The sequence below is a fragment of the Macrococcus sp. 19Msa1099 genome (assembly GCA_019357535.2).
In the GTDB taxonomy this organism is placed as follows: domain Bacteria; phylum Bacillota; class Bacilli; order Staphylococcales; family Staphylococcaceae; genus Macrococcoides; species Macrococcoides psychrotolerans.
The window spans coordinates 288,358-519,043 of sequence record CP079955.1 but is presented as its reverse complement, the minus strand read 5'-3'; the positions used below and the strand labels follow the sequence as shown (position 1 = coordinate 519,043).

219 protein-coding genes, 8 tRNA genes, 3 rRNA genes, 3 pseudogenes and 2 riboswitches (2 of these 235 running past the window's edge) are annotated in these 230,686 nt (G+C 37.3%); of the genes and pseudogenes, 61 read left to right on the top strand and 172 right to left on the bottom strand.

Features of this window, described 5'->3' with window-relative positions; genetic code table 11:
• The 14 genes from uvrA to fakB1 all read right to left on the bottom strand — a co-directional run.
• Positions 1 to 1,180, bottom strand: partial view of an excinuclease ABC subunit UvrA gene (gene uvrA, locus KYI10_02710; protein ID QYA33367.1) — the 5' portion only. It extends 1,640 nt beyond the left edge of the window; 1,180 of the gene's 2,820 nt are visible here — the first part of the coding sequence; its start codon is at positions 1,178 to 1,180; the stop codon falls past the left edge of the window.
• Between the two features lie 4 nt (positions 1,181 to 1,184).
• A complete protein-coding gene (gene uvrB, locus KYI10_02705) occupies positions 1,185 to 3,158 on the bottom strand; it encodes an excinuclease ABC subunit UvrB (GenBank protein QYA33366.1) in 1,974 nt (657 codons plus the stop codon).
• Between the two features lie 183 nt (positions 3,159 to 3,341).
• On the bottom strand, positions 3,342 to 3,575 hold the full coding sequence (locus tag KYI10_02700; protein QYA33365.1) for a DUF2198 family protein: 234 nt from the start codon (positions 3,573 to 3,575) through the stop codon (positions 3,342 to 3,344).
• Positions 3,575 to 4,219 (bottom strand): YfbR-like 5'-deoxynucleotidase, encoded by a 645-nt coding sequence (locus KYI10_02695; protein ID QYA33364.1) that lies wholly within the window; start codon positions 4,217 to 4,219, stop codon positions 3,575 to 3,577. Before KYI10_02695 ends, KYI10_02700 begins: the two co-directional genes overlap by 1 nt.
• Before the next feature lie 10 nt (positions 4,220 to 4,229).
• Positions 4,230 to 4,769: a TlpA disulfide reductase family protein gene (locus tag KYI10_02690; GenBank protein QYA33363.1), complete on the bottom strand. Its 540-nt coding sequence runs from the start codon at positions 4,767 to 4,769 to the stop codon at positions 4,230 to 4,232.
• Positions 4,770 to 4,851: 82 nt separating this feature from the next.
• Entirely contained in the window at positions 4,852 to 5,292 is a 441-nt protein-coding gene (locus KYI10_02685; protein ID QYA33362.1) for a CHAP domain-containing protein, read from the bottom strand.
• Positions 5,293 to 5,485: 193 nt separating this feature from the next.
• Positions 5,486 to 6,505, bottom strand: coding sequence for a LysM peptidoglycan-binding domain-containing protein (locus KYI10_02680; GenBank protein QYA33361.1), 1,020 nt, complete (start codon positions 6,503 to 6,505; stop codon positions 5,486 to 5,488).
• Positions 6,506 to 6,707: 202 nt separating this feature from the next.
• On the bottom strand, positions 6,708 to 7,019 hold the full coding sequence (gene cccB / locus KYI10_02675; GenBank protein QYA33360.1) for a cytochrome c551: 312 nt from the start codon (positions 7,017 to 7,019) through the stop codon (positions 6,708 to 6,710).
• A gap of 75 nt (positions 7,020 to 7,094) precedes the next feature.
• A protein-coding gene (gene prfB / locus KYI10_02670; GenBank protein ID QYA33882.2) for a peptide chain release factor 2 occupies positions 7,095 to 8,196 on the bottom strand; the annotation gives its coding sequence in 2 pieces (ribosomal slippage) (positions 7,095 to 8,123 and positions 8,125 to 8,196; 1,101 coding nt in all).
• A gap of 6 nt (positions 8,197 to 8,202) precedes the next feature.
• Positions 8,203 to 10,731: a preprotein translocase subunit SecA gene (secA, locus tag KYI10_02665; GenBank protein ID QYA33359.1), complete on the bottom strand. Its 2,529-nt coding sequence runs from the start codon at positions 10,729 to 10,731 to the stop codon at positions 8,203 to 8,205.
• A gap of 292 nt (positions 10,732 to 11,023) precedes the next feature.
• Positions 11,024 to 11,584: a ribosome-associated translation inhibitor RaiA gene (gene raiA, locus KYI10_02660; GenBank protein QYA33358.1), complete on the bottom strand. Its 561-nt coding sequence runs from the start codon at positions 11,582 to 11,584 to the stop codon at positions 11,024 to 11,026.
• A 64-nt stretch (positions 11,585 to 11,648) separates the two neighbouring features.
• Positions 11,649 to 12,329, bottom strand: a complete 681-nt coding sequence (locus tag KYI10_02655) for a ComF family protein (GenBank protein QYA33357.1) — start codon at positions 12,327 to 12,329, stop codon at positions 11,649 to 11,651.
• Positions 12,304 to 13,521, bottom strand: a complete 1,218-nt coding sequence (locus KYI10_02650; GenBank protein QYA33356.1) for a DEAD/DEAH box helicase — start codon at positions 13,519 to 13,521, stop codon at positions 12,304 to 12,306. The genes KYI10_02655 and KYI10_02650 overlap by 26 nt, the downstream gene beginning before the upstream one ends.
• 65 nt (positions 13,522 to 13,586) lie before the next feature.
• Positions 13,587 to 14,438, bottom strand: a complete 852-nt coding sequence (gene fakB1, locus KYI10_02645) for a fatty acid kinase binding subunit FakB1 (GenBank protein QYA33355.1) — start codon at positions 14,436 to 14,438, stop codon at positions 13,587 to 13,589.
• 133 nt (positions 14,439 to 14,571) lie between these two features.
• On the opposite strand from fakB1, the gene KYI10_02640 reads away from it, so the two are divergent.
• Positions 14,572 to 15,210 carry a YigZ family protein gene (locus KYI10_02640; protein QYA33354.1) on the top strand — a complete coding sequence of 213 codons (639 nt, stop codon included), beginning with the start codon at positions 14,572 to 14,574 and terminating at the stop codon, positions 15,208 to 15,210.
• 13 nt (positions 15,211 to 15,223) lie between these two features.
• Here KYI10_02640 and KYI10_02635 read toward each other — a convergent pair whose 3' ends face one another.
• Positions 15,224 to 16,270, bottom strand: a complete 1,047-nt coding sequence (locus tag KYI10_02635) for an MraY family glycosyltransferase (protein QYA33353.1) — start codon at positions 16,268 to 16,270, stop codon at positions 15,224 to 15,226.
• 190 nt (positions 16,271 to 16,460) lie between these two features.
• On the opposite strand from KYI10_02635, the gene KYI10_02630 reads away from it, so the two are divergent.
• The 5 genes from KYI10_02630 to pepT all read left to right on the top strand — a co-directional run bounded on the left by KYI10_02630 (position 16,461) and on the right by pepT (position 20,981).
• Positions 16,461 to 17,318: a YitT family protein gene (locus KYI10_02630; GenBank protein QYA33352.1), complete on the top strand. Its 858-nt coding sequence runs from the start codon at positions 16,461 to 16,463 to the stop codon at positions 17,316 to 17,318.
• Between the two features lie 14 nt (positions 17,319 to 17,332).
• The gene (locus KYI10_02625; GenBank protein QYA33351.1) at positions 17,333 to 18,397 is read left to right on the top strand and encodes a GGDEF domain-containing protein; all 1,065 of its coding nucleotides are present in this window, start codon (positions 17,333 to 17,335) and stop codon (positions 18,395 to 18,397) included.
• A gap of 13 nt (positions 18,398 to 18,410) precedes the next feature.
• Entirely contained in the window at positions 18,411 to 19,181 is a 771-nt protein-coding gene (locus KYI10_02620) for a threonine/serine exporter family protein (GenBank protein ID QYA33350.1), read from the top strand.
• The gene (locus KYI10_02615) at positions 19,178 to 19,642 is read left to right on the top strand and encodes a threonine/serine exporter family protein (GenBank protein QYA33349.1); all 465 of its coding nucleotides are present in this window, start codon (positions 19,178 to 19,180) and stop codon (positions 19,640 to 19,642) included. The genes KYI10_02620 and KYI10_02615 overlap by 4 nt, the downstream gene beginning before the upstream one ends.
• A 115-nt stretch (positions 19,643 to 19,757) precedes the next feature.
• The gene (gene pepT, locus KYI10_02610) at positions 19,758 to 20,981 is read left to right on the top strand and encodes a peptidase T (protein QYA33348.1); all 1,224 of its coding nucleotides are present in this window, start codon (positions 19,758 to 19,760) and stop codon (positions 20,979 to 20,981) included.
• Between the two features lie 77 nt (positions 20,982 to 21,058).
• Here the strand turns inward: pepT and KYI10_02605 are convergent, their stop codons facing one another.
• Positions 21,059 to 22,129, bottom strand: a complete 1,071-nt coding sequence (locus KYI10_02605) for a glycerate kinase (GenBank protein QYA33347.1) — start codon at positions 22,127 to 22,129, stop codon at positions 21,059 to 21,061.
• Positions 22,130 to 22,201: 72 nt separating this feature from the next.
• A complete protein-coding gene (ytxJ, locus tag KYI10_02600) occupies positions 22,202 to 22,522 on the bottom strand; it encodes a bacillithiol system redox-active protein YtxJ (protein QYA33346.1) in 321 nt (106 codons plus the stop codon).
• A gap of 144 nt (positions 22,523 to 22,666) precedes the next feature.
• Between ytxJ and KYI10_02595 the strand changes: the two genes are divergently transcribed.
• Entirely contained in the window at positions 22,667 to 22,882 is a 216-nt protein-coding gene (locus KYI10_02595) for a hypothetical protein (protein ID QYA33345.1), read from the top strand.
• 19 nt (positions 22,883 to 22,901) lie between these two features.
• Here the strand turns inward: KYI10_02595 and KYI10_02590 are convergent, their stop codons facing one another.
• The gene (locus tag KYI10_02590) at positions 22,902 to 23,801 is read right to left on the bottom strand and encodes an EMYY motif lipoprotein (GenBank protein ID QYA33344.1); all 900 of its coding nucleotides are present in this window, start codon (positions 23,799 to 23,801) and stop codon (positions 22,902 to 22,904) included.
• Positions 23,802 to 23,891: 90 nt separating this feature from the next.
• Here KYI10_02590 and KYI10_02585 point away from each other — a divergent pair, with 90 nt between their 5' ends.
• Positions 23,892 to 24,389: a GrpB family protein gene (locus KYI10_02585; GenBank protein ID QYA33343.1), complete on the top strand. Its 498-nt coding sequence runs from the start codon at positions 23,892 to 23,894 to the stop codon at positions 24,387 to 24,389.
• Positions 24,390 to 24,443: 54 nt separating this feature from the next.
• A complete protein-coding gene (gene murB, locus KYI10_02580) occupies positions 24,444 to 25,358 on the top strand; it encodes a UDP-N-acetylmuramate dehydrogenase (GenBank protein QYA33342.1) in 915 nt (304 codons plus the stop codon).
• Positions 25,359 to 25,434: 76 nt separating this feature from the next.
• On the opposite strand, the gene KYI10_02575 is transcribed toward murB, so the two are convergent.
• The 4 genes from KYI10_02575 to nrdI form a co-directional block, all read right to left on the bottom strand.
• A complete protein-coding gene (locus tag KYI10_02575) occupies positions 25,435 to 26,184 on the bottom strand; it encodes a FixH family protein (GenBank protein ID QYA33341.2) in 750 nt (249 codons plus the stop codon).
• Between the two features lie 127 nt (positions 26,185 to 26,311).
• Positions 26,312 to 27,280 carry a class 1b ribonucleoside-diphosphate reductase subunit beta gene (gene nrdF, locus KYI10_02570; GenBank protein ID QYA33881.1) on the bottom strand — a complete coding sequence of 323 codons (969 nt, stop codon included), beginning with the start codon at positions 27,278 to 27,280 and terminating at the stop codon, positions 26,312 to 26,314.
• 61 nt (positions 27,281 to 27,341) lie between these two features.
• A complete protein-coding gene (nrdE, locus tag KYI10_02565; protein QYA33340.1) occupies positions 27,342 to 29,447 on the bottom strand; it encodes a class 1b ribonucleoside-diphosphate reductase subunit alpha in 2,106 nt (701 codons plus the stop codon).
• Entirely contained in the window at positions 29,410 to 29,799 is a 390-nt protein-coding gene (nrdI, locus tag KYI10_02560) for a class Ib ribonucleoside-diphosphate reductase assembly flavoprotein NrdI (protein QYA33339.1), read from the bottom strand. Before nrdI ends, nrdE begins: the two co-directional genes overlap by 38 nt.
• A 358-nt stretch (positions 29,800 to 30,157) precedes the next feature.
• Here nrdI and KYI10_02555 point away from each other — a divergent pair, with 358 nt between their 5' ends.
• The 5 genes from KYI10_02555 to KYI10_02535 all read left to right on the top strand — a co-directional run bounded on the left by KYI10_02555 (position 30,158) and on the right by KYI10_02535 (position 35,985).
• A complete protein-coding gene (locus KYI10_02555) occupies positions 30,158 to 31,012 on the top strand; it encodes a DMT family transporter (protein ID QYA33338.1) in 855 nt (284 codons plus the stop codon).
• Positions 31,013 to 31,022: 10 nt separating this feature from the next.
• On the top strand, positions 31,023 to 31,523 hold the full coding sequence (queF, locus tag KYI10_02550) for a preQ(1) synthase (protein QYA33880.1): 501 nt from the start codon (positions 31,023 to 31,025) through the stop codon (positions 31,521 to 31,523).
• 158 nt (positions 31,524 to 31,681) lie between these two features.
• Positions 31,682 to 33,196 (top strand): peptide MFS transporter, encoded by a 1,515-nt coding sequence (locus tag KYI10_02545; protein QYA33337.1) that lies wholly within the window; start codon positions 31,682 to 31,684, stop codon positions 33,194 to 33,196.
• A gap of 283 nt (positions 33,197 to 33,479) precedes the next feature.
• Positions 33,480 to 34,991 (top strand): peptide MFS transporter, encoded by a 1,512-nt coding sequence (locus KYI10_02540; GenBank protein ID QYA33336.1) that lies wholly within the window; start codon positions 33,480 to 33,482, stop codon positions 34,989 to 34,991.
• An 85-nt stretch (positions 34,992 to 35,076) separates the two neighbouring features.
• Positions 35,077 to 35,985, top strand: coding sequence for a diacylglycerol kinase family protein (locus tag KYI10_02535; protein ID QYA33335.1), 909 nt, complete (start codon positions 35,077 to 35,079; stop codon positions 35,983 to 35,985).
• A gap of 88 nt (positions 35,986 to 36,073) precedes the next feature.
• On the opposite strand, the gene KYI10_02530 is transcribed toward KYI10_02535, so the two are convergent.
• The 7 genes and pseudogenes from KYI10_02530 to KYI10_02505 form a co-directional block, all read right to left on the bottom strand.
• Positions 36,074 to 36,607, bottom strand: coding sequence for a 5'(3')-deoxyribonucleotidase (locus tag KYI10_02530; protein ID QYA33334.1), 534 nt, complete (start codon positions 36,605 to 36,607; stop codon positions 36,074 to 36,076).
• 65 nt (positions 36,608 to 36,672) lie between these two features.
• Positions 36,673 to 37,725: a histidinol-phosphate transaminase gene (gene hisC / locus KYI10_02525; protein QYA33333.1), complete on the bottom strand. Its 1,053-nt coding sequence runs from the start codon at positions 37,723 to 37,725 to the stop codon at positions 36,673 to 36,675.
• 84 nt (positions 37,726 to 37,809) lie between these two features.
• Entirely contained in the window at positions 37,810 to 39,324 is a 1,515-nt protein-coding gene (locus KYI10_02520; GenBank protein QYA33332.1) for an ABC transporter permease/substrate-binding protein, read from the bottom strand.
• Positions 39,324 to 39,497, bottom strand: a complete 174-nt coding sequence (locus KYI10_12615; protein XBW67573.1) for a CBS domain-containing protein — start codon at positions 39,495 to 39,497, stop codon at positions 39,324 to 39,326. The genes KYI10_02520 and KYI10_12615 overlap by 1 nt, the downstream gene beginning before the upstream one ends.
• Before the next feature lie 36 nt (positions 39,498 to 39,533).
• Positions 39,534 to 40,244, bottom strand: a pseudogene (locus KYI10_02515) (ABC transporter ATP-binding protein).
• 64 nt (positions 40,245 to 40,308) lie between these two features.
• A complete protein-coding gene (gene recQ / locus KYI10_02510; GenBank protein QYA33330.1) occupies positions 40,309 to 42,075 on the bottom strand; it encodes a DNA helicase RecQ in 1,767 nt (588 codons plus the stop codon).
• A gap of 3 nt (positions 42,076 to 42,078) precedes the next feature.
• On the bottom strand, positions 42,079 to 43,953 hold the full coding sequence (locus KYI10_02505; protein QYA33329.1) for an ABC-F family ATP-binding cassette domain-containing protein: 1,875 nt from the start codon (positions 43,951 to 43,953) through the stop codon (positions 42,079 to 42,081).
• A 128-nt stretch (positions 43,954 to 44,081) separates the two neighbouring features.
• On the opposite strand from KYI10_02505, the gene KYI10_02500 reads away from it, so the two are divergent.
• A complete protein-coding gene (locus KYI10_02500; protein ID QYA33328.1) occupies positions 44,082 to 44,897 on the top strand; it encodes a ZIP family metal transporter in 816 nt (271 codons plus the stop codon).
• Between the two features lie 376 nt (positions 44,898 to 45,273).
• On the opposite strand, the gene ltaS is transcribed toward KYI10_02500, so the two are convergent.
• The 4 genes from ltaS to KYI10_02480 all read right to left on the bottom strand — a co-directional run bounded on the left by ltaS (position 45,274) and on the right by KYI10_02480 (position 50,972).
• Positions 45,274 to 47,211: a polyglycerol-phosphate lipoteichoic acid synthase LtaS gene (gene ltaS / locus KYI10_02495; GenBank protein ID QYA33327.1), complete on the bottom strand. Its 1,938-nt coding sequence runs from the start codon at positions 47,209 to 47,211 to the stop codon at positions 45,274 to 45,276.
• Positions 47,212 to 47,412: 201 nt separating this feature from the next.
• On the bottom strand, positions 47,413 to 48,357 hold the full coding sequence (locus KYI10_02490) for a hypothetical protein (protein QYA33326.1): 945 nt from the start codon (positions 48,355 to 48,357) through the stop codon (positions 47,413 to 47,415).
• 370 nt (positions 48,358 to 48,727) lie between these two features.
• Positions 48,728 to 50,407, bottom strand: a complete 1,680-nt coding sequence (gene pabB, locus KYI10_02485) for an aminodeoxychorismate synthase component I (GenBank protein QYA33325.1) — start codon at positions 50,405 to 50,407, stop codon at positions 48,728 to 48,730.
• On the bottom strand, positions 50,391 to 50,972 hold the full coding sequence (locus tag KYI10_02480; GenBank protein QYA33324.1) for an aminodeoxychorismate/anthranilate synthase component II: 582 nt from the start codon (positions 50,970 to 50,972) through the stop codon (positions 50,391 to 50,393). The genes pabB and KYI10_02480 overlap by 17 nt, the downstream gene beginning before the upstream one ends.
• Before the next feature lie 171 nt (positions 50,973 to 51,143).
• Between KYI10_02480 and queC the strand changes: the two genes are divergently transcribed.
• From queC to KYI10_02455, 5 genes are all read left to right on the top strand, one after another.
• Positions 51,144 to 51,809 carry a 7-cyano-7-deazaguanine synthase QueC gene (gene queC / locus KYI10_02475; protein ID QYA33323.1) on the top strand — a complete coding sequence of 222 codons (666 nt, stop codon included), beginning with the start codon at positions 51,144 to 51,146 and terminating at the stop codon, positions 51,807 to 51,809.
• Positions 51,809 to 52,222 (top strand): 6-carboxytetrahydropterin synthase QueD, encoded by a 414-nt coding sequence (queD, locus tag KYI10_02470; protein ID QYA33322.1) that lies wholly within the window; start codon positions 51,809 to 51,811, stop codon positions 52,220 to 52,222. The genes queC and queD overlap by 1 nt, the downstream gene beginning before the upstream one ends.
• Positions 52,219 to 52,932: a 7-carboxy-7-deazaguanine synthase QueE gene (queE, locus tag KYI10_02465; GenBank protein ID QYA33879.1), complete on the top strand. Its 714-nt coding sequence runs from the start codon at positions 52,219 to 52,221 to the stop codon at positions 52,930 to 52,932. The genes queD and queE overlap by 4 nt, the downstream gene beginning before the upstream one ends.
• Before the next feature lie 68 nt (positions 52,933 to 53,000).
• Positions 53,001 to 53,603 (top strand): hypothetical protein, encoded by a 603-nt coding sequence (locus KYI10_02460; protein ID QYA33321.1) that lies wholly within the window; start codon positions 53,001 to 53,003, stop codon positions 53,601 to 53,603.
• Between the two features lie 152 nt (positions 53,604 to 53,755).
• Positions 53,756 to 54,013 (top strand): GlsB/YeaQ/YmgE family stress response membrane protein, encoded by a 258-nt coding sequence (locus tag KYI10_02455; GenBank protein QYA33320.1) that lies wholly within the window; start codon positions 53,756 to 53,758, stop codon positions 54,011 to 54,013.
• 43 nt (positions 54,014 to 54,056) lie between these two features.
• Here KYI10_02455 and KYI10_02450 read toward each other — a convergent pair whose 3' ends face one another.
• Entirely contained in the window at positions 54,057 to 54,782 is a 726-nt protein-coding gene (locus KYI10_02450) for a YwiC-like family protein (GenBank protein QYA33319.1), read from the bottom strand.
• A 129-nt stretch (positions 54,783 to 54,911) separates the two neighbouring features.
• Complete coding sequence (locus tag KYI10_02445; GenBank protein QYA33318.2) at positions 54,912 to 55,748, bottom strand: aldo/keto reductase; 837 nt, start codon at positions 55,746 to 55,748, stop codon at positions 54,912 to 54,914.
• A 122-nt stretch (positions 55,749 to 55,870) separates the two neighbouring features.
• On the opposite strand from KYI10_02445, the gene KYI10_02440 reads away from it, so the two are divergent.
• Positions 55,871 to 56,656, top strand: coding sequence for a TIGR00266 family protein (locus KYI10_02440; GenBank protein ID QYA33317.1), 786 nt, complete (start codon positions 55,871 to 55,873; stop codon positions 56,654 to 56,656).
• Positions 56,657 to 56,721: 65 nt separating this feature from the next.
• Here KYI10_02440 and KYI10_02435 read toward each other — a convergent pair whose 3' ends face one another.
• From KYI10_02435 to KYI10_02400, 8 genes are all read right to left on the bottom strand, one after another.
• Complete coding sequence (locus KYI10_02435) at positions 56,722 to 57,432, bottom strand: pseudouridine synthase (protein QYA33316.1); 711 nt, start codon at positions 57,430 to 57,432, stop codon at positions 56,722 to 56,724.
• Between the two features lie 52 nt (positions 57,433 to 57,484).
• Positions 57,485 to 57,784: a DUF3817 domain-containing protein gene (locus KYI10_02430; GenBank protein ID QYA33315.1), complete on the bottom strand. Its 300-nt coding sequence runs from the start codon at positions 57,782 to 57,784 to the stop codon at positions 57,485 to 57,487.
• A 1-nt stretch (position 57,785) separates the two neighbouring features.
• Positions 57,786 to 59,123 carry a hemolysin family protein gene (locus tag KYI10_02425; protein QYA33314.1) on the bottom strand — a complete coding sequence of 446 codons (1,338 nt, stop codon included), beginning with the start codon at positions 59,121 to 59,123 and terminating at the stop codon, positions 57,786 to 57,788.
• 227 nt (positions 59,124 to 59,350) lie between these two features.
• Positions 59,351 to 60,133, bottom strand: a complete 783-nt coding sequence (locus KYI10_02420; protein ID QYA33313.1) for an alpha/beta hydrolase — start codon at positions 60,131 to 60,133, stop codon at positions 59,351 to 59,353.
• 173 nt (positions 60,134 to 60,306) lie between these two features.
• Positions 60,307 to 62,196 (bottom strand): fructose-specific PTS transporter subunit EIIC, encoded by a 1,890-nt coding sequence (locus KYI10_02415; GenBank protein ID QYA33312.1) that lies wholly within the window; start codon positions 62,194 to 62,196, stop codon positions 60,307 to 60,309.
• An 18-nt stretch (positions 62,197 to 62,214) separates the two neighbouring features.
• Positions 62,215 to 63,126 (bottom strand): 1-phosphofructokinase, encoded by a 912-nt coding sequence (pfkB, locus tag KYI10_02410; GenBank protein QYA33311.1) that lies wholly within the window; start codon positions 63,124 to 63,126, stop codon positions 62,215 to 62,217.
• Positions 63,127 to 63,136: 10 nt separating this feature from the next.
• Entirely contained in the window at positions 63,137 to 63,874 is a 738-nt protein-coding gene (locus KYI10_02405) for a DeoR/GlpR family DNA-binding transcription regulator (protein ID QYA33310.1), read from the bottom strand.
• Positions 63,875 to 63,999: 125 nt separating this feature from the next.
• Positions 64,000 to 64,899: a GTP-binding protein gene (locus tag KYI10_02400; GenBank protein ID QYA33309.2), complete on the bottom strand. Its 900-nt coding sequence runs from the start codon at positions 64,897 to 64,899 to the stop codon at positions 64,000 to 64,002.
• A gap of 247 nt (positions 64,900 to 65,146) precedes the next feature.
• On the opposite strand from KYI10_02400, the gene KYI10_02395 reads away from it, so the two are divergent.
• Positions 65,147 to 65,581, top strand: a complete 435-nt coding sequence (locus KYI10_02395; protein QYA33308.1) for a MarR family transcriptional regulator — start codon at positions 65,147 to 65,149, stop codon at positions 65,579 to 65,581.
• Between the two features lie 50 nt (positions 65,582 to 65,631).
• Here the strand turns inward: KYI10_02395 and KYI10_02390 are convergent, their stop codons facing one another.
• The 3 genes from KYI10_02390 to KYI10_02380 form a co-directional block, all read right to left on the bottom strand.
• Positions 65,632 to 66,468 (bottom strand): DegV family protein, encoded by an 837-nt coding sequence (locus tag KYI10_02390; GenBank protein ID QYA33307.1) that lies wholly within the window; start codon positions 66,466 to 66,468, stop codon positions 65,632 to 65,634.
• A 115-nt stretch (positions 66,469 to 66,583) separates the two neighbouring features.
• A complete protein-coding gene (locus tag KYI10_02385) occupies positions 66,584 to 68,200 on the bottom strand; it encodes an ATP-binding cassette domain-containing protein (GenBank protein QYA33306.1) in 1,617 nt (538 codons plus the stop codon).
• Entirely contained in the window at positions 68,181 to 69,779 is a 1,599-nt protein-coding gene (locus tag KYI10_02380; protein QYA33305.1) for an ABC transporter transmembrane domain-containing protein, read from the bottom strand. Before KYI10_02380 ends, KYI10_02385 begins: the two co-directional genes overlap by 20 nt.
• A gap of 159 nt (positions 69,780 to 69,938) precedes the next feature.
• On the opposite strand from KYI10_02380, the gene KYI10_02375 reads away from it, so the two are divergent.
• From KYI10_02375 to KYI10_02360, 4 genes are all read left to right on the top strand, one after another.
• Positions 69,939 to 70,784, top strand: coding sequence for an undecaprenyl-diphosphate phosphatase (locus tag KYI10_02375; GenBank protein QYA33304.1), 846 nt, complete (start codon positions 69,939 to 69,941; stop codon positions 70,782 to 70,784).
• Positions 70,785 to 70,907: 123 nt separating this feature from the next.
• Positions 70,908 to 71,324, top strand: coding sequence for a MarR family transcriptional regulator (locus KYI10_02370; GenBank protein ID QYA33303.1), 417 nt, complete (start codon positions 70,908 to 70,910; stop codon positions 71,322 to 71,324).
• Positions 71,325 to 71,453: 129 nt separating this feature from the next.
• Positions 71,454 to 72,269 (top strand): hypothetical protein, encoded by an 816-nt coding sequence (locus tag KYI10_02365; protein ID QYA33302.1) that lies wholly within the window; start codon positions 71,454 to 71,456, stop codon positions 72,267 to 72,269.
• On the top strand, positions 72,223 to 72,717 hold the full coding sequence (locus KYI10_02360) for a DUF188 domain-containing protein (GenBank protein QYA33301.2): 495 nt from the start codon (positions 72,223 to 72,225) through the stop codon (positions 72,715 to 72,717). Before KYI10_02365 ends, KYI10_02360 begins: the two co-directional genes overlap by 47 nt.
• On the opposite strand, the gene KYI10_02355 is transcribed toward KYI10_02360, so the two are convergent.
• The 7 genes from KYI10_02355 to KYI10_02325 are packed head-to-tail and all read right to left on the bottom strand — an operon-like array spanning position 72,714 to position 78,656.
• Positions 72,714 to 73,190: a GNAT family N-acetyltransferase gene (locus KYI10_02355; protein ID QYA33300.1), complete on the bottom strand. Its 477-nt coding sequence runs from the start codon at positions 73,188 to 73,190 to the stop codon at positions 72,714 to 72,716. The genes KYI10_02360 and KYI10_02355 overlap by 4 nt on opposite strands.
• Before the next feature lie 47 nt (positions 73,191 to 73,237).
• Positions 73,238 to 73,705, bottom strand: coding sequence for a DUF523 domain-containing protein (locus KYI10_02350; protein QYA33299.1), 468 nt, complete (start codon positions 73,703 to 73,705; stop codon positions 73,238 to 73,240).
• Positions 73,689 to 74,216: a GNAT family N-acetyltransferase gene (locus tag KYI10_02345; protein ID QYA33298.1), complete on the bottom strand. Its 528-nt coding sequence runs from the start codon at positions 74,214 to 74,216 to the stop codon at positions 73,689 to 73,691. Before KYI10_02345 ends, KYI10_02350 begins: the two co-directional genes overlap by 17 nt.
• 10 nt (positions 74,217 to 74,226) lie before the next feature.
• Positions 74,227 to 75,912, bottom strand: coding sequence for an immune inhibitor A domain-containing protein (locus KYI10_02340; protein QYA33297.1), 1,686 nt, complete (start codon positions 75,910 to 75,912; stop codon positions 74,227 to 74,229).
• Positions 75,913 to 75,926: 14 nt separating this feature from the next.
• Positions 75,927 to 77,387 carry a DNA-binding protein gene (locus KYI10_02335; protein ID QYA33296.1) on the bottom strand — a complete coding sequence of 487 codons (1,461 nt, stop codon included), beginning with the start codon at positions 77,385 to 77,387 and terminating at the stop codon, positions 75,927 to 75,929.
• A 41-nt stretch (positions 77,388 to 77,428) separates the two neighbouring features.
• Positions 77,429 to 77,725 carry a hypothetical protein gene (locus tag KYI10_02330; protein QYA33295.1) on the bottom strand — a complete coding sequence of 99 codons (297 nt, stop codon included), beginning with the start codon at positions 77,723 to 77,725 and terminating at the stop codon, positions 77,429 to 77,431.
• A 55-nt stretch (positions 77,726 to 77,780) separates the two neighbouring features.
• Positions 77,781 to 78,656: a hypothetical protein gene (locus tag KYI10_02325; GenBank protein ID QYA33294.1), complete on the bottom strand. Its 876-nt coding sequence runs from the start codon at positions 78,654 to 78,656 to the stop codon at positions 77,781 to 77,783.
• A 109-nt stretch (positions 78,657 to 78,765) separates the two neighbouring features.
• Here KYI10_02325 and KYI10_02320 point away from each other — a divergent pair, with 109 nt between their 5' ends.
• Positions 78,766 to 79,275 carry a cupin domain-containing protein gene (locus KYI10_02320; GenBank protein ID QYA33293.1) on the top strand — a complete coding sequence of 170 codons (510 nt, stop codon included), beginning with the start codon at positions 78,766 to 78,768 and terminating at the stop codon, positions 79,273 to 79,275.
• 100 nt (positions 79,276 to 79,375) lie between these two features.
• On the opposite strand, the gene KYI10_02315 is transcribed toward KYI10_02320, so the two are convergent.
• On the bottom strand, positions 79,376 to 79,816 hold the full coding sequence (locus KYI10_02315; GenBank protein QYA33292.1) for a GNAT family N-acetyltransferase: 441 nt from the start codon (positions 79,814 to 79,816) through the stop codon (positions 79,376 to 79,378).
• Positions 79,817 to 80,064: 248 nt separating this feature from the next.
• Between KYI10_02315 and pflB the strand changes: the two genes are divergently transcribed.
• Positions 80,065 to 82,314 (top strand): formate C-acetyltransferase, encoded by a 2,250-nt coding sequence (gene pflB / locus KYI10_02310; protein QYA33291.1) that lies wholly within the window; start codon positions 80,065 to 80,067, stop codon positions 82,312 to 82,314.
• Positions 82,315 to 82,354: 40 nt separating this feature from the next.
• A complete protein-coding gene (gene pflA / locus KYI10_02305; protein QYA33290.1) occupies positions 82,355 to 83,110 on the top strand; it encodes a pyruvate formate-lyase-activating protein in 756 nt (251 codons plus the stop codon).
• Between the two features lie 86 nt (positions 83,111 to 83,196).
• Here pflA and KYI10_02300 read toward each other — a convergent pair whose 3' ends face one another.
• The 7 genes from KYI10_02300 to KYI10_02270 all read right to left on the bottom strand — a co-directional run bounded on the left by KYI10_02300 (position 83,197) and on the right by KYI10_02270 (position 90,114).
• Complete coding sequence (locus KYI10_02300) at positions 83,197 to 85,233, bottom strand: sodium:proton antiporter (protein QYA33289.1); 2,037 nt, start codon at positions 85,231 to 85,233, stop codon at positions 83,197 to 83,199.
• A gap of 117 nt (positions 85,234 to 85,350) precedes the next feature.
• Positions 85,351 to 85,824 (bottom strand): DinB family protein, encoded by a 474-nt coding sequence (locus KYI10_02295; GenBank protein ID QYA33288.1) that lies wholly within the window; start codon positions 85,822 to 85,824, stop codon positions 85,351 to 85,353.
• 156 nt (positions 85,825 to 85,980) lie between these two features.
• Positions 85,981 to 86,463: a DUF456 domain-containing protein gene (locus KYI10_02290; protein QYA33287.1), complete on the bottom strand. Its 483-nt coding sequence runs from the start codon at positions 86,461 to 86,463 to the stop codon at positions 85,981 to 85,983.
• Positions 86,460 to 87,680 (bottom strand): sugar efflux transporter, encoded by a 1,221-nt coding sequence (locus tag KYI10_02285; protein ID QYA33878.1) that lies wholly within the window; start codon positions 87,678 to 87,680, stop codon positions 86,460 to 86,462. The genes KYI10_02290 and KYI10_02285 overlap by 4 nt, the downstream gene beginning before the upstream one ends.
• A gap of 148 nt (positions 87,681 to 87,828) precedes the next feature.
• Positions 87,829 to 88,485: a GTP pyrophosphokinase family protein gene (locus KYI10_02280; GenBank protein ID QYA33286.1), complete on the bottom strand. Its 657-nt coding sequence runs from the start codon at positions 88,483 to 88,485 to the stop codon at positions 87,829 to 87,831.
• A gap of 18 nt (positions 88,486 to 88,503) precedes the next feature.
• Positions 88,504 to 89,364, bottom strand: coding sequence for a LysR family transcriptional regulator (locus tag KYI10_02275; protein ID QYA33285.1), 861 nt, complete (start codon positions 89,362 to 89,364; stop codon positions 88,504 to 88,506).
• Between the two features lie 15 nt (positions 89,365 to 89,379).
• Positions 89,380 to 90,114: a TatD family hydrolase gene (locus tag KYI10_02270; GenBank protein ID QYA33284.1), complete on the bottom strand. Its 735-nt coding sequence runs from the start codon at positions 90,112 to 90,114 to the stop codon at positions 89,380 to 89,382.
• 101 nt (positions 90,115 to 90,215) lie between these two features.
• Here KYI10_02270 and KYI10_02265 point away from each other — a divergent pair, with 101 nt between their 5' ends.
• A complete protein-coding gene (locus tag KYI10_02265) occupies positions 90,216 to 91,085 on the top strand; it encodes an SDR family oxidoreductase (GenBank protein QYA33283.1) in 870 nt (289 codons plus the stop codon).
• Positions 91,086 to 91,119: 34 nt separating this feature from the next.
• Here the strand turns inward: KYI10_02265 and KYI10_02260 are convergent, their stop codons facing one another.
• The 3 genes from KYI10_02260 to KYI10_02250 form a co-directional block, all read right to left on the bottom strand.
• Complete coding sequence (locus KYI10_02260) at positions 91,120 to 91,659, bottom strand: DUF402 domain-containing protein (GenBank protein ID QYA33282.1); 540 nt, start codon at positions 91,657 to 91,659, stop codon at positions 91,120 to 91,122.
• A gap of 79 nt (positions 91,660 to 91,738) precedes the next feature.
• Positions 91,739 to 93,517, bottom strand: a complete 1,779-nt coding sequence (locus KYI10_02255; protein QYA33281.1) for a DHA2 family efflux MFS transporter permease subunit — start codon at positions 93,515 to 93,517, stop codon at positions 91,739 to 91,741.
• A 12-nt stretch (positions 93,518 to 93,529) separates the two neighbouring features.
• The gene (locus KYI10_02250; protein ID QYA33280.1) at positions 93,530 to 94,180 is read right to left on the bottom strand and encodes an HlyD family efflux transporter periplasmic adaptor subunit; all 651 of its coding nucleotides are present in this window, start codon (positions 94,178 to 94,180) and stop codon (positions 93,530 to 93,532) included.
• A 140-nt stretch (positions 94,181 to 94,320) separates the two neighbouring features.
• Here KYI10_02250 and KYI10_02245 point away from each other — a divergent pair, with 140 nt between their 5' ends.
• Positions 94,321 to 94,863 carry a TetR/AcrR family transcriptional regulator gene (locus KYI10_02245; protein ID QYA33279.1) on the top strand — a complete coding sequence of 181 codons (543 nt, stop codon included), beginning with the start codon at positions 94,321 to 94,323 and terminating at the stop codon, positions 94,861 to 94,863.
• Positions 94,864 to 95,065: 202 nt separating this feature from the next.
• Here the strand turns inward: KYI10_02245 and KYI10_02240 are convergent, their stop codons facing one another.
• From KYI10_02240 to KYI10_02135, 22 genes are all read right to left on the bottom strand, one after another.
• Positions 95,066 to 95,908 carry a MetQ/NlpA family ABC transporter substrate-binding protein gene (locus tag KYI10_02240; protein QYA33278.1) on the bottom strand — a complete coding sequence of 281 codons (843 nt, stop codon included), beginning with the start codon at positions 95,906 to 95,908 and terminating at the stop codon, positions 95,066 to 95,068.
• 14 nt (positions 95,909 to 95,922) lie between these two features.
• Positions 95,923 to 96,588, bottom strand: coding sequence for a methionine ABC transporter permease (locus KYI10_02235; protein QYA33277.1), 666 nt, complete (start codon positions 96,586 to 96,588; stop codon positions 95,923 to 95,925).
• On the bottom strand, positions 96,578 to 97,594 hold the full coding sequence (locus KYI10_02230; protein ID QYA33877.1) for an ATP-binding cassette domain-containing protein: 1,017 nt from the start codon (positions 97,592 to 97,594) through the stop codon (positions 96,578 to 96,580). The genes KYI10_02235 and KYI10_02230 overlap by 11 nt, the downstream gene beginning before the upstream one ends.
• A 73-nt stretch (positions 97,595 to 97,667) precedes the next feature.
• Positions 97,668 to 97,773, bottom strand: a riboswitch (SAM riboswitch).
• Positions 97,774 to 97,853: 80 nt separating this feature from the next.
• Positions 97,854 to 99,383 (bottom strand): phospholipase D family protein, encoded by a 1,530-nt coding sequence (locus tag KYI10_02225; GenBank protein QYA33276.1) that lies wholly within the window; start codon positions 99,381 to 99,383, stop codon positions 97,854 to 97,856.
• A 48-nt stretch (positions 99,384 to 99,431) separates the two neighbouring features.
• Positions 99,432 to 101,339 (bottom strand): hypothetical protein, encoded by a 1,908-nt coding sequence (locus KYI10_02220; GenBank protein QYA33275.1) that lies wholly within the window; start codon positions 101,337 to 101,339, stop codon positions 99,432 to 99,434.
• Positions 101,311 to 102,216 carry an ABC transporter ATP-binding protein gene (locus KYI10_02215; protein QYA33274.1) on the bottom strand — a complete coding sequence of 302 codons (906 nt, stop codon included), beginning with the start codon at positions 102,214 to 102,216 and terminating at the stop codon, positions 101,311 to 101,313. The genes KYI10_02220 and KYI10_02215 overlap by 29 nt, the downstream gene beginning before the upstream one ends.
• Positions 102,197 to 102,583 (bottom strand): GntR family transcriptional regulator, encoded by a 387-nt coding sequence (locus KYI10_02210; protein QYA33273.1) that lies wholly within the window; start codon positions 102,581 to 102,583, stop codon positions 102,197 to 102,199. The genes KYI10_02215 and KYI10_02210 overlap by 20 nt, the downstream gene beginning before the upstream one ends.
• Positions 102,584 to 102,699: 116 nt before the next feature.
• Positions 102,700 to 103,479, bottom strand: a complete 780-nt coding sequence (locus KYI10_02205) for an SDR family oxidoreductase (GenBank protein QYA33272.1) — start codon at positions 103,477 to 103,479, stop codon at positions 102,700 to 102,702.
• A 76-nt stretch (positions 103,480 to 103,555) separates the two neighbouring features.
• Positions 103,556 to 103,963: a VOC family protein gene (locus KYI10_02200; protein ID QYA33271.1), complete on the bottom strand. Its 408-nt coding sequence runs from the start codon at positions 103,961 to 103,963 to the stop codon at positions 103,556 to 103,558.
• Complete coding sequence (locus tag KYI10_02195; protein ID QYA33270.1) at positions 103,963 to 104,448, bottom strand: cupin domain-containing protein; 486 nt, start codon at positions 104,446 to 104,448, stop codon at positions 103,963 to 103,965. Before KYI10_02195 ends, KYI10_02200 begins: the two co-directional genes overlap by 1 nt.
• A gap of 44 nt (positions 104,449 to 104,492) precedes the next feature.
• On the bottom strand, positions 104,493 to 105,206 hold the full coding sequence (locus KYI10_02190; protein QYA33269.1) for a YebC/PmpR family DNA-binding transcriptional regulator: 714 nt from the start codon (positions 105,204 to 105,206) through the stop codon (positions 104,493 to 104,495).
• A gap of 85 nt (positions 105,207 to 105,291) precedes the next feature.
• A complete protein-coding gene (locus tag KYI10_02185) occupies positions 105,292 to 105,927 on the bottom strand; it encodes a Bax inhibitor-1 family protein (protein QYA33268.2) in 636 nt (211 codons plus the stop codon).
• Between the two features lie 70 nt (positions 105,928 to 105,997).
• Positions 105,998 to 107,365 (bottom strand): gluconate:H+ symporter, encoded by a 1,368-nt coding sequence (locus KYI10_02180; GenBank protein ID QYA33267.1) that lies wholly within the window; start codon positions 107,363 to 107,365, stop codon positions 105,998 to 106,000.
• Positions 107,365 to 108,909 (bottom strand): gluconokinase, encoded by a 1,545-nt coding sequence (gene gntK / locus KYI10_02175; GenBank protein QYA33266.1) that lies wholly within the window; start codon positions 108,907 to 108,909, stop codon positions 107,365 to 107,367. The genes KYI10_02180 and gntK overlap by 1 nt, the downstream gene beginning before the upstream one ends.
• On the bottom strand, positions 108,909 to 109,598 hold the full coding sequence (locus KYI10_02170) for a GntR family transcriptional regulator (protein ID QYA33265.1): 690 nt from the start codon (positions 109,596 to 109,598) through the stop codon (positions 108,909 to 108,911). Before KYI10_02170 ends, gntK begins: the two co-directional genes overlap by 1 nt.
• 125 nt (positions 109,599 to 109,723) lie before the next feature.
• Positions 109,724 to 110,254: an alpha/beta fold hydrolase gene (locus KYI10_02165; GenBank protein QYA33264.1), complete on the bottom strand. Its 531-nt coding sequence runs from the start codon at positions 110,252 to 110,254 to the stop codon at positions 109,724 to 109,726.
• A 64-nt stretch (positions 110,255 to 110,318) separates the two neighbouring features.
• On the bottom strand, positions 110,319 to 111,329 hold the full coding sequence (locus KYI10_02160) for an inorganic phosphate transporter (protein QYA33263.1): 1,011 nt from the start codon (positions 111,327 to 111,329) through the stop codon (positions 110,319 to 110,321).
• Between the two features lie 11 nt (positions 111,330 to 111,340).
• The gene (locus KYI10_02155; GenBank protein ID QYA33262.1) at positions 111,341 to 111,958 is read right to left on the bottom strand and encodes a DUF47 domain-containing protein; all 618 of its coding nucleotides are present in this window, start codon (positions 111,956 to 111,958) and stop codon (positions 111,341 to 111,343) included.
• Between the two features lie 217 nt (positions 111,959 to 112,175).
• Complete coding sequence (locus tag KYI10_02150) at positions 112,176 to 113,090, bottom strand: NAD-dependent epimerase/dehydratase family protein (protein QYA33261.1); 915 nt, start codon at positions 113,088 to 113,090, stop codon at positions 112,176 to 112,178.
• Positions 113,091 to 113,105: 15 nt separating this feature from the next.
• Complete coding sequence (locus KYI10_02145) at positions 113,106 to 114,116, bottom strand: alpha/beta hydrolase (protein ID QYA33260.1); 1,011 nt, start codon at positions 114,114 to 114,116, stop codon at positions 113,106 to 113,108.
• Positions 114,117 to 114,192: 76 nt separating this feature from the next.
• Positions 114,193 to 115,293, bottom strand: coding sequence for a hypothetical protein (locus KYI10_02140; GenBank protein ID QYA33259.1), 1,101 nt, complete (start codon positions 115,291 to 115,293; stop codon positions 114,193 to 114,195).
• Positions 115,294 to 115,384: 91 nt separating this feature from the next.
• The gene (locus KYI10_02135) at positions 115,385 to 116,821 is read right to left on the bottom strand and encodes a DHA2 family efflux MFS transporter permease subunit (GenBank protein ID QYA33258.1); all 1,437 of its coding nucleotides are present in this window, start codon (positions 116,819 to 116,821) and stop codon (positions 115,385 to 115,387) included.
• A gap of 164 nt (positions 116,822 to 116,985) precedes the next feature.
• Here KYI10_02135 and KYI10_02130 point away from each other — a divergent pair, with 164 nt between their 5' ends.
• Positions 116,986 to 117,357 carry a hypothetical protein gene (locus KYI10_02130; protein ID QYA33257.1) on the top strand — a complete coding sequence of 124 codons (372 nt, stop codon included), beginning with the start codon at positions 116,986 to 116,988 and terminating at the stop codon, positions 117,355 to 117,357.
• A 24-nt stretch (positions 117,358 to 117,381) separates the two neighbouring features.
• Here the strand turns inward: KYI10_02130 and KYI10_02125 are convergent, their stop codons facing one another.
• From KYI10_02125 to KYI10_02100, 6 genes are all read right to left on the bottom strand, one after another.
• Positions 117,382 to 117,879 carry a hypothetical protein gene (locus tag KYI10_02125; GenBank protein ID QYA33876.1) on the bottom strand — a complete coding sequence of 166 codons (498 nt, stop codon included), beginning with the start codon at positions 117,877 to 117,879 and terminating at the stop codon, positions 117,382 to 117,384.
• 75 nt (positions 117,880 to 117,954) lie between these two features.
• On the bottom strand, positions 117,955 to 119,091 hold the full coding sequence (locus KYI10_02120) for a DUF418 domain-containing protein (protein QYA33256.1): 1,137 nt from the start codon (positions 119,089 to 119,091) through the stop codon (positions 117,955 to 117,957).
• The gene (locus KYI10_02115; GenBank protein ID QYA33255.1) at positions 119,088 to 119,420 is read right to left on the bottom strand and encodes a zinc ribbon domain-containing protein YjdM; all 333 of its coding nucleotides are present in this window, start codon (positions 119,418 to 119,420) and stop codon (positions 119,088 to 119,090) included. Before KYI10_02115 ends, KYI10_02120 begins: the two co-directional genes overlap by 4 nt.
• A 19-nt stretch (positions 119,421 to 119,439) precedes the next feature.
• Positions 119,440 to 119,949: a methylated-DNA--[protein]-cysteine S-methyltransferase gene (locus tag KYI10_02110; protein QYA33254.2), complete on the bottom strand. Its 510-nt coding sequence runs from the start codon at positions 119,947 to 119,949 to the stop codon at positions 119,440 to 119,442.
• Between the two features lie 5 nt (positions 119,950 to 119,954).
• A complete protein-coding gene (locus tag KYI10_02105) occupies positions 119,955 to 120,413 on the bottom strand; it encodes a GNAT family N-acetyltransferase (protein ID QYA33253.1) in 459 nt (152 codons plus the stop codon).
• A gap of 113 nt (positions 120,414 to 120,526) precedes the next feature.
• Positions 120,527 to 121,189, bottom strand: coding sequence for a C40 family peptidase (locus tag KYI10_02100; GenBank protein ID QYA33252.1), 663 nt, complete (start codon positions 121,187 to 121,189; stop codon positions 120,527 to 120,529).
• A 417-nt stretch (positions 121,190 to 121,606) separates the two neighbouring features.
• Between KYI10_02100 and KYI10_02095 the strand changes: the two genes are divergently transcribed.
• On the top strand, positions 121,607 to 123,085 hold the full coding sequence (locus tag KYI10_02095) for an aldehyde dehydrogenase family protein (GenBank protein ID QYA33251.1): 1,479 nt from the start codon (positions 121,607 to 121,609) through the stop codon (positions 123,083 to 123,085).
• Positions 123,086 to 123,654: 569 nt separating this feature from the next.
• Here the strand turns inward: KYI10_02095 and KYI10_02090 are convergent.
• From KYI10_02090 to KYI10_02075, 4 genes are all read right to left on the bottom strand, one after another.
• The gene (locus KYI10_02090; protein ID QYA33250.1) at positions 123,655 to 124,569 is read right to left on the bottom strand and encodes a nuclease-related domain-containing protein; all 915 of its coding nucleotides are present in this window, start codon (positions 124,567 to 124,569) and stop codon (positions 123,655 to 123,657) included.
• A gap of 155 nt (positions 124,570 to 124,724) precedes the next feature.
• Positions 124,725 to 125,666 (bottom strand): bile acid:sodium symporter, encoded by a 942-nt coding sequence (locus KYI10_02085; protein QYA33249.1) that lies wholly within the window; start codon positions 125,664 to 125,666, stop codon positions 124,725 to 124,727.
• Positions 125,667 to 125,835: 169 nt separating this feature from the next.
• Positions 125,836 to 127,341 (bottom strand): malate dehydrogenase (quinone), encoded by a 1,506-nt coding sequence (gene mqo / locus KYI10_02080; protein QYA33248.2) that lies wholly within the window; start codon positions 127,339 to 127,341, stop codon positions 125,836 to 125,838.
• A 114-nt stretch (positions 127,342 to 127,455) separates the two neighbouring features.
• A complete protein-coding gene (locus tag KYI10_02075) occupies positions 127,456 to 128,136 on the bottom strand; it encodes a methyltransferase domain-containing protein (GenBank protein QYA33247.1) in 681 nt (226 codons plus the stop codon).
• A gap of 79 nt (positions 128,137 to 128,215) precedes the next feature.
• Here KYI10_02075 and pcp point away from each other — a divergent pair, with 79 nt between their 5' ends.
• From pcp to KYI10_02060, 3 genes are all read left to right on the top strand, one after another.
• On the top strand, positions 128,216 to 128,860 hold the full coding sequence (pcp, locus tag KYI10_02070; protein ID QYA33246.1) for a pyroglutamyl-peptidase I: 645 nt from the start codon (positions 128,216 to 128,218) through the stop codon (positions 128,858 to 128,860).
• 186 nt (positions 128,861 to 129,046) lie between these two features.
• On the top strand, positions 129,047 to 129,964 hold the full coding sequence (locus KYI10_02065; GenBank protein QYA33245.1) for a hypothetical protein: 918 nt from the start codon (positions 129,047 to 129,049) through the stop codon (positions 129,962 to 129,964).
• A gap of 18 nt (positions 129,965 to 129,982) precedes the next feature.
• Positions 129,983 to 131,506, top strand: coding sequence for a zinc-ribbon domain-containing protein (locus KYI10_02060; protein ID QYA33875.1), 1,524 nt, complete (start codon positions 129,983 to 129,985; stop codon positions 131,504 to 131,506).
• 66 nt (positions 131,507 to 131,572) lie between these two features.
• Here KYI10_02060 and KYI10_02055 read toward each other — a convergent pair whose 3' ends face one another.
• Positions 131,573 to 132,886 (bottom strand): MBL fold metallo-hydrolase, encoded by a 1,314-nt coding sequence (locus KYI10_02055; GenBank protein ID QYA33244.1) that lies wholly within the window; start codon positions 132,884 to 132,886, stop codon positions 131,573 to 131,575.
• 10 nt (positions 132,887 to 132,896) lie between these two features.
• Entirely contained in the window at positions 132,897 to 135,335 is a 2,439-nt protein-coding gene (locus KYI10_02050) for a CoA-disulfide reductase (protein ID QYA33243.1), read from the bottom strand.
• Positions 135,336 to 135,485: 150 nt separating this feature from the next.
• Between KYI10_02050 and KYI10_02045 the strand changes: the two genes are divergently transcribed.
• The 3 genes from KYI10_02045 to KYI10_02035 are packed head-to-tail and all read left to right on the top strand — an operon-like array spanning position 135,486 to position 136,788.
• Positions 135,486 to 135,746 (top strand): metal-sensitive transcriptional regulator, encoded by a 261-nt coding sequence (locus tag KYI10_02045; GenBank protein ID QYA33874.1) that lies wholly within the window; start codon positions 135,486 to 135,488, stop codon positions 135,744 to 135,746.
• A gap of 5 nt (positions 135,747 to 135,751) precedes the next feature.
• A complete protein-coding gene (locus KYI10_02040) occupies positions 135,752 to 136,042 on the top strand; it encodes a rhodanese-like domain-containing protein (GenBank protein QYA33242.1) in 291 nt (96 codons plus the stop codon).
• Positions 136,027 to 136,788, top strand: coding sequence for a sulfite exporter TauE/SafE family protein (locus KYI10_02035; GenBank protein QYA33241.1), 762 nt, complete (start codon positions 136,027 to 136,029; stop codon positions 136,786 to 136,788). The genes KYI10_02040 and KYI10_02035 overlap by 16 nt, the downstream gene beginning before the upstream one ends.
• A 39-nt stretch (positions 136,789 to 136,827) precedes the next feature.
• Here the strand turns inward: KYI10_02035 and dhaM are convergent, their stop codons facing one another.
• The 5 genes from dhaM to KYI10_02010 form a co-directional block, all read right to left on the bottom strand.
• Positions 136,828 to 137,190, bottom strand: a complete 363-nt coding sequence (gene dhaM, locus KYI10_02030; protein ID QYA33873.2) for a dihydroxyacetone kinase phosphoryl donor subunit DhaM — start codon at positions 137,188 to 137,190, stop codon at positions 136,828 to 136,830.
• Positions 137,190 to 137,768, bottom strand: coding sequence for a dihydroxyacetone kinase subunit DhaL (gene dhaL / locus KYI10_02025; GenBank protein QYA33240.1), 579 nt, complete (start codon positions 137,766 to 137,768; stop codon positions 137,190 to 137,192). The genes dhaM and dhaL overlap by 1 nt, the downstream gene beginning before the upstream one ends.
• Before the next feature lie 10 nt (positions 137,769 to 137,778).
• Complete coding sequence (gene dhaK / locus KYI10_02020; protein QYA33239.1) at positions 137,779 to 138,744, bottom strand: dihydroxyacetone kinase subunit DhaK; 966 nt, start codon at positions 138,742 to 138,744, stop codon at positions 137,779 to 137,781.
• Positions 138,745 to 138,772: 28 nt separating this feature from the next.
• Entirely contained in the window at positions 138,773 to 139,246 is a 474-nt protein-coding gene (locus KYI10_02015; GenBank protein QYA33238.1) for a DUF805 domain-containing protein, read from the bottom strand.
• A gap of 300 nt (positions 139,247 to 139,546) precedes the next feature.
• A complete protein-coding gene (locus tag KYI10_02010) occupies positions 139,547 to 141,070 on the bottom strand; it encodes an AbgT family transporter (protein QYA33237.1) in 1,524 nt (507 codons plus the stop codon).
• A 191-nt stretch (positions 141,071 to 141,261) separates the two neighbouring features.
• Between KYI10_02010 and KYI10_02005 the strand changes: the two genes are divergently transcribed.
• Entirely contained in the window at positions 141,262 to 141,672 is a 411-nt protein-coding gene (locus tag KYI10_02005) for a DUF2188 domain-containing protein (GenBank protein ID QYA33872.1), read from the top strand.
• Between the two features lie 34 nt (positions 141,673 to 141,706).
• Here the strand turns inward: KYI10_02005 and KYI10_02000 are convergent, their stop codons facing one another.
• The 3 genes from KYI10_02000 to KYI10_01990 form a co-directional block, all read right to left on the bottom strand.
• Entirely contained in the window at positions 141,707 to 141,931 is a 225-nt protein-coding gene (locus KYI10_02000; protein ID QYA33236.1) for a sulfurtransferase TusA family protein, read from the bottom strand.
• 10 nt (positions 141,932 to 141,941) lie between these two features.
• The gene (locus KYI10_01995; protein QYA33235.1) at positions 141,942 to 143,018 is read right to left on the bottom strand and encodes a YeeE/YedE family protein; all 1,077 of its coding nucleotides are present in this window, start codon (positions 143,016 to 143,018) and stop codon (positions 141,942 to 141,944) included.
• Positions 143,019 to 143,116: 98 nt separating this feature from the next.
• Positions 143,117 to 144,289: a M20 family metallopeptidase gene (locus KYI10_01990; GenBank protein QYA33234.1), complete on the bottom strand. Its 1,173-nt coding sequence runs from the start codon at positions 144,287 to 144,289 to the stop codon at positions 143,117 to 143,119.
• 147 nt (positions 144,290 to 144,436) lie between these two features.
• On the opposite strand from KYI10_01990, the gene KYI10_01985 reads away from it, so the two are divergent.
• On the top strand, positions 144,437 to 146,506 hold the full coding sequence (locus tag KYI10_01985; GenBank protein ID QYA33233.1) for a RecQ family ATP-dependent DNA helicase: 2,070 nt from the start codon (positions 144,437 to 144,439) through the stop codon (positions 146,504 to 146,506).
• An 8-nt stretch (positions 146,507 to 146,514) separates the two neighbouring features.
• On the opposite strand, the gene bioB is transcribed toward KYI10_01985, so the two are convergent.
• The 4 genes from bioB to KYI10_01965 form a co-directional block, all read right to left on the bottom strand.
• Positions 146,515 to 147,507 (bottom strand): biotin synthase BioB, encoded by a 993-nt coding sequence (gene bioB / locus KYI10_01980; protein ID QYA33232.1) that lies wholly within the window; start codon positions 147,505 to 147,507, stop codon positions 146,515 to 146,517.
• Positions 147,508 to 147,615: 108 nt separating this feature from the next.
• On the bottom strand, positions 147,616 to 148,653 hold the full coding sequence (locus tag KYI10_01975) for an ABC transporter ATP-binding protein (GenBank protein ID QYA33231.1): 1,038 nt from the start codon (positions 148,651 to 148,653) through the stop codon (positions 147,616 to 147,618).
• A 63-nt stretch (positions 148,654 to 148,716) separates the two neighbouring features.
• Positions 148,717 to 150,075, bottom strand: a complete 1,359-nt coding sequence (gene glpT, locus KYI10_01970; GenBank protein QYA33230.1) for a glycerol-3-phosphate transporter — start codon at positions 150,073 to 150,075, stop codon at positions 148,717 to 148,719.
• Between the two features lie 158 nt (positions 150,076 to 150,233).
• Positions 150,234 to 151,079 (bottom strand): CAP domain-containing protein, encoded by an 846-nt coding sequence (locus KYI10_01965; GenBank protein ID QYA33229.1) that lies wholly within the window; start codon positions 151,077 to 151,079, stop codon positions 150,234 to 150,236.
• A 209-nt stretch (positions 151,080 to 151,288) separates the two neighbouring features.
• Between KYI10_01965 and KYI10_01960 the strand changes: the two genes are divergently transcribed.
• Positions 151,289 to 152,476 carry an amidohydrolase gene (locus KYI10_01960; protein QYA33228.1) on the top strand — a complete coding sequence of 396 codons (1,188 nt, stop codon included), beginning with the start codon at positions 151,289 to 151,291 and terminating at the stop codon, positions 152,474 to 152,476.
• Positions 152,477 to 152,743: 267 nt separating this feature from the next.
• Here the strand turns inward: KYI10_01960 and KYI10_01955 are convergent, their stop codons facing one another.
• Positions 152,744 to 154,066: an Nramp family divalent metal transporter gene (locus tag KYI10_01955; GenBank protein ID QYA33227.1), complete on the bottom strand. Its 1,323-nt coding sequence runs from the start codon at positions 154,064 to 154,066 to the stop codon at positions 152,744 to 152,746.
• A gap of 581 nt (positions 154,067 to 154,647) precedes the next feature.
• Here KYI10_01955 and KYI10_01950 point away from each other — a divergent pair.
• Positions 154,648 to 155,187 (top strand): hypothetical protein, encoded by a 540-nt coding sequence (locus KYI10_01950; protein ID QYA33226.2) that lies wholly within the window; start codon positions 154,648 to 154,650, stop codon positions 155,185 to 155,187.
• A 678-nt stretch (positions 155,188 to 155,865) separates the two neighbouring features.
• Here the strand turns inward: KYI10_01950 and KYI10_01945 are convergent.
• A pseudogene (locus KYI10_01945) lies at positions 155,866 to 156,117 on the bottom strand (PfkB family carbohydrate kinase).
• A gap of 174 nt (positions 156,118 to 156,291) precedes the next feature.
• Between KYI10_01945 and lqo the strand changes: the two are divergent.
• Both lqo and KYI10_12610 read left to right on the top strand, forming a co-directional pair.
• Positions 156,292 to 157,791, top strand: a complete 1,500-nt coding sequence (lqo, locus tag KYI10_01940; protein QYA33225.1) for an L-lactate dehydrogenase (quinone) — start codon at positions 156,292 to 156,294, stop codon at positions 157,789 to 157,791.
• A 22-nt stretch (positions 157,792 to 157,813) separates the two neighbouring features.
• The gene (locus tag KYI10_12610) at positions 157,814 to 157,915 is read left to right on the top strand and encodes an SE2200 family small protein (GenBank protein ID XBW67569.1); all 102 of its coding nucleotides are present in this window, start codon (positions 157,814 to 157,816) and stop codon (positions 157,913 to 157,915) included.
• A 179-nt stretch (positions 157,916 to 158,094) separates the two neighbouring features.
• Here the strand turns inward: KYI10_12610 and KYI10_01935 are convergent, their stop codons facing one another.
• From KYI10_01935 to KYI10_01915, 5 genes are all read right to left on the bottom strand, one after another.
• Positions 158,095 to 158,274, bottom strand: coding sequence for a DUF1963 domain-containing protein (locus tag KYI10_01935; GenBank protein QYA33224.1), 180 nt, complete (start codon positions 158,272 to 158,274; stop codon positions 158,095 to 158,097).
• Between the two features lie 431 nt (positions 158,275 to 158,705).
• Positions 158,706 to 159,518 carry a class C sortase gene (locus tag KYI10_01930; GenBank protein ID QYA33223.1) on the bottom strand — a complete coding sequence of 271 codons (813 nt, stop codon included), beginning with the start codon at positions 159,516 to 159,518 and terminating at the stop codon, positions 158,706 to 158,708.
• The gene (locus KYI10_01925; protein ID QYA33222.2) at positions 159,515 to 160,429 is read right to left on the bottom strand and encodes a class C sortase; all 915 of its coding nucleotides are present in this window, start codon (positions 160,427 to 160,429) and stop codon (positions 159,515 to 159,517) included. The genes KYI10_01930 and KYI10_01925 overlap by 4 nt, the downstream gene beginning before the upstream one ends.
• A 14-nt stretch (positions 160,430 to 160,443) precedes the next feature.
• Entirely contained in the window at positions 160,444 to 161,922 is a 1,479-nt protein-coding gene (locus KYI10_01920; GenBank protein QYA33221.1) for a SpaH/EbpB family LPXTG-anchored major pilin, read from the bottom strand.
• 57 nt (positions 161,923 to 161,979) lie between these two features.
• The gene (locus KYI10_01915) at positions 161,980 to 165,333 is read right to left on the bottom strand and encodes a SpaA isopeptide-forming pilin-related protein (protein QYA33220.1); all 3,354 of its coding nucleotides are present in this window, start codon (positions 165,331 to 165,333) and stop codon (positions 161,980 to 161,982) included.
• A gap of 461 nt (positions 165,334 to 165,794) precedes the next feature.
• On the opposite strand from KYI10_01915, the gene KYI10_01910 reads away from it, so the two are divergent.
• The 4 genes from KYI10_01910 to KYI10_01895 all read left to right on the top strand — a co-directional run bounded on the left by KYI10_01910 (position 165,795) and on the right by KYI10_01895 (position 166,849).
• A complete protein-coding gene (locus tag KYI10_01910) occupies positions 165,795 to 166,016 on the top strand; it encodes a hypothetical protein (GenBank protein ID QYA33219.1) in 222 nt (73 codons plus the stop codon).
• 89 nt (positions 166,017 to 166,105) lie between these two features.
• Entirely contained in the window at positions 166,106 to 166,345 is a 240-nt protein-coding gene (locus KYI10_01905; protein QYA33218.1) for a hypothetical protein, read from the top strand.
• Complete coding sequence (locus tag KYI10_01900; GenBank protein QYA33217.1) at positions 166,346 to 166,525, top strand: hypothetical protein; 180 nt, start codon at positions 166,346 to 166,348, stop codon at positions 166,523 to 166,525.
• Positions 166,526 to 166,666: 141 nt separating this feature from the next.
• Entirely contained in the window at positions 166,667 to 166,849 is a 183-nt protein-coding gene (locus KYI10_01895) for a hypothetical protein (protein ID QYA33216.1), read from the top strand.
• Positions 166,850 to 167,352: 503 nt separating this feature from the next.
• Here KYI10_01895 and KYI10_01890 read toward each other — a convergent pair.
• From KYI10_01890 to manA, 15 genes are all read right to left on the bottom strand, one after another.
• On the bottom strand, positions 167,353 to 168,261 hold the full coding sequence (locus KYI10_01890; protein QYA33215.1) for a substrate-binding domain-containing protein: 909 nt from the start codon (positions 168,259 to 168,261) through the stop codon (positions 167,353 to 167,355).
• A gap of 18 nt (positions 168,262 to 168,279) precedes the next feature.
• Complete coding sequence (gene rbsC, locus KYI10_01885) at positions 168,280 to 169,221, bottom strand: ribose ABC transporter permease (protein ID QYA33214.1); 942 nt, start codon at positions 169,219 to 169,221, stop codon at positions 168,280 to 168,282.
• A complete protein-coding gene (locus tag KYI10_01880; protein ID QYA33213.1) occupies positions 169,214 to 170,698 on the bottom strand; it encodes a sugar ABC transporter ATP-binding protein in 1,485 nt (494 codons plus the stop codon). The genes rbsC and KYI10_01880 overlap by 8 nt, the downstream gene beginning before the upstream one ends.
• Positions 170,699 to 170,712: 14 nt before the next feature.
• Positions 170,713 to 171,108: a D-ribose pyranase gene (gene rbsD / locus KYI10_01875; protein QYA33212.1), complete on the bottom strand. Its 396-nt coding sequence runs from the start codon at positions 171,106 to 171,108 to the stop codon at positions 170,713 to 170,715.
• Complete coding sequence (gene rbsK, locus KYI10_01870; protein ID QYA33211.1) at positions 171,101 to 171,970, bottom strand: ribokinase; 870 nt, start codon at positions 171,968 to 171,970, stop codon at positions 171,101 to 171,103. The genes rbsD and rbsK overlap by 8 nt, the downstream gene beginning before the upstream one ends.
• Position 171,971: 1 nt before the next feature.
• On the bottom strand, positions 171,972 to 172,940 hold the full coding sequence (locus tag KYI10_01865) for a LacI family DNA-binding transcriptional regulator (protein QYA33210.1): 969 nt from the start codon (positions 172,938 to 172,940) through the stop codon (positions 171,972 to 171,974).
• Positions 172,941 to 173,413: 473 nt separating this feature from the next.
• Positions 173,414 to 174,100: an Ltp family lipoprotein gene (locus tag KYI10_01860; protein QYA33871.2), complete on the bottom strand. Its 687-nt coding sequence runs from the start codon at positions 174,098 to 174,100 to the stop codon at positions 173,414 to 173,416.
• Between the two features lie 764 nt (positions 174,101 to 174,864).
• Entirely contained in the window at positions 174,865 to 175,176 is a 312-nt protein-coding gene (locus tag KYI10_01855) for a nucleotide pyrophosphohydrolase (GenBank protein QYA33209.1), read from the bottom strand.
• Entirely contained in the window at positions 175,142 to 176,830 is a 1,689-nt protein-coding gene (locus tag KYI10_01850; protein ID QYA33208.1) for a DUF2075 domain-containing protein, read from the bottom strand. Before KYI10_01850 ends, KYI10_01855 begins: the two co-directional genes overlap by 35 nt.
• Before the next feature lie 149 nt (positions 176,831 to 176,979).
• Positions 176,980 to 178,821: a DUF262 domain-containing HNH endonuclease family protein gene (locus tag KYI10_01845; protein ID QYA33207.1), complete on the bottom strand. Its 1,842-nt coding sequence runs from the start codon at positions 178,819 to 178,821 to the stop codon at positions 176,980 to 176,982.
• 82 nt (positions 178,822 to 178,903) lie between these two features.
• Complete coding sequence (locus KYI10_01840) at positions 178,904 to 179,803, bottom strand: PfkB family carbohydrate kinase (protein QYA33206.2); 900 nt, start codon at positions 179,801 to 179,803, stop codon at positions 178,904 to 178,906.
• Between the two features lie 118 nt (positions 179,804 to 179,921).
• Positions 179,922 to 180,500, bottom strand: coding sequence for a hypothetical protein (locus KYI10_01835; GenBank protein QYA33205.1), 579 nt, complete (start codon positions 180,498 to 180,500; stop codon positions 179,922 to 179,924).
• Positions 180,501 to 180,607: 107 nt separating this feature from the next.
• A complete protein-coding gene (gene mmuM, locus KYI10_01830) occupies positions 180,608 to 181,495 on the bottom strand; it encodes a homocysteine S-methyltransferase (protein ID QYA33204.1) in 888 nt (295 codons plus the stop codon).
• Positions 181,479 to 182,819 (bottom strand): amino acid permease, encoded by a 1,341-nt coding sequence (locus KYI10_01825; protein QYA33203.1) that lies wholly within the window; start codon positions 182,817 to 182,819, stop codon positions 181,479 to 181,481. Before KYI10_01825 ends, mmuM begins: the two co-directional genes overlap by 17 nt.
• Positions 182,820 to 182,872: 53 nt before the next feature.
• A riboswitch (SAM riboswitch) is annotated at positions 182,873 to 182,971 on the bottom strand.
• A gap of 67 nt (positions 182,972 to 183,038) precedes the next feature.
• Positions 183,039 to 183,977 carry a mannose-6-phosphate isomerase, class I gene (gene manA, locus KYI10_01820; GenBank protein QYA33202.1) on the bottom strand — a complete coding sequence of 313 codons (939 nt, stop codon included), beginning with the start codon at positions 183,975 to 183,977 and terminating at the stop codon, positions 183,039 to 183,041.
• 181 nt (positions 183,978 to 184,158) lie between these two features.
• Here manA and uhpT point away from each other — a divergent pair, with 181 nt between their 5' ends.
• Positions 184,159 to 185,547 (top strand): hexose-6-phosphate:phosphate antiporter, encoded by a 1,389-nt coding sequence (gene uhpT / locus KYI10_01815; protein ID QYA33201.1) that lies wholly within the window; start codon positions 184,159 to 184,161, stop codon positions 185,545 to 185,547.
• A gap of 30 nt (positions 185,548 to 185,577) precedes the next feature.
• On the opposite strand, the gene KYI10_01810 is transcribed toward uhpT, so the two are convergent.
• Genes KYI10_01810 through KYI10_01800 form a run of 3 tightly spaced genes read right to left on the bottom strand, consistent with a single transcriptional unit; the run spans position 185,578 to position 188,648 of the window.
• Positions 185,578 to 186,306, bottom strand: a complete 729-nt coding sequence (locus tag KYI10_01810; protein ID QYA33200.1) for a response regulator — start codon at positions 186,304 to 186,306, stop codon at positions 185,578 to 185,580.
• Complete coding sequence (locus KYI10_01805) at positions 186,299 to 187,792, bottom strand: histidine kinase (GenBank protein QYA33199.1); 1,494 nt, start codon at positions 187,790 to 187,792, stop codon at positions 186,299 to 186,301. The genes KYI10_01810 and KYI10_01805 overlap by 8 nt, the downstream gene beginning before the upstream one ends.
• A gap of 1 nt (position 187,793) precedes the next feature.
• Positions 187,794 to 188,648, bottom strand: coding sequence for an extracellular solute-binding protein (locus KYI10_01800; protein QYA33198.1), 855 nt, complete (start codon positions 188,646 to 188,648; stop codon positions 187,794 to 187,796).
• Between the two features lie 119 nt (positions 188,649 to 188,767).
• On the opposite strand from KYI10_01800, the pseudogene KYI10_01795 reads away from it, so the two are divergent.
• A pseudogene (locus KYI10_01795) lies at positions 188,768 to 189,031 on the top strand (SDR family oxidoreductase).
• A gap of 207 nt (positions 189,032 to 189,238) precedes the next feature.
• Here KYI10_01795 and KYI10_01790 read toward each other — a convergent pair.
• Complete coding sequence (locus tag KYI10_01790) at positions 189,239 to 189,526, bottom strand: DUF3784 domain-containing protein (GenBank protein QYA33197.1); 288 nt, start codon at positions 189,524 to 189,526, stop codon at positions 189,239 to 189,241.
• A 12-nt stretch (positions 189,527 to 189,538) separates the two neighbouring features.
• Positions 189,539 to 189,919 (bottom strand): hypothetical protein, encoded by a 381-nt coding sequence (locus tag KYI10_01785; GenBank protein QYA33196.1) that lies wholly within the window; start codon positions 189,917 to 189,919, stop codon positions 189,539 to 189,541.
• Positions 189,920 to 189,992: 73 nt separating this feature from the next.
• On the opposite strand from KYI10_01785, the gene KYI10_01780 reads away from it, so the two are divergent.
• Positions 189,993 to 192,080: a Z1 domain-containing protein gene (locus tag KYI10_01780; protein ID QYA33195.1), complete on the top strand. Its 2,088-nt coding sequence runs from the start codon at positions 189,993 to 189,995 to the stop codon at positions 192,078 to 192,080.
• On the opposite strand, the gene KYI10_01775 is transcribed toward KYI10_01780, so the two are convergent.
• Complete coding sequence (locus tag KYI10_01775) at positions 192,075 to 192,707, bottom strand: deoxyribonuclease I (GenBank protein ID QYA33194.1); 633 nt, start codon at positions 192,705 to 192,707, stop codon at positions 192,075 to 192,077. The genes KYI10_01780 and KYI10_01775 overlap by 6 nt on opposite strands.
• A 72-nt stretch (positions 192,708 to 192,779) precedes the next feature.
• On the bottom strand, positions 192,780 to 193,517 hold the full coding sequence (locus tag KYI10_01770; protein QYA33193.1) for an alpha/beta fold hydrolase: 738 nt from the start codon (positions 193,515 to 193,517) through the stop codon (positions 192,780 to 192,782).
• Between the two features lie 182 nt (positions 193,518 to 193,699).
• Here KYI10_01770 and KYI10_01765 point away from each other — a divergent pair, with 182 nt between their 5' ends.
• On the top strand, positions 193,700 to 195,130 hold the full coding sequence (locus KYI10_01765; GenBank protein ID QYA33192.1) for a zinc-ribbon domain-containing protein: 1,431 nt from the start codon (positions 193,700 to 193,702) through the stop codon (positions 195,128 to 195,130).
• Positions 195,131 to 195,291: 161 nt separating this feature from the next.
• On the opposite strand, the gene glmS is transcribed toward KYI10_01765, so the two are convergent.
• The 4 genes from glmS to cdaA all read right to left on the bottom strand — a co-directional run bounded on the left by glmS (position 195,292) and on the right by cdaA (position 200,717).
• The gene (gene glmS, locus KYI10_01760) at positions 195,292 to 197,094 is read right to left on the bottom strand and encodes a glutamine--fructose-6-phosphate transaminase (isomerizing) (GenBank protein ID QYA33191.1); all 1,803 of its coding nucleotides are present in this window, start codon (positions 197,092 to 197,094) and stop codon (positions 195,292 to 195,294) included.
• A gap of 519 nt (positions 197,095 to 197,613) precedes the next feature.
• Entirely contained in the window at positions 197,614 to 198,960 is a 1,347-nt protein-coding gene (gene glmM / locus KYI10_01755; GenBank protein QYA33190.1) for a phosphoglucosamine mutase, read from the bottom strand.
• 12 nt (positions 198,961 to 198,972) lie between these two features.
• Positions 198,973 to 199,908: a CdaR family protein gene (locus KYI10_01750; GenBank protein ID QYA33189.1), complete on the bottom strand. Its 936-nt coding sequence runs from the start codon at positions 199,906 to 199,908 to the stop codon at positions 198,973 to 198,975.
• Positions 199,908 to 200,717 (bottom strand): diadenylate cyclase CdaA, encoded by an 810-nt coding sequence (cdaA, locus tag KYI10_01745; protein ID QYA33188.1) that lies wholly within the window; start codon positions 200,715 to 200,717, stop codon positions 199,908 to 199,910. The genes KYI10_01750 and cdaA overlap by 1 nt, the downstream gene beginning before the upstream one ends.
• A gap of 339 nt (positions 200,718 to 201,056) precedes the next feature.
• On the opposite strand from cdaA, the gene KYI10_01740 reads away from it, so the two are divergent.
• Positions 201,057 to 201,503, top strand: a complete 447-nt coding sequence (locus KYI10_01740; protein QYA33187.1) for a winged helix-turn-helix domain-containing protein — start codon at positions 201,057 to 201,059, stop codon at positions 201,501 to 201,503.
• 7 nt (positions 201,504 to 201,510) lie between these two features.
• Here KYI10_01740 and KYI10_01735 read toward each other — a convergent pair whose 3' ends face one another.
• From KYI10_01735 to KYI10_01645, 19 genes are all read right to left on the bottom strand, one after another.
• Entirely contained in the window at positions 201,511 to 202,467 is a 957-nt protein-coding gene (locus KYI10_01735; GenBank protein QYA33186.1) for a cation diffusion facilitator family transporter, read from the bottom strand.
• Between the two features lie 15 nt (positions 202,468 to 202,482).
• Entirely contained in the window at positions 202,483 to 202,938 is a 456-nt protein-coding gene (locus KYI10_01730) for a DUF2231 domain-containing protein (GenBank protein QYA33185.1), read from the bottom strand.
• A gap of 69 nt (positions 202,939 to 203,007) precedes the next feature.
• On the bottom strand, positions 203,008 to 204,198 hold the full coding sequence (locus tag KYI10_01725; protein ID QYA33184.1) for a HAMP domain-containing sensor histidine kinase: 1,191 nt from the start codon (positions 204,196 to 204,198) through the stop codon (positions 203,008 to 203,010).
• Entirely contained in the window at positions 204,191 to 204,865 is a 675-nt protein-coding gene (locus KYI10_01720) for a response regulator transcription factor (protein ID QYA33183.1), read from the bottom strand. The genes KYI10_01725 and KYI10_01720 overlap by 8 nt, the downstream gene beginning before the upstream one ends.
• A 91-nt stretch (positions 204,866 to 204,956) precedes the next feature.
• Positions 204,957 to 205,862: an arginase gene (gene rocF, locus KYI10_01715; protein QYA33182.1), complete on the bottom strand. Its 906-nt coding sequence runs from the start codon at positions 205,860 to 205,862 to the stop codon at positions 204,957 to 204,959.
• A gap of 263 nt (positions 205,863 to 206,125) precedes the next feature.
• A tRNA-Lys gene (locus KYI10_01710) sits at positions 206,126 to 206,198 on the bottom strand.
• 6 nt (positions 206,199 to 206,204) lie between these two features.
• Positions 206,205 to 206,279: transfer RNA gene (locus KYI10_01705), tRNA-Gln, on the bottom strand.
• 5 nt (positions 206,280 to 206,284) lie between these two features.
• A tRNA-Tyr gene (locus tag KYI10_01700) sits at positions 206,285 to 206,368 on the bottom strand.
• Positions 206,369 to 206,396: 28 nt separating this feature from the next.
• Positions 206,397 to 206,472 (bottom strand) — tRNA-Val (locus KYI10_01695).
• 3 nt (positions 206,473 to 206,475) lie between these two features.
• Positions 206,476 to 206,550, bottom strand: a tRNA-Glu gene (locus KYI10_01690).
• Between the two features lie 4 nt (positions 206,551 to 206,554).
• Positions 206,555 to 206,629 (bottom strand) — tRNA-Asn (locus KYI10_01685).
• Between the two features lie 12 nt (positions 206,630 to 206,641).
• A 5S ribosomal RNA gene (rrf, locus tag KYI10_01680) occupies positions 206,642 to 206,756 on the bottom strand.
• A 98-nt stretch (positions 206,757 to 206,854) separates the two neighbouring features.
• Positions 206,855 to 209,779, bottom strand: a 23S ribosomal RNA gene (locus KYI10_01675).
• A 137-nt stretch (positions 209,780 to 209,916) separates the two neighbouring features.
• A tRNA-Ala gene (locus KYI10_01670) sits at positions 209,917 to 209,992 on the bottom strand.
• A gap of 32 nt (positions 209,993 to 210,024) precedes the next feature.
• Positions 210,025 to 210,101 (bottom strand) — tRNA-Ile (locus KYI10_01665).
• Positions 210,102 to 210,190: 89 nt separating this feature from the next.
• Positions 210,191 to 211,744 (bottom strand): 16S ribosomal RNA (locus KYI10_01660).
• The 16S, 23S and 5S rRNA genes sit together here with 8 tRNA genes alongside, the layout of an rRNA operon.
• 471 nt (positions 211,745 to 212,215) lie before the next feature.
• Positions 212,216 to 213,514 carry an MFS transporter gene (locus KYI10_01655; protein QYA33181.1) on the bottom strand — a complete coding sequence of 433 codons (1,299 nt, stop codon included), beginning with the start codon at positions 213,512 to 213,514 and terminating at the stop codon, positions 212,216 to 212,218.
• Between the two features lie 56 nt (positions 213,515 to 213,570).
• A complete protein-coding gene (locus KYI10_01650; protein ID QYA33180.1) occupies positions 213,571 to 214,287 on the bottom strand; it encodes a KinB-signaling pathway activation protein in 717 nt (238 codons plus the stop codon).
• A gap of 17 nt (positions 214,288 to 214,304) precedes the next feature.
• Entirely contained in the window at positions 214,305 to 215,357 is a 1,053-nt protein-coding gene (locus tag KYI10_01645) for a P-loop NTPase (protein QYA33179.1), read from the bottom strand.
• Positions 215,358 to 215,511: 154 nt separating this feature from the next.
• Between KYI10_01645 and KYI10_01640 the strand changes: the two genes are divergently transcribed.
• Positions 215,512 to 216,963, top strand: coding sequence for an alpha-amylase (locus KYI10_01640; GenBank protein QYA33178.1), 1,452 nt, complete (start codon positions 215,512 to 215,514; stop codon positions 216,961 to 216,963).
• Between the two features lie 50 nt (positions 216,964 to 217,013).
• Here the strand turns inward: KYI10_01640 and KYI10_01635 are convergent, their stop codons facing one another.
• The 7 genes from KYI10_01635 to KYI10_01605 form a co-directional block, all read right to left on the bottom strand.
• Positions 217,014 to 217,454, bottom strand: a complete 441-nt coding sequence (locus KYI10_01635; GenBank protein ID QYA33870.1) for a SepA family multidrug efflux transporter — start codon at positions 217,452 to 217,454, stop codon at positions 217,014 to 217,016.
• A gap of 113 nt (positions 217,455 to 217,567) precedes the next feature.
• Positions 217,568 to 218,506 (bottom strand): neutral zinc metallopeptidase, encoded by a 939-nt coding sequence (locus tag KYI10_01630; GenBank protein QYA33177.1) that lies wholly within the window; start codon positions 218,504 to 218,506, stop codon positions 217,568 to 217,570.
• A gap of 121 nt (positions 218,507 to 218,627) precedes the next feature.
• On the bottom strand, positions 218,628 to 219,635 hold the full coding sequence (locus KYI10_01625; protein QYA33176.1) for an HlyD family efflux transporter periplasmic adaptor subunit: 1,008 nt from the start codon (positions 219,633 to 219,635) through the stop codon (positions 218,628 to 218,630).
• Positions 219,636 to 219,713: 78 nt separating this feature from the next.
• The gene (locus tag KYI10_01620; GenBank protein ID QYA33175.1) at positions 219,714 to 219,956 is read right to left on the bottom strand and encodes a hypothetical protein; all 243 of its coding nucleotides are present in this window, start codon (positions 219,954 to 219,956) and stop codon (positions 219,714 to 219,716) included.
• A 12-nt stretch (positions 219,957 to 219,968) separates the two neighbouring features.
• Positions 219,969 to 221,147, bottom strand: a complete 1,179-nt coding sequence (locus KYI10_01615) for a UTP--glucose-1-phosphate uridylyltransferase (GenBank protein QYA33174.1) — start codon at positions 221,145 to 221,147, stop codon at positions 219,969 to 219,971.
• Positions 221,148 to 221,159: 12 nt separating this feature from the next.
• Positions 221,160 to 221,666 carry a metal-dependent hydrolase gene (locus tag KYI10_01610; protein ID QYA33173.1) on the bottom strand — a complete coding sequence of 169 codons (507 nt, stop codon included), beginning with the start codon at positions 221,664 to 221,666 and terminating at the stop codon, positions 221,160 to 221,162.
• A gap of 160 nt (positions 221,667 to 221,826) precedes the next feature.
• The gene (locus tag KYI10_01605) at positions 221,827 to 222,477 is read right to left on the bottom strand and encodes a hypothetical protein (protein ID QYA33172.1); all 651 of its coding nucleotides are present in this window, start codon (positions 222,475 to 222,477) and stop codon (positions 221,827 to 221,829) included.
• Positions 222,478 to 222,602: 125 nt separating this feature from the next.
• Between KYI10_01605 and rarD the strand changes: the two genes are divergently transcribed.
• Positions 222,603 to 223,502: an EamA family transporter RarD gene (gene rarD, locus KYI10_01600; protein QYA33171.1), complete on the top strand. Its 900-nt coding sequence runs from the start codon at positions 222,603 to 222,605 to the stop codon at positions 223,500 to 223,502.
• 65 nt (positions 223,503 to 223,567) lie between these two features.
• Here rarD and KYI10_01595 read toward each other — a convergent pair whose 3' ends face one another.
• Positions 223,568 to 224,707, bottom strand: coding sequence for an MFS transporter (locus tag KYI10_01595; GenBank protein QYA33869.2), 1,140 nt, complete (start codon positions 224,705 to 224,707; stop codon positions 223,568 to 223,570).
• Positions 224,708 to 224,914: 207 nt separating this feature from the next.
• Between KYI10_01595 and KYI10_01590 the strand changes: the two genes are divergently transcribed.
• The 3 genes from KYI10_01590 to KYI10_01580 all read left to right on the top strand — a co-directional run bounded on the left by KYI10_01590 (position 224,915) and on the right by KYI10_01580 (position 226,303).
• Positions 224,915 to 225,178 (top strand): hypothetical protein, encoded by a 264-nt coding sequence (locus KYI10_01590; protein ID QYA33170.1) that lies wholly within the window; start codon positions 224,915 to 224,917, stop codon positions 225,176 to 225,178.
• A gap of 86 nt (positions 225,179 to 225,264) precedes the next feature.
• On the top strand, positions 225,265 to 225,981 hold the full coding sequence (locus KYI10_01585; GenBank protein ID QYA33169.1) for an SDR family NAD(P)-dependent oxidoreductase: 717 nt from the start codon (positions 225,265 to 225,267) through the stop codon (positions 225,979 to 225,981).
• Positions 225,982 to 225,991: 10 nt separating this feature from the next.
• Positions 225,992 to 226,303, top strand: a complete 312-nt coding sequence (locus tag KYI10_01580) for a heme oxygenase (protein ID QYA33168.1) — start codon at positions 225,992 to 225,994, stop codon at positions 226,301 to 226,303.
• Positions 226,304 to 226,519: 216 nt separating this feature from the next.
• Here KYI10_01580 and KYI10_01575 read toward each other — a convergent pair whose 3' ends face one another.
• Both KYI10_01575 and KYI10_01570 read right to left on the bottom strand, forming a co-directional pair.
• Positions 226,520 to 227,869 (bottom strand): YjiH family protein, encoded by a 1,350-nt coding sequence (locus KYI10_01575; GenBank protein QYA33868.1) that lies wholly within the window; start codon positions 227,867 to 227,869, stop codon positions 226,520 to 226,522.
• Positions 227,870 to 228,114: 245 nt separating this feature from the next.
• The gene (locus KYI10_01570) at positions 228,115 to 228,615 is read right to left on the bottom strand and encodes a hypothetical protein (GenBank protein ID QYA33167.1); all 501 of its coding nucleotides are present in this window, start codon (positions 228,613 to 228,615) and stop codon (positions 228,115 to 228,117) included.
• A gap of 175 nt (positions 228,616 to 228,790) precedes the next feature.
• Here KYI10_01570 and KYI10_01565 point away from each other — a divergent pair, with 175 nt between their 5' ends.
• Together KYI10_01565 and KYI10_01555 are read left to right on the top strand one after the other, a co-directional pair.
• Positions 228,791 to 229,918: an MFS transporter gene (locus tag KYI10_01565; protein ID QYA33166.1), complete on the top strand. Its 1,128-nt coding sequence runs from the start codon at positions 228,791 to 228,793 to the stop codon at positions 229,916 to 229,918.
• A 355-nt stretch (positions 229,919 to 230,273) separates the two neighbouring features.
• Positions 230,274 to 230,686, top strand: partial view of a DUF402 domain-containing protein gene (locus KYI10_01555; protein QYA33164.1) — the 5' portion only. It continues 91 nt past the right edge of the window; only the first 413 of its 504 coding nucleotides appear in the window; its start codon is at positions 230,274 to 230,276; its stop codon lies off the right edge, out of view.

Sequence of the window (230,686 nt, the reverse complement as noted above, 5' to 3'; positions counted from 1 at the left end):
CACGTGTATATTCTGAAGGACTTTCCTTGTATCTACGTTCAATATTATTCACAATACCTTCAAACTTCATTACACGTTTACGTGTTACACCATTATCCTGTCTGAATGTAAAGGAAATATCATCTGAATGTCCATACAGGATGATGTCCTGATCTTTCTTAGATAAATCTCTAAAAGGTGCTTTCATAGAAATCCCAAAATGTTTACATGCCTGCTTGAGTAATGTCGGATAATAGTTCGAACTGATGGGCTCCCATGGCACTAATGCACCATTTGTTAATGATTTGCTATCATCAGGAATGACAAGATTTAAATCGACTGTTAATTTTGTACCTAGTCCATCACAATCGGGACATGCACCAAACGGGCTATTAAACGAGAACATTCGAGGTTCTAGCTTATCTATTGAAAATCCACAAATTGGACAGGCATGATGCTCTGAAAACTTCAACTCATCTCCGTCGATCAAATCGATGACAACGTTACCTTCTGCAAGTTTCAATGCATTTTCGAGAGAATCTGCCAGGCGGGTCTCAATGCCTGGTTTCACAACAAGTCGGTCTACGATAACATGGATATCATGATTTGTATTTTTATTGAGATCGATTGTTTCAGAAGCATCATAAACTTCACCATCTACCATGATACGTGCATATCCTTTTTTTGAGATCTCTTCTATGAGTTTCTTGTGCGTTCCCTTTCGGCCCTGCACTATTGGAGCCATAACTTGTATCTTTGTTCTTTCCTCTAATGCCATAACTTGATCCACCATCTGCTGTACCGTCTGTGACTCGATAGGGATACCATGATTCGGACAATAAGGTGTGCCGATTCTAGCATATAGCAGTCTTAAATAATCATAAATTTCTGTAACAGTTGCAACTGTACTTCTCGGGTTCTTACTTGTTGTCTTCTGGTCAATCGAAATTGCAGGGGATAAACCTTCTATCGTATCCACATCCGGTTTATCCATCTGTCCTAAGAATTGTCTGGCATATGCACTCAATGATTCCACATATCTACGCTGACCTTCAGCATAGATAGTATCGAATGCGAGACTAGATTTACCTGAACCTGATAATCCTGTCATAACAATGAGTTTATCTCTCGGAATTTCAATATCAACATTCTTTAAATTATGCGCTCTTGCGCCTTTGACGATAATAGATTTATTCTTCATCCGCTCACCCTTCTGCTTTTAACTCAAACAGTGCATCTCTGAGTTCTGTAGCACGTTCAAAATCTAAAGCTTTTGCCGCTTCTTTCATTTCATGTTCAAGCTGCTCTATTGTACGTGCTCTTTCCTTCTTCGTTAATTTCTTCTTCTGTACGGGTTTTTGTTCTTCATCTGTTTCTAATGTGGCACTGATGACATCACGAATCTTCTTATTGATGGTTGTCGGAGTTATTCCATGTTCTTCATTATATGCTTCTTGTAACGAACGACGACGTGATGTTTCATCAATCGCAAACTGCATAGACTCTGTTATCTTATCTGCATACATAATGACGCGCCCCTGTTCATTTCGGGCAGCACGTCCAATCGTCTGAATCAATGAACGCTGACTGCGCAAAAATCCTTCTTTGTCCGCATCTAATATCGCGACGAGCGACACTTCGGGAATATCCAGACCTTCTCTAAGCAGGTTGATGCCGACCAATACATCAAATACACCTAGTCTTAGATCACGGATAATCTCTATACGCTCTAACGTCTTAATCTCTGAATGCAGGTAATTAACTTTTATTCCAGCTTCTTTTAAGTAAATTGTTAAGTCTTCACTCATTTTCTTAGTAAGTGTCGTAATAAGTACACGCTCATTCTTTTCGATACGCACACGAATCTCTTCCATCAAATCATCTATCTGATGTTGTGATGGTCGCACTTCTATAATAGGATCCAGCAATCCTGTCGGTCGGATAATTTGTTCCACCATCTCGTCTGTATGCTCAATCTCATAAGGACCAGGTGTAGCAGAAACATAGAGAAACTGATGTCCTTTTTGTTCGAACTCTTCAAACTTCAGCGGACGATTATCCAGCGCGCTCGGCAATCTGAAACCATGCTCTACGAGAACATTCTTTCTCGCCTGATCCCCATTATACATACCACGAACTTGTGGCACCGTAACATGAGACTCATCCATCATGATCAGCCAGTCGTCACCGAAATAATCCAGCAACGTATATGGCGTCGACCCTCTAGGTCTTAAAGTCAGATGTAAAGAATAGTTTTCAATTCCTGAGCAAAAGCCCATTTCTCGCATCATTTCAAGATCGTAATTCGTACGTTGTTCAAGTCTCTGTGCCTCAAGCAGCTTCCCTTCGTCACGAAACTTCTTCAGTTGTTCCTCTAGTTCCTTCTCTATTCTTTCAATCGCAAGCTTCATCTTCTCTTCACGTGTGACGAAGTGACTTGCCGGGAATATCGCAAAGTGCTCTCGTTCTTTCAGCACTTCACCTGTTAAATAATTGATTTCACGTATGCGTTCTATCTCATCACCGAAGAACTCGATACGTATACACTGCTCATCACGAGATGCAGGAAAGATTTCCACAACATCTCCTCGAACACGAAATGTACCACGACGAAAATCTATATCATTACGCGTATACTGCACATCTACAAGCTTGCGTAATAATTGGTTGCGTTCCATCTCCATACCTACACGTACGCTGACAACAAGATCCCGATACTCTTCTGGGTTCCCTAAACCATATATACAGCTGACGGAAGAAATAATAATCACATCATCACGCTCAAATAAGGCACTTGTCGCTGAGTGACGTAACTTATCAATTTCATCGTTAATCGATGCGTCTTTCTCTATAAATGTATCTGTAGAAGGCACATAAGCTTCGGGCTGATAATAATCATAGTAACTTACAAAATATTCAACTCTGTTCTCTGGGAAAAACTCTTTAAACTCACTATAGAGCTGACCTGCTAATGTTTTATTATGCGCCATGATCAGCGTAGGTTTACCGATACGTTCAATGACATTACTCATCGTAAACGTCTTCCCTGTACCAGTAGCACCCAATAACGTCTGATAGCGTTTACCTTCTTTGATTCCTTGTACGATTTTCTCTATCGCATCAGGCTGATCTCCTGCTGGCTGATAGTCTGAATGTATCTTAAAGTCATGATGTTCCATACGTCCCCTCCTCATCGATTTACATTTTACCAAAATATACGCTTAAGGTACAAACATTTGTTCGTAAATCTTCATTCGTTTAATGTGCATCATATGACAAAACCCGATAAACGTATAGACACTATTAAATGTCTTGCATTTACCGGATTCTATTTTGAAAAGTCGTCTTTAGTATTCAACTTCCTATGTTTGATTATCTTTATCCAGGTTGTACATCTCTACGAACAAATAGCCGACTATCAGGCTCAGCGTATCTAAAAACACAATCATCTGTGAATGAAAGAATCCTTTGTAAACAGATACGCCGATAACAATAACCGACAACAGTAATCCTGTATATTTATTACGTACAATCATACTGAAACAAATCACCAGAAATGCAGGTAATGTACATGCTAATATATACCATATCGTCATTATATATTGTCCTTTTGCTGCAAGATTGCCATCGTTATTTCACGCAGTTCAGATCTTGGAATAAATTTCTCCTGAAGCATATCCGGAAGAATATTATCCAGAAAATCCTGCACACAATAAAGGTGCTTGAATTTTATAATCGTTCTTAAACTTTTGTCATAAATTTCAAAGTATAATGGTTCTGGGTTCCGCTTTTGAATCTCTCCAAAAGATTCATATAACAAATCAATCTTATCTGCTACAGACAGAATCTGACCTTCAAGCGTATCGTCTTTACCTTCTTTTAAGCGTTCTCGATATATTTCTCTATAAGCTTCCGGAAACTCACTATCAATAAACTTACCGATCATTTCTTCTTCAACTTCACTGAATAAGCGTTTCAATTCTTTCGACGCATATTTAACAGGCGTCTTTATATCTCCGGTGAAGATTTCAGGGTAATCATGGTTTAATGCTTTCTCATATACATTTTTCCAGTTAATCTCTGCGCCATGATACTCCTCGACAGTTGCTAAGTATTGTGCAATCTTAGTGACCTTAAATGAATGTGCGGCAACATTATGTTCCTGGTATTTAAATTTTCCGGGACATCGTATTAACTTTTCTAGATCCGACAAACTTTTGAAATATTGATGGACACCCATTGAATCCCTCCTATTGAATCTGCATGATAATTTCTTCTATTTTCTGTTGATTAAGTTCGCCTACATATGTCTTCAACACTTTACCTTGTTTATCGACGAATACCGTCGTAGGAATATTGTAGATTTTATATCGTTTCATCGACGCTTCATCTAACGTGTACATCGGATATGTCGGTTTATAGTTATCGATAAACGCGTCTCTTTTTTCTATTTTATCCTGCACGTTGAATCCAATAAGACCGACATGATTAGGTTTCTCTTTTCCATACGTCACAAGCTCAGGCATCTCTTTCTTACACGGCTCGCACCACGATGCCCAAACATTGATTATCGTAATATCATGTTTTAAAAGTGATGCAATTTCTTTTTTCTGACCATTCATATCTGTAACAGCTATATCACCAATCTGCTTATTATTAAGCGGGTGATTATGTGTCACAATATTACCGGGCTCCTCATTGCCTTTATTAAATTGTATTACAGTATAAATTGAATAAGTTGCTAGTGCAACAAATATAGCAGCTAACAGAATTGTTATCAATCTTCTCATAGGACACCTCATGACATATTATAACAAAAAAACCTTACAACACGAACGGTGTGTAAGATTTAATCATTTTAATATTATTTTATTAGTAAATATATTCAAACTGAGAGCGCTGTGCTTTTGAAATTGTTCTATAAGTCTTCACGCCGCTACGTGGATAGTTCATTTCAGAGACGAGTATACTTCCATTGCGATTGATACGTTCTACAACTGCTGCATGACCATGATAACCTTTTTGAGAAATCATGACTGCACCATATACAGGTGTACGTCTCACTTTATATCCCATTCTTCGTGCATTCGATGGCCAGTATTTTGCACTGTTCCAATTGTTACTTACAGGACGTTTAAGTTGTGCACGTCTATTAAACGCATAATATACACAGCTTCCTTTATAATAATAATTGTATCCAGCTTTCTTTACAGGATTATTGTAAGCATGTGCCTGTTGACTATTTGGATAAATTGCTTCAGTTGTAGTCCCCAGCATGATTATTGCAATTATTGAAAGTATAACTTTTTTCATGTAATATCCTCCGGTTGTTTTATTAGCTAAATAGATATTACCATATAGAAAAATCGAAAAATTCAATGTAACTTACATGTAATATATGGTTAATACAACTAACATATAATAATTTGATTATTACATAATGATTGCAGCTCCAAGTTAATTGTTAAAATTAAAAAAATCATGGGACAAGTTGTCCCATGACTTATTAGAATCTGTAATATCCTGCTACTGAACCATTTACGTAACTTACTGGACGTTGCCCAATACCTTCAGATGGATTTAAAGCATCGATCATTTGACCGTTACCAATGTATACCCCAACGTGGCTTCCACCATTGAAATATACTAAATCTCCTGCTTGAGGTGTTGAAACACGTGTTCCTGCAGCCATTTGTGCATATGTTGTACGTGGAATTGATTTCCCTTGAGCAGCGAGTACTTGTTGAGCAAATGCTGAACAATCTACTGCACTAGCAGAATTCGCACCGTAAACATAAGATTTTCCTGCCGCTATACCATTTGCGACTTGCGCTACATTACCATTTACAGGTGCTTTATAGCTCTTTGCTGGTGCTTGGTATGACTGTTGCGCTGGTGCTGCCGTTTGCTGTGCTGGTGCTTGGTATGACTGTTGTGCTGGTGCTGCCGTTTGCTGTGCTGGTGCTTGGTATGACTGTTGTGCTGGTGCTGCCGTTTGCTGTGCTGGCGCTTGGTATGACTGTTGTGCTGGCGCTGCCGTTTGTTGCGCTGGTGCTTGGTATGATTGTTGTACTGGTGCTTCGTATGTTTGTTGCGCTGGTGCTTCAGCTTGTTGTGCTACTGGTGCGTTCGCTTGTGTAACAGGTTGAACTGTTTCTGATTGAACTTTAGCAATAGGTGCTGTCAAGTTTAACTTTGTACCTACTTCAATCGTATCTGAAGTTAAGTTGTTCCATGACATAATATCATTCACTGTTAAATCAAATTGAGATGCGATTGTGTGTAATGTATCGCCTTTTTTAACTGTATAAGTATCAGTATTCTCTACCTTTAATGTTTGTCCCACTAAGATAAGATCGCTATTTAAATTATTTAATGTTTTAAGTGCATCTACGCTTGTACCATTCTCTTGTGCAATCGCCCATAATGTGTCACCTGCTTGAACATGATGTTCACTTGCGTATGCTTGTGAAGCTACTCCTGTAACTGCCGTGATTCCCGCAATCGTAACTAATGCTTTTTTCATTATATGTGTTGCCTCCTGAGTTTTAGTGTTCTTAGTAAATTTCTACAAGACATAATATACCATATCCTTACACAATATCTACCAATGTAATATTTTTGTAATGTAATCGTTATGCTTCTATCATAGAACGTAATTTTCAGAAATATCATTTCATAACGAAAAAAGTAGATGAAATATTAATCATTTCACCTACTTTATATTATTATTTCTGTTTTGCTAAATATGCTGCAACTTTTTTTGCATCTTCGCCATCGACTACTTTTGCTGGCATATTCCCTTTACCTTTAATGATGATATCATGAATTTGCTGCTCAGAGTATTTGCTGCCTACCTCTTGTAGATTCGGCCCGCTTGCACCTTCAAGGTTACGTCCATGACACCCTACACAGGAATTATTTGCATAAATTTCTTGTCCCGGATCAGATGAAGTAGTCTTCTTCTCCGCTTCATCTGATCCGCATGCTGCAAGACCTAATAACGATAAAGTAATGATACCTGCATATAATTTTTTCATTGGTCAGCCCCCTAATTTATGATTACTTTAATTATAGCTTATAATTCATAAAAAAGGAAAATTTATAAAATAATCTTACAACTGACTCTTTAAGTATGCATCGATAAATAAATCTATATCGCCATCCATTACCGCATTTGTATTTCCGGTTTCAGCGTTTGTTCTATGGTCTTTTACCATAGCATACGGGTGGAATACGTATGAACGGATCTGGCTTCCCCAGCCAATCTCTTTTTGTTCACCACGGATGGCTGCAAGCTCTGCTTCTTGTTCTTCTATTTTCTTTTGATAAAGTTTCGCTTTAAGCATCTTCATTGCTTGCTCTCTATTCTTTATTTGAGAACGTTCATTCTGACAGGTTACTACAATACCTGTCGGCTGATGCGTAATACGCACGGCTGAATCCGTTGTATTAACGTGCTGCCCTCCAGCGCCACTTGCACGATACGTATCGATCTTAATGTCTTCTGTATTAATTTCAATCTCAATATTGTCATTGTCAAACTCTGGTGTAACATCACATGAAACGAATGAAGTATGACGGCGTCCGGATGAGTCAAAGGGAGAAATCCTTACGAGACGATGAACACCTTTTTCAGCCTTTAAATAGCCGTAAGCATTATGTCCTTTAATCAGTAAGGTCACACTTTTAATCCCCGCTTCATCCCCCGGTAAGTAATCTACAGTTTCAACTTTGAAACCCTTTTTATCCGCAAATCGTTGATACATCCTTAACAGCATTTCTCCCCAGTCCTGTGATTCTGTACCACCAGCACCTGGATGCAATTCTAATATTGCATTATTCGCATCAAATTCTCCACTCAATAACATCTTAAGTTCAAAGTCATTCGCAATTTGCTGGAGTGTATTGAGCTGCTCGATGAGTTCCTGATGTGTATCCTCATCTGTTTCTTCTTTATACATCTCAAACAGCACTTCACTGTTTTCCAGTCCTTCTTCGAGTGTACTAAACTCCTGAACAACTGATTTAAGTGCATTATTCTTATTGATGATATCTTGAGCCTTATCTCCATCATTCCAGAAATCCGGGTCAGACATCATTTCTTCGTATTCCTTAATATTCGTCTCTTTTTCTTCTAAGTCAAAGAGACCCCCTGAAACTATCAATCTTTTCAGTCAAAGTTTCAAGTGTATTTTTTATTTCAAATTGTTCCAAATCAATTTACCCTCTTCCGTGACAATTTTTATATTTCTTTCCACTACCACAAGGACAAGGTTCATTACGACCGATATCTGGTTCTGATTTAACTTTTGGCTGTTGCTTCACTTTTTCTTTGCCATCATTTGCAACCATCGCTTCACCTTTACCGACTTGTTCTCGTTCTACTTGTTCTCCTCTATCAACGATTGATTTCAGAATGTATTTCGAAACATCATCTTCAATAGATTCAAGCATTGTATCAAACAAAGTTAATCCTTCGTTCTGATATTCACGAAGTGGGTTAATCTGACCATAACTACGCAGGTGAATTCCTGTACGTAACTGATCCATCGTATCGATATGATCTGTCCATTTCATATCAATCGTACGTAACATGATCATGCGTTCAAACTCATGGAACTGCTCCTGCAATTCTACTTTTTGATGTTCATATTGCGCCATAACTTTACTCATTACAATGTCATAGATTTCTTCGTTATCTCGTCGACTAATCTCGTCAACTGATAGTGCGCCTTCTGTCAGATACATATCTTCTGCATAATTTTTAAAAGCTTCATAATCATGTGTACTCTCATCACCGGTAAAGTGGTAGTCCACTGCACGACGCACAGATTGTTCAATCATTGCTTTCACTTGATCTGAACAATCATCTTTCTCAAGGATTTCATTACGTTCCGCATAGATGATCTCACGTTGCTTACGCAATACATCATCATATTCTAACGTACGTTTACGGCTATCATAGTTATTTCCTTCAACACGTTTTTGAGCAGATTCTACAGCGCGCGACACCATCTTAGATTCAATCGGCTGATCATCATTCATGCCGAGCTTTGTCATCATCGTAGACATACGTTCCGAACCAAAACGAACCATCAGTTCATCTTGTAACGACAAATAGAATCTAGAATAACCCGGGTCTCCTTGACGTCCTGCACGACCACGTAACTGATCGTCAATACGGCGAGACTCATGGCGTTCGGTACCGATAACTGCTAAGCCACCGCGTTCTTTAACGCCCTCTCCGAGCTTGATATCCGTACCACGACCTGCCATATTCGTTGCGATGGTCACAGCACCTTTTTGACCTGCATTTTGTACAATTTCAGCTTCTCGTTCATGGTTTTTCGCATTCAATACGTTATGGCGTATCCCTTTTTTCTTTAGCAACTCTGAAATATATTCACTTGTTTCAACTGCCACAGTACCTAATAAGACAGGTTGTCCTTCTTTATGACGACGAATCACTTCATCCACAACAGCATGGAACTTCCCTTTTTCTGAAGCGTAGATCAAATCAGCACCATCAATACGTTGTACGGGTTTGTTAGTAGGGATCTGAGTAACGGCCATATTATAGATATTTAATAATTCTTCTTCTTCGGTTTTTGCAGTCCCGGTCATCCCCGATAGTTTATTATACATACGGAAGAAGTTCTGGAATGTAACAGAAGCCATCGTCTTAGATTCATTTTGAATTTCAACTGCTTCTTTCGCTTCAATCGCCTGGTGTAACCCTTCAGAGAATCGACGACCCGGCATTGTACGGCCTGTAAACTGATCAACGATGACAATCTCGCCATCCTCTACAACATAGTCGATATCCTTTAACATAGCGCGTTGTGCCTTTAAAGCAATGTTAATATGATGCATTAAGTTAACATTCTTTACATCATATAAATTATCAACCTTAAACATACGTTCTGCTTTATCGATACCATTTTCAGTTAACTGAATACCTTTTGTCTTCTCATCATAGTTGTAATCAACTTCATCTTTAAGCATCTTAACAAAGACATTGGCCTGAATGTACATGCTCGTCGATTTCTCCGCTTGACCCGAAATAATTAAAGGCGTACGCGCTTCGTCAATTAAGATTGAGTCAACCTCATCAATAATCGCGAAGTTCAGTGGACGCATAACACGTTCTTCCTTATATGTCACCATGTTATCACGCAAATAATCAAACCCAAGTTCATTATTCGTACTATATGTAATATCACAAGCATAGGCTGCACGTTTTTCTTCCGTAGTTAAACTATTTAAATTAACACCTACCGTTAGTCCTAAAAAATTATATAGGTGAGACATTTCTTCTGCTTGTACACTTGCTAGATACTCATTGACTGTAACAACATGTACACCACGACCTGTAAGCGCATTTAAATAAACCGGCATCGTCGCCGTTAACGTCTTACCTTCACCGGTTCTCATCTCTGCAATGTCACCGCGATGAATTGCCACTCCCCCCATAATTTGTACCGGGAAAGGGAACATTCCTAAAACACGACGTGATGCTTCACGCACTACTGCGTATGCTTCAGGTAAAATCTTATTTAAATAAGCTTCTTGTTGTTTATATTCTTCTATATTTTGTAATTCTACTTGATATTCTTTCGTTTTATTCTGCAATGCTTCATCTGATAAAGATTTCATCTCTTCTTCGAAAGCCTGCACTTGATCAGCAACTTTTCTCAAGGATTTTACTTCCTTCTTGTTGCCGTCAAACATCTTCTTAATAAATCCCATCGTGTTCTCTCCTTTAGTTACAAAGTACATTTGTATACAACATATAACTATAGCATGTATTTAATTGTAATTGAAATATAAAGGTTATGACAAAAGCGTTATGAGCTATAGCAAAATACAGGATATGCAAAGAAAATGGTTTGTGTTTTCTGCATGGCCTGGATTCTGTCGTAAGCTCAGCTTTTGGAATACCGTCAACAAGGTTATGACAAAAGCGTTATGAGCTATAGCAAAATACAGGACATGCAAAGAAAGAAGCCGGAACTGAAGTTCCGACTTCTTTCTTCACTCACTATCGCTCAACTGATGTCTCAATTAATCCATACTTACCATCTTTACGTTTGTAAACAATATTTGTTTCGTTTGTTTCACCATCATTGAAGATAAAGAAATCATGACCTAACATATTCATCTGCAACACGGCTTCTTCTGCATCCATCGGTTTAAGATCAAATTGCTTAGAACGAATGATTTCGATTTCATCCCCTTTTTCCTCTTCAGGTTCAGTACCAGGCAATACAGGGAAAATATCATTTTCCACACCTTTTTCACGGAATTTACGATTTACTTTCGTTTTATGTTTACGCATTTGACGTTCTAATTTCTCAACGATTAAGTCGACTGCAGCATACAAATCATTATGACGTTCTTCTGCACGCAATGTCACATTTTTAAGAGGAATCGTAACTTCTACTTTAGATTTACCGTCTTGATAAGTTTTAATCTTCACATGTGCATTCGCTTCCGGCACGTTCGTGAAGTATCTTTCAAGTTTGCTAAGCTTCTCCTCGATATAATTTCTGATTGCATCCGTTACAGTGATGTTGTCACCATGAATTTCAAATCTAAACATAAAGCATCGCTCCTTTTGAAACTATTCTTATGATGTTTCTTCCTAACTCTATTTTACCAAATATTCAGGCTCTTGCAAACGCTAACACCTCTACTCGACAATCTTTATTGGATAATAATACACTTGCTGCCTGATGCACAGTTAAACCTGTCGTATAAATATCATCTATTAGTAATATACGTGCTCCTGGTTTTAGCGGTTGTTTCATATAGAAAGGGTTGGTTTGCTGCAGGCGTTCTTTCTTCGTCATTCTGGACTGCTTATCGCGATAATGCGTTCCTAACACATCATGATGGAGTATTTGTGCTGCGTCTAATATTGCAGCAACTTGATTGAATCCTCTATCGTGCAGTCGCGTTTTTGATATCGGCATCGCGATGATATGGTCATACTTTTTAAAGAAGTGCGCTGAGTAATGGAGTAATAATATTTCCGCAAATGCCTTGCTAAGGATATAGTCACCCAGTCCTTTATACTGTAAGATCATAGATTTTACAAAGGGCGTGTAATCAGCAATAGTATAAATTTTTTCTATTTTTACATTTAATTTTGCAAGAAATAGGCAGTCTCTGCATTCCATTTCATCCTCAGCAAGTTTTTTATGACAGTGTTCACAACGTCTCGTATCCATCTTCGTAAATGATGCGGTACACTGTTCACATAAAAACTTCGGCTTATGGAATAATGTATTAATTGTAAGGGTGAGTGGTATCAGCTCTTCACACTGCAGACATCGATTGACCATGCTTTTTATTCATCCTTTTAATTGTTTGTATCGCTCTCGTCATATGGCCGCTTAGGCCTTCGTGAAAGAAGACGACTTCTCCATTCATACTTGCCCCTTTTCTATCGACCCTGCCTGCAATCTGTACGAGGCTGTCCCACGTGAACCGTTCACTATTGATGACCCAGACCGATAAGTTCTCTTGCGTAAATCCACGCTCCAATATGGTCGTTGTAAATATGAAGCGATATTCTCCACATCGAATGGCTTCTACCTTATCATGGCGTTCATCATCATTTGAGTAAACAATCGTCCCATCCGCTTGTAGAGATTCAGGAAGTGCAGCATAATATTTTTCCATTTGCTTAATATCATTAAAGAAGATGAGCGTCGTATTAACAATATCTTTAAGTTTCTGTTCTAACGATCTGCTATTAATTTTGTAATAGTGAAGTTTCGGTAGCGGCAAGGGACGATTATGATATCGTGACGGTAAATAAATATGAGGGAGCTTCATTAAATGTGCTGGTGGTGTGGCTGACAGATAGATGATTGTTCCTTTTTCATGCATAGCTCGTTTAAGTACTTCTGACAGGCGTGGATCGTAGCTCATCGGGAAGGCATCAATTTCATCCACGATAATTAATTCAAAATGCTCATTGAACTGAATAAGCTGCTGCACAGTTGTAACGACGAGGCGACCTGCTGTTAGCCCCTGATGACCTCCGTACAGCACATCAATCTGTATTCTTGGCATATATTCCTGCATGCGTAGTGCTAATTCTTTTACAACGTCAGTTCTCGGTGCTGCAATCGCAACGTTACATCCTTCCTTTCTAGCTTCAACAACTGCCTGCAACATCATTTCTGTCTTACCTGCACCTGTCACAGCATAGAGCAGACTATCTTGATTCTTATGAAACTGTCCTACAATATAATCACTCGCACGCTTTTGCTGGGCTGTAAGTTCGAACGGGAGATGTAGTGTTACAACTTCCGCCTTCTTCTGACATGGTTCAAGTGCTATAAAGTTTTCCGTTGTCGCATAATGAGAGAGACAGGTGCGACAATATACAATCTCCTTCTCTATTCCTTCGTGATAATAGCTATGAAACAAATATTGTTTATCGTTCAGACAATAGTTACAGTGATATTTATTTCCTTTTTTTATTACAGAAGGAATATCAGCATTATCAGTTATATATTGCAGCATATTTACCTCCATAAAAATAAGCACACTTAAATAAGTGTGCTGAAATAATAATAATATGAAAGACTTTACTGAAAAAATTCAAACTTATGGTGTACATAGCCAATACCAAGTGCTTTTTCTCCAACATGCGTACCGATAACCGGACCGAAATAACTTTTAATGACATCTGCATCCGGAAACTGAGATTTCAAATGTTGCATGATCACTTCTGCTTCTTCCTCTGCGTTGGCATGTATGACTACAAGTGTAGCTGGTGCAACTACTTCTTGTTTAATTTTATTCTGGACGAACTGCACTGCTTTTTTCTTCGTGCGAACTTTATCATAAGGAACTATGATCTTATCTTCAAAATATAATATCGGTTTTACTTGCAGCATACTTCCTATAATTGCCTGTGCACCATTAAGCCGACCACCTTTTTGAAGATTCTTCAAGTCATCAACCAGAAGATAAGCATTTGAATGTGCTCTTAACAGCTTTAATTCTTCGATAATTTGTTGTGGTGATAATATATCCTTAAGCTCAGCTGCACGAAGTGTATACATACCTGCTACCATACACGCAATTTCACTGTCAAAGGCATGCATATTGATGCCTTCTACCATCTCTCCTGCAGTAATTGCATTCTGATATGTTCCACTGATCCCGCTTGATAAATGTATCGCAATACAATCCGTATAACCATCAGATTTCAGCTGTTCTAGTAATGTAATATATTCGCCTGTTGTTGGCTGACTTGTCGTAGGAAGCTGTCTCTCAGAACGCATACGCTCGTAGAACTGCGTTGCAGCATATTCAGCTTCAACAAAGACTTGATCTTTGAATATTACATTCAGTGAAATTACGCGTATATCATAACGATCGATCATTTCCTGTGAAAGATAGCTCGTTGAATCAGTAATTATTGCCGTTTTCATTTATACCCTCCATTCCAATACATCCCATTTTATATTCTATACAGTTTATAAATAAAAATAAAGGATAAAGATATATGATAGAATTTTAAAATTTTTGTTAAAATAATGATTATAATATAAAGAGGTGACCTACTTGAAAAACTTTATCACAATTAAGCAGAATATTGAACAAGAAACAGTGATTAATAAATCACGATTTATTACATATCTATTTAAAGTCGAAAACGAAGATGAGGCAAAGGCAAAGATTGACGAGATAAAAGCATTGCATAAAGATGCTACTCACAATTGCTCAGCTTATACAGTCGGTGACAGCCACCAGATTCAAAAAGCAAATGATGATGGCGAACCTAGTGGTACTGCAGGCGTACCGATGTTAGAATCTTTGAAGAAAAATGACATCCATAACGTTGTGGCCATTGTCACACGTTACTTCGGTGGCATCAAGCTTGGCAGTGGTGGTTTAATCCGCGCTTATCAAGGTAGGGTGTCTGAAGCGATTCAGCTAGCTGGTAAAGTAATCTATAAAAACGGGCTGATGATTCAGGTAACATTACCATATGAGCTCTCGGGAAAGTTTGAACACGCCATCGACGACAAATTTATCATCATAAATCAAACATATACAGATAAAGTGATATATGACGTACAACTTGTTTCTGAAGATAAAGATGAATTCATTAACTTTGTTACAGAACTCACACAAGGCCTCCCAGTTATCCAAGTGAAATCTGAACTGATGCTCCCATTCGACATCAGAAATAACATCTAGAGTGCTCTAGATGTTATTTCTTTATAATGCTGCGCATGAAGTTGAGTAATGGCTGATGGGTATCATCTATTAATCCAGTAAATTCAACGATTAATTCAATCGTGATAATCAACAGCAGCACGATTAATATCGCACCCCACACTGAGGATAGATATAAGATGACTGAGGCAACGCTAAACAATGCTGCAATTGAATAGATGAGCATCACTGTCTGAGGATGCGTATAACCAAGCTGCAGTAATTTGTGATGCAGATGTGACTTATCTGCCTGCATAATCGGCTTGCCTTGTCTATATCTACGAATCATTGCAAACGACATATCGATAAACGGCACTGCAAGGATAATGACAGGGAAGAACAGAGAAATTAACGTGATATTCTTAAACCCAAGAAGACTAAGGACACCGATAATAAATCCTAGCATTAACGCACCGTTATCTCCAAGAAAGATACGTGCCGGATAAAAGTTATATTTCAAGAAGCCGAGTAATGCTCCGATGAGTACACTACAGAGCATCATGATAAATATATTCTGCTGAATGATGGCGATAAACCCTATCGTCGCTAAGGCAATACCGGAAACTCCTGCTGCAAGACCATCTAGACCATCAACAAGATTGATTGCATTTGTTACAGCTACAATCCATAGTATTGTCATTGGAATACTAAATATTCCAAATTCAATGACGATACCGAATGGTAAAGTAATCAAGTCTAACGTAATTCCGTGATAGACGACGATTGTTGCAACCCCGATTTGTGCAATGAGCTTGATTATAGCCGGAAGATCAATAAAATCATCAATAAGGCCCGTTATTTGTATGAGTATCGCACCGATAATAATTGGATATATTTCTTTTTCAACTGGCTGTCCAATCCATAAACCGAACAAAAATGCACATAGGATTATCACCCCACCCAGCATCGATACTGGTTTAGTATGTACTTTACGGTAATTGGGTTTATCGACAGCACCAATGAAGTATGAAAATCTGATAATTATAGGTGTAAGTACGAAAGAGAATAATGCTGTTATAATGATTAGTTTTAATGTGAGCATGTGTACACCTCTTGAATTCATTCTTCTTAATAATATCACAATTAGTGATGTTATCAATTAATTTCTATAATAAGTAATAATTGACTATGCATTTTATTTATTTCATAATAAGACGGTTAAGGTCTAATTATGAAATTATTTACGCAAAGCATCTTGCTTTGCTTATTTTTTAATGGATGGAGAGGATAATATGCAATTGAACAGAACAATAATGGATATTCTCTATACTTTAATCGGGTCGATTATTGTAGGCATAAGCTACAATCTATTTTTGTTACCTGGCAAGATTGCTGCAGGTGGGATTTCAGGTTTAAGTACAATCCTTAATCACCTATTCCATCTAGACCCGTCGATTGTGCAGTTTGTCTTCAACTTACCTATTTTTATAATTGGTTGGTTTGCATTAGGCCGTTCGTTTAGCCTGAAGACTTTAATTGCAACGTTCCTCGTGCCACTTACAATTTTTTTAACACAAGATATTGTACAATACGGCACTAAAGATGCATTATTAGCTTCACTCTATGGTGGTATCGTGCTCGGTATCGGGCTTGGACTTGTCTATAGAGGAAACGGTTCTACAGGTGGGACAGCGACCCTTGCTCAGATCGTCAGAAAGTATAGCGGTCTATCAAGTGGATATGCACAACTCGTTGTCGATGCGTTTGTCGTAATTTTCAGTGCTTTCGTATTTAATTTCGAACTTGCATTATATGCATTAATTTCTATATTTGTTACAAGTAAAGTAATAGATATCGTTCAACTTAGAACTGGTGACAACAAACTTGTTTTTATCATTACTTCAAAGGAAGCACAAGTGATAGATATTATTCACAATAAAATTGAACGTGGTGTAACCTCTGTCAATGCCTTTGGTGGCTTTGACCGCAATGGTAAAACCATATTGTTTTCTGTCATGGAACAAACAGAAGCAATTTATTTTAAAAATCTGATAACAGAAGAAGAACCAGATTCTTTCGTAATCTTTATTAACACTTCTGAAATAATAGGACGAGGGTTCAGCGCTGCAAAAATATACCGTTCAAAATAGGAAGGGGAATTTATATGATTGAAGCAATTATCTATAATATCGCTGTAACTGTCAGTGGTATTTACTTATTCCATAGAATTCAGTTTTTTGAAGATAGGGAAATTATCTTCAAGAAACCTTATATCGCACTACTCATGACCACTATCGCTATACTGTTATTGACGTATCCGATTGGCTATAAAGAAATTTCGTTCAACCTTGCCTTTGTTCCTCTACTTTTTCTCGGTAGATTTACAAACTTTTTTTATACATTTTTAAGTGCATGCATTATTGTTGTAGTAGATATATATCTATTAGGAACGTCATTTCCTTCTTCACTCTATTTGCTGATCATCGCTACTGTAGTGAGCATGATTGGACCGTTCATCAAATTACAGGACATACAAGCTATTCAAGTGCTGAATTTAATCAGTATCTTAATCATCGCAGTATATACCTGGATTAAACAGATGTTTATCATTAATGAGATGATACTTTTGATTATTTCCAGTTTCATACTATCTTTAAGTTCGAGCGTGATGTTTGTGGATATATGGCGTGTACAGAAAATGCTGAGTCGCTTCAACAAAGAACATGTCGTGGATTATTTAACCGGCTTAGGAAATGTGCGTGCATTTGACAGATATTTAAACGTCATCAGCCGCCAGTCCTCTGAGCAAAAACAGTCACTTTCACTATTACTTATCGATATCGATGACTTTAAAGAGGTCAATGATAAGTTTGGTCATGATGCTGGAGATGCAGTATTAAAACAAATGTCGCAAGTTCTAAACAACTATGTTCCTGATCAATCTAAAATCTTCAGAAATGGCGGCGAAGAATTCTCAGTTATCTTTAATGACAAGTCATTAAATGATACAGTAAAGATTGCAGAAAGCATAAAAAACGGCGTAATAAACTCTACGTTCCACCTGCAAAATAGAGAAACGATTCATCTTACAGTAACAATTGGAGTCGGATATATTCCAAGATCTGAAATTAAGACACATCGTAAAATCTTTAAAGAAGCAGATGAAATGTTGCATGCTGCGAAAAAACAAGGAGCAAATACGATTATGTTCAACCCTATCATTAAGTAAAAAGGAGAAAAAGATGCTTTCAAATCAACTTTACGATGAACAAAAAGTAAAAGATGTTGCAATGCTTGCAGGTAGAATCCTTCTCGAGTCAGGAGCAGAAACCTATCGGGTGGAAGATACGATGACGCGAATCGCAGAATTTTACGGACTTCATAACACGCATAGTTTTGTAACACCTACTGCGATCATCTTCTCTCTTAACGAAAAGAGTTCGACACGCTTATATCGTGTATCAGACCGTACTACCGACCTCGAAAAGATTTCAGAAGTCAATGAAATCTCACGAGCGATTACATCAGGAAAAGTTTCTTTAGAATCCGCAAAGATGGCACTGTCTATATTAGATAAAGAAAACCTTCAATACAAATTCTGGCTTAAAGTTTTGTCTTCAGGTATTGTATCCTTACTGTTTCTATTTATGTTTGACGGTAGCCCGTCAGATGCAATACCTGCATTTATTAGCGGACTCGCTGGATATTATATTTGTGAGCGTATAGGAGCATATTTTAAGATTCGTTTTTTCGCTGAGTTTGCAGGTTCAGTCGTGATTGCTTTAATTGCCATCGCATGTGTGCAGTACTTTTTCAGTGAATCGCTCGATAAAATCATCATATCGGGTGTTATGCCCCTTGTACCAGGGGTCCCAATCACAAATGCAATTCGTGATATGATGGCAGGTCAGCTCATTGCCGGTATTACTAAAGGTGTAGAAGCGGCGCTTACCGCTTTCGCAATTGGTGCAGGTGTCGGCGTGATCTTCATCATCTTTGGAGGTACAATATGATTATTTTTCAAACTTTCATCAGTTTTTTCGCGACTTTATTCTTTTCGATTATCTTTAATGCGCCAAGAAAATTACTTATTGCTTGCGGATTTGTTGGTGCCATTGGCTGGATTGTCTATTACATTGCGAATTCAAATGGATTATCTGATGCTGTGAGTATATTCCTTGGAAGCTTCGCTCTTAGTCTATGTGCACATATTCTTGCACGAATTTATAAACGTCCTGTTATCATCTTTAATGTATCAGGTATCATACCACTCGTTCCCGGTGGTGTCGCTTACGATGCAACAAAGAACCTGATTATCTCTGATTTTAGTGAAGCAATTATTAAAGGTAGTCAGGCGACATTATCTTCTGGCGCAATTGCATTTGGTCTATTGATTGCGGAAATGCTATTTTTAACGTCTATGAAAATGTATAAACATTTTAAACATAAGAATAAAAAAACTAGGAACGTTTGATGTTAAATAAACGTTCCTAGTTTTTTAAAATTTTTCTTTCGGATTTCGTAGTTTATTCATGACACATATTCATTTTAAGTATAGAATAATATTAATGAAGACAGGAGGAATACAGATGAAAGAAAAACTAATTGATAGACTTACTTCTTATGTTGTTATCGATACACAGTCCGATGCTTCTATTACAACAACACCATCAACGGATAAACAGTGGAATCTTCTTAATCAGCTTAAACAGGAGATTGAGCAATTAGGTCTTGAAACGGATATCGATGAATTTGGTTACTTATTTGCAACATTGCCATCCAATACTGATAAAGAAGTTCCTGTTATCGGTCTGTTAGCGCATGTAGATACAGCTACAGATTTCACTGGAACAAATGTTAATCCTCAGATTATTCAATCTTATAATGGTGATGCTATCACTTTAAAGAGTGGGCTTAAGATTGAAACTGAAAAGTTTCCGGAACTCTCGCTTTACAAAGGGCACACATTAATTACGACAGATGGTACTACATTGCTTGGGGCGGATAACAAAGCAGGTATCGCTGAAATTATGACAGCAATAGAATACTTGATTGCCCACCCTGAAATCAAACACGGCAAGATTCGTTTCGGCTTTACTCCAGATGAAGAAATCGGACGCGGGCCGCATAAATTTGACGTAGAACGTTTTGGTTGTGATTTTGCATATACGATCGACGGAGGCCGTCGTGGAGAACTACAATATGAAAGTTTTAATGCAGCAGGCGTCAATATTACGTTTAACGGGGTAAATGTGCATCCGGGAAGCGCTAAAGATAAAATGGTGAATGCGCTCAACCTTGCAGTACGCTTCCAGTCTTCTTTACCGGCAAACGAAGTACCGGAACATACAGAAGGTTATGAAGGCTTCTTCCATTTGATGGAGTTGAATGGAAATGTTGAACGTGCACAACTTTCATATATTATAAGAGATCATTCTCGTGAGCAGTTTGAAGCACGTAAAGTAACGATGCGTGACATCATAACGTCTATACAGAAAGAATATGGTGAACAAGCTGCGCATATCGAGATTAATGATCAGTATTATAATATGGGCGAGAAAATTACACCACATCCACAGCTTATAGATATCCCACTTGAAGTAATGAAATCATTAAACATAGAACCAATTGTTGAACCGATTCGTGGGGGTACTGATGGCAGTCAGTTATCATATATGGGTTTACCTACACCAAACTTATTTACAGGTGGAGAAAATTATCATGGCCCATATGAATACGTCTCTGTTGATGATATGGAACGTGCTGTTATGAATATCGTTGGTATATTACAGAAGTTTGAAGAGAAAGCTTAATCTTCAACATCCTCATCACTATAACAAGACCCGGACAACGCAGGCATAATTTATGTCTACACTGTTCGGGTCTTATATTACTTACTTAATTTCATGATACTTTGAATAGCTTGCTGCAACTGTAATCCGATCTGTATATCTTCTGTAAGCTCAGTAACTTCTGGATAGACATTTAGTGGTACGACGCTATCCTTTATATGATGCGCAAGAAATTGTTTACCTGCAGAAAGATAAATATATTGCTTACTTTCATCGATGCGGTTGTTGATTTCACTGACAATCAATGAGCCTGATGTCTCTTCGTTACTTCCTCCACCATAAATAATCACATCTGCTTCTTCTAATAAAGATTCAATATGCGTTCGTTCAAAGATGAGTTGTGCGGAAGTTCTGATATCTGCTTTAAAGTATTGTTCAAAGATTGTTCTAAGCGCTCCACCATCCCCTCCATATGGAGAGTATGTATAATCTAAGCCGTGCTTTTTAAATTGCTGTAGCATATACCATATACTATTATCTACTCGTTGCTTAACGTCAAAAGCATAGTCCTGCGCACTGACTTGACTTTTTTTTCCGTAATTATGATATTTATGGTCAGAAATAATTTTGAAGTTCACATGTTTTAATCTTGAATCCATATCATCAAAATGCATGTAACGTACAAATTTAAGCAGCCCTTGATGCATCACACTATCAATCAACTGATGATCTCGATCATAGAACTTAGCACCTAATGCCTGTAGCATCCCTGCACCTGCATCGAATACTGCAACATTTCCTAACGAGATAATAAACGATGTCATTCCCATATCCAAACCATTCATCAGCATCTGACCAAGTCCGTAACTTGACGTTTCTTCAGGCACTTCACTATTTAAGAACTGTCCTGCATCAATTAGCATTGTATCGTGAGCAACACGTGCGACTTGAATATCTGTTTCAACCAAATTGCCATTATATACTTGCTGTGAGAGTTTCGCACCTTTTTCCCATGTGAGCAGAGCATCAATCATATTTTTATCGCTCTCAAATAATGGTACCATCACTACATTTGCATCTTCTGTCTCTATCCCGTCATATACATACTGATTCGCATGTTGAGAATACAACGTATTAAAGAAAGTATCCATCGCTATTAATATCTTCATCGTTTCCTCCAAAATAAATAACTAATAGAAATTCTATTAGTTATCGATTGTTTTGATAAAGCATCGTACATTCTATTCTTCTGCTTTAGAAAGATTTGCTATTGTAATATTTCTATGACTGTCATGCCATTTCACAGTTTTATCTGAGAAATAAAAAGCTTGAGGAGATTCATGCTTTACTTTAGTTAAATCAGCAATATAGTCTGAAAGTTCTCTAGCCTGCTGAACAATTAAGTAATAACCATTAATATCTCTTTCATACATAAAGTTCTCGAACTGGTCATATGCACTTGCAGAGATTGGACAAGTGTCAGAGTGTTTCAGGAAATATACATTCGTATGTTCTTCTAATAACTTCTCGAACTGCTCGATTGTATTAATTTTAATCATCATCTTATTTTTCCACCTATCTGTGCCTTCAAAGATAAAATATATCACGCTTCTACGTATTTAGCAATCGCATTAATATTTATTATACCCCTATCTTAATATAATACACATGATATAATGAAATAAATATCTTTATTGGAGGTTATAATGAATCAAAAATATCCATTAAAACGCTGGACTTTCGTAGATACCATTAATTTATGTCTGTTTATTTACGTAGTATTGTTTGTCATTGATTTCAAAAATCATAGCGGACTTTCATTCATCATTATTGCTGCATTTATCATCTGGGTGCTTACAGTAATTTCTAAAAACATCATCATATCAAAGAAACAGAAGGAACAACAATATTTAAAAAAATAAATGATACCTTATAATGGTATCATTTATTTTTTTCTTCTAGCTTTCCTAATGCTTCATAATATTCATCATCGATTGACTGGATATATTTTGTATTTTTCAGAATATCTTGAATCGGCATATTTTGTAACTTTGTTTCAATATTCATCGCAAGCTTACGTTCTCTATAATAGTTCATCAGGCTATAATAAATTTCAATTGTTGCTTTACGCATACCCAATACATTTTTTGAAGAGATCTGAGTCTGATTAAGTTTGTCAATATTCGATTTTAGAAATGGGAGTAGTTTACTTTCAATATACTGCTGCTTTTGTTTAACCGTTGCATCAGTTGATAAATATTCAACTTTGTTTTTAAGCTGCTCACTATTGTCATTAATAACATCCGCTAATAGTTCGTATTCCTTTGCGTCTTTCCCATTGGCTGAAACTTGATTTGCATATTGTTCACTTAAAGCCTTATTTTTTTCAAATACTTCCGTATACTGAAGTATCTTTTCATTAGATTGAATCGATTGATTAAACAACTTCATATAGTGTTCCAGATCCAGAATAAACTGTTTTTTCTTGATTAAATTTCTTTTATAAATGTTATGAACTTCCTTTACTTCAGAGGTTTCAGGGTTAATGGCTTTTACTTTTTGTTCATAAACTTTCAACTGGGGCCTTATCTTGTTATGTATCGATTCTTCAATTAACTTCAACTTCTTTTTCTTTTCTTCTGTTACTTCCGATCCGAGCAATTGATCAGCTTTATCTAAACCTAGTTTATCCAATTCATGTACAAGCTTCTTTTCTTCTGATTGTACATCATGCATTTCCGCTTTATAATTTTTAATATCAGATGTCACTTTATCCCCACACGCTGCAAGAATAATTGATATACTCATTATTAAATATATAAATATATTAATTTTATTCATATCGGCTCTCCTTAGATATCAATATTATACCTAAAAATGATTAGAATGAAAACATGATTTATTTTTTCAAACTTGAAAGGAAGATTTAAAATGAAAGTAAAACCTAATAATTTTATCAACTATTCCCCTGATCGCTATGTATCAGAGTACAAAATAATACAGCAAAGTTTATTAAACCTGCTCGATTCACCAGTGATTAAAACATATCATATCGGCTCTACTGCAATTGAAGGAGCAAATACTTCAGGAATTATCGACATTCTTGTAATTGTGAAGCGCCTTCATGAAATAACAACATTGGATGAAAAACGTTTAAACTTATCAGGATTTTATAGATTACATCATCCATATAAGAAAAAATGTGTCTTTTCTCAGTTTGATAGTCTTAAAACACTTAATGAACAAGTACGACTTCATATTGTTGAGAAAGATAGTAAAAAACAAGTTCAATATTTGGAAGGGCAACGCTATTTACTGAATCATATTACGGAATATAATCATTTTAAACAGAAGATTGATGCGCATCTCAACTTGAAACAATATGAAGATGAAAAATCGTCATGGTTTCATCAATGTCTTTCTGTCTAATTATGCTATCCTTTGCTATAATGAGGAATGAATTCAATGAAAGGGCGAACATTTATGCAATTACATACTATAGTCGATCAGCTGAAGAAATCTATTCAGTCAGAACATATAAAAATCAATGAACCATTAAAGAAATATACTTATACGAAAACTGGTGGCAATGCTGATATATATGTCATACCGACAAACTATGCAGAGGTACAGGCCGCATTAAATGTAGCTAAACAAAATGATACCCCAGTTACATTTTTAGGGAATGGTTCAAATATTATCATTCGAGATGGTGGCATTAGAGGCATCGTTATCAGTCTACTTAACCTTACCAAAATAAAAGTTAATGGGCAGTGTATAACTGCCAGCAGTGGTGCAGCGATTATCGATGTTAGCAGAACTGCAAGAGACCATCATTTAACCGGTCTTGAATTTGCGTGTGGTATTCCAGGCTCTGTTGGCGGTGCTGTATTTATGAATGCTGGAGCTTATGGCGGTGAAATTAAGGATGTGATTGATCATGCTTTAGTCATTAACCATGAGGGTGAAATCATCTCACTTGATAATCAGGCATTAGAACTTGACTACCGTACTAGTATTATCCAAAAAGAACATTTTGTCGTACTTGAAGCTAGTTTTAAGCTTGCTCCTGGGGATATTAAGTCTATCCAGTCACAAATGGACATACTCACTGAACGTCGAGAATCAAAGCAGCCACTAGAATACCCATCTTGCGGGAGTGTGTTTAGACGTCCGCCGGGTCACTTTGCTGGTAAACTTATTCAAGAGGCACAGTTACAAGGTCACATCATCGGCGGCGTGCAAGTGTCTGAAAAACATGCTGGCTTTATCGTAAATGTGAACGAAGGAACTGCGACTGATTACGAAAATATGATTGCCCATATTCAGGAAACTGTCTATAAAAATTCAGGCATCGCGCTAGAAACAGAAGTAAGAATTATCGGAGAACCATTATAATAAAAAGAGTTAATATTAGCCAAAAAGAGCTTGAGATATACAGTATGATATCTCAAGCTCTTTATTATTGACGCGCTTATTTCACTTCAAATTCTGTATCATTATGAACATGAAAGTCGGGTTGCTTTTCTGCATGTGCTGTAACGGTATATTTTCCACTCTCAGCAAATGTATGTTTTGTTTCATATTCTCCGAGTTTACTTTCCTGCAAGTCCACCCACTCAGTCTTTCCAGAAGGTGTCTTCACTTCAAATCTTGCAACAGATGCCTCTGTTAACGGCTTGCCTTCTGCATCCATTACATGCATCATTAATGTTGTTTCTTTATCTTTCTCTGCTTTAATATCCATTATATGTATCATACCGGCATGATGGTGATCTTGATGACTATGCTGTTGTGCAGCATCTCCAATCGTTATTTCTTTATTCGGCATTGTATGCTGGTTAAATGCTGTAACATGGCTAATAATGTTATATGTGCCATCTTCTTTAAAGTTATATGTAAACGTGTAAACACCATCTTTTGCTTCTTTAACTTTTTCTTTAACAGAATTTTTTGTATCGCCATCTTTAATCACTTCAAACATTACTTCATCAGCATCATTCACTTTTTCTTTTCCATGTTTCACGAGTGCTTTAATTTCTACTGTTTTCCCCTTTTCTACATGCTCAGGTACAGTTAGATCTACCGTTAACGGTTGTACTTTTTTATCAGATGTTGTTGCATGATTTTCATGCCCTTCATGCCCTTCTTTCTTTTCTTCTTTGCCACATGCTGCTAAAGCAACTGTGCATAGACCTATCATCAATAATCTTTTTGCGTTCATAATGTTCCTCCTCAATATTTATACGCTTACAATTATGTCTGTTTTATATATTTCTAGCAATGTCCAATTTGTGACAAATACTGTACTTAAAAAGAGCTTGCGACATTTGTCACAAGCTCGTCAAATATTAAGATTCAAATTGGAAGTCTTCGTCTGTTAATGCTTCTACGTTTAATGCGATAACGTAACCGTCACCTTTAACACTGAAGAAGTCGTGGTTTTTCGTAGAAGTGTTTAAGGCATTCTCAATGATTGGATTGAAGCCTTTCTCTTCAAAATAAGGTTCGAATCCTAAGTTTGCTAATGCTTTGTTACCGTTATACTGTACATAATTTAAGACATCCTCTGTGAGCCCGACACGGTCATACAGCATCTTAGTATAACGCTCTTCATTTGCATAGAGTTCCTTTAATAAATCATACATCTCTTTATCTGCACGCAATTTCTCATCATCTGTTAATTCATTGCGTAAACTTTGTGCATCTAATCCTGTAAATACACCATGAATAGATTCGTCTAGCAGAATCTTACGAATAATCTCTCCACTCGTCGTCATGCGACCTTGACCAGCTAAGTATAGTGGATAATAAAATCCACTATAGAATAAAAACGTCTCTAAGAATACGCTGGCAACACGTGCCATATACTGATCATAGATTGTCGCTTCTTTGCCCCAAAGTTTATGGTATCTAGAAACGATCTTTTCTGATTTAAACTTTAGATGCGGTTCATTCACAACCCAGTTATCAAGCAATTCATTCGTTTCAGCAGATGGTAAGAGCGTAGTGAAAATATGAGAATAACTTTTTGCATGTATCTGCTCCATCATCCCCATAAATGAATAAACTGCTTTTTTACGTAAATCTTTCGTATGCAGACCGATGAGTGGCATACCATCGTCCGCTTGATGAGTATCTAATCCTGTGAGACCAGCAAGTGCATGGTTGAATGTATACTTTTCATCTTCAGTCAACTCTTTCCAGCTTGCAATATCTTTTGAAACTTTAAATTCTGATTCTACCCACATCTGTGAGATATTCTGTCTCCAGAACATATTTGTCATGTCTTCTTGTGTATTCCAGTTAACGGCTATCATATTTTCAGTCCTTTTGATTGTTATACATATTTTAAAGGCTGATAACTCAGCCTTTAATGATTTAGATTGCGCAGCTTGTACATTCTTCAACACTTAACAATTTATTTCTTGTGTAATACAGTGATTTTAAACCTTTATGATGTGCATATACGTATAGTCTTGCAAGTTCTCTCGTAGAAATATCACTGTTCACAAATAATATTGTACTGATACCTTGGTCTATATGTTCCTGAATCGTTGCAATTAGATCAATCAACTTCATTTGATCCGTATTAAATGCTGATTTGTAGAACCACATTGTTTCAGGTGATAAAAATGGCATAGGATAGAATGTTTCAGCATTACCATAAGTTCTACGTTCAATCTGATCAACGATCGGCATAACAGAACTTGTTGCATTTTGCACATAAGAGATACTTTGTGTCGGTGCAATAGCAAGACGATATGCATGGAATAGTCCATTTTCCATCACTTTTTCTTTAAGATCTGCCCAATCTTCTGGCGTTGGGATTGCTATCCCTTCAAAAAGTTCAACAACTTTGTCTGTTGTAGGTCTATAGTCTTTCGCAATATATTTGTCGAAATAAATACCAGATGCATAATCTGACTTTTCGAAGTCTGCGAATGTCTCATTTCGTTCAAGGGCAATTTCCATAGAGCGCTCTAATGAATAATAGTTTAACATCATAAAGAACGTCGCTGCGAATTCTTTCGCTTCCTCTGATTCATATCCAATTTTATTCTTTGCTAAGTAGCCATGTAGGTTCATGACACCAAGCCCAACCGAATGCAGTTCGCGATTTGCTTTTGCCACACCAGGAGCATTTTTAATATCCGCTTCATCACTCACAGTTGTAAGTGCATCCATACCAGTATGTACTGAATCTTTAAATTTCTTAGATTCCATTACATTCACAATATTCAATGATCCTAAGTTACATGAAATATCTCGTTTGATTTCATCTTCAGTGCCATAATCATTAATAATGGATGTTTCTTGTAATTGGAAGATTTCTGTACATAAATTGCTCATCTTAATCTGACCGATATTCGAATTTGCATGCACTTTGTTCGCATTGTCTTTAAACATTAAGTATGGATAACCCGATTGAAGTTGCGTTTGAGCAATCAAGTTTAACATTTCACGTGCATCTTTAGATTTCTTCATAATATTTGGATTTTCCACAAGTTCGTCATACATTTCATCAATGTTTAGATCGTCTAGCGTTAAACCATATTCACGTTCCACTGTATGTGGTGCAAACATAAAGAAATCTTTGCCCTCTTTCGCCAAATCAAAGAATTTACTTGGTACGATAAGTCCAGTAGAAATCGTCGATAAACGTAAGTCTTCATCAGCATTTACCTTCTTCGTATCCAAGAACTCGAGCACGTCATAATGGAAGATGTTTAAGTATACAGCACCTGCACCTGGACGTTGTCCTAGTTGGTCTGCATAACTAAATCCGCCTTCGAGCGCTTTAGCTACAGGTAATACACCTTTAGCCACACCTTTAATGCCTTTAATTGCTTCTCCTCGTGCACGTAACTTTGACAAGTTGATTGCAACACCGCCACCAATTTTAGATAATTGTTTCGCAGTTGAGTCGATATAGTTGATAGAATTTAAACTATCATCTACTTCTAATAAGAAACAAGATACAAGCTCACCGCGTCTTGCACGGCCTGCATTTAAAAATGTAGGTGTCGCCGGTTGATAACGTTGCTCAATCATCGCAGAGATTAATTGTTTCGCCTTATTTACATCACCTTTAGCTAAATATAGGCTTACAATAATAACATGCTCTTTATAATCTTCTAGATATTGCTGTTTATCATTTGTTTTCAATGCATAATCTTTAAAGAATTTACTTGCCGACATATAACTCGCAAAGTTAAATTCAATGTCTTGTGCATACTTAATAATATCGTTCAAATCTGTTTCGTTATATTCATTAAATAAATCATAATAAAAATCTTGTTCAACGAGATACTTAAGACGCGCAATCGGTGTATCAAATGTTATCGTTTTATCTTTTATTTCTTCTAAGTAAACTTTAAGCGCTTCTTGATCTTTATCAATATCAAAGAAGCCATCTTCTCGACGTTTTGTGACCTGGTTATTAAGTTCAATATGATTGTACTGTTTCTCTTGTGCGATATTCACTGATTTCTTCCACCTTTATATTAAATTCTTTCACATCTTTATCATTACCGTGTAGTTCAAACTTCATTAATAATGGCACATGATATGTACTACTTATTAAGTCTCCTGCACGTGCAAAGTTCTGACCCCAGTTTCTGTTACCGCTGGCTGCTACAGCTATTAAATTTGCACTATGACGGTCCAGAAACTGTCTAACTGGATTCGGTATCTCGCCAAACCCTATCGTTCCTGTTACAATGATATACGGTTCATTTATACCTTCCGCTTGATCCAGAGTTAATGTATTTGCATACTTTGTTTTCTGTATAAAACGTTTCACATTTCCAGTGAGCGAATAATAGACGATGAGCATAATATCACTCCTCTCATTTAAAAGCAGTTGTGAACAATAATATTAAAACTATCTTTAAAACTACTCAAAAATTTATGTATTATGTGCTTGACTTTTAGCAATTCGCAAGTATTGTGTTCGCATCAATACCGAACACAAGATATAGTGGTATATTTTCCAACAACCACAAGATATACGAATAATTATAGCATTTATAAAGGGGTTTTCAACGTTTAAACCTTGTAAAAATTTATATTTTTAGGGTTGACTTTTGAAGAAAACGAGCAAACCTTTGCTATTACTCACTTTGATAAACGTAAGAAATTTTGTATTTAAATTATTGAAAATATATTCATATTACTGAAAAAGGAGGACACATATGAATAATAAAATAAAAGGAATATTATGGTTGGTTGCTGCTTCGGTTGGTTTCAGTTTAATGGGTGCCTTCGTAAAGCTCTCTGGAGATTTGCCTGTCATACAGAAATCATTGTTTCGTAATATTATCGGAATAATCCTTCCTCTGTATTTCATATACAAGTATAAAGCGCCTCTTTTTGGTCATAGAGAGAACCAGCTAACGCTTATTTTAAGAAGTGTCTTTGGAATGATTGGTGTGCTTCTTAACTATTATGCAATTGACCGCATGGTGTTAAGTGATGCAGATATGCTGAATAAACTCAGTCCATTCTTCACTATTTTATTTTGTGCATGGTTTTTAAAGGAATATATTAGAAAGTATCAATTCATCAGCATGATAATTGCATTTATTGGTGCTCTATTTATCATTAAGCCGAATTTCAGTTCAGATATGTATATTGCCATAATAGGTGTCCTTGGCGCAATGTTTGCAGGACTTGCCTATACAACATTACGTGTACTCGGTTCAAAAGAGAAGTTCTATACGACTGTGTTTTACTTTTCGTTCGTATCAACAATTGTACTTATTCCACTCACATTGCTGACATATCAACCCATGACAAATGCGCAGATCATCTATCTGATTCTATCCGGCCTATTCGCTACGCTCGGACAATTCGGATTAACAATCGCTTATAGCTATGCACCAGCGAAAGATATTTCAATATTCTTTTATACGACTGTGTTATTCAGTGCAATTATAGGATTTATTCTATTTAATGAGACCCCGGACTTACTAAGTTATCTCGGATATATTATAATATTCTTTGCGAGCTACTATATGTTTGTAAAAGCAAAAGTGAAACAACATTAATCAGGAGGCTATTATGTCAGGAAGACAAAAAGAAGAATTACAGGATATTACGTTACTTGGTAATCAGAACAATAAATATTTATATGAATATGACCCGACAATATTAGAGTCATTTGATAACAAACATCAAGGTCGTGACTATTTTGTTAAGTTTAATTGTCCGGAGTTCACAAGTTTATGTCCGATTACAGGACAACCCGACTTCGCTGCAATTTATATCAGCTATATTCCAAATATCAAGATGGTTGAATCAAAGTCATTAAAACTATACTTATTCAGCTTCAGAAACCATGGAGATTTTCATGAAGACTGTATGAATATTATTATGAATGATTTAATTGAACTTATGGACCCACACTACATTGAAGTATGGGGTAAGTTCACACCGCGTGGTGGTATTTCAATTGATCCATATACGAACTACGGGCGCCCAGGAACTAAATATGAAGAAATGGCATCTTATCGTCTGATGAATCATGATTTATATCCTGAAACGATTACAAATAGATAGCACGGTATAACGAAGCTGAGAGATTTCAAAATCTCCGCTTCGTTATTTTTATTATTTACATTCTTTTTAAAATTATTCAAAATTCGAATTGTCTAAATATTCTTTTAGGTGTACAATATTATCTTATTATAGTATTTAAATTTGAAGGGGGAAAATGAATGTCTCAACATACAAGGGAAGAAATTGTAAATAGTATGCCGAGAACTGGATTCTTTGGACATCCTAAAGGTCTGTTTACACTTATGATAACTGAGTTCTGGGAACGTTTCAGTTACTATGGAATGAAAGCAATATTAGTTTATTACTTATATTATTCTGTTAAAGATGGCGGTTTTGGATTACCTGATGCACTTGCATTACAAATCGTATCAATATATGGTGCGATGATCTATATGAGCGGTGTGGTAGGTGCATGGCTTGCTGACCGATTTATCGGAACGCGAAAAGCCATATTATATGGCGCGATTCTCATCATGATCGGTCATATATTACTATCTCTACCGAATAACTTCACCTTGTTACTTGTCGCACTATTATTTATCATTTTAGGTACAGGATTGCTTAAACCGAATATTTCTTCAAATGTCGGAGAAATTTATGAGAAGAACGATCCGAAGGTAGATTCAGCATTCACACTATTTGTAATGTCTATTAACTTAGGTGCATTTATTTCACCATTAATTGTCGGATGGTTACAGAAAAATGCCGGATTCCATTACGGATTTGCTGTTGCAGCTGTCGGAATGTTCTTTGGATTAATTATTTATGTATTACGTGCTAAACCCACTTTAGGGCTATCTGGATTGGACATCCCAAACCCAGTAACACCTGAAGATAAAAAGAAAACACTCACATATGTAACAGTGATTGTTATTGCATTTGTAATTTATTTCTTATTCGCCCAACTTACTGGCAACTTAAACTTACAAACATTTATGTCACTTGTAACAGCACTGGGTATTGGTCTGCCAGTTGTTTACTTTATTATGATGTTCGTATCCAAAAAGACGACATCTGAAGAGAAATCACGTGTAGCAGCATATATTCCATTATTCTTAGCATCTGTTGTATTCTGGTCAATTCAGGAGCAAGGTTCAACAATCCTTGCTGCGTTTGCCGATAAGAATACACAGTTAGATTTAGCTAAAGTGACAAATGGTGCCATTAACTTTGTAATTCCACCAGCTTGGTTCCAGTCACTAAACCCATTATTTATAGTAACACTTGCACCACTATTTGCATGGTTATGGGTAAAACTCGGACGATTTAATCCACCAACAGTAGTTAAGTTCAGTATCGCACTATTTTTAGCAGGTTTCAGCTATGTCGTGATGGTTTATCCATTAACGCATAACGGTGATGCTTTAATGAATCCTGCCTGGTTAGTATTAAGCTACTTGCTAGTAACAATGGCTGAGCTTTGCTTATCACCTACTGGTTTATCAGTAACAACAAAACTTGCACCGAGTGTATTCGCATCTCAAATGATGAGTATATGGTTCTTAGCAAACACAGTCGCGCAGTTATTTAACGGTCAAGTACTCGTTAAATATTATGATACTGTTAATAACGCAACTTACTTCGGTAACATCGGAATGGTTACAATCGGATTAGGGATTGTATTACTTATTGTAAGTCCTTTTATGAAACGCTTCATGAAAGGGATTCACTAATAACTTTATAAATTTTAACACCCTTAAAGTATATAGGATGCTTTGAGGGTGTTTTTGAGTTGCTTAATATCGTGAAATTATTATATTAGTAATACATATTATAATTAATAGATTATATTAAAATAAAAACATAACACTTTAACTCTTTAAACGAAACTAGCATATCAACTTTTTGAAAATTTCGTCTTTTTAAAAAGTTATTGAATGATATTAATTTAATGGTAAAATTGTATTCTGAAATAACATTAATTTTCAGAATATTTTTATTACGGAAGGTGAAATTATGGAAACAACGAAATACTCCCGTGAAGAAATGGTACAAAGTGTACCACAGACTGGGTTTTTCGGACATCCTAGAGGATTAGGGATTCTATTCTTTGTAGAGTTCTGGGAACGCTTCAGTTATTATGGGATGCGCGCAATCTTAATTTATTACATGTATGATACGGTTGCTAACGGTGGGCTGGGTATGGATAAGACAACTGCCGCAAGTATTGGATCGATGTATGGATCATTGATCTTTATGACAGGAATTTTAGGTGGCTGGGTTGCCGATAGATTGATTGGTTCCCGAAAAGCCCTGCTCTACGGGGCAACATTAATTATGCTCGGACATATTGCAATGAGCTTACCGTTTGGAGTTCCTACATTTCTAGCATCTATGTTTTTAATTATTGTGGGATCCGGATTAATGAAACCCAATATTTCTAATGTCGTCGGCGGACTGTATCATAAAAATGATAGTCGTATGGATGGTGGTTTTGTAATTTTTTATATGTCTGTTAATATGGGTGCCTTTCTTTCCCCTTTAATTGTTGGTGCACTCCAAAAACAATATAACTATCATATCGGATTTCTAGCAGCAGCCCTTGGCATGGCGCTTGCATTAGTCGTATATATCATCTTCAATCGTAAATCACTCGGTTTAGTCGGAAATGAGCCTACAAACCTATTACAAGGCGAAGAAAAGAAACGTTACTCAAGAAACATTGTTATCGCAGCAATTGCACTTATTAGTATTATTGTAGTTACTTTAATGATGGGAATCCTTACATTTAATACATTTTCATTCGTCGTAACGATTCTCGGCATTGTACTCCCTATCGTCTACTGGTTCACTATGTATCGAAGTGAGGATGTGACATCAACTGAACGTTCAAGATTACTTGCATATATTCCATTGTTCTTAGCGAGTGTAATGTTCTGGGTCATTCAGGAACAAGGCGCAAATACCCTGGCATTATTTGCAGCTGAAAGAACTCAGCTGGACTTGAAACCTTTATTTGGTATTGATTATACGTTGCCAGCTGCATACTTCCAATCATTAAATCCATTATTTATCGTAATATTAGCACCTGTCATTTCGACATTATGGATTAAATTAGGTAAGCGTAATCCAACGACACCATTTAAATTTACTTTAGGGATTTTGTTTGCAGGATTGAGTTTCTTAGTGATGATTCTTCCATTAACACAAAATGAGACACACCTCATCAATCCGTTATGGCTAGTTTTATCTTTCTTACTATGTGTTATCGGAGAATTATGTTTATCCCCGACAGGTTCTTCAGTATCTGTTAAATTGGCACCTGTCGCATTTAATTCACAAATGCTAAGCTTATGGTTCTTATCGAATGCTACAGCTCAAGGATTAAATGCACAGTTTGTAAAACTTATAGAACCACTTGGTTATACGAAATACTTTATTTTTATTGGTACGATTGCCATGATACTATTTGTTATCATATTGTTAATGAATAGATGGATTTCAAAGAAAATGGATGGTATTCACTAGACACAGCGCCTATGCGCTGTGTTTTTAATTTAGGCAAATGAGGTATATAATATAACGTAACAAATAACAATAAGAAGGTGTCAATATGCATAAATTTGATAACGGCATATTATTTTATCACGATAAAGCAGGACAAGGTGATGTACACGAAATCATCGGAGAGGTTACAAAGCATCTATCACAGATAATTACCCATCTAACAATCTACAGAAGCTTAGAGCAAGGTGAGATCTATGAACTACTTACACAGTCCTCACAGCCATATGATATATTTCTTATTCTTGGTGGTGATGGTACTGTACATGAACTGATTAACGGGATGATTGATGGCGGCTACCATAAACCAATCGGAATCCTCCCAGGTGGCACATTTAATGACTTCACAAAAACGTTAAATCTAAACCCGGAACCTGTACGTGCTGCTACTCAGTTAATCGAGTCAGAAGTTAAATATTATGATGTGCTAAAGACTAATGAACGCTATGCACTTAACTTTGCAGGAATGGGTCTCATGGTTGATAACTCTGAAGGGGTCAATCCACAAGTAAAGAGTAAAATCGGCAAGTTCAGCTACTTCTTCTCTATGATCAAAAATGTCTCTAATCCTACCTTCTTTGAGTATGAAATTGAAGTTGATGGCAACAAATCATATGGTACATCTTCTATGATTATTATCGCAAACGGTCAGTTTATCGGCGGAAATCGCATACCACTATCTGAACTTTCACCAAGTGACGGCATTCTCAATGTATTCATCTTTAAAGATAGCGGCCTTAAATCATTTACAGACATGATCGGTGAGAAATCAGAAGTCAACTGGAATGAAATCAGTCAGAATATTGAACACATCGCCGGAGAACATGTTCATCTGAAAACAAAAGATGAACTGTCAGTAGATGTAGACGGAGAAATTGATCTTGTGACACCGCTTGACGTTACGATTGTTCCAAATAAAGTTAAGATCTTAACCGCGCCAGTGAATACATTATTTTAATAGATATAGATACTATCATTATTACGACAACACCCAGACCATATCTATATGGTCTGGGTGTTGTCGTTACGTATATAAAGCTTAGTATCTATTTATCCAGGAAATAACGTTCAACATCATTCCATGAATTTACTCTATCAAATTCAGAAATACTTCGGTTATGTACCGCATCAAAGATAATACCTTTACCTTTAAATGCGCGCAGCTGTCTCGGATTATCATCTATCAGATAATCTGTTCCAACAATGCTTTTATTACCGCAGAAGATAAAATGCTGTGGATCTAAAAATGGAAAATGCTCTCTCAGCCATTCATATTTTGCATCGAATGATGTCGGCACATCCATCGCAGCTGTAGCAATATAGACATCATAATGATGGTTGAGTCGCTCTACGACACGTACTGCATCAGGAAATACTTCTAAATCTCTAAAGAAACCTCGATCTAGTAACAGCTTGTCTAATTTATCCACGTGTTCTGGGTATTCTGTGCGAAGTTTCCTTTCGTACAAATCTTCTTTTGTTAAGGACATACCTGCACTTTCATTAAACTGAAAGATAACTTTCTTCAATGTATCTGCAAGTACTTCATCCATATCAATTGCAATTGACTGTCTCATCATAATCATCCTTTATCCTGTATTACTATTATTATAAGCAATCTAGATTGCTAATTGTAGTAATTTGATTAACTGAAGAATGAATGGAGTACTTTATGAACTTTTTCATTATCGTCACGCGTACCAATTGATATTCTTACCCCATTAGGCATCGGCCTAGCAATTACTCCACCCTTAATCAATGCTTCGAATAACGCTTCAGCCTGATTCGTCTTCACAAATATAAAGTTTGTTACGCTATCTATAAGGTGTTCTTTGTAATCCGCTTCAAAGAATTTATTACGTTCTTTATCATTATGAGCAACATAATCCTTTAAATATTGCTGGTCTTTTAATGCAGCAATTGCTCCGACTAGCGAAAGTGCTGTCACGTTAAACGGCAGCTTTACTTTATTGAACACATCAATATATGCTTTAGATGTTATGGCATATCCTACACGTAGTCCTGCTAATCCATAGGCTTTAGAGAATGTTCTGAGCACAATCAGATTTGGGAAGCGTTTAAGTAACGCTACGCCATCTGGATAATCCTCACGCAGAACAAATTCAAAGTATGCTTCATCCAGTACGACCATTACATCTTCATGTACACTTTCTAAAAATCCAGTTAATTCTGTTTCAGTAACATAAGTACCTGTCGGATTATTCGGGTTACAGATCCAGATGATACTTGTCTCATCATTCATCTTATCTTTAAAACTTTCCAGATCAAACTCCCCTTCCTTCAACGGTACACTGACCACTTCATTATCTTCAATCAGTGCATGTGTCGTATACTGAATAAAAGTACCTTCACTCGTCAGGATGTGGCCTTTGGGATTCAGACGTGCACGCGAAATCATCATGATAATTTCATCTAATCCAGCTCCTATGAGAATTTGGTCACTATCTACCTGATAGAAATGAGCGAGTGATGCTTTTAAGTGTACCGCTTCTGGATCAGGATAATAGTTGAGTGCATCTTGTGAGCGAATGGCTTTGTATACTTCCGGGGACGGGCCCATTGGATTTTCATTCGATGCCAGTCTGCTGAAGTCTCCCTCAACATTAAACTTGCGCTTTAATGCTTCCTCTGATAATCCCGCCTTGTAGACGCCTAGACTTTCTAGTTGTGGTTTCATATTAGACCCTCCAATTCATTTTATATTATGATAGAGAAAATAAAAAAAGATAGCAAATTTTTGCTATCTTTTTAACAAATTAATTTATTTTATAATCTTTTCTTTTTTTAAATATGCCTTTGCGACACTTTCTGGCGTCTTATTGTTATATGCAACCTCATAGTTCATCTTCTGCATTTCTTCATCCGTAATCTTACCTGCAAGTTCATTTAATGCATCGACAACCTGTGGATGTTCCTCAATTGTACTTTGTTTTAATAAAGGCGCACCCTGATATGGTGGGAATAGGTGTTTATCATCTTTCAGCACGACCATATCATATTTCTTAAGTTCTGCATCCGTTGAATAAGCGTCCATCAGATCTATCTTATTCTGATCAATTGCCTGATAACGAATCTTCGGTTCCATCGTCTTCACGTTATTAAACTTGATATTATATTTCTTCTGGATTCCTTTGTAACCATCATTTCTATCATTAAATTCTAAAGTAAACCCTACTCTGATATCATCTTTCATCTTTTCAAGATCAGATATCGTTTTTAAGTTATGTTCTTCAGCATAACTTTTCTTTACTGCGAGTGCATATGTGTTGTTGTATTTCATTGGTTTTAGTAAAGCCATATCATATTTTTTCTTCAGACTTTCATTAGCCTGCTGATAAACTTCAGCTTCTGTCGTTGCCTCAGGATCTTCTTTAGTGATTTCTCCAAGCACTGTCCCTGTAAACTCCAGGTAGCCATCAATATTATCTGATTTCAAAGCATTGAATAAAAATGTTGTCTTACCCATACCTGGTGAAACCTCAACTGAGACATCCGTCTTTTCTTCAATGACATATTTGTACATATTTGTAATAATCTCTGGTTCTGTTCCAAGCTTCCCTGCAAATTTCAGCTTCTCTTCTTTACCAAATAATAAAGGTCCTACTGCTACAAGTAAAAATACAAGCAGCATCACACCGAGAATGTAGATAAGCTTTCTGTAGCTCAATTTCTCCATACGCTTTAACAGGAAGTCAAATATTAATGCAAGTAGTGCTGCCGGAATTGCTCCTAACAGGAGAATGCTTGTATTATTACGGTCTATACCAAGAAGAATTAAATCTCCTAAGCCACCCGCACCTATAAATGCTGCAAGTGTCGCAGTACCGATGATCAAGACCATCGCTGTTCTGATACCAGCCATAATGACCGGCATCGCTAAAGGAATTTCAACCTTTGTCAGCTGACGGAATGTATTCATACCGATTCCGCTCGCTGCCTCTTTCAGTGAAGGATCTACTTCTTTGATCCCTGTATATGTATTGCGCAGAATCGGCAGTAAAGCATAGATGACGAGGGCTATGATTGCTGGCACTCGACCAATACCGAATAGTGGAATCATCAACCCGAGCAATGCAAGAGATGGAATTGTCTGTAATACCGCTGTCACATTAATAATAGGTTCAGCAATCCTCGAATGACGTGTCAAATAGATTCCAATCGGTATCGCAATGAATGTTGCAATTAATAAAGCAATAAATGAAATTTGAATATGTTCGAACAATGCCTGCAATAATTCATACTTACGTTCTGAAAATGTCTGCCATAACGTATTCATTACATCGCCTCCTTACTCAGTTGACGTAATACGTCATTGCGTGATATAACACCAATTCTTCTTGTATCTTCCATTACAGCGATATATTCATGCTCAGTGAGTAAGGCATAGACATCATGCAATGAAGTATCCGGTGCTACTTGTGCTGAAGTAGCTACATCGATTGGCCTCATTATATTTCTAGCATATTGCTTAATTTGCACCGCATCACCCATAAATGTCTTAACAAATTCATTATTCGGGGCATTGATGAATGATTCAGGTGTTCCAATCTGTTCTATCTTCCCATTATTCATCAAACATATTCTATCACCAAGCTTCAAAGCTTCAGATAAATCATGTGTAACAAAGATTATCGTCTTCTTAATTTCTGATTGAAGACGAATGAGATCATCCTGCAGCTTTTCACGTGAGATAGGATCTAGTGCACTAAATGGTTCATCCATCAATATTACTGGAGGATCCGCCATTAAAGCACGAACAACACCTACACGTTGTTTCTGTCCACCGGATAATTCATCAGGATAACGATGTAAATATGCTTCGCTTTCAAGTCCAACCATATTCAATAAGCGCACCGCATCTTTATCGATACGTTCTTGAGACCATTTCTTCATAAGAGGCACTTGACTAATATTCTCCTTAATTGTCATATGAGGGAATAGTGCAATTTGTTGTAGCACATAGCCGATATCCCAGCGCATCTCATCAAGTTTGTAATCACTGATAGGTCGATCTTTAAAGTAAATGTAACCTTCTGACAACGGAACCAATCTGTTGATCATCTTCAATGTCGTTGTCTTTCCACTACCCGAAGGTCCGATGATAACAAAGAATTCTCCTTCTTCAATTTCAAAGTTGATATCATCCACAACCGTATTTTCACCATAACGTTTCGATACATGTTTAAATTTTATCATGTTGCACCTCTTATAGAATTTAATGTAATATATATAACCTAAACTCTAGAAGTTAAACAACACATTAGCTTACATAATCCTGAATCACTTCAATAAATTTTGGGCAGTAATGTTTTAGCTTATATGATCCGACACCTTCGATTAGTATCATATCTTCTTTAGAAACAGGTTTTTTATCAGCAAAGAGCTCAAGTGTATGATCAGAAAATATAGTAAATGGTGGTATATCCAGCCGTTCACTTAATTCTTTACGTGCGGTCTTAAGTGCCCTTAACAATGTATCATCTATAGCACCTATCGTTGTAATTTTTACTTTCTCATTGTATTGATTCGGTTTATAATATGTCATCACCTGTTCATCATTAAATAAGATGGCTTTTGCTGCTTCATCACAATATAGATAGTGATCATGGATTCTTATATAGCCATTAAAGATTAACGTATCGATAAATGATTGCACAGCGCTCGCCTCATAGTCCTTTAATAACCCAAAAGTAGAGAGCTTGTGCAGTGATTCGTTGTGAATCTGATCATCATTTTCTCCGTGCAGCACTTTAGAAAGCAGGTGTTTAGTTACAGGAATCTTTATGCGGATGAGACAACTTAATATTTGTTTCGCTTCTGTCGTCATATTATAATTCTCATCCTGGCTCAGACAGTTAGAGCACTGACCACAATTTTTCAGTGGTTCATTTGGATTAAAGTAATTAATGATGGTTGACTGCAGACAGCGCTTCGTCTTCGTATATTGAATCATTTTACTCAGTTTGTCTTTCTTTAATTCCTGCACTGGTTCAGGCGCTGTCTCAATAAAGAAATGCTGCAACTTAATATCCGCTTCTGAATACATTAAAATACACTCACTCTTCAAACCATCACGGCCTGCTCGCCCTGCCTCCTGATAATAGCTCTCTAAGTCCTGCGGCATATTATAATGAATGACATATCTGACATTGGATTTATCAATCCCCATTCCAAATGCATTCGTTGCAATCATTACCGGAATATCATCTCGAACGAAAGCACTTTGATTACGTTCTTTTTCTTCCTTCTTAAGTCCGGCATGATAGAATGTATGACGAATCTGATTCACTTCAAACACTTCACTTAACAACTCTACTTGCTTTCTTGTGCTAGCGTAGATAATTCCTGATGCATCACTATGACTCTTTATATAGTCAATCACCATCTTTTGTTTCTGATACGTCGGGTCTACGATGAACTTCAAGTTTTCTCTTTTTGTACTTGTTTCAACAACATGCTCCAGTTGAATATGCAGTAAGCTGCATATATCCTCCTTAACATCTACGGTAGCCGTAGCTGTTAATGCCATAAGCGTAAAATGGTGAGGTAACGTCATCACCTTTTGTACGACGTCACGGTAGCTGGGTCTAAAGTCATGTCCCCATTTTGATATGCAATGTGCCTCATCGAAAGCGACAAGTCGAATATCAAGGGCGTATAACAGCTGCTGAAAAGAATGATTATCAAATCGTTCAGGCGCAACATACAGAAATTGACACTCACCTGAAATTAATTGCGTTTCAACTGCACGCATTTCCTGTTTCGTTAATGAAGAATTGATATAGCTAGCTTTAATACCACTCGCATTGAGTGCATCCACCTGGTCTTTCATCAATGAGATGAGCGGGCTTATGACGAGCGTCAATCCTCCTTTGTAGATGCCCGGCACTTGATAGCATATAGATTTCCCGCCACCTGTCGGAAGAATGCCAAGTGTCGGAATATTATTTATCGCATAATCTATTAATTGTTGCTGTCCGGGCCTAAAGCTGGAATAACCAAAATACTCTTGTAATATGTGTTTCATAACCTACTCCATTCGTGCAGAAAGTTCATCCCATTCTTCAAAGTATGTTTCATATAGTATTTCTTTCTCCTGACGTTCAGTCGTCAATTGATTGAGTTTATCATAATTTGTCGTCTCTTGTGCAATTCTATTATCAATATCTGCAATGTCCTGTTCTAATGATTCAATCGCATCTGTCAAAAATTCAAAGCGGCGTTTGTCTTTATAGGATACACGTTTTGTTCCCTTTTCTTGATTTTTATGTTTCTCACTTTTCTCTGGCGACTGTATGGTAATATTGCTCTCTATCTGTGATTTGAAGTCCAGGTAATCTTCAAAATCCCCTAGTATTTTATGAACTGTATTTTCATGTACATACCAATAGGAAGTCACTGCTTTATTCAGAAAATATCTATCATGGCTGACCGTGATGACAGCACCTTTAAATGACTCAAGATACTGTTCTAATACGGTCAATGTCTCTGTATCCAGATCATTTGTCGGTTCATCCAGCAATAATACGTTAGGTCCTTGAATCAATATACTTAGTAAATAGAGGCGCTTACGTTCTCCACCACTCAGTTTACTAATATAGGTACCGTGAACAGCGGACGGAAATAAGAAGCGTTCCAGTAATTGCGTAACGGAAATCTTTTCACCTGTAGAAGTGAAACCTATTTCAGCTTTCTCTCTTAAAAAGTCGATCATACGCATATCTTTTTCCAGTTCCATCTCTACTTGTCGGTAATATCCGACTCTCACTGTCTGGCCTACTTTGATCGTCCCCGTTTTTAGTGTAAGCTCTCCAGCCAGCAGATTCAATAGCGTGGACTTTCCTGTGCCGTTCTGACCAACAATACCGATACGATCTGTCGTCTGCACAATATCACTGAAGCTTTCAAATAATATTTTATCGTCAAAGTGCATCCCAACCGATTCTAGTTCAAATACTTGCTTACCAAGACGCTTATTTTGAAGATTGATTTCCATCGTTTCCGATTTCTTCTGCGCTTTCACTTTATCTTCTATATCACTGAAACGGTCAATTCTCGCCTGCTGTTTCGTTGTTCTCGCTTTCGCACCTTTGCGCATCCAGGCGAGTTCTTGTTTATACAATTGCTTTTCCTTCTGTTCCTGATTGGCAAGGATAAGTTCATCTTCGGCTTTTTGAACGACGTAATCTTCATAGTTACCACGATACTGATAGAGCTTACCATTTCTTAATTCAACAATACGGTTCGTAATCTCATTCAGGAAGTAACGGTCATGTGTCACTATGAGAACAGCTTTGTTATAGTTTTTTATGAACTGAATGAGCCAATATATGGATTCAAAATCAAGGTGGTTGGTCGGTTCGTCAAGTAACAGTAAATCAGGTGCCTTAAGTAAAGATTTTGCAAGCGCAACACGCTTCTTCTGTCCACCGCTAAGTGTAGTAATCGGCGCCTCAAGATTCAATATTCCGAGTTTCGTAAGAATTGCTTCTGCAGAGCTGCGATATGTAAATCCATCCATTTGTTCAATTTGCGTCTGAACTTCACTAAGTTCATGTGCCAATGTGTCATTATAATCTGATTCCATCTGTTTTAATATGTGATTATATTTCTTAAACAACTGCATCACTGGATGCGCACGGTCCAGCACATTATCAGTAATTGAAAGTGATTCATCTAGTACAGGCGATTGTGCTGCGTACTCGATTGTAAATCCATTAGGATGAGTCACTGTTCCATTATGTTCCTCTATTTCAGCAATACATTTTAACAGCGCACTTTTACCTGTTCCATTGATACCAACAAGTGCAATTTTATCGCCGGTTGAAATGCTTAAGCTAAGGTTTTCGAATACCGTTTTTACACCGTACTGCTTTGTCAAATTTTCTATTTTATATGCTTCCATAATATAAACTCCCACTTATTTTCTTTATTTCATATAAGAAACAATATCTCATTAAACACGTATATGATATAGTTATGTATTATAAATATCAATATAATATTATACAGTTTTTTTATAAGGAGGTACATATGTTCGAATGGTTTAGTGAGTTATCACCAATGGTACAGGCTGGAATCGCAGGAATCTTTACATGGCTGATGACAGGACTTGGTGCGTCTATCGTATTTTTCTTCAAGACTGTAAATAATAAAGTGCTGAATACGATGCAAGGCTTTGCCGCGGGCGTTATGATTGCTGCATCCTTCTGGTCTTTGTTATCACCAGCAATCAGTTTTAGTGAAGACAATGGCGTAACACCATGGTTACCAGCTGCAATCGGCTTTTTATTAGGCGGTCTCTTTATCCGCCTGCTCGATGTCGTTATTCCACATATCCATCCAAATGCCTCTAATCCTGGGCATGTTAATGAAGGACCATCAACAAATCTTAAGAAATCTACATTACTTTTTTTAGCAATTACGATGCATAATATTCCTGAAGGATTAGCTTTAGGTGTCGCATTTGGTGGTGTTGTCAGCGGGAATAGTGCTGCACTAATGGGTGCAATAGGGCTTGCAATCGGTATTGGTATTCAAAACATACCTGAAGGTTCAGCATTGTCTTTGCCAATACATGGTGATGGTAAGTCTAAGATGAAAGCATTTAATCTCGGACACGGTTCAGCAATCGTCGAACCGATATTTGCAGTAATCGGAGCAGGTGCTGTTTTACTTGTAACGCCACTCTTACCGTACGCACTTGCATTTGCAGCAGGTGCAATGATATTCGTAGTCGTAGAGGAGCTGATACCAGAATCTCAGTCTGGAGATAATACAGACTTAGCTACAATGGGACTCATGGTCGGATTTACAATTATGATGATATTAGACGTCGCACTGGGCTAAGGTTGAAAAAAATGCGATTCTTGGCCCTCAGCAAAATAAAAACGGCGCCAAGAAAATGTTCTTTGTTTTCTGCGTCGTTTGAATTTTGTCGCCAGGGTCAGCATTTTTTTCACCGTCAATAATCATTTATACATCGCTGAATTTAATAAAAAATGCGATTCTTGGCCCTCAGCAAAATAAAAACGGTGCCAAGAAAATGTTCTTTGTTTTCTGCGTCGTTTGAATTTTGTCGCCAGGGTCAGCATTTTTTTCACCGTCAATAATCATTTATTCATCGCTGAATTTAATAAAAAATGCGATTCTTGGCCCTCAGCAAAATAAAAGCCGGTCAATATAGAAAACAATTTAAGTTTTCTATATTGACCGGATTTCTTTATTATTGAGATACGTCACCATTATCATAATGGTATTTTGAAGCGTTAATTTTCTCAAACTCTGGATTGTTATAGAATCTTAACAAGTCACCATTGATAAGCGCATCAGACATTTCTAATTCTTTTTCAGCTTGTCTTTTTATTGTTTCTGCTGCAGCCTCTTGCTTTTTATCTGTTAGAGGCTGGTTTGTTTTGTTACTATAAAAGATACCATTAATCGATTTATATTCTGATGTTATGAAATCACCATTTCTAAAAGTTACAGTGTCCTTGTGCTGTTTAGAGAATAAATCCGTCCCAAACATCACATATGGTTTAGCGTCAATTCCAAGTAAATGTAATAACGTCGGTGCTACGTCTATCTGAGCTGCATACGTATGATCTACCTTACCTTCAACACCTGGCACTTTAAGGAATAGACCTGTACGCTGTAGGTCCATAAATTTTGTTGGCGTAATTTCTTCGCCTAATAATTTTGCCATCGCTTTATTATGGTTTTCAGATATACCATAATGATCACCGTAAATTAATATTACAGAATCATCATAGAGTCCTTCCTTTTTCAAATCTTCTATAAACTGCTGAACTGCTTCATCTAGATATCTTGCAGTTTGTACATACCCGTCGACAGTAGGGTTACCTGTTTCAGGTGAATCTATTGTTGCTTCAGCTTTATCAATCGTAAATGGATAGTGATTTGTTAATGTGATCAGATGAGAGTAAAACGGTTGTTTCTCATTCTTTAAATATGGGATTGACTCTTTAAAGAACTCTTTGTCTTTCAATCCTAAGTTCTCTAAGTTTTTCTCGCTCATATCATAATACGTCGCATCATAGAATTTATCGATACCGAAGTGTTTATACACCTGATCTCTGTTCCAGAATGTTTTATAATCTCCATGCATAACAGAAGTTGAATATCCTTGTTGCTGATTCATAATCGCAGGTAACGACTGATACGTATTATCACCTTTCAATGAATAAGCTGAACCTTGCTGCAAGCCATAAATTGAGTTATCCATCGTTAATTCTGAATCGCTTGTCTTACCTTGGCCAGTCTGATGGAAGAAATTATCATAATAAATAAAATCTTTATTTCCTGAAGCAAGTGAATTTAAGAATGGTGTTACTTCCTCGCCGTTCACTTTATAGTTGATCAAGAATGTCTGGAAGCTTTCAAGATGAATCTTAATTACATTCTTCTCTTTAGCAATACCGAATGTAGCACCATTTGGTGCAGCATATTTCGTTTTTGTATATGACTGTACTTGCGCTAAGTCATCCGAACTCGCATGTGCTTTTTGCTGGCTATTCTGAATCGTCTGGATACCGTCATATACGGTAAAGTTATACGGCCCAAGATATTTGACTAAATATTTATGGTCAAACGTTCTTGTTAATAATTCGGGACGATCCGTTTCAGCAAAGGCCAGGTTCAGGAAAAATAAAGATACTGAAACACCCATTACAACCGGGATATACTTTTTCTTGAATGAACGTGTAGAAAAGTACTGCTTTTTCATCAATAATAAATATAAGAATACAAAAATATCCAGGAAATATATAAAGTCATACCATTTAAATGAACTCCACAACGCACCTGACATTGATTCTACGTTGCTCACCTGGTTTAATGTACTAAAAGTAATAAAATCTGAGAAAAATCTGAAGTAAACGACATTAGAATAAAGAAGGAATGTTAACAGAAACCCTCCAATATAAATAAACCAATAAGCTTTTCTACCTTTAAAGAATAAAAACACACTTAAAATTAGTGCCACCAAACTATAGGGGTTCATCAGTAATATTAAGTTCTGGATTAATCCTTTAACGCCTAATGATAAATCAATATAATAGGCAAAATATGTCTTTATCGAAACTGTGATAACAGTTAACAGGAAAAACATAAAAACTGTAATCCTTTTATCTTTCATCTTCATACCTCCATTTATTCAGACTATCTATATACTTCAGACAATATTTTTATTTAATGATGTTTATAATACTTACAATTAATTATTCTTTGTAACAGTCTTGTAATATTTATCGTACAATATATTAATTTATACTTATTCGCAACAATTTTCAAGTATTATTACTTAAAAATGATAACAAATGTGTAATTTGTTTCTTTAGAGCATTTATTTACTTAACTCAATATTGTGCTGGAAAGCAATTTGATGCATAACCGTTTTAATCCAGTTTTCATAACTTTCTTTTTGACGCACCATCTCTTCTTGATCCACCCATTTAAATAACAGCTTCGAACCGGGTTTCTTCTGGGAAAGCTTAGCGAGATGATAATCTGCGATATAAGCGAACTGAACATAATCATCATCTTGGGTAATGTGCTTCAAAGATATCGCGATGTCATGCTGATGCGTAATTTGTAGTGTACCGCAGCGCTCAACAGAAACGTTATTATTTGAAATCAACTTCACTTTCTGCCCTTCCAGTATAAACCCCGTTCTATCAAAGTGCTGCGTCACTGTATAAGTGTCTTGTGTCAGCTGTTTTCTTGATAAAGTATCGAGTGCTGCTGTACTGATAATATGAAATACATCTGAATAATAAAGTCGCGCGAGCGAATAGGCATCGATTCCCCAAGTAGCGCACTTCTGATGTTCTAGGTTATCAAACATTTTTTTGTGGAGTTCGTTATAATCACGTTCAAGCTCGATTCGTGTTCCCGCCTTTAAGACAATGTTGCCGCTCAGATTGTTTACAAAGTGCATCCCACCTGCAACAGCCATATATACACGCGTCCCTTTTTTGGGCTGGCGAAACTTCAGCACGTCACCTTTTTCCATTAAATGCACTTTAAAAGGTGCAATCTCACGCTCGTCTGTATAGGCATAGAATTCTGCGCCGGTTAACGCAATCAGCGTACGTTCTTCAAAACGTATCACTGGTGCAGTGAAGGTCATCTCTAACGTTTCTCTCGTTATATCATTACCAAGTAATGCATTACCTAATATATGCGCCAGACTATCACAGGGTCCAGACAGTGAAGTTGCTGCATATGCGACATCATTGATCTGCTGCAGACTCGTAAATACGCCCGTCGTTTCGAATACAATTGACATTTGATTGCTCCTTTATAATTATTATAAATTCATTTACATAACCATACATCAGCCCAAAGACCTAAAAAAACTACCGATAACTATGATCGGTAGAATAAATTTGAAAAATCAATCAATATATTCTGAAAGCAAAACGTTATTACCGCAACAACTAATAATGCGCCGAACATTGTTATATAAAGATAAATATAAGCTTGTTTTATATTTTGAGCTTTGAACTCGTCGATAATTACCCTGTTCATTATGTAGACGCCAAGCGATAAACCTGTCAGTAACATCAGTATGATGATTATATTTAAAAACATTGCATCACCTAATCTCTCAATAATTTATACTATATTGTAACTTAAATTTTTTATTTGCGCATCAATTACAAAATGATTTTCACTTCAGACCACTCTCTTAAACTATTGATCATATAAACAGTGAGTCGTCCAGATGCGTACATTTCTATAAATTCTTCAATCGTGATATCCTGTTCTGAAACCTTGCCCTCATCTAGTAGCTGCTGTTTCATGCAACCTTCAAGAATATACTGCTGCGCACTCGGTGTATAATAGTTATCATTAATTTTATAGACTAAATTTCCTATATTAAATTCTAAGAGATACCTATCATAATATAGTGCAAGCTCCTGCTCTGGCTGTGTATAGTGGGTACGGACGGAAGTCTTATGCTGATAGAAGCGTTCTTCACCTTGCACAGATGGGAGGAGCTCCGCAGTAAATACTTTCTTATCTGGTAACGGTTCTGTCGTAGCATTTAAATTTCCATTTACACTAAGTGCAACTCTATACCTTCCATTCTTTGGCTTATTATCACGAATAAATGCTTTTACATTGTCTAAATCTACATTAATATTAAATGCTATAATGCCATGCCATAATCGTTCCAGATGGTACTTTTCTCTTTGGATAATACTATCAGTAACGCGCATCGTCTCAATTAATTCGAAGCGTGGCTGCACGACTTGTGTCTTTGCGATAATTTCTTCATATTCCGCTTGTGGATGTGAGTCAATTGTAATCCCACCGCCTGCGCTATATACCGCTTCATTATGGTGCAAGGAGATTGTACGAATCGGAATATTAAATATCATATAATCATCCGGCTTAATAAAACCAATCGTGCCACAATAAATTCCTCTTGGTGACTCCAGTTCATTAATGATTTTCATCGTCGAAATTTTAGGTGCACCAGTAATTGAGCCACATGGGAAAAGCGCACGCATAATTTCATACAATGAATGGTTGTTATTCGTTGCCGTAATTGTTGAAGTCATTTGGAATACTGTTTGATATCGTTCCACTTCAAACAGTTGATCGACCTTCACACTGCCCTTTTTCGCGATACGACTTAAATCATTACGCAATAAATCGACGATCATCACATTCTCTGCTTTATCTTTACTTGAGTTTTTGAGCCGTTCGTAGTTTTTAGCATCTTCAGCTTCGTTACTGCCACGCTCAAGCGTACCTTTCATCGGTTTCGTTAACAGCTGATTATTCAGTACATCATATTGGAAGAAGAGTTCCGGTGAAATGCTGATGATGTAATCGTCCCCATCTTCTACATAAGCCGTATAGTTGCCGTTTTGTGCACTCAAGTATTGATAGAGTGCGTATGGATCTTCTGTTAATGTCGCTTTAAGTCGTGTCGTATAATTAACTTGATACGTGACACCTTGTCGAATATATTCCTGGATAGATTCTACAGCTTTCATGATTTCTTCAGCAGATTGTTCAAAAGTAAACTGTGTTTTTAATGGTTCTGCATTTACATATTCAAATGCATCATAATCTTCAAAGTAATAAAACAATGCAAGAGGCCCATCTATATGATGAACTTTCATAAGTGGATTAAACAGTTTCGCCGCTTCATATTTAATCGCAGTGACAACATATAGTCCACTCTCTTCTGCTTCTGTTAAAGCATTTAGCATACCGTCTTCTGTATACACTCTATCTACTTTTACAGGATTCGTAAAGGTATATTGAACAGGCATCGTCGTACCATCGCGATAGAGCTGAAAGTTAATGACCGCGCGCATGAAATTCACGTCCTAACGATAAGAAATTGTTGAGCATCATATAGCCGGAAGTTGTGAGTACAGATTCTGGATGAAACTGAATACCGTAAATCGGCCATGATTCATGTGCTACACTCATCACAATATTATCCGTTATACCGGTAACGATTAATGGCCTTTGAATCTTGTCCATCGTTCCTAAAGAGTGATACCTTGCAACTTGTGCCGGCGCTTCTACACCTTGATATAAGTCTGTACCGTCATGTTCTACATGGCCGATATGCCCGTGTACTGGTGACAGCTTCTTAATTTCATGATTAAAGTGCTGCACGATCACCTGAAAACCAAGACATATGCCAAGAATCGGAATACGGTCTCCGAATGTATCGATAACTTTATGTGCGATAATTGCTTCTGCCGGATGTCCCGGACCTGGTGATAGAATAATAAATTCCGGCGATAATCGATCTATATGTTCAATGGTCACAACTTTAGAACGTACGACGTGAACAGTTTCATCCATTGCCTCTAAATAATGAACGATATTATATGTAAACGAATCATCGTGATCTATCATTAAAATCATAAACTTCACTCATTTCTAAAAACGTTTTCTTGAAGTAACAGATATTATTATACACGCTTTTCTGTTATAATGAGTAGCGAATTCAATATAAGAGGTTCCTAGCGCACACCCTCTATAAAAAACTAGAACGACACCGCTAGGATTGGTGTCTTTTTTAATGGAGTGAATATAATGAAACAACTGAATTCTAACAAAGCACTGGTCGTCTTTAGTGGCGGTCAGGACAGCACAACGTGCATGTTCTACGCGATGCATCATTATGACGAGGTAGAACTTGTAACCTTTAACTACGGACAACGTCATGCTCTTGAAATCGATATCGCAAAACAAATTGCAGAAGAACAGAATTTAAAACATCATGTCCTTGATATGTCTTTACTGTCACAGTTATCACCGAATGCATTGACGCACCACGACTTAACAATCGAAGAGGATGATATCCCAAATACCTTCGTTCCTGCGCGTAACTTGCTGTTTATGAGCTTTGCAGCGGCACTTGCGTATCAGATTAATGCGAAGCATATCATTACCGGCGTATGCGAAACTGACTTCTCAGGGTACCCTGACTGCCGTGATAACTTTATTAAGTCGTTGAATGTCACGATTAACTTATCGATGGATCTAAACTTTGAAATTCATACACCATTAATGTGGCTTGATAAGAAAGAAACTTGGGCGCTTGCAGATACGTTAGGACAACTGGACTATGTTCGTAACAAAACATTAACATGCTATAACGGAATCCCTGCAGACGGCTGCGGGGAGTGCCCAAGCTGTAAACTGAGAAATAAAGGTCTTGACCAATACTTGCAAGAAAAAGAAAATGGTGATTTATAATGATGCAGCAACTATATCCTCAAGTGAATCATAATTATGCATTTGAACTGAACAAAGATATTAACTTCTCTGCCGCACACTTTATTCCGAATGAGAAGGCAGGTGTATGCAGCCGTGTTCACGGACACACATACTTTGCGAATGTAACAATTGGTGGTAATGAACTAGATGAAATGGGCTTTCTCGTTAATTTCAGAGATATAAAATCTATTATCAATGATACGTTTGACCATCGTTTAATGAATGATTTAGAAGCATTTCAAGGCACACCACCATCAACAGAAAGCGTTGCGAAGCTCATATTCGAAAAAATTGAAGCACATTTAGATACACTTTCACATGGACCAAAAGTGCTGCAAGTCTATTTACGTGAAACACCAACAAGCTACGTATTATATAGAGGTAAACGATAATGAAGATACCTGTACTAGAAATATTCGGTCCAACGATTCAAGGTGAAGGTGCAGTTATCGGGCGCAAGACGATGTTTGTCAGAACAGCAGGCTGTGACTTCAGCTGCGCTTGGTGTGACTCGAAGTTTACATGGGATGGTACGATGAAAGATGAAATTGAAATGTTATTACCCGAAACAATCTATGAACGTCTTCAGTCTATTGCACCTAATCAGTTTAATCATGTCACGATATCGGGTGGTAATCCTGCGCTGATAAAAAATTTAGCTGGATTTGTATCGTTATTACACGATAAAGGTATTGAAGTGGCGCTCGAAACACAAGGTACGAAATTCCAGAGCTGGATGACTGAAATCGATCAGTTGACGATTAGCCCGAAACCGCCAAGTTCAACGATGACACACGATTTAGACCAGCTGGACGCTGTGATTCGTGAGCTGGATTCAGATAAAGTAACATTAAAAGTGGTTATCTTTAATGATGAAGATTATCATTTCAGCAAAATGATCCATAAACGCTACCCACATATTAAAATGTATTTACAGGTTGGTAATCCCTATCTTGATGATACTGTAGAAGACCATACTTCAAGACTACTTTCACATTATGAAACATTAATCGATAAAGTAATGCCGGACAGTGAAATGAATGATGTGTATATAACGCCACAACTGCACACATTGCTCTGGAGTAACAAAAAAGGTGTATAATAATCATTGTGTTTCATTTTATGTAAACGTTATAATTGAAACACGATTGAAATTTAAGGAGACACTTTATGAGTTACTTGCTGATAGGAAATTTATTAATGACGCTCTTCGTATTTCTGTTCTTTAACTTTAAAGAACAGAACATGACATATATTCATTTGAATATATCTACGATGATCGTAGTGTTAACGAACTATCCATTACTTGGACATGCAAACTTTATTTCTAAAACATTCGTGCTTTTTATCGGTTCGATAAGTATCATGCATCTATACTTACGCTATTATCATTCCGATAACTATAACATCTATATTCACTATAAATGGCTGCACTTATTATTAGCTTTACTCTTTAATATATCAATACCATTTATTATTATACATAGTGACGAATCTGTTTATTTATCAAGTCCATATTTGAGCGTTTCATTTTTTATCATCGGTCTTATTATGTATCAGCTATCAGAAGTAAACGGTACAGTGAAGTGGTTTCAGTTTGAATATTTAAATATATACAAATATATTAATCATCCGAAACGTATCGGAGAATATTTATTTGCAATCAGTTTTATACTACTAGTAATGTTTATTCCATATAATTACGTCTATTTCATTTTAGGAATACTATACATCATTTATATTAAAAAAAGCTTACTGTTTAACAATCTATAAGCTTTTTTATGATTATATTAAAATTAATTTTCATTAATTTTAATAAAAATGTTTATCTCCTTTTTTACGTGGTATTTATGAATCATAAGCGAAACGCTTATAAACGTTTTTATAATATTCGTTTAAATTGTTTAATATAGGAGGAAATTATTATGTTCGGATTTATTTTAATGTTAATTATGGGTGGTCTGATTGGTTGGATCGCTGGTATGATTATGGGTACTGATATTCCTGGTGGAAAAATCGGTAACATCATCGCTGGTCTTTTAGGTGCATCAGTTGGTGGCAAATTATTAGGTACATGGGGTCCTGAAATGTGGGGCGTGTACGTTTTACCAGCATTAGTAGGTACAATTCTATTAATTGCAATCGTATCAATCGTATTACAATTAATGCACAAACGTCGTTAATATACGGCAAACAGTAAGAGCAGCGAATTCGCTGCTCTTATTTTTATGTGATGATATTAAAAAATAAACCGATAAATATTGTAATATACACCGCATTCGCAATTTCCAGCACCCCTATTTTAATCGGTTTAAGCTGCTTTCCGTATAATATTACTGCACGAATCAAACTCGGTAAAAATGCGATGAGTAACAGTGGATGAATAAAGTAGCCTACGATAACAAGTGAAACATGGTATACCCATGACATATTACGATAATGGATATTCTTCTTCTCACGAATCATCGTCTTCACGTAGAATACTGTTCCAATGAAGTACGCTACACTTAATCCGAATACATAAATCATCGGCCATTCAAATTGATGAGATTGAATATAGTATGTCAGCACGCCTGCAATCGAGAAAATCATAACTGCTGAGAAATCATTAACAATATGGCGTTCGTTACGTGCTTTTGCAAAGAAATAATTGATAATACCAAACGGTAGCATTGCTAAGAAAAACATCATAACTTTATATTCATAAATGATTATCGGTATATAACAAATTGCAGCGATGAATAAAAACAATAATGCGCACTTTAAGTATCCGATTTGCTTCTTTCTCTGCTTCACATAAAACAGAAAATGATCTGCAAAGAAAAATGTCATAAACCATCCTGCAAAAAAGAGCAGCTGAAATATATTAAACTTTGTTGCAAACATTCCGAACAATACAGGCATAATAATCATTGCCCATGCGCCATGCTGATTTGGTTTTTTAAATTTCATACGCTCACCTCAAACTTATTGTACAACAAACATACATTTAATATATATGTTAAAAACCATTAATTGTGACGAACTCATGAAAAAGAGATGGTGCCATTGAACATCACCATCTCATCGTTTATTCAATATTTACTTCATATCCCCAATTTTAATCTTATCCGGATCTTTAAATTGACGTTCATTTCTATTTAAATTATTAATTGCTTCTATATCTTGTTCCATTAACTCAAAATGACAAACATCAATATTCTCTTTAATACGTTCTATGTTTGATGACTTAGGAATGACGATTCGGCCACTGTCGATATGCCATCTAATAATGACTTGTGCTACTGTTTTGTTATATTTTTCTGCGATACGCTTCAACGTTTCGTCTTCAAACAGTGCTCCGCCTCGCATTAATGGGCTCCACGCAGTAACTGCAATGCCTTTATCTTTACAGTACTGCTGCAGCGTATCTTGATTAAAAATCGGATGATACTCAATTTGGTTTACTGCAGGTACTACAGTTGTTTCTTGTAGTAACTTATTCAGATGATGTTCTTTGAAATTAGCGACCCCTAACGCTTTAATCTTCCCTTCGTGATACAGTTCTTCCATCGCTTTATAACTTTCAACGAATAATTCGTCTTCCGGACATGGCCAGTGAATCAAATAAAGATCTACATAATCCATATCTAATTTCTGAAGCGAATCATTGAATGCTTTCTTCGTTGATTCATAACCTTGATGATCATTCCACAGTTTCGTCGTAATAAACAGTTCTTCTCGTGGTATATTGCTTTCGTTCAATGCTTTACCGAGCGAGACTTCATTAAAATAGAAGTGCGCCGTATCGAACGCACGGTACCCTGCATCTAGTGCGGCATTAACGACCTCTGACATTTCTTCATCCGAAATTTTGTACACACCGAGTCCAATTTGTGGCATAGTTACACCATTGTTTAACTGAATATGGTTCATAATTATCATCTCCTTTATTAAATCATACACTAAACAAGCTTTCTTACAAAATGAATATCATTATATTTTTAGACGCTTCAAATATTTAGTATAATAATGATAATCTTAATAAATGGAGGAAAATAATGAACAATCACGAAATAGACTACAAAATTTATGGCGATGATATGCAATATGTTGAAATTGAGCTTGATCCAAATGAAACAGTGATATCTGAAGCGGGCAGTATGATGATGATCAACCCAAATATTCATATGGAAACAATCTTTGGTGATGGTTCAACAAGCGGTGGCAATGGATTTATGGATAAATTATTTGCAGCAGGCCGTCGTACATTAACAGGTGAAAGTTTGTTTATGACAACATTTACAAACCGTGGAACAGGTAAAGACCATGTCTATTTCGCAGCACCATATCCAGGTAAAATCATTCCGATTGATTTATCTCAATTGGGAGGAGAATTTATTTGTCAGAAAGATGCTTTTCTAGCAGCTGCTAAAGGCGTACAAATTGGAATTGCACTTCAGAAACGTTTAGGTGTTGGCTTCTTCGGTGGAGAAGGATTCATCATGCAACGTTTATCAGGTGATGGTATGGCGTTTATCCATGCAGGAGGTGCCATTATGAAACGTGATCTACAACCTGGAGAAACTTTGCTGGTAGATACAGGCTGTTTAGTAGGTATGACAAAAGATGTAGCGTACGATATCGAGACAGTACCGGGACTTAAAACAAAACTTTTTGGGGGCGAAGGTATATTTTTAGCGCGATTACGTGGCCCAGGAAGTGTTTATGTGCAATCACTGCCATTCTCAAGATTCGCAAGTCGAATCTTTGCTGCAGCTCCTGTTACTGGTAAACAAAAGGGAGAAAGCGGTATCGGTGGACTATTTGATATGTTCAGTGATTAATGCGTAGAAGCGCCAAAACGATACTTTTTAATCGTTTTGGCGCTTCTTTTCTGATTTACTTATATTTAACGTTTTGGCACATACTTCAACGTCGAAAAAAGTTCATCCTTTTCATTTTCAGTTAAATCTTTCCATTCTCCAAGTTTTAAGTCATCCACCAATATATTCATCACGCGAATTCGACGCAATTGCTTCACTTCATATCCTAATGCTTCTGTCATACGTCTGATTTGTCGATTCAATCCTTGCGTTAATATAATTTTGAATGTCTTCGCATTTAATCTCTCAACTTCTGCAGGTAATGTCACAGTATCCAATATTGCCACACCTTCTGACATCTGTTTCACGAAATCATCAGTTATGGGTTTATCAACAGTTACGATATATTCCTTTTCATGTCGACCTTCCTTACGTAATATTTCGTTTACGATATCACCATCATTCGTGAGCAAGATTAAGCCTTCTGAATCTTTATCTAATCTACCGATATGAAATATACGTTCACTATGCCCCACAAAATCAACGATATTCCCTTTAATATGGCGCTCAGTTGTCGATGTAATACCACGAGGTTTATTCAGTTTAATATATACGTATCCTTTATCTGTGTTCAATGTCACAACTTTGTTATCGACTTCAACACTATCACCTTCTGTCACCTTACTGCCAAGTTCAGCTTTAACGCCATTAATCTTTATGCGTCCTGCTTCGATCCACTTATCAGCTCCACGACGTGAGCAAATGCCCGCTTCTGATAAATACTTATTAATTCTCATACAACCAGCAACCTTTCAAAGTAAAAGCGTCTGAGGCATTGCCTCACACGCTTCAATAATATTTTGAACGAATATAATAATGATCATACACAAATGTGCCAAATGGTATGAATGCTACAATAAGACCGATGACCGGCCACTTCATGGGCCATTTCGTACGAATCGTTATTAATATTAATGTAATTACATACACTGTGAATAAAAACCCATGAATTGAACCTATTATTGTTACAACTTCAGGCTTTCCAGCTGAATATTTAAGGGGCATTGCAATACCTAATAATAACAAGAGTGAGCCCCCTTCTAGGAAACCAAAGAATCTAAACACACTCTTCAAAGTACTACTTTCCATATTACGCTTCCTCTTCTTCGTCTGGATTATTTCTTGAAGCATTGAAGTCTTTATGCAACGCAACAGTGATAATCTGATGGTTCTCAGATTCTAATACAACCCATTTGTCATACTTAGTATCAATGTAATCATCTTTCTCAATATCGGGATTTTGCGATTGAATCCATCCCCCTATCGTATCAATATCGTCTGAATCTTCAAACTCTATACCAAACTTCTCAGTAATATCATCTAATAATACACGACCATTAATCTGATATGTATCGTCTCCAGTCTTAATAATATCATTCACTTCATCATCATCAAATTCGTCACGAATCTCTCCGACGATCTCTTCCAATATATCTTCCATCGTAATAATCCCTGCTGTACCGCCATATTCATCAATAACAAGTGCAATATGCACACGTTCACGCTGCATCTTAATTAAAGCATCACTAATGCGTGTCACTTCATGAATTAACGGCAGATCATGAATATGATCCTTAATACGTACAGGATTACCCGAAGCATATTTCGTTAGAAATTCTTTTACATTAATAAATCCAATAATATGATCTTTGTCGCCATCTTCAGTAATTGGATAACGTGTAAATTGATGTTCGTTAATCACTTCTAACAACTCATCAATATTGAATGGTTGTGTTAATGATACCATCTGCGTTCTCGGTACCATAATATCCTTTGCTAATCGCTCGTCAAAACTAAAGATGTTCTGCATATACGCAAGCTCTGTATGGTTGATTTCTCCACCTTGATAACTCTGGGTCATAATAATCTTCAGCTCTTCTTCACTCATCGCCTGTTCATGATCTGCAGGCTGGACACCAAAGATACGTAAGATTAAACGGGCCGTACCGTTCATAGCAAAGATCAATGGTTTCATAATAATACCAAAGAAATAAAGGGGTCTAGCAAATGCTAAAGTCATCCTCTCGGCATATTGGATAGCTAGAGACTTCGGTGCAAGTTCTCCGATAACTACGTGAATAAATGTAACGATAAAGAAACTTAAGAATATCGTTATTGGCTTACTCAAATCAGTTGGGATATGGAATAAATGTAGAACAGGATGAATTAATGCTTCGAATGTTGATTCACCAATCCAACCAAGCCCTAAAGCTGTTACTGTAATACCAAGCTGACATGCTGATAAATAATAATCTAGATGATGCACCATATGTTGTACAATCTTTGCAGCAGAATTACCTTCTGATACAAGCTGATCAATTCTTGAAGTTCTTACCTTAACTAAACTAAATTCTGATCCTACGAATAATGCAGTGAGTGCGATTAATAATGCGAATAATAATAAATTTGATATGGTCTGTATGTCCAATTAATTCCCTAATACTAGGGATTCACCTCCGAAATATGTTTGGTGACTACGCAAGTCACATTTGATTTTTGTTACAATTATTTCTTGATTTAAACTTGCTTTTATACAATTTATGACCTTCCCAACAGTAGTCACCTCCTCGGTAGATTACTCAATATTTTATCACAAATTTGTGTACATTAATATTACAGTGTATTTAAATACACTGTAATATCTAAATTAAAGCTTTAAGCATTAGCGGAATGGATATTAATAAATGTCTTACTCAAATCATTAAAACGTTCTGGCTGATCGATATTACATACATGTCCAGAATCTTTAATCACTTCTAGGCTAAAGTTTCCATTTTCTTTCACTACCTTTTCAACTGGCGGGATAAACAAATAATCCTCTTCTCCCATAATAAACAATGTCGGTATGGTCTTCGTTGCGACTTGCAGATGACTTAGATAAGGATTGATCAGTTTCGTCAAACTAAACCATTTCACAAATTGCTTCTGACTCATCTTCTTTGCTTCGTTTATGAAAGCGAGACGTGATTCTTCATGAGCCTTCTTCGGCATAATAATCCATGCAAACAGTTTATATAGCAACATAAACGGAATAAGATTCTTTGTTAGTCGTCCAATCATCAGCAAGAATTTCGTACGAATATCAAGCGATATAATCGCACCTCCTAACACGAGTGATATCACTCGTTCAGGATATTTGTTCGCCACTGTTTGAGAAACGATTGTCCCCAAGCTCATTCCGATAATATGTGTCTTTTGGATACCAAGTTCATCCAGTACTTCGACAACTTCTGAGGCAAGTGTCTTAAATGAGTCCTCCTTCTTCCAGATTACTTCCGATGAACGTCCATGTCCGCGAAGATCTACGAGTAATATGTTAAAATCTTTTCTGAAGTATCGTATCTGTTTAAACCAAATCGTCGAGCTTCCCCCTGCACCATGAATAAATGTAATCCAAGGTGCGTCTTTATCTTTTATATATGTTTTATAATATAGCATCCATATCATCCGTTCTTTTATTTCACAATTAATAAGTAATGATATTATACCCCATTTATTATATATTACGCAGTAAATAATGAGAAAAGATTTATAATATGTCAATCTATTGAAAATATTTATAAAAAACCTGCCGAACTTTTATTTTAGTACGGCAGGTTATAATTTATACTTTATTTCACTTCTAGTTCTTCTGGGTGTTTCTTAATCAAACCGTAAATGACTGCTGATACGACAACACCAATGAATAATGCAAGTAAGAACATTGGCCAGTGTGCTTTATCAAGTCCAATTACGAATATACCACCATGTGGTGCTGGGACACGGCAACCGAAGGCCATTGCAAGTGCTCCAGCTGTTGCACTTCCTGCAATCATTGATGGGATGACACGTAATGGGTCTGCTGCTGCAAACGGAATTGCACCTTCAGTAATAAATGATGCTCCCATTACGATATTTGAAACGATTGATCCACGTTGTGTCTTTGTATACTTTTTCTTAAATAAAATCATTGATAGCGCTATTGCTAATGGTGGAACCATTCCACCTATCATCGCAGCAGTAATCGGTGCATAGTTCCCCGCTTCAATTGCTGCAAACCCAAATGCGTATGATGCCTTATTGAACGGTCCACCCATATCAATGGCCATCATACCACCTAATACTAAGCCCAGCAATACGATATTTGTTCCATCCATACTATTTAAGGTATCTGCCATTAATTTATTTAACCAGCTCGCTGGTGGGTTGATAATGTAGTACATAATTAATCCCGTGCTTGTTACACCAAGCAGTGGATATAATAGCGTCGGTTTTAATCCATCTAATGCTTGTGGCATACCACTTAACATTTTCTTAATCGCTTCTACTAAATAACCTGCTAAGAATCCGGCAATCAGTCCACCAAGGAAGCCTGAACCTCCCATAACAGCTAACATACCACCAACCATACCTGGTGCCAATCCAGGACGGTCTGCAATACTCATTGCGATGAAACCTGCTAATATCGGAACCATTAAAGCGAATGCAGACTTATTCCCAATCGCCCATAATGCTTCTGCAAACGGATGGTAATCTGATTTGGTTGGATCGAACGATGTAATCCCAAACATAAATGCAATGGCCATTAATATACCACCTGCAACAACGAAAGGTAGCATATTAGATACACCGCTCATCAAGTGTTTATAAAATCCTTTACGCTCTCCACCTGAATTCGTAGTGCCTTTATCATCCTTTGCAGTATATGCTGGTCTTGATGTATCTAAAGCCATATTAATCAGCTCTTCAGGACGCTTAATGCCATCTGCTACTGGTACTGTCACAACATTCTTACCATGGAAACGATTTGTTTCAACATTCACATCTGCTGCAACGATAATACCTTTTGCTTTTTTAATTTCTTCCTCTGTTAATCTGTTTTTAATGCCTCCTGAACCATTTGTCTCAACTTTAATCGGCACACCCATCTTAACAGCTTGATTCTTCAGTGCATCTGCTGCCATATACGTATGTGCGATTCCTGTAGGACATGCGGTAACAGCTAGCACGAGATTATCATCATCCTCATCTCCAGTAGGTGCTAAAACGACTTCTTCATCTTTTTCAATTTCATCGTGTAAGTTGATTGTTTCAATAACTTCTTCTTTTGTCTTTGCGTGTAATAATTCAGTTCTAACATCTTCATTCATTAATATCCCTGATAACTTCGCTAAAGCTTCAAGATGCGTCTGTGCACCTCCTGCAGGTGCTGCAATCATAAAGAATAAGCGCGCTGGTTGCCCATCAAGTGAATCGTAATCGATGCCATCTACCGCTTTACCAAATGCTATGGCTGGTTTCTTAACCGCATCATTTTTCGCGTGGGGTATTGCAATCCCTTCACCAACACCTGTAGTACTCTGTGCTTCACGTGCATGTATCGCTTCTTTAAATGATGCTTTGTCCGATAATATCCCAGCAGCTGATAATGTATCGACTAACTCATCGATCACACCGTCTTTCGTTGTCGCTTGTAAATCCATTGCCATCGTGTCAAATGTAAGCAAATCAGTGATTCTCATTATTTTCCCTCCTAATTATTAAAGCTCTTCAATTTGTATTTGGTTTATTATCTCTTGAATTTCTTCATTCGTTGCTAAGTCTTCTGTAAATGCTGTCGCTGTACCACAAGCAATCGCTTGTCTAAATGCAGACGTTAATGATAATCCGTTCGTTAATCCGGCAACCATACCTGCTACTGTCGAATCTCCTGAGCCGACAGTATTTACAACTTGTCCTTTCGGTACCGTTGCCTTCAAGCATCGCTCTTCAGTGACTAACATCGCACCATCTCCACCCATAGAAACAAATACCATCTGCGCACCTTTATGCAATAACCGTTTCGCTGCTTCATAAATTGCATCATCTGTTGTCAACGTTGTATTAAACATTTCTTCTAATTCCACAATATTTGGCTTAATAAACACTGGTTTATAAGGTAACACTGAGTTTAATAAAGCTTTTTCTGCATCAACAACAAATTTAATCTGTTGTTCATGGCAAAGCTCTGCAATCTGTGCATAAATATCAGCTGGCATCGAAGAAGGAATACTACCTGCAATTACGACAGTGTCTTCAGATGTTAACGCCTTAAGCTTGTTCATTAGCTGTTGAATATTTTCTTCATTAATATCAGGACCTGGTGCGTTAATTTCTGTTTCATTTGCGCCTTTCAATTTCACATTGATCCTTGTATCACTCTCTACTTGAACACAATCCACCTGGATATCGCTCGCCTTCAACTTATCCTCGATAAATTGCCCGGGAAATCCCCCTAGAAAACCGAGTACGGTGGACTCTGTGTTCAGCGACTTAAGTACTCTTGAAACATTGATACCTTTACCACCTGCAAACTTATAAGTCGTATGTGCACGGTTTAATGCGCCTGCTTCAAATCCATCCGTAAACATCACATAATCGATAGATGGATTCAATGTTATTGTATAAATCATATACTACCTCCTATATTAAATATTTACCATATTTGTGCTGAAGGTCATTCTCACGATTCGTAATTAACATCGTTCTGCCTTCTTGTAAGTCTGACACTTTCGCAAATGTCACTTCATCAAACTTGCTGTCATCAACTAAAAAGTAAATCTGTTCAGCTTTTTCAATCGCTTTTCGCTTAATATAGGCTTCTTCGATATCGGGCGTCGTTATACCTTGTGTCAAATGCACACCGTTTGCACCCATGAATACTTTATCAAAGCGAAATTGCCTTAAACTTTCTATCGCCTGTACACCAATACTTGCATGCGTATCTGGTTTAATATAACCGCCAATCATATAAACTTCATAACCTTTCTCAACAAGTGGCGGCACATGTGTCAGGCCGTTCGTTACAATGGTAATATGTGCTTGATCCAGATAAGGAATCATCATCAATGTGCTGCTGCCTGCATCCAGGTAGATACAGTCATTATTCCGCACTTGTGCTGCAGCAATTTTTGCGATTTCCTCTTTTTCCTTCGTTTTCTTCGTAGACTTCACAGACAGCGCGACATCTCTATGTTTTTCGGTCACCTTTTTTGCGCCTCCATGAATGCGAATCAGCTGACCTTCACTTTCTAATGTAGAGAGATCTCTTCTTATTGTAGACTCACTGCAATGCGTCTCATCAATAAGCATTTGAAGCGTAACAATCTCATGTATCTCTAAAAGTCTTAATATCGTATTGTGTCTTTCAATCGTCAGCATAGAAGACCTCCTTTGTGAACACTTTCATAATATGATTGTTTTCATTCATTGTCAATCAAACTCATTCAATTTCAATCATAAAAATGCAAAAAAAAATAAGAAATGTGATAAAATATTCACATTTCTTAACTAAATTGCAGTTGATCTAATTGATCCATAATTTTGTGCTTATCCAGTCCTTCACCAATAACGACCAGTTTAAGTGGTAGGTTCATTGCCTCTTCTTCATATTGAGGAATTCCATAGGCATACTGAAACAGTACAGTCTGTTCTTTGTTCTCTCTAAACTTAATAAATCCTTTTACACGCAAAACACTGTCCGGTAACTGCATCAACCAACTTACGAACGCACGTGAATCAACCGGTCCATCAAACGTATACACAACAGATGATATTCCATGGTGCATATGCACATGCGCATGCTGTTCATTCCCTTTTTGCTCTAAAAGGTTGAATTCAATCTTGCTATATGATGTTTCTGTCATTGTGGCACGTGCGTTGATGTTTAATAGCTGATGTGTTACCTCTATACGTTCATCATCCTCTATCATATCCACCTTATTTACAATCACAATATCAGCATATTTTACCTGTTCTTCCATCAGTCTTCTTGTAGATTCCGTATATTTATTTCTTTCTAGAAAACGCTTAGCATCTACTATCGTAGTAATATTATATACATCGGCAATCGGTGTAAGCACTGGATCTGTGCATGCATCATAAATCTCTACAGGATGTGCTACACCAGTCGCCTCGATAATGACATAGTCCGGATGATGTCGATGATAGAGATCGCTTATCTGCACAGCGACATCATGCTTCAAATCACAGCAGATACAGCCATTCAATAATTCGTTATATGGCGTTTCTTCTCCAATGATTTTAGAGTCAACATTAAAACCACCAAGTTCGTTCATTAATATTGCGATATTGGAATCGTTGTTTTCTTTATTATGTTTTAATATATTGAGTAATAAACTTGTCTTACCACTCCCTAAAAACCCACTAAGAATAATGATTTTCATCTTCTGAGACATAAATTTAACCTTCCTTTTTTAGAGTATTATATATTTTTTCCATTAAACAATAAACATAAGTAAGGCGCTTTAACACCCATACTTAAAGATTGTAAATAGCATTGAATATCGTTCTTTTTTGTATTAAATTACAAAAGAATGCGTTAGGTGATTCATTTATTATAGAGTATACTAAATATAGAGATATGCAAAAAGCAAACGCATTTATTTTTGCGCATAAAGTAGGAGGAAATAAATGTCAGAAAACTTCAGATTAGATAAACAGCTGTGCTTCAATCTATATAATGCACACCGCCAAGTAAATAGATATTATTCGAATAAAGTTTTCAAGAAATATAATATCACTTATCCCCAGTATCTTGTACTCTCAATTTTATGGGATGAGTCTCCAGTAAATGTTAAGAAGCTCGTTACCGAATTGTCATTAGATACCGGGACAATTTCACCACTCCTAAAACGTATGGAAGCTAACAACTTAATTGTTCGTACACGTTCAGAACTAGACCAAAGAGAAGTGTTCATCTCTTTAACAGATAAAAGTATTGCAATGAAGGATGATTTATATCAAGTGACTGAAATCATCAATGAAGTCTCTCAATTCACGGAGGAAGAGAGAAAATGCTATAGTACACTCCTGAACAAACTTATTAATAATCTGTCAAACGATTAATCTATCATTTGAACATAAAAAAGAGGATTGGTTACACCAATCCTCTTTATCTATGCATTGATCCAGCCTATTCCTACCGTGCCATAACCTAGATGAACACCAGCAACTGGGACAAGTAATTCATTGGTAATATGAATATCTGGGTATTTTTCTTTTAACCATTCGATATAAATATCTGCTTCGCTTCTATCACCTGCGTAAACCACACAGATTTCTTTCGGTTGTGCAGTTTTAAGTGCCTCATCAACACACTTTTTCATCAACGCGATGACTTTCTTCTTGGTTCTCACCTTTTCTATAGGGTAGATTTTACCTTCTTCAAACTGAAGAATCAGCTGAATATTTAATAATCCTGCCATAAAGCTCTGTGTCTTAGAGACACGTCCGCTTTTTTTCATCTGGCTTAAGTTTTTCGGTTGTAAGAATAGGACTGTATCCTCTGTATAAGACGTTAACTTATCAACGACCTCTTCAAAAGAATACCCTTCTTCAAATAAAGACATCCCTTTATTAATCATTGCTTTCATCGGATAACTACCGATTCTTGAATCAATAACTGCACTGATTAGTGAAGATTCTTGACTTGCTTTCACCGAATTCTGGAACGATCCCGTGAGTTCGCTTGAAGGATGTATCGCAATAACATGCGTATAACCGAGCTTTTCAATATGTTCATAAATTTCATGCAGTGCCTGAAAATTAGGTTGCGTTGTTTTCGCTCCATCTCCATATTCCTGAAGTAAAGAGTAGAATTCCTCCACTGATAATTCTGCTTGATCCTGGTAATGCTTATCATTTAATATCACACCCATTGGCACGACGAATATATCTTGATGAGCACCAATCTTATATCCTGATGCAGTATCTGTAATCCATGCGACTTTCAATAATTTATCCTCCTGATTATTATTTATTATTATTTTATCATAATATTTGATATAAATAATAATTTATTAATGATAATATCAAAAGAATTACATTTTAATTATATTAATATAATTATTACCCCTCTGAAAGTGCATTAAACAATGTCGTTTTATTTTTGTACAATTGTTGAAATGTTCCTCTTTCTACAATCTTACCTGCATCCATCACTAAGATTTCATCCATCGTTTTCAATAATTCAGTATCATGACTTATGAGTATCAGTGTAATTTGATTTCGTTTTAAGTATGACATCATAATTTCAATGTTTTCGTTATCTACGCCATTAAATGGTTCATCCATTAACCATAACGGTTTATTTCTTAATATCATCCTTATAAAATGTAGTCGTTTCTTTTCGCCTCCAGATAGATTACTTCCGAAAGCTTCTACGGTACTTTGGGCTTTAAAGGGCAAGTTAAAATGAAGAAGCAGTTCTTCTAATTCCTTATCTGCAACAGATAAAAACATATTATCAGAGATTGTTCCTTCGATAAAATGCGTATCCTGTGTCGCGACATTCCACATTGACAGCAGATCGACAGGTAATTGTATAGAATTTCCATTTAACATATAATTTCCTTCTATCTGATTTAAGCCCAGTATCGTATGCGCCAAAGTCGTTTTCCCAGAACCGCTACGACCAGCAATCCCTATCTTTTGACCTTTTGTCATCTTCAGATTGATTGTATCTAGAATCAATTTTTTTTTCTTAACAGATACATCACACAATTCTAACGCTTCAAACGGGAGGTTGATTTTTTCTACATCATTATATGTTAGTTCAGAAATCTCTTCTTCTGCGCGATTCGATTCCGCTTTGTGGTAGGGATAATGCACCATCGGTATGCTCATTTCAAATAATGTAATGGTTACCATCACAAGACTTAAGTACATCATCACATTTAGTGAAGGATCAACAATCATGACAGTAATCGTTGAGAATATTGCTGCCATAGATATCGCATTCAACAGAAAATCATACAAAGTAATAATTTTATTTTCTTTCGCTATGCTCGATTCCATACGATCTTGCAGTTTATTTAACTGCTGCTCAAAACGGTGGTTTTCATCAAAGATTTGAATTGTCTCATAATGCAGCTGATAATCCATGAGCTTATTTTCATATTGTGCAGTCGATTCATATTTATTATGGACAACCACTTCCAGCTGTCTTGCGAATATATTAGGAAGTACAATAATCATTATCATCATGGCAATTGCAATCACAATTACGGCATACATACTATACTGAATATATACAAGTATTACAGTTAATGTTGTTAATAGTGCGATAATCGGTGGATAGATCACTCTCAACAATTTATTCTGAAGTTTTTCAATATTATTGACAGTACGGTTCAGCACATCAGACAATTTGTAATCTGACTGTATATGCTCAAAATTTTCAAGCAGTATACCTACAGTCCTAACCCTGATATCTTTAAGCATCTCAAACGTTGCGTCATGAGAGATAAGACGCTCAAAATATTTGCATATTGCGCGTACGACACCGAACAATTTAATTGTTGCGACAAGGACAATTAAAGTATATAGCGGCACATTCAATACGCTCTTCGATAACATGAGACCACTTAAACTAAACATTCCGATTGATGTAAGTGCTCCTAATAAACCGATAACAATTGATAAAATAATCGATTTACTGACCCACTCATTCATCCATCTCATCATTATTCAACCTCATTTCTTCATTTGAAACACGTGTAATACGACCATTCTGGACGTATACCAGTCGCTTACTTTGCTTCACCGTTTCTTCATGATGGGCAATCATCATGATATAACTATGCGCTTTTAATTCTTCAATTGCCCCGAGTATGATATCTCGACTTTCTTTATCCAGCATTGCCGTTGGTTCGTCAAGAATAATCAGCTTTTTCGGATACAAAAATACACGCATTAATGATAGTCTTCTCGTTTCTCCTCCAGAAAGCTGTTCACCTTCTGGTCCAATAACTGTGTCATAACCATCAGGCATCCTTGTAAATCGCTCATGAAGCCTAAATTTTTTCGCTAGTGCCACGACTTGTTCAAAGTTGTAATCATTGAACATCGTGATATTGTTGATCACACTATCAGAAAGAATTGCATCAAACTGAGATAAATAGACAACTTCATTCTGTAACTTATTACTTAACGACATCTGTCCTTCAAAAGGAACCCTATTACACAGTAATTTCGCGAATGTTGATTTGCCAGAACCACTCGCACCAGCGATCGTATAATGATCAAGCGGTAAATCAAGCTCTGGAATGTCAAGAGTAAACTCACTATTGTCATAATGCGTCTTAACGTTTGTAAAACGAATAATGTCTTCAGTGATATACTCCACTTGCGGCACGGATTCTGTCATTTGCTCACTCAATATTTCTCCATAACCCGCTGCTGTTTTACCTGTATGAAATGCTAGACCAAGATCCTTGAGCGCATTATAAAATTCCGGCGCAAGCATCAGCACTACGACTGACGTATAAAAACTTACACTATGAAACACTAGCAGTGACAGTCCAATTTCTAAAGCAATGATACCAATTGATAGCATCGAGATAAATTCCAGCATTAAGGTAGAAAGAAACGCTGTCTTCAAAATTTTCATCGTATGTTCTTTGTAACGTTCTGAATATTGTGCTGTTTGCTTCAGCGCTTTTTCTTCATAATCAAATGTTTTAATCGTCATTATACCTTTCATAACATTTAGAAAGTAGTTTGAGAACCTATTGAGACTCAGCATTTGACGTGTCGCTTCTTTTTCAGTATTAATACCTATAATAATATAGAATATAGGAATAAAAGGTGCTGTAATTAACATAATTAGTGCAGTCTGATAATGAAAGAAACATAAAAATACCAGAATTGAACATGGAATAAACGTAGAACGATACACTTGTGGCAAATAGTCACTGAAGAATGGATGAATCCCCTCTATACCTTGCTGTATGTTATTCATAACAGTGCCTGCATCATCTTTTTTCTTGCTTAAAAACGCTCTGAGTTGATGTTTCACCTTAATACTGAGCGTGTTTCCAGTTACCTTCAGTCCCATCTGTACACTACTTCTAGATATTAAAATGATAAAAATCGTAAACAGAACAAAAGTAAAATCTATCTTATGCTGATAAAGTACCGCATCAACCACCTTACTAATTTGTATACTTTGCAATACAATAATAACACTCAATAATATACTTAATATAAAAAATATAACGTGGGCCCATCTATAGTTAAAAGATAATTTTGTTAAAAATTTCACATTATCACTCCTATAAAGCATTATAACGGCATCTATTATAAATATAAACTTTTCCGCTTATATTTCATAGAAATGAAAAGTGTGGAAAAGTGTCGTTTATGCTATAATCTTTTAAGTGTTCATGGAAATATTAAATAATGACTAAAAGGTGGTTAACACATGACTTTTTTTGAGCTTGTTAAAGCATTAATATTAGGGATTGTAGAAGGACTTACAGAATTCGCGCCGGTTTCTTCAACAGGACATCAGATCTTAGTTGATGATATGTGGTTACAGACGAAGTACGTACTTAATAGCCAGGAATCGGCCAATACATTTAAAATTGTGATTCAGCTCGGCTCAATATTTGCTGCTGCCTGGATATTCAGACATCGATTTCTGGAAGTGCTCCATATAGAAAAAACTAAGACTGAGGGTCCACGTCTTAATTTACTTCATATATTTATCGGGTTAATACCTGCAGGAATTATGGGACTATTGTTCGATGACTTTATTGACAAACATCTCTTCAGTGTCCCTACTGTGCTTATCGGACTTGCTTTAGGTGCGCTGTTGATGATTGCAGCAGACCTATTCAATAAGAAGGTAACACATACAACGACCGTAGATGAAATGACCTATAAGCAAGCACTGATCATCGGGGTTGCACAATGTCTAGCATTATGGCCAGGTTTCTCAAGAAGTGGATCAACGATTTCAGCGGGTGTGCTGCTTAAGATGAACCATAAAGCTGCAAGTGATTTTACATTTATCATGGCAGTTCCTATCATGTTTGCAGCAAGTGCTAAAAGTTTAGCGAGCAATATACAATATATTCATAGCGACCAGATTTTATTTTATATTGTTGGTTTTATCGCTGCATTTATTTTCGGGGTATTATCTATTCGTCTATTCCTGAGTTTAATCAATCGTGTAAAACTTATGCCATTTGCAATATACCGTCTCATTCTTGTCGCTGTTATTGCAGTACTTTATTTTGGATTCGGTATCGGCAAGGGGATCTAAACAGCAGTATTCACTGCTGTTTTTTTTATTGGTTGCTTCTTTCATCTTTATGAAATTTACTATCATTCTCTTACAATTGATGTTATAGTTTAGTCAAGAAGTTGAATAGAAGGAGTCAATATTATGAACAAAGATACTCTTGACTATCAACTATATCTTGTCCAAAGAGAAATCATCAAGAAGTATAATAGAGAATTGCTTAAATCCTATTCTTTAAGCTATCAGCATTACCTCGTATTAATGGTTCTGGATGAACATAACGTACTCCCAGTATTACAGCTCGGAGAACGGTTAGCATTTCAATCTGGTACAATTACGCCAATCGTTAAGAAGATGGAAGCGAATGGTCTTGTCGAAAGAAGAAGAATGTCTTCGGATGAACGTGTAGTTGAAGTAATATTAACAGAGAAAGCTAAGAAGTTGATTGAACCTCTTAAAGACATACCACTCAATATGTATATGAGCAGTGATCTCTCGGTCGAAGAATATCAACTACTTATAAAACTTTCAAAGAAACTTTCAGACAATATGACTTATTAAATCAATCAAATAGAGCATCTTAAATCTTAACAAGAGAGTGGACATTAATTGTCCACTCTCTTGTTAATTTTATTAATTATAGGGTATCTATACTATAATACTATTAACTACATACAAAGGAGCTTGCATATGAATAAAAACAAAGTTAAAACAGCAGTAAACGTTGCTGCAGTCATTCTTGTCCCTCTGATCAATGAGCGTCATAAACTGAAAGAGCAGAGAGAAGTTCAACAACTGACAGGCTTATCGGTTAAAGCCTATGACGTTACAAAGGATAAAACAGTAACAGCCGCAAGAAAAGCAAAAGGCGCTACAACAACTATTAAAAGAGGTGCTGTAAAGACATCTTCATTTATTGCAGACAAATATAAAGATGAGAAAAAAGCCCTCCATTACAAAAAAAAGATGAAACCATTTGTACAGCAAGCGAAAGAAGAAAAGAAACAGAAGAAAGTTGAGCAAAAACAGATTAACACATTAGGTCAAACATTGTCACAGTCTATTGAATCAAGAAGACGTGATGAAGAAAAGAAAGAGAAAGCACGAGAAAAACGATTGATCAAAGAAATGAAGCTTGCAGAAAAAGGAAATTTCCACGCAGCTCAAACGGTGACTTCTAAACAAGATAAGAAGGTTAAGAAAGAAATCGATCAATTAGATAAGAAGCTCAACAAATCAATTGAAGAAAGACATAAAGCTGAGCTCCAGCTAAAAGAAGAAAACGAAAAACTAAGAATTAAAGCGTTAAAGAAATACAAAAACTATAAAGTGAAAACGCCAAAGCAAAACCGTTCTCTATTTGGTTTAAAGAAACATCAGTTAACAGAACCACATAAACCGAACAATTATCATAATGCACAAATGCATAATGATGAAGACTTTAGTAATGCACAGCTTTTTGAACGACACAGAAAACAGATGGCCGAAAAAATTGGCAGACGTTAACTACAGAATCATCATCGATGCCGATAGCTCTCCTGTGATTGATGAAACAGTACACATTGCTGCAAAATATCACATTGAAGTGATTCTTGTAAAAGACTATGCACATCATTCATCAAAAATATATGGTCCAGATGTCAGTTCGATATATGTTGATACTGCCAGCGATAGTGCGGACTACAAAATATTATCTCTTGTCGACAAAGATGACATTGTCATAACTGGTGATTATGGATTAGCAAGTATTGTCATCAATAAAGCGCTTGTCATGCATCATACTGGATTTATATATACCAAATCCAACCTTGATGCATTGCTGATCACACGATTTATCAACCATGAATCCAGAAAGATGAACAAGCGAATAAAAGGTCCTGCCAAATTTACTACTTCTGACAGAACGAAATTCAAAACAACGCTTGAACAAATAATAACGTCCCCGAATTATTAATCAGGGACGTTATTTATTATCTTCTTTAATACTTTAAGACGGCTAAATCCTTGGCGTACCATCATCTTCTGATCGATGAAGCCGCATTTGATAAAAGCGTAGTATGCATCATTCTTTACATTAACCATTAAATAAATCGCCCACACATCTGCATAGTTCGATTTAATATAAGTCTCTATCAAAGGCAGGACTTCCTTTAGAATACCACTGCCCTGATATTTATAATCTATCGATAACCCACGCAGGTAAATTGCTGTACTAGGGGCATCTATCTTATTTAGAATATCACCTCTATCCAGAGCAAAGACACCGATGACATCATTATCCTTCTTAATAATAAAAGCAGCATAATCTGCTCTTTGAACGGATAATATGTAACGTGGATGTCCTGAGAAGAACATCTGTTTTGCTGGCAGCATGTATTGTTCTAAAGATATCGATGCACTATCCTTCACTTGTTCAATCGTTATCATTCGTTTCACCCCATTCAATAATAAATATCATAACATATTCTACTCAACTAAAGTGTGTCATCTAGATTATTAACAAATTCAACTTCACTTATGACATGAATACCATGTCTTCGTAGTAAAGCTGCAGTTACACCGTCCCCACTTTTCAGCTTTCCGTTAAATGAACCATCGTAGATTTGATCGCTACCACAACTTGGACTGTCTGCTTTTAATACAGCAGTAGATACATTGTAATCTATACAATACTGTAATGTCTGCTTGGCCCCTGCGATAAATTCAGCAGTGACATCAGTCCCATGAATCGTTATCACACGCGCCTTTCCATCCAGACAATCATCGCCATCTCCCCCTACAATTTCAGCAGGTGCACGGGGAACAGTCAATCCACCCAGCATTTCCGGACAAGCATGTATCGCCTCTTTCATATCTATTAATCTAGCAATAATTTCATTTGTTTTACTCCGGCCATCATAGCGCACTGGATGTCCTACAAGACAGCTACTGATTAAGATCATTCACTACACTCCTATATAATATTTGTTCATCTGGATAGTGCGGATGAACAAATGCTGTAACATCCTTCATTCCTAACTTCTTCATTACATTGATACTCTTTATATTATTTACAGATGTATACGCATATAAATCTTCTATCTTTAGCATACGCATGTAATCTATCAGACCTTGTGCACCTTCTGTCGCATATCCATTACCAGTGAACTGCGGTAATATCCTCCAGCCAATTTCATAAAATGGACTATGTGGGATTGAAGCGTCATATTCAGCAAACAGCGTCCCAATAAAACCGATAAATGTGCCATCTTTTAAAGTCACTGCAAACAAACCATGTTTGTCACGCTCTATTTCTTTGTACATGATATCAAAGATACGCTCACTTCTTTCCTTACTCAGTATATCCGGGAAGTATCTTCTCACTTCAAAATTCCGATTCAGTTCAATGTAATGCGCAAGATCTGAGTTATGCCAATTTCTAAAAATGAGACGTTCCGTTTCAAAGTATGTCATCGATTACCCCTTATTTATATATACTGATCTTTCCGACAGTACCTTCTTTATTTTGGTCTTCAACTTTAATTTTAATACCAAGTTGAGGTAATACACGGCTACTATCTGGGGCCTGCATATTTAACATCGCTTTTTTCGAATAATTCCTGTCATCAAAAAGTAGTACTGGTGCTGTAGATTTCTTCTTGAAGAAATAGTTTTTATTCGAATTGTATTGCCCAAAAGATCTTGTATTGAATGGCGCATCAAAAATTTGTATATCTGTCATCGGCATATACCCGCCAGAAGTACGAATATTTCCAGGGCTCGCATCGACTACGCCAATCAAACTTTCACCAAAATGTTTAGATAAATTACTATTATCTTTATAATATTCATTCACATACCACACAAGCATTCCTTTACCATATTTATTTATGCCAAAAGAATCTTTAATTCTCGATAAACCGATATCTAAACCTGTATGATTCCTCCACTCAATTAAATAATAGCGCTTATAGCTCTTTAGCTTACCCTTTACTTTCTTTTGTAACGGGGGCAAGTTTACTTTAATGACGTTATTGTTCTGTCCTTTATAAGCAGATTGATCCAGCAAATAATACTTTTTCTTCGCATTAATCTGCTTATAATCTACTTCATTGATACGAATCCAGTTACCACCGTAGATTCTCTGAATAAGCATCTTAGCATAAGGGCTCATACTGACAGGGTTCAATCCAGGAATCTTTCCGGCATCTTTACCATAACTCATAAGCGACCAATAACGAACTGGTTCACCTGCATGACTCACCGAGCTACTTGCTGTGTCATATTCATCAGGTAGTCCAAGCATATGTCCAAACTCATGTGCCACTGTCCCTACTGTACTGTCTTCAGATATCATGCCATATTCTGCAATTGCTAGTCGTTTCTTTAGAAACTTTGAATTCTTGCTATAGGTTCCCGGAATCGTTGACGGCTTATTATCTTTAGTGAATGGCACTTCGGAAACATGTTCCCAGATCGTATTCTGTCCAAATTTCCCACCACCTTCACTTTCACCGATACCACTATATACGACAACAAACTTATCGATGATACCATCGGGTTCGTTTACTTTTTTGTCTTTATCAAGGTCATAATAATCAAATCTGTCATAGCGTTTCATATCAATCTTTTTGTCTTTAGCAACTTTTTCCGCTGCTTCCATAACCAGCTCAGAAGCCCGTGCATCATTGTTAGCACCGTAATATTGAATCGGATGTTTCGCACGATACCATCCCGCTACTTGTCCTGTTAATGACAGACTGCCACTTGATGCACTATTATAATAGGATTTAAGTGAATGATATTTGTATCCTCCTGGACCTGTGACATTCTTACCAAAGAACAGGTCATTATAGTATTTCTTATCATATGATTTTATATAGTTTTCGGTATCCTTCTGCGTAAGCTTTCCGTGCGGTGCATTACTAAAATCCATTAATACAACCAGTACATTTTCATTAATGACCTGTCCTTTATAAGGTCTGGATTTAAAAGGTGGTATTGCTTTCGTCTGAACTGTCTTCTTCTGGGTAATTATCGGTTTTGTCTTTACTTTTTTAGCGTTCTGCAACTGTACATTATTATTTGGCTGTTTCTCAGTTGCCTGAACATTACAAGTAAATGTTAATGAACATATTCCAATACTCACAATCAACTTTATAAGCTTCACTGTCCGACCTCTTTTCAGCTATTTATGTCTATACGCTCAATATGTATCATCTGTTCTTTCACATACACTTTAATCGTAACTGAATGCACTGCTTCTCTTGCAATCTTACCATTAAAATAGCAATGAAAGCGATTATCTTTTGCGCTCATATTATATGTATCAGATTTCCCTGGTGGACGACCGTTAAATAATCCAACCTGTCTTCCATCACTATCTATGAGTTCGATTGCAACATCTTTCATCTGCTTTTGACTATATATATCGATCTTGATATAGTCTCCCGGATAAACGGATGATGGCGCCTGTATTTCAAGTGGCTCAGATTTCTTTGTAACGGACTTATTCTCTACTCGTTTATTTGAATCTGCACCGAAACTCCCCTGTTCAAAAGTAGTAGGGTCATACCACTTGTAACCGTGGCCAGGTTGTCCCCAAGGTTCTTGTTTTGGTTCCTTAGATTGCTGTGGAACTTCCATTCTTAATAGGGGCGTCTTCTGATCTGACGTCACTTTACCTTCTAATGTAGTATAAGCTTCAGGTTTCATCATCCAGGTAACCAAATTTTTGAGCAGTACTTTATGACTCGCTTCTTCAATACCATCGTACGTTCTCTTCGTATTACCGTTGTCTTCACGTACATACTTTGGTGTTTCATCTTCTACTATCGAAGAATCACCGATAAAGACAGCCTTTCCTTTTTTATACTTACTGATCGCTACGAAGGCGCCTTCATCTTTACCCCCTTTTGTGTATATCCCTTGGTCAACCGCGTGCGGCCAGCGATCATTTTGTGATAGTTTGCCTGGGTAGATAATTCCTTTTGCGATTTTAGGGTTCGTAATTGCTATTGTACTGCCTGCGTGCATGTTGATACTTTGCACATTATCCAGAAGACCGAAAGCATCGTATGCTGAATCTGCATCAATCCTGACATTATTGAGGGCATTATATCTAAAACGTACACCAAATGTATCTGAAAGAAAATCTGAACCTTTCACATTCTGCATACGCTCTGATTGCTTTTCATCGTGTGATAATCCTTTTGTAATATCATCAAATGCGCCCCTTCGATATCCATTGAATATTTCTGAAGAGTCAAATCGATTTAAATTTCGATCCGCATTATAATGGTCAGCAATCATCATAATACTCCCCCCTTCACCGACAAAACGTTGAATAGCCTCCTGTTCTTCAACTTTAAAGGGAATATTAGGTTCAGGTATAATGACTGCTTTGTACTGTTTTAATTTTTCATATGTTAATGTCGTGTCATAATCAGTGCTCACTGTTTTATAATCCATATCACGAATTACATCATTGAAACTAGAGAAAGCACCGTCAATCACCCAATCTGCTTCACCTGCAGTCTGTCCATGTGCAGCATCAAATAGGACATCAGCTTGTCCATCATAAAACTGTGCTGGCTGCGTGCATCCCGTGAGAAACAATATGGATAAAAGTATCAACTTCTTCATAACCTTCTCCTTTATAAAAAGCCTTAACAGATGCTAAGGCTTTATGATCTCGTTTTATATGATATTAATCTAATCTTAACTTTATCCTTCTTAAGATGTTGTCTGCCATCCTTTCGGGTTGTAACAGTTACATCAACTTCATCTTCAGACTCGTTAAACTGATAATTGATTATATACGTTTCAAAATCTTGCTCAAAGTTTGGCTTTTGTGCAACAACACGTTCAATATCTCCAAAAGTATCAAGTGCTGTATAGCCTGTAATATGCTCTAACTCACTTGCAATTTCAGTCAATGTCATCGTTTCGCCTTCCATTAATACGAACTTTTCTTCATGCATGATATCACCTCTAATATATTTAATTTATTATTCCCTTAATTATAAAAGAAAAACATCAGGAAATCGTATAAGGTTCTGATACAATTTCTGATTGTGCTTCACTATTCGGCTTTGTCGATGTACCACCTAATAAATAGAGTTTTCCTCCATCTTGTGTTAAAGCTTGATATGTCTTTTCATCTAGTGCAATCGATTTATAGCTCACTGTAGACTCCTTTGGCCCATATTCATTGTACGCCCGTTCTTCAGACTTCACGAAATCTTCTTGTAATTCCTGAGGAATAAATGATGTCGCATCAGAATAAATGACAGTCTTTCCAACTACAAGCTTGCTCGTATTATTATAGTAGACAGGAGCCTGATTATTATTTTTCGTATGGACTTCATAAAGAAGTGTATAACCGGAAGATGCGCCTTTAAAAATAACCTTTTGATTTTCTATGTTTGTAATCTTAAAAATCTGTAGACGCTTAACATTGCTCTCAATATCGTTATCATGTATCGATAGATTAACATTATCAATCGACTTCACAAGTGTCGATTTGCCGTGCGTTGTTGTCTCTATAGTGTTCGGCATCGTTTTAGCAGCTAACATTTCCTTAACTTTTTGCTGCTGCTTTAATCGTTCTTCTTTCTTTAGCTTAGCTCTCGTCTTACGCTTTTCCTGTTCTAGCTTTTTAGCCGCTTCTTCTTTTGCGATCTGTTCTTTAATTTCGGCTTCATTTTTTTCTTCTATCTCTTTTAATTTATCTTCATTTGCTTTTATTTTTTCATCTAGTTTATCATTTTTTTCTTTAATCGCATGATATTCTTTCGTTAGCTCCGCCTTTTTTGCGTCAAGCTTTTCTACAGACTGCTTTAAGTCTGTCTCTTTATTACCACATGCACTCAGCACTAGAGTAAGTGCCAGTACACTTGTTACATATTTCAATACAATCCCACCTTCACAATATATCTATATTCTATCATAATAACAATAAAATATATTGTATTAACACCCTTTACAAGGGGTATACTACATATAAAAGGAGGTATAGCTTATGAAATATAAAATATTACACACACCCACATCCCCTTCTACACCCAACCATATGATTCTGCCGGTAATTATATATAATACAGAGGAAAGTCATTTCGAAACACGCTTTAAAAATAATGCATGGCATAATATATGGACCAATGGTGTATTTGATTATCATCACTTCCATCCCAACCAGCATGAAGTCCTTGGGGTAAAAAGTGGTCGTGCCACACTATTAATCGGTGGGGAGAACGGCCAAAATATTGAAGTTACACAAGGTGATGTTCTATTATTACCAGCGGGTTACGGTCATAAAAAATTAGAACAAAGTGACGATTTTACTATTGTAGGTGCATATCCAGATACAACAGCAGCACAAACATTGACATCTTATGAGAATATAAATGAAGTAAACAAGATCATCAATACTGTACCATTACCTGACACCGACCCTGTAGGTGGAAGTACAGGCCCGATGTTTAAAGAATGGCATAATATTTATCAGTGCAGTACAGTCAGAGGTGGCTAACGTAGAAAAACGGCGTTTCGAGACTCAACAAAGTCTGAAACGCCATTTTTAAATAATCCCTTGATTAAAACTAATCTTTCTTTCATCGATGTATAACGTGCTAATCATATGGCATTTCAATATGTTTATACATCAATTTATCATCTGCCCTATAGCCAAGCTTGTGGTTAAGTCTTCTCATAGCGTGATTATCCGGATGAACGTGTCCATAGATATAGTGGACATCTGCGGCTAATGATAATCTCTCTACATATTGCTTAAGCCTATGTGCATATCCTTTGCCGCGTTCATCTGGATGGACATATAAGGACTTAACATGTGTCTTCTCTCCAATATGAAACCAGATAAAGGCTGATAATCGTGCTTTTTCGACTATAATGATGCGATCATGATTATATTTCATCAGCAATCGTATAGATTCAGTCCTGAGTTTTACTTCAAGTTCAGTCGTTACATAGTGGCTATCATAGGATTTCGGTATCTGCTCATGTATCCATGCAATTTGCTCAATCAGCGGGTCCTCGCTTGTTATTTCTTTCATTGTAATCACCTCAATCATTGTACATGTATTTATTTTTTAAAACTACTTTTTAGAATCATAAGAATAAAAGTTTCAATCTGTTATATATAATAATCTCTTTTTTATCCTCTGTATCATTACAGTTAAAGTACTGGTATGAAGGGTTTTTGCATTTTTTAAATTTTTTTATGCTTTTGTGATACTTTTCACGTAATCCTTGTTATACTAAGTTTGTGAATTGGTGAACAAAAAATTCTGGAGGGATTTATATGTTTAAAGAAGAGACAAAAAGAACAAATGCTTGGGAAGGGTTCAAATCAGGTAAATGGAACAAACGCGTTGATGTGCGTGAATTTATTCAACTGAACTACACACTTTTTGAAGGTAAAGATGAATTCTTGGCTGGTCCTACTGAAGCTACGAAAAAACTTTGGGAACAAGTGATGCAGTTATCAAAAGAAGAACGCGAACGTGGTGGTATGTGGGATATGGACACTAAAGTTGTATCTAGCATTACTTCTCATGATGCTGGATATTTAGACAAAGACCTGGAAACAATCGTTGGTGTTCAAACTGAAAAACCTTTCAAACGTTCAATGCAGCCGTTCGGTGGGATTCGTATGACGAAAGCAGCTTGTGAGTCGTATGGTTATGAGTTAGATGCCGAAACTGAACGTATCTTCACAGATTACCGTAAGACACATAACCAAGGTGTGTTCGATGCTTACTCTAAAGAAATGTTAGCTTGCCGTAAAGCCGGCGTTATCACTGGTCTTCCAGATGCTTACGGTCGCGGCCGTATTATCGGTGACTATCGTCGCGTCGCTTTATACGGTGTGGATTTCTTAATGAAAGAAAAGCATAAAGATTTCCATAACTTATCTAGTGTGATGAGCGAAGATATTATTCGTTTACGTGAAGAAGTATCTGAACAGTACCGTGCATTAAACGAATTGAAACAGTTGGGTGAAATATACGGATTTGATTTAAGCCGTCCAGCTGAGACCTTCAAAGAAGCTGTTCAATGGACTTACCTTGCATACCTTGCTGCAATTAAAGAACAAAACGGTGCAGCAATGAGTTTAGGTCGTGTATCTACATTCTTAGATATTTACGCTGAGCGTGATCTTAAAGCGGGTACCATCACTGAGATGGAAGTTCAGGAAATTATCGACCACTTCATTATGAAGTTGCGTTTAGTTAAATTTGCACGTACACCAGACTACAATGAATTATTCTCTGGAGATCCAACTTGGGTAACAGAGTCTATCGGTGGGGTTGGTATTGATGGCCGTCCACTTGTAACGAAAAGTTCATTCCGTTTCTTACATTCATTAGATAACTTAGGTCCAGCACCAGAGCCAAACTTAACTGTACTTTGGTCTACGCGTTTACCTGAAAACTTTAAGAAATACTGTGCTAAGATGAGTATTAAAACAAGCTCAATCCAATACGAAAACGATGATTTAATGCGTGAGAGCTACGGTGACGATTATGGTATCGCCTGTTGTGTATCAGCGATGAAGATTGGTAAACAAATGCAGTTCTTCGGCGCTCGTGCGAACTTAGCAAAAACATTGTTATACGCTATTAACGGTGGGATTGATGAAAAGTCTGGCGCTCAAGTAGGTCCAAACTTTGCACCGATTACTGATGAAGTCTTAGATTATGACACTGTATACAAACAATTCGATCAAATGATGGAATGGTTAGCTGGCGTATATATTAACTCATTGAATGTTATTCACTATATGCATGATAAATACAGCTACGAAAGAATTGAAATGGCGTTACATGATACTGAGGTCATTCGTACGATGGCTACAGGTATCGCTGGTCTTTCAGTTGCAGCTGACTCATTATCAGCTATTAAATACGCGAAAGTAAAAACAATCAGAGATGAAAACGGACTTGTTGTCGACTTCGAAACTGAAGGTGAATTCCCTCAATACGGTAACAACGATCCACGTGTTGATGATATCGCAGTTGAACTTGTAGAATCATTTATGGCAAAACTTCGCAAACATAAAACATATCGTGATTCAGAGCATACAATGAGTGTGTTAACAATCACTTCAAACGTCGTATACGGTAAGAAAACAGGTAACACACCTGACGGACGTAAAGCAGGAGAACCTTTCGCGCCTGGTGCGAACCCAATGCATGGTCGTGACACTAAAGGTGCACTTGCATCATTATCATCAGTAGCAAAATTACCATATGACTGCTGTAAAGATGGTATCTCTAATACGTTCTCTATCGTACCGAAATCTTTAGGTAAAGAAGACGATGCACAGCAATCTAACCTAGTTGCAGTATTAGATGGATATGCGATGCAGCATGGTCACCATTTAAACATTAACGTGTTCAACAGAGAAACTTTACTCGATGCAATGGAGCATCCAGAAGAGTATCCACAGCTTACAATCCGTGTATCAGGATATGCAGTAAACTTTATTAAATTAACACGTGAACAGCAACTAGACGTTATTTCCAGAACATTCCACGAAAAAATGTAATGATAATATATGATTAGTATTATGAAGGACGGGGATTATTATGATTAAAGGACATATTCATTCAATCGAGAGTTTAGGAACAGTTGACGGACCAGGGTTACGCTACATCTTATTTACGCAAGGATGCCTACTGCGTTGTCAGTTCTGTCACAATCCTGATACTTGGGAGATTGGTACACCATCACGTGAAGTGACAGCAGAAGAAATGGTTGCAGAAATTGTTCCTTACCTCCCCTACTTCAATGCATCAGGCGGTGGCGTAACGATCAGTGGCGGAGAGCCGCTGCTCCAGTTACCATTCATAGAACAATTATTTAAACAATTAAAGGCAGAAGGTATCCATACTTGTATCGATACATCAGCAGGATGTTTTAATGAAACTCCCGCTTTTATGAATCACTTTGATCCTGTACAAGAAAATACAGATTTATTCTTACTCGATATTAAACATATCGATAATGAGAAACACTTAAGTTTAACCGGAAAACCCAATACCCATATACTAAAATTTGCCCGTATGTTATCAGATAGAAAACAGCCCGTATGGATTAGACACGTGTTAGTGCCAGGTGTTACTGACGATAAAGATGATCTCATCAAGCTGGGTCAGTTCATCAATAGTCTAGAAAATGTTGAAAAGTTCGAAATCCTCCCGTACCACCAGCTTGGTGTTCATAAATGGGAAGCACTTGGTATTAAATATCCGTTAGAAGACGTTGAAGCACCAACGGATGATGCTGTAAATCTCGCATATGAATATGTTGATTTCCAAGGTAAAACTCCCCTAAATGCTTGATAATATTATTAGAACGAATAAGAAGGAAGCCTGAAAGAGTATCATTTCAGGCTTCCTTCTTATTCGTTAATGGTATCAATGTCTGTCTAGTCTTCCGTATCCAACAGCATCATTTCATCATAGTTCAATGCTTGTCTCAACTCAACTGCTACTTCACGACTGATCTTAGCTTTTTTCACGAGCCTTGCTACCATATCTTTTTCGACTGCTAATACATCAAGCGCAAATAACGTTTCATCATCATCAATCGTTTCATTCGTGGCATTTCTCTTAATCTGATTTACCCGATTCAAATAGTTATCTGACACAAGCGCAACTTCTATCCGATTCTCTCTACTTATTTCTTCGGACAATCGTTGCACAACGTTATAGTGTACACGTGATGCAATTTTTTGAATTTCTAACAGACTATTTTTTAGCGAGAGCGAACTTGACTGATTCAATCTATTTTCAAATGCTTTACGCTTACCATGCATGCGAATTAAAAACACCATTCTTCTGAAGAAGCTTGTCGAGGCGAATATCTTTGTTCTTTCGATATATTGAACGTAGTTGTTAAATGCACTCTGTGTAATCTCATCATTTTCTACCAGTTCATCAAGCGTTTTCATTTCTGTTTCAAGTGCAATCGCATGCAGTCTATCAAACTCTTTCGGATTATACTCTCTGTCACTTACCTCACTATAAAATCCAACCTGCATCGTATACTGACGTATGAGATTTCCGGCAATCATACTGTTTTCAGGTGTAGTTTGTTTATGAATATATTTCATTCCAAATTCTTTGATCAATATATATGCTTCTCTGAAATCAAGGTGGGAATCTACGCTATTATCTTCTGCTTTTGGTGTTAATAGTGGTAAGAAAATTTGTGCAACAACTAAACTAATGACCACCACACCTGCTGTGATAAATAGTAAGTTATCGCGATAGTTGAAATACTCTCCGTTCATGATTTCTACTGGTATCGTCAATGCTATGGCCATAGAGATTGTGCCATGCACACCACACACAGTAGCAATTAACGCATACTTAAAACGATTGGGTCTCTTATCAAATTTATCAATATCTTCATGCTTTAGCACTTTTTCAAAACGACTTTCTGGAATATAAAACTTATTATAGAGTACAAATACCCATATAAACCTAAAAATATAAACAAGTAATGCGATTACAAGCGTGTATATCATTGTTGAAAAAATACTTTTTTCATCATGTTCAGTCAGCGAAAGTGTAACTTGAGGGATTAAATACCCTAGCAATGTAAAGACAAAGCCATTCAGAACAGTAGAGAGTAATCCCCATGTATTGTTATACCCAAGTTGCAAACGTGTCGTCGCTTGAGATAACCTATCTCGTTCAATTCCATGGATGATTCCGCCAACTACAGCTGCAATAATACCTGAAACGTGAATACTTTCAGCAGCCATGTAAATGACAAAAGGTGTAAGGAGCTGTATTAATATATAAATATATTCATTTTCAAACCCTTTTCTAACCAGAAGGATTCTAATCTGTACAAAGATTAATCCTATAAACAGACCCACAACTAAACCACCTAATGAAGAGATAAAGAACTGTGTGATCGAACCTGTGACACTAAATACACCTGTCGTTAAAGCGACAATCGCGATATTAAAACTTAATATCCCCGCTGCATCATTCAGTAAAGATTCTCCTTCAAGAATCGTCATCAGTCCACGCGGGAGTTTCTTATCTTGTGCAATCGCCTGAACTGCCACCGCATCAGTCGGACAAATAATTGCAGCGAGTGCAAAGCATGCAGCCATCGGTAGAAATGGAATCATACTATGTGTAATGTATCCCAGACCAATTACAGTTGTGAAGACAAGGCCTAGCGCCATCAATATAATTGGTTTTAAATATTTAATCATATATAGCCTGGATACAGTGTAACCTTCAAGAAATAGTAATGGTGCGATAATACCAATTAGAAAGAGTTCCGGTTCAAAATCTACATTTAGAGGGATAGGTGTTAAAAAAATGAGCATCCCTATAGCTATCTGGATAAAAGCGAGCGGAACTTTAGGGATGTAAAAATGAATCACGGTGGAAATGATAACTGCAAGTACCAAACTGAGTATTACGATAAAATTCTCCAAAACTGACCACTCCAATATTTATATTTGATGCTATTAACGATTCAAAGTTGTAAATTTAATTCAAAAAAATAAGCAGACTGTAAAAAATAGATACAGTCCGCTTGAATAAACTATTTATTATTCACTGTCTCGTGATGGCCCATAAATGCCAGGGACTTTAAGACCCGCTTGTCTCATCAATACTGTCATCTGTCCTCTATGATGAGCCAAGTGTGTAATATTTGAATAAAGTAAAGCACCTTTAGCGAGATTATGTCCAAAGAAATCAACATCATCATTCAAATTCTCGTCTGTTAGGCTAGCTTCATAGGCTGCTAACGTATTGTTAACTATCTTCTCTGCCTCCTCTAAAATCTCCGCTTTCGTTTCTGGCATAGAAGAGCTATAGTTCGCACCTTCTACTGAAATACCTGCGCGTTCTGCAAACCCACCGAGACTTTGAACGATATGCCAGGTAAGCTCTCCTAACGTTCTATCTAGTTCAGTTACCGCTTGTGTTAAAGATTCATCTGTTAATTCTCTTATACAGGCGAGAGTCGTTTCACCTTCCTGACGATACTGGGTAATAAAATCATTTTTGCTACGAAACATATATGTTCCTCCTAGGTTTATTATTATTAGTTATTATATCCCACCAATTGATGCTTATGAAACATTTTGATTATAGAAAATTGGCTCATGTGTATTATTTATGCGCTAACTTGCCACATCACTATCTATTAACAAGATTATTGTTTCCACCAAAGTCTATATCAACACATCCAGTACGAACCAGATGACCATAATAATCAATATTAAAAACTTGGCGACGGTACTTGTCAAAAATCCAAAGAGCGATCCGATGCTCGCATTAAAAGCTCTTGTTATATCTCTTTGGATAAAAAGTTCAACAAATAATACCATTATAAACGGCACGATGATAATGCCGAGCGGTGGAAAAAGGAAGCTACCGATAATGATACCGATTGCTGCTGTAAATTCTCCTGCTCTTGATCCACCGTACCTTTTGACGAAGTAACTGCCAGCTATATAGTCGCTGATTAACGTAACAAAAGTCAGCATCGCCATCGCAATCCAGAAGAACCATGTCAATTCTTCGTTATTGATACCAAAATGATAGATAAAAAATCCTACCCACATCAACAGCACACCTGGCAGCATTGGTACGACCAGCCCAACGAATGCTGCGATAAAACTAATAATGACGACCATCCATAATACTATCATCATGCTAAATCCTCCATCTTTATGGGTTTCGTGAATATTAATAAAATAAATGCAATTAATACGAATGACGAAGATACATAAAATACATTTCCAAGTCCTACAACGTCACTCATGACTCCACCAAGTAGGTTGCCGAGTAATTGTCCTGCAATCATCGCATTAGAAAATAATGTCGATGCATATCCTGGAAAGTCCGGCAATATATCCTGAAAGTAACTGATTCCTAAACCTAGCAGTATGGCTAAGAAGAACGCTAAACCAATTTGACCGATGAGCATCGCTGTCACACTGTCAAATAAACCGATTGAAAGATAGTAGCCTCCACCAAATACTGCACCAATCATCAATAATGTACGCGTTTGAAATCTGCTTGCTAGTATACCTAGAATAATCATAAACGGAACTTCAAGTCCTGCACATAAACTTGCTAAATAACCAACATTCGCTTCATCTGCATTTAAGAATTCTGTTACGAATAAAGGCATGTTCAGCGTATACATCCATTGTCCAATATGTAAGAATACAAAAGCAAGGAACGGGATAAGCAAGTACGTATCTTTCAAAAGGTTTGGTGCAACTGGTTCAATGTGGCCTTTAGCATGCGCTGGTTTTTCCACTTTAACCTCTTTATAAAAGAATAAGAACGACAGTAATACGATAATATAAAGCAGAATTGTGCCACCAAATATTCCAGAAAATCCAAACTTCTTAAGCAAGACCGTCCCAACGAGCGGTCCGAACAAGAAACCGAAGCTAAACATAGAACGAAGGAGTGTATTCGCAAATACAGCATTTTTACTTGAAGCTGACACATTGATACTTTCTCGTGCTGATGCATAGAGCTGTGGCATAGCAGGCGCACCCATACCCCCAAAAAACACATATATCATGATGAAAACGACAGGATTATCGATATAGAAATACGTACTGAATGCGATTGCAGCCATCATTACTGAAAACATGATCATATACTTACGATTAAAGTTCGCCCGATCAGAAAACCTTGCAACAATTGTGTTGACCATAAATCCAGCCAAGGCAAACAACGCCATCATAACACCATATAATCCTCGTGTCATTCCGAGTTCCTGAGTTGCATACAGGACAAAAAACGGCACTGTAATCGCTAAAGCCATACCAAGCAGAATCATGTTGATAAGAAATAATTTATAGTTTTTAATTGTGAGAAGATCTCGAAACATTGAACACACTCTTTTCATTAGATTCATTTTGTTTTATTATATATGAAATTACTTTTTTATGTGAGAACTGCGACTTAATGATGTAGCCGATCAACCTAAAAAGATGACTGGAAATACTCCTGTCATCTTTTCATATCATATACCAGTGACTTCGTACTGCGAATCTTTAATCTAATAATATGGTATTACGCACTTCTGTCATCTTACGATCCAGTTCACTTGAAACATCCGCGACTTCCTTCAGTTCACGGCGTATGCTGTCATTTAATTTCTTGGTATTATATTTGTATTGTAGCTTATGCTCTGTAGATGCGAAGAAATCCATGGCTAATGTGCGAATCTGAATTTCTGCAGGGACCCACTTCACACCTTCAGAGAGCACTAGTTCTGTTTCAACGATTAGATGCAGACTTTTATAGCCACTTTGTTTCGGATTTTTTATGTAATCTTTCACACGTACAATTTTAAGATCATTACGTCCCTTTAAAATATCATATATTTTATAGACATCGTCTTCAAACGTTGTAACGGTTCTTACACCAATAATATCAAATATATTCTCCTGTATGCTCTTTAAATTAAAGTCTATTTCTTTTCGTTTTATTTTGTCACGTAGTGAGATGGGTGACTTAATACGTGTCTTTATGTATTCAAATGGAGAATAACCATACTTCGCCTGCCATTCTAAGTCGATGACCTCTATATCACTTTTTAATTCTAATAAGCCCATCTCATATTCTTTAAATAAATAAGAAAAATCTTCGCCCAGCTTGATGATTTCGGATTGGTCTTCTATTTTTTGCATTACATTCTCAATATCCATTTGCTATCCTCTTTCAATTCATAAGCCGTTGACGACTTCTTTTAATAATGCGATAAACGCACTCACCTGAGGGAGGCTCAATATATCATTCTCATAGGATATGTATGTCTCCCTTAATAATTCCTGTCCATGTGCCTCGACAAGCTTAACTTCAAACTCTTTACGATCAATATCTTCTGCTACAATTTCAGGAAGTACAGTCATCCCTACCCCACTTAATAGGAGTGCCTTACACGTCGCTATCTGATCTGTCTTTATCTGTGGTGCATATTCTTTGTTGAATAACTCAGTGTACCATTGTTCTATCTCTTTCAAATAGACCGGATCTGCCTGAAATTCAATCATCGGTAATGTATCTAATACATCCTTCTTACCCTTCGGATAAATAAAATAATGCTTTTCTTGCATCAGTCGTTCATTATGGAGGTTCATTATCTTTGTTCCACGTATAACGGACACGTGGAAGTCATGACGATTATTCATAATGCGTGTACTGGAACCAACCTGCAACTGAATCTTCACATTAGGATACTCATGTACAAAACGTTCAAGTACAGCCGGTAGTACTGTCTGTCCAATCAGCGAGGATACACCAATTGACAGGTTCCCGTTCACCACACCTTCAGAAGAATGAATCATTTCTTTAAGATTTGTCTCTTCTTTCAGCATCTTACGTGCGTGATTAATAATCGCTTCGCCGTGTGTTGTGACAATCAGCTTCTTCTTCGTTCTAATAAAAATTTCCGTGCCCCAGTCGTTCTCGATGGTCTTGAGTCGCTGACTGACTGCGGGCTGAGAAATATATAAAGTTTCAGCAGCTTTACGAAGCGTCTCTTCCTCATCCAAAGCTACAAGTAATCTGTAATCATCTATTTTCATATTATATCCTCAATCTTAAATTCGATAGAAAGCTTTCGTGTTATACGTCATAATAGATTCTATGTTTTCTGCCCTCGGATAAAACAGCTCTAGCTCCTTTATTATAGCAGAAAGCTGCGATTTAATCTCTTTTGCTTCAAACCCTTCGTGCGGCCACGGACCATCCGTTTCTATCATGAGTCGATGGAGCGGGAAAGCCTGGGCTACTCTTCTGGTCTTTACATTCCATAGAATATCAGGCGTTACACTGACCATGTAATCACTATTTAAAACCTCTTCCAATACATCTTTATCTGCTTTAAACCAATGAAAATGTGCTTTTTGAATTTGATATTCTCTTAAGAGTTCCATCACTATTCTCGCATCGTCATAGACAGCATGGAGTATGACAGGGAGTTGATGGGCTCTCGCTTTATTCATGAATGCTTCCAATATATCAATATACGGCTGCAATTTTATCGATTGATCCTGACGCATTAAATATTGCGGCAAGCCCACTTCACCGATTGCCACAATCTCATGATGATGCGTATCGATTAAGCGAAGAATTTCTTCTACTTCATTTTTATCAATGCGCTGCTCAGGATGATACCCTAAAGCAATATGAATATTTTCATTCTTAAGTGCAAGTAGTCGATAGCAACTCTTCAAGTCTGTTGCAACGGCAACACATTGTATATTTTGCGACATGATATCTTGAATATCTTTATCGCTATACTGATTGATATGAATATGTGCATCTATCATCATAAACACCTCATTTTGATTTTAACATAAATTTTACACAATGTTTTAAAGGGTCACATAAAAGGAATAGTTAATTATTACTATTATTTTGAGGAGGAGTCATAATGAACAAATATGAAAAGATCGATAAAGAAATTAAAGGTTATACACAACCCGAACAGCCTGGTATCGAAAAAGAAATGGATCCAAAACCGATTGCAGAAGATGATAAATATAAAGGATCAGATAAATTAAGAGGGAAAGTCGCGCTTATTACCGGTGGTGACTCAGGTATAGGTCGTGCTGTAGCCATATGTTATGCAAAAGAAGGTGCAGACATTGCGATTGGGTACTATAACGAACATGAAGACGCCAAAGATACAGTCGCACGTCTAGAATCACTTGGCGTTAAAGCAAAGGCCTATGCTTTCGATCTTAAATCAGAAGAACAATGTAATCAATTAATCGCAGATGTTACATCGGAATTCGGAAGTTTAAATATTCTTGTGAATAATGGAGGCGTACAGTATCCACAAGAAAGTTTACTTGATATTTCTAGTGATCAGATTAAAGAAACATTCGAAACGAATATATTCGGTATGATGTATGTTACTAAAGCTGCACTACCGCATCTTTCTAAAGGTGATGCCATTGTTAATACGAGCAGTGTGACTGCTTATAGAGGTTCTAAAACATTAATTGATTACTCTGCTACTAAAGGTGCGATTACATCATTTACACGTTCACTCTCACAAAACATAGCAGAAGAAGGCATTAGAGTAAATGCTGTTGCACCAGGACCAATCTATACACCGCTCATTCCTGCAACGTTTCCTGCTGAAAAGGTAGAGAAACATGGACAGGAAACCGCCCTCGAACGTCGCGGGCAACCAAGCGAGATTGCACCGGCATATGTATTCCTTGCTAGTGACGATGCATCTTATATCACTGGTGAAACAATTCATATCAATGGTGGAGACTACATTTCAGGTTAAAATGCGTTGAATAAAATTAAAACGGAAAGGACGACTATGTCCTTTCCGTTTTAATTTCGGCTTTACACTTGCTTGCGAGCTGTTCAAAACATATGAAGTTGTCTTTCACTTCATCCATCACTTCTTGAGCAGTCTTATAGGCAAGTTCATATTGCGCCTGCGTAATAACCTGCTTTTTCAGTGCACGTTTCACATCTGCCTCATCTACTAGTTCATAGCGTCCGTCAGGTAATACAAGTACATCAAGATAGAGATCATGGGTTCTTGCCTCACCCATTTCCACAATATTCTCATCATTAATATCGAAGTAATACTGTAGCGGCTTATCTTGTGCATCATACATTACAGTAATGCTATAGTGCTTATCTTTCGGTAAGATTTGCAACCAGCGAAACCCGTTGTCAGCTACTACAATGCTTTGATCGATAACCTTAATTTCTAGCGGTGACTTTACCTTTATCATCTCAATCTCACCGATTATCCCATCAAACCACTCATCACTGACACGAATTTCCTTATAATGTTTCTTTAAGAGACGACGCCAACTTCTTTTATCAATGTACTTTGTCTTCATATCGCCTCACTCCTTATTCTTTATTATATAAAAATAAACAAGTATGACAAATAATTATGCCTTACTTGTTTATTTTTAATCAAAGCTCTTCAGCACGATAATGTTCTTTTCCTTTTAAGAAGAAGGACAGTATAAATGCCAGTGCACTTAGCGCTGTCGCTACCCAGAAGGCATCGTTAATACCATTGATTGTTGCGACCTTCTGAAGATATCCCATTACAAGTTGACCACCCGCTTCTTGTGATCCGACACTGCGACCAATCTCAGCAAACTGTCCTGCAATTTCTGGATGCGTCTTATCCATTGTATTCGAAATATCACCGACATGTGCTGTGGTCTGTTGTGTCATAATCGTAACCAGTACAGCAGTACCGATAGACCCTGCAAGCTGACGTACCGTGTTACTGATGGCGTTGCCATGCGGAATCATTCTTTGTGGTAATGCGTTCATACCTGCAGTCATAATGGGCATCATAATAAAGCTCATACCGAAAGAACGCAGTACATAAATACCTAATATCGTTGAATAAGAAGTGTCCATGCTCAATTTTGTGAGTTCCCATGTTGCATACGTCATAATAAATAATCCAAATATCGCAATCGGCTTAATTCCAAATTTATCAAGCAGACGACCCGATATAGGTCCCATGAGTCCCATGAGTAGCGAGCCAGGTAATAGTAGTAATCCTGAATCTAAAGGAGAAAAACCTCGAATAGACTGAAGATATACAGGCAGAAGTAACATACCTCCGAATAAACTCATCGTTACAATTACATTGATCAGCAATGTAAATGAAAACCCTGTATACTTTAACGCACGTAAATCCATCATCGGAGCTTTCATAGAAATTTCTCGATAAACAAATAATGCAACGAATAAGAGTCCAATGATCATCATTGTAATTACAGTTGCTGAATCCCAGCCTTTATTCCCCGCTTCAGAAAAGCCATAAAGCAAACTACCAAATCCTAGTGAACTAAATACGACACCAGGGACATCTAGCTTAGGATTACTTATCGGTTGATAGATTTTGAACCAGAAGAAACCGATAATAATTGCGAGTATTCCTACAACAGACATCACATAGAACATCACATTCCAATGATAGTTCTGAATAACCCAACCCGTTAATGTCGGTCCAATTGCAGGTGCAAGAATGAAGGCGATCCCCATCATTCCCATTGCAGCTCCGCGTTTCTCAGGCGGGAAGACTGTCATAAATACGTTTGTTCCAAGTGGCATCAAGATTCCTGCTCCAACCGCCTGAATTACACGACCTGTCATCATTACAGGGAAGTTCGTACTTATGGCACAGATAACAGAACCTATTGTAAATGCAATCATCGCAAACATAAAGAGCTGACGATACGTAAACTTCTGAATCAAATAAGCACTGACAGGAACGAGAATCCCGTTTACAAGCATAAACCCTGTTGTTAACCATTGTGCAGTTGAAGTAGAAATACTGAAGTCATTAATCATAACAGGGAGTGCCACGTTTATTAACGTTTGATTTAATATTGCAACGAACATCCCCGCCATGAGCGCAGTAATAATCTTCGCCAAAGTGATACCTTTACCGAACGTTACAAGTGCTTCAGGCTTTTTCACCTGTTCATGTACAGGACGATTGACATCTATTTCCTGTTTCATTTTCTCATCTTGTATATGTGATTCATTTATTTTCGGTGCAGTTGTAGGTTTAACTTGTGCGTTTGACATTGGTTCATATACTTTTTTATCTTGTTTTTGAATAGAACGATGCTGAGCTTTGCGCTTTCTTTTAAGCATTACTCTATTAACGACGAAGAATGTCAGCAAAGAAAATAAGCTGTATAAAATAATCATCGAGGTCATACGATAACCTCCTTAGTTTTTATGAATGCGTACAGTTACATTCATTCCTGGTAAAATGTCTAACGATTTTCCTTTTGAAAGTTCAATCTTAACTGGAACAACTTGCGTTACCTTCGTATAGTTTGCATTACCATTTGATGAAGGTAATAGACTAAAGCTAGATGCTGTTGCTAAACCAATTTGTTCAACTTTCCCAGATAAAGTCGTATCTTTATATCCATCGACATATACATCGACATCCTGACCCTTTTTAACACCGTCAAGTTCAGTTTCTTTAATGTTTGCAGTAACGAATAATTGATTCATATCGTAAGCATAGGCAATCGGAGTACCAGCACCTACAAATCCATTTTCTGTTGCTTGCTTCTTCACAATCGTGCCATCCTGTGGCATCGTAATATCAACCTTAGTTGGGTTACCGTCTTGACCAGCGCCTGCTACAGTACCAAGTTTGTCATCCTTAGATAATTTGTCGCCTACCGTTTTATTGAATGAAACTAGTTTACCTGCAACTGGACTTGCAATAGAGACTTGCTCTCCGTCAATCTTCGCATTGTCCGTCTTTACATAGTTTGTTGCTTCATCATAGAAGTGAAAAGCGACTACGCCAAGCACTGCTAAGATGATTAAAGTTAAAATATTGATCATTACTAATTTTTTCATGTTTACTTCCTCCCAATTTTTCGCATAAACAATATTATATAATGATTTACTAAACAATCAACCAACAATATTTGTGAATCTGTTGGAAATTAAGTAAAATAAATAGATAATACTATTAAATAAGAAGAAATGAGTCATGTATGGACAAAAAACAGTTAATCGAAAACAGTTTAATACAATTGCTGGAAGAACACCGATTCAGAGAAATAACGATAAAGATGCTATGTAATAAAGCTGGTATTAATCGTTCTACTTTCTATGCTTATTTTGAAGACAAATACGCATTACTGGATAGCATGATAGATTCACATATTTCACATCTAGAATCAATATTATATACTGATCTGCAGGACCTTCACTTACAGAGAGACAAAAAATCATCAATAGAAAAATACCTTGAACACATATTCCAGTATATTCATGAGCACAGACAATTCTTCAGAGTGTTACTCACCTTGCATCCTGCACAAAACTTTACACAGAAATTATTATCAAATTGGCGCAATAATTATATGCACGTCCTTGAAACAACTGCTAGTCTTCAGTATCCTGATTATTTTATCAGTTACACATTAGGGGGCCAGTTCGGTGTGTTGTATTTCTGGTTACAAAATGATTGTCCGGAACCTCCTGAAGTTATCAGCAAGATTATTCATAATAACATCATGAAAATTAATCGCTAATCTTAAAAAGATGGCTGGAAAATTATCTCCAGCCATCTTTTCATGATTTCATTCGTATCTGAACGCTCGTGTCACGTCCTTTTATTTTCAGCGTTCCACGAGCAGAAACTTCAATAAATCAAAAAGATGGCCCAAAACATAGACCATTTTTTGCCATCTTTTCATGATTTTACTCGTATCTGAACGCTCGTGTCACGTCCTTTTATTTTAATCCTTCTTCAATTTTCTTAATTTCGTCTGCGCTTAAGTTCTTCGCAATTTCGCCATCTTTTGTGTCTTCTTTCAATGCATCTTTCGCTTTATCTGAATGATAGAGTTCTACAATCTTTTTATATGTCTTGTTATCTTTATCTTTCGTCTGTGCAGCAATTACATTGATATACGGTGCAACATTTTCACTATTTGAATCTTCTAAGTAAATTGGATCATCTTGCGGACTAAATCCTGCACGCGCTGCAACACCGTTATTGATAATACTTGCTGCAACATCTGGTAATACACGTGGTGTCTGCTGTGCTTCAATCGGTTTAATCTTAAGGTTTAACTTGTTTTCTTTAATCTTATCTGGGCCACCAAATAATCCGAAGTCATCTGATAACTTAATCAGTCCACCTGCTTCTAATAAGCGAAGTGCACGTGCTTGATTTGTTACATCATCTGGAATTGCGATTGTTTCACCTTTTTTGATATCTTTAATATCTTTTACTTTTTCTGAATATACACCTAGTGGTGCAAATACTGTAGTCCCTACAACTGAAAGGTCTAATTTATGATCCTTTTTAAATTGGTCTAAGAATGCGAAATGCTGGAATGCGTTTAAATCGATTTCACCTTCATTCAAAGCATTATTTGGTGCTGTGTAATCCTGAAATTCTACAAACTCAATATTAATGCCTTCTTTTTTCGCTTCTTCTTTAACAACTTCCCATACCTTTGAATCTATACCTGTAACACCGATTTTTACTGTCTTATCTTTATCCTCTTTTCCTCCACATGCTGCAAGTACAACCACTAACGATAATAATAATACCAATAATTTTTTCATATTCTTTTCTCCTTTTATAATCTACTTGTATATATGCTTGCTACTTTGTTACCGATAAATTGTGTAATCTGTACTAATATAATCAGAATGACGACTGTTATAAACATGATCAGCACGTCAAATCTTTGATATCCATAAGTAAATGCTAAATATCCAATTCCACCTGCACCAACAAGTCCTGCCACAGCTGAGAATTCTATTAAAGATACAGTTGTAAATGTAAGACCTAATATTAAAGCGCCTGCAGCTTCTGGGATGAGTACTTTGAACAGTATGTCGAACTTGCTTGATCCCATCGCTTCAGCTGCTTCAATGACTCCTCTATCTACAGACACGATGTTATTTTCTACAATTCGAGCGATAGAAAGCGAGGCTGCAAGTGTCATCGGAAATATTGCTGCCCAGATGCCAATAGATGTCCCGACTAGAATTCGGGTTATCGGAATCAATGCTACTAGAAATATGATGAAAGGTATTGGGCGTATCGTATTAATAATGGCGTTCAATATACTGTTCACTACTTTATTCTCGAGTATATTACCTTTTGCTGTTGCATAAAGCAGTATACCAATTGGTAGTCCAATGAGCGTTGCAAAGATTAACGTGATCGCAACCATAATCAGTGTATTAATTGTCTGTTCGATAATAACGGGATAGAACGTCGTAATATCAGTTTTCAAATCCTTCAACCTCCTTTACTTTAATGCCTTTTTGTATGAGATCGTCTAGCGCACTGTTTATATGTTCTGGTTGTCCGACCGCTTCAATCAGTAAATTACCAAATAACTTATCGGTTAACTCCGTTATACCGCCGTATAAAATATTGAAATCTACATGATACTGACGTCCAACTTCACTTAGTGCCGGTTTTAATATTTGTTCATGATTGAATATAAAACGATATAAACGTCGATTACTAATGTCAATATCTTTAGGGATATCATCATTCAGCACACTGTGGACAAATCGTTTTGTTGTTGCATGTTGCGGTGAAGTGAATAACTCGAACACTTTATTCTGCTCAACAACCTTCCCTTTTTCCATTACAGCCACTTCATCACAAATCTTTTTGACGACCTCCATCTCATGCGTAATAATAACAATCGTAATATTGAGCCGCTGATTAATTTTCTTGAGTAATTCCAGGATATCGTCTGTTGTCTCTGGATCCAGGGCACTCGTTGCTTCATCGCATAATAAGATATCCGGTTCAGTTGCAAGGGCTCTTGCAATACCAATACGCTGCTTCTGTCCTCCTGAAAGTTGATTTGGATAGTCATCTTTCTTGTCACTCAGGCCAACAAAGTTTAAGAGTTCATCCACTCGCGCCTCAATTTCCTGCTTGCTATATTTCTTTGTCAGCTTTAATGGATATCGGATATTATCACTGACTGTTTTCGATTTAAATAAGTTGAACTGCTGAAAGATCATTCCAATATTCTGTCGCTGTTTTCTAAGCGCACTTTCTTTCAATGCTGTAATCTCATTACCTTCAACAAACACTTGACCTGTCGACGGTTTTTCAAGTCGATTGATCAGTCTAAGTAAAGTAGATTTACCCGCACCTGAATATCCTACAATACCGAAGACCTGACCTTTTTCAATAGTTAAGCTGACATGGTCTAAAGCATTGATGTCACCTTTTTTCGTGCGATAAACCTTCGTCACGTCTCGTACTTCAATAATTCCCATTCATTCTTTCCTCCTTAAAATAAAAAACGCTCACTTAGCCTGAGCTAAATGAGCGTTTGACGGTCAACATTTATCTGCCAAGCTAAAGCTTGATGGAATTAGCACAGTGCTCTCTAAAGAGTCTGCTGCTGAGACTTCGTCGGGCCATATCCCTCTGTCTCTCTTGATAAAATATGATTAAGTTGTTTTTTATATTACATGGGTTAGATTTATAAGTCAATGTATTTTCAGAATTTACTCAACTTTTTTTATATTAGAAACTTGATATTCCTGTAAATTCTTGGACTCTGTATATGACATCTTTAATAAATGACGGATCTTTCTTCACTTCATAATCGTCTGTAACATAAGCCTGTTCATTATTCCACATCGCACTAAATTCCCGATTCAGTCGATGGAAGACCGGAAGATCACTGCGTCCACTAATAATAACATCTGTCTCCATATTGTAGTCCCCAACATTACGACGTGTCAGATTAGCACTACCGAGTACCAGTGTACTCGTCTTACTATCTTTATATTGGAATAACGTATACTTCGCATGAAATTGTTCACCATGACTTACCGCCCATTTTACTTGAATCCTATCATTTGATTTGGATACTAGCTCATGTGCGACCGGTTTATTTGGAATACCAGGTTTTTCCTTACCAAATGCTTCTTTATTCACATCCAGTATCATCTGAATCCCGACACCTCGTTTCGATGCTTTTATCAATGCTTTAATGATATCTCTGTCAGAAAGATAGAACATCCCCATCTTCACACGATCTCCCGTTTTCGTCATATTGATCTGTTCGAGCAGTGCAGCTTTAATCTTACCTTCTGTGACTAGTGTTGTAGTATAGTCCATGTCACTACTATATGCACGGTGCGTAATATTAAAGTCACTTGCGGACAGCTTACTGCCACTCATATTAAGTGCACTCACTTCACTTTTTATCAAATCTTCCTGTAGCTTACCTGTCACTTTTACTGCAATATTCTGATGATGGGCACTCGGATCATGGGGGTTACTACTTGAGATTATTGCTGCATCTTCAGTGACCAGTGTTTTTCTATGGTTCGCTTTCATATTCAACAATCTGCCGAATCCTCTTACAGTAACATTTGGTGCGTCCTTAGAAAATATATTAGTGATTATTCCGTTCTCATTATTACCGAACCATCTTAATGTCGGACGCCATAACCCGGAATAAAGTGGATTGGAATCTCTTAGTTTCACAAGGTTCGTTTCATAGAGTACGATACCGTTATCGCGCAATTTTCTGTAGTGCTCTGGTGTATAGCTTCCATAAAAAGAATTGATGGGATCTGTCAACATGTAGATGCGAATATTGGGACTTTCCTTTTTCTTATCAATCAATGCTTGCGTCAGTGTTTCTGTCAGCTTTGTGAATTTTTTTTGTCCGTCATATGTATTGTTGAATAAAAACATATCTAAAATGATAAAATCATCTGCTTCTTGAATCGTTTTCAACTGTTCATTGAATATTTCATGGTTATAATACATATGATTTTCTTTCTCATACGTTTTGTCTACAAGTAGTTTCACATCATTTGTCTTACTTGATTCAAACCATTTGCTGACGCCGCCTGGCAATGGTTTGAACGCACCATAGATGACACTGCATATATAAATGATACATCCTAGAATAACGAAATGCTTGAATTTAAACTTTGACTTTGACCTTGATCTTTTTGTCTTACGCATTTTATTCACAGGACGCTTTTTAGCTGTAGATTGCTTTCTTGTCTGAACTGCTTTCCTTTTTGTCGCCATAGCACACCTCCTCATATAAATTATAACAAAAAGCAGGGAGTTCCCTGCTTATTTTATAAATATAAATGATTTTTCCGGGCTATCAATAACGAAGATTCGTTGCCCTTTTGAATCAATCTGCTGTGCGTTTACCATGCGTTTAAATTCTTTTCTGTCTATTTTTTTCGCACCTTTTACTTCATTTATCGTTTCAATATTTCTGACATGTTCAAAAGATGTTTTTCGTGGAAGTTCATATACGTTGCCATCTTTTAGTACATCACTCGGCTCAGAGATGATTTCCTCATCAATTAGAAATTGTATTAACTTCGTATCGTATATCGAAATCGGAACGTCATAACTTCCAGACTCGGTAACCATTCCATTCGATTTAACATGTTCATAATCGAAAGTAATACTATACTTTGTTTTTCCTGCTTCAAGATTTGAATTAAAACTTCTTTCTTTAATACTTGTTTCCAGAACTTTTATAAGCTTTTCTTTTTGTTTGTTATTCATGCTGTCACCCGTAAATGAATCGTTATTCACTTCATGGGTAATAGAAATTTGATCTTTTTTATGCTTACTAAGATCAAGTGCAGTGACTAGCGCTTTCATATTGTCTTCTGTATTGACACGCTTAATGTAGTTATCATAATCTTTTTCAAAGACTTCATAATTTCTATCAACTACTCGACCATTATTCATAATATACTGAATATGTATCGTACGGACTGCTACATCATTGTTATATACACCTTTTTTTGCGTTCTTTAATTGTTTATGCGCATCGACAACACTATCAATAAATGCTTGATTGCTTACTTTCGTATCGTTCAGCAAACTTTGATTCATGTATATTTGATTAGCATCTTCAAAAGTTGTTGCGACAGATGAGATTTCTTTTTTATCAGGTATAAATTGTTCACGCATATATCCTGAAATAAAAACTAATATCAACGCAGCAGCTACAATCGCGAACGAAGTGATATAAAGTCGCTTATCGAAAGTGATTCGAGCAGACTTTTGTGAAATCATTTCCATTAGTATGAACGCAACTGTAAATGCGATTGCATAGATGATGAGTGATATAATCTTCATCTCACTAAATAATGAGCTGAATATCAATCCTCCTAGCATGGTCGCTATAAACAGCATAATAAAATAAATAATCAAATAGATAAACTGATTCGCATAAGGTTCATTGATGCGCTCATTCTTACGTCGCATATATGCATAATAAGAAAGTGCAATCATGACGATTGATATTACAAACACCACGACCAAATAGACAAAGTGATAGCGATCTGCAATCACGAATTCCATAAATTTTACAGGTATCGTAATATCATTAAGCAGCACAGTAGGATATTCCGAAAGACCTTTGAATAATACCATATGCGTTGTATAGATTAGTGTTCCCATAATTACCGGGGAAATAAGCAGTGCTATCGTCCCAACAGTATGACTTAAGTAATTATTTATCAATAAGCCTAACAATACAGTTAAACTAAAGATAAACAGATGAATGAGTAAACTTAACAGCACCCATATCAGCACTTTCTCAATATTTATGCCATTAAATTTAATCCCGAATATTAATGTGATAACACCGTTTATCAATAAATTGAGGAGCACATGCGTAAAATATGTTAGGTAAACTGTATTTAAAATACGATAACGTTTTATCGGCAGACTATGAATAAAGTCAGATGCACCTTGCCCTTTAAAGAAATAGGTAATAAAAATACCGCTTAATCCTGCATAAATCATTGCGCCAAAGAAATATAGCCCTGCTGTATTTAATGAGCCGATAATATACTTACTAATATTATTCGTACCTTCAACATCCATCATAAAATAGGAGAACGGCACTAAAATAAATGTACAGATGATATTAATTACCGTCAAAAACATGATATTGCGTGATAAGTTTCTGAACAGCGCTTTATTCCACAATGATGTTTTCAATTGCATAACCGTAACCTCCCAATTCATATGTAAAGATTTCTTCTAATGTGAGCGGTAATATATCATAGAGCAGTGGATCTGCTGTTGTAATATATTCTTCTACTCTGTCTAGGTTGTCTTTTACGATACAAGTAACTACACGTCCTTTAGTCACTTTCTCGATAACATTCATCCCTTTATAGAATGATTCATCAGGTAATGTGCTGAAAGCCATCTGTATTTTAGCTACATTTCCTTTTAAGTCATCAAGGTCACGTGTCATCAATACGCGTCCTTCATGCATCAAAGTTACCGCATCACAGAAATCTTCCATTTCTCTTAAATTATGGCTAGACACGAACAAAGCCATGTCATGATTAGTAACATCCTGAATCAAGATGTTCTTGATTGTATGTCTGACAATCGGGTCTAATCCATCAAACGGTTCATCCAGCAGCATAACTTTAGGACGTGCTGCAATCGCTAGTATAAATGCACATTGACGCTGCATACCTTTTGATAACTTTGCAATCTTCTTAGATGGATTCATATTAAGCACTTTTACAAGCTGTTTGTATCGTTCTTCACTGAAATCGGGAAACATCATTTTATAGAACTCAGACATCTCATCCAGACTCGCATGTCCAAAGAAATAAGGAATATCAGAGATAAAGATCATATGCGCCTTATAATGGATGTCTTCGAATATATCCATATCATTTACTGTAATCTGTCCAGTATCACTTTTATAGATACCTGCAATTAGCTTGAGCAATGTTGTCTTACCTGCCCCATTACTTCCAAGTAACCCTTGAATTGAACCTTGCTTTATTATTAAGTCAACTTCATCCACCGCTTTGAACTTTCCAAATGACTTGCTGACCTTATTCAGTTTGATTGTCATCGTGCTCACCCCTCATGTTTTCAATTGCTGCTATAATCTCTTCTTTCGTCAGACCTAGAAATAGTAATTCCTGCACTGTTTTATGCAATGTCTCTGTTAACATGTTGATGCGCTCCTTATTCATCTCATTTTGAATGGTGTTTACAAAGCTTCCTTTACCTGGGACTGAATAGGTGTAACCTAGATGTTCTAGTTCACGGTATGCCTTTTGAATAGTGTTCGGATTAATGGTTAACTCTTGCGCAAGCTGTCTCACGGACGGCAGCTTTTCATCCGGTAGCAGAACGCCATTCATAATTTGAAGCTTAAATCCATTGATAAGCTGCTCATATATCGGAATACGACTCCTATTGTCGATTGATATCATAAAACCTCTCCGTTCTACTGTATTAACTGTACTATATAATATAATACACTTAATACAGCATTCGTCAACCTTTTGACAAAAAAATAGCATCAGGAAATATCCCGATGCTATCTTCATTAAAGACTTGGTGATTTACCACCATCGATATTTACAGCAGTACCCGTAACATAACTTGCTGCATCACTTACTAAGAATGAAATGACATTCGCCGCTTCTCTAGTATCACCAATACGACCAATCGGAATTTCAAACTTAGGATCTCTTGCATATTCTTCCCAAGGCTTTTCAGGTGCTTCCTCCTGCCAGCGTTTTTCAATCTGACCACTGCGAATCAGACCGATACATACAGCGTTCACACGAATATTATACTGTGCAAGATCCTTACTTAATGTCTTCGTCAATGCAAGTCCTGCTGCACGCGTGACAGAGGTTGGTGTTGTATCGGCTGGAGGGTTTTTGCCAGCAATGGCTGTAAGATTGACTATGGCGCCCCCATTCTTCTTAAGTTCTGGTAATGCTGCATGTAACATATGAAGCGCACCGAATAGTTTGAGGTCAAGATCATCCTGCCAGTCATCCAGCGAAACATCTTCGAAATTTTTAGCAAACGCACTTCCTGCATTATTGATGAGTATATCAAGCTTTCCATACGTATCGATTGCTTTTTGAACAAATTGTTTACAGTCCGTTTCCTTCGTAACATCACATACTTGATAAGATACTTCTTGACCTGTTTGCTCCTTAATTTCCTTTGCAATATTAATCAGTTCGTCTTCATGACGGGAAGCAATCACTACACGAGCACCTTCTGCAGCTAATACCGTCGCAGTTTCCTTACCGATACCTTTACTTGAACCTGTAATTATAGCTACTTTACCCTTTAAACCTAAATCCATACCCTCAGCTCCTTTCTCTCATCATAACAAATATTAAAGTAAGTATAAAAAAATGCACCTTATCAATAAGGTGCTATCATCCAATGGATAGGTTTAATTGCCAGTTGATACCAAACTGATCAGCTACCCATGCAAACTTCTCTGACACTGGATGCATCGGCGCAAGTTCCATCAGCACTTGTCCATCCTCCTTTAACTGATCATATAGGAATTCAATCTCTTCAGCAGATTCGCATTCAACCGCAAAACTTAGCGCCGGCGTAAAAGGAATATCTGTACCATTCGCGTTGTCAATTGCCATAAACTGTTCGTTATGAATTGTAAACACTGCATGATTCACCGTCCCGGGTGCACCTGGTCCTTGTTCATCATACTTAATCATAGAAATGATCTCACTATTACGAAATACAGCGGTATAAAATTCAATTGCCGCTTCTGCTTTTCCATTAAACATCATAAATGGCGTAATTTTTTTGTTTTTCATTATACATTCCCCTTGTGCTTTAATGCATATTTTTCGATAATCGTTTGGTGTCTCGGGTACCACTCTATCAGTTCATCTTGCGTAAACAGTTCAAAGCTCTCGAATGTAAATCCTGGTGCGACCATACAGCCAACGAGACTCCATCTATCTTCTCCTTCAACTGTAGATGCAAATATCGTGTTCTTTGGTACTAGATATTGTGGCACTTCACCCTTTTTCACATCGAGCCCAAGTTTAACAGACTGATAACTCCCATCAGGATGAATCATATGAATCGTCAGTGAATCACCTGCATGGAAATACCACAGTTCATCCGACTGTATACGATGAAAGTGTGAAATATTTCCTGACTCTAGCAAGAAATAGATGCTTGTATATAGTCTTTTATCATCTATGTTAAGTTCAGATTGATATGTCTCATAGTAATAGCCCCCTTCTGGATGTGGTTGTAATTGCAATGTCTCTATAAAATCCTGTTTATTCATAATTCCTCCTAAAAAAGCACTGAAATCGCTTCAGTGCTTACAAATTATACATTTACATTATGGTGTACAGTCTGTACGTCTTCTAAATCTTCAATCGCGTCTACTAACTTTTCAAATACTTCTAAGTCCGAATCGGATAAGTCTAATTCAGTCTGAGGGACCATTGAAAGTTCGGCTATAGTAAATTCTTCAATCTCTGCTTCTTTCAATGTATTCTGTACTGCTGCAAATTGATCAGGTTCTGCATAGACAATAACGTGCCCGTCCTCTTCTATTACATCGCGTACATCAATATCTGCTTCCATCAGAATTTCCAGCGTTTCATCTGCACTCTTACCATCAAATCCAAACACTGCAGTATTATCAAACATATAACTTACTGAACCGGATACCCCCATATTCCCCCCGTTCTTACCAAACGCCGCACGAACGTCACTCGCTGTACGGTTAACGTTATTTGTAAGGGCGTCTACGATTAACATCGAACCACCAGGACCAAATCCCTCATAGCGTAGTTCATCGTAGTTCTCTTCTGCACCGCCTTTAGCTTTCTCGATAGCACGATCAATAATATGTTTCGGTACAGAGTATGTTTTCGCACGTTCAAGAACGAATTTCAAGTTTTGGTTCGATTCAGGATCTGGCTCTCCAGACTTTGCTGCGACATAGATTTCACGACCGAATTTCGCATAGATTCTACTTGTATCCTTGTCCTTTGCAGCTTTCTTATCTTTAATGTTGTTCCATTTACGACCCATAATATACACTTCTCTTTCAATAATTTATGTCATTATTATACACATTAATCCTTCATTACACAAAAAAGATTAAAGGCGCATGCCTTTAATCTTTTAAAATACTTGCTAATCGTAAAATATCTAAAATGATATTCAATAGGTTGATAAATAAGCTAAATCCCATCTCCTGTGGTGAGAAGTTTCCTTGTTTTAAACGGTTAAAGTCATATACTGTATACAAGAAGAAGATTGCAAGTCCTGCAATTGTAATCACCATCTGGAACATTGGAATTTGAATGAATATGCCTAAGAAACTTGCAAATACTAATGCGATTAATGCTGGGAATAATAGACGCCCTAAGTTAGATGCATCTCCTACTACAAAGTATCCAACTAAACCAAAGGCTAAGAATGCCCCTACAGCAAGTGCAACGTTTTGATAGAATGCAGCTTCACCTAACGTTGACATGTAGTACATAAATGTACCGTAACTTACAATCCCCATCCCAAACGCCATTAAGTTAGAAATTAAGAATCCAAACTTACGTGAAGCACGCACGAATAACGATAACATTACAAGTGCAAAAATTGCCATAGAAACCGTAAATCTTAATCCCGCTGGCACAAATTGTCCTAAATATGTTCCTACCGCAAAGATAATCCAGTAATACATAAAGAATAAAAACGTTTGACGATACGCTGATGCGCGTGTCACAGGTTGTGCATTATAATAATTGTTCATATAATCCCTCATTTAATTAGTGTTATATAATGATTATACAGTTTACAACTTACATTTACGAGCGATTTGATTATACAAACAGGCTGAAAATCATAATAAAGACGAGACCACTCACAGATATGATCGTCTCTAGAAGCGTCCATGTCAGCACTGTCTCTTTAATGGATAACCCGAAATATTCTTTAAACATCCAGAATCCTGCATCATTCACATGTGATGCGATGACACTCCCGGCACCTGTTGCAAGAACAACCAATGCTAAATTCACATCAGACGCTTCAAGCAACGGAATAACGATACCTGTCGTAGAAATCGCAGCAACTGTCGCAGATCCTAATGCAATTCTAAGTACTGCTGCAACAAGCCAAGCTAACAGAATCGGTGAAAAGTCTGAATGCGTAAATAATGTTTCGACATGCTTACCTACGCCACCATCAATCAATACCTGTTTAAATGCGCCACCTGCACCGATTATCAGAATCATCATCCCAATTGGATAGATTGCATCTGTAACCGACTGCATCACATCTTTCATCTTGCGCCCTCTAGAGAGACCCATTGTGATTACAGCGATCAATATTGAAATCAGCATGGCAGTAGATGCATCACCAATTAGGTAAATGGCCTTGATCAATCCATTTACATTTATTCCTTGTGCTTCTACCATTAATTTAACAATTGTGGAAATCAGCATTAATAATACAGGAAATAATGCTGTAAGTGTACTAATGAAAAATCCTGGTGTTTCCTCAATTTTGAAATTCACGTTTTTACCTAAAGACGAGATGTCTCCTTCACGTGTGAATGCTGTCGGCGTAATTTTCTTTGCAAACTTTGTAAATAACGGGCCTGCAATGATTGCTACAGGAATCGCAATGATAAAGCCATATATTAATACTTCACCAAGGTTTGCGTCATATTCTTTTGCAATCATGACCGGTCCAGGATGTGGCGGTAAGAAACCATGCGTTACAGAAAGTGCTGCAGCCATAGGAATACCTAAATAAAGTGCGGGTAGTTTCGTTTCTTTCGCAATGGTATACACAATCGGAATCAGTAATACAAGACCGACTTCAAAGAATAGTGCAATCCCTATAATGAAGGATGCCACAACAACAGCCCACTGAATATGTTTTAGTCCAAATTTATCGATGAGCGTATGTGCAATTCTCGTTGCTCCCCCACCATCAGCAAGCAACTTCCCAAGCATAGCACCTAAACCAAAGATGAGCGCAATATGTCCAAGTGTCCCACCCATTCCTGCTTCAATCGTAGCGACGACTTTATCTAAAGGAATCCCTAGCATAAGTGCCGTTAAAAAAGCGACGATGATTAATGATATAAACGTATTAAGTTTGAGTCCCATAATTAAGACCAGTAGAATAATAATAGCTATAGCGACTGTAAATAACGGCCATTGTTGTACGATAAAATCCATTATATTTCCCTCTTTTCATATTTTCTTTGAAACGCAGCAATGTCATCATATGTTTCCATCAATTGTTGTGTCATCTTAATATAAATCGGTAATACCTCGCGATAGATGTATACGTTTTCCTGAATCGGTTGATGTGGCTTTGTTGCACCGACCATAGCGCTGACATGGTCAAAATTATCTTTTTCTCCAATTGCAATTTGACCGAGAATAAAAGCACCGAGACAAGAACTTTCGATACTCTCCGGTACAATCACTTCATGTTCAAAAATATCGGACATCATCTGTCGCCATAGTGCACTTTTTGCAAATCCCCCTGTTGCCTTTAATGTCTTTACTTCTTCATCCATCAATACGGAAAGCGCAATATAAACTGTATAGAGATTAAAGATGACACCTTCAAGTGCCGCACGAATCATATGCTCTTTTTTATGCGAGAGGGTTAATCCAAAGAATGAGCCACGCACATTTGCATTCCAATGTGGCGCACGTTCTCCTGCAAGAAAAGGATGAAAGATCAAGCCATTACTCGCTGGTGGCACGCGTTCAGCAATCTTAGTCAATACTTCATAGCTATCGACACCGAGACGCTTTGCTGTTTCAATCTCACTTGAAGCAAATTCATCACGTATCCAGCGCAAGACGACACCACCATTATTCACAGGACCGCCAATGACCCATTTGTCCTTTGTCAAAGCATAGCAGAACAATCTCCCCTGACTATCTGTTTTCGGTTGATCAATTACTGTGCGAATCGCTCCACTTGTGCCAATAGTTACTGCAACTTCTCCAGGCTTAAATGCATCTACACCGAGATTACTAAGTACACCATCACTCGCACCGATAACAAATGGTGTGTTGACATCAATATTCATGATATCCGCATATTGCTTATCTATTCCTGTTAACAGTGTCGTCGTATCTACAGCTTCAGATAACTGACTTTTGTCTATTTCTAAAAGCTCGAGCACAGCATCATCATAATCAAGCTGGCGAATATTAAATATACCCGTGGCACTTAATATTGAATAATCTTCGATATATCTCTTAAAGAGTTGATAGAACACATAACCTTTTATTCCAATAAACTTTTTAGTCGACTGATAAAGCTTGGTTTCCGTTTCTTTCAGCCATAACATTTTGGTCAACGGACTCATCGGGTGAATCGGTGTCCCTGTACGGTGGTAGATAGCAAGACCATCATGTTCACGATTCAGCTTTTCTGCATACTGATAACTCCGATTATCTGCCCACGTAATACTATTAGTAAGTGGTTTATTATGTTCATCCATCAAGATCAAACTATGCATTGCACTAGAAAAGCTAATAAAATCAATCTCATTTTTAGCGGCTTCTGCTTTTTTCACAACCATACGGATGGTTTCTAAAACCGCTTCAAAGATGTCATTCGGATGTTGCTCCGCTGTATCTGTAGTAGGTGTTAATAATGGATACTCCACATGATGTACACCCACTATCTCACCTTGATTTTTATAGATTACCGCTTTAGTACTCGTCGTACCGATATCTACACCTATTTTAAACATTAATTTTCCTCCTTCGTTTGAGAATAGAATAAATCATCTATTTCTTCATGAACATCATCAAAATTCATATGAAGTACTTTTTTATAACCTTTTCTATCTCTTTGTTCAACAGTCGTGATATATTCATGATGATTCTTAAAGATGCGTTCAAAATCACCTTTATTAAACTTCATTCTTTCCTCCATCGAAATTAGGTTCAGTATCAGCATTGTCGGTTTAATGCTCATCCATAACTTTTCTAATTGCTTATGGTGAATACTTTCGATCATCGTCTGATGGAAAAGAATATCCTGCATAGCAAACTCCGCAGCATCATTAAATTTAACCGCTACTTTCATCATTTCAAGTTTCTTATGGAGTTCCAGTACGACTTTAGATATATCCTTTTTTCTGATCTTTTCAAAACTAAAGCTTTCAATCATCAGTCTCATGTCATAAAGTTCTTTTATATCATTTTCTGATAAAGCCATTATCACTGCACCCATCCGTTCTAAACGAATCAATTTATCATTAGATAAAATTTTTACCGCATCTCTTACGGGTGAACGACTCACCTTGTACATCTGAGCTAATGTATTCTCTGAAAGCTTCTCTCCATCCTTAATCTGCTTAGAAATAATCTTATACCTCAAATCTAATGCTATCTGCTCTCCTGTTGAAAGTTGATTCATCCATTGTTTAGGTATCATGGTTTACCTCCGTCTACTTGTATACAAGTATGGTAATATAAAATTAACAAACTGTAAACGCTTTCGTTTGAAATAAAAAATAAAGATAAATAAAGCTAGCACTTTATTTATCTTTATTCCTCTAATTAAAGTAATTGATTCAATTCATCTATACCATCATGAAATTCGTGCTGCCCGAATTGTTTTGTAATGATATTCATTTGTGGAAATTGTTGTTGCCAGCACATTTGGTGTTTGATGTCTACACGATCATCATCAACAGACTGAATGTGCGTAATGGGTACATCGATATAGTCCTCTGCATCTTCTCTTAACTTATTCTGCTCATCGCTAAACTTGTCATCGCAGCCAAACAAAGGGGACCCGATAAGAATCACTTGTTTAATTTTTTGTGTCACTTGATTTTCAGTTAAGTACTTCATAATTACAGTGCCACCGAACGAGTGCCCAATTAAGGTGACAGGTTCATGATCATCAATTTCATTCAAACTTTCAATGAATGGTTCCACCCATAATTCGTAGACCTGTCCCTTGTCTCTTGGATAGCGGTGCTTATGCCACACGTACTCACCTTGCGGAATCGTTCTCAGCAAAGGATTACTACCACTCTCTTTTGTTTGTTCACTTGCACTATGTACAAATACTATATGTTCCATCCTTATCCCTCCTAAAAAAATTCGGATAAACTGTTAACAGTTTACCCGAATATGTATGATTTAATTAAAAAATATGTGTAATGAAGTTAACAACAAAATAGATAATCGCTGCAATGATGGCTGAAATCGGCAATGTAATCACCCATGTAATAATCATACGCTGTGCTGTCGTCCACTTCACGCCTTTAACACGGTGACTTGATCCCACACCTAGAATTGAAGAGGATACAACGTGCGTTGTGGATACAGGTAGATGAAAATGTGTTGCTCCAAAGATGATAAATGCAGATGATAAGTCTGCTGCAACACCGTTGGCTGGACGAATCTTCATGATATTACCACCAACTGTTTTAATAATCTTCCATCCTCCTACTGCTGTACCTAATCCCATCGCTGCTGCACATGAAAGCTGTACCCATGTCTGAGGTTCAGTACTTCCGGTCTGCATCCCGGCTGAGATTAATGCCATCGTAATAATACCCATCGCTTTTTGCGCATCATTAGACCCGTGTGCAAAAGCTTGCGCTGCTGCTGTGAAAATCTGCAGGAATCTGAAATTACGATTTGTTTTCGTTAAGTTTGCATTCTTAAATACTGTTTTAATAATTGTATACATGATATAACCAACGATAAATGCAAGTAATGGTGAAATCAATAACCCTACAATAATCTTCGTAAATCCTGCATATTCCAGAATTCCAAAACCACCTGATGCAATTGCAGCGCCTGCAATTGATCCAATCAATGTATGTGACGACGAACTCGGAATCCCAAAATACCATGTGATTAAGTTCCATGTAATCGCACTGATTAATGCCGCAAGGATGACCACTTGACCGTTTTGTAACGTAAATGGGTCTACAATATCTTTCGTAACCGTCTTCGCTACCCCATGAAAAAGAATTGCTCCTACAAAGTTCAGTACAGCTGCCATCAATATCGCATGACGAGGCTTCAAAGCTTTCGTTGAGACTGCAGTTGCAATTGCATTCGCCGTATCGTGAAAACCGTTGATAAAATCAAAAGCTAACGCGAAGAACACAATCGCAAATGTAAAAATAATAATCGGTTCCATAAAAATGCTCCTTAACTATTCTTCATAATGATAGATTCAAGTATATTCGCAACTGCCTGGCATTTATCAGCAATATCCTCTAAAGACTGATAAATATCTTTTACTTTCATCACAGTTAACGGATCCGTTTCTACAGATAAGATATGTTTAATTGACTGTCTTAAAATACCGTCACAGTTTGTTTCATGTTCCTTAATATTAATCGAATGTACGCGCACATGGGATAACTTCTTCTCAGCAACGAGCGTCACTGCAATCTTAATTTCTTTTGCGCATCCTTGAATGTTCTGAACAAATTCAGCCATATACTCATCTGAGTATTCAATTGAATACATTTCAAACATTGCTGATGTTTCTTCCATAGCATCCATAACATCATCAATTGCATTTGAAAGAGCAAGAATATCTTCACGTTCAATGGGTGTGATGAATGTTTGATTTAAATCTGAAATCATTTGGTGCATCAGTTCATCACCATTTGTTTCATAGGCTTTAATTGTATCCGCATATTTCTTTAAATCAAACGCATTGTGAAATGTCATGTCACCAAATGCTACAGCAGCACGATCTAGATTCTCTGCCATCGCTTCTAATTGAACCGCAAATTTATCTTTCTTCTTATTAAACATGATATTGCCTCCTAATATTTTCACCATAGTTCTCTACATCGCTATTTTAAAGGAAATTGTTAACTTTTAATAGCGTTTTGTTAAAAATGTATTAAGTCTGTAAAGTAAGCGTATGCAAACCGTTGATATAATAAACCTTCTTTACATTCTTTACAAAAATGTAATATAAAAATGTAAATGAACCTCCAAAAAAACGACTGTATTATACAGCCGTTTGTTACTTTGTATACTGTTTTTCTATACCATTTGCTTTATCTTCCTGAAAGCGAGCAATACGCATCTCAACATCAAAGATTTTCATTGAAAGATGATACACCGGTAATTGTATCAATATATAGATGAGCCATGGTATCGTAGGTTCGTAATCATGAAGTGCAATGATAAGGGTGTCAGTGTGCTTCAATCTTCTAAACTCCATACGTGCACGACTTGTTAGTGTATTTTTGTATAATGCACCGTCTGTTATCTTATAAACCATTCTGTTTTCATCACTTTTTCCTTCATCCTCAGATAACGTAAGTACATGCTTGCCCGCTGCATAAATCGTATATACATTATCTTGACGTTTTACGTTAATAATATTAAAGGCCATATCACTCAACCAATTAAAATAATGATGACTCAAGTCAGCTATCGACCAGTTTGACGGCATCAACGTACGTTGAATACTTCTCACATCATTGATTTCTGAACTCTGTGTTTGTGCAACAATCCCTTTACGTTTAACTGATGTGACTGAGGCATGAACCGGTGTTTTGTAGCTACGCAGAATATTCAATGTTTCTTGATCTTCTGTTGTACCAGATACATAGAAAATTGCTTTCAATTGTGCAATCTCTGCAGCACGTGCAAAATTATCTGCACTGATAGCATTGATATCACGAAACTTTGTATCGTTCATTCTGCTGGAACGTTTATTGGGATCAATAAAGTATATTCCAAAATCTACGTGGGCCATCGCATCAATACAGTCATTCAAAGAGAACATATCGCCAGTAAGCCAGGTGACGCCTTCTAATGGTTCGCTCGGATATTTACTCATCGCATAAATATCATACTGTGCTGCCAATTGACTTGATATATATTTACCAATATATCCTGTTGCGCCTGTGAGTAATACTTTATCTTTCAAGGTGCATTCCTCCTGCTATTTCGTTTTCGTTGTAAGCGGTTCTTCTTCTAACGTATTATACAATGCTTGATCAGTAAACGTGCTCAGAAACTTAATCACTTTATCATATGTTATTTGAGATTCCTTTAGATTCATATGAAATTGATATTGATGTCTTAATCGATGTGAGCCATCAAAAAATGAGGTCGAATTCGGTACTTTATTTTCTTGCAACACTTTGACCAGTTCTATTGCCTGACTTTCAAATGGGTCTGCATCTCCTACTGTCAGAAATGTTGGAGGGTACTTTCCTGTTACTTGCTGCGTAATAGACATCTGATCAATCTGTTTAAACTCGCGCTCCCAATATTTTTCTCCAGTATAGCTTTCCATAAAATCTTCAATTCGTGGAAATTTTGTTGCTCTTACCGTATTCATATCATATAATCCACCAAATAATATTACCCCTTTAATATCGTCCGGGGCAAAGACCGCTTCTTCCTGCATTTCTTTTCTTAATAATTCATTCGTTTGAATTGCTGCAAACTGCGCTGCAATTTGTGCTCCTGCTGAATCTCCGCCAATAATAATTTGATTAAAATCAATCGGAAGATGGAATGTATTACGCTTCATAAACTGTGCAGCTTGCTTTTCCTGAATTAAAGGTACGGGATATTTATGGGCAGGTGCAAGCGCATAGTTCATATTTGCAATAATAAAGCCCCGCTCTGCAATACGTGCAAGATAGGCATTTTTATGTTTTTTATCACCTGCGATATATCCCCCGCCATGTGTCCATATAATAAGCGGTAATTTGTCTCCTGATTTAATTTTCTTCGGCATAATAATATCCATTTGTGAGTTTGGTGCATCTTTGCCATATTGGACGTCAGAAATCAGCTTAACATTCATTGCCACACCAAGTTCATCGAATACCGTATCATGATTTAATGCGGGATTTTCTTTTTTATACCATCCAAATATTAATGCAAACGCCATCACAGTTAAAGCAACTAAAATTATAATTAATAAGTATCTTTTCTTCATTGTTATTCCCTTCAATCTACGCTAATTGTAACATTATTATCCGTCGATATAAATAAAAGCCGGGAACACACAACGCTTACGCGATGTGATTTTTCCCTGCCTTTTTACGCTTAATATATTTAAATAACAGTCCTAGGCATAGTAATAACCCTACATAGCCCATTATTGGGTAAACTGTTCCTACAAGCTCTACAAAGCCAACAAAACTTAAAGCATAACCAATAACCATCGATACGATGAGCAATATAATATACTGCTTTGAATAAGGTGTTGTCAGGCGTGCTGTAAACGAATACATTAAACCGACAATCGTATTATACATTACCATCAGCATAATAATGCTTAGTGCTATACCAAGCACCGGATGAATCATACGTCCTAACACTAAAGTTGGAATCGCTGAATCTTGAACTAATTCCAGTTCACTCAGTAAGCCAGAGTTTACCATCAATAATAGTACAAGTAATGTAATCCCACCGATAAAGGCACCACGGCCTGCAATATGTTTCTTCGAGGCATCGCTACCAATTGCAGCTAACATACTATAGCCAGTAGCAAATGCTAAGCCACCATAGTTTAAGCCGGAGAACCACCAAAGTGAACTTTCTGGAAGAAACTTCGATTTAAATGGCTGCTTTGAAGGATCGATGTATTTATCTACTTCGCTTAATGGCACATGCCCTTTAAAGAAGAAATAAACTGCAATAATTGTTACAACGACAATCAAGAATGGCGTTACAACTCCAAGTGCTCTGACAATCTTGTTAAAGTCCATCAGCAACGTACCTACTACAGCAATAATCATAAGTAACGAACCTAACCATATCGGTATCCCAAAGCTTTCATGAAACGCACTCCCTGATCCTGCGACCATGATCACCGATATTGCATATAAGAAAAACACTAAAATATAGTCAATGATTTTACCAAATTTTTCACCAAAAAGGTATGTAATCGTTGGTTCATGGCTGTCTACATCTAATCCATAACCAACCTTACTGATCTGACGGCCAAAGAACGTCAACATAATTCCAGAAATAAGTATTGCAAAATAGCTGTAAATACCATAATTCGTGAAAAATTTCAAAACTTCCTGACCTGTTGAAAAGCCGGCACCTACAATAACACCCACGTAAGCTGCACCGATTTTCATTGATTCTATATTACCTTTAGACATCCAACCTCTCCCTTAATATAATAAAAGACGTGCTATGAATATTTCACAACATGTCTTTATTACCCGATATTAAAAGTCATAAACGTTAAATTTAATTTTGTTCTTCAGGCAGTCCGAATGTCTCACCTTCAGGTGCCTTAGAACGTGTAACAAATAATGCCGTAATAAACCCTATGACTGTAAGGGCTATTGCAAACCAATAAGCGTGATGTACACCATACGTCAGTGCTGCTTGAGTCTGTGAATGGGTAGGATTACTTATTCCTTCTAATGCTTGTTGCTGACCCTGCGTCATTATACTTACAAAGACCGAAATCCCCATTGCACCGGCAATCGGCTGTATCATGTTACCGATTGCTGTGCCATGTGGATACAAATGCTTTGGTAACTGATTGATTGCATTCGTATGACTTGGCATCATAATCATCGAAATAGATACCATGAGTACCATATAAACAATGATAAATATATATAGTGGTATTCCTGGGTGAATCGTCGAGTAGAATATCATGACGAGCATCAGAACAAACATGCCCGGAATGATCATCTTACGTGGACCAATCTTATCAAATATTCGTCCCATAACTGGACTCATCGCGCCATTTAATAAAGCACCAGGCAACAGTATCATTCCTGCAACTTTGGCACTAAATCCCATCGGCCCTTGTAAGTACATCGGCATCACAATCTCAGAAGCGAACATCGCCATCACAACAACGACAAAGATAAACATCCCTTTACTATAGTTGCTATACTTAAAAACGGACATATCAAGTAGTGGTGATGTCAGATGGTTCTGACGGACAATAAAGATTACCAGGGAAATAAGTCCACTAAGAATCGGTAAGAATACCGCTTTATTGCTAAATCCACCTTCTATATTTCCGACAGAACTAAAGCCATATATAATACCTGCAACACCTATTGTTGATAAGACAACACTGAATATATCGACTTTCGGTTTCGTCACTTCGCCGACATTATCCAGATATTTAAACGCAAATCCGATTGAAAATAAAACGAATGGTACGACCGCAAAAAACAACCATCTCCATCCTAATGTATCAACGATTACACCAGAAAGGGTCGGCCCAATTGCAGGTGCAAACATCATAACAAGGCCGAAATTCCCCATAACTTTTCCACGTTCATGCGGCGGGAATAATAGCAGCATCGCATTCATAATAACAGGTATCAACAATCCTGTACCTGCCGCCTGAATCATCCTACCTGCCAGCAGCATAGGGAAATTGATCGCACACCCTGCTACCAATGTTCCAATAAGGAAGACGGACATCAATCCTATAAATAATTGTCGTGTTGTAAACCACTGAATTATAGTAGCAGATAATGGCATCAGCACCCCCATGATAAGCATAAATCCAGTAGCAAGCCACTGAACAGTCGGTGCATCGACATGAAAGACTGTCATAATCTTTGTCAAGGCGATATTCAGTAAGGTTTCATTTAAAAAGGTAAAGAATGCGCCAATTAAAAATGTAATCATGATTATAGTAGATTTTTTCATATTTCCTCCAAAACAATAGTTGTCTATACATCTTATAGCACGTTTCACGTAAAAACAATATCTCTTGAAATTTATTTTATATGCTTTATGTTATAAAGGATAATTATTTGCATTTCTCAATACTTTATTTCATTATGAAACTAACTTAATAAAAGGAGCTTATTATGGAACTTAACAAACAAATCTTACAGACATTTGTACGCGAAGCACATGTACGTGATTTTGAAAGTCATTCTGAAGAACCTACTGTAATGCATCGAATAGATTATGAAATAAGCCAGGAAGATCCGCATATGTTTGATTTTAAACTCACCTTTATGTTTGGTCATTTCGGCACACAGGTTGATGGAGTCATAGAATCTACATTACTGATTCAAGCTGATTCCGAAATTAATATATTACAAGAAATTCAAGCAAATGAAACCATGTTCGCACTTCCATTGTACGCAAAAGCATCGGCACTCGTTACAAAGCTATCCGAAGACAGAGGAAACTTTCCAATAATCGTTCCAATAGAGATATGGCTTGAACAATAAAAATACGCCTGACATCTAATATGTCTAGGCGTTTTTATAGTGATTAAAGTCTTTAATATCAATAACAACTTGATCTAATTGCTTAGCGGCTTTTTTCATCAATTTTCTCGCGACCTGATTATTCGAATCAATAGATAATATCTGCTGAGCTGTATCAAATGCTTCTCTGTCAGAAAGCACTGGATTCGGTACAGTGTACAAGAAGAGCAACTGTAACAAATTCTTGATTTCTTTAGAATCAGTCATATATACAGCACGTTCAGCATGATAATATGCACTATGAAAAGCTCCATTAACTTCACAAAGCGGATAGACAAGTAACAAGAAAGCTAAGTCATGGAGTTCTACTGTCTCCTCTTTTTTCATCTGTTCTAATATAAATGTATAGTACATCACAGATTCACTTTTATGACATGCACTAATAAATATTTCTTCAAACTCTAGAAAGTCTGTCTGATTCATTATATCTTCAGCAATATGAAAATTTCCGCTAAGTATGGATTCAGCTAAGCGTTCCTGTATATTATGCATTTGATACACCACCTTTTCGATTAGCATTGTACCATAATATCACCTTATTTCCTATCGCTTAAGCCTTCATTTTAAGTATGTAATTTTCCTCCATACCCATTCTAATGGTCCATATTTATGTCTTTTCATATAATATGTAGCAATGACCAGTTCAAAAATTATAATACACAGTGCGATCATGAATACTTGATACAGATCCAGCTTCGCATATAAACGTAGCACATAAAATATGATGAACATACAGATACTCTGCAATATATATAATGAAAAACTCATCTTACCCGCATAGTAAAATGGCTGCATCATCTTATAGAACTGTTTATTATCTGTAAGCAGGACAACTACGATAAAATAACAAACTGCTACTAATGTACCACCATAGAATATGAACGACTGAGCCGAATACATATCCAGATGTGCATAGATGACATAATATTTAATCAGTAATCCTAGGGCAAGGGATACTGCTGCCGTTATCATCATCATACGTTTATGTTTAAGTATAGCGCCAATCATATCAGCACGCATCGCATACATTCCAAATAAGATAAAAGGCAGAACCGAAATTCCATAACCAAATATCCCAGTTAAACTTAATGCCGTGAAATTCTCCAGAAAGAATTGCTGGTTCAGCGCGAGTATTTGACTGAAGTCTCCGCTTTGCATCACTTGTATCCAGCGCTGTGCAGCATTGTTGGAAGATGCAGAAGGAATTGCATCTGGTGAGAGTATTACAGTAATGATAACCATCAAATTTATCAGCAGAAAAATGACAGATATCATGAGCGCAACAATCAGACTGACGATATTCGGCATAAGTAAGAAGAGGATTGCAATCATGCCGAGCACTGCATATACATTTAATATATCCCCATAAAAGATCAGTAATCCATGAATATAGCCAAACGCAAGTAGTGCGAATACCCTTCTATACAATACCGGAATAAAATTTCCACCGCGCTGCTTAATATTCGTTGCCATAATAGCGAGGCCAAACCCAAATAAAAATGAAAAAATAGGATAGAATGAATTGTGCACGAATAACATATCAAGGTAATATAGCATTCTATCTAAAGGCAGCTGAAAGTGATCTAGAGGATTCGTAAAAACTTCATTCATATGAAAACCAACGATATTCATAAATAAAATCCCCATGACACTGATTCCACGCATAATATCGATACTTTCTATACGTTTTGTCATAATTTTTTTACGAACTCACTTTTAAGGCTCATTTGACCAAATCCATCTATCTTACAGTCAATGTCATGTCCATTATCAGGATCAACTAGTTTAATGTTCTTTACTTTCGTTCCTTGTTTAATCACAGAGGAGCTTCCTTTAACCTTTAAGTCTTTAATTACTGTTACACTGTCCCCATCACTTAAAATATTACCGTTCGCATCTCTTACGATTATCTCTTCAATGATTTCTTGCTGCGGCCACTCATGTGCACACATTGGACATACATAGTTTAAACCATCTTCATAAGTATATTCTGAATTACATTTGGGACATGCTGGTATTGTCATTAGCTTACTCCTTTAATTTTTATAATTGTATTTTCTCTATATTTAATAATTTATCCTTCAAATCTAAGCCACCACTAAATCCTGTCAACGTTCCATCCTTGCCGATAACACGGTGACAAGGCACAACGATCATCACGGGATTTGCACCAATAGCACCTCCTACCGCACGGACAGCTTTCATATTACCCGATTGCAATGCAATATCGCTATACGATCGTGTTTCACCGTATGGAATCGTAAGCAGCGTCTGCCACACAGACTTTTGAAAGTCTGTCCCTGCAAGATTAAGCGGCCATTCTAACTGCTGCTTCTTGCCCGCAAAATAAAGATTCAGCTCTTCAATATAATGCGTATGGTACTGGTCAGCTTCATAGCCAGTAACTTTTGTCGCTTGACTGAAGAATCGTTCAATATGGCGATTGACATATTCATGTGTATCTTCGTTCGCTAAATAAATGACACCACATTCATCAGAAGCTATAATAAATTCGATATCCTGCACGAGAAAACAACTTATATAAACTTTCAAATCATTCATCCTTCCAGTTGTGTATCTATTGCATAAGGTTTACGCGCCATATCTATATGGGGGATTAGATCTTCAAAATAAATATCAGATACTGGTGATAGATTAAAACTGCTATAGAAATCCTTTAGATGAGCTTGTGCACTTAAGGAAATATTTTTATCCGGATAATTATCTTTTATATAATCAAGTCCTTTTTGGATAAGTGTTCTCGCTAATCCTCTACCACGAAACTGTGGATTCACAATTACTCTACCCAGTTTCACCGTTTGTCCGTCAACGATAATTCTAGCATATGCCGCTATCTTATCATCTTCTTTAGTGAAGTAATGGATGCAAGTTAAATCTCTTTCATCAATATCTGGATAAAAGCATTGCTGTTCAACTACAAATGTATCTATTCTAAGTTTAAAGATCTGAAAAATTTCATCGTGTGTTAATGCTTCAAATTTCTTATATTCCCACAATTATATCGCCTCCCGCACCATATTTATTTGATTGTAATATACGACATAGAATTAATAAAGTTAAATATAAAAAAGGCACAGTGCAACTGCACTGTGCCATAACACGTTTAATCTTAGAAACGGTAGTATCCGTCTACATGTCCACTAACATAGCTTACTGAACGTTGTCCGATACCTTCAGAAGGGTTTAATGCATCTACCATTTGTCCTCCACCGATATATACACCAACGTGGCTGTAGTTGTTGAAGAATACTAAGTCACCTGGTTGTGGTGCTGATACTTGTGTACCTACTGCAGCTTGTGCATAAGTAGTACGAGGAATTGATTTCCCCATTGCTGCTAATACTTGTTGTGCAAATGATGAACAATCTACTGCTGAAGCAGAGTTCGCACCATATACATAAGATTTACCAGCTGCAACACTTAATGCTACTGATGCAACATTTCCGCTAACTGCCGTTGTTGCAGGAGCTTTCTTCACTTCTGAAGTTGTAGAAGTTTGTGACACTACAGGTGCTGCTGTTTGTGCAACTGTTTGTGTAGCTGTTTGTGTAGCTGTTTGTGCAACTACTGAAGTAGGTGCGTCGTAGTTATAAGTATAAGCGTAAGAACCATCATTATTATATGTATAGTTATATGCACTTGAATCAATTGAACTTACTGAAGATGAAGTTTGAGCAACATCTGTTCTACCGTACGCCGATGCATCAGCTTGAGTTGTACCTAATGTCGATAATGTTGCAAGTGTTGTTAAAGTTAATGCTGTCTTTTTCATATTTAAAATTCCTCCGTGTAATATAATCGTTATATTAAAATAGTTTTAGATTAGTTTTTAATTTTTACTGCGCTCTTGAGCACTGAAAATACTATATCACGTTTAAACATGATTTTGAGCATTGTTAATGATTTGTTACTTAAGTGATATATTTTATATATAGCTGTAATAAATTCATCTCCTTAATAAATATTGTCGTATCAATGATTGCAACTAATATTTGAAAATAGTAATTGTAAGTATTATCCAAAAATATTACAGCATTGAAATATAATATTTGAGAAAATCGATCTATTTGTTGTATATACAGAGTATTTGCAAAATCTTCTGAATATATAAGCAATTCTATTGCTTATGAAGAGCGTACAGATGTACAATAAATAGGAGCAATACGATTTTACTATTAGGAGGAAGATCATGAGTAACTTATTAAAAGAACAATATGGATTATTTATTAATGGTGAATTTAAAGATAGTGCTGCAGGAGAAACCTTAAATGTAACAAATCCAGCCACAGGAGAAGTATTAGCTAAGATTGCAAAAGCAACAGAAGAAGATGTAGATGTAGCTGTGAAATCAGCTGAGGAAGCTTTTAAAACATGGCGCCACACTTCTCACAACGAAAAAGCAAAACTATTAAATCAAATTGCAGACAAAATGGAAGAACATCGTGAAGAACTTGCTAAAATTGAATCATTAAATAGTGGTAAAGCCATACGTGAATCATTAAATATTGATATTCCAATGGCAATTGAACATTTCCGATATTTTGCAGGTGTCATACTTGCTGATGAAGGAACAAATAAAGAAGTAGATGCAGATGTCATCAGTATTATTAAACACGAACCCATCGGTGTAGTAGGTGCAGTTGTTGCATGGAACTTCCCAATGCTACTGGCTTCTTGGAAGTTAGCACCTGCGCTTGCTGCTGGTAATGCCGTTGTTATTCAACCATCATCATCAACACCGTTATCATTACTGAAGTTTGCTGAAATTGTTCAGGACATCTTACCTAAAGGGGTATTAAATGTTTTAACAGGTAAAGGTTCGGAGTCAGGTAACGCAATCTTCAATCATGAAGATGTAGCAAAAGTATCATTTACAGGTTCTACTGAAGTCGGTTACGGTGTTGCAGAAGCTGCAGCAAAACGTATCGTTCCAGCGACTTTAGAGCTTGGAGGTAAAAGTGCGAACATTATCTTCGATGATGCAAATATTGAGCAAGCAATTGAAGGTGCACAACTCGGTATTTTATTTAACCAAGGAGAAGTTTGTTCAGCAGGTAGCCGACTATACGTTCAAGAAGGTATCTATGATGAGTTTGTAGCCAAACTTAAAGATGCTTTTGAAAAAGTACGTGTAGGTGACCCTATGGATGAAAATAATCATTATGGTTCACAAACAGGACAGGCACAAATCGATAAGATTGAAGAATATATCGAAATTGCTAAAGAAGAAGGACTTAATATCGTTACTGGCGGAAAACGCTTAATGGATAATGGACGTGATAAAGGATTCTTCTTCCCACCGACAATCGTTGAATTTGAAGATAACAAATCACGTTTAGTTCAAGAAGAAATCTTTGGGCCAGTCGTATTGGTATCTAAATTTAAAACAAAAGAAGAAGTTATCGAGAAAGCGAATGATTCAGAATATGGTTTAGCTGGCGGTATCTTCACAGCAAACTTAAATGATGCATTGCAAGTTGCTAATGCAATAGACACTGGTCGAATCTGGATCAACACATACAACCAGATTCCAGCAGGATCTCCATTCGGTGGTTACAAGAAATCAGGTATCGGACGCGAAACTTACAAAGATACGTTACGTCACTACCAACAAGTAAAAAATATTTATATCGATTACTCAGATAAAGCCAAAGGTATCTATCAGTAATACGCTGAATGATATGATGCACACCTCATCCATTGTGGATGAGGTGTTTTTTAGGTCTTGTAATATACTTTCGCCTGATTACTAGCGAGATGGCTCGTGTTTTTAATTTACGGGCCATCTTGATCCACTTCCACTCGTCTCGCCCCTCATCTTGGCCCATGTTTTATTTTTATGAGCCAACTTGCTTCACTTCCCCTCGTCTCGGTCTTCATCTTGGCTCATGTTTTATTTTTATGAGCCAACTTGCTTCACTTCCTCTCGTCTCGCTGCTCATCTTGGCTCATGTTTTATTTTTATGAGCCAACTTGCTTCACTTTCCCTCGTCTCGCTGCTCATCTTGGCCCATGTTTATTTTTTATGAGCCAACTTGCTTCATTTCCTCTCACCTCGGTCCTAATCTTGGCTCATGTTTATTTTTTATGAGCCAACTTGCTTAATTTTCTCTCACCTCGGTCTTCATCTTGGCTCATGTTTATTTTTTATGAGCCATCTTGCTTCACTTCCTCTCACCTCGGTCCTGATTTTGGCCCATGTTTTTAATTTACGGGCCAACTTGCAATCAAATCTATCTAAATATTAATTTGTTCACCTTTCTTATAGTAAGTACCTCTGTAATGTGAATGTTTATAGAAATGCTGATTCATCAATCTCGTTACCGTACGATTTGATAAACCAGTAAAATCTACAATATCTTTTCTTTTCACTTTATCCTTACCAAACAAAGCTAATACTTCGTAAGCTTGTAATACTGCATTTTCGTTTTTCAATTTATTTCCGCAACTACATTTAAAATAAGTCTTCCTTCGAATTCTGCTCATCTCCATCTTCCTGCATTTCGGGCAGCGCAGGCCTAACTTTAAATCTTCAAGATTGTAATAATGAATTCGGTTGTCAACACCTTCATTGTCATGAAGCTTTATAAGTGCATCTGCGAGGTTGATCATTTGCTGTGTGATTCCTTTACATGACTTTAAGTAATTAAACACTGGTTCAAGTTCGTGCGAGAACATTACATAGTCTTTTCCACTAAAGCCTGTTAAATTGAAATCTTCATTGATAAATATAATTTTACTGATCAGTTTTTGAGGCATCTCGTACTTTGCAATGAGCTGTTTTAAATAGGAATCTGCATTGTCTAACTGTATAAAGATATCTTTATCCGTCTTACCTTGTTCACTCATTAACCGGTTGTTCTGATAACGATAATTACCACTATAATTTTTGATATCAAAGTGCAATATGTTATTTGCCGTAATAATAATGAAATCGAATTGCACGCGTACAGGTTTCACGATATTAATATCCCATATTATGATATATTCTCCTTCTAGATGTTCAATCATTTCAAAGAACCTGAGTTCACCTTCAAAGCCTTTCTTATATTTCACAAATTTATAATAGTCGTCTAGCTCCATATGTACTCGATTTTCTAATTCATATAAATACGCTTGTACTGTACTCGGTTTGTGAACCTTTTTTATCAAAAATATCACCTCAAATTCAATATAATACGTAATTTTTTTCAACGCAAATCGAGTAAAATCAAAGCTTCTGCAGTTTTTCAATTATTTCCTGCAAAAATAAAAAGAATCACAGTATTTTCTGCAATTCTTTAATAATTCCGTCGAAAAATTAAATTTTAGTTTTCTCCAGGATGTCTCTTTTCTAGCTGTGTGCTGACGATACTTGCAAATAACTGTTGAAACAGCATACCAAAAGCCACTGGCATTGCAACCTTTGGTGGAAAGTATGTTGTTGCAACTATGACACCGGTAGAGATATTTCTCATCCCCCCTAAAAAGGTCATCGACACATGACGTGCATAGCTATGCTGCATAAAGTAGCTAGATCCTACTGCAATGATGTAACCTATAACCACGATAACAAATACAACCGCAATAATCTTCAGTAACTCAAGATTCATATCTTTCACATAAGGACCAATCGCGCTTCCGTTAATCAATACAATAAGGAAAAGTGCCATTTTAGAAAATGGACTTAAACGATTGCCGATCCAGTCCGGAAACTTACCCTTTGTGAGTTCGTTCAAGAGTATCGCAATGATTGTAGGTACAACAATCATGAATATCAATCCAATAACGAGACTGAATGTATCAATCTCAACTGTCGTCCCGGACACCAGATGCAGCACGAAAGGGATGATGACTGGTGCTAATAATGTGTCCAGCAATATCACAGCGATGCCAAGTGCGACATCTCCTCTACCAATACTTATCCAGATCAGACTTGTAACGCCTGTCGGGACGGTCATAAGCATAACAAACCCAATCACTAACAGTCGATCATCAAACAATGTCGATGCAATCACATAACTGATGGCGGGCATGACAACGTGCAATATGAACATACAATACAGAATTGTACCCTTCGCTTCCAGAAATATACGAAGGTCTCTGAATTTCATACGGATGCTGCCACTAAATGTCATAAAGGCAAAAATATAGGGCACAATAAATATAAGATGCTTCAAATATCCATCAAAGATAACGCCACATAATAAAGACAATAGCGTCAATACAGCGATGTACTTCTGTAATACAATGTTTATACGTTCAAGCATAGGCCATCCTTCTTTTCTTAATATTATATTTAAAATATCATAATGCATGCGATTGACATAATGATTAAGCTAGTCATGAATTATGATGCTGCAAGTACAATAAAACCCGAACAATGCTTATGAGCATCGTTCGAGTCATATATCAAACTAAATTATAAGTCATCTATCATTACTTCTCTTTCAATCCTAAAGCACTCGCTGTCTGTTTGTTAATTTCTTTAAACAGTTCAGGGTGTTCTGCTAACTTCTTACCGTATGATGGAATCATCTCTTTTATCTTTGGTTCAAATTCTGTCATACGCTCACCGAAACATTCATTAATTACACGTAGCATAACATGGACTGCAGTTGAAGCCCCAGGTGATGCTCCTAGTAAGGCTGCGATACTACCATCCTCACTTGTAATCACTTCCGTACCAAATTGGAGCGTTCCTTTGCCGCCATCTTCAGTTTCTTTAATAACTTGAACACGTTGTCCTGCGACAACAATCTCCCAGTCTTCAGATTTCGCATTCGGTACGAATTCACGTAATTCTTCCATACGTGCTTCATGATTCTGCATAACTTGGGAAATTAAGTACTGCGTTAATTTCATCTCTTTCGCACCTGCTGAAAGCATATTCGTAATATTGCCTGGTGTTACAGATTCAATTAAATCTGTATAACGCCCTGTTTTTAAGAACTTTGGAGAGAATCCAGCATATGGTCCAAAGAGTAATGCACGTTCACCGTCTATATAACGTGTGTCTAGATGCGGCACTGACATTGGGGGTGCACCTACTTTTGCTTTACCGTAAACTTTTGCAAGATGCTGTTCAACAATTGATGGGTCTTTACATACTAAGAATAATCCACTCACCGGGAAGCCGCCTACCCCTTTAGCCTCAGGAATCTTTGTCTTCTGTAATAATGGTAAAGCGTATCCTCCAGCACCAATAAACACGAATTTCGCACTATGGACTTCAGTTGTCTTATGATTTTGATCATAGACTTTAACATCCCAGCTGTCATTGTCATTTCTCTTAATATCTTTCACTGTATGATTATAATGAATAACTGCACCATCATAACTTGTCATAATATCGAACAGGTCATTTGTTAATGCGCCGAAGTTAACGTCCGTACCTGCTTCCATACGTGTAATTGCAATCTTTTCATTCGGATTACGGCCTTCCATCATCAACGGAACCCATTCACGCATCTTGTCATGGTCTTCCGTAAGTTCCATCCCTTCAAATAACGGATTATCAGATAAAGCTTTAAGACGACGTTTCAAGAAATCTACATTCTGCTCACCTTCCACAAAGCTTAAGTGCGGTACGGGCATGATAAAGTTGCCAGGATCCTTTAATTTGCCTTGCTGTGCTAAGTACGCCCATAACTGTTTAGATAACTGAAACTGTTCATTAACACCACTCGCTTTTGTAATATCAATATTACCGTCCTCATCTTCTGTCGTATAATTCAGTTCACACAGTGCTGAATGTCCTGTCCCCGCATTATTCCAGGCGTTAGAGCTTTCGAGTCCTGAAGCTCCTAGCTTTTCAAACACTTTAATATTAATTGATGGATCAAGTTCTTTTAACAATACACCGAGTGTCGCGCTCATAATGCCGCCACCGATCAAGATTACATCTGTTTCTTTAAATTTACGTTTCATTATCTCTGCCCCCATTTTTGATAAAATACAATACCTCTATTATAGACCTTTTTTTGTCATTTGTAATACTCGCATCGCATTTAATCTAAAAAAATGTAACCGGATACAAGAAATTATAATACTACAGTTCTATTTTTTATTTATAAATCCTACAGTAATCCATCCACCAGCAATTGTATTTCTTAATTCCTCCTCCTTTTCTAATGTAAACATCGATTCCTCTGCATCATAAGCAACAAATAAACATGCTGATTTCTGAAATACATGGTCAGGTCGCATCGCAACTAAATCATCCAGCGACTTAAAATGTGCATGTGCATATACTTTACCTTGATTAAATTCTGGACTCATATAAAGTTCACCATATTGACTTTCACGATTTACAGTTGCTATCACAATCTTACCACCCGGCTTTACCACTTTACTGATTGACTGATAGACGTTTTCAGGTTGTTCAATAAAATCAAAAACCCCCATAGAAAAAGCAGCATCGAAATAATTTTCCGGGAAATCAATATGATTTGCATCCATTACATGCACTTCTGCGTCAAGCTTTAGATGGTCAATTTTCTGCTGTGCTATCGCTGTCATATGTTCAGAAATATCAATTCCAACCATCTTGATACCTTGCTCTGCAAACTTCGTGATATATAGCCCTGTACCACTGCCGATTTCCAGGATACGCATGCCAGGTTTTAGATCAAGCATGTTGAGTAGATCTCTTGTTTCCACTTCATAGATATATCTACCTTTTTTAGTTTCAAAGAAAGCGTCATATTTATTAGCCTGATAAGCATTGAATGTCGTCATTTCATTACCTCCCATTATCGTTACTTATATTATACATCTGTTCAATTTATGTATAAAATAGTAATAACAAAAAGAGAGGATGATTCTATTGAGACGTGTTATTGTAACAGGATTCGATGCATTCGGTGATGCAACCATCAATCCATCATTCGAAGCAGTCCAAGGACTCCCGGATACTATAATGGGCGCAGAGATTATAAAACAACAATTGCCAACAGTATTCCAACAAGGTGCTGAACAATTAAAGGCAACCATCATGAAGAACTTTCCTGATATTGTCATCTGCGTGGGTCAAGCAGGTGGACGTGATAAAATAACTATAGAACAAGTCGCAATCAATCTGATCGAAGCGCGTATACCGGATAATGCGGGTGTTCAACCTTCAGGTATACCTATTCATGAAGACGGGGACAATGCATATTTTTCAAATTTACCTGTTAAAGCGATTGTTAAAAGTATACAGGACCATGAGATCCCTGCTGAAGTTTCTTATAGCGCAGGAACGTTTGTATGCAATGAACTCATGTATCAATTGTTATACATGATACAAAACGAATTCCCTTCAATTCGTGGTGGCTTTATCCATGTTCCTTTCGCACCTGAACAAACAGATACACATCCCTCAATGCCAATTGCAACAGTTACAGAAGCATTGCATCTTGCAATTGAAGCAGCACTCACATATCAAGAAGATATCCAGTACACTACTGGACGTATCCATTAAGACATCCTTATCAGGATGTCTTTTTTACTACATACATTAATAATAAAACTAATGAAAACTAACATTAAAATAACTGAAAATGACATTGATTTTTAATAATTTTTCATATATTTTTACTTTTTACATAGTATACAGTGTATTTTTATTCTATAATTGAAAAGACAACATAAATTTGGAGGGAATAATATGAGATGTAATCAATGTAATAATGAAGTCGGCATTAATGATGCCTTTTGCGGCGAATGCGGAAATGATCTTCGTGCGCAAAAGGCATCACAAACTGAAAGTCATTCGACAGCAGACAATACAGTAACATATGAACCACAGAATGACAGCGTAATACATAACGACCAACAAGAACAACCTCAAGTAACTCAGCAACAGACCACTCAACAGACACATCAAGTGCCACCTGCACAGCCAATCATCAATAAAGAACAGGTAAATGAGCAATCTAAGGCATTAGTCAATGAAGGAAAAGGATTCTTCAGACAAGCATTTCGTGCGCATGACGAAGAAGTTACTAGTAATCACCACTTCACACTAGCGCTCAGTTCTATTCTTGTACTTGCAGGATTAATTATTGTCGGTATTTTATTAGCACTTGCAATACCTGATGATATTGGGTATTTTGGAACATCAAAAAGTGATATCATTACAAAATTACTATTTAGCAGCTTTTTGTTATTAGCAATTTTATTCCTGGCTACATTCTTACTTTCTAAATTCTTAATCAATAATGGATTAACATTAGCTAAAGTACTATCAGATTTCGTTCTCATCAATGTCTATAGCATTATCTTTATCGCCCTAGGATTACTTCTCTATGTCGTAGATTCTTATAAAATTGCATCTGCAATGACAATTATTGGGGTCTTTCTATTAATTTTCTCTGGCATTTATTTAATCAGTAAGTATTCAGCACACATTGCCAGCAAAATTCCTACTTACCTTATTATTACAATCTACGCAATCATCACATTAATTGCTTTAATCATCTTTAAAGATATCGCTATGGAACTTATTAAATCGATTATTACAAGTATCGTTCAAAGCCAGTTAGGAGAATTTAGCGAATTATTTAATGGATTATTTAATAACTAATAGAAGGAGCATTGAATTATGAAGTATTGTAGTAAATGTGGTAACGAAATAAAGCCCGGTCAGAAAGTTTGTACAAAGTGCGGGACTCCTGTAGAAATTAATCAGAATAATCAACACGCAGCCCCTACACCTGCTCCTGCACCACGCCAACCTATGGATAAGAAGACGAAATCACTCATTATCGGTGCAATAGCAGCACTCGTATTATTATTTGGAATCTATAAATTGATACAAAGTCAGTACGATTCTATGTCAGTTGCAAATAAAATATCAGATGCCGTAAAAAATAAAGACGCTGGAAAATTAAGCACCCTTGTAACATGCGGTGATGAAGAGATTGGTAAAAGCGAAGCGAAAGCATTTATCGATTACTTATATGCAAATGATGAAGCACGCACATTCATGGAAAACATTAAAACGAGTACGGCTTCAATGAAACAGACAGGGTATCCGATCACCTCAGTATCAGATGAAGATGGAGATGAGGTGCTGAAAGTTGCGCAAGATGGAAAAGCATTGGGCCTATTCCAAAAATATGCCTTCAATATCCCATCACATGAAGTTTCTGTCTCTGCCAATGAAATAAGTAAATTAACATACAAATTAAATGGCAAAGAAAAAACAGCTCATCTTAAAAGTGATGAAAGCGTCAAACTCGGTAGCTTACCTCTCGGAAATTATACGATTCCTGCAACAAAAGAAATTGAAGGTAAGAAGTTCAAAGGTAACCTTATCATCGATATGGGTACAGGATTGACAGCTAAAGAGGACTTTGAATACACTTACCTGCATATTTCTCCAGAAGGTACATACTCTCTAGATGATAGCGACTATAAAATATTCATCAATGGTAAAGAAACTACAACAGGAGAAGATTCATATACTGTTGGACCTTTTGAGATTGGAAAAGAAGTTGAAGTTCAGGCAAAAGGTACAGCTGACGATAAAGAATTTGAGTCAACTAAAGAAAAAGTAACAATCAAGAAGACAGAAGACACTATGCCTCAAGAAGTTACAGTAACGTTTGATGAAGCACTTATTTCTAAATACAAAGAAGAGAATTATGAAAAGCAGGCGAAAAAGGAAGAAGAACAAAGTGAGCGTCGTTCAATCAGCTTAACAAGCGATGAATTTATCGATGGATATACACGTGCAATTCACATCGACGAATTCCAGGATATTAAAGTTGGAATGACGAAAGACGAAGTCGAAGATTTATTAGGTGATGATTCAGAATATATCGATTCTAATAAAGAAAACATGAAAGCATATGGAAATATGGGCATCGAATATGATGATAAAGACAAAGTCAAGCGTATCTTAATCGTGCCAGATTCTTATGAAGATTGGGATCTTGATAATATTGAAGAATTCTTCGGACCACCTAAATATACTACTAAAAACGAAGATGGGGATACTGTTTACTATATGGATGGTACACGTGGAAACAAATTCGTATTAGTCATCGTTATGGAAAATAGTGATACAATCAAGTATTTAACTCAAAAAGCTGAGGAAGATAGTGATCCTTGGATTAAATAAGGTCGCGACACGAGCGGTTTAACACGAATACAACAAAAAGATGACAGGAAACTCCTGTCATCTTTTTTATTTTACAGCAGCATAGCCGCCACTCACATTGATTATATTCGTATATCCTTCATTTTCTAGAATACTCATCGCAATCGCACTTCTAACACCTGACTGACAATGCACATATATTGTTTCATCTTTTGCAAATGGAATAGATGCTTGCTGCAGTTTGCCATAATGAACATGTGCAGCACCGTCGAAATGTCCTTCATCCCATTCCTTTTTCGTACGCATGTCCAGTATATTGATATCATCCTTATTCAGCTGTTTAAATGCTTCTGGTTCGATTGTTTGATATGCAGTTCCATCAACGACATTAACATAAGTATGAACATCGTCAAAGCCTATCATCTTCAAATCATGCGCTGCTTGTTGCACTTCATCAAATTCTCCAACAAGCTGTAATGGGCGACTGTAATCTAAATACCATCCTGCAAATGATAGAAACTTCTTATTGTATGGTACATTGATTCCTTCTGACATATTCTTTGCATAGATTTCTTTTGCTCTTAGGTCTATCGCTTGTTCTGTAATAGTCTCTACTGGTGTTACAATATTGTGATGCATAAGCGCTACACCATCACGATTTATACGCTTCATCTCAGCAAAGTAATACGGTGGTTCCGGCTGATCGCTCGTTAATGCTTTGACGAATGCATCCTCATCTTCAATCTGGAACGCCCATCCATTTGCACGTTCATAGCCGAGTGTCGTCATCGGTACAGCGCCTAAGGATTTACCACATGCACTGCCTGCCCCATGACCTGGCCATATTTGAATGAAATCTGGAAGGTCATTCATCTTCTTCAGTGACTCAAACATCTGTCTTGCGCCTATTTCTGTCGTATCTTTAATACCAGCCGCTTCTTCTAATAAGTCGGGACGTCCAACATCACCGACAAAGATGAAGTCTCCTGTAAATAAGCCCATCGGTACATCCATTCCATTATCATAGAGTAAGAAACTAACACTTTCAGGAGTATGCCCTGGGGTATGCATGACTTCAAGTTTCACATTCCCTACTTTAATGGCATCTCCTTCATGAATAATGTCTGCTTCAATATCTTGATACGTCCAGTCAAGACCGCCATGCCCCGATACAAAGCCTCGTGCTCCCATATTGATGACTTCTCTTATACCTGACGCAAAGTCTGCATGGATATGTGTTTCAGTCACATGCGTAATGCGTAATCCTTCTTGTTCTGCTGTCTCTATATAAGGTGTAACATCACGTAGCGGATCAATGACAATTGCTTCTCCTGTTTTTTGACATCCTACTAAATAAGAATACTGTGCAAGTTGTTCGTTAAAAAATTGTTTAAAATACATAATATGCCTCCTAAATAAATAAGTTTAAGTTTGATTGTTCTGTATCACCAAGATATGTTGCAACGCCGCCGTATTCAACGCCATCGATCAACTCTTCTTTTGTCACTGCCATAATATCCATGCTCATCGTACATGCAACCATCTTAATACCCATAGATTGGGCTTTTTCGATCATTGTTTCTAAAGAATCTACTTTCTTCTTGTTCATTACGTGACGAATCATACGTGCACCTGCTCCACCCATATTCATCTTAGATATCGGGAGTTTTCCCGCATGTTTCGGCATCATCTTGCTGAACATTTTATCGAGCCCTTCTTTTGCAACAGTCACACCAGGTTTCTTAATCACATTAAGGCCCCAGAACGTGAAGAACATCGTCACTTCCTTACCATATGATGCTGCACCTGTTGCAATAATAAATGATGCTAACGCTTTATCAAGATCGCCACTGAATACAACCATCGTTGCACCATTCTTCGTCTCAACAAGCTGATGTCCTTCTCTGTCGTCCATCACGTTAATCGGTAAGTCAGCACCTTTTTGTACTACTGCAACGACTTTTCCATCCTTCATTTCATTACTGATCATTGTATTTCCTGTATTCTTAGCCCAAGCTTCGATATCTGTACAGAAACCGAAATCCGTCACATGAATCTCAAGCTGCTCTCCGTCTTTCATTTCATCCATGTTTTCTTTTACTTTTAGAATAGGGCCAGGACACTGTAGTCCACTTGCTTCAATAATACGTCTATCATCTTTTTTCATCGGCTGCTCCTTCTTAGTACGTTCTTTAATGTGTATCTGCTCTTTTTCATTCACTTCCGGTGTATTTACCGTTTCATGCATCGCTTTATAATGTTTAAATCCACCGTCAAGATTGACGACATCGAACCCATTATTCTGTAATATACGCGCTGCATTATAGCCACGCTGACCGACTTGACAGAAGATGGCTACTGGTTCATTTATATCAAGTTCATCCAGACGATCGCGCAGCGTGCCAAGTGGAATATTCTTCGCACTGCCAATAGTACCCATGTCGTATTCAATCGGTTCACGTACATCTATCAATTGATTAAAATTTTCAATTTCATCGTATTGAACCATCTTCATCTCATCATCCAGTACGTTTTGTGCGATATAACCCACCATGTTAACCGGATCTTTTGCTGATGAAAATGGTGGTGCATATGCAATTTCAATTTGAGCGAGGCTTCTGATATCCTGGTTAAATGTCATTGCACTCGCAATCAAATCGATACGTTTATCCACACCTTTTCGTCCTACAATCTGCGTACCATAAATTTCGCCTTCAGGACTAAACAGCGCCTTGATCGTCATCGGCTCAGCACCTGGATAATATGTCGCATTTGATTGTCCAGATACATGAATAATATGATAATCAAGTCCCTGCATCTTCAATGTACGTTCATTAAGTCCTGTGCTTGCTGCAGTGAGATCAAATACTTTCGCAATTGCCGTACCGATTGGTTTCATCTTTTCTATCACCTTTCCATTAAGGTGATCAGCAAGAAGACGTCCTTGACGATTCGCAATCCACGCAAGCGGGATATGTACATCCTGCTGTGAAATCTTATGTGTAATCTCAGCAACATCACCAATAGCATATATATCTTTTATTGATGTTTCAAAGACATCATTTGTCTTGATAGCACCTTTAACCCTCGTCTCAATCCCTGCTTCTTGAGCAATTGCAGACTCTGGAATGACCCCTATAGCCATAATAACCATATCACTTTGAATGACTTCCCCATTTTCTGCAATGACATTATGTTCATTAATTTCTTTAATAGAAGTCTTTAACTTTAAATGGACACCGCGCTGCACCATATGTGTTTCTAATAATTTAGTCATATCTTTATCCATGCCCGGCATCACTTGATCACCTAACTCAAACAGGGTTACATCAATTCCTAATGCATGTAAATTCTCAGCCATCTCTAATCCAATAAATCCTCCACCAACGACAGACGCTGTTTTAACATTGTGCTCATTTATGTAAGATTTTATTTTATCCATATCCGGAATATTTCTTAGAGTAAAGACATGGCTTTGTTTTGCACCTTCAATCGGTACTTCAATCGCACGCGCTCCCATCGATAGAATAAGGACATCATAAGATGCTTCTTCAACCCCATGCTCTGTTTTAAGTACGACTGTTTTATTATCAGAATTAATCTGAGTGGCTTCCGTATTCGTTCTGACATTAATATTCATACGGTTATTCATCAGTTCAGGTGTTTGAATTAATAATTTATCTCTATCTTTTATCTCATCACCGATATAATAAGGCAATCCACAGTTTGCAAATGATACATGCGGACCTCTTTCAATAATCGTTATTTCATCTTGTTCATTTAATCGTCTCAAACGTGCTGCTACAGATGCGCCACCTGCAACACCACCTATAATCATAATCTTTCTCATATTGTTTCCTCCTCGTTTCATACCTATGGGGGTATCATACAATGAACAATATTCATTTGTCAAATACCTATGGGGGTATTTTTTTAATTGACACAGATACCTAGAGGGGTATATAGTATGGATATCAATAAATTAGAAAGAAGGATCATTATGAAATACGATAAAAATCAGATCAATCGTCTAAAGCGTCTGCAAGGACAATTAAATGGCGTCCTGAAGATGATGGAAGAAAACAAAGATTGCAAAGATGTCGTAACACAGCTTAGTGCTTCCCGAAGTGGGATTGAACGATTAATCGGCGTCATTGTAAGTGAGAATTTAGCAGAATGTGTAAAAGAGAACGTAAAAAATAATACGGATACTGACAATTTTGTAAAAGAAGCAGTAAATCTACTAATAAAAAGCAGGTAATGCATATGAATACAATTACAGTAAAAAGTTTAAAACAACTATTAGAACAAAATGCCGAAGTACTGTTAATCGATGTTAGAGAAATTGATGAATTTGAAGCAGGACATATTGAAGATGCTAAAAATATTCCATTATCTGAACTGGATCAGCATGTAAGTGACTTTAATAAAGACGATGACTACATTATTATTTGCCGTTCAGGTAACCGAAGTGGTATGGCATGTGACTATTTGGAACAGTTTGATATTAAGACGACAAATGTCCAAGGCGGCATGATCGAATGGGCACGTCTTTAATCTTAATTCTCTCTTTAATTGGAGCATTTGGTGCATTTATATCAGGACTTGTCGGAATCGGGGGAGCTATTGTAATTTATCCGATGCTGCTATTTATTCCACCAATATTCGGATATAAGATAACACCAGAAATTGCATCCGGACTCACGGCAGCACAAGTATTCTTTAGTACGATGAGCGGCGGCATGAGTCAGCGGCATAACCCTGACCTCAATAAAGGGATCATTGTACCAATGGGAGCTGGTATATTCCTTGGAAGTTTAATCGGCGCATATAGTGCTTCAATATTTGATGAATCATTAATCAATATCGTCTATACATTTTTAGCAATAGTTGCCGTATTTTTAATGTTTGTCAAAGTAAAGCCAGAGAATGAGTGCACACACTTCAATAAAATCGCACTATTTATCACAGCACTTACGATAGGGATACTCTCTGGAATCGTCGGTGCAGGGGGCGCATTCATTATTGTTCCTGTATTGCTTGCAATTTTTAAAGCACCTTTCAGAAGTGTAGTTGCGAGTAGCATTGTGATTGCATTTATCTCATCCATTGGCACATTTCTCATGAAGTCGATGACAGGTCAAATTGATTTTGTAATGATGATTCCTTTAGTCATTGCAAGTTTGTTATTTGCGCCTATCGGAACGAAAGTATCAAAGAGGACGAACCAGCAATTATTAAGAGTAATACTCGCACTATTGATTGCCCTTGCTGCAATTAAGATGATAATAAATATGATATAAAAAAGCGTGAAATTGGCACACCACCAATTTCGCGCTTTTTTATTTTTCTTTAAAGTTGTTACTTAAGCTTTCCAGTATTTCTTTATAGCCTTTACCAATCTTACTTTCTACACTTGCTAGAAATGCACCTTCAACAATCGGATAATGTGCAATATGGATATTACTATAGTCATTCATTTCTAAGGCCATCTCTATATTCATCTTACTAGATCCGATGTCATAAAAGCAAAGTGCTTCTCCTTCGACACTATCAAACATTTGCATAATATCATCTATAGACGTACCAATCTCTCCATCTATACCTCCAGTAACCTTTACAACAACATCTTGTGCCATTTGTTCAAGCAAAGCTTTAACCCCTTTAGCAATAGCTTCACTGTGACTTACAATTAATATTTCCATTATCTCACTCCCGAAAGTAAGGCATCTAACACCCATACACTACTCTGTGCACCAGGATCAATTGTACCTACCGACTGTTCTTTAAAATAAGCTGCTCGACCTTTTGTCGCCATCATATCCTTCGTTTCTTCTGCATACTGCTGTAATGCTTCAATCGATGGGATATTACCTTGATTCAATGCATCACTAACTTTACTGATCACATCATACATCGTCTTTTCTCCACCTGAAACTTGACCACGGCTTGCAACCGCATCTTTAAAAGCTTCAATAAGCTTACTAACATTGTCACGGCTAATTTCTTCTTCAGCAACTTGTGACATCTTTACAAATGAGAAACCATACAACGGACCTGACGCCCCACCGACAACACTCATCAGTGTCATACCACAATTTTTCAAGACTTCACTGATCGTATCACCTGACAACTTTTCATCGACTGCTTTAAATCCTCGGAGCATATTCACACCATGATCGCCATCACCGATTTCACGGTCTAAGTTTGTAAGCAATATTTCATTTTCTTCAAATACTTTATATAATGCCTTTAAATTTACTGAAAGTTCTTGTGCATTCATCCAACCACTCCTACAAAAAATATTTGCTTTTAGTATTTGCACTTAATGCTTCAATCAATGCTTCATCTGATTTGACTACTGTAATCGAAAATCCTTGCATATCTAATGCTGTCATATAGTCACCTACAAGAAATTTAGTAATTGATTTGTTTTTTGATTTAAAATATTCATCTAAGTAATGCGCGGCTACCGAAAGCTCACTTAGCGGTGTACCTCCCATGCCATTAAGCATTACTACTGCGTCATCAAACTCTAAATTCGCTTCTATTTCAGTCATCAGCCTTTCGATAACCTTATCAATTGGTTCAATCTTTTCACGATAAATTCCTTTCTCACCATGAATCCCAATACCAATCTCCATTTCGTCATCTGCCAGGTCAAATCCATATCGACCTGTTGTAGGGACCATACAAGGCTTAATCGCCATTCCGATGGTTGCAATATTCGGAAGTAATGCTTCAACTTTTGATTTAATTTCTTCTAATGATAACCCTTGTTCAGCATAATAACCTGCAACTTTGTGAACGATGACCGTACCTGCCACACCGCGGCGTTGCTCTTTATTCTCAATTACAACATCATCACGTACAATCACGCGATCAACCTTTATTCCTTCCATTTCAGCAAGTTCCATCGCCATCTCAAAATTCATGACATCTCCGGCATAATTTTTAATAATCAGTAATACACCCGCATCTGTTGCAACTGATTTAATGGCTTCAAGAACTTTATCCGGTGTTGGAGAAGTAAATACCTCACCGCAAACTGCTGCATCTAGCATGCCCTCAGCAACATAACCAGCATGTGCCGGCTCATGGCCACTACCACCGCCTGATACAAGTGCAACTTTTCCTATCTTCTTTTCTTTACGTACAATAATAGAATCTGCAACCACTTCATGAGATTCATCAGTAAGAGCCATTCCTTTTAACATATCTGATACAAACGATGTCTTTTCTTTAAGTAATTTTTTCAAAATTAACGCCTCCTTCACCCTAATTATATTACTTTATACTTTTAAATGATAATTTAAACCATTCTGCAATAAACCATATTAAAGGTAGGATCAGGAGGATGACGATAATGATTGAGACCATCAAAGTATCAGGTAATCCCTGCCCAGCAATAAGTAGCATAAACGTCCCAATGATATAAATAAGCGGAAATGTTACAAATAATAATCCCATTTCTTTTTCTTCATTTAAATCGTGGTATCTTCTCATTGTTAAAGCAAGTGTAGGAATGTATGTAATGACATATAAATAAAGTACCCAACTTGAAATCTTAATTGGTATCATTAAATTACCTATCTTGATATCTTGTATTGTCCACAGCTTTCCACCAACAAAACTATGTACGAAAGGAAAAATAATGAAAGCTAATAACAAATGAAAATTGAATGGTATTTTAAAGTCATTTACAGAAGACTTTCCTTTAAAATCAAATGCTCGCTTCCAAAATGATAAATATGAATTCATTGCCACACCTCTTTTTCTAGTTTATTCCATTTTAACATAAAAAAAGATGCCATTTTATTGACATCTTTCTTAAGACCTTAAGTCAATCATATATCGAATTTGGCACGGCGCCAATTTCGCTCTTCTTTTCTTGCCCGAATTTGGCACGGCGCCAATTTCACTTTTATTTTTCTGCCCGAATTTGGCATGGCGCCAATTTCGCTCTTCTTTTTCTGCCCGAATTTGGCATGGCGCCAATTTCACTCTTCTTTTCCTGTCCGAATTTGGCACGGCGCCAATTTCACTCTTAAATTCTACACCCTATTTCAAATGGATCGGTCCTCCTGGTCCCACTGGAAGTCCTGTTAAATACCAAACAATTAATAATATTGTCCAGAATATACCGAATGCTACAGAGAACGGCATCAATGCTGCAATCAATGTTCCAAGGCCGATATCCTTCACATAGCGTTGTGCATAAGACAATAATAGTGGTAAGTAAGGCATCATCGGTGTAATCGGATTTGTTATCGAATCTCCGACACGGTAGATTACTTGTGTAAATGCTGGATGGAATCCGAGTAACATCAACATCGGAACTAGGATAGGAGCCATGATTGCCCACTTGGCTGATGCACTACCAATCAGCATATTGATAAACGCAGACAAAGCTAATACGCCGAGTATCAGTACAACGCCGTTTTGCCCTTGCAAAGCCTCCGCCCCTTTAATCGCGATGATCGTTCCAAGATTACTCCATTTAAAATACGCAAGCATTTGTGCAGCGAAGAATACGATTACGATAAATGGTCCCATCGTACTCATCGCATCCCCTAGCATCTCTGCAAACTTCTTCGTAGAACGCATCGTCCCTGCTACAAAGCCATAGACCAGTCCTGGCACGAAGAACAGCACTGTTATAATTGGAACGATTCCATTCATAAGTGGAGAGTCCTGAATAAGGCTTCCTGTTTTCGCATTTCTCAATAATCCATTCTCAGGAACCGCTAAAAACATCACAATCACCATCGCAATCAGCAATGCAATATTTGCATAGATCATTGCTTTACGTTCTATTGGAGTGACATCTTCAGCAGCAGTATGCACATCGCTTTTATATGCTCCAAATCTAGGTATTGTTATCTTGACTGTAACGAACCAAGCAGCAATGAGTAACACTACTGTAGACACACATAGGAAATAGTAGTTCATCACCGCATTTACTGGAACACTATCATCGACAAGTTTCGCCGCTGGTTCTGTAAACGACACGATTAATGCATCACTCATCCCAATCATCAAACTTGCTGAATACCCACCGAGCGCTGAGGCATAAGCCATAACAAGCCCTGCGACCGGATGATAACCAAGCTTAATAAAGACCATCGCAGCGATTGGAGGAAGTACGATTGGTGCCGCATCACCCGCAGCATTTCCAAGGATTCCTACCAATATAATCATTGGAACAATAATCTTGCGCGGTGTCTTCTCGATGGTATACTTCATTAACGTCTCAAAGTACCCCGTTTTCTCTGCAACTCCTACACCAATCATCACAACAAGGACGAGGCCAAGTGGTGGAAATGCTGCAAAGTTATTAACTGCTTCTGAAATAATCTTAGCAATACCTTCAGGCGTTAATAAGTTCACTGCTTCAATCACTTTACCGTCAGCTGGATTCTTAGCAGAAACACCCATCGTTCCAGTAACAAATGAAGCAAACAAAATGATAAGACATAGTGAAATAAAAATAACAACTGGATCAGGCAATTTATTCCCTGATTTCTCGATGATATCTAAAGATCGATCGATAAACCCTTTCTTCTTTATCTTTTGTTCTACCATCACATCTCCTCCTCATCGATTGTATTTCAAATATTATATGTGTATTTTACATAAACAGTTGTATAAATGCAACACACACATTAAAATTCAATATAAAAAGAAATGCCATTCTTTCAACTATGAATCGATTATCGCTGATTACAGATGATTAATACCTAGATAATCGGTTATAGTATATAAAAGGAGATGATATTATGTGGACAATGGATGATTATCCGGACACATGGAAACACTTTGAACAGCTCGAACGTAAGAAAGCGATTGATATTGCAAACGCGATGCTGAAAGAAGGTTATAAAGAATCAGATCTTATTCCAATTGCAACAGCTCAAGCTAAGAAGTGGTATCAATCCGCTTCACAAGAAGAACTTAAGGAATTAAAGAATAAAAAAATTACGCTTCATAATGACGAGGGTACGAGCAATCCAGAACTTATGGATAATGATGTAGAAGTGTACTTCGAAGATACTTGGAAAGTTAGGTCGAAAGGTGCAAAGCGCGCCTCCGATAGTTTCTCCACTAAAGCTGAAGCCGTTAAACGTGCACATGAAATCGCTGATAATAAAGGGACGAAGGTCATTACGCATAATAAAGACACATAAAAAAGGATCCGGAAAATTTTCCGGATCCTTTAGTTTATTTTTTCTGAACGGTAATCGTCCAAGAAGCATCATCCAACTGTTCATAGTTTGTAACAGGGTAGCCTTGTTCAGCTGCCCAGTTCGGAATTGCTTCCGTCGCTTGTGTACAGTCGAAATCTATTTTAAGTTCATCACCTGAACTTAATGCTTCCATTTTCTTCTGCGCTTCTATTAAAGGAAAGGGACATACCATTCCTACAGTTCCAAGTTCATATAACATATTTATCCTCCTATACTGTCTGTGTTTTAACCTTTGTAGCCGCGATTTCAGATTTCGCTTGTTTCATCGGCTTCACGAATAAGAAATAACTCATAAACCAAGTTCCAAGAATAATAAATAATAATGACAGCCAGCCCTGTGTGTTCATCGTGGCAGTGGATACTAAGCCATTACCGATAGAACATCCTCCAGCAAATGCTGCACCGATCCCCATCAATGCACCGCCTATTGCGCTGTTGCGAATCGTAATCTTATCTGGAAGACGCCATTTAAATTCTCTTGATCCTCTTGCCGCAATGTATGAACCGATAAGAATTCCAAGTACCAAGTATACACCCCAGTCAAGCAGCGTAACATCACCATTGACTAAGAACTGTAATAGCTTGGCTGACGGTGTTGTGATTCCTAAACCATAGTTACGACCTGTCGAGTAACTCATCGGCCATGCAGCAAGTGCGATAAGCCCAATAAGTACTGCCGCAAAGAAAGGATGATATTTCTTTTCAAAGAATAGATGACGTACGCCAGTAAATTTTTGCTTCAATTTCGGTACCGCAACTTTAGGTTTTCTTAATGTTTTAACGACAAAGAATAACGTAAGTGCACTTAATATTAAAACTAATACCCAATAGGGTAAACCAAACATTGTACTCATCTTTGATTCTACAACAGTCATACCATTAACCTTATCAAGCGCTGGTTTTAATGCACCGTTCTTCGTAATCGCTGCAAACAGTGCATACATAAATAATGCAATCCAGCTTCCAATCAATCCTTCACCTGCGCGATACCACGTTCCCGTTGCACAGCCACCTGCAAGAACGATACCCACACCAAATATAAATGAACCGAATATCGTACCGATTACAGAATATGCATCATAAGGAATTTCGAGCACATGTAAAGACGTTAATATTGCTAATCCAATCGCTTGTATTGTAATTGCGACAAGCAATGCATAGAACATTTTATTGTTCTTTTGAACGTACATATCTCTGAAGCCTCCAGTTAAGCAAAAACGTGTACGCTGCATCACAAATCCAAGTAGTAAACCAATAATTAAACCGCTAAAAATAGTCCAGCCCATAACTAACCTCCTATAATTCCGATAGTTTTAGTAAGAAATAAATACTATAGTACCGAAATTCGAGAAGTTTTGCAATCATTTTTTATTTGTGCACCTTTTTATTGATTTAAATAGTCTATGACGACCGTGCCAACTGCTTGAGCTGCAATCAGTAATGATCTTTCGTTGATATTAAATTTCGGATGATGATGCGGGTATATATGTCCATCTTCTGGGCTCGCCCCTGCATAAATAAATGATGAAGGTCTCTCCTTAGCATAATAGGCAAAATCCTCTGATGGGGGTTGTGGCTCGGTCAGTGCAACATCAAAGTCTAGATCTGCGCTTTGAAGTGTATCTGCAACGTACTGCGTAAATTCAGGATCGTTATAAAGGGCAGGATAGTCATCCTGATAATCAAGTTCACACTCTACGTCAAACATCACTTCTATCCCTTTAACAATGCGTCGAATCTCTGTTTCGATTACTTCTTTCGTCTGATCTGTCAGCGCTCTGACATCACCTTCTAATGATACGGTATCCTGTATGATGTTAAACTGCCCCTGCCCATCAAACGAACCTATCGTCACGACCCCTGCATCAAACGGACTAAGCCGTCTAGATACAATCGTTTGTGCACTCGTGACAAATATACTCGATGCAACAATTGCATCATTTGCCATATGCGGACTTGAACCGTGTCCCGCCCTTCCTTTAATCTTCAATCTAAAGAAAGCACGTCCAGTCTGAACATAACCAGGTCGATAATAGATGGTCCCTGTCTTCATCGTGCTCATGACATGTAAACCTAATACGTGATCCACGTCCTCTAAGACACCCTCTTGTATCATTGCCTTCGCTCCACCGGGCGGCACTTCTTCTGCAGGCTGATGGATGACCACTACTTTACCTTTAAACGTATCCTTCAGTTCTGCAAGTGTTTCAGCGAGGACGAGCATATATGCTGTATGTGCATCATGACCACATGCATGCATCACACCTTCGACCTTAGACGCATAGGGTAAGCCTGTTTCTTCCTGTATTGGCAACGCATCGAAATCTGCACGGATAGCTAATGTTTTGCCAGGATTCCCTGAATCAATCGTAACTTTAATCCCACGGGGTCCAATATTACGTTCGACTGAAACATCCAAATCTCTATAAAAATCTGCGATATAGTCAGATGTATTTTCTTCCTTAAAAGATAGTTCAGGATGTTCATGTAAATATCTGCGAATCTTAATCATCTTCTCTTCTTTTGCTTTCAGTCTGTCTAATAATCGTTTATGCATTATAATCCTCTCCTTATACATATTCTAAAATATATTACGTATGATATGTTGTAAGACGCAATAATCAAGCATATTGAACTGTATGCTTTTTATAAGCTGAGCGCATAGAAAAAGCATGTTATGATAATATCAAAGGGAGGTTCCATAATGAATATTGAAAGTCGCGCACTTCAGTTATTACAGACGTCATATGGCAACGTCGCTCAGTTCCGCGATGGGCAACTTGAAGCAATACAAGCAGTAGCAAATAAAAGAAAAGTGCTCGTCATACAGAAGACCGGTTGGGGAAAATCTATCGTTTACTTTATAGCTACAAAGCTATTAAGAGAAGACGGCAGTGGTCCAACGATCATTATCAGTCCACTGCTTGCATTGATGCACAACCAGATTGATGCAGCTGCAAAGCTCGGGTTGAATGTTGTAACAATCAACAGTAATAATCGCGATGAATGGGATAGCATCTATTCCAACCTCGATGCAGCAGATGCTATCATCGTCTCACCGGAGAAATTATCAGATCCACGTTTCATAGAAGCACTGACTGCAATCAATGATATCGAGCTGATTGTTGTGGATGAAGCACATTCTATCTCAGACTGGGGCCATGATTTCAGACCGGATTATCAACGTATCGTCAACTTACTCAAGACATTACCAGATTCTATCGCAGTATTAGGTACGACTGCTACAGCCAATGATCGTGTCATCGATGATATTAAAGATCAGCTCGGTGATGATTTAGCTGTCTTTCGCGGCAACTTAATGCGCGATAATATTTCTATTCAAATTAATCCGGTACAATCTAAAGTTGAGCGTCTTGCTTTTGTGACTGACGCATTACTGAATCACTCTTTCATAAGCAAGTCACAAGGCATCATCTACTGTCTCACAAAAAAAGAATGTGATTCAGTAGCCGAGTTCTTAAAACTGCATAATATCGACGCTGAAGCTTATTACTCCGGTATGCAGGATGAATTCGGTAATAACACAGAAGAAGCGGTACTCGCACGCTTTCATGAAGGTACGCTACGTGTCATCGTTGCCACAATTAAACTTGGCATGGGTTATGATAAATCAGACATCGGATTCGTAATGCACTTTCAACTGCCACAAAACTTAATATCGTATTACCAGCAAATCGGTCGTGCAGGCAGAAACGGAAAACCTGCCCTTGCTATCCTTCTGCATGGTGATGAAGATGAAGAAATTATCAAATCATTTATAGATTCATCTTACAAAGACCCAGAGCTATTGTCACAGATTCTCGATCTGCTGAGACAGTATCCGGAAGGCTTATCACGTAATGAGATACTCCCACACTTCAACTTGAATACGACAAAGCTTGCAGGTGTTCTAAAGTATCTCTATGTCCATGAATATATTGAGCTGCACAAAAGAAAGTATGTCATCAACGAACAAAATACATTTGATGCGACTGCAAATGCGAAGCTTCAGAACAAACTCAATGATACGCGCATGAATGAATTAAACAACCTCAAACGATTTATCAACTATGATGGCTGTTATATGAAATACATTGCCGAAGAACTTGATGCCCCAGACATTAAAGAAGTCTGTGGCATGTGTACTTATTGCAGAAATCGTATATTTGTCCCAATGACAAATGATAATCCATACCTTGAATCAGCGACGCAATATAAAAATAAGTTACATGGTGAAATAGCACCAAGAAAACGTACAGCTTATAACAAAAAGATTGAAGAACACTTACAGATGCAACCCGGATGGACATATACAACTGATGCATATTCTCCTATCGGCAGACGATTTATGCTAGAAAAAGAACACGATCAGGTTTCTGAAAAAACAGTAGCAACAGTCCGCCATTTCTTGAAAGATATGATATATCAGAATGAAATTGATGCGATTGTTCCCGTTCCAAGTTTAAGGAATCCAGGACTCGTCAAAACATTGGCCGAGCAGCTTGCTCAAAGTTTTAACATCGAATATATCGAAGCTGTGGAAAAGATACGTCCTGGCGCATCACAAAGAGATATGAAAAATTCTATGATGCAAGAACAAAATATTAAAGACACGATTCATATCGTCAATCATGAGCAACTCACAGGTAAGAACATACTGCTTATAGACGACATCGTAAATTCCAGATGGACGATGACCGTTGTTGCATCACAGCTTCTAGAAAGCGCTGATAAAGTCTATCCATTTGCGCTGATTAATAACGGTAGTGAATAAAGCAGCACTCAAATTTTGAGTGCTGCTTTATTTACTTCAGATTCATTTATATCAATCTCAAAACCTAGATCTTCTAGCATCTTATAATCGAGTTCATTCGGCTGTCCATTGGTAATCAGATAATCTCCTACAAAGATGGAGTTTGCTGCCTGCATCGCAAGGGGTTGTAATGTTCTTAAATTCACTTCTCTACCCCCAGCAATGCGGATTTCTTTCGACGGATTAATCAATCTGAACATCGATAATATTCTTAAACAGCGTTCTGGTGTTAAGTTATCTTCATTACCGAACTTCGTCCCCTTTACAGGATGAAGGAAGTTTACCGGGATACTATCTGCGTCTATCGCTCGAAGCGCTAATGCCATATCAATAATATCCTCATCTGTCTCACCCATCCCACATATTACACCTGAACATGGCGAGATGTTATTGGCTTTCATGATTTCAATGGTATCGACACGGTCTTGATATGTATGTGTCGTTACGACTTCGTCATGATAATTTTCACTCGTATTAATATTGTGATTATAACGATCTACGCCAGCCGATTTCAGCTTCTTTGCTTGTTCATCATTCGTCAGACCGAGACAAGCGCAAATCTTAAGCTGCGGATGTTCGTGTTTAATTGTTTCAACAGTATCTGCAATATGATCAACCTCTTTATCACTTGGCCCTCGCCCACTCATAACAATACAATAAGTGCCGATGTCATGTGTTGCACAGAAATCTGCACCTGATTTAATCTGTTCACTATCAACCAGTAAATATTTGTCTTTATTCTTCATCAGTTTCGATTGTCCGCAATAACCACAGTCTTCTGGACAAATCCCACTCTTCGCATTAAGAATCATATTCAGTTTCACCTTACGACCATAATAATATTTACGCACTTGATATGCTTCATGTAGTAAGTCATATGTATCTATATTATTATCGACAAATAACGATAATGCTTCTGCTTTTGAAATACTTTCTCCTTTAATAATACGTTGCGCTAACATAAAATCCCCCCTGTATACTTTTACAATATAACTGCACCATTATATTGTAAACTAATTTTTAAAATAAGTTAACAATCATTCAAAAAAAATAAACGGGCGATTGCCCGTTTATTTAATCACTACTCCACTTTCAGAATCGAAATATTGAACTTTCTTATCATTGATCGAGATGCGAATCTCATCACCAATCTCAAGCATCACCTGCTCTGAAAACTTAGCGATACATTGCGCGCCATTGACTATGAAGGTGACGACCGTCGTATCTCCTAACATCTCGCACGCCGTTACAGTAACGGGCGCCCCTAACGCATCACGTGTCACATCTTCGGGTCTGAACCCTACCTCTATCGCACCATCAGCAACCGGCATGTTAATTGGTAGATTGAAGTCACCGAACTGCACTATACCATCCACTACATCACCACGTACAATATTCATCGCAGGAGACCCTATAAAACTCGCAACGAACTTATTGTTTGGCTCATTATAAATTTCAAGCGGGGTGCCAATCTGCTGTACTTGCCCTTCATTCAAGACCATAATACGATCACTCATCGTCATCGCCTCAACCTGGTCATGCGTTACATAAATCATCGTCATACCGAGGCGCTGCTGTAACTGTCGTAACTCGACACGCATCTGGCCGCGCAGCTTGGCATCCAGGTTAGATAACGGTTCGTCCATTAAGCACAGCTTCGATTCACTGGCGATGGCACGCGCTAATGCCACACGCTGACACTGGCCACCAGAGAGTTCGCCGGGTTTCTTCTTCAAATAATCTTCTAACCCAACAAGCTTCGCCGCTTCTAACATCCTGTCATAACGCACCGCTTTAGGTACCTTACGATTCTCTAGCGTAAATAGAATATTCTTCTCAACCGTCATATGCGGATATAACGCATAGTTCTGAAACACCATCGACAATGAACGTGCTTTCGGATGCAGATGATTTGCAAGCTGTCCGTCAATATAGAGTTCACCCTCTGTGATATCCTCAAGACCCGCAATCATGTTTAGCAGCGTACTCTTCCCACAGCCACTCGGGCCGACAAGGACGAAGAACTCACCAAGCTGCACATCACATGAGATATCCTTGAGCACATAACCTTCTCTATAACGTTTACTGATATGTTCTAGCTTCAGCATTCTCCACACCTCCTTACCTGTATTATAAAAAAAATGCATAGAATACTCTATGCATTTTTTGTCCTATTTAATTACTTCTTGTCCACGCACGTTCCACGTGAAGGTAAAGCTTAATGTCGCAAGTACGGAGGCTCCGACCAATAGCATAAATCCTGCATCCCAGCCAAAGTTATCAACGATTACTCCCATCAGGATATTCGCCATCACCGCACCAGCCAGGTAACCGAACAATCCAGTAAGTCCTGCTGCTGTTCCTGCTGCTTTTTTCGGTACATAATCCAGTGCTTGTAAGCCAATCAGCATTACCGGTCCATAGATCAAGAACCCGATAGTAATCAGTGCAATATTATCGATCCACGGGTTGCCTGCAGGGTTCAGCCAGTAAACGATTACTGCGATCGTTACGCCGATCATAAAGATAAATCCTGCCGGACCACGGCGCCCTTTGAATACCTTATCTGATAACCAGCCACACAATAAGGTCCCCGGAATACCTGCCCATTCATATAAGAAGTAAGACCAGCTGGATTCGTTAAGCTGAAAACCTTTTTCTTCATTAAGATACGTCGGTGCCCAGTCTAATACACCATATCTTACGAAGTAGACAAAGATATTAGCGATTGCGATCATCCAGACCCACTTGTTATTCAGTACATATTTGAAGAGAATCTCTTTCGTCGTTAATTCTTCTTCCAATGTCTCATGTGCTTTATTCGGATAATCATCCTTATATACTTCAATCGGTGGTAATCCTTGTGATTGAGGTGTATCCTTCATGAAATAGAACGTTATTGCAGCGCATACTAAGGCAATCAGTGCCGGGAAGATAAACGCACCTTCAAAACCTTTTAGATAGCCGAAGTTGTATGTTGTAAACAGTGTGATACCAAATACAGCAAGCGGTGCCATCACTCCACCACCTACGTTATGTGCAACGTTCCATAGTGCTGTTTTACTCCCACGCTCAGATACACTGAACCAATGGACTAATGTTCTTCCAGCAGGCGGCCAGCCCATGCCCTGGAACCAACCATTTAAGAATAATAAGACAAACATAATGGCAATTGAGGAGGTAAAGAACGGAACAAAGCCAAGCAGTAAGTTGACGATTGCCGTCAGTACAAGACCAAGCACCATGAAGTTTCTGGCGTGGCTCCTGTCTGATACCGTTCCCATCACAAATTTACTAATACCGTATGCAATAGATACCGCCGATAACGCGAAACCGAGATCGGTCTTTGTGAATCCCTGTTCAATAAGTGCCGGCATCGCAAGCGAGAAATTCTTTCTTAATAGATAGTAAGCTGCATAGCCAATAAAGATTCCGATAAAGACCTGCAGACGTAACTTCTTGTACTCTGCGTCAACTTCTTTGCTGTCTAAAGGCTGTGCTTTAGGCGCAGGTTGTAAAAACTTTAACATAAATTTCCTCCTGTTTTCTATATTTACATTATCTTTACAATCTTAACAAACTAGACATAATTCGTAAAGAAAGCCTTTACAAAAAATTTAAGTTTAATATGAAAACAGATCCACTGATCATTCAGTGAATCTGTTTATCGTCAATCGTGGACTCGTATCTATTTGTATGTAAAGTTCTGATTCGCTACAAACTTCGAGAATGTACCATCGCCCTTTCCGAGCTTAACAGAAGAGGTAACACCCTTAAATTTAGGGTGCATCATACTTGCATAGTGGCTCGGACTCTTCTTCCATTGTTCAAAGCATACTTTAGCTAGATATCTTTCTGAAACCAGTGTATATGGATTGCCCATGTAGCTACTCAGCAGTGAGTTTTCTCCTGCGACCTGCTTACGAACATTCACCGGAAAGGCAGTGAGGTAGCGCTCTCCATTGAGTCGTACGTGTGCTACACCGTTAACCCTTATCTTGCCGTAGCTTGCAAGTTCATTCGCACGGACATCTACTCCGCTTTGCAATTGAGGACGATATTGCAGGGGACTCAATCCTTTTGTTTTTCTATCCTTGTTGATGAGTTTAATGATTTCATCATTAAATTTTCTTGTATTAAAGAACTCGTTATTATTAAATCCCTTAATCGCACGATAGTTTGCGCTAGTGCTCAATACAAACAATTGTCCATTCCTATTTACCCATACTTTATTCTCTAGTGTTTTATTACTCGCCTTCTGAAACTTATTATTGTCCCGTTCTTTATACATAGTCAGCAGATTCCCTTTTGCCGAGAGCGTTACTTTGGTCACTTTGTCACCAATATACGTTCTCTTCCCTACGCTATAGCCATGCCCCGCATCTAATGTGTCTGTATTAAAACGCCCGTCCTGATACTGTGGCGCTATTCCTTTGTTATCAATAGCTGCTGCATATGCCTGCTGGTCATCTATCACTCCAATAGATGAGAATAATAAACTTAATGTGAACGTTACTTTTAGAAGTTGCTTCATGGCTTGACCCCGTTTCTTATAATATCGAAAAGAAATTATGACACGATGCATACTATTTTGCTGTAACTTTTATCACACTTTATCTTAAAAAATGAAAATTATATTTCATTTTAATTTTATATTGTCAGCAGTAGATGCCGATATACTTCGCCCAGCAACATTTCATAACTTAAATCTGATATATTATAGAAAAATGAGGGGGATACAATATGACACTCAAAGACACATTATTCAAGAAACTAGATGAAAAGCAGGAGCGAATGATTGAAATCAGACGTTATTTGCATGCACATCCTGAATTATCATTCGAGGAACATGAAACTGCTGCATTTATCGAGAACTTCTATAAAGAAAAGGATGTCACAGTACATACTAATGTTGGTGGCGGCACTGCAGTCGTTGTTGATATCGAAAGTGGGAACCCAGGGAAGAACATCGGGTTACGCGCAGACTTTGATGCACTTCCGGTACATGAGGAAACGAACTTAGCATATAAATCAACACGTGACGGATTAATGCACGCTTGTGGTCATGATGCCCATACGGCGTACTTATTAACACTTGCCGATGCACTGATCGAACTAAAAGATGAATTATCAGGGACAATCCGCATCATCCATCAGCATGCTGAAGAGAAACCACCAGGTGGTGCAAGAGATATCGTAGCATCAGGCATCCTGGATAATCTCGATGAAATTTATGGCATCCATGTCTTTCCTTTCGTTGATCAAGGGAAGATTGAAATACATGAAGCAGAGACATATGCAGGTTCTTCAACCTTTGATATCGTCATTCAAGGCAAAGGCGGCCATGCTGCAATGCCTCAGAATACAAAGGATGCCATCGTTGCCGCTTCTTACTTTGTCACACAACTACAAACCGTCGTATCACGTTGTACAGACCCTAAAAATTCAGTCGTCGTAACCATCGGCGCATTCGAAGCACCAGGAACGCACAACGTCATACAAGGCAAAGTCGTATTAAAAGGAACGACACGATACTTGGACGAACCATCAAAAGACATAGCGTACGCAGCCATTAAAAGCCAAGTCGAAGGGCTGGAGAAAGCATTCGGTGTTACAGTTGACTTAGATTATCACTTTAACTACCCCGTACTCTATAACCACGTTGAACAAACACGTGCAGTTAGAGATATTCTTAAACAAAGTGAAGGCAGCTACTTTGATGAAGTCATTGAAGGAGATACACTGTCCGGATCAGAAGATTTTGCTTATTACTTAAAGCAAACACCAGGAACCTTCTACATCGTCGGTGCTAAACCTGAAGGAATAGCAGATCCATATCCAAACCATCATCCAAAGTTTGAAATTAATGAAGAGTCGATGATGATCTGTGCGAAGTCACTTGGGGAAGTAGTGCTCGGTAGGATGGAGTGATAGACAATAAAAAACACAAGAAATAATCTAGGTATTGAACATATCAATACCTAGGTTATTTCTTGTTTATATTAAATGATTCAATTTATGTTTAATATAAAATTATTACCAACTTCATTACTTTTATTAGATAATTAATACTCTGAAATTCATTGAGAAACTCATACTATCCACTACGCTCTAAATTTTAATTTGTAGTTTTTAACTAAGTATATTATATCCATTTTTAACAGTGCCATATTCAATTATATAATTTTTACATCATTATTATAAAAATTCTTTTACCGTCTCTACAATCAAATACATATTCAGTACGCTAAGGATTACTGTTAACAGCCAGGCGATGACATTCACCCATGTTTTATTGACGAACGCTTCTCCCATGATCTTTTTGTTGCTTGTTGCTAACGTTAACGGAATAATGCTGAATGGTAGCGCAAGACTTAAGAATACTTGTGTAAAAATCAGCAAATCTTCAATCTTTGTTGCACTTGAACCATACAACCACAAGCATAGGAAAACAGGAATTACAGCAATCATCCTTGTAATCAGTCGTCTTGCCCACTGCGGTATCTTTATGTTAAGGAACCCTTCCATAACTATCTGACCTGATAATGTTCCTGTAATTGTCGAGTTCTGACCCGAAGCTAACAATGCTATAGCGAATAATGTACTCATCAATGCGCCGCCTACTGCACCTGTGAATGTCGATGCCTTTAGCGCATTATATAGATCATAGAATCTGCCGAGTTCTTCTCCATTGCCATAGAATAACGAAGCCCCAAGTATCAATATAAGACAGTTGATTACAAAAGCAATCGTCAACTGAATATGTGAGTCGATCACTGCATACTTAATAGCCTCTTTCTTCTTAGCAACATTATCACGTATATAGTTCCGAGACTGCACGATAGATGAGTGCAGATAAAGGTTATGGGGCATGATGGTTGCACCGATGATTCCAAGAGCAAGATATAGCAGGTTACTGTTTGTAGCGATAGCTGTACTTGGCAGAAATCCTTCCAGCACGTCTCTCCATTCAGGTGAAGAAAAATATACTTCAAACATAAAGATAAATAAGACCGTGAACACTAAAACACCAACAATAGCTTCTATCTTCCTAAAACCCAGCTTGATGATGACAAGCAGCAGTAAGACATCTACAACAGTAATCGTTACTCCGATAACTAGAGGAATGTTGAACAGCAGATTTAAAGCAATGGCACTACCGATGATCTCCGCGATATCTGTAGCCATAATTGCAAGCTCTGTAACAACCCATGCAGCGATGGACACAGGCTTATTGCTCATATGCTTGGTAACCTGAGCGAGGTCCATACCACTAGCAATCCCAAGACGCGCGCACATACTTTGCAAGAGCATCGCTGACAGACTGGATAACAGTATGACAAAGAGCAGCGTATACCCAAACTGCGCACCCCCTGCCATTGATGTGATCCAGTTTCCTGGATCCATATAACCGACGGCTACCAACAGCCCTGGTCCCAGATACATAATCATTTTCTTGATGCCATGTGCCTCACTATCAAAAGACACCTTACCATTTATTTCTTCCAGACTTTTATTCATATTATCATCTCCTTATACAATAATATACCATAACTTTAGGTTAACCTAAAAAAATTTTTAAATAATAAAATATATTCTTTTATTCTCTGTCGTTACCCCATGCGTAATCTACACAACAATAAAACCCCGCGCTTCAATCGAAACGCGGGGACTGATATTATTCATATATGTAGTTTTGATTGGCTACAAACTTAGAGAAGGTACATCTCACTTGTATAGTGACTAGGACTCTTCTTCAGCTTGTTTTTCATTTACAATCACAAAACCATCGCATTACTGCTAATCAGGGCTGCTTGCTTTAAAATATCGTTTTCCATCTTTAATTGTTGAACTTCTTTGCACAATTTAATCGGCCTTTTTACTCATCTGACAAGTTATCTTGATGATTGAATAACCAGTAGTTTGATATTGCTTTATCTATTTCCCTAACGCTAAAGGTGTTAAATCGTACTCGCGTACAATTCATTCCTATTTTTACCATTTTCATATAGTATTACCATTGCCCTAGTCATTACCATCATAAGCAAGCTGGTTGAAGAATCTTCTTTGTAAATTCCCGTAATATCATATACACTGATAATATGAATTCAGTTACAAAGATGAGAAAAATGGATTACTTTCAAGCTAGAATTTCAATAGAAACTTCTGAATACTTCAGACTACTGAAAGAAAAATATGAAGAAGAAGCAAGTGCTAATATGACGCAAGCAATGGTTATCGCTAAAGCGATTGATGATGTTGCGGCAATCACGAACTGGGATAAGGTGATTCACGATAATTCTATCAAACTAAGATATATAGATAAGGAAGAACTGGAAACGAAAGAACTTCGCTTACGTGTTCAGCTGAGTGATCAACTTAAGAATACAATTAATAACTACAAACTACTATTGCCCGAATATACAAAAACGAGAAGCGTCTCAATTGGTATAACGCTTAAATTTATCTTCAAAGGCGCATTACTCAAGAGAATAAATCCTCACATTGCAGAAGATAAATTAAGTATCGACAGCAAGTTTGAAAAATATGAAAGTATCTTATTAGAATATGTTGCTCCAGCGAATAGAGATAAGTTTATCGCTTTATTATCAGATCTAAAGGTTGAAATAAAGAAACTGTAATTGCACTTGGCAATTACAGTTTTTATTTTTAACTCCCTTTTCTACTAATGAGATGAATCGCTACGTTTAATTCAATGTCTTCAAGTATTAAATCCTTTCGTTTGTCAAAATAAGGTAGACAATTTCTCACCTTCGATTTGATGATAAATTGATTCCATGAACGTGAGTTCATCCGTGTTAAGATGTTTACAGGCCATTCTGTACTAACTCCTTATGTTTTCTTTGGTCGGAAATACATATTGAGTTTAGCACAGAAGGCTTTTTTTGTTGTCTAGCTTAATTTTACAATCGATGCAATATAAGGGTGTAAAATCTAGTTAGCTAAGCACCCTAACCATTTAGTTAAAATGAATTGTGTCAGCACTTGAAGTCAAATTTCACTAGGAAAAGAATGTGTTTATACCCTAGATTCTTTAATTTTTTTCGTTTAAATAATCTAATGCGGTCTGTTTAAAGATTTCTATAAATTTTATGTATTTTTCTTGTTCAACATATTCATTAGTCTGATGTGCCAAAGATGGATTTCCAGGGCCGAACATCACGAACGGAAAGTTTTCATCCTTATCTTTAACCGGTTAAGATATTCATCCATACTAATTTACCTTCACCACTCTCTTCAATCAAGCATGTACGGTCTGATCATCGAGAACAAATACACACTCGTTTAACGTCCCTGTCTTATACATCTGTCATCACCGTTCTATAGGGCATACCGCCTTGTGCACCTAAGCCTGTTACAGAAATACTCGCCGCCTTATTTGCAAATAAGATCGCGTCATCAAGTGCCATCCCTTCACTTAATGCCACAGCAAGTGCACCGTTACATGTATCACCGGCGCCTGTTGTATCTACTACATCAGCTTTAATACCCGGCTCATTGACAAGCTGACCATTATAAAATACTGCACCTTTTTCTCCAAATGTTACAATAGCTCACTATCTCGTTAAAATTTTTATCGTTACTAATCACAAGGTATCTATACTACAATCATTAAGTACTAATTTTATGAAATAAAATTTATTTCTTTATTCCAAGCTAAGTATTTTAAATTTCAACATGATTGTACTATACTATCATTTATAAGCAATAGGAAGGAGATTCATATGAATAAACAAGAGTCAAAAACAGTTATTGTTATTGGCGCTGGGGTTTTAAGTACAACGTTTAGTTCTATGCTTAAAGAATTAGAACCAAGTTGGAATATAAAACTTTATGAACGTTTAGACCGCCCTGGTCTCGAAAGTTCAAATGAGCGTCATAACGCAGGAACAGGTCACGCTGCTTTATGTGAATTGAACTATACAGTGAAACAACCTGATGGATCAATCAACATTGAAACAGCAAAAGAAATTAATGAACAGTTTGAAATTTCAAAACAGTTTTGGGGACATTTAGTTAAAAGTAAAAATATTTCAGACCCTAAAGACTTCATTCAACCATTACCTCACATCAGTTTTGTTAGAGGTAAAAATAACGTCCAATTCTTAAAAGATCGTTATCATGTGATGAAAGAATCTCCAATGTTCGATAATATCGAATTTACAGAAGATATCGAAGAAATGAGAAAATGGATTCCATTAATGATGCAAGGTCACAGTCCAAGTGATATTATGGCCGCTAGTAAAATCAATGAAGGTACGGATGTGAACTTTGGAGAGCTAACACGTAAAATGGCTCAAAATATTGAACAGCACCCAAATGCAGATGTTCAGTACAATCACGAAGTTATCGATTTTAATCAAAGACAAGATGGCAAATGGGAAGTAAAAGTACGTCAACTTAATAGTGGTGGCGTTCAAACTGAAATTGCTGATTATGTATTTATCGGTGCTGGTGGCGGTGCAATCCCACTTTTACAAAAAACAGGTATTCCTGAAAGTAAAAATCTAGGCGGCTTCCCGATTACAGGTCAATTCTTAATTTGTACTAATCCAGACATCATCGCGCAACATGACGCGAAAGTCTATGGTAAAGAGCCACATGGGACACCACCAATGACTGTACCACACTTAGATACACGTTATATTGATGGTGAACGTACATTACTATTCGGTCCATTCGCAAGTATTGGCCCTAAATTCTTAAAAAATGGTTCTAATTTAGATTTATTTAAATCTGTTAAACCATATAATATTGCAACATTATTATCTTCTGCAGTTAAGAATTTACCTTTAATCAAGTATTCTATCGACCAAATCTTAATGACTAAAGAAGGTTGTATGAATCATTTACGTACATTCTACCCAGAAGCACGTGATGAAGATTGGGAATTATATACAGCAGGTAAACGTGTACAGGTCATTAAAGACACACCTGAATATGGTAAAGGATTTATTCAATTCGGTACAGAAGTTGTTAACTCTAAAGATCATACAGTGATTGCACTATTAGGAGAATCTCCAGGAGCATCAACTTCAGTTTCAGTCGCATTAGAAGTGCTTGAGAAAAACTTCCCTGAATATGAATCTGAATGGACACCTAAAATTAAAGAAATGATACCGTCATATGGTCAATCACTTATTGATGACACAGAATTGATGAAAAAAATTCGTCAACAAACATCAAAAGATTTAGAACTAAATTATTACCAAAATAATAAATAGCTAAAATAAAGGAATGGTGAGCTTGAAAAAATTATTAATCATAACAATTATTAGTGGTGCTGGTTTTTATGCCCTTAAGCGTTATCAAAAACAAGTAAACGCAATGCCAAACATAGAATATTAATATTAAAATATATTCTGTAAAACCAAACCTTTTAGTGATAAAAAAAGTTCACCTGTCTAGAGTGAACACAAAAGTCGAAACTTTTAGTTAAGTTACGTATTTTAAAGCAAGATTTCTATATATAGAAATCTTGCTTTTTAATTTGGTTAAACGAACCTCAGTATTCCTTATAATGTATCTCATGTATAAATGTACTTATCAAAATTCATTACCTTTAAATCTTCTGATTTCATTAGAATATTGCTGATACCATCATCGTGCCATGCAATTTCTACTCCTTCATCATCGTCTGTATCGATTTGAAGCACAAGTTGATGAATCGGCTGCTCTGGTAATAAAGTTTCAAATATCGCTTTCATAGCATCATCATATCCATGCGTCAGGCATTCTAGATAATCTCGACGAGGCCTATGGTATTCACTTCTCTCCTTTTGTAGACCAAGGGAAGATTGGAATTCATGAAGAAGAGACATATGCAGGTTCTTCAACCTTCGATATCGTCATTCAAGGCAAAGTCGTATTAAAAGGAACGACACGATACTTGGACGAACCATCAAAAGATATTGCATACGCAGCCATTAAAAACCAAGTCGAAGGGATGGAGAAATCCTTCGGTGGTAAAGTTAACTTAGATTATCACTTTAACTACCCGTACTCTATAACCACAATGAAAATAACCTACGTATCGAATATATCAATACGTAGGTTATCTTTCGTTAAAGATTTAAGGTGATACTTTATTTGATAAACTTTTTCTCCATCGATTAAAAATGCAGTCACTGTATTTATATTATTGATTCATAATCTTTTTTATAAAAGCTAGTGACAACAAGAGAATTACGACTATCACAAACCATGAATCCGAAAGCACTTTCAATCTTTCCATCAACGATTGCTCCTGAGAAAGTGGCTTTGTTTTAGGATGCTTTATCTTATTGCCATCCTTTGTTGTTCTCTCTGCATAGATTAATATTCTATCTGCTCCAGAAGGCGTACATGTTAATAACGTAATAATATCTTTTCCTTTAATAATCGATAATGCCTCTACCTGATCGGGACTGACTACCTTTCTGTCATATACTTTATAGTAAAGAGTTTCCTTGAAGTTATTGATAATAATCTTATCTCCATTATCAAGCTTATCGATATGTGTGAACCATTCATGATAGGGTGAGTAGCTGTGTGCTGCTAAGACACTATTAGTTGAACGCCCACCTACCGGAAAACTTGTGCCTATTACTCGAGATACTCCTCTATTTAAGTTCTCAGGAGTAGCTTGATCATATACTGGATAGTGAAGATTGAGTTTCGGAATTTTTATGGTTGCTATTGTATCATCTGTGGCATGTTGTTCATTATATTGATTGTTGGTTTGGACTTTAACTTTAGGTGTTTCAATATTTTGAGATAATAGCATATCACGGTTATAGGCTTCAAACTGTGCATATTTCACTTTCTGATGTGTATCGTTCACTTGAAACTGTCTATCCAATGCTTTTGATTGATAGGACATATCGTAATTGTAATAGACTTTTACAACCAAAGGATACAAACAGATAAGCAAACCTGCAATAAAGACAATAATTGCCGTCTTCTTGCTCATCGATCTACTTTTTTCTTTCTATATTTTTTGAAATATCGATAGAGCAGGTAGATTACAATAGATAATCCGATACCTATCAAATAATTCTTATAGACATATAAAAATTTATACCACCATGGTTCCTGAGTCGATTGATGGCCCGTCGCTTCAGGCACATATGGAACGCGATGGCCAGTCACTATCAGCCGATGTGAATTTACCATGTATGGTGTACATGTCAGTAGTGTTAATCTGTCTGTATCTTTTTTTATTTTCAAATCACTGAAATCGTCTGGCTTTATCACCTTGATACGTTCAACTTTGTAGGCTAGTATCCCTTGAATATTATGAACGTATATCATGTCCCCTATCTTCATTTTATCAAGATCGGTAAACAACTTTTTATCAGGCAGCCCTCTGTGTCCTGTGATGATACTATGGGTGTTCTTTCCACCTACAGGTAAGGAAGTATTCTCAAGATGTCCCAGTCCTTTTTGAAGCACTCTTTCCGTTGTTCCCGCAAATAAGGGGATATCCTGATGAATAGCAGGTATCTCAACATGACCTATTTTCTCATGTACTTCCAGCATCTTTGCATATTCACGTTGACCTTCTTGTTCTTGTGCTTTACTATAGGCGTCGTGTAAGGCTTCATTTCCTGTTAACGACTGATTATACGCTTTCGCCTTATCGATACGTGCTTTAATCTGCTGATCTGACAGCAGTTCAACTTCTTTATTGAAATCATTAACTTCGTTACTCGCTTCATAGTCGTAATATATCGCACTGATCATAGGATAGATCAATATGCCGAATCCAGCGAAGAATATCAAGCCGAATATCAAATTAGAGATTATATTTTTCTTTTTTTTCTTTTCGGATTTCAAAAAAATCGCCTTCCTTATCAAAAAAATGAGGTGGACAGTGTCCACCACATTTTACAAAGTTATGCTTGCTTTCTTCTAAAGAATACTAAAGCCAGCGCCATTAGTCCAACACCTATCACCGTGAAGATAACTGTACCGATTCCACCAGTGTTTGGTATTTCAGTTTTCTTATTGATGATTTCTTGTGCTGTTGCATCTGCTAATACTGTAGCTGATGGGTCAGCATGGTAAGATGTTGAGTTTACAGTAAATTCTGTAACTGGATTTGTTGGTAATGAGTAACCTTTAGGTGCTTTTACCTCTTTAATTTTATAAGTTGTTGCACCTGTATTATTAGTATTGTCATCACCATACGCTAATCCTTTGACTTCAAATTTACCATCTGCTGATGAGATAAATTTCGTCGCATCGTTTTCAGATTTCGTCCATGAAACTTTAAGGTTACCGTCTTGAACAAGGTAGTCTCCTGCACCATTCATGATAACAAATTCTGCTTCACCTAGATTAGTACCTTGACCATTTGTCTTAACAAATTTCTTTCCGCCAGCATAGACTTTCGGAATATCTGTATCAGGTACAGTAGGTGGTGGTGTGTCTGTACCAGGTTGAGTTGTGACACCGTGACCATTATCAAAGTTTAAAGTGGCATCATTACTGATAGGTAATCCCATAACCGCTGTGTCATTGATCATTGTTGGCACAAAGATTTCTAGTTTAGGATTTTCTACATTTAATTTACCTAGACCTGCTTTTGTAAAGCTTACTACTAATTTATTATTATTCTCAGTTGCTGTATAGTCGACTCCTGATGTAAGTGCGTTACCGTTAATCGTAACTTTTACTTTTTCCGTACCTTCAAATGTCAATCTTGAATCGATTGTATCAGTAACTTCAAACTTTTCATACTCTTCGATACCCTTTGGTACAGAAGGCTGAATAATCCAGTTGAATGATTCACCTACTGCAAATGATGCAGACTTTGTATCATCAGATTTAACATCCTTATCGATTGTCGGTAAGTCTTGTAATGTATTCTTCGGGAATACATGTAGATCATTAATGTAACCTGTTCCTGCTTCATTAGTGATCGGAAGCTCAAGTCCAAATGGTACTGCTTTAGCATCTTTAATTGCTGTTGATTTATCTTCGATGAACCAGTAGTAACCTTCTGCTAAATTTGGTACTTTAGTTGTTCCGTCTGCTGCTGTTTTCGGAGTTGTTCCTGTCGGTTCTGATAGTAAAGTACGTACTTTTTCTAACGTATCATAATTCTGAGGATTCGCTTTCAACTGCTTTAATTGTTCTGATGTTACTTTCCAGTAAGTAAATGAAATATTAGAAATCGGCTTTGATCCTGCAGGCGCAGTACCATTTACTAACTGATCATAAGTGGCTGTTGTTTCTTCAGAACCTGTTATTTTATGAATTGTTAAATCTGTTACTTTCCCTGTTGCTGCTGATGCTTTTACAGGTAATACTAATCCTAATACAAGTGTAACTATTAAAAATATTGACAAACGCTGTGTAAATTTAGACATAATTGCCTCCTGATATTTTATGTTTTTTTATAATAACCTGCTTACACAGGATAATTATTAAGGTTTCGATACTTGCTTTCTGCTCCACACGGCAATTACCATGATAAGTAGGCCTAATAAAGTGTAGAATATGGTTCCTGTTCCCCCTGTATTCGGTAAGATATCACTGTTGCTTTTGTTAGGAACTTTAACGATTACTTTTTCATCGTTTTTAACCGTAATATTAATAGGCTCACTATTTAACTGATAATTCTTTGGCGCTTGAACTTCTTTCAGTGTGTAGTTACCTAGAGGTAATGCTTTAAATAATACCTTTCCATCTGGTCCAGTCGTCAGTGTACCAATTAGGTCGCCTGCTGAATTTCTCAGTTCAAACTTTGCACCACGTAACAGTTCATTTTCATTACCAGTCTTATGTTTGATTACCTCTATTGAACCTAATAACTTTTTATTAATTATCTTAAATTTATTTGTATCGGTATAAAGTACATTATCTATTCTAATTTCACCGTTACTAGCAATAACGACAGTGTAAACTTTAGAATCTTTTATGAAGCCATTAGGTGCACTTTTTTCTGTCAGAGTATATCGTCCCTTTTTTAAGTTATCAAATTGAACTTGTCCACTAGAACTAGAAGTTCGGCTCAATATATTCCCACTGGCGTCTTTCAGTTCAAAAACTGCTCCTTGTAATGGTTTTTCATTATCATCCACCTTATTAAATACAAAGCTATAAGATGGACTTTTCGCTTTAGCTTCAGGAACTGGATACTCTCTTAAATTGATAGAGGTACTAGATGGTTTCAATGTTGTAGTACCATTCATTGGATACCACTGATTTTCCACAAAATTGTCGTCTGTTACTCTCAACTTAACTTTATAGTTAAGATTAACCCATTCACCTTTTCCTAAATTTAATCCATTCATCTTTAATGTCTTTGTGTTTGAATCATAATTAACCGTTACACTCTTTAATAGATCTGGGTTGGAGGCGGTTAACGTGTAGTCGGACTTATCCAATATATTGTCACTACCTAAATTGAGATCATACATAGGCCCCATCGGATCAGTTACAACGCCATTAGAGATACTATTCGATACACTTTGTGAAATCTTTGATAATGTTTTTGACAGTTCTGAAGCAGAGTCCTTTGTTATAAATGCATATTCCGGTCTTGATGCAATGTTATTGAGCACATTGTTCATATCATCTTCGGTTGCACCTCCGCTTGCTACGGTTGTATCTAATCCAATAGAGAAGATATCAAAATCTGGTCTTGAGTTTTTAATTAACTTCGCCTCTGAAATCGTCGGCTGACCATGATTGATAATATCATAACCATTTACAGTATAAGGATTGTGTGTACCATAATCTCTGAAATAACCATATAACTGAAAGTTCGTTCCATTTCCTTTAACATAGTCGCTAAACGATGTGATGTTCTCACTACCAGTAGCACGAGTCCCCAAGTAACTTAAAGTCGGTGCACCGTCTGTAAGTACAACCATCACTTTCTTTGAAGCCCTGGATGTACCAAGTTTATTGGAGCCACTTATTAAACCTTGCTGAGTAAATGTTCCACCCCCTTGACCACTTGGAACATAACTTGGGTAGAACTTAGATTTAATAACTGCAGGATCTCCTGAAAATCCTGAATTAATCTCGGGTCTCAATGCTGAAGCAAAGTTAACGACATCGATTCTTATTTTAGTATTAGCCGCTGTATTAGCCCGCGTTACCTCATCTATGAATTGGAATACATCATCTTTCATACTCTGCCAGCGTGTCTTTCCATTTCCTATAATAGTGCCCATACTTGCTGAATTATCAACCACAAGAACGATATCTACCGTTTCTTGTGTAACAGATGCACGGCCTTGTGTTTTTAAATCAATTGCATATTCATTTTCAGTTGAAGTCGGTTGTGCTTTTTTCCACTGAAATGATTCATTATATTCAACAGGCTGTGGAGTTCTATTGCGATACAGTCCTTTTTCATCCCAAGCCATGTTGCTGATTTGCCCTTTATATGTAGGATATGGATCGTCAGCTACTCCAGCTACATTGTTCATTGGTGCAAAGCCCAGTAAGTTGACGTTTGCAAGGCTGAATGTGCTAAGCAGCGGGATTTCTTTAGGTGCTGCATAGACTAACGATCTTTTCAATGAATTATTCGTAGTACTTTTATTTATATCTTGCTTTGCAGATATTTCATTTGCTTTATCCTCTGCCTTTGCTTTATCCTCTGCCTTTGCTTTATCCTCTACCTTTGGTCGTGCTGTAGGCTCGGCTGATGCTTCATCTTTCTCCGCTACTTTAACGTCTGCTTTAGGCTGGTCGTCTTGTTTTGTTTCTACACTATTCTCAGGATGAGTATCTGCTGATTTATCTTTAGTGACTTCAATATCAAATTTTGACGTTGTAGCCTTAAATCCTTCTGTGTCCTCTACTTTAATATCGTAATCGATTCCATTTCCTTGGTCATCGTTAAGCGGTAGGTTGTCTTTTGTATAACGAGATTGTGCTCCGTCTACCAGCACTTCATCTACGATTGATCCTGTTGCTTTATTGATAATCTTTATATTTAGCGGTTTGCCCGACTCGTTACGAACATCCCCTTCTATCTTTGCGGAAAGATACTGCAGTAAGATATCGTTTGACTTTACATCAACTTTGTAGTTGCCAGTTGCCTTAGGGCGCACTTCATACTCTATCAGCTGATTATCAATGTTAAATTTGTTGAGTTGATCAAATGTATATTCGAGATGATCAGGATTTACAACAGTACGGTCGACAACAGTCTGATGCTGCTTATCAATCAGTTCAACTTCTAGTGCCGGAGGTGTTACTTTATCAGGCACATCCTTATATTGAAGCTTTCCACTTAGTTGTGTTTTAACAAAGTAGATATCGCTTGCTGTAACGTGCTGATTTATGTCTGCTGATAACGACAACTTGTAATTTGACTGCTGATTATCTGTAATTACAGAAGAAAACTCAACATTTAATGGTTCCTCTAATGCTTTGATGCTCAGTAGAAATACTTTCTTTTGCGGATCTGGTTGCGTCACTGTTATCCCTTTAGCATTGAGCAAAGTATTTAATTCTACAAGATTGACATCATGCCCACCTTGCAGTTCCATTTTAATGACTACGTCCTTCAATCTTGAATTCGCTTCATTCGCCTTCAGATGCCACAGTACCTTATTATTACTTTCACCCTTCTGCTCCACATACAACATATTCGGATTACTAGTTTCAGGAACGCTATCATTATCTTGTGCTGAAGCAAAGCTCGGGCTCAAGCAGAAAGTAATTACAATTATAAGGCTCGTCAGCAAATTTAATAATTTGTTAATGCTCATCACCACTTTCTTATTCTTTTTATATTGTGCAATATTATCATGCAACTACAACCATTCTTTCAATCATTACCATAAAACATAGCGTAAGTTTTAACAAATTTTATTATATACATCATCCCAATATAATACTAGTCCTTTTTTATATTTTTACATTTTTTTCGCAAGCAATCAATATTATAAAAAATAAAGTCTTACACTATTTTATTGGAATCAAGTGAAATAGAGTGTAACCTATCTAATAATCATTCCTCTAATAAAGTTCAGCACCTAATCAGTACTGAGCTTATAATTATTTAGTAAGATGCGCTATAGCACGCCATGCCAGCTTGTATCTCAATTGGATATCAGTCAAAGATACTGATCAATATGGCATGACAAATGGTCGACAGCGCTGCTGCTATCGAGAGATTTACTGATGTAAATTCAAGGAAAAATGTATTGTTTTTATAATATTAACAACATATTATCGTAGCAATTGAAAAAACATTAATTTGGAGACGATTAAAATGAAAAAATTTGCGATAGCTTTTACTTCAGTATCATTATTATTAGGGGCATGTAATAATGCATCAAACGATAAAAATTCAACTGCATCAGTAATTAATCAAAATAGTGTACAAGAAATATTTCAAATAACTAAAGGTAAAGAAGGAACTAGACTTGAATTAAATATAGACCCTCGAGATAAATATTTGGTAATTATCTTAAAAATGGTCAGTTTAATGTAAACAGCATTAAGATAAATAGTGACGAAAATCTTATTGAAAAAAAGCTAGGGAAAGCTATAAGTGTTTCTACTGACAAAATTGATGAAAACATGGCAAATGAAATTGGTATAAAAGACTTTAATAAGTTTTCTGAGAAGTATAAAGATGTCTTAGAGGTTACATCCTATGAATATGATAATTTCGTAGTTAATGTCTCTCAGAAAAAGGTGCATTCTATTGATATTAATATTTTAAATATTAGCGAAGATATACAAAAAAAGATAGTAGCTAATAAAGATATAGCCGACCTAACTTATGACATCATGAAAATAAGAATGAATGAGTCTTAGATGAATGAAGATAATGAGAATGAAGATGAAGAGAATATTACATTGGTAGATGGTTTCAGTCATTATAATGTTCCAGATATATTATCAGAGTGCTTCGCTGAATCTATTAAGCGAAATACTTTTGAAATTGAAGGGTTCGGATTGTTAAAAGAAACGGACAAAGATCCATATAATGATTAAAAAACTAATACTGCTGAGAGTAAAGATGGGACTGCAGTATACGATAATTTTAGCTTTGAATTAAAGAATGGAACAGGTCCGAATATTGATGACAATAATTATCCGATTCATTCCATTACAATTGATGTAGAAGATCAAAATGTGAGTATCATCAATCTAAAAGGCCACTGGGCTGTACCTTTTGAAGAATATGAAAATACTCATAAAACGATATATGATAGCATTAAAACTAATAATTATCACGTTGAGGTGAACTATACAACAAATAAAGATATCGTAAACATTGAAATGGTTGAAATCATTAACGGAGATTATAAGCATTAATATGACATGTACTTGATAGAAGAACAAATTTAATATTGATTTAATACTTTCATTTGTCAAAATAAGCTAGACAATTTCTCACCTTCGATTTGATCATAATATGTTTCTATGAACGTGAGTTCATCCGTGTTAAGATGTTTTATAGGCCATTCTGTACTAACTCCTTATGTTTTCTTTGGTCGGAAATACATATTGAGTTTAGCATAGAAGGCTTTTTTGTTGTCTAGCTTAATTTTACAATCGACGTACTTATAAGAAGGATTAATCATGAAAAGCTGAAGTATGATTTATCAAATTTCTTTGCAAAAAGAGTATGATGTTTTAAATGAAAGAAATTTTTTTATTCTCTTATTGTTTTAGAAATTTTATGTGATTAGAAATAGCGGATACATTTATAGAAAATGATTAATAACTCATAAAATATAAATTTTAAAATCTTAAATTATATACCTTAATCTTCAAAAAGACCTGCAAATTTATATTTTGCAGGTCTTTTTCCTTCTTTATTGTTCCACAAGTTTCAGTGGTACTTTTACTTCTGATTTAATTTTCTTTCCATCTTTTAAATCTAATATTGCTTTAACTGCATCTTCACCCATCAATGCGGGTTGTTGTGCAATGGTTGCATCTAGTTTTTTATTTTTGATAGATTTCATCGCATCGTCATTGCCATCGAAGCCAACGACGAGTATGTCTTTTGTACCAATTGCCTCAATCGCACCTAGTGCCATTTCATCATTATGGGCAAATATTGCTTTAATGTCAGGGTGTGACTGGATCATATTTTGAGTGACATTCAAACCTTCTGCTCTATTGAATTTAGCCGTTTGTTTTGATGCTACTGTTAATTGTTTGTCAGCAACAATATGGAATCCCTTTCCTCTTTCACGCGTTGCACTGGCACCAGGCACGCCTTCAAGTTCGCCGACACTTGCTTTTTCTCCTACTTGTTTAACGATATATTCCCCTGCCATCTTACCCCCTGCGACGTTATCAGATGCTATAAACTGCGTTACTTTTCCTTGTTCAACGGATCTGTCTAACGTAATTACAGGGATATCTTGAGCGTTTGCATTTTGAACTGCTGAAGAGATGGCTGCTGAGTCAGTTGGATTAATGATTAAATAGTCTACCTGCTGCTGAATCAAGTCATCGATATCGTTGGATTGTTTCGCTGAATCATCTTGCGCATCGACTACCTTGATTTTGAAGTTATTGTTCTTGGCTTCTTTTTGGATCGCTTCTTTAATGGAGACGAAGAACGGATTATTCAATGTTGATAAACTTACGCCAATCGTAATATCTTTGTTTGATTTATTTGCTTTATCTTCTTTTAGATATGCTGGTGGTTCTAGGCTGCATGCTGATAAAGTTAACAGAGCGATCAGTAATAATGGTAATATCCTTTTCATTGCTACACCTCTTTAGTTTTATTTTTTGCGATCGATCAATACGGCAATTAGAATTACGATACCTTTAATCACTTGCTGGTAGAAAGAAGAAACTCCTAATAAGTTTAAGCCGTTGTTCAGCACACCAATGATCAATACGCCGATTAATGTACCGAATATTCGACCCTTTCCTCCTGTTAGTGATGTACCACCTAGCACCACTGCTGCAATGGCATCAAGTTCATATGATGTACCCGCTGTCGGTTGTGCAGAATTTAAACGTGATGTCAGTATGCCACCTGCCAGCGCTGCCATTAATCCTGAAATAGAGTAGATCAATATTTTGACTTTATCGACTTTAATACCGGAAATAAATGCCGCTTTCTCATTACCACCGATTGCGTATGTGTTTTTACCAAATACCGTTTTATGTAACAAGAAATATAGCACGCCAAATGCGAGTAACATTGTTACTGCAGGTACTGGGATCCCGAAGAAATACCCTTTACCGAATACCTGGAACCAGAAATTGTCTCCCAAGTTTGTGATAGGGTTACCGTTCGTTACAACCAGTGTCAGTCCTCTGAAAATTGTCATCGTCGCTAACGTTGCAATGAATGGTGCCATCTTACCAAAAGTAACAAGCACTCCATTGACGGCACCTAACAGTGTCCCGATCAATGCACCAAGACACAATGCTAACACTGGATCTACACCGCTTGTGATCAGTATTGCAGTCAGTGCACTGGATAGCGCAAGAATAGAACCGACGCTTAAATCAATCCCACCTGTTAAGATTACAAATGTCATCCCAAATGCAATTAATCCGTTGATCGAAACTTGTCTTAATAAGTTTAAAATATTATTCGGTGCAATAAAGCCATTATTAAGTATTGTGATAATGACTACTAAAATAAGCAATCCTAATAATGGTCCTAAGCGTTCAATTAAACCCCTCTTTTGTAATGATTTACTATTCATTTAATTCGCCTCCTGTAGCGAGTGTCATTATTTTCTCTTGCGTGATGTTATCTCCAGTTAATTCTCCACGAATAACGCCTTCTTGTAGTACATATACGCGATCACTTAATCCGATGATCTCGGGCATTTCTGAAGATACCATGATGATTGAAATGCCACGTTCAGTAAGCTCATTCATGAGATTATATATCTCACGTTTAGCCCCAACATCAATCCCGCGAGTAGGTTCATCTAATATTAATACTTTCGGTCCGTTACCCACCCATTTTGCAATCACGACTTTCTGCTGGTTCCCTCCTGAAAGCGAAGATACCGGTAATTCTTTGTTAGATTTTATGGACAATCTATCTTGCATTTGTTTGACAAATAATTCTAAAGGGTCATTTTTAATAACTCCAGATTGACTAAAACTTCTAATGTTAGCCATGGTCATATTGTCTTTAATAGATGCATCGAGTACGAGGCCTTCATCTTTTCGGTCTTCCGTGATAAAGGCAAGACCGTTTCTTATTGCGTCTCCCGGATTGTTAATGGAAACATTCTTCCCTAGTATCTTAACGGCTTTATCACCTTTATCGATGCCGAATAAGCTACGCATGATTTCTGTTCGCCCTGCCCCCATCAATCCACTGAAACCTAGTATTTCACCTTCCCTTAGATTGAATGAAATATTATCCATTCCAAATGCATCATTGGATAAATGATCGACTTCCAGTATCACTTCTCCTGGCTCCACTGTTCTGTCTGGGAACTGCTGATCTAGACTACGTCCTACCATCGCATGAACAAGTTCGTTATAACTCGTTGCATCCGTGCGTTTACGCATCACTGTTACACCATCACGCATGACGGTAATCTCATCTGATATCTTAAAGATCTCATCCATACGATGACTAATATAGACGAAGCTGACGCCTTCAGACTTTAATTTATCGATAAGGATGAATAATTTATCAATCTCTTTATCTGTAAGTGCTGCAGTAGGTTCATCCATAATGATGACCTTAGCATCGGTCATCAGTGCTTTTGAGATTTCAATCATCTGCTGCTCACCGATCGAACATTCACCTGCTAATTTATTGAGCGGCAAGCTGAAGTCAAGACGGTCAAATACTTGTAATGCTTCTTGCTTCATTTTCTTTTCATCAATCTTGCCAAACTTATTTGTAATCTCTTTGCCGATAAATAAATTCTCAAGCACCGTCATCTCGGGCCATATATTAAGTTCCTGGTGAATAAACTGAATCCCTGCTGCTTCAGATTCTTTCGGCGACTTGTAATTCACTGTCGTGCCGTCTACAGTGACCTCTCCTTGATCTTTCGAATGAATACCGGATAAGATATTCATCAATGTTGATTTACCGGCACCATTCTCTCCCATCAAAGCATGTACGGTCTGATCATTGAGCACAAAATCTACACCTTGTAAGACTTTATTATCACCAAATGCTTTATGGATATTCGTCATTTTAATCATGAAAGCACCTCCTCTTAGAAATTAACACCACTTCTTAAAATAATATTTGCGTACGGCGTGGCTTCTCCTGTTCTTATGATGGCTTCCGAGTTTTCTGTCAGCGTCTTAAATTGTTCATGAGTCACAAAGTCATTCGGTATATCTTTCACTATACTGCCAACCTCTTTCAACACTGCTGGGTTGCTGTCCTTTATCTCCTCAGCTAAAGTGACGTGTTCAATGACCATGTGCCGTGCAACCTCGTCAACGACATCAATAAATGAAGGTAAGCCTTGTCTGACTGCAAGATCAATCTTCTGTACACCCTTTGGAACAGGCAATCCACAGTCAGCGATGACAATCGTATCTGTATGTCCTAAGTCACTTAACACTTTAGAGATCTCACTATTTAACGTCCCCGTCTTATACATCTGTCATCACCGCTCTATAGGGCATACCGCCTTGTGCACCTAAGCCTGTTACAGAAATACTCGCCGCCTTATTTGCAAATAAGATCGCATCATCAAGTGCCATCCCTTCACTTAATGCCACTGCAAGTGCACCGTTAAATGTATCACCGGCGCCTGTTGTATCCACTACATCTGCTTTAATACCTGGCACATTGACAAGCTGACCATTATAAAATACAGCACCTTTGTCTCCTAGTGTTACGATCATCTTGTTCGGATAATCTTGGATGACCTCTTCATAGTCTTCACCAAACAACTCTTTCACTTCCGTTTCATTAGGCGTGAAGTAAGTCACCTTCTTCAAATAATCTAGTTCAATTTCTATAAATGGTGCTGGATTATAGATTGTCGTTAATCCGAGTTCATAACACTTATCAATAGTGAACAATATGACGTCTTTAGGAATCTCATTTTGAAGTACCACTATCGCATCTTCTGCAGCCTCACTCAGGACTTGCGCGACTTGATGAGTTGTCACTGCAAAGTTTGCACCCGGCACGACGATAATCGAATTATCATCTTCTGATAACGTAATATGTGCCGTCCCACTCGATACATGTGTAACCGATTCCACATTGGATACATCAACGCTATTTTCTCTAAAGTTCGCTAAGATTTGCTGCCCGAAGTCATCCGCTCCTACAGCACCGACCATCTTAACCTTACCACCCAGACGACTCGCACTCACCGCCTGGTTAGATCCCTTCCCGCCGGTTGTCATAAAGAAGGATTCACCTAATATCGTTTCACCCTTCAGCGGTCGTCTGTCACTCTTAACCACTAAGTCAATCGAAGCACTACCTATCACATAAATCTCACGCATTTTATTCACTCCTTGTACTTTTTCTTTCAACTAAGCTTACATCTATCTTTATCTCTTTTCTCACTTGCTTACCATTCAGCAGATCAATTAACTGCTCACACGCAAGTCTCCCTAGTAAATACGAAGGCTGCCTTACCGTTGTTAGACTCGGGAAATACGACGCACTGATTTGTATGTCGTCATAACCCACCACCTGAACATCACCCGGAACGTTGACACCATTATGCTGTAGCAGCCCCATGACCTGGATCGCGATTAAATCGTTATAGCAGATGATTCCGTCATACGCCTTATATCGGACTTGATCCAGCAACGCATGACCGACACCCTCACCATTCAGCTCAAGAGTCTCAAAGACAGCACCACCCTCTTCAAGCGTGTGAATCGCACCCTCTAGACGATGCTTGAAAGAACTAAACTTCATATTACCAGTAATCACTAAAATGTTCTTACAGCAATTATCCAGCAAACATTCCGCCTGTAACACGCCACCTTTATAATGATCCGCTTCAACAGAGTACTCTGTCTCACCGATACGGTCTAACATCACATGCAGCATCTTTGAAGATTGAATATACTGTAACGCATCCTCCCATACGAGCGCAGAAGAAATTAAACCGACACAGTTATGCAGCCGGAACGTATCAATATATTGACGCTCCTTATCCCGATTCTGATCACTGTTGCCGATAACAACATGAAACCCTCGCTCCAGCGCCGCATCCTCAACCCCACGCGCCACGACAGTGAAAAACGGATTGCTGATATCCGGCAACAATAAACCGATAATCTTCGACTGTTTCTTATACAATGTACGTGCCGTTTCATTAGGCTTATACTTTAAAGTCTCAATCGCTCTATTAATCTTCTTCAAGGTATCCTCGTGCACATACCCTGAGCTATTCATCGCTCTAGATACCGTAGCAACGGATACACCCGCTTCTTTCGCCACATCTTTTATCGTCGCCATCCTAACTCTCCTCACGTTGTGTAACCGATTACATAAAATATATCACGAAATGAAATCGATTACAATGATGTTTGGTTTTTGTTTGATACCTAGAATAATTCGGAATCATTGAATCCTAATATGAAGAGAGAGAAACGCCATAAATACAACTTATAATCTGGTCTGGGTGGCCTTCAATCCCCCAGTTACGTTTTTGTATTATCGCAAAATATATCATCTTACTTTAAGCCATGCAATTTACATTCCACCATTATATATAATTGATAAAATTAATATAATAAGCTATACATTAAAAAACTCAAATCACATTACCATGACTTGAGTTTTTATGGGTGATATACTCGGCTTTTTTCACTGTGTCTTTTACTTTCTATTCAATAAATTCAGCGGGGTTAAATGTAATACAACCGCCATACCTTATTTTGAGTATAAAAATAAGGGTACGTAAAACGCACCCTTATTATTGAGTTTTATTAATCTAAATTATCAATAGCATATTGGGCTTCTTCTGCTGTATATTTATCACCAGCATTTGAAATAAGTTGTTGATAAAGTTCATCATTTGACATAGGCATTAAATCCAAGTAACTTTTAGCAGCTTTTAATGCATTTTCTTTATAATTAGTTTTTAAATTATCTATAGCGTATTGGGCAGCTTCAGGTGGATATTTATCACCAGCATTTGAAGTAAGTTGTTGATACAAACCTGCTTTAGAAAAAGGCATTAAATCTACATAGTTTTCTGCTGCAGATAAAGCATTTTTCATTTCTCTTGTTGGTGTAGTCGAACTGATTTTTTCTTCTTCAGTCTTTTTTTCAGTGGTAGCTTCTTCCGTTGTTACTTTCTCAGTTGTGACTTCTTCGGTCTTTTCCTCTGTAGTAGCTTCTTCGGTCGTTACTTTCTCAGTGGTTACTTCTTCAGTAGTAGCATCTTCTTCAGTTTTTTTCTCTTCAGTCTTTTCCTCTGTAGTAGCTTCTTCGGTAGAACTAGTTTCTTTACCACCATCTTCACTGCCGAATATTGCACCACATGCTCCTAAAAGTAAAAATAAAGCGAGTAGACCAAGACAACCCATTAAGAAAGGATTGCGTTTCTTTTTGATGTCAACGGGATTTCCATTGGCATCGTAATAAATTTGTTCTTCTTTCTTTTTTGCCAAGATAACCATCTCCTTGTTTAAATTTATATGATAAACGCTAAAAGCTGAATATCCAAATTAATATTTTTCGATTTTTAAAGGTTCAAATTGTATTCTGTGATCATCATATTTTACATAATAGCCAAACTTACTTTTATAATCATCAACAATATTATTAAAGTGGCCACGATCAATTTCTAAGCAAAGACACATTTCGTATATATCTCCTCAATGACCATGTTCATAACACTTGATCAATTTTTCTAAAGGTAGGATAAGTTTATGTCTATATCTATATCTTCTTGCTCTTAATTCTTGTCTTGTTGCATCAATATTATATTGTCGTCTATATACACTAGTAATATCTCCGTATGAAGTTTCAAGATGTCCATTCTGAATATAATAGCCTATTTTTCCTGATAAGACGATGTTTCCATGAGGTCAATCAATATATCTTTCGTATAATCCGCTTAGTTTTGATGGCAGATTGCCTTATATTTCAATAGTCAGTTTTGGATAATTAGATAAAAGTTGCTCTCTTTATACAGAAAAACGAAAGAATGATGGTAATAATTTTACGATAAGTGAACTTGAAACTATTGTAAAATTATTGAGACTGACACAAAGGGAATCAATCTCTATTTTTTATAAATTAAGTCGTATTCACGAGACTTAGTAATGGTATTTAGGAGATACATTATGCAAATATCAATTCCTAATGAATTTATTGAGAAGCTTGTGAAGAAGAAAGGTCAACATCAATTTTTTATATGTGTTGCTTATGTTTAAGATATTTTATATTTTTCTCCATTCTTCTTAACTTTCTCCCTAATTATCTTCTCTATATCAAATCCCATTTCTTCTGCCAGCTGAATTCCATATATAAATACATCCGCTAATTCTTCAGCGATATTTTCCCTATTTTTCTCAACGGCTTCATCACTTGATATCCATTGAAAGTTTTCCAAAAGTTCAGCCGCTTCTAAACTTAATGATAGAGATAGATCTTTTGGATTGTGATATTGATTCCAGTTTCTTTCTTCTCTAAACGTATTAATTAAATCAATGATTTCTTGATTCAAGTGGAAGACCTCCATTCAATAATACTTTTCTAAGTTCTTCATTACTTGCATAAATATATAAACCTTTAACACCACGTTTTAATAACACATTCATTGAATTTAAAATGATTTGTTCTTTCATTTTAATTAATTCTTCTTTTGTTCTAACCTCTTCAGAAGACTGCCTAAAAGCTTCAGTATCTCTATACTTAGTTACATCAATCTTTAAACAATGATTTTCTTTATCATATTCAATAGAAGGCCCAAGAATTACTCCTACATAGTTTAAATCGAACCCTTGAATTGTATATATCGATCCAACCTCTCTAATTGTTTGAGGTTCTTCAGCCCAAGTGCTTTTATAATCAGTCCTGTTCCAAGCTAATGAAAAGTCAGGCTCATCAACAAAGTAATCATTTCCATCTTTTTTATGTATGTAATCAAATGTTGATACAACTCGAGATAATTTAAATTCTTCATTCTTCTCAATAATTGCTTCATGCATTCGGGATGCATTATCAAAAACTTTAAATTCAAATTCTTCACTATTTGAATTTGGTAATTTTCTTATCTCTTTATTTACAAATGCATCTAACCAATTAATTACGTCTTGATCAGCTTGCATTCTAAACTGGCTATCTAATATAAACTCTTCACTATTTGTACCTTTTAAAATTTTATTCAATATATTTTCAGACCATGAAGATTTAATCTTTAAATATTGTCTTTCGTCATATACGATTATCGTTACTTTACTATGCTTGATGATTTCCTCTAACTGATTATTTTCTTTAAATGAATTAAAACTATCTGGTCGTGTTAATAACAAATGCGCCTCATCTACTAAAGTAATATCTGCTTTTATCTTCTCAGATTTACTTTTATTTATAAATGACGTTGGTTTTAAAAAGTTGTTTTTCTTTAAATTAGTTAAGCTTTCAGAAATAGTTACATATGTCTTCAACATTTCATTATGATTTACTAATAAGTAATTTTTAGAGTTAAATAGATTGTTTTCTATTGTGTTTTCTAAATATATAAAATCTTTGTTCTTTGATAAATCTTGAATCGTATTAAATGTCGAACTTAAAACAACACTTTTGCCAGTCCCAGCATCACCTTTTATTAAAAATACAGCTTTTTTGTCATCATTAATATGATTATTACAAAACTCAATAATTTTAGTTTTTAAATCCATCTGTGCTTCAGAAAGCTCTTTAAACGGCGAAAGTTTAAACACATCTCGATTACGGATATCCTCTATTGTGTGCTTCACAATGCCATCTTTTCTTAATTTATCCCATATGTCTTCAAAAATTACAGAATGATAATATGACTTGTCATAGTAGTTATGTGTCATTTGCTGAGCAGTCTGACTCTTGTTTTGTAACTTATATTTTTCATCAGCGATAAAATGATTAATAAGGTTTGTCTCTATATCATAGGTTGCAGATTGATTGAATTTATCATGTCCAATTAAAATCATTTTATCTAATTTCTTTCTATCTTTATTTGTTAAATGATTTTTCATTCTACTTTTTACTTGTACAGTCTGGCCTATGTATGCTTCAGGATGTGATAAATCATTATTTAAAATATATACAATTGGATAACCGTCTAATACAGGATCCTTGATATCAGGTAATACATTTTTGTTAAAGTCGTAATAGTTTATCTTTATATTTTCCATCTATGTACTCCTTACAATTAGTTAATATAATTATAGCAAAGAATGTATTATTTCATGATTCAAATATGATTTATTGATTAATTTATAAAAATATTCCCAACTTTTGAAGTTAGGAATATTTTCATGGAATCATAAAATAAATGTATTAACTATTTTGTTATACTGCCTTTAATTATTAAATCTACTAAACATGAAATTTTATTACTTCTTAATTCAATTAATTCTTTCGTCCATTTTTCATTTTTTAAATATTGCGGCTGGTGTTCATTCAACAACTTAATTCTTTCAGTCTCTGCACCATTTTTAATTGTGGTTTCAAGTTTCGTAACAATTGACTTAGTAACTATAAAGTCAGATTTTAAGTATGTATCATATTTTTCTATAAACTGTCTTGTTCCAATCGATGTATTTTCATCATGATATAATAAAGTTAGGTTTCCAATTCGATTAAGGTGCCTATTCATTTCATCAGTATCATTAAAACCATAAATATTCATATCGTTTATTTCCGTTTTCTTTGCCAAAATATGTTCTATCGTTATTCTTTTACCCTTAGGAGGCCTAATAATAAGAGTGTTATTATTGAATTTCAATTCTATAAAATACATCATATCTCTTACCTTTTTTTGAGTACCTCCAGTGGAATTAATAAAATTATTTTTTCCAATATTGGTAACTAATTTTTCAGAATTGTTATTTATTAATGATTGTATATGACTCCTCAAAGATTCATACTTTTCCTGAAAAGTTTTTCTACTCTTTATCTTCCCTATAATATTTACCATTTCTTTTTCAATCACATTTGTTTGTGTAGATGAAAAGATAATCGATGCTCCATATCTACAACATAAATCAGCAACTTCTGTCTTTATATCTTCAGGAGCATCATAGAAACTCATTAGTATAGGATGAAATTGTTTTATTCCAAATTGCTTAAAAATAAGAAACATATCTTGATTATCTTTTAAATAATAATTCTCGAGTGAATTTTTTTCTATTGATGTATATATTTTAGAATATCTATTTATTTTTTTAACTAGAGAGATAATGTCATCTCCTGATAATTTTAAATGATTCTTAAAAAAATCGAATAATCGATCTTGTTTTATATTTTTATTATATTCATAACCTATAAAATGTTTCATAAATATAGATGATGCTATTTTCTTTTTAGGCGTTATTTGAAGGTTCTCTATAAACTCTTTCCAATTCATATTGAGTATTTTAACATCTTCATCACTATAACCACTTTGTCTTATGATTTTTAAAAATGTATTTTTTACTAAATCCATTGGTTCTAATGAACGACCACGATCATTTAATACTTCAAATAACTGAAAAGCCTTACCTTCAGAAGGTGCAGTTGTTACTATTAACTTCACTTTATTTTTAATATAAGAGATAAATTTACTCATTTGTGCGTCATTAAGATTAGATAATTCATCAGATAACGTATTATACACTTCCCTTATATTATTATCTGAATCACTAATAATTAAAGTATCTTCAGATATTTTGTCAGTTATTAAGTCTCTGTAAAATCCGCCAAATGTCAATCCTTCATCATGAATAATTCTTAATCCTTTAAAGTTATCTTCATCATCTACAACCTGATAACCATTACTTATTTGACCAATTCTTTTTAACCACCTGTCTCTTTCCTTACCTTCTGATCTTTCAATTATGCTATCTATTCTTTCATATAAAACTTTAAAAAGTAATGTCAAAGTTGTTAATCTTTGTTGACCATCAATTACAAGATAACGTTTTTTATCATTTTCAATTAATACAATATTTCCTAGTAAATATCCTTGTAAATCATCATTATCTTTTATAAATCCATCTGTGTCTTCTTTTAAATCATTAATTAATTCCCTTGCCTGTTCATCTTTCCATACAAAATCTCTTTGGAATTCTGGAATATAAAACAATTTGTTATCATCAAGTAATAATTGACCTAATGAAATCATTTCTGAAGTTATTTCATGCATATTAAATCACCTCAATAAATATATTTACTTTATTGGATCATATAATACTACTTTGATCAACTACTATTTGATAATTTTCCCATTAGTAAATTTTATAGTTTTTCATTCTTCCCCACACCTCATCACTCAATCCCACCCCACTCACTTGTACTACTTGTGCTGCGACTTTGTTTGCGAATGTCAGTGCAGATTTGTCATCCATTCCTTTAGCAAGGCTCGATATAAATGCACCTGCATGGCTGTCTCCAGCACCAATCGTATCTTTAACTCTCACGCTTTCTCCCGGCACATGCGTGATTATACCGTCATATGTCATTGCACCTTGCTCTCCTTGTGTTACGACAATCTTGTTATGAGTCTTCTCATACAATACTTCAAGTGCCGCTTCAACCGTGTCACAACCTGTTTGCTCCTTAATCTCCTGTTCATTCAAGTGTACAATCGGTGAGAGTTGATACACGCGTTCCATACGTTCTTGAGGAATCAAGTTCCCGCGTGGTCCTGGTGCGAAGATGATTGTTGCATCAACATTGCTTAACGTATCAATCAACTGCTCTCCATCACGTTCTTCAATTTCTAGCCCGCATATATAAACATACTTGTAATCATCTAAATTCAAACCGTCTAACCATTGTGGATTAAACGTATACTCTACACCGTGATGCGACATAAATGTACGTTCGCCATGATGTTCAACGAAACAATAGCAGCATCCGTTCTCTCCCTCGACGCGTACTTCAGTTTGTATCCCTTGCTTCTCCAGCTCACGTGCGACAAACTCCCCGTACATTCCTGTGCCCACAGGGGATACAAATGTATAAGGCACACCTAGATGATGTAATACTGACACTACATTGTATGCACATCCACCAAGTGCCATCGTCTGATTTGATATATGTACGTCACCTGCTGTCGTCGGTAGCTGATCTACATTAATCACTACGTCACAGACTGTTGATCCAATAATTAAGCATTTGTCCATAGCACACCTCATAAGTTTTTCTTTCATTATACTACTTATCAAATTTTAGGATGGTATCTGCAAATGATATAGTGAAAATGCTGCAGATCTATAGCATAGACACTGCAGCATTTTCATATTATTTCCCAAATATCATGTGGTCAAATTCTTTGCCGAATTGTCCGCCAATATGCGAACTCATCGAGACAGCAATCAGTTGATTCTTTTTATTAAAAGCACCTTCAAAGTAATGATTTTTGAATTTATAATATACACTTATTTCATTATCGATTACTTGCACTTCAGCATAGTTTTTACCATACATTTTGATAAATTGTTGTTTCGTAATCTTACCTTTTTTAACGGGCATTATAATCGCGTACGTCTTTAGATGATCATTCAGGAAGAATACGCTATCATACTTTCTTTGAATATATTTCGATTTAATCTTTTTGTTCTCAAGACTATACGTCATTATTGTCTCTGATGATTTGTCGACTGATTCCATGGGTACCTTATTGACAACCGTCTTTCCATTAACAGTGACTTTACCCTTCTTCACCGCATTAATAAATGCCTTAGACTTTACAAATTGATAGTTATTACCACTATACCCATTGTACTTATAGTAGTATCCTGCTGCATTTGCCGGTGTTGAAATACTGATTATTGAAAGTACAGCAATCAGTGCAATGAATAAATTTCTCAAACGTTTCATGACATTCTCCTTATTTTGTATATTTTGTATTATTATATACAAAATAAGGTTATCAAGATACATTATTATTATTTCTTTATTATATTTAATTGTTTTTATATTAACTTCTATTTTAAAGCAGTCCCGAGTTCCTTTATCTCCCCCGGCCCTACCTGACAGCATCCGCCGATAATCTTCACTCCTTTTTCTTTCCAGCGTGGTGCCGCTTCAACAAGCGATGCATCCTCCCGATCAATCCATACTTTGTGAACTGCATCATATTGACGTCCACTATTAGGGTAGAGTATTAACGACTTGTCACTTAGTGTGATCAACTTATCCACTGCTGCATCGATGACGTTCACGCTCGTACAGTTCACACCAAATGCTAATACATTTTCAATCTCATTCACTACTTCAATCACTGCTTCAAGTGGTGTGCCATCTGACAGATGATCATGATCTTTCAGTGTCACTGAAATCCATGCCTCAATATGTGGATAATCAAGCAGCAGTGTTCTCACTGCTTTAATTTCTTCTATGTTAGGGATGGTCTCAAACCCAAAGACACTTATACCTGTTTCGATCAGTATATCTAGTCGTTCTTTATGATACTGAATATAATCAGCTTCAGTTTCTTCATAATCCCCTGTATACTCTGAGCCATTACCGAGCATTGCACCATACGGCCCAAGTGATCCTGCAACGATTGCTCGATTGCCTGCTGCGCGCGTTGCGAGTTCCACCGCTTTCGCTAAATATGTGCGTGCTGTTTCTCTATCAATGCCAATATTTAAGAATGATTGTACAGATGCCTGATACGTATTGGTCAGTATAATCTCTGCACCGCTATCTACGAATGCTTTATGGACCTTATACACCGCTTCCGGATTGGACTGGATTAAGTTCGATGACCATAGTTCGTGTTTCACATCGTATCCGAATTGTTCTACAGTCGTTCCAAAGCCTCCGTCTAATATTACGATGTCTTGCTGTAACTTATCTCGTAGCTGCATGAATATGTGCCCCTTTCTTCTTCAGGAAATAATGAATTAGTCCGACGATAATACAGAATGGTAATCCAATCAGTGTCGCAAGTCTTTGGTTCGGGTCAAAGAGTACGCTGATTGTAGAAATAAGACATAATGCAAATCCTGCTACCGGTAGGATATATGCTGTACGTTGTGTAACACCTTCTCTTCTTAATTGATTGAACCTCGCCACACAGATGCTCATCCATACAACGACTACGGCAAATCCTGCAACAGAGACCAGTACCAAATAGACAGTCGTCGGTGCAATCACACTTGATAACAGGCTGAGTAATGCTCCAGCTAAACTAATGATTGTCGCGTTAACCGGCATACCGTTCTTATTCAGCTTTCTTGCGATTGGTAATACATTATCTTGCTCTGATAGGCTCCATAACATTCTGCTGGATGCATAAAGTCCTGAATTTGCTGCTGACAGCAATGCCGTCAATATAACGAAGTTCATAATATCTCCGGCATAAGGAATTCCGACGCTATCCAATATCGAAACAAATGGACTTTCGAGTAAGCTCGCTTGATCCGTTGGTAAGAGTAAGACCATGATCACGATGGTCCCGATAAATAGTAACCCGAGTCTCCATACTGTCGAGCGAATGGTTTTCGGTATTACGTTCTCAGGATGCTTCGTCTCTCCCGCTGCTATCGCAATGAGCTCCGTCCCACTGAACGCATAGTTTACCGCAAGCATCGTAATAAAGATGCCGAATAATCCATTCGGTACATCAAATAGCTTCTCACTTGAAGTGACCGGCTTTAAGTCAGACGGTACGACATTGAATAATATTAATAAGCCAATAATAATAAACACAATGATGGCAATTACTTTAATCAGTGATAGCCAGAACTCTGTTTCACCATACATCTTACTTGTCGTAAAGTTTATCCCGACAATCACGAGGATGAATACCAGACTGAACAACCATACCGGAAAATCCGGAAACCATTTCTGAAATAAGATACCACCCGCAGTTATTTCGGATCCCAGCGCAATCGTCCAGCATAGCCAGTAGCTCCAGGCAACGACATGCCCTATCGACTGATGAATATAAATATTCGCATACGTATGAAATCCTCCAACATCGGGGTGTGCTACTGCTAGAGCACCCATGCATTTCATCACGATATAAACAAGCAGTGCACCAATGACGTAGCTCACCACTGTTCCGATAGGCCCTGCCTGCTGTAATGTGTACCCCGTACTTAAGAATAACCCTGTGCCGATGACACCTCCGAAACTCAGCATCATCACATGACGTGCTTCCATTCCTCTTCTGAAACCATTTGACATATCTATCCCTCCATAAAAAAATACCCTTCTGAAAAAGAAGGGTATAAAGTCTACACTCATATTTCAGGAATCACCTGTTGGATTTAGCACCGTGCAAATGCCGGTTGCTGAGATTTCACAGGGCCAATTCCCTCCATCTCTCTGTATAAGTTATTTAGTTGATATTAATCATACATTAGTGTTTTCAAAAGGTCAACGCATTATTTATACGCCTAAATACTATACATAACTCTCAATAATATCGAGTTTACCTTGGAGCTTAATTTCCTTATCTTCAGTCGTCAGAATAAAATGATCGCCTTTGCTGATTGTATAGACTTGTCCGTCAGCAGTTAGCGTTCCTTCACCTGATAGCACGCTCATCAATGTGTAGTCTTGTTGTTTCGCATATTCATAATGGTCTTCTATCAGTAGCTGTTTCACTGTAAAGAAACTGTTAGAGATATATGTTCTAATGACATTTCCCTGTACTTCAGTAACTTCCGCTTCTGTGCTTGAGTTATCTTCATTAAAAGAAATCACATCAATACTTTGCTCAATATGCAGCTCGCGTTTATGACCGTCCTTATCCGTACGGTCATAATCATAGATGCGGTATGTTGTATCCGAATTCTGCTGTGTCTCTAATATACGGATGCCTTTACCGATTGCATGAACTGTTCCACTAGGCACATAGAAGAAGTCCCCTGGTTTGACTTTAATAGAATTAAAAAGTTGATTCCATTTGTCCTCATGTATCATGTTCTCTAGCTCGGCTTTGTCTTTCGCATTATGCCCATAGATGATTTCAGCGTCTTCATCGCAGTCGATGATATACCAACATTCTGTCTTACCGAGTTCTCCGTTCTCATGTACTTGTGCATATGCATCATCTGGATGGACCTGCACCGATAATTCATCATTCGCATCAAGAATCTTTGTAAGGAGCGGAAACTTATCTGTCGTTTGAACGCCAAATAGTCCTGTGTTTTCTTCCCACAACTCTTTTAATGTCTTGCCTTCATGTTCTCCGTTCACAATCATATTCGGACCATTCTCATGTGCTGAAATACCCCAGCACTCCCCTGTTTTATCATTCGGAATCTCATATCCGAATTCCTTCAAATGTCTGCCACCCCAGATGCGTTCTTTGAATACTGGTTGTATCATTAATGTCATTACTCTCAACCTCTCCTATAAATTTAACTTCATTATAGGGAGGGCATCCTTTATATTTACAGGATTTTATGTCATCGAAGTCTCATTTCGTTCACTCCTTCAGACAAAATAATATTTTATCGTATATTAAACGTTTTCATAATTGATTACACTGAAGACAAATAAAAGGAGGCGCGTATTTATGAACTTTTTTGATATCCAGAAGATTCCTAATAAAGGTATCCCTATTCCTGTTCAGAGAAAGGAATGGCGTAAACAATTTTTAAAGGCTTTCTTCGTTGTATTCTTTGCTTACATGTCAATGTATTTAATCCGAAACAACTTCAAAGCTGCACAACCGATGTTAAAAGAAGAGCTTGGTATCACAACTTTACAGCTCGGTTACATCGGTCTTGCATTCAGTATCACTTATGGCCTTGGTAAATCATTAATCGGTTATATGATCGATGGTAGAAATACGAAACGTATTATTTCGTTCTTATTGATTATGTCGTCTATCATTGTACTGATTATGGGCTTCACGCTGAGTTACTTCGGTTCAGCGATTGGTTTCTTGATTGTGTTATGGGGATTAAACGGTATGTTCCAATCTGTCGGTGGTCCGGCAAGTTATTCTACAATTTCTAGATGGGCACCAAGAACAAAGCGTGGGCGTTATCTCGGTTTCTGGAATGCTTCACATAATATTGGTGGTGCCATTGCAGGGGGTCTTGCATTATGGGGTGCGAACATGTTCTTCCACGGTAATGTTATCGGGATGTTCATCTTCCCTAGTATCATCGCTTTAATCATCGGTATCGTCACACTCTTCATCGGTAAGGATGATCCTGAAGAGTTAGGATGGAATCGCTGTGAAGATATCTTCGAAGAACCTGTGGACGAGGAGAATATTGCATCTCAGGATATGACGAAGTGGGAGATATTCAAGACATATATCCTTAAGAATCCGATCATCTGGATTCTATGTGTATCAAACATATTCGTATATATTGTGCGTATCGGTATTGATAACTGGGCACCATTATATGTGACTGAGCATCTTGGATTCAATGCAGGAGATGCAGTGAATACTATTTTTTACTTTGAAATTGGCGCTTTAATTGCAAGCTTGATGTGGGGTTACGTTTCTGATTTATTGAAAGGTCGTCGTGCACTCGTTGCAATTATGTGTATGTTTCTCATTGTGTTTGTTGTAATGTTCTACAAGAACGCGACAAGTGTCGGTATGGTCAATGCCTCATTGTTCGGTCTTGGTGCATTAATATTCGGTCCTCAGCTGTTGATCGGTGTCTCTCTCGTAGGATTTGTACCGAAACGTGCGATCAGTGTAGCCAACGGTATGACTGGTACATTCGGTTACCTCTTCGGTGACTCGATGGCTAAGATTGGTTTAGCGATGATTGCTGACCCAGAAAGTAAGGGATTAAATGTCTTTGGATATGTATTACATGGCTGGACGGATGTATTTATCGTGTTCTATGCGGCGCTGATTCTTGGTATGATATTACTAAGTATCGTTGCTGTAGCGGAAGAAAAAAAGATTAGAAAGTTAGAAAGTAAGATGAAATAATGAAAGTCGAGACAAGCGTCTCGACTTTCATTATTTCATATATTGATTTGGTGTCATCTTCAAGTATTTATGGAAGTTATAGTTGAATGCTTTATATTCGTTATAGCCTACTTGTTCAGAGACTTCATAGATTTTAAGATGTTTTTCAAGCAGATCAAGCGAGCGATATACACGATAACGGTTTATAAAATCATTAATCGTTATTCCGGTAAACTGCTTAAAAGTACGCATTAAGTATGATGTACTAATGTCGAGTTCGTTCGCGATAATCTCGTTATCAAGTTCAGCTTGTATATTAGCCTTGATAAAGTGAACTGCCTGATTAATGTAGTAATTATCAAAGTCTGTCATTAATACCGGCCTCAATATTTCAGGCACTGTACGCTTTGTTGTTTTGAATGTTTTTATGATGGTTTGCAGCAAGGTATTGAGCTCATCTTCATCGATCGGTTTAAGCAGGTAATCTACGACTTTGAACTGTATCGCTGCTTTAGCATACTCAAAGTCATCATAACTTGATAGGATCAGCTTCTCATAATCAATTTGACGTGTCGCTTCCATCATTTCAATACCATTCATACGCGGCATCTTAATATCTGTAATGACAAGATCTGGTTCATACTGTAATATCATATCTTGACCTTCTATGCCGTCCTTTGCAAGATATACATCACTAAACATCAGTTTCTGCCAGTCAATGGATGACTTTAATCCTTCACGTATCATCCGCTCATCATCAACAATCAGTACTTTATACATATGTACCTCCCTTCTTCACACGTAACGTTACCAATGTGCCATTATTATATGCTGAATACACCTTCATACCATAATGTTCACCATACTTAACGCGTAACGTCTGATGTATGTTCTGCATTCCGATATGAATATTTCGGAGTTTATAATGTTTGATCATGCTCCTTACTTCTTTTAGCCTTTCTTTGGTCATGCCTATACCGTCATCATATACCGCTATATATATATCGCCATTACGGAGTGGTTTAATACGCACTTTAATATTCAATCCATTCTCAATCCCTCCATATTTAATTGCATTTTCGATAAGCGGCTGAATCAACAGCTTATCAGTCTGCAGGTTCATAAGAGATTCATCAATATCAATCGTATAATGAATGGCCTGATCAAAGCGAATATTCTGTATAAACACATAGTCTTCCAGGTAATCGATTTCTTTTTTGAAAGTTACTTCAGATTCTTTCACACGTAAGGCATAACGTAATATTGAGGAGAGCTTGATCATCATCTTCTTAGCAGCTTTCTTATCTGTATCTATCATATAGTTAATTGTCTGCATTGTATTAAAGATAAAGTGAGGCTGAAACTGGTTCTCCAATGATTTAAGCTGTGATTGTCTTAATGCTTCGTTCGATTCTTTCGTCGACTTTAATAATCGTTCATTGAGCTGAGACAATTCGAATACATAGCGATTGATGATTTCGAGTTCGCTTTGCGCAGTTAAAGGCTCGTATGTGGTCAACGCTCTGACTTGAGCTTGCCTGATATGTGCAATTATTTCGTCGATATCCTGTGTTTGTCGATGTGCAAGACGTTTGCTAGAATACATGGTAATCATAATCAAAAGAAAGAATGTGCCAAGTAAAATGCTGATTAAAATGATGCCCCTGTCAATTGTCTGTGTCAGATCCTGATATACATAGAGCTTTAACTGATCATCTTTATGAAATGCTGTAATCTGCATGCGTTCATCGTATGAATATTTGTCACCTACAGGATGATCATCACTACTGTAATATATGTTGTCATACAAGTCCGTAACTACATAATGATAGTCATGATAATGCATCACATCTTTAAGTACATTTGCAGGGACACTTATAGTAAGTCGGGATTGCTCCCCATCTTGCTCATACATAGGTATCGTCGCGATATTGCCATAGTTGTTTGTATAGAGCTTATCGTATTCAAACTTAAAGATGTAGTGCTGTTTTCTATCATTACTCCGTTCGTATAAAGTGCGATATATATCCGTAGTATTTCCCGGGATATTTTTAGTAAAGTCGCGGTATCGCTCCTGGATGTGCTTCCTATCGTTCTCAATCATACTGACCATCGCTTTATTGACCTGATTCAGCTCATGATCGGTCTTCATAATGTATATCGCATAATAAGCAAATAGCCCTATCATTGTAAGCAAGAACACGGGAAGAATCGCAAACAAAATAAGCGTGCGCCGAATTTTGCGCTTATATAGCTGATGGTTCATCTTACTCCCCCCTTTGAAGGACATTAATTTCTTCCAGAGGTTTCAATACTTTATACGCTTTGAATGGTATGTCTTTACGTGCTGATTTGACATGAAATACATCTGAAATATGACGCTGAACTTCTTTACTTAGCATATACTGAATAAAATCATCACGCTTTGGATGGGTAGTGCCATTGATTCTGACAATTCCATCTGTATTGATAATGGTGCCGTCTGAAGGATAGACAATTTCTAAAGGATACCCTGCATCAATATAATCCATCGCAGTATATTCGTAAGTCAGTCCTACGTAGCTTCTGCCGGAAATCACATGTTCCATTACATCAGCAGTCTTATCCAGCTTTACACCACATTTTAATACCCTCTCTGATTGTGATTTATTATAGATTGTCTCCAGAGCACTTCTATGCTGATAGCCTGTATTGGTCAGTTCCGGATTCGGATAACTGAACTGCTTATATAAATCTTGATTCAATAAATCATGATATTTGTTGACTTGTATGTCTCCTATCAAATCCTTATTTACAATGAATACGGATGGCATATAAATGAATGGCTGTATTTCTCCTTGAATAATACTTCTGCTGCCTTCAAGTTCACTTAAAGAGCCTCCAACAAACACATGCCCCCGATTCTCCATAGGGGTGTGTTCAATTCGTTTTATTAATTTACGTGTAGAGTCATGAATCACTTGTACGCGCTGACCTGTTGCATGTTCGAAATCCTGAATAATTGGATTTATAAAACGCTCCGGATATGGAGAATAGACAATTAAATCGCTCTTTTTCTGCTCAGGATGACTACACGCAGATAATATTAGTATCAATACTATTACGAATATTAATTTCTTCATCCACATTCACCATCTGTCTGTATAATATAATTCTATTATAACGGTAATAAATTGTTATTAGAGTATTACTACAAAAATATTTTATGAAATTTTCCTACTGCTTTATAAAGATAAGCAGACTAGCTGATAAAGGGATAACAGTTAATGCGTATTGCCCTGGTATTGTAAAAACACCGATGATGAACGGTATTGCTGAACAAACAGCTAAAGAAGCTGAAAAACCTTTTGAATGGGGAATGGAACAATTTGCGAAAAATATTGCTTTAAAACGTTTATCTGAATCAGCTGATGTTGCTGCTTGTGTTTCATATTTAGCTGGGCCTGACAGTGATTATATGACAGGTCAAGCATTGATTATTGATGGTGGTATGGTATTTAATTAATGTACAGTGAGTTTTCTCACTCTAGATGAGTAGCGAAGAAATCTACGATGCAGATGAATGTTAATATTATGGCCCAAAGAATATTTCAAGACTTAAGGTTTCAGTGCCAATTTCATGGCCAAATCGAAGAATCCTTAAAAAAATGGCACTCAAATCTAGTTTGAGTGCCATTTTCAGTGCCAATAATATCTTATTTGAACCACCATACTATCGTTTTTTGAAATAATCAGATGTATTCACTAAGATAACAAATGCCAATATTATAGTGATAAATCCTGCGATACCAAACACTTCATTGACTTCTGTATATTCGATAAGTACTAAGCACATAGTAGCTATAATGAACACAGCACCTGCAAATCTACATAATCGCTTTTCGTCATACTTCTGTTTCTGTTCTTTAGGTAACATATTATAGCCTGCAATCAGGAATCCTCCACGTCCGGTTAACATATAAATACCGATTAATAAGAATAATATAACGATGATGATCATAAGCCTCTCTCCTTATTTAAGTGTTTCTGACTTTCTTCTCACACGGTCCATATAAAGTGTTAAGACGAGCAGGATCGCACTGAAGATAATATATGCAATATAAATTGCACGGTCGAATGATTCGTGAGACATTGTGAGTCCTTTAATTGATAGTGCGATGATAACTGCATACATAAGTGCCGTTATCCTGCTGCCCATTGTAAGCGTGCGCGTTGTTCCATCCATAAAGATCTTAATGAAGTCTGAGATGATTGAAGCTAATATGAACAGTCCGACGAGTGCATAGATTAAATAGTTTTCTAACGGTTCACCGCTTATAATATTTCGAATGACATTCGCAAATATGAATGTCAGGAAGAATATCATAATATAGAAAAATGGTTTTCTGTTCATAATTACACTCCTTTCATGTCTTTAGTTTAAGTTTATAGTAGAATATACAATTATACAATAAACAGGAGATTGAGTGCAGTTGAAATTAGATGGGTATTTTTTTGGGTGTGTAAATCAGCTGAATCATTACAGCGAAGAAGAAATTGAAGTTATGCAGCAAACAAAAGCGCAGTTAAAGGTGCATTCTACGGAGACGTTTCGTCCGGGTATGCTGCTCGGGCGTATCCAGTCAGGTAAGACGCGTAGTTATATCGGTACGATGGCGCTGGCGCTGGATGATGTGTTCGACTGCATCGTGATATTAACGAAGAATTCAAATGCGCTTGCCCGTCAGACGTATGCGCGTGTCGCAGCAGAGTTTCGACGTGCAATGGATGAGGATAAGGTCATTGTGCATGATATTATCCGTATGCCGAAGCTACGTAAGTATGAACTGAAGCAGAAACAGATCATCATCGTGAAGAAAGAAATTAAGAATGTCGCGCGACTTGAACAGTTTTTTATCGATTATCCTGAGATGAAGATGCGTAAAGTAATGTTTATCGATGATGAAGCGGATTATGCGTCGGTTGTTTATAGTGAAGATAAGGATCGTAATTTAATAGAGCTGAAGAAAATCGCCACAAAGCTTGATGATATTAAAGCGATGTTACCGACTGCTGCATACTTACAAGTTACAGCAACGCCTTACTCGTTATACTTACAGCCGGATGTTGACGTGCTTGCAGAACGTGGCTATCAGCCGAAGCGTCCGGTGTTTACAGTCCTCGTCCCGACACATGATAAGTATGTTGGTGGCAAGTTTTACTTTGAGGAACAATCACCTGCAGCGCGCAGTTTATATCATGCAATCGATGAAAGTGAACTTGAAATATTACGTAAGTCTGATAATAGACGTGTAAAAGATGATTATCTGTTAACGTCTAAGAACCTGGAAGGATTGCGTCATGCACTGATGAACTTTATCGTCGGTGCGAAAGTCAGACATCTAAGTAATGATCACATTACGAAATACAGCTTTATTATGCATACGATTACGACGAAAAAAGCACACGTGTGGCAATATGATGTCGTCAGTCGTATGGAGTCGAAGTTAAAGGAAAGCATTACAGAAAATCCTCAATTATTTCGTGATTTAGTTCATACCGCTTATGAAGATTTAAAGCATTCTGTAAATCATATGCCAGATTTCACTGATGTTCTGGAATCTGTGAAGACATCAATAATTGATGAAGAGCTGTTAATTGAAATCGTCAATTCTGAACAAGATGTCACTCAACTGCTCGATAATAATGGTGAGCTGAGACTACGTACGCCGATGACCTTCTTTATCGGCGGTCAAATATTAGATCGCGGTATCACTGTCGGCAACTTAATCGGTTTCTATTATGGCCGTGATCCACGTAAGTTCCAGCAGGACACTGTGCTGCAACATTCACGTATGTATGGTGCTCGTCCGATGGAAGATATGGAGGTCACTCGTTTCTATACGACACCCCGAATTTATAGTGCGATGCAGCGTATGCATTTCTTTGATGAAGGGTTACGCGAAGCGATTATGAAACAGGATCATACCGTGAAGTTCTTAACGAAAGATGCACAAGGAGAGATCGTCCCTTGTAATCCTAATAAATTATTAATGTCTGAACTGATTACAGTGAGACCTCGTAAACGATTCTTACCTGTTGGCTTTGAAACGGTCAACAAAACGAAGTTAAACCAGGCGATGAAACGCATCGATAAAATGGTCAGTGCATTAGAAAAACATGCTGTACGTCATACCGGCCAAAATGTACTCGTCCCTGTCCACCACGTACGTGATATATTGATGGCGATCAATGAGACACTTATTTATACTCATTTACCATTTCAGATGGAACGCTACGTTGAGATGATTGAATACTTATCAGAAGATGACCTCGTATGGGTCATCGTCAGAACGAATCGTAATATAAGCAGATTACGTAGTGACGAAAGGTTTGCTGACAGACCAGACACAGGTCACGATGAATTGCAGACGGCATATAAGCTCGGTAAAACACATCCAAGTGTTATACTGCTCAGACAGAACGGTCACAGTGACTCCGGCTGGAAAGACGCACCGTTCTACTGGCCCGTGATTGTTGCACAAAGTAATATGCAGACGATGATATTCTCATAAGAAGTAGTCATCTAAAAAAGTCGCACCCTTCACACCTTTCGCGGTTAAATAACGTTTACCGAATTCATCCAGTAGCCCGTGAAATTCCTGCGCATGAAGCGGTGTAAATGTGTCAGGTAAGGTGACCTTATTATATAGGTCCATATAACTTTTACTTTGAACACCAAGCGCATTGAATAAGCGTCTCGTATATGTGTCAGCGATAAATACGACACGTTCGAATACATATACGAGTAACACATCTGCCGTTTCAAATCCAATACCACGAAGTTTTAGCAGCTCGTTACGAAGCTCTGTTGTATATAGCTTATCAATCGCCCTGAAATCATATTCATGACTTTTCAGCCAAGTTAATACTGCTATAATTGCAGCAGATTTATTCGTATAGAAACCGCTTGGTCTGATCAGACTTTGTAATTCAGAAAGATGCAGATTTAATATGCGTTCTGGATCGAACTGTGTCGCGTTTCTTAAATTCGATAAGGAGCGCTCTACATTGCGCCAATTTGTATTCTGAACTAAAATCGCACCAATGATAATTTCAAAATTATCTTCTGCCGGCCACCATCCTTGTGGCCCCAGATTATCATATAAACAATCATAAAGTTCCTGTACTGTAAGTTTCATATATTACCTCCTATTTGAAATTACCCGGTAATCAGTCAGATGAATCTTCCAGACAAAAAAACAGCTGAGTAATCAACCGTTTATCATTGTTTCTACAAATGAAAGTGATTGCTCTATAATGAATTCCTTGTCGTTATCAAGTGTAGACATATGATAACTATTCGGGGTTTCAATGATGTGTTTACACTCACTGTGAATTGACGTATAGATTAGATCCGCATTAAATGCAGGTACAGTATGATCTTCAGGGCTTACGAAAATCAGTGCAGGACATTTAATCTGGAATAAACTTTCTTCTACAGTACGCATTAACTTACGAATCTCTAATATACTTTTCACCGGTGTATCTTTATAACCGATTTCAAGTACACCCTGCTTTTTAATATCGCTACCGCTTCCCGGTATAATATCGAGATCCACATGTGCTGCCGCGTGCATATACGGGATAACAACCGCTGCATTAATCGGAATAATCGCTTTAATCTCCGGATGTTTTGCTGCCATATAAAGCGTCAGCGTCCCTCCCATGGATAAGCCTGACATAATGATTGTGTCACATTTTTCTTTAAGCTTTGTTAGCCCTTCTTCAATGCTTTCAATCCAGTCTTCATATGTTGAAGCGGCCATATCCTCTAAGTTTGTACCGTGACCGGCAAGTCGAGGTAAGCATACCGTATATCCTGCCTCACTGTACGCTTCTGCAAGTGGCATCATACTGAACGTTGCCCCGGTAAAACCGTGGGATAACAATATCCCTATATTATTTCCCTGGTGATAATAACTTTCTGCACCTTTCATTATTGTAGTCATAACGAACTCCTTCTTTTTATTATTATTATAATCGCTCTTATGCATAATTTCATCTTTATCATTCTATACTAATGTTGGTTATTTTAATAAGTTGTAAATATTGTCTTCTCGTTTAATTTATATTGTATATTGTATTTTTTTACTTTAGAATTAATATATCATTATATAAAAGGAGACAGACGATGAAGAAATTCTGTACAAACTGTGGTCAGGAAGCACCACTATCACACAAAGTATGCACGAACTGTGGTACACCACTTCCTCCTCAAGAAAGTGAAGTTACTCATAACAGTACGACACCAGAACCGCTTCAGAGCAGACAGAAAGAGAAAGTGCAGGAAAATAAGAAGAAAAAGAAACCTGTATGGCCATTTCTACTCATCGGACTGTTACTCACTGCACTCATCGGCGCATACTTCTTCCTAAATCATAAATATAGCCCTGAAACACATGCTAAATCTATCGAAACTGCCATCAATGACAAAGACTATCAATCACTCAGCAACTTGCTGACAGTCGGTCAAGATGGTATTGCTGAAGAAGAAGCGAAAGCCTTTGCAACGGTGATCGAAAAGTCTGGTAAGAAAGATGAGTTTATGAATGAACTTCATGGCGCTGCACAGGGTAAGAATGAAACTACGATTCAAATTGGTGAGCATGACGTCTTAGACTTAAAGCGTAACGGAAAATATTTCAGTGTGTTCCCTAAGTATAACTTCGAACCTGTACTCCATAAAGTATCGATTGACGGTAAAGAAGATGCAGAGATCGAATTTACGTTCAATGGCAAGAAACACACTATCGCTGTAGCAGATGGCAAAGAAACAGAAATCGGTACATTCGTAGCTGGAAAATATGCATTAGATGCGAAGAAGATAATAGACGGGAAGTCTACAGACGGGACGCTTGATATTGATGTTTTGTCAGAACCACAAGCCCAATTAGCATTCGATGAACATTTCATCAATATTAAGGTTGAAGGTGATAGTAAGCTTGATGCTTCAGAAACACAAGTATTCGTTAATGATAACGAAGTGGATTACAATAGTAATAAGACAACTTACGGACCATATAAAGGTGATTCATTAAGCATCTATGCTGAAGGTGAACTTGATGGCAAGAATTTCAAGACCCCTACAGAAACGTTAACAGACATCGATTTAGCTGAAGGTTCAAATAGCGTGACATTATCATTCGATGAAGATGATATCGATGCCTATATCGCAGAAAAAGAACAAGAGAAAGAAGAAACGAAGACAGCATTAGAACGTGCAGAAGCTGCTGAGGCACGCGCAAAAGCAGCCGAGGAACGTGCTAAAAGAAATTCAAATGATGATGAAGATTCTGATACTGAGTCTGACAGCGGATCTGATATTATTATGGTCGAAACAGCTGATGATGCAATACAGGCAGCTGAAGATCATCTTAGCGTATCTGATTTAAGTGACTACGGTGATGTCCGTACACCTGAGGTTAAGTCATTCGGATATGGTTTTGGTATCTTTGATGATGATGGCGACCCTGTGATGTCATTTGATGTGTATGAAGATGGAACAGTGGTTGAATACGATGAAACAGGAGAAGAGATCGATCGTTCTAATCCATATGAATAATATCTCTTCAATAAAATCCGGACAGTGCATAATAGTCATAATCCTTGAAGATGGACTCAACGATTAAATACATATCTATTGTATTATCAAGTATGCTTATACCAAACACATACCTACAAAAATAAGCATCTCATTAAATGAGATGCTTATCTATTTCTAAATTATTCAACTGTTACAGATTTTGCTAAGTTACGTGGTTTATCTACGTCTGCTCCACGGTGTAACGCTGCATAGTATGCGATTAACTGTGTTGTTACAACCGATACTAATGGCGCTAGCATTTCATGAACATGAGGAATCACATAAGTGTCGCCTTCTTGATTTAATCCATCCATTGAAATGATACATGGATGTGCACCACGAGCTACAACTTCTTTCACGTTACCGCGGATTGATAAGTTCACGCGTTCTTGAGTTGCTAATGCAATAACTGGTGTTCCTTCTTCAATTAATGCGATTGTACCGTGCTTTAACTCCCCACCTGCAAATCCTTCTGTCTGGATGTAAGAGATTTCTTTAAGCTTTAACGCACCCTCAACACCTACGTAATAATCCATCGTACGTCCGATGAAGAAACAGTTACGTGTAGTTGCTAAGAAGTCCTTTGCAATTTTCTCCATTAATTCAGCATCATCGATCACTGTTGTAATCGCTGAAGTCACTTTCGCAAGTTCTGGTAATAGATCAATACCAGTATCAATACCTGCATCTGCTGCAGCGACTTGCGCTAAGATTGATAATACCGCGATCTGTGCAGTGTAAGCCTTTGTAGACGCAACTGCAATCTCAGGTCCTGCATGAAGAATCAATGTATGATCCGCTTCACGTGATAATGTTGAACCAGCTACGTTTGTAATTGTCAGTGCAGGGTGTCCTAATTTCTTCGTTGCCACTAATACTGCACGGCTATCCGCTGTCTCGCCTGATTGTGAGATAAAGATGAACAATGGTTTCTTAGACAGTAATGGCATGTTGTAGACGAATTCAGAAGCGACATGTACCTCTGTTGGAATACCTGCCCATTTCTCTAAGTATTCTTTACCAACAAGACCTGCATTATAAGATGTACCACAGGCAATGATATGGATACGGTCCGCTTTACGTACTGCTTTAACGATATCTTTATCGATCTTTAAGTTTCCTTTTTCATCTTGATATTCCTGGATGATATTACGCATCGCAGCAGGCTGCTCGTTAATTTCTTTAAGCATGTAGTGTGCATATGTTCCTTTTTCGATATCTGATGCATCGATTTCAGCTTTGTAAGGTTTACGTTTCACTTTCTTACCTTCTAGGTCTTTGATGTCGATGCTTTCTTTCGTTACAAGAACAACTTCACCATCGTGTAATTCTGTATAAGTATCTGTTACTTGTAACATCGCCATCGCGTCTGATGCGATAACGTTGAATCCATCACCTAAACCTACAAGTAAAGGAGATTTGTTCTTCGCAACGTAGATAACGTCTGGGTTCTGTGTATCTAATAAACCTAATGCATATGAACCATGTAATAATTTTAATACTTGAACGAAAGCTGCTTCTGTTTCTAAACCTTGTTTAGAGAAGTGTTCTATAAGTTGAACGATAATTTCTGTATCAGTATCTGATTTAAATGTCACACCTGATAAATATTCATTCTTTAATTGCTCGTAGTTCTCGATCACACCGTTATGCACTAATGTGAAACGCTCGCTTTCAGATTGATGCGGATGAGAGTTTTCGTGATTTGGTACACCATGTGTTGCCCAACGCGTATGTCCAATACCAGTCGTTGTATCAAAGTTTGAATCTACAACTTTACGAAGTTCTGCGATACGGCCTTTCTCTTTGTAGACACGTACATCTTCTCCGTTACGTACAGCGATACCTGCTGAATCATACCCACGATATTCTAATTTTTCTAAACCTTTTAAAAGGATCTCTTTTGCATCCTCTGTTCCAATATAACCTACGATACCACACATAATAATTTCCTCCTGCTAGTTCCAATTCAATTTTGTATTTTTATTTAGTAGTCTTATTATGCGGTGCTGATGCGTTTTGTTCACCCAGTTGCCCAGGTGGTTTGTTCATCAGCTATCGAATCGCTTTATCCGGGATGGCATCCGCCGAAAATTCGATGACCATCCGTCCTCGTCAACAGTTTCCTGTTCTGGCGCTGTATATTAAGTTGTTACAATCCTCCTTTTCGAATGAAATAGTTTACTAAACTTAAACTATTGTACTATATAGGTATCAGTTCATACAAGAATATTCTATCAAATATTCAATAAATAAAATCAAAAGACGGATGGAAACAAAAACCGTTTCTCACCGTCTTTTCATGATTTTATTCGTGACTTAACGCTCGTGTCACGACCTTTTATTTACGGCGTTCCACGAGCAGACACTTCAATAAAATCAAAAGACGGATGGAAACAAAAACCATTTCTCACCGTCTTTTCATGATTTTATTCGTGACTTAACGCTCGTGTCACGACCTTTTATAACCCCATATGTTCTCTTACAACATCACTAATTTTATTAACGAAGCGCTCTGCATCTTCATCTGTCTTCGCTTCGACCATTACACGTACTAACGGTTCAGTTCCAGATGGACGTACTAATACACGGCCTTCTCCGTTCATTTCATCTTCAACTTCCTTAATCACTGCTGCTACGTGTTCGTTTTGTTCAACAGCATGCTTATCAGATACTTTGATATTTACAAGTCGTTGTGGATACTTTGTCATTTGACCTGCAAGTTCACTTAAAGTCTTTCCAGAACGTTTCACAATGCTTGCGAGATGAATTCCAGTTAACAGGCCATCTCCTGTCGTATTATGATCCATCATTACGATATGTCCTGACTGCTCGCCACCTAAGTTGTATGAACTACGACGCATTTCTTCTACTACGTAACGGTCGCCAACTTTCGTCTTATCAGACTTAATATTTAAAGATTCTAATCCTTTATAGAATCCAAGGTTACTCATAACTGTAGACACGACCATACGGTCTTTAAGTTCTCCTCTAGCATCCATATCCTGTGCTAAGATAAACATAATCTGGTCACCATCGACGATTTGACCTTGCTCATCGACTGCAATAATACGGTCGCCATCACCATCGAATGCAAGTCCAAAGTCGCTATCAGTATCTAACACTAATTCTGCAAGTTTTTCTGGGTGCGTTGAGCCAACGCCGTCATTGATATTATTACCATCTGGATTACATCCGATTGTTGCAGTATCCGCTTCAAGGTCACCAAATAAGTATGGTGCAAGTGAATACGTAGAACCATGTGCACCATCAAGTGCAATCTTCAATCCTTCAAGGTCACCTTCAATCGTTGATTTCAAGTAGCTTAAATAACGGTGTCCACCTTCAAAGTAATCTGAAGTATGTCCAAGTTCTACACCGACAGGTCGTGGTAACGTGTCTTCTTCAGTATCAAGCAATGCTTCAATCTCCGCTTCTTGTGCATCACTAAGTTTAAACCCATCTGCACCAAAGAACTTGATACCATTATCTTGTACAGGGTTATGACTCGCTGAGATCATAACCCCCGCTTGTGCATTCATCTCACGTGTTAAGTACGCAACTCCAGGCGTTGTAATAACGCCTAAACGCATGACTTCAGCTCCTGTTGATAATAGTCCTGCAACAAGTGCTGACTCTAACATCACTCCTGAGATACGTGTATCTCTACCGACAACGACAGTCGGTTTTTCTGTATCGTTATGCGCAAGTACATATCCCCCAAAACGTCCTAGTTTAAATGCTAGCTCTGGTGTTAATTCGCTGTTTGCAACGCCTCTTACACCGTCTGTCCCAAAATATTTACCCATAATAAATCTCCTTTAATTTTTAGTTACTTCAATATTAATTTCAACAGTTTCCGGATTAGAACTTGTAACGTCTTTAGGTAACGCTAATTTCTGCTTGATCGTAGTACTTTCAGTAACTTTAGATAAGTCTACATCAATTGTTAAACTGCCTATCCCATCTAGCACAGAACGTTTACCAAAGAGTTCTACTTTATCTTCAGATAGCTTCAGCGACTTTAACTTAAGTCCTGAAGAAAGCTTACCTGTCTCTTGTGCTTCTATGTCTACTACTTTTGATGTCGGCACAATTTTTGTGTTAACTTTAACCTTGCTAGGTTTTACAGTAACATCTAGTTTATTCAAGCTTGCATCAAATACGTTAACTTCAGCTTGAGAAGTTGTTGATTTTGTTAATTTCTCAGATTCTGATAACGTTGCTTTTACATAAGCAATCTTGTTTATCTCATCTTCTCCTCCGATAATCGTCACTTGTGAAGGGTCAACCTCCTGTCCGACAAGCTCATACCCTGAGGCAATACGTGAAGAACTAATTTCTGCTTCTACTTTTCTCGTATCTTTTATCTTTTCAGATAAGGATACGTTTGCTTCTTTCGGAATAACTTCGTATTTTAATTTATCAGAGATGCCTGTCACTTTAAATGATTTCTTGTAATCCCCAACTTTAGAATTGGACAAATCCAGCTCAACCGTAAAGTCCATTAAGCTCTGAGTCTTCTTAACGATAGATTGAGGGCCACTTATTTTAACGTTGACGGTCTTCGGTGCTCCGGATAAATATAAGTTTTCATCGTCATAGACCGTCTTCACGGGAACATCGGTAATAACCGTCTGCTGTGTCTGTGAGAATTGATCATTGCCGATAACTTCAAACACATTATTCACTTGTAAAAAGATGCCGAGTGCAAGTAAAAATGCAACGAGTCTTAATCCCCATTTATTCTCTAACATTATTTCACCACACCTTTCTTAGATAAGTGGGCGCTGAACCAATGTTCTGTAAGCAGTGCCTCCAGCACTTCAAGTGATACATCTTTGCGCAGTCTGCCATTGTAAGTAACAGATATATCGCCTGTCTCCTCCGAGACAACAACTGTAAATGCATCAGATACTTCTGATATACCAACAGCTGCACGATGTCTCGTTCCAAGGCTCTTTTGTATCTTAGAGCTATCTGATAACGGCAGGTAACTCGCAGCAACTGCAATCTTATCGCCTCGAATAATCATCGCACCATCATGGAGCGGCGTATTTGGAATAAAGATATTAATCATTAATTCTGTAGAGATATCTGCATAAATCGGTATCCCTGTTTCTATGTAATCTTGCAACCCTGTTTCCTTTTCAAAGACAATTAAAGCACCTATACGACGCTTTGCCATATACTGAATGGATTTCACCATCGCATCTGTCAGCTTAGCCTGACTCACCTTTAAATTTGCTGCATTACGTTTGAACAAACTTCCTCGACCTAACTGCTCGAGCGCTCTTCTTAATTCTGGCTGAAAAATAACGATAATGGCCAGGAATCCCCAGTCGATTACCATATCAAATATCTTAGAAGTGGTTGTTAAACCTAAAGAGTCACTGATTAATTTACCAATCAGAATAAAGAAGATACCCTTTAATAATTGTATTGCTTTCGTACCCTTGATTGCATTGATCATAAGGTAGATAACATACCATACAATTAAGAGGTCAATGATGCCTGTGATAACTTTTATCGTACTCAAGTTATCAAAAACATGCGTCAATTGCATTGTATCTCCTCCATAATTCATACTAACCTATATTATATCATGTTAAGGCGCATTTCCTCGTATAGTTTAATACATTTTTTCAATATTCATTTAATTATTGAACTTTTCCTTTTAGCTGATAAATCTTTAATTTCTTACCTGGAGCTACGTTTATTAGTATAAATTATTTATTGTAAACAATCTATTAAGTATATGTAAAGATTGTTATAAAGTTGCTATTTATTAAATAAATGATGGTAAAATAAAGTTAATTATTTTACCATCATTTGTAATGGATTTCAGCATGATGTAATAAAAGATATCATCTCAAAAAAAGAATTCATATGAAGGAGCAACCGTATGTTAGAAACTTTAATGATTGATAATTTGCCTCAGTTGAAATGTGTAAGCGACCCATTCCGTATTAAACTCCTTGAACTGATCGCGACTAAACCTAAGACAGGACAGCAATTAGCTGATGAACTGGACATTCCCCGTGCAAAGATTCATTATCATCTCGCAGAACTTGAAAAGAACGGAATAATTGAAATCGTTAAAACAGAACAAAAACATAGCATCATTCAGAAGTTCTATGCACCGGTAGCAAAGACATTAATACCCTCACCAGATTTACTTAAGTTCAGTGACTGCGCTTTAAAGAAATCAAAAGAACACGCATTTAATCTACAACTTAACGACAAATCTTTCACTGAATTTAAAAAAGAACTTAAGAAATATATTAAGAAAGCATCAGATAAAAATGGCAATACAACTTATAGGGTGACAATTAAAAAGGAGGTAGAATAAGCAACGCTTATTCTATCTCCTTCTTAATATTATCAAAGTAAGGATCATCGAGATGATTCTTCTGTAAATGTTCAACTTGTAATGTACTATGCCCAAGCTTGTATTTGTCTTTAAGCATGTTACTAATTGCATTGATCAGTTCATAGTTTCGTACACCGTCTAAATTATCTACAACAATGTGTGCTGTAATCGAGTAATGTTCTGTCGTAATAGCCCATAGATGGAATTCGTGCACATCCAGTACACCGTCAAATGCTTTAATATCTGCAATAATCGCATCTGAATCATACCCTTCTGGAACGCGCTCCATTAAGATAATCCAAGCATTACGTACAATCTTATAGCCTCCACGGAAGATAATGATTGAAATCAGTATACTTAAAATTGGGTCTACCAAAACCCAGCCTGTAAAGTAAATAACTGCAACAGCTACAATTACTCCTACCGAATTCAGTAGATCGCCAATAAAATGCCATAGTGCGCTTTGCACATTAATATTATCTTCACCTTTAAGTGAGCGCATCAAGATAAATGTAAGGATGATATTGACAATTAAACCGATAGTAGAGATGATAAGCATAAGCTTGACATCTACCGCTTGCGGATGAATCATACGCATAATACCTTCATAACAGATGCCGATTGAAATGACCACTAAAGCAAGACCATTTAGAAATGCAGCTAATATTTCCAGCCTTAAAAAGCCGAATGTGTGATTTGAAGTTGGTTTCTTACTCGCAAAATATATCGCAATCATCGATAACCCAAGAGCAAGAACATCACTTAACATATGCATTGAATCAGAAAGCAATGCAAGTGAATTTGACAGGATTCCCCCTACGACCTCTACAACCGTGAAGAATAACGTAATCAGCAATGACGCCCATAAGGTTCTTCTCGATTGATTCTGTTTCTTTAAATGCTCTACGTGATGGAAATACTCCGGTGAATTTGTTCTTCTCATTACGTTACCTCTTTCTTAATCTTTATCTGTGTCTTGTATTTGAACTTGTGCTTGTTTCACTTTATCGTTTTCATAAACAATCTTTCCACCTAAGTGTCCAGTAATGCCTAAAGCGACACTACCTCCAATTGAAAATAAAATCACAAGTGAGATTAACGCTTTATTGAATTTCGATGTAAACATTGTAATCCATTTGAATACAGTCGCAATGCCGAATGTAATAAGTGAAAGCTGTGCCATCTCTTCATGCTGATGGATAAGATATTCTACTTCACCAAAATGCATTTCTGCAAAATGTTCAGCAGAATCTCCGGTTAAATAAGAAATAATTCCTGTTATCAAACCTGTTGTTAATAAAATTGTTCCGGTTAGACTTAATTTTTCTTTATATCTTAATGCTAATATTTCTATGATTGTACCCATAATTAATAATGCAATTGGAAAATGTACGATAAGTGGATGTAATGGCATTTTAATCATCTCCTGTTCTTTTGATAAACATAATATAAACAATGAAACTGAGATGAAACTGACATTACATTACTTTTTGAATAAAATATTAAATTGTAGGCCCTTCTTATTAAATACTTCTACATCTGCATCGTGTGCATTCATAATTTCTTTAAACAATGCAAGACCAATACCTGTTCCTTCTATACTACCCACTTCTTTGCCACGATAAAACCTTTCAAAGATATTTTTCAGTTCATTATCAGTGATGCCAGCACCATTATCTTTAAATATCAATTTACCTTGATTGAGCTTTATCTGTATTCCAACATTATAATCGTTATATTTTATAGCATTATCAAATAATATATTTAATGCCTGTACAATTGCATCTTTATTGCCAGAGATATAAGTATCTGTGAGTTTTAATTGGATTTTATTATTTAATAACTTCTGATATCTTTGTGTAACTTCAATACAAAGCGGCTTTAAGTTGATACGAGTCATCTCATAACCTTGGACTGTTTCTAGTAATAAGAGTTGATTAACCAAGTCTTTCATATGCTCAATTTCATCATTTAAATCGGTAATGGTTTCTTTTCCTATTGAGGTTAAATTATCTTTCTCATACACCGTTAAAACTGACAATCCTGCTTTAACAACTGAAATAGGTGTCTTTAATTCATGTGAAGCATTCTGTACAAATACTTTTTGTGACTCTATTGCTTTTTTATATGGTTTTATAGAAAATATTGATAACAAATATGCAAGAATAATAATTAAGAATAAATATATAAAGGTGACACCAATGAGCATATGTTTAAGTTTATTGAGTGCATGGTAAGATTCTGTACTATCTATTATAGTGTAAATATAATATGTATTATCAGCACTGACACGTCTACTTGAAACATGATAATGTCTATTTTCATATGCTATATAATGATGGACATATTCTTTACGATGCGTATGAGATTGAATATAATGAATCAATCGATGACCATATTCAGATTGCTTAATAATACGAGTTCCATCTGTAATAAAATAAAGCGTAGGTATATTTTTTTGTTCAGTATGATCAGATTGCTTAATCTTAATATTACCATTATTGTTTGTAATATGTTCTTGAACTTCCTGATTGATGACAGATTCAGATAATAATTGCTGCTGATAATCTACCGAATTTTTAGTAGAAAAATATATAATAAAAGAAAATGAAATGAGAAGCAAAAATAATAAAAGTGCAAATAACAATAATAATCTTCTTATTTGATTATGCATGCTTAATTAACCTATATCCCATATTACGAACTACTTTAATCATAAAAGGTGATATATCATTTCCAATCTTTGCTCTAATTCTTCTAATGAGTGATTCTATGGCATTATCAGAGACAATTTCATCAATTGTATAAACGTGCTCCATAATCATATCTTTAGAAACAATACCACCTTTATGTTCAATCAATACTTTCATTAATAAATACTCTTTACGCGTGAGTTCCAAAACAATATCATTGAATTTGATATTATGCTCGTGATAATCAATTTCAAACATTTCATATTTAAGTTCATTGGTCATACGACCGAAACTACGTCTACCTAATGCTAATATGCGCATATGAAGCTCATCAAATTCAAAAGGTTTTACGATATAGTCATCAGCACCAGCATTAAATCCCTCAACTTTATCATCTATTGTGCCACGTGCTGTCATCATAATTATAGGTATATTTACGTCTGCCAATCGACATCGTTTTATAACATCGACACCAGAAATATCAGGCAGCATCCAATCGAGGATTATTACTTCAAAAGTTTCAAGTACGATATAATCCATTGCTTCACTACCACTCTTGACCCACGTAACGACATACCCTTGTGATTGCAGCATCAGCTTTGTAAATTTTCCAAGCTTTAAATCATCTTCGACTAATAATAATCGCATCTTTTCTCTCCAATAGTTTATTACTTATATTGTACACGAATTAAACAAATAAAAAATGAGATTGAAACAATTGTCCCAATCTCTCATTATATTAAAGCAACTTCTCTCCAAAAAATGAACCCGTTAGCCCTACTGCTTGTTCTGCTGTTTGGTTATTAATATCTATCAATGGATTCACCTCTACAATTTCAAACGAAGTCACTCTGTCACTGTCATTTAGCATTTCCATTGCAAGGTGACTTTCGCGATACGTAATACCACCTGGAACTGTAGTACCTGTCCCTGGTGTTTCACTTGGATCCAGTGCATCTACATCAAGTGATAAATGGATACCATCACAATTTGATAAGTGCTCTAATGTCTGTTCAATCACTGTCTTCATACCGAGCTGATCGATATCTGCCATCGTATAAGTTTTTATACCTACCTCTTTAATATACGCCTTTTCTCCCTCATCAAGATCACGCATACCAATAAGGACAATATTTTCAACTTTAACTTTCTTGTCATAACCACCGATATTCACTAAATCTTCATGGCCGTCGCCAATTAATGCACGTAACGGCATTCCGTGAATATTACCAGAAGGTGATGAGTCCGCGACATTCAGATCACCATGGGCATCATACCAGATTACTCCTAGATTATCATAATGCTTTGCAATCCCTGATATCGTACCCATCGCAATAGAATGATCGCCACCAATAACTAATGGATAATGTCCATTTTGCACTGATGTATCAACAGCCTCACTTAAAGTCTCACAAAAAGTAGTAACTTCTGGTAAATTTCTTAAACCACCGTCCTGTTCGCTTTTGTACACTTTCATATCAATTACAGGTGATTCAATATTCCCACTATCTACTACCTTATGTCCAATTGCTTCTATGCGCTCTACTAAACCAGCATATTGCATTGCATCCGGTCCCATATTTACCCCTAACTTACGTTGCCCGAACGCACTTGGCGCACCAATAATTTCAATTGTCTTATTCATCATTCATTCCCCTTTAAAAAATTCATATATCAATATATCTAAATCAACGAAATTAAAACGCACAAAAATAGTGGAAATAATTTCAGATTATTTAGAAATCTATCTCTAATATATTTTACTGTTTATAAAGTGAATATTCAATATTTTTATGCATAAATGAATAAAATGGATATTTATGTATAATATTAATAATCTATTAATAGAAACCTTATTAAAAATTAAAAACACAACAAAAAAAGCATCCTACACAGGATGCTTTCAGATGAGCCATAGAGGATTCGAACCTCTGACCCTTTGATTAAAAGTCAAATGCTCTACCAACTGAGCTAATGGCTCTAAAAATGGCTGGGCTAGCTGGATTCGAACCAACGAGTGACGGAGTCAAAGTCCGTTGCCTTACCGCTTGGCTATAGCCCAATAGATGGTGGAGGGGGGCAGATTCGAACTGCCGAACCCGAAGGAGCGGATTTACAGTCCGCCGCGTTTAGCCACTTCGCTACCCCTCCGCTATATTAAGTTCATTATTAGAATAAATGGTGGAGGATGACGGGCTCGAACCGCCGACCCTCTGCTTGTAAGGCAGATGCTCTCCCAGCTGAGCTAATCCTCCAAATGGTGACCCCTACGGGATTCGAACCCGTGTTACCGCCGTGAAAGGGCGGTGTCTTAACCGCTTGACCAAGGGGCCTAAATGGCTCCACAGGTAGGACTCGAACCTACGACCGATCGGTTAACAGCCGATAGCTCTACCACTGAGCTACTGTGGATAAATAAATATTGCCCGGCAACGTCCTACTCTCGCGGATCGTAAGACCAACTACCATCGGCGCTAGAGAGCTTAACTTCTGTGTTCGGTATGGGAACAGGTGTGACCTCTCTGCCATCGTCACCAGACAAATGAAAGAATAAATAGTTTATACTTTCAAAACTAGATAAAGTAAGTAAGATATATCAGGTTCTACCCGGCAATCCCGAATAAAAAATCTATAAAATTGATTAAGTCTTCGATCGATTAGTATTCGTCAGCTCCATACATCACTGCACTTCCACCTCGAACCTATTAACCTCATCATCTTTGAGGGATCTTATAACCGAAGTTGGGAAATCTCATCTTGAGGGGGGCTTCATGCTTAGATGCTTTCAGCACTTATCCCGTCCATACATAGCTACCCAGCTATGCCGCTGGCGCGACAACTGGTACACCAGAGGTATGTCCATCCCGGTCCTCTCGTACTAAGGACAGCTCCTCTCAAATTTCCTACGCCCACGACGGATAGGGACCGAACTGTCTCACGACGTTCTGAACCCAGCTCGCGTACCGCTTTAATGGGCGAACAGCCCAACCCTTGGGACCGACTACAGCCCCAGGATGCGATGAGCCGACATCGAGGTGCCAAACCTCCCCGTCGATGTGAACTCTTGGGGGAGATAAGCCTGTTATCCCCGGGGTAGCTTTTATCCGTTGAGCGATGGCCCTTCCATGCGGAACCACCGGATCACTAAGTCCGTCTTTCGACCCTGCTCGACTTGTAGGTCTCGCAGTCAAGCTCCCTTGTGCCTTTACACTCTGCGAATGATTTCCAACCATTCTGAGGGAACCTTTGAGCGCCTCCGTTACTCTTTAGGAGGCGACCGCCCCAGTCAAACTGCCCGCCTGACACTGTCTCCCGCCACGATAAGTGGCGCGGGTTAGAAAGTCAACACAGCCAGGGTAGTATCCCACCAGCGCCTCCACGTAAGCTGACGCTCACGCTTCAAAGGCTCCTACCTATCCTGTACAAGCTGTGCCGAATTTCAATATCAGGCTGCAGTAAAGCTCCACGGGGTCTTTCCGTCCTGTCGCGGGTAACCTGCATCTTCACAGGTACTATGATTTCACCGAGTCTCTCGTTGAGACAGTGCCCAAATCGTTACGCCTTTCGTGCGGGTCGGAACTTACCCGACAAGGAATTTCGCTACCTTAGGACCGTTATAGTTACGGCCGCCGTTTACTGGGGCTTCAATTCGTAGCTTCGCATACGCTAACCACTCCTTTTAACCTTCCAGCACCGGGCAGGCGTCAGCCCCTATACTTCACCTTACGGTTTTGCAGAGACCTGTGTTTTTGATAAACAGTCGCTTGGGCCTATTCACTGCGGCTCTTCAAGGCTTGCACCCTAAAAAGCACCCCTTCTCCCGAAGTTACGGGGTCATTTTGCCGAGTTCCTTAACGAGAGTTCGCTCGCTCACCTTAGAATTCTCATCTTGACTACCTGTGTCGGTTTGCGGTACGGGCACCTAATTTCTAACTAGAGGCTTTTCTTGGCAGTGTGAAATCAACGACTTCGCTACTATAATTTCGCTCCCCATCACACCTTGATCTTGGTGAGTACCGGATTTGCCTGATACTCAATCTCAGTGCTTGGACGTACATAACCAACAGTACGCTTCGCCTATCCTACTGCGTCCCCCCATCGTTCAAACAATCTTAGGTGGTACAGGAATATCTACCTGTTGTCCATCGCCTACGCCATTCGGCCTCGGCTTAGGTCCCGACTAACCCAGAGCGGACGAGCCTTCCTCTGGAAACCTTAGTCAATCGGTGGACGGGATTCTCACCCGTCTTTCGCTACTCACACCGGCATTCTCACTTCTAAGCGCTCCACATGTCCTTACGATCATGCTTCGACGCCCTTAGAACGCTCTCCTACCATTGTCCTACGGACAATCCACAGCTTCGGTAATATGTTTAGCCCCGGTACATTTTCGGCGCAGCGTCACTCGACTAGTGAGCTATTACGCACTCTTTAAATGATGGCTGCTTCTAAGCCAACATCCTAGTTGTCTGGGCAACGCCACATCCTTTTCCACTTAACATATATTTTGGGACCTTAGCTGGTGGTCTGGGCTGTTTCCCTCTCGACTACGGACCTTATCACCCGCAGTCTGACTCCCGCATTAAATTATCTGGCATTCGGAGTTTGTCTGAATTCGGTAACCCGAGGGGGGCCCCTAGTCCAAACAGTGCTCTACCTCCAGTAATCATCATGCGAGGCTAGCCCTAAAGCTATTTCGGAGAGAACCAGCTATCTCCAGGTTCGATTGGAATTTCTCCGCTACCCACACCTCATCCGCTCACTTTTCAACGTAAGTCGGTTCGGTCCTCCATTCAGTGTTACCTGAACTTCAACCTGGACATGGGTAGATCACCTGGTTTCGGGTCTACGACCTGATACTCATTCGCCCTATTCAGACTCGCTTTCGCTACGGCTCCACATATACTGCTTAACCTTGCATCAAATCGTAACTCGCCGGTTCATTCTACAAAAGGCACGCCATCACCCATTAACGGGCTCTGACTACTTGTAAGCACACGGTTTCAGGTTCTATTTCACTCCCCTTCCGGGGTGCTTTTCACCTTTCCCTCACGGTACTGGTTCACTATCGGTCACTAGAGAGTATTTAGCCTTGGGAGATGGTCCTCCCGGATTCCGACGGAATTCCACGTGTTCCGCCGTACTCAGGATCCACTCAGGAGAGAATAACTTTTCGACTACAGGGCCTTTACCTTCTATGGCTGACTTTTCCAAAGTCATTCGTCTAAACTATTCCTTTGTAACTCCGTGTTGAGTGTCCTACAACCCCAGAGTGCAAGCACTCTGGTTTGGGCTCTTCCCGTTTCGCTCGCCGCTACTAAGGGAATCGAATTTTCTTTCTCTTCCTCCGGGTACTTAGATGTTTCAGTTCTCCGGGTGTGCCTTCTCATATGCTATGTATTCACATATGGATAACATGACATAACTCATGCTGGGTTTCCCCATTCGGAAATCTCTGGATCAAAGCTTACTTACAGCTCCCCAGAGCATATCGTCGTTAGTAACGTCCTTCTTCGGCTTCTAGTGCCAAGGCATCCACCGTGCGCCCTTAATAACTTAATCTGTTATTAATATTGTGATGTCTGCATAAATGCAGACGCGCGATTTTTTCAAGAATTCAAATATGAACTCACTCGGTTTTGCTTGGTAAAATCTTTATATCTTCTTACTTTATCTAGTTTTCAAAGTACAATATTTAATGGTGGAGACTAGCGGGATCGAACCGCTGACCTCCTGCGTGCAAAGCAGGCGCTCTCCCAGCTGAGCTAAGCCCCCATAAAGGTAATTAAATTGCAGAATATTTATAATGGTGGGCCTAAATGGACTCGAACCATCGACCTCACGCTTATCAGGCGTGCGCTCTAACCAGCTGAGCTATAGGCCCATTATAATCTATAAACATTCAAAACTGAATACAATATGTCAATGTCAATTCCTACAGACCTGATGGTCTGTTTCCGTAATTATCCTTAGAAAGGAGGTGATCCAGCCGCACCTTCCGATACGGCTACCTTGTTACGACTTCACCCCAATCATCTGTCCCACCTTCGACGGCTAGCTCCTAAAAGGTTACTCCACCGGCTTCGGGTGTTACAAACTCTCGTGGTGTGACGGGCGGTGTGTACAAGACCCGGGAACGTATTCACCGTAGCATGCTGATCTACGATTACTAGCGATTCCAGCTTCATGTAGTCGAGTTGCAGACTACAATCCGAACTGAGAATGGTTTTATGGGATTTGCTTGACCTCGCGGTTTTGCTGCCCTTTGTACCATCCATTGTAGCACGTGTGTAGCCCAAATCATAAGGGGCATGATGATTTGACGTCATCCCCACCTTCCTCCGGTTTGTCACCGGCAGTCTCTCTAGAGTGCCCAACTTAATGATGGCAACTAAAGATAAGGGTTGCGCTCGTTGCGGGACTTAACCCAACATCTCACGACACGAGCTGACGACAACCATGCACCACCTGTCACTTTGTCCCCCGAAGGGGAAAGCTCTATCTCTAGAGTTGTCAAAGGATGTCAAGATTTGGTAAGGTTCTTCGCGTTGCTTCGAATTAAACCACATGCTCCACCGCTTGTGCGGGTCCCCGTCAATTCCTTTGAGTTTCAGTCTTGCGACCGTACTCCCCAGGCGGAGTGCTTAATGCGTTAGCTGCAGCACTGAGGGGCGGAAACCCCCCAACACTTAGCACTCATCGTTTACGGCGTGGACTACCAGGGTATCTAATCCTGTTTGATCCCCACGCTTTCGCACCTCAGCGTCAGTTACAGACCAGAGAGCCGCCTTCGCCACTGGTGTTCCTCCATATCTCTGCGCATTTCACCGCTACACATGGAATTCCACTCTCCTCTTCTGCACTCAAGTCTCCCAGTTTCCAATGACCCTCCCCGGTTGAGCCGGGGGCTTTCACATCAGACTTAAGAGACCGCCTACGCGCGCTTTACGCCCAATAATTCCGGATAACGCTTGCCACCTACGTATTACCGCGGCTGCTGGCACGTAGTTAGCCGTGGCTTTCTGGTAAGGTACCGTCAAGGTACGTTCAGTTACTAACGTACTTGTTCTTCCCTTACAACAGAGTTTTACGATCCGAAAACCTTCTTCACTCACGCGGCGTTGCTCCGTCAGACTTTCGTCCATTGCGGAAGATTCCCTACTGCTGCCTCCCGTAGGAGTCTGGGCCGTGTCTCAGTCCCAGTGTGGCCGATCACCCTCTCAGGTCGGCTATGTATCGTTGCCTTGGTGAGCCGTTACCTCACCAACTAGCTAATACACCGCGGGTCCATCTATAAGTGACAGCAGAACCGTCTTTCACTATCGCTTCATGCGAAGCTAGATATTATCCGGTATTAGCTCCGGTTTCCCGAAGTTATCCCAGTCTTATAGGTAGGTTACCCACGTGTTACTCACCCGTCCGCCGCTAACATCAGAGAGTGCAAGCACTCTCGTCCGTTCGCTCGACTTGCATGTATTAGGCACGCCGCCAGCGTTCATCCTGAGCCAGGATCAAACTCTCCATAATAGATTGCTTGATAAAGCTCTTTGATTGCTTGAGGCAATCACTCTTGGGAGTGAACTTAATCACTCAAATTATTGGAATTAACGTTGACATATTGTCATTCAGTTTTCAATGTTCATTTTTTGTTGCTACAAGATAAAATTTTAACACGTTTCTTTCTTGTTTGCAAGCTTTATTTTGAAGAAGTTTTACACTCACGATTTCTTATTTGAAATGTTTTGTGCGCCGTTCTTACTCAATTAATATTAAATGTTTGAGAACAAAGTTTCAATAGTCTTTTTTACACTTTTTCAATTTGTTTTTCAAACGCTTAATCGTTGGCGTCGCTTGTTTTTGCGACTTTTATATCTTAACAAGTTGCTATATTAAAGTCAATACTTTATTTAATATTTTTCATATATATAACAACCCGGATAATACAGATAAGAATCTTACCTGTATTATCCGGGTTGTCGTTTCGGCAGAACACTTTCACTAAGCCGTCTTTTCTCTATATAAAAACTGATAAATAATGATGAGTATAAGCGCAATGATGACCATTACCGCCATATTGTTATGAATATTGTGTAATACATTGCTATAGTAGACAAACGACATGACTATCGATCCAGTAGTTGAGCCGATAAACTTAAGTAAACTATAAGTACTCATCATACTGCCGAGTTCATGTGGTGCCGCACTTTCTTGAATGGTTACGACATTTTTCGTAAATACAGTACCATAGCTCAATCCTAGAAATATACATCCAATCGTTACTGCAATAACACTTTCTGTAACTAGTATAATCGCTGCACCGATAATCATATAGAAGAAACTTAATTGATAGACTTGCTTAACGGTAAAGCGTTGTTCAATACGTTTCAATATAAAGGTAGATGTCAGCCAGAACACTGATATCGAGAAGGTGGTTAAACCACTAAGTAATGGTGACAACCCTTTCTCTGTCTGCAAATAAAACGGTAAGAATATGTTCGTTCCCATCAACAGCATTGCGTATACCATATCTGTTCCCATCGTTATACCTATCCTTTTATTAAAGGAGCGTACTGGTATAAATGGTGATTGTACTTTCAATTCAAACTTAACAAATATAACGAGTAATGTAGTTGCTACTATATATGCTGCCATACTTAGCAGCCCTCCAGCAGTGAAGCCAGTAATCAAACAGATTAAAAATGCGTAGAAAAGCAGTAACCCTTTAACATCAAGTTTCGCCTTAGACGGCTGTTCATCAAATTTAAAGAACTTCAGCACAAGAACAATCGCAACTATTGCTACAGGAACATTAATGTAAAATAAAAAACTCCATCTTAAGTAGGTTAATATTAATCCGCCTAAAAGTGGGCCTACGATACTTGAAATGCCCCAGACACTTCCCACGATACCCATTACTTTATAGCGATATGGAATTTCAAACGCAATCTTCGGAATAATACTCCCCATCGTCATCATGATCCCTGCACCAAGCCCTTGAATAAGACGTGATGCAACAAGCATTGGAAACGTAAATGACGCCCCTGATAACATACTTCCTACTATAAATACGACAATACCGAATATCATTGTATACTTAGATCCGATACGTTTCATAATTTCCCCGACAAGCGGTGTGATCACTACAATAGCAATCATATAGCTGGTAAATATTAAAGCAAGCGACTCTTCAACACCTAGATCTTTGCCGATTGCAGGAGTTGCGAGTGACACGATTGATGTTTCGATAGCACTCATAAACATAATAATCACGAGCGCACTAATTAATCCTCTTTTCATTTTCTCCTCATTTCTTAATGACAAATGACCTAACTCCAATGAGCTAGGTCATATCATTATCTCTTTTTTCGTTTTTTCTTATGTATGACAACTTGCGTATTCTTTACAACCTTACTAGGTGACTCTGGTGTTTCCTCTACCCAAGTGCCATTTGCAATCTTGCGTGCCTTACGTTCTTCATAAGATGCCTTATTATATTTCGGCAATGACAATAACTGAAATGCATTACATAAAAGCAGCGCAAAGATGGTGCAATACAGCCACATCATATCTTTAACCTTCAGAAACGGTATGAGTTCTACCGTTGTCATTACAACCATAAAGAACATTGCAGGAATAAAGACGTTTTTACCTGTCAGCTTATTTTTATAGATACTTACAACAATACCAAAGATGACAATTAAAATTGGAATCCAGATAAATTTAAGAATATCTCCATCCTTCTGCCCAAAACGTAAATATCTGAAATACACGAGATCGACGATTGCAAATAAAATAATCACAACTTGAATCGCATTCCAGCCGCTTCTGAATATCCCTTGTCCCATCTGATGGATAAACAAGTATGCGAAGAATGCAAGCTGACTAATAGATGCAATTAACAGTCCATATCCCATAAACCAGATTAGCGCTGCCAGGAACTCTCCTAATTCACCTTGGACAAGATAAACTGTTAATTTATCATATCCGAATATAAGACTGACGATTACTGTGACAACAAGTCCTATAAGTAACGTGATGCCATAGAATTTACCTAAATTTTTTAAAGTCACGATTGTACCTCTTTAATTTATTTTGTTTTATCGATTACCTTTTGAGCCATTTGCGTATAGATGATACCAAGTGGATGGTCTTCTTGATAGACAGAAGGTGCAAAATCTTCATTGTTCCAGTCCGGTTGAGCTAACGGAAGTTGCCCGAGCAGCTCTGTGTTTAACTCTTCAGCTAACTTTTGACCGCCACCAGAACCAAATACATACTCTTTATTTCCCGTTTCTTTACTTTCGAAGTAGCTCATATTCTCTACTACACCAAGAATTTCATGCTCCGTATGCAATGCCATCGCTCCTGCTCTTGAAGCTACAAATGCAGCTGTTGGATGTGGCGTTGTTACGATGATTTCTTTACTCTTCGGCAACATTGTATGTACATCTAGTGCAACATCTCCTGTGCCTGGTGGTAAATCTAAGAGAATATAATCCAGATCTCCCCAATTCACTTCGTTAAAGAAGTTATTGATCATCTTCCCAAGCATTGGCCCACGCCAAATGACAGGTGTATTCTCTTCTACGAAAAACGCCATCGAAATTACCTTTACTCCAAAACGTGATACAGGGACGATGCGTTCGCCATCAATTTCAGGTCGTTCTGAAATTCCCATCATATCCGGAACACTGAAACCATAAATATCAGCGTCAACTAGTCCTACACGTTTACCTAAACGGGCAAGTGCGACAGCAAGGTTCACAGAAACCGTTGATTTCCCGACGCCACCCTTTCCTGAAGCGATCGAGATGAATGTTACCTTATTATTTGGATCGACTAACTTTTCAATTTCCGAAGTGGAAACTCCACGGAACTGCTCGAGCATTGACTCATCCATCTCTTCAAAACGTATCCCTACAGTTTTTGCGCCATTCTCCTTCAGTTTCTCTACAATTTGCATCTGAAGATCAAGTTGAGGCTGACCCCCAAGCTTTGCAATCATCACTTTAACAGAGACATGTTCTTTCTCTTCTTTAATACTAACTTCTTTAATCCCCTCTGTTTCAGAGAGAGGTACATTAATTACTGGATCTTCTAATTCCCCGATAATCTCTATGACTTGTTCTTTAGTTAACAATTTAAACGCTCCTTCATCTTCTAATAGTTTTAGTTTAACAAAAAGAATCGACTTTGTATAAAAGAAATTACTATAAATGATATAGTTGTGATGTATTCGTCATTTTATGGGTATAACATAGATAATTGATTACCGAAAGGATGAGGAGAATCACATGACAAAAAATTATACGATGATGCAATATTTCGAATGGCATGCAAATGGAGATGGTGCGCATTGGAAACGCCTGAAAGAAGATGCCCCAAAACTAAAGGAAAAAGGCATTGATACGGTTTGGTTACCACCTGCATGCAAAGCAGACCATGTAATGAATACAGGTTATAGCATCTATGATCTATATGATCTTGGGGAATTCGACCAAAAAGGACAAGTGCGTACTAAATATGGGACGAAAGAAGAATTATTAGATGCCATTAAAGCTTGTCATGAGAACGGCATAAAAGTTTATGCCGATATTGTGCTCAATCATAAGGCTGGCGCAGATGAAACAGAAACAATTAAAGTCGTAGAAGTCGATACAAATGATCGTACCCACGTTATCTCAGAACCTTTCGAAATCGATGCCTATACAAAATTTGATTTTCCAGGTCGTAATAATAAATATAGTGATTTCAAATGGAATCACACACACTTCAACGGTACTGACTACGATCACAAAACAGGTCGCAAGGGCATCTTTAAAATAATAGGGGAAAATAAAGACTGGAATGCATTCGTAGATAACGAAAAAGGGAACTTCGATTACTTGATGTTTACGAATATCGATTACAAACATCCCGATGTACGACAACATACAATCGAATGGGGAAAATGGCTGATTGACACATTAGGGATAGATGGCATGCGCATGGATGCTGTGAAACATATCGAAAGCTATTTTATTAAAGACTTTAGTGACGCAATGCGCGAACATGCTGGAGAAGACTTCTATTTTCTCGGTGAATATTGGAATGCAGACCTTGGAAAGAATGAAAAGTTTCTTGAAGAGGCAGAGTACAACACTGATTTATTCGACGTTAAGCTGCACTTCAACTTTAAAACCGCTTCTGAAGAGGGCAGCGCCTATGATCTACGTACATTATTTGATGATACAATTGTTGAAGAACACCCTGAACTTGCAGTCACTTTTGTTGATAACCATGACTCTCAGCCAGATGAAGCATTAGAATCTTTCGTTAAAGACTGGTTCAAACAAAGTGCTTATGCGCTAATATTATTACGTAAAGATGGCTATCCATGTATATTCTATGGTGATTATTATGGCATTGGCGGAGATCATCCGGTCGAAGGAAAGCAGCTTGCAATCGATCCATTACTTTATATCAGACAAAATAAAGCATACGGGGAACAAGATGATTACTTCGATCACCCAAATATTATCGGATTTGTCAGACGCGGCAATGGCAATAAGACTGGTTGTGCTGTAATTATCAATTCCAGTGAAGAAGAAGCAGAAAAACAGATGTTCGTTGGCAAAGAACGCGCCGGTGAAGTCTGGTATGACTACACCAATACAAGAGAAGATACAATCACGATTGATGAAGAAGGAAATGGCCTCTTCAAAGTTAACCCGGGCAGCGTATCAGTCTACTGCGAAGAAGAATAAAACCGAAAAGGTAACTAGCAATCTGTTGCTAGCTACCCTTCTTTATTTCATCATTTATCATCTTTATTATTCAAATCCACGCTATCAGGATAGAAGAGTTCTGTTAAATAGTATAGTGCACTAATAATCGCCAGTACGACAAGAAAATGTATTCTAATATGCTGATAATTAATATGCACACCGAAGTAAAATACCAGTGTCGAAAGACTTACTGCTATGATATGAAAATACCAGCCATGAAAAAACTTATTCTCTGGAAGCATACGCTTTAATTCGTCCATAATATATTCAATAATAAACAATAGTACGTAGCCGATGATTAAATATGAACCGTAATAAAAGCTGTTATCTATCACACTTTCATTATATGTAAACTCTGCCAGATGGAAATAAATAAGTAATCTACTGAGTCCATACATTCCGAAGAAAACCATCAATATAAAGGCTATTCCAGAAATTAACACTACAGATAGTACAAACAGGAGCGCCATCCAGGAAATATTCGGTCTCTTTAGTTTCACAATCCATCAATCCTTTACGTTAATGGGCGCTTATCAAAAATGAGATATACCCTTATAGAAGAGTATATCTCATTTTTCACTATTTAAAAGTCTAAACCCCTTGCTTTAAATGTATTCCCCTGACTAAAGTCTCCTGCTTCATAACCACGCTTAAACCAGTCCATACGTTCGGCACTAGAACCATGTGTAAAAGTATCTGGATTTGCACGTCCTAATGCATTCTTCTGAATTGTGTCGTCTCCAACTGCATGGGCAGCTTTAATCGCTTCTTCTAAATCTCCATCATCTGTATAACCCATTTCTTGTGCATGCTTTGCATAGACACCTGCAAAATAGTCTGCCTGCAACTCAACAGCAACAGAATATTTATTGTACTCAGTTTCAGATAATTGGTTTCTTAACTGATGGAATTTCGGTAAGATTCCAAGTTCATTCTGCACGTGATGTCCAACCTCATGTGCAATAACATAAGCCATTGCGAAATCTCCGGGCGCATCGAACTTCTGATCCAGTTCGTCCATAAAAGATAGGTCGATATAAATCTTCTGATCAACCGGACAATAGAATGGTCCCATTTGAGCACTTGCTTGTCCACATCCTGAACGTACTGCATCTGAATATAACACCATTCTCGGTTCAGTATAAGATTTATCATAATCCTGGAATATCTTATGCCAAACGTCTTCCGTATCTTTCAGTACAACTGATGCAAACTGTCCACGTTCATCTAAAGATTGTTCCGTCGCAGCGCCATCGTTCCCGGCATCCGTCTTAACGTTTCCTGTATCAAAAATATCATTGTTGCCATTATCTTGTTGCTGATTTTGTGTTTGCGTAGGTTGACTTTCACCACCCATGTAATCCATCGGGTTACCACCCAACAATACGATAACAATCATGACGATGATTCCTAAACATCCCATACCACCGCCACCGATAACCATCGGGCTGCCACCAGAAAAGCCACCAGAGCCTCTCGCATCTTCTACATTAGAACTCCCCTGTCTACCTTGCCATTTCATACGTCTTCCTCCTCATAGGCCGTTACTATCTTAAATATCATTACCCAAATTTCAATGCGCACAATCATTTATTTATGGAAACATTAAAAAATGAGATTGGGGAATATCCCAATCTCCTATATCAATATTTTTTCAGTTCATCGACTGACGATAACCCTTTTGTAACAAGGTAATATTGTCCGGACTGTTTCTTTACATGGATAATCTCTTCATTAACGCGATTCCCATAACACTTTTGAACATAATATGTATGCTTTTTTCTATTCACATAATCTTTATGTAACCATATATGATCTTTAACGTTTGGGTAAATTTTAAAAGTGAGTACTTCACCGACATAGGCTTCATCTATATCTACCGCTGCTTTATAATAATATTTTGCAGTGCTATGCTCGATTGTTCTTGTCAGTGATGTGAGTTTACTTTTATAAGATTTTCCATCTATTTCAAAGTCGAACTGCATCCCCTTTTCCAGTTGCTTATATAGCTTTTGATCCACTTCACCTGTAACGAAAGTTTCAGCTGCAGCAATTGTTACGATTGGAAACTGCTGTTTAGCATTTGTAAATTGCTGCAGCTGTTCTTTATTAATTTCACTTACTATTCCTGTTGTCTCGGAAGTGATTGTCAGCTGATCAACCGCTTCACTTGCCGCACTTTCCTTCGTTTTTAATATCTCAAGTTCATTTTTATGTTTCTCATACTCACTTATCAGCCAGTTCAGTTCTGCATTAATACGGGGGCTCGCAGATTGTTCAAATGCTTCTTGCTTTACGGCGAGTTGTCCTTCAATCTGATTGATTGCAATTAATTGATTATCAATCTTCAGACTTAACTCCTTTTCATTTGCGGCGATGGACCTATCCTCATAACTAAAGAGCGCCTGTCCTTTAGTTACTTTGTCCCCTTGCCTTACATGAAGTATCGCTGGCCGTGATTGATTACCACGCTGAAAGTAAGGGGTACGTGTCTGCCCTATCGTACCTTTAACTGTGAGATGATAGCGTTTCATATACTCGTCAACAAATAATGTTTCCTGCCGTCTACTCAAGAATGCATAAGCTGTTGCGATAAGTAATACAACAATGATACTGCTGAGTACTACAGGTAATAACCATCGTCGTTTCATATAAACCCTCGCTTATCTATTGATATGCTTATATTGTACTGGAATTTATATGAATTTATCGTAAAAATATTGTAAAAATTACTTTAAGATTCTATCATCTTCAGATTTAATATGGGCATTTATATTAGAATGATCCTGCTTTTTTTGATGCTTGTAGTATTGCACGGTGAGCATCATTAATAACAATGCGGCAAATAGTGATACAAATCCCATCCACATCAAACCTTTGACATTAAATATATAATGATAACTGAGTCCAAGGTTTATGGCTGCAATCAAAAGCATCATCAACATCACATAGATTGTTGTTTTATTTTTCAAATTAGTCACCTCTTATAGTCGACGTGTGCGCAACAAATCGTCGTAAGCTGTTGCGATGCTATCTTTTCCTTCTTTATTCTTCAAAGGACTGAACTCTTCATTACGATCAAACTGTACCGTCTTAAAGGTATCCGCATATTTGAATATATCAAAGTAGAACTTCTCAAACTTTAATGCTGTAGCTTCAATAACAGTAAAATTCTCATCTAACTGCGGCAGCTGTTTAATCGCCAGGTGATAAGGCATTTCACTTTGTGCATGATTCACAACAAAATCAAGCTTAAATATATGAATTCCGATATTCGCATTACGGAAATGATTCTCTTCTCCTTTAGGAAGCTCAGTATATTCAATGACTTGTTTTTTCCCATCCACTTCCACGACACGGCCGACACTTTCATTATCTCTTGCTGCAATCGTCTTTGTTGTAACATCTGCGTCACTTTCAACTGCATAGCCACAAAGTATCGGGTCCAGCACTTTTACTAGTACATTATCGATATTATTCATGTAAATATGTGTAACGCCTCTTTCTTGTAACAGCTTATTCGTACCTGATGCATTCAATGCTTCAAAGATTCCACCGTTACCGTTCGGTGTTGTAAGCAGCTGTTTGTCCTCATTGAGTAATAGCTCTCCACCTTCACTCAATGCTACAATATTAGGTTGAATGAAGAAGAAGACATCCTGTTTATTCAATCCGAAATAATCATGCGCTTCAAAAAAAGAGATGGTTTCTTTATGGTTAATATCACTCGTCATAATGATCCATGGTATTGAAACGTTCAAGCTTTCAATCAATGCTTTTATTTGTCTTGCCTGAAGTTCAAACAGACTCACACCGTCAAATTCAAATGTACCTTTCGGCCCATTATGCGCGAGACGTGTGCCTTGTCCACCAGCCATTAGAACTGCTGCAAACTTGCCTGCTTTAATGGCACTTCGTCCTAATTCATTCATATGTGCCAGCGCTTCTGTTGATTGTTCACTAATAATGGTTGTTGCGATATCCTGAACATCTTCCGGAAGCGTAATCTTTCGATGAACATAGACATCTTGATATAACTGATCTATCTTTTCAAAATCCTGAATGGATAACGTTTCTTCAAGTTTTTGTTTTTCAACTTGAGACAATAACTCCATCTGATTTAATAGTTGATGATGATGATATTTTTTTAAGTTCTTTTCCATAATAAAGCTCCTTTAATATTTTATCCAACTTATCGTTCTATGGATGATCTCATTATAGACAATATACATTGTCACAAGACTGAATGCCGTTGCAAGCGAGTGGTCTATAACACCACCTGTCTTGATTTTAAACGGAAATCTTATCTTTTTAGTCCACGGGAAGAATAGTGTCACGCCTGATGGTGTCATCATATCTAATATTAAATGACTCATAATCCCAAGATTAGCGCTGATAATATAAATATTCTGTACTTGAAGTAAGTATAACACTGTCGACACGAGCAGCATAAACAATATGGAATGTGTCACCGTTCTATGACCGAAGAGTACACGGATTAATGTACTGATGGGCCATATCTTTCTCCCTATTTTACTGCCTGCATGACAAATATCAGGAACAATACTAAAAAGTGCAGACGTTCCGATGATTGCTGCAAACTGACTGATATTATATGCGTGAGAAACCGCATAGTGCGTCCCAATGAATACACCACATGCGATATGAGTCTTTCCTGTCACGTATGTACCTCCATTAAATTTTATAGGTCTTTATTATAGTATAGATAACAAATAAAAAACTATGACATCGCGAAGAGTTCATAGTTTTTGTCTATTGTTTAACCGATTGAGCGCCGCTCTTAAGATTCATACGCTGCTTAAATTGCTTCTCTCATTAATATTATTCATCTGTCGTGTCTTCATATTGGTTCGGCTGAACTGTTTGTGATTGTTCAGTTGAAGGGAGCTCAGTCGTAACGATTTCCGTTGTCGGCGTTTCCGTTGTCGGTGTTTCCGTTGTCGTTATCGGCATTTCTGTTGTCGGTGTTTCTGTTGTCGGTTGCGTCGACGGCTGTACGGTCTCTGGCCTTTTGTTTGTAGCTGTATATGTCGAGTCCTGTGTTTGCGTAGATGGATTCAACTGATAACATGCACCATCTTTACAGTTATATCCTTCGTTCGTCAAATTATTCCAAGCTTTTGAATATTCCTTCGTCTCAGCTAATACTGCACACCCGGCACTTTCTCCACCACCGATAAGACAATTTCTAGAATCGTTATACTTTGTGGTATCAATATTATCCTGATCAACGGAGTCTTGATTAGAGGGGTGTGTTACTATTTGTTCTTCAGATGATTCAGGTGCAGCATTTTCTGTTTTGCTTTTTGTTTTATTATCGTTTTGTTCAGTAGTTTTCTTACTTTCTTTTTTTTCAGGGTTCACTTTAACTTCTACTTTAGGCGTTGATTCTTTGCGCTCTTTTTCTTGTCCATCATTACATGCTGTTAGTACTAACACACTCGTCAATATCAGCATTATAAGTCTATTCATTATGTCTCTCCTTAATAGCAATCTATTGCTCAGAATATTATAACACATTTTAAAAAATGTAAAGAACTTGCACATTGCTACATATTTTTGTGATTGCTATAATCATCATGTAAAGGAGTGAGATAATGGACAATACACAAAAAGGCGTTCTATATACAGCACTAGCATATCTTCTATGGGGAATCTTACCTTCGTATTGGCGTGCAGTGAGTAGTTTTAATGATTATGAGATTTTATTTCATCGTATTATCTGGTCATTTGTCTTCATGATCATTGTGCTTGCTGTAACAAAGAAGCTATCCCCTTTAGTCAAAGAAACGAAAAGTTTATTTAAGAGAAAACGTGAATTTATCGCACTTATTATCGCTAGCATCGTGATAACCTTCAACTGGGGTATATTTATCTGGGCTGTTAATAATAATCATGTGCTGCAAGCGAGTCTGGGCTACTATATCAACCCATTGATGAGCATTGCTCTTGGATTTCTCTTTCTGAAAGAACGCTTTACCAGAACAGAGACACTGGCCATTCTACTCGCTGCAATTGGTGTGCTCTATATGACATTCTCTGTTGGAACATTCCCTATTGTTTCAGTCACGCTGGCACTGAGCTTTGCGTTATATGGCTTAATGAAGAAGGTAGTCAATATTAATGCGCTTTATAGCATTACACTAGAAACATTCTTTATATTACCTATCGCTTTTCTTGGTATCGCATTATTAACCACAGACCAAAAAACATATTTCGGAAATAACTTTGAAAGTTTTCTAATTCTATTTTCCGGTATCGTAACTGCGATTCCTCTTATTTTATTCAGTGCCGGTGCAAAGCGTATTCCACTTTCTCTTGTTGGATTACTACAGTATATCTCACCAACACTTATCTTACTCCAAGGTGTTTTTATGTTCGGCGAACCCTTTACATTGACACATGCGATTACATTCAGCTGTATTTGGAGCGGCTTGATAATATATAGTTTAAGCAAGTGGGTGCAATACAAGAAATCCAGAAAAATAAAATTGTAAAAACCTAGACGCTGTTGCGTCTAGGTTTTAATTTATGATCAAATCATTATCGCTATGAACAAGCATTATACATATTCATTCTTACTAGCAATCATACCAAAGATAAACATACAGATTGCGATAACATAAAACATTATGAAACTTGTCATATAAGTTCCTGTCATATCATTTAAGTATCCCATCAAGACCGGTCCAATCCCTGCAATAAGGTAGCCAACCGATTGGCTGAAACCTGACAGCTTGATTGCATCTTCATTTGTACGAGCACGCAATGAGAAAAATAGCATACATAGACTAAATGCTGCTCCTCCAGCAAGACCGGTTGCAATCATTCCAATCACAATTAATACGATATGATTAAACTGCAAGGCCGTGAAACCTATTAAGAAGAGTATCGTAAAAGCAATCACTAACGGACGTTGATTGTTCATCTTCATTGCGATGACAGGCATCATAAATGTCATCGGAAGCTGTGCAAATTGATTTAACATCAGCATATATCCCGCTGTTTCCTGTGATACACCGTAATGAATCAGTATTTCAGGAAACCACGTCACAGTACTGTAAAAGTTCATCGACTGAAAACCCATCATCAGTGCAATTGCAACAGCTAACTTAGAGTGATAAATTTTACGTCTGCTTACCGAAAATTCTGGCTTTGGATTATGCTTTAACTGTGGCAGCCACACGATAAGCCCAATTACCGAGGGAATAATCCAGAATCCTAATGCGAACTGATAACCGTAATCGTTATAATGTGATAGAGGTACACTTAATCCGCCGCCAATTCCTGCTGTTAAGTTCATCGTAGCGGCAAATACACCCGTCATCAGTCCGACATGTGCTGGAAAGCGCCATTTAACAAAGCTTGGTAGTATCACATTTCCTATGGCAATACCTGTACCAACGAGCATTGTTCCTATGACAAGCCATGGCAGGTTTGGAATAATACGTATTATCAGTCCACTTAACAGCAGTAACATTCCCGCAAACAACGTCATACTCATGCCAACCTTTGCGCTTATTTTCGCGACGAAAGGCGATACGATACCAAACATAATGAGTGGAATTGTAGTCAGTCCTCCAAGCATCGTTTGATTTAATGATAAGGTATCTCCGATTTCAGAAATAATCGGACCAATTACTGTTAATGGTGCGCGCAATGTCGCCGCAACGACAATCACTGCCGCTAATAATAAAAACATAGACTTATATCTCAATTCATCAAATCCCTTCATTGTATATGATAATCAATTCCTACAAGTTTTTTAAGATAAATCAACAAATAAACACTAATTTCTTTCATTAAAGATGAATTTCGTTTAAATTCATCTAATCACATCAATTTATTTGAATATACTGATAAAAAGCGTTATATTTATGGTATAAAAACGATAAGGATGTGTTTAGAAATGGCAATGAGAATTACTAAAGACGACAAAGAAGTAAATATTAAATGGCGTGTTGCTGATATCACTATTCCAAACGAAGATATTTTAAGTGTTAAAGAAGATACGAATATTTACGCAACTGCTGAAGAAGCGAGCGACGAAAAGATCGTACGTATCGGCTCTACTTTCGGTAAAACAAACCGAGTGCTTTTAGACACAAAAGACAAGAAATACATTATCTACACACATAACGATAAAAAAATCATTAACGAATTAAATAAATAATGCTATCAAGAGGGTTTGACATCTGTCACCCTCTTCTTTTTCACTACAAGCTATCAACCTATCATTACTTATAGAGGAGCAATATCATGGAAAGCTTAAAAAACAAAACAGCACTTATTACAGGCGGTTCGAGAGGTATCGGTTTACAGATTGCTAAGACGCTCGCACATGAAGGTGTACATATTGCAATTACAGGCCGTAACATCGAACATCTAGAATCGGCGGTGGACTCACTTTCACAGTTTGATGTAGATGTAACTGCGATTGTATGTGACAGTGCAAACAAAGACGATATTAAAGCAGCTGTTGCACATACACTGGAAACATTTGAACGTATCGATATATTGATCAATAATGCAGGTATTATGCATAACAGCTCATTTCTCACAACAACTGAAGAAGACTTAAATAAGATGATGGCTGTAAATGTGTATGGCCCGTTTCATTTTATGCAGGAGGTTCTGCCACATATGATCAATCAGCAGTCAGGTGACATCGTCAATATGAGCTCAATGTCCGCTGTAAATGCCGGCCCGACTTCAAGTGCATACTCTGCAAGTAAATTTGCATTATCAGGATTATCTGATGGTGTTATGAGAGAAATGCGTCAGCACAACATTCGAACGTTCTTGATTCATCCTTCTGCCGTATTAACAGACTTAATCGGTGAAGTATCGCTCGACCCTGAATCGATGACACATCCAGAAGATATTGCTGAAGTCATCGTTTCGCAGCTTAAGATCAACCGCAGAACATTTGTACGTACGAATCAAATATGGGCAACAAACCCAACAAAACTTTAGGAGTGATTTCATGTATATCGTAACAAATAGAATTAAAATGAAAAAAGGATTCGCTGAAAAGATGGCACCGATGTTTACAAAAGGTGGCGCAATCCAAGAATTAAAAGGATTCCATAAAATTGAAACATGGTCTATTCAGAACTTAGAAGATCATGACGAACTTTATGTCAATACATGGTGGGAAACGTTAGAAGACTTTGAAGCATGGAAAACGAGCGATGCCTTCAAACAGGCACATTCACATGGCGGCGATAAACCTCAAGGAGAATCACCAATGCTTGGTTCAGAAATTGTCATCGCAAAGCTGGAAACAGAAATTTAAGAGCATTATATATAGAAAAGAGGACAGGAAATAAAGCATTTCCTGTCCTCTTTTCGTGATTTTACTCGTGTCTGAACGCTCGTGTCACGACCTTTTTTGACGGCGCTCCACGAGCAGACTCTTCGACAAAATCAAAAAGATTGCTTGAAACAAAGAACGTTTCTTGCAATCTTTTCGCGATTTTACTCGTGTCTGAGCACTCGTGTCACGACCTTTTTATATACTAAATAGTAAATGTCCCATTAACACGATAATCGGTAAACAGATGATGGTTCTCATCAAGAAGATGACAAATAGCTTAGGTAAGCTTACCGGTATTTTAGAGCCTAATATAACACCACCCACTTCTGATAAATAAATCAGCTGAGAGATACTTAGCGCACCGATAACAAAACGTGTAAGATCATATTCAGAATCTGTAATAAGTATTGAAGGTAAGAACATATCTGCAAAGCCAATCAATATTGTCTGAGATGCTGCAACTGCATCAGGGATCTGAAGTAACTCTAATAAAGGTACGAACGGCATTCCAATCCACTGGAAGAACGGTGTATACTCAGCAATGATTGTTGCTGCTGTACCGATACACATTACGACAGGTAGTACCGCAAACCACATATCTCCTACTGTTTTAAATCCTTGGTACCAGAATGTTTTAAATCCAGGTGCTTTAATTGCAGTCTTAGTCGCATTTTCGTACCCGTAGCTGATGACATTATGATTATCAGGAATCACTTCCTCTTTAATTTCAGTCGTTCCATCAGCATAATGATCCGGAATCTTCGATAACGGCCAAATACGCGGCATAATCATCGCTGCAACTAAACATGACACAATAACAGTTCCATAGAAATAGAAGAAGTGATTCATTAGTCCAATCTGTTCACATACAACTATCGCAAACGTGATTGACACAACGGAGAAGCTTGTCGCAATGACTGTTGCTTCACGTCTCGTATAGAAATTCCCATCATATTGTTTAGATGTAATCATAACGCCTACAGTCCCATCTCCAATAAATGAAGCTAAATTATCCACTGCAGAGCGTCCCGGTAATGTAAAGAGGGGACGCATTACCTTAGAGAACATCGGTCCAAGAAATTCCAGTAATCCATAGTCCATTAAAAATGGCAGAAATAATCCCGCAAAGAAAAATACAGCGATTAGTGTCGGTAATAATCCACTATATATGAGCTGACCTGTATTTTCAGTATCAACAAATGGGACTTTCATTTTAAAATAGACAATGATTGCAAAAATGGCACCCATAAGACGAATAATAAACCAGATCCAGTTCACCTCGAACAGTTGTTTGAAATAACTCGTCTTCGGATGGTTAATAAAACTAAAGTAAAATGTTAGTAACGTAGAAAGAATAATAACGATGAAGATTAAAGTTGGTGTGAAATTACCGAGAGTCGATAACAGCCACTTTGCTAAAACTGCAACGGGCAAACTCGTCTTACCTTCAACATTGAGTGGCGTTAAAAATAAGAATATACCGATAAGACTAGGAATGATAAATTTAAACTGCCCCATCTTACCCGTTTTGTTATCAGAATGCATCATAATACCCTCCATTTTTTATACGCAAAAGTTAATATTTATTCATTTTAGCATATAAGGTAGTGTACGAAAAGAAGAATTTCCGATCGTTTATCTTTTATACTTCTAATCTTTTAAAACATTTCTTCATTTTATACGCATAAGTGTCTTGTTTACATTCATATAAGCGTTATCTCATAAAAAAGTCCTCATAAAATTTACACTCCTGCGTATCTTCTATAAGGGCTTTTTTACACTTCTAGCTGCTATTTTATTTCTTTATAATATAAATTCTTATGCGGTATATTAGGATGTAAATACATATTTCCTTTGAGCAGTATCCAGTCGTTCTTATAATAGAATGCATTGGCACCGATATCATGTACATCACTCGTTAAATAGTACTTTCCTGGTGGCAGTGCATCTAATAACTGTGTACCGATCCCGTTCTTATGGAAGTGCTTATCTACAGCGATAGAAACGACTTCAAATGCACCATCAAGCATTCCTTGCTGTGCAGGTGACAAAAACTGGTCCAGTAACTGTCTATAAAACTGATCGCGTCCGCTCGTATAACCGTATAAATAACCATCGATTGTCCCAAGTTGTGTACTAATAAAGCATCTAAATCCTGGATGCTCACTCAGTTTTAAAATATCATTGCTCATTGCCCTTAACGGTCTACGGTCGTTAAAGTTTGTCAAATAAATTTCTGCTATGCGGTCAACGGCATCTTGTAGGTCTACTTGTGTAATCTGTCTAATCATCTTGACCACTCCTTCCAATTATGAAAACCTTTTCATCTTCATTATGCAATTTTTTCGTACAATTGACAATGAACAATACCGTTTATCTGAATATTTTATTTTAATTTCTTATGCGTGTTTAATTTATCAAATATTGGTATAATCTTAATGCATTCAAACATTGAAAGGATCTATTATGTCAAAATTCAAACTCTTTACTTTTATACTTAGCGTATTTGTAGTGGGAATGGTAGAACTCGTCGTTGCGGGTATTCTCACTTTGATTAGCGATGATCTGCATATCTCTCGCGCACTTGCCGGCCAACTTGTCACGATCTATGCATTTACAGTAGCAATTAGCGGTCCAATACTCGTCAAACTTACTGAACGCTACAATCCAAAATGGGTACTCTTAGTCAGCATGATCATATTTATTATAGGTAATATAATCAATGCTGTAGGTAACGATTTCTGGATTATTGTAATTGGGCGTATCATCGCATCAGCAGCATCCAGTATCATTGTCGTGAAGTTGCTTGCCCTTACTGTAATCTTGAGTGACCCCCGAGAGCGAGGTAAGATGCTCGGTCTTGTCTATATCGGTTTTAGCGGTGCAAATGTCTTCGGTGTTCCAATAGGGACAAAGCTCGGTGAAATGCTCGGATGGCGTGCAACATTCTGGATGATTGTACTCGTAAGTGTTATTGCAACAATCCTCTTAATGTTCCAGCTTCCTAATACAATTAAGACATCAGAAGATGAAGATAAATCTTCAAAACTGCTCTATCCGAAAGAAGCTGCAAAGTATATCGGTATCACCTTCTTTATATTAGCCTCTAATTATATTGTATTCACTTACATCAGTCCGATGATGTTAAATGAAGGATATACGTTAGAACAAGTTTCGATTCTACTGTTTGTTTGTGGTATCGGAAGTATCGCAGGCACGAGCTTCGGCGGCAGAATGGCTGATAAAATGGGCAGCAGAAAATGGTTATTGATCGCATTAACGATGTATACGTTGTCTATCTTTCTATTTAAATTATCATTACCTGTATTTGCATTGTTACTTATCGTGATGCTCATCTGGAATATATTTGAATGGAGTACGAACCCTGCAATTCAAATCGGGATTATTAAACAGGTTAAAGGAGATTCCAGCAGTATTATGGCGTGGAATATGAGTGCGCTCAATGCTGGTATAGGATTTGGTGCACTTATTGGAGGCATCATTATCAATAATTTTGATGTTGCGATTACACCTTATGTTTCAATATGTTTAGCAGTGATTTGTATCGTACTCGCCTATACTATCAAAAGATAAAAAGTGCTGAACCCATAGGTTCAGCACTTTTATTTATTCTATTTCAGTTTATCCTGAATGATACCAATTGCACCGAGGTACCCATATATAACGATCGAACGTTCCATACTGCTCCCTTACTTCCATAAATACCTGTACATTACTCATTATACTGCGTACTTTCAAACGATTACGTATCATTCTTACGATTTCCACTAATATTACTAGATAGTTATCAGAATCGTGTTACAGCTCATTTAAAGTTTCGTAAATGTTTACCAATACTTTATAAATATTCTTCCTCTCACTATGCAAAGGCTTACAATTCATATTATAATTGGATTTGTACTTCACAATAAGATAAGGAGGTTCATTGTTGGAACAGTTAAAGATTAAATCCCACAAATATCCACATCGACCTCACATCGAGGTAGAAGGTACCCTGATAAAAGAAACAGATGAATACTTTCTTGTCATCTGTGATGAAACGACAATACTCCGACACTTTATTAGAAATATTGATATTCCATTGCAATATGAAACGCTCCATTTTCTTTCAAAAATCCACGGATATTCTGTTTCTATCGCTTTAGATAAGACTTATCAGCCGGTCAAGATATTTTGTAACATTTCTTCTCCTTGTGAGCGCGATACAGATGGGAACATTGTTTATCTAGACTTAGATCTAGACTATGTGAAGACAGATAGTGACGAATGGATCCTTAGAAATAACGATATGTTCCTGGAAAATAGTGCAAAGTTCAACTATCCATTTCAACTGACAAATTT

Coding starts and splice junctions, on each gene's coding strand:
- uvrB (QYA33366.1), bottom strand. CDS start 3,158: ATGGAACATCATGACTTTAAGATACATTCAGACTATCAGCCAGCAGGA.
- KYI10_02700 (QYA33365.1), bottom strand. CDS start 3,575: ATGACGATATGGTATATATTAGCATGTACATTACCTGCATTTCTGGTG.
- KYI10_02695 (QYA33364.1), bottom strand. CDS start 4,219: ATGGGTGTCCATCAATATTTCAAAAGTTTGTCGGATCTAGAAAAGTTA.
- KYI10_02690 (QYA33363.1), bottom strand. CDS start 4,769: ATGAGAAGATTGATAACAATTCTGTTAGCTGCTATATTTGTTGCACTA.
- KYI10_02685 (QYA33362.1), bottom strand. CDS start 5,292: ATGAAAAAAGTTATACTTTCAATAATTGCAATAATCATGCTGGGGACT.
- KYI10_02680 (QYA33361.1), bottom strand. CDS start 6,505: ATGAAAAAAGCATTAGTTACGATTGCGGGAATCACGGCAGTTACAGGA.
- cccB (QYA33360.1), bottom strand. CDS start 7,019: ATGAAAAAATTATATGCAGGTATCATTACTTTATCGTTATTAGGTCTT.
- secA (QYA33359.1), bottom strand. CDS start 10,731: ATGGGATTTATTAAGAAGATGTTTGACGGCAACAAGAAGGAAGTAAAA.
- raiA (QYA33358.1), bottom strand. CDS start 11,584: ATGTTTAGATTTGAAATTCATGGTGACAACATCACTGTAACGGATGCA.
- KYI10_02655 (QYA33357.1), bottom strand. CDS start 12,329: ATGGTCAATCGATGTCTGCAGTGTGAAGAGCTGATACCACTCACCCTT.
- KYI10_02650 (QYA33356.1), bottom strand. CDS start 13,521: ATGCTGCAATATATAACTGATAATGCTGATATTCCTTCTGTAATAAAA.
- fakB1 (QYA33355.1), bottom strand. CDS start 14,438: ATGAAAACGGCAATAATTACTGATTCAACGAGCTATCTTTCACAGGAA.
- KYI10_02635 (QYA33353.1), bottom strand. CDS start 16,270: ATGCTCACATTAAAACTAATCATTATAACAGCATTATTCTCTTTCGTA.
- KYI10_02630 (QYA33352.1), top strand. CDS start 16,461: ATGCAATTGAACAGAACAATAATGGATATTCTCTATACTTTAATCGGG.
- KYI10_02625 (QYA33351.1), top strand. CDS start 17,333: ATGATTGAAGCAATTATCTATAATATCGCTGTAACTGTCAGTGGTATT.
- KYI10_02620 (QYA33350.1), top strand. CDS start 18,411: ATGCTTTCAAATCAACTTTACGATGAACAAAAAGTAAAAGATGTTGCA.
- KYI10_02615 (QYA33349.1), top strand. CDS start 19,178: ATGATTATTTTTCAAACTTTCATCAGTTTTTTCGCGACTTTATTCTTT.
- pepT (QYA33348.1), top strand. CDS start 19,758: ATGAAAGAAAAACTAATTGATAGACTTACTTCTTATGTTGTTATCGAT.
- KYI10_02605 (QYA33347.1), bottom strand. CDS start 22,129: ATGAAGATATTAATAGCGATGGATACTTTCTTTAATACGTTGTATTCT.
- ytxJ (QYA33346.1), bottom strand. CDS start 22,522: ATGATGATTAAAATTAATACAATCGAGCAGTTCGAGAAGTTATTAGAA.
- KYI10_02595 (QYA33345.1), top strand. CDS start 22,667: ATGAATCAAAAATATCCATTAAAACGCTGGACTTTCGTAGATACCATT.
- KYI10_02590 (QYA33344.1), bottom strand. CDS start 23,801: ATGAATAAAATTAATATATTTATATATTTAATAATGAGTATATCAATT.
- KYI10_02585 (QYA33343.1), top strand. CDS start 23,892: ATGAAAGTAAAACCTAATAATTTTATCAACTATTCCCCTGATCGCTAT.
- murB (QYA33342.1), top strand. CDS start 24,444: ATGCAATTACATACTATAGTCGATCAGCTGAAGAAATCTATTCAGTCA.
- KYI10_02575 (QYA33341.2), bottom strand. CDS start 26,184: ATGAACGCAAAAAGATTATTGATGATAGGTCTATGCACAGTTGCTTTA.
- nrdF (QYA33881.1), bottom strand. CDS start 27,280: ATGATAGCCGTTAACTGGAATACACAAGAAGACATGACAAATATGTTC.
- nrdI (QYA33339.1), bottom strand. CDS start 29,799: ATGCTCATCGTCTATTATTCGCTCACTGGAAATGTGAAACGTTTTATA.
- KYI10_02555 (QYA33338.1), top strand. CDS start 30,158: ATGAATAATAAAATAAAAGGAATATTATGGTTGGTTGCTGCTTCGGTT.
- KYI10_02545 (QYA33337.1), top strand. CDS start 31,682: ATGTCTCAACATACAAGGGAAGAAATTGTAAATAGTATGCCGAGAACT.
- KYI10_02540 (QYA33336.1), top strand. CDS start 33,480: ATGGAAACAACGAAATACTCCCGTGAAGAAATGGTACAAAGTGTACCA.
- KYI10_02535 (QYA33335.1), top strand. CDS start 35,077: ATGCATAAATTTGATAACGGCATATTATTTTATCACGATAAAGCAGGA.
- KYI10_02530 (QYA33334.1), bottom strand. CDS start 36,607: ATGATGAGACAGTCAATTGCAATTGATATGGATGAAGTACTTGCAGAT.
- hisC (QYA33333.1), bottom strand. CDS start 37,725: ATGAAACCACAACTAGAAAGTCTAGGCGTCTACAAGGCGGGATTATCA.
- KYI10_02520 (QYA33332.1), bottom strand. CDS start 39,324: ATGAATACGTTATGGCAGACATTTTCAGAACGTAAGTATGAATTATTG.
- KYI10_12615 (XBW67573.1), bottom strand. CDS start 39,497: ATGAGGCCAATCGATGTAGCTACTTCAGCACAAGTAGCACCGGATACT.
- recQ (QYA33330.1), bottom strand. CDS start 42,075: ATGAAACACATATTACAAGAGTATTTTGGTTATTCCAGCTTTAGGCCC.
- KYI10_02505 (QYA33329.1), bottom strand. CDS start 43,953: ATGGAAGCATATAAAATAGAAAATTTGACAAAGCAGTACGGTGTAAAA.
- KYI10_02500 (QYA33328.1), top strand. CDS start 44,082: ATGTTCGAATGGTTTAGTGAGTTATCACCAATGGTACAGGCTGGAATC.
- ltaS (QYA33327.1), bottom strand. CDS start 47,211: ATGAAGATGAAAGATAAAAGGATTACAGTTTTTATGTTTTTCCTGTTA.
- KYI10_02490 (QYA33326.1), bottom strand. CDS start 48,357: ATGTCAATTGTATTCGAAACGACGGGCGTATTTACGAGTCTGCAGCAG.
- pabB (QYA33325.1), bottom strand. CDS start 50,407: ATGCGCGCGGTCATTAACTTTCAGCTCTATCGCGATGGTACGACGATG.
- KYI10_02480 (QYA33324.1), bottom strand. CDS start 50,972: ATGATTTTAATGATAGATCACGATGATTCGTTTACATATAATATCGTT.
- queC (QYA33323.1), top strand. CDS start 51,144: ATGAAACAACTGAATTCTAACAAAGCACTGGTCGTCTTTAGTGGCGGT.
- queD (QYA33322.1), top strand. CDS start 51,809: ATGATGCAGCAACTATATCCTCAAGTGAATCATAATTATGCATTTGAA.
- KYI10_02460 (QYA33321.1), top strand. CDS start 53,001: ATGAGTTACTTGCTGATAGGAAATTTATTAATGACGCTCTTCGTATTT.
- KYI10_02455 (QYA33320.1), top strand. CDS start 53,756: ATGTTCGGATTTATTTTAATGTTAATTATGGGTGGTCTGATTGGTTGG.
- KYI10_02450 (QYA33319.1), bottom strand. CDS start 54,782: ATGAAATTTAAAAAACCAAATCAGCATGGCGCATGGGCAATGATTATT.
- KYI10_02440 (QYA33317.1), top strand. CDS start 55,871: ATGAACAATCACGAAATAGACTACAAAATTTATGGCGATGATATGCAA.
- KYI10_02435 (QYA33316.1), bottom strand. CDS start 57,432: ATGAGAATTAATAAGTATTTATCAGAAGCGGGCATTTGCTCACGTCGT.
- KYI10_02430 (QYA33315.1), bottom strand. CDS start 57,784: ATGGAAAGTAGTACTTTGAAGAGTGTGTTTAGATTCTTTGGTTTCCTA.
- KYI10_02420 (QYA33313.1), bottom strand. CDS start 60,133: ATGCTATATTATAAAACATATATAAAAGATAAAGACGCACCTTGGATT.
- KYI10_02415 (QYA33312.1), bottom strand. CDS start 62,196: ATGAGAATCACTGATTTGCTTACATTTGACACGATGGCAATGGATTTA.
- pfkB (QYA33311.1), bottom strand. CDS start 63,126: ATGATTTATACAATAACATTGAATCCATCTATCGATTATGTGATGTTT.
- KYI10_02405 (QYA33310.1), bottom strand. CDS start 63,874: ATGCTGACGATTGAAAGACACAATACGATATTAAGACTTTTAGAGATA.
- KYI10_02400 (QYA33309.2), bottom strand. CDS start 64,899: ATGAAAATCATTATTCTTAGTGGGTTTTTAGGGAGTGGTAAGACAAGT.
- KYI10_02395 (QYA33308.1), top strand. CDS start 65,147: ATGTCAGAAAACTTCAGATTAGATAAACAGCTGTGCTTCAATCTATAT.
- KYI10_02385 (QYA33306.1), bottom strand. CDS start 68,200: ATGATGAGATGGATGAATGAGTGGGTCAGTAAATCGATTATTTTATCA.
- KYI10_02375 (QYA33304.1), top strand. CDS start 69,939: ATGACTTTTTTTGAGCTTGTTAAAGCATTAATATTAGGGATTGTAGAA.
- KYI10_02370 (QYA33303.1), top strand. CDS start 70,908: ATGAACAAAGATACTCTTGACTATCAACTATATCTTGTCCAAAGAGAA.
- KYI10_02365 (QYA33302.1), top strand. CDS start 71,454: ATGAATAAAAACAAAGTTAAAACAGCAGTAAACGTTGCTGCAGTCATT.
- KYI10_02355 (QYA33300.1), bottom strand. CDS start 73,190: ATGATAACGATTGAACAAGTGAAGGATAGTGCATCGATATCTTTAGAA.
- KYI10_02350 (QYA33299.1), bottom strand. CDS start 73,705: ATGATCTTAATCAGTAGCTGTCTTGTAGGACATCCAGTGCGCTATGAT.
- KYI10_02345 (QYA33298.1), bottom strand. CDS start 74,216: ATGACATACTTTGAAACGGAACGTCTCATTTTTAGAAATTGGCATAAC.
- KYI10_02335 (QYA33296.1), bottom strand. CDS start 77,387: ATGAAGAAGTTGATACTTTTATCCATATTGTTTCTCACGGGATGCACG.
- KYI10_02330 (QYA33295.1), bottom strand. CDS start 77,725: ATGCATGAAGAAAAGTTCGTATTAATGGAAGGCGAAACGATGACATTG.
- KYI10_02320 (QYA33293.1), top strand. CDS start 78,766: ATGAAATATAAAATATTACACACACCCACATCCCCTTCTACACCCAAC.
- KYI10_02315 (QYA33292.1), bottom strand. CDS start 79,816: ATGAAAGAAATAACAAGCGAGGACCCGCTGATTGAGCAAATTGCATGG.
- pflB (QYA33291.1), top strand. CDS start 80,065: ATGTTTAAAGAAGAGACAAAAAGAACAAATGCTTGGGAAGGGTTCAAA.
- pflA (QYA33290.1), top strand. CDS start 82,355: ATGATTAAAGGACATATTCATTCAATCGAGAGTTTAGGAACAGTTGAC.
- KYI10_02295 (QYA33288.1), bottom strand. CDS start 85,824: ATGTTTCGTAGCAAAAATGATTTTATTACCCAGTATCGTCAGGAAGGT.
- KYI10_02290 (QYA33287.1), bottom strand. CDS start 86,463: ATGATGATAGTATTATGGATGGTCGTCATTATTAGTTTTATCGCAGCA.
- KYI10_02285 (QYA33878.1), bottom strand. CDS start 87,680: ATGAAAAGAGTGTGTTCAATGTTTCGAGATCTTCTCACAATTAAAAAC.
- KYI10_02280 (QYA33286.1), bottom strand. CDS start 88,485: ATGGATATTGAGAATGTAATGCAAAAAATAGAAGACCAATCCGAAATC.
- KYI10_02275 (QYA33285.1), bottom strand. CDS start 89,364: ATGAAAATAGATGATTACAGATTACTTGTAGCTTTGGATGAGGAAGAG.
- KYI10_02270 (QYA33284.1), bottom strand. CDS start 90,114: ATGATGATAGATGCACATATTCATATCAATCAGTATAGCGATAAAGAT.
- KYI10_02265 (QYA33283.1), top strand. CDS start 90,216: ATGAACAAATATGAAAAGATCGATAAAGAAATTAAAGGTTATACACAA.
- KYI10_02260 (QYA33282.1), bottom strand. CDS start 91,659: ATGAAGACAAAGTACATTGATAAAAGAAGTTGGCGTCGTCTCTTAAAG.
- KYI10_02255 (QYA33281.1), bottom strand. CDS start 93,517: ATGACCTCGATGATTATTTTATACAGCTTATTTTCTTTGCTGACATTC.
- KYI10_02250 (QYA33280.1), bottom strand. CDS start 94,180: ATGAAAAAATTAGTAATGATCAATATTTTAACTTTAATCATCTTAGCA.
- KYI10_02245 (QYA33279.1), top strand. CDS start 94,321: ATGGACAAAAAACAGTTAATCGAAAACAGTTTAATACAATTGCTGGAA.
- KYI10_02240 (QYA33278.1), bottom strand. CDS start 95,908: ATGAAAAAATTATTGGTATTATTATTATCGTTAGTGGTTGTACTTGCA.
- KYI10_02225 (QYA33276.1), bottom strand. CDS start 99,383: ATGGCGACAAAAAGGAAAGCAGTTCAGACAAGAAAGCAATCTACAGCT.
- KYI10_02220 (QYA33275.1), bottom strand. CDS start 101,339: ATGCAATTGAAAACATCATTGTGGAATAAAGCGCTGTTCAGAAACTTA.
- KYI10_02215 (QYA33274.1), bottom strand. CDS start 102,216: ATGACAATCAAACTGAATAAGGTCAGCAAGTCATTTGGAAAGTTCAAA.
- KYI10_02210 (QYA33273.1), bottom strand. CDS start 102,583: ATGATATCAATCGACAATAGGAGTCGTATTCCGATATATGAGCAGCTT.
- KYI10_02205 (QYA33272.1), bottom strand. CDS start 103,479: ATGGATTTAGGTTTAAAGGGTAAAGTAGCTATAATTACAGGTTCAAGT.
- KYI10_02200 (QYA33271.1), bottom strand. CDS start 103,963: ATGAAAAACAAAAAAATTACGCCATTTATGATGTTTAATGGAAAAGCA.
- KYI10_02195 (QYA33270.1), bottom strand. CDS start 104,448: ATGAATAAACAGGATTTTATAGAGACATTGCAATTACAACCACATCCA.
- KYI10_02190 (QYA33269.1), bottom strand. CDS start 105,206: ATGGGTCGTAAATGGAACAACATTAAAGATAAGAAAGCTGCAAAGGAC.
- KYI10_02185 (QYA33268.2), bottom strand. CDS start 105,927: ATGAACAATTATTATAATGCACAACCTGTGACACGCGCATCAGCGTAT.
- KYI10_02180 (QYA33267.1), bottom strand. CDS start 107,365: ATGGATTTTATCGTACAACAATGGCCGTTATTTACAGTCGCTATAGCT.
- gntK (QYA33266.1), bottom strand. CDS start 108,909: ATGTTTAAAATAGGTGTAGATATCGGTACGACGAGTACTAAAGCGGTA.
- KYI10_02170 (QYA33265.1), bottom strand. CDS start 109,598: ATGATACCTAAACAATGGATGAATCAACTTTCAACAGGAGAGCAGATA.
- KYI10_02165 (QYA33264.1), bottom strand. CDS start 110,254: ATGGAACATATAGTATTTGTACATAGTGCAAGTGAACAAACAAAAGAG.
- KYI10_02160 (QYA33263.1), bottom strand. CDS start 111,329: ATGGAACCGATTATTATTTTTACATTTGCGATTGTGTTCTTCGCGTTA.
- KYI10_02155 (QYA33262.1), bottom strand. CDS start 111,958: ATGTTTAATAAGAAGAAAGATAAATTTGCGGTTCAATTAGAAGCGATG.
- KYI10_02145 (QYA33260.1), bottom strand. CDS start 114,116: ATGAAGAAAAGATACTTATTAATTATAATTTTAGTTGCTTTAACTGTG.
- KYI10_02140 (QYA33259.1), bottom strand. CDS start 115,293: ATGTCTAAAGGTAATATAGAATCAATGAAAATCGGTGCAGCTTACGTG.
- KYI10_02135 (QYA33258.1), bottom strand. CDS start 116,821: ATGAAAAAATCTACTATAATCATGATTACATTTTTAATTGGCGCATTC.
- KYI10_02130 (QYA33257.1), top strand. CDS start 116,986: ATGGAACTTAACAAACAAATCTTACAGACATTTGTACGCGAAGCACAT.
- KYI10_02120 (QYA33256.1), bottom strand. CDS start 119,091: ATGACAAAACGTATAGAAAGTATCGATATTATGCGTGGAATCAGTGTC.
- KYI10_02115 (QYA33255.1), bottom strand. CDS start 119,420: ATGACAATACCAGCATGTCCCAAATGTAATTCAGAATATACTTATGAA.
- KYI10_02100 (QYA33252.1), bottom strand. CDS start 121,189: ATGAAAAAGACAGCATTAACTTTAACAACACTTGCAACATTATCGACA.
- KYI10_02095 (QYA33251.1), top strand. CDS start 121,607: ATGAGTAACTTATTAAAAGAACAATATGGATTATTTATTAATGGTGAA.
- KYI10_02085 (QYA33249.1), bottom strand. CDS start 125,666: ATGCTTGAACGTATAAACATTGTATTACAGAAGTACATCGCTGTATTG.
- mqo (QYA33248.2), bottom strand. CDS start 127,341: ATGGGGGCAGAGATAATGAAACGTAAATTTAAAGAAACAGATGTAATC.
- KYI10_02075 (QYA33247.1), bottom strand. CDS start 128,136: ATGACGACATTCAATGCTTATCAGGCTAATAAATATGACGCTTTCTTT.
- pcp (QYA33246.1), top strand. CDS start 128,216: ATGATTCTATTGAGACGTGTTATTGTAACAGGATTCGATGCATTCGGT.
- KYI10_02065 (QYA33245.1), top strand. CDS start 129,047: ATGAGATGTAATCAATGTAATAATGAAGTCGGCATTAATGATGCCTTT.
- KYI10_02060 (QYA33875.1), top strand. CDS start 129,983: ATGAAGTATTGTAGTAAATGTGGTAACGAAATAAAGCCCGGTCAGAAA.
- KYI10_02055 (QYA33244.1), bottom strand. CDS start 132,886: ATGTATTTTAAACAATTTTTTAACGAACAACTTGCACAGTATTCTTAT.
- KYI10_02050 (QYA33243.1), bottom strand. CDS start 135,335: ATGAGAAAGATTATGATTATAGGTGGTGTTGCAGGTGGCGCATCTGTA.
- KYI10_02045 (QYA33874.1), top strand. CDS start 135,486: ATGAAATACGATAAAAATCAGATCAATCGTCTAAAGCGTCTGCAAGGA.
- KYI10_02040 (QYA33242.1), top strand. CDS start 135,752: ATGAATACAATTACAGTAAAAAGTTTAAAACAACTATTAGAACAAAAT.
- KYI10_02035 (QYA33241.1), top strand. CDS start 136,027: ATGGGCACGTCTTTAATCTTAATTCTCTCTTTAATTGGAGCATTTGGT.
- dhaM (QYA33873.2), bottom strand. CDS start 137,190: ATGGAAATATTAATTGTAAGTCACAGTGAAGCTATTGCTAAAGGGGTT.
- dhaL (QYA33240.1), bottom strand. CDS start 137,768: ATGAATGCACAAGAACTTTCAGTAAATTTAAAGGCATTATATAAAGTA.
- KYI10_02015 (QYA33238.1), bottom strand. CDS start 139,246: ATGAATTCATATTTATCATTTTGGAAGCGAGCATTTGATTTTAAAGGA.
- KYI10_02010 (QYA33237.1), bottom strand. CDS start 141,070: ATGGTAGAACAAAAGATAAAGAAGAAAGGGTTTATCGATCGATCTTTA.
- KYI10_02000 (QYA33236.1), bottom strand. CDS start 141,931: ATGTTATATGAACTTGGAACTGTAGGAATGGTATGTCCCTTTCCTTTA.
- KYI10_01995 (QYA33235.1), bottom strand. CDS start 143,018: ATGGGCTGGACTATTTTTAGCGGTTTAATTATTGGTTTACTACTTGGA.
- KYI10_01990 (QYA33234.1), bottom strand. CDS start 144,289: ATGCATAAACGATTATTAGACAGACTGAAAGCAAAAGAAGAGAAGATG.
- KYI10_01985 (QYA33233.1), top strand. CDS start 144,437: ATGAATATTGAAAGTCGCGCACTTCAGTTATTACAGACGTCATATGGC.
- bioB (QYA33232.1), bottom strand. CDS start 147,507: ATGTTAGCGCAACGTATTATTAAAGGAGAAAGTATTTCAAAAGCAGAA.
- KYI10_01975 (QYA33231.1), bottom strand. CDS start 148,653: ATGCTGAAGCTAGAACATATCAGTAAACGTTATAGAGAAGGTTATGTG.
- glpT (QYA33230.1), bottom strand. CDS start 150,075: ATGTTAAAGTTTTTACAACCTGCGCCTAAAGCACAGCCTTTAGACAGC.
- KYI10_01965 (QYA33229.1), bottom strand. CDS start 151,079: ATGAAGCAACTTCTAAAAGTAACGTTCACATTAAGTTTATTATTCTCA.
- KYI10_01960 (QYA33228.1), top strand. CDS start 151,289: ATGACACTCAAAGACACATTATTCAAGAAACTAGATGAAAAGCAGGAG.
- KYI10_01955 (QYA33227.1), bottom strand. CDS start 154,066: ATGAATAAAAGTCTGGAAGAAATAAATGGTAAGGTGTCTTTTGATAGT.
- KYI10_01950 (QYA33226.2), top strand. CDS start 154,648: ATGAATTCAGTTACAAAGATGAGAAAAATGGATTACTTTCAAGCTAGA.
- lqo (QYA33225.1), top strand. CDS start 156,292: ATGAATAAACAAGAGTCAAAAACAGTTATTGTTATTGGCGCTGGGGTT.
- KYI10_01935 (QYA33224.1), bottom strand. CDS start 158,274: ATGAAAGCGATATTTGAAACTTTATTACCAGAGCAGCCGATTCATCAA.
- KYI10_01930 (QYA33223.1), bottom strand. CDS start 159,518: ATGAGCAAGAAGACGGCAATTATTGTCTTTATTGCAGGTTTGCTTATC.
- KYI10_01920 (QYA33221.1), bottom strand. CDS start 161,922: ATGTCTAAATTTACACAGCGTTTGTCAATATTTTTAATAGTTACACTT.
- KYI10_01910 (QYA33219.1), top strand. CDS start 165,795: ATGAAAAAATTTGCGATAGCTTTTACTTCAGTATCATTATTATTAGGG.
- KYI10_01905 (QYA33218.1), top strand. CDS start 166,106: ATGGCAAATGAAATTGGTATAAAAGACTTTAATAAGTTTTCTGAGAAG.
- KYI10_01900 (QYA33217.1), top strand. CDS start 166,346: ATGAATGAAGATAATGAGAATGAAGATGAAGAGAATATTACATTGGTA.
- KYI10_01890 (QYA33215.1), bottom strand. CDS start 168,261: ATGAAAAGGATATTACCATTATTACTGATCGCTCTGTTAACTTTATCA.
- rbsC (QYA33214.1), bottom strand. CDS start 169,221: ATGAATAGTAAATCATTACAAAAGAGGGGTTTAATTGAACGCTTAGGA.
- KYI10_01880 (QYA33213.1), bottom strand. CDS start 170,698: ATGATTAAAATGACGAATATCCATAAAGCATTTGGTGATAATAAAGTC.
- rbsD (QYA33212.1), bottom strand. CDS start 171,108: ATGTATAAGACGGGGACGTTAAATAGTGAGATCTCTAAAGTGTTAAGT.
- rbsK (QYA33211.1), bottom strand. CDS start 171,970: ATGCGTGAGATTTATGTGATAGGTAGTGCTTCGATTGACTTAGTGGTT.
- KYI10_01865 (QYA33210.1), bottom strand. CDS start 172,940: ATGGCGACGATAAAAGATGTGGCGAAAGAAGCGGGTGTATCCGTTGCT.
- KYI10_01855 (QYA33209.1), bottom strand. CDS start 175,176: ATGGAGGTCTTCCACTTGAATCAAGAAATCATTGATTTAATTAATACG.
- KYI10_01850 (QYA33208.1), bottom strand. CDS start 176,830: ATGGAAAATATAAAGATAAACTATTACGACTTTAACAAAAATGTATTA.
- KYI10_01845 (QYA33207.1), bottom strand. CDS start 178,821: ATGCATGAAATAACTTCAGAAATGATTTCATTAGGTCAATTATTACTT.
- KYI10_01840 (QYA33206.2), bottom strand. CDS start 179,803: ATGGACAAATGCTTAATTATTGGATCAACAGTCTGTGACGTAGTGATT.
- KYI10_01835 (QYA33205.1), bottom strand. CDS start 180,500: ATGAAACGTTTGAGAAATTTATTCATTGCACTGATTGCTGTACTTTCA.
- mmuM (QYA33204.1), bottom strand. CDS start 181,495: ATGCAGCTACGAGATAAGTTACAGCAAGACATCGTAATATTAGACGGA.
- KYI10_01825 (QYA33203.1), bottom strand. CDS start 182,819: ATGTCAAATGGTTTCAGAAGAGGAATGGAAGCACGTCATGTGATGATG.
- manA (QYA33202.1), bottom strand. CDS start 183,977: ATGACATTAATGATACAACCAGTATTCAAAGAACGCATCTGGGGTGGC.
- uhpT (QYA33201.1), top strand. CDS start 184,159: ATGAACTTTTTTGATATCCAGAAGATTCCTAATAAAGGTATCCCTATT.
- KYI10_01810 (QYA33200.1), bottom strand. CDS start 186,306: ATGTATAAAGTACTGATTGTTGATGATGAGCGGATGATACGTGAAGGA.
- KYI10_01805 (QYA33199.1), bottom strand. CDS start 187,792: ATGAACCATCAGCTATATAAGCGCAAAATTCGGCGCACGCTTATTTTG.
- KYI10_01800 (QYA33198.1), bottom strand. CDS start 188,648: ATGAAGAAATTAATATTCGTAATAGTATTGATACTAATATTATCTGCG.
- KYI10_01790 (QYA33197.1), bottom strand. CDS start 189,526: ATGATCATCATCGTTATATTATTCTTATTAATCGGTATTTATATGTTA.
- KYI10_01785 (QYA33196.1), bottom strand. CDS start 189,919: ATGAACAGAAAACCATTTTTCTATATTATGATATTCTTCCTGACATTC.
- KYI10_01775 (QYA33194.1), bottom strand. CDS start 192,707: ATGAAACTTACAGTACAGGAACTTTATGATTGTTTATATGATAATCTG.
- KYI10_01770 (QYA33193.1), bottom strand. CDS start 193,517: ATGACTACAATAATGAAAGGTGCAGAAAGTTATTATCACCAGGGAAAT.
- KYI10_01765 (QYA33192.1), top strand. CDS start 193,700: ATGAAGAAATTCTGTACAAACTGTGGTCAGGAAGCACCACTATCACAC.
- glmS (QYA33191.1), bottom strand. CDS start 197,094: ATGTGTGGTATCGTAGGTTATATTGGAACAGAGGATGCAAAAGAGATC.
- glmM (QYA33190.1), bottom strand. CDS start 198,960: ATGGGTAAATATTTTGGGACAGACGGTGTAAGAGGCGTTGCAAACAGC.
- KYI10_01750 (QYA33189.1), bottom strand. CDS start 199,908: ATGTTAGAGAATAAATGGGGATTAAGACTCGTTGCATTTTTACTTGCA.
- cdaA (QYA33188.1), bottom strand. CDS start 200,717: ATGCAATTGACGCATGTTTTTGATAACTTGAGTACGATAAAAGTTATC.
- KYI10_01740 (QYA33187.1), top strand. CDS start 201,057: ATGTTAGAAACTTTAATGATTGATAATTTGCCTCAGTTGAAATGTGTA.
- KYI10_01735 (QYA33186.1), bottom strand. CDS start 202,467: ATGAGAAGAACAAATTCACCGGAGTATTTCCATCACGTAGAGCATTTA.
- KYI10_01730 (QYA33185.1), bottom strand. CDS start 202,938: ATGCCATTACATCCACTTATCGTACATTTTCCAATTGCATTATTAATT.
- KYI10_01725 (QYA33184.1), bottom strand. CDS start 204,198: ATGCATAATCAAATAAGAAGATTATTATTGTTATTTGCACTTTTATTA.
- KYI10_01720 (QYA33183.1), bottom strand. CDS start 204,865: ATGCGATTATTATTAGTCGAAGATGATTTAAAGCTTGGAAAATTTACA.
- rocF (QYA33182.1), bottom strand. CDS start 205,862: ATGAATAAGACAATTGAAATTATTGGTGCGCCAAGTGCGTTCGGGCAA.
- KYI10_01655 (QYA33181.1), bottom strand. CDS start 213,514: ATGAAAAGAGGATTAATTAGTGCGCTCGTGATTATTATGTTTATGAGT.
- KYI10_01640 (QYA33178.1), top strand. CDS start 215,512: ATGACAAAAAATTATACGATGATGCAATATTTCGAATGGCATGCAAAT.
- KYI10_01635 (QYA33870.1), bottom strand. CDS start 217,454: ATGGCGCTCCTGTTTGTACTATCTGTAGTGTTAATTTCTGGAATAGCC.
- KYI10_01630 (QYA33177.1), bottom strand. CDS start 218,506: ATGAAATGGCAAGGTAGACAGGGGAGTTCTAATGTAGAAGATGCGAGA.
- KYI10_01625 (QYA33176.1), bottom strand. CDS start 219,635: ATGAAACGACGATGGTTATTACCTGTAGTACTCAGCAGTATCATTGTT.
- KYI10_01615 (QYA33174.1), bottom strand. CDS start 221,147: ATGGAAAAGAACTTAAAAAAATATCATCATCATCAACTATTAAATCAG.
- KYI10_01605 (QYA33172.1), bottom strand. CDS start 222,477: ATGAATAGACTTATAATGCTGATATTGACGAGTGTGTTAGTACTAACA.
- rarD (QYA33171.1), top strand. CDS start 222,603: ATGGACAATACACAAAAAGGCGTTCTATATACAGCACTAGCATATCTT.
- KYI10_01595 (QYA33869.2), bottom strand. CDS start 224,707: ATGTTTTTATTATTAGCGGCAGTGATTGTCGTTGCGGCGACATTGCGC.
- KYI10_01590 (QYA33170.1), top strand. CDS start 224,915: ATGGCAATGAGAATTACTAAAGACGACAAAGAAGTAAATATTAAATGG.
- KYI10_01585 (QYA33169.1), top strand. CDS start 225,265: ATGGAAAGCTTAAAAAACAAAACAGCACTTATTACAGGCGGTTCGAGA.
- KYI10_01580 (QYA33168.1), top strand. CDS start 225,992: ATGTATATCGTAACAAATAGAATTAAAATGAAAAAAGGATTCGCTGAA.
- KYI10_01575 (QYA33868.1), bottom strand. CDS start 227,869: ATGCATTCTGATAACAAAACGGGTAAGATGGGGCAGTTTAAATTTATC.
- KYI10_01570 (QYA33167.1), bottom strand. CDS start 228,615: ATGATTAGACAGATTACACAAGTAGACCTACAAGATGCCGTTGACCGC.
- KYI10_01565 (QYA33166.1), top strand. CDS start 228,791: ATGTCAAAATTCAAACTCTTTACTTTTATACTTAGCGTATTTGTAGTG.